Source organism: Legionella tucsonensis (assembly GCF_001468035.1).
Lineage (GTDB): Bacteria > Pseudomonadota > Gammaproteobacteria > Legionellales > Legionellaceae > Legionella > Legionella tucsonensis.
Genome location: NZ_LNZA01000001.1, coordinates 2,501,838 through 2,732,523, shown reverse-complemented (window position 1 = coordinate 2,732,523; position 230,686 = coordinate 2,501,838). Strand labels below are relative to the sequence as shown.

Below are 230,686 nucleotides of genomic sequence, written 5' to 3'. Positions count from 1 at the left end.
ACTTCCTTTATTACTTCAATGAAACTATTCTCGATGGTCATAGACAGGCAAATCGCCATCAATCATACTTTATGTTCATTTATTATTCAATTATATTGAATTAAAAATGCATCCAATAAAATGACAATGCAGTTTTATTAAAACTGTCAAGCTACGCTGTTCCATGATAAATTAATAATTATTCATAGGATGATTTGCAAAGGATTGTAGTTAGTGTTTGATTTGAGACAGCATCTAAAAGTTTTTATCCTCATATCGCTGAGCACTGTGCTGCAAACTTCATGCATGGTTGGACCTAATTTTAACTCACCCAATCCACCTAAAGTCAAAAAATATACTGAAAAACCGCTACCAGCAAAAACCGTAAGCACTCCTGGGACAGGTGGCCAAGCTCAAGCTTTTATTACCAATAAAGATATTCCTTTATTGTGGTGGGAGCTTTATCATTCACCGGAATTGAATCAACTCATTCGAATAGGTTTAGCCAATAGTCCTAATTTAGCTGTGGCTTCTGCAGCATTGCGTGAAGCCCAGGAGAATCTCAAGGTTCAAATTGGCAATTCAATGTGGCCGTCAATAGATGCAAGTCAGATGGTGCAAAGACAGCGTTATTCAGGTTTGCAAATAGGTTTTCCAGCAGATAGTGTGACGTTTAATCTTGTTTATACTTCATTTAATTTATCCTACACTTTGGATGTTTTTGGGGGGGCACGACGTCAAATTGAAGCATTAAAAGCCCAGGTTAATTATCAGCAATTTCAAGTAATCGCTGCTTATTTGACCTTGACTTCTAATATCGTTACTACATCAGTAGCAATTGCATCTTATCAAGCACAAATTGATGCTACTATTGATTTAATCAAGGCGGAACAAGGGCTTTTTGATATTTTAAACCAACAATATCGGTTAGGAGGTGTTTCCCAAGAAAATGTATTGACCCAACAGACCTTGCTTGAGCAGACCAAAGCGACATTGCCGCCACTACAAAAAAATTTATCTCAGGCCAAACACGCTTTAGCTACGTTAGTGGGTACTTTTCCGGAAACACCTTTACCCATTATTAAATTAAATCGTTTAAAATTACCCACAGAACTTCCTGTGAGTTTGCCTTCAAATCTTGTTCGCCAACGTCCTGACGTGCGTGCCGCTGAAGCATTACTTCATCAAGCGTGTGCCCAAATTGGGGTAGCAACAGCCAATTTATTTCCGCAATTTACTATTACTGCCAATGAAGGATGGCTTAATACTTCCTTTGCAAATCTTTTTACCAAAAGGCATGAGGTTTGGGGATTAACTGGACAAGTAGTCCAGCCTCTATTCCATGGAGGGGCTTTATGGGCACAACGACGTTCCGTAATTGCGGCTTATCAACAAACTGCTGCTCAGTACAAACAAACTGTATTGCAAGCTTTTCAAGATGTGGCGGATGTTTTAAGAGGGTTGGAAGTCGATGCACGTACATTGCAAGCACAAATAAAAGCCGAAAATGCAGCACGTGATTCTTTAAATCTTACGCTAAAACAATATCGCTTAGGTGGAGTAAGTTACATTAATTTATTAAACGCGCAACAGCAGTACCAACAGACGCGAATCAGTCGTATTCAAGCACAAGCTGTGCGCTACAGCGATACGGCTGCATTATTCCAGGCCTTAGGTGGGGGCTGGTGGCATAAACCTTGGTGTGTCAAAGAGTGTCTATGATGAAAGAAATTTTTTTGAAAAAACAGATGATTATTATGTTAGTTGCCGTGGGTATTCTTTTCGGCCTGATTTTTGGTTGGAAGGCTTTTAGTAATTATATGAGAAATCAATTTTTCCTCAAATCGCAGTCACCTGCAGTTACGGTATCCACGATGAAAGTTGAGGCCTCATTATGGCAACCTTCTTTAAAAGCAGTAGGTAGTATGCGTACACGTCTTGGTGTGAATGTGACTACAGAGCTTGCGGGTATGGTACAGACAATTTATTTTACGCCGGGTGCAACGGTTAAAAAGGGTGCTGTTTTGGTGCAATTAAATGCGGGAACTGAGCTTGGATTATTGCATTCATTACAAGCTCAAGTCGAATTGGCAAAAATTACTTATAAACGTAATAAGGCGCAATATGCTGTTCATGCAGTAAGTAAACAAACCGTAGATGCTGATGAATGGAATCTCAAGAATTTACAAGCTCAGGTTGCTGAGCAAGCTGCAACTACGGAAAAAAAGACAATCCGCGCCCCTTTTTCGGGGCAATTAGGCATCAATAGAATTAATCCAGGGCAGTATCTTAATGTAGGGGATACTGTTACTACATTACAGGCCTTGGATCCGATTTATGTGGATTTTTATTTACCCCAGCAAGATTTAGGTGAGTTAGAGTTGGGACAAGCAGTAAAGATCACTACTAATACGTTTTCCGACACGTTTTTTCAAGGAAAAATCACTACCATTGAACCTATTGTAGATAGCGCAACCCGTAATGTGCTGGTAGAAGCGACTATCCCTAATCCTGATTTTAAATTGAAGTCAGGTATGTTTACTCGAGTTGAAGTTGCCGCAGGAATGAAAAAAAGCTATCTGACTTTACCGCAATCAGCGATTAGTTTTAATCCTTATGGAGATATTATATATCGGGTTCAAGAAAGCAAACAAAAAGACAGTAATAATCAACCCATTCTTGTAGCCAAACAGGTTTTTGTAACCGTTGGCGAGACTCGAGGTGATCAGATTGCTGTGTTAAAGGGCTTGAAAGCTGGAGATATAGTGGTGACCAGCGGTCAATTAAAACTTAAGAATGGAAGCCACGTTATCATTAACAATAAAATACAACCGAGTAATGAGGTATCACCAAAGGTAACTGAGAAATAATAGTACTGAGAACTGCTTGGGCAGAAGTTGGTAGATTGAAAATATATGTAGAATATCTTAACGATTTAGTGTGCTACACCCCTGCTTAATGGAGTATACGAAGAGCTTATGAAGTAAGTTGCTTCGGCTAAAATTAATAATCCAAGGATTGTAAGAATGCGGTTTACGGATATTTTTATTAAAAGACCTGTACTTGCTACAGTGATTAGCTTGATGCTTTTAGCAATGGGCTTACGCTCTATTGATTCTTTACCCATAATGCAATATCCGTTTACCCAAAATGCCATAGTAACTGTAACTACAACTTATACCGGTGCAGACCCTGATGTCATTGCCGGTTTTATTACTACTCCTTTAGAAAATTCAATAGCTCAGGCTAATGGTATTGATTATATGACGTCTATTAGTTCTTCTAGCACAAGTACGATTACAGTAAATCTTCTCCTAAATTATGACCCCTTGAAAGCTTTGTCCGATATAACCACTAAAGTGAATGCGGTATTGAATCAGCTCCCTGCAAATTCACAGCAACCAGTAATTACTGTTACAGTTGGACAAACGATTAATTCGATGTACATCGGATTCTATAGCGATGAACTCCCCATTAATAAAATTACCGATTATTTGATTCGGGTAGTGCAGCCGAAACTACAGGCAGTTAATGGAGTGCAAAAAGCAGAAATACTTGGAAATCAAACTTTTGCTTTACGCGCTTGGCTCGATCCGGTGAAGCTGGCAGGATATGGTATTTCTGCAGCAGAAATCGGAACTGCTCTTGCAAATAATAATTTTATTTCAGCAGTCGGTCGTACCGATGGACAAATGTTTATTCAAAATCTTACTGCAAGCACCGATCTAACTGACGTCAATCAATTCAGGAAGATGATTATTAAAGCTCAAAATGGAGCAATCATTCGTTTAGGCGATGTGGCTACTGTAGATCTGGGGGCACAAAATTATAATTCTTCAGTCAGTTTTGATGGGCGAACAGCAGTTTATATTGGTATTGTTGTGGCACCTTCAGCTAACCTTTTGACGGTAATTGATGACATTAAAAAAATATTTCCAACAATTCAGGAGCAATTGCCTCAAGGTTTGCGAGGAAAAATTGTATATGATGCCAGTTTATTTGTTAATTCTTCCATCCAAGAGGTAATCCTTTCTTTATTAGAAGCATTTTTTATTGTAACAGTCGTTATTTTTATCTTTCTTGGATCAATGCGTTCTGTTGTTATTCCAATTATTGCTATTCCTTTATCTCTTATTGGAGCTTTTTGGATTATGCTCATTTTGGGTTATTCAATTAACTTGCTCACTTTATTAGCTATGGTACTTGCGATTGGATTGGTAGTTGATGATGCGATTATTATTGTAGAAAACGTGCAGCGTCACATAGAAGAAGGAAAAACTCGATTTAAAGCTGCGTTATTAGGGGCACGTGAATTGGCTAATCCAATTATTGCCATTACCATCGTTTTAATTGCTGTTTATTTGCCTGTTGGTTTTATGGGTGGTTTGACCGGGGCTTTATTTACCGAGTTTGCTTTTTCGCTTGCTGGTGCAGTAACCGTTTCGGCAGTAATTGCATTAACTTTATCGCCGATGATGTGCTCCAAATTTCTTAAAATAGGAGAGGGGAGCAGCAAGGGACGTTTTATGACTTATGTTGATAATTCGTTTGCAAAACTCGAGAAATTTTATGAACGAATTTTGTCGGCAACATTAAATCATTTGCCAGTTGTTATTGTCTTTGCTGCAATTATCCTTTTTAGCAATTATTTTCTTTTTACTACTTCTGATTCGGAGTTGGCGCCGCAGGAAGATCAGGGAATTATTATTGCCCAAGTTACGGCACCGGCAAATTCATCATTGGCTCAAACACAACTTTACGCAAACGCTGTGAATGAAATTTTTAAAAAATATCCTGAAACGGATCACATTTTTCAAGTTGATGGTTCCCAAGGATTAAATACATCCATAGTTGGTATGGTTTTAAAACCTTGGGATCAACGTCAACGAACATCGAATCAATTACAGCCGTTAGTTCAGGAAGAGCTCAATAAGATTGCTGGGGCCAAAGTAGCTGCGTTTCAGTTACCTTCATTGCCAGGAGGTGGCAGTGGGCTTCCTATTCAATTTGTGATTAATACGACAGAAACTTTTGATAAATTGAATGAGGTTTTACAACGTATTTTAGATAAGGCTTATGCTACAGGTATTTTTGCTTTTATTGATCCTGATCTCAAAATCGATAAAATTCAGACTAAGATCAATTTAGATCGCGATAAAATATCCCAATTCGGTTTAACCATGCAGGATATTGGCAATTTATTTGGGTCAGCATTGAGCGAGGGGTATATTAACTATTTTAATTTCGCGGGACGTTCCTATCAGGTTATTCCGCAAGTAAAGAGAGAGACGCGTTTAAATACAGATCAGATATTGAATTATTATATGAGGACTGCTACAGGAGATTCAATCCCTCTATCTACGGTTGCTACTTTGCAGCGACAAGTAGTTCCGCAATCTTTAAATCATTTTCAACAGCTCAATTCTGCAACAATTTCAGCAGTTGCTTTTCCTGGTGTATCTATGGGGCAAGCCTTAGATACTTTTGCTAATATTGCCAAAGAGATTTTACCCCAAGGCTATTATATAGATTATGCTTCGCAATCAAGACAATTTATTCAAGAGGGAGCAAGTCTGATTGTCACGTTTTTCTTTGCGCTTATTATCATATTTTTGTCATTAGCTGCTTTGTTTGAAAGTTTTCGTGATCCGCTTATTGTTTTGATTAGTGTGCCTATGTCGATTTGTGGTGCAATGATTTTTGTTAGTTTGGGCATCGGTAATGCTAATCTTAATATTTATAGTGAGGTTGGTTTGGTTACATTAATTGGTCTTATCAGTAAACATGGTATTCTGATCGTGCAATTCGCCAATGATTTACAAGCGAACGGGCAAAAAAAGTTAGATGCAATTAAAGCTGCTGCTGCAATCCGCTTGCGACCTATTTTAATGACTACAGCAGCCATGGTTTTGGGGGTTATACCATTAATCTTTGCTACAGGCGCTGGTGCTGAGAGTCGTTATAATATTGGTTTAGTGATTGCAACGGGTATTTCAATTGGTACTTTGTTTACTCTTTTTGTTGTTCCCGCAATGTATATGTGGTTAGCGGAAGATCATACAAAAAAAGCTGCGGCTGAACATTTAGAGGATGAAGAATCTTTAGGATAGTTTATCGATTGATGGAACAATGGGGCTCAGAATCAATGATACAAAATTCCAGAGTTCGCTCATCTTGCCGATCAAACTTATGGAGTTGCAATAGGCAAGGAAGGTGCTTCATACCTTTTAGTTTCTACTTCTTTAGCTGTTGAGACGGTGGCAAACAAACCAAAACGATTGGTGAGTTCTCCAAGCGGGGATGGTTTTTTTACAGCATCATTGATTCCATCAAGAAGCTTTTGTCGGGTTGGGGTATATAAACCTAATGCTTCAAGCAGGGAGAAAAAGCACATTTTTAAGTAAGCAAAACTTAAGGTATCAACTTGTTTATGGGCCAGAATAATTTTTGCATTTCTTGTAAAAAGAGGATCTTCAAATTGTTTCTCTATCAGGTCTAAGCGATCTCGAATTTTCAATGTCTTATCGTTAGCAATTTCATCCAATTTGTTGATAAGCTTTGATTTTACATCTAAAGTTTCATCACTTTCAAATAAGGCAGTTTTCTGGTGTATCGCGACTCGGGAGTGGCTAAAATAAATTTTAAATTGAGCCAGAGCTACTTGTACTGCATCAAGATGGTAATACTCCGCATAGTATTTTTTCTCAAATTTACTGATTTCCGTTTTCAACAGGTTTTTGATGCTTTGATCAATATCTTCAGCATTTTTGGATTGTGCAATAATGTCATTTTTGAGTTTCAGTAAATAAGTCTTAAGTTCGGCTCTGTATTCTTTATCTGTGTATTGTAAGCCTATGTGACGATTGCGCATTGCTTTCTGATGTTTTTTAAACGATTCAGTAGTATATTTTTCGATAAAAGCCACTTTCTCTTGTTTTTGAATTAGAACCAAGTTCTCAAGGTAACCCAATTTTTCTACTGCAGTATCTAACCGCATTTGATGGGTTGCTTTTATGCCTAGATAGTAATGATGACTTGCAACGATTAACGCTTCGATTTCAGTAAAATGGGGATCATAGGATTTAAGTCCAAAGTTACATAGTTTATCAAGTTTATGATCTTCAGGATATTGGCTTGGAGTGATTTCAACTTTTTTGTCTCGCTTGAGTTTTGCCAGTTTAGGTAATGCTTTTTTATAAGCAGCACATAACTCAATTTTAGCTTGCTCCAGCGGAACTCTTGGTTGGGGAGCAGCAGAAAGAGCTAAAATTTCAAACGGCGTTGTAACTTCAAGATACCAATGGTATAGATTTTCAATATCTTGGCAATCTTTATCTATTTTTTTTAGAAATCTTTTTGCGCTTTTGATCTGTTTTCTAGTGAGTGAAGTCCTGGTCTCTAGAGGCTCCTTATCGCATACTAACTGTATACGTGTTGCGGAACTTACGTCCAGAGGATGTAATAATCCTTTAAAGAATTCATCTGTGATTTGTCTTAATGGACCTGACAATGTTCCTGGGGAAAGTCCTAATTTGTTTTCCCAGCGATCAGCTTCAAGAAGCATTGGAGTAAATACTGTAGAACGCATTTTCTCTAGATTATCCATTACTCCATCATGAGAAGTGCTCGTAAATTCATTGAGTTTTGTTGTAAGTTCCTGATACAGGTATATCATATTGGGTGTTTGCAGGAACAATTTGAAATAAGAATCAGAATTGTTAATCAAAGTTTCTATAATCAAGGTTGCTTTTTTGGCTCGAAGATGTAATTCATTCAGTTCCTCAGTTGTTAGGTAATTCGTGTTTTTTAAAGCTCTAATATGTTTGGGGCTAATATAAAAAGCATTAAGAACATACCAAAGTGGATTGTATTGTACATTTGTTGGTCCATAAGGAACTTGTTCAGTGCCGACCTGGTATGCATCGGAATGTTCTTGGAAGGTTGCATAAAGATTTTGGGCCTTAGCAAGTAAATCACGCGCTATGAATCCTAAATGAGGATCTGCAGCTAAGCGTTTGGCTGACTTAATAATTTCATTAAGATGTCCATAAGCTTGTAATAAATAGTAAACATAACGACTTTTTGCACTTTGATGGTTTAAGTTTTCTAGTTCAAGAACAATACCTTCTAAATGGAACATACTGTTAAATATGTCTTTTAAAGCACAAACTTGTCTGCTCTGAGCCAATCTCTGGTTGTTATCCTCCATCTCAGGGAATGGTGGTATGGATGAAGCAAACATAGTTTCTTTCACATCGTGCAAAATTCCTGTCGGTGAAAGATCGATTAATTCAGGGGAATTTGATTTTCTGGCTGAGTAAGGTGTTAATTCATGCTGCATTGCTTGGTTAAACAGTTTGGTTATCTCAAATAAGGATTGTCTAAACTCATGAATGCACTTGGAATAGTTTTTGTGTTGGATGACATAGTGCTCTCTGCCTGTCTTGGGGGTTGGCTCCAGTACTGCTGAGTTATTTTCAAGGGTAAATTTTTCTTGAGCTAAATTATAAAACCGTTGCGCTCTTCGATTCCATTCATCTGTGATGCGCGAAAAGAACTCTTGGAAGTGTCCATCTAAATCCAAGAACATTCGAACTGATGGGGTATCTTTTCTGTTTATTTTTCTGTTTGATAAGAGAGCAACCAAATATTTATCAAACTTCAAAGCATCCTCTTTCATTTCAGAGGGTACAGCACAAATGAAATAGGGTTGAAAAATACTATATAAATTACGACATTGGTCTTTTACTTTGGGGTTGAGGCGATCCAGAAGCAACATATTACCCTTAATCTGGGGTCTTGCTATTATTTCCTTTCTGAGCAAGGTAATAAATTGAACGTAAGCATTTTGCACCACCAGAAATTTGTTATGCTTATTTCGATACCATTGATAGATCTCAAGAGTTTGATCTGCGGTTAATTGCTCAGGATTTTGCAGTAATTTATCGCCTTCTATTATTTTAAAATGCAGTTCTGCATCTTTTTCGCGTTTACTAGCTAGGGCTTGTGACTCTTTTGCATCAAGGAATATATTTTTTGCAAAATTATAATATGTTTGACTTTTATCTTCCCATTTAGCAAAAAAATCTTGAGCATATTTGTCCAGCTGCAAAAACAAAGATGCAGGTGGTGCTTCTAATATTTCTATTGGTTTATTTTCTAGTAACGCAGCGAAATATTTTTCAAAGTTTTGAGCAGAATCTTTGAATTTAGACGGTATTACAAATTTTAAATAGGGTTGAAAAACAGGAAATAAATCACGACACTCTTCTTTTGCTTTATCATCAAGACTTGTTAACAACAAGTTATTACCGTAAAACTGTGGTTTTTTCTCGATTTGTTCTTTTATTATCTGAGCAAAGCGAGTATATGCACCCAGAATTTTTTGGAACTCATTTTTACTAATCCACTCAAAATGGATATGGTTAAGGAACTCTTGGATATTTTTATCCAATCCCTGAAAAAGCTTTATCGAGAGGGTACTTGTTATCTCTTTTTTTGCAAATAAATCTGATAAATAATGCTCAAGACTTTTCGTTGAGTCTTTAAATTCAGACGAGACAATTGAACTTAAATAAGGTTGGAATACAAGAAATAACTGTTGACACTCATTTTTGACTTTTTCATCAAGCTTGTTGAGATCCAAATTCTTTTCATGAAGAACTGATTTTTCTGTTATGTGTTCCTTTACTAACTGCACAAAACGTAAATAAGCGTTTTGAACCTGTTGAAACTCTTTTTTTGTGAGTTTGGATTTTTTATCTTTATCTTGCTCGACTTGCAGTGGTATTGACTCATCAAGAGTATATACATTCGTTTTTTCACTATATGGGAATAAAACCAGATTTGCTTTTTTATGAACCGAATCAATTAAGTCTTTATTTAAATTAATATGAAAAAGCTGACTGTTCTCATCTTTAGTGATTAAATCTGCTAATAATCTTTCTTTTGCTAGAACGAAACTTATATGGTCTGCAGGAAGCTGTCTCCTTACGAAACGCACAGGTCTTCCCATAAAAGAGTACCAGTCTTCTTTTTCAGGACCTGCCAATCTCGAGATGATAAGTTCATTTAAATCGATATCAAGTTGGGCCATATAAGGCTTGAGAAGCTTATAGTATTTTGTTAGTTCTTTCTTTATTTCGGGGGGAAGTTGATACAAACGAAGGTTGTTATAACGTATGTCTTTTAATAGGGCAAAAAAATGCGTGCATGCGATAGATGCTTTTTGAATCTTATATAATTTTTTATTGGCTTTATCGATCCTTTTATAGGTCATTTCCAATCTTAATTCGATAAATCGAGAGTCTTCTATCTCGAGTAACTCTTCTCCTTTTGCCTTAAAATCAATTGCTTTTTTAGGGAGATAAAGTATTTTCTCATACAGGGATTTGATCTTCTCCATAAGAGGAACAGACAAAGTCCCGGGCTTAAGCATGGCGTAATCTTCGATTTTATCAACTAGAGCAAATAAAGTAGGCAACACCTCATACTTAAGTTGTGATAATTTATCACGAACCAAATCTTGAGATGATTCACTAAGCTCTCCTATTTGTTCTAAAGAGCTCATGGATAAAGTGATTATATTGCGAATTATATGAATGTAATTTAAGAATTTAAGTGAAACGAAAATACTGTTTCCTTTTAAGTTTTCTATATCATTCAATAAATTAAGTGCGGATTTTTGTAACTCATCCAGTTTTTTTTGATTAAGTTTGGGTTCAGATTCTTTAATTTGCGAAGAAAATTGTTCTATATAATGGGTTAATTTATCAATGTAGCTTGGTAAGACTGCACTGAATTGAGTAAGAAAATTATAATCTACATCTCCACTAAGGGGGCGTAGCTGATCTACGGCGATTCCTGTAACTTCCCCTACTTTATAGGCTAAAGGTATGGGATCAAGAGCTTTTACTATAGCTTTTTTCTCTTTAGCATGTTTTTCTGCAAAAGATTGTATTTGGTTGAATAAAGGAAGAATAAGGGATAATTCCTCCTGAAACATCTCTCTGAGATCAACATCTAAATGAGTAAGCAGGTAACTTGCTTCATAAGCCAGGTCTATTGTTTTACCGTAGAGTAACTTAAGATCAGAATAGCTTCGTTTTATGTTTCTGACATCTATGTTTTCTAAATCTAAAAAGGTCAAACGTGCATAGTAAAGAGCATTGATTAGTTTTTTAATTTGAGAAATATTATCAGGATCAAGAGAATAGTTAGAAAAAGGAGCCCACGAGGTATGGCCTTTTCTTGAAGTGGCGGACAAAATTCGTGCTTTAAAAGCATCCAGTATAAAAGGGAGGGTATGGTTTCTTTGTGATGTAATCTCAAGAATCTTGGGCATAAAAGGCTCTAAATCTTTAGGAGTAAAGCCTGAGTTTAAATTAAATTTGAGCTCTTCTTTTTTGATTACGGCGGTTACTAAGTCACCTTTGGGATTAAGGACAGTGTATTCAAGACCTGTTTCGACCATACGTACATAGAATAAGCCTTTTTCCAATTTTCCGCCCTCAGTCATCAAGGCAATTTTATATGTAAATGGTGAAGGGGCATTAAGCTCTTCTAAAATGGCATCTTTTATCGTTTTTTTGTCTGGTGTGATGACTGAATAGGCTATTTTTCCCTGTTTCTCTCTTATATATATCGCTCCGGGCTTTAATTCTGTTTCATCAGACATGAAGCAAAATTCATAGTAAGGAAAATAAGGAACTATTCGAGGATTGACGTGCTTGCTGTATAGAATGTCAAAAATTTTAGTGTCAATTCGTTCCAGTAATTTAGATATCTGGTTCTGCTTAAATGACTCTAATAATTTTATATATTCTTCAAATATCATTACAGATAGCCTATGAAGTCATAAATTGTATACTGTCAATATATATTAGCCGGCACTAACAATATCACAGTTTGGTAATATTTTCGCCTGTTATTGTGGATAAATCAATGACTAATTTTTGTATATTTCGAGCCCGTTTTAAAAATTGAGTTAGACTAAGAGTATATTTTTACTGACAATTCTAAAATAAATTCTGCAACCAATTCAGTCATAGTAGGATAATCTGTATAGGCTTTGATCTGAATAGGTTGGGTCACGCGCTCTCCAGTTTTTTGAGACTCTTCTAACATTGCTTTGACTTTTGCTCCTTCATGGCAAACGAAATAAACATCAGACTCAGGTCTTCGTAAAAATTGCGCTTGGAAAGATTTAAAAACAAGGGAAACTTTAAGTTGTTTCTGTGACGCATGATAAAAACCATGTAACCCCCCAGCTAAGTCAGCTCCAGCACATAAGGCTCCAAAATACATGGATTTTAAATGATTGCTACTTCGCCTTTTTAAGGGTACACAAATGATAATGTCAGTGTCAGTAAGCTGGATCAGTCGTGGTCTTAAATAGCCGAGCATGGGCACTTTAAAATGACCAAATGTCCAGAGAAAAAATTTGAAACGAGTCAGGATATTCATGAGCTTTCCTTTTTTACCATGTCCATACTCTGAATCAGATAACGTCCATTTGATAAAGGACTTGTTTCAATAACTAACACGGAAAAAGCAATTATAATGTTTAATTCAGGAATGGACAGTACTTCGTTAACGCGCCAAAAATGAACCCCAGAAAAAATACCTTTTTCAGCGATAAATGGTTCTTTAATAAATACAGGGTGTAGTGTTAGTCGTTTTTCCCGGATAATAGGAAGATAATTTCCTAAAAATTCAGTGAGTGCATCCCAGGCATTCTCAGTGTAGCTTTTACGCAATTCTTCGCCATCACTTGGTTTATATGTGTAATCTAGAGAAAAGGTATCTAATAGAGTTCCTTTCACCCATTGACATATTTGATTATCACTTTGAGCATAAAGAGTAAATGGAGAGATGAAAAAAACAAACCATAACAGAATCCTTTGTAAAAATGGCTTCATATTTTTAAATCCGATTTAATTTTTAAAAAGAATAACTTAAGGGTTTTTATTGTAGTATAGTTTTTGAATTAAAAATATGAGTCTCACAATTTTTTGCTGATGAATGAGATTGAAGGTGATTTTTTCATTCCTAAAAGATATTCATTTGATCTATACGCTCTATTTTTTTTGCGTATAATTATATAGCTTTGTAGCTGCGAACTATAAAACCAAATTCAGTTGTTTAAACCAAATTATCGAATTTTATGCAAACTATCACCATACGTGGTGCAAGAACCCACAATCTAAAAAATCTCGACTTGGATTTGCCCCGTGATAAATTAATTGTAATTACGGGTTTATCTGGTTCAGGTAAGTCTTCTTTAGCCTTTGATACTTTATATGCAGAAGGCCAGCGTCGTTATGTGGAGTCTTTATCCGCTTACGCACGGCAATTTTTAGCAATGATGGAAAAACCTGATGTTGATTCGATAGAAGGTTTATCTCCAGCAATTTCTATTGAACAGAAAGCAACCTCCCACAATCCTCGTTCCACAGTAGGCACTATTACCGAAATTTATGATTATTTACGGTTACTTTATGCACGAGTAGGGGAGCCTCGTTGCCCTACACACCGCGTGAGCTTGCATGCGCAAACGATTAGTCAAATGGTGGATCAGGTTTTAGCTTTGCCTGCTGACAGTAAAGTGATGATTTTGGCTCCAGTTGTACGCGAACGCAAAGGAGAACAGGTCCAGCTGTTACAGCAGCTGCAAGCTCAAGGTTATGTACGTGCGCGAATTGACGGTGCGCTTCATGAGTTGGATGCTCCTCCTAAGCTGGGTTTACGCACGAAACATACCATTGAAGTAGTTGTGGATCGTTTTAAAGTCAGGCCTGATATTGCTCAGCGTTTAAGTGAGTCATTTGAAAATGCTTTAAATTTAGCAGAAGGTCTCGCAATAGTAGCTTCTATGGATGGTCAATTTGACGATCTTGTTTTTTCTTCAAAATTTGCATGTCCTGAATGTGGATATAGCCTCAGTGAGTTAGAACCCAGGCTTTTTTCTTTTAACAATCCTGTAGGGGCTTGTCCTGCTTGTGATGGGTTGGGGGTTGATCAGTTTTTTGATCCTGAGCGGGTCATACATGATCAAACAGCCAGTTTGGCCGAAGGAGCTATTCGTGGGTGGGATAAAAAAACCACTTATTATTTCTCGATGCTTGAGTCGCTTGCACAACATTATGGTTTTGATACCCATACCGCATTTTGTGATTTGCCTGAAGAAGTGCGCCAAATTGTTCTATACGGCAGTGGACGTGAAATTATCGACTTTCATTATCATCGACCCAATGGCGGCGGGTATATGATTAAACGACATGCATTTGAAGGAATTATTCCGAATATGCAGCGACGTTATCGTGAGTCTGATTCGGGAATGATACGTGAAGAGCTTGCTAAATATTTATCATCTCGTCCTTGTCAGAGCTGTCATGGTGCACGATTACGCGAAGAAGCACGACATGTGTTTATTGATGATAAAAATTTACCTGAAGTCACTGCATATTCGATTGAAAGAGCTTATGTATTTTTTAAAAATTTACGGATGACAGGATATAAAGGTGAAATTGCGGCAAAAATTAATAAAGAAATTGTTGAGCGATTAGGATTTTTGGTTAATGTGGGCTTGGATTACCTTTCTTTAACTCGTAGTGCTGAAACTTTATCCGGTGGAGAAGCACAACGTATTCGTTTAGCCAGTCAGATTGGTTCAGGTTTGGTTGGTGTCATGTATATTTTGGATGAACCCTCTATTGGATTGCATCAGCGAGATAATGATCGGTTATTAAAAACATTGATGCATTTACGGAATCTGGGAAATACGGTCATCGTAGTAGAGCATGATGAGGATGCGATTCGAAGTGCTGATTTTGTCTTGGATATAGGACCTGGGGCTGGGGTACATGGTGGTGAAATTGTTGCTCACGGTACACCACAAGAAATTATGCAATCGTCTACTTCATTGACGGGGCAATATTTATCCGGGAAGCAATCCATAGAGATTCCTGAGACTCGGTTATCCGTTAATGCCGACAAAATGATTCATTTAAAAGGGGTGGTTTGTAATAATTTACTTGATGTCGATGTCAGTATTCCTTTGGGCTTACTTACTTGCATCACGGGTGTTTCGGGGTCAGGGAAATCGAGTCTGATCAATGATACTTTATATCCAAGTGCCGCGAATCTGTTAAATCGGGCAAGTTTATTTACTCCAGGTACAGCCAAGGAGATTGCTGGTTTAAATTTATGCGATAAAGTAATTGATATTGATCAGAGCCCGATTGGTAGAACCCCTCGTTCCAATCCAGCTACATATACAGGTATCTTTACTCATATCCGAGAGTTATTTGCAGCAACTCCTGAATCTAGAGCGCGAGGTTATCAGCCAGGGCGTTTTAGCTTTAACGTCCGTGGCGGACGTTGTGAAGCCTGTCAGGGTGACGGACTCATTAAGGTTGAAATGCACTTTTTGCCTGATATTTATGTGTCATGTGATGTTTGCAAAGGAAAACGTTACAATCGAGAAACTCTTGATATACAGTATAAAGGCAAAAATATTCACGAGGTTTTAGAAATGACCGTTGAAGATGCAAGTCATTTTTTTGCAGCGATTCCAGCATTAGCCAGAAAATGCCAGACTTTGATGGATGTTGGTTTGTCTTATATTAAGTTGGGACAAAGTGCAACTACTCTTTCAGGAGGAGAAGCTCAGAGAATTAAGTTGTCCCGCGAGCTGTCAAAACGAGATACAGGAAGTACATTATATATTCTTGATGAGCCTACAACAGGATTGCATTTTCATGATACCAAGCAGTTGTTGGCAGTATTATTCCGTTTACGTTCGCAAGGGAACACGATTGTAATTATTGAACATAATTTGGATGTGATTAAGACAGCAGATTGGATTATCGATCTAGGACCTGAAGGCGGCAGTAAAGGCGGGCGCATTGTGGCAACAGGAACACCAGAGCAAGTTGCCGAATGCGAGTGTTCTTATACGGGACAATTTTTGAAACCTATTTTAAATACACGATCATTTCCATTTGACTCAATCTAGCGAATTGGAAGCAGACCTAGACTCGCGCGTCCATAATATTGAGTTTCTTGAGGTAGTTGTATGCATAAAAGCTGGCTGGTAAAAGTAATGCCCAAGTAATTCCTACAAAAAAATAGAATGGATAAGCTTGTTCGATCACTACGATATTGCATGCTTCGCCGATTTTATAGGCCAATGGCATTAAAAAAAGGATAAGCAGGAACCAAATAAAATAGTAATGTGTCAATTTTTCATTAAGCAAAATAAGATTCAATCCGAAACTTAACCAAATACAAATCATCCATGGTGCTGTAAAATAAGAACCAAAAGGATTTGCTTTAAAATAAATATAATTTTGATGTAGCCAAATCATATCAGTAATTGAACCGATAAATCCTATAAGAAGTGCAAAATATAGGGCATTTAAGTAAGGCAATCGATTAATTGACTGCCAGGCAATCTGTACAGCAATAAACAGCAACCCAAGTATTGGTCCAAGATATACTTTATTCTGTGCTGCAAAATAGAAGCAGACTATCCAACATAAATAATAAGATGAAAAATGGATACACCATCCAATTTTACTTTTACTCATCAGATCCTGCTCTTATGGTTCGTTCAACAAAATCCCAGGAATTTCCTGTTTTTTTTATCATTTTCGATCTATAACTAAATTGTAGGAAATTTTGCATAGGAAGAAAAATGAGTACTTTTTTTATTGTTCTAATCATTATTGTAGTACTTTTATTTTTATGGGCTATTAGCATTTACAATACCTTAATTCATTTAATTGAGGCCATTAATAATGACAAAAAACAAATAGATATCCAACTGGATCGTCGCTTTAAGGTATTTGAGTCGTTAATTGAAGCCGTAAAAAAATATATGGATTACGAGCAAACCACCTTAAAAGATGTTGTGGCTTTACGTAATCAAGCTCAAGCAGCTAAAGCCGCAGGAGACGAACAAGGACGCATTGCAGCAGAAAACCAAATTTCACAGATTGCATCTGGACTAAATGTGGTGTTTGAAAATTATCCTGATTTAAAAGCAAGCCAAAATGTAATGCAATTGCAGGAAGAAATCGTCAATACTGAAAATAAATTGGCATATTCTAAGCAGGCGTATAACGATGGTATAGAGCGTTATAATGCGAAAAAGAAATCGTTCTTTGAATCCATGGTGGTGTCTTTATTTGCTTCCGCTCTAGACAAAGAATTTGTTTACTGGGGACTTCCTGAAGAGCAGATTCAAGCGAAAGAAGACTATACTGTAAAATTTTGAGTTTAGAATATGAGTCTTAATGACTATCATGGTGGCGTAGCGGATTGGCGTGCGCAAATACAGTTGAATCAACGCAAGACCTATGCGGTAATTGCTTTTTTTGTTGCTATTTTTTTTACTGTAGGTTTTGTTGCTGATTTGTTTGTTTTGCAAACGACCTATCCACAGGTTCCTTTGCAGCAAATTTTTCTCGCTTTGATTCATCTGAAAGTCATTCCCTATGCGACTATTCTTATGGTTGGTTTCGCCATAGTATCGTTGTTAATAACGTATGCATTTTACGATCGAATTATGTTATTAGGTACCGAATATCGTGAGATTACACCCCAAACAGCCAAAAACTTGCAGGAACAACAATTATATAATGTAGTTGAGGAAATGAAGGTTGCTGCCGGTTTGGAGTATGTACCCAAAGTTTTTATTATCGAAGCAGATTACATGAATGCGTTTGCAAGTGGGTATAGTGAGAAATCAGCAATGGTTGCAATTACGCGAGGTTTAATAGAAAAGTTGAATAGAGCAGAACTGCAAGCTGTGATGGCTCATGAATTAAGTCATATTCGTCACTATGATATTAAATTAACTCTAATGGTGGCGGTTTTAAGTAATATTCTTTTGATTGCGGTGGATATACTGTTTTATTCAGCAGTATTTAAACGAGACGGAAGACGTGGAGACAATCGATTGTTAATGGTTATTATAGTTCTTCGTTATGTCTTGCCCTTAATTACTATTTTATTAGCCTTATTCTTAAGTCGAACGCGTGAATATATGGCTGATGCTGGTTGTGTAGAGTTAATGCGTGACAATGAACCTTTAGCTCGGGCATTACTCAAAATTAACGCCGATCATCAGCAATATGCTGAGCATTACTCAAAGGAATACGGTAATACACCTCATGAGCAAATCAGGCAGGCATCATATCTCTTTAATCCATCCAATATTGATCCTGTGAAATCTTTAAGTAATGCTTTTACAACACATCCTTCGATTGAGCAACGTTTACGAGCTTTGGGATTTAAGCGTAAATGAAAAACTCTAAAATAGAAACACTGTTTTGTAGTATCTCTATGACTCCGTTCTTGAATAATCTTATATTTTAAGTTTATGATTATACCCCAAAAGTGAATGCCTTCTCTGAAAAGGAATTTAGATGTGATGAAAATACAATCCTTAATTTTATCAGTTTTTTTGATATGCAGTGGATTCTGCGTCAATGCAAATACGTTGTCAAAAGATGAAACAACAAATAACACAAAGATTCCGAAATACTTAAGAAAAATAACACCAGAATTTCTCTATGGGTATACCGATTTTAATTTTGATTCGACTTCAGGTGAAAATTTTAACCGATATAATGGACATTCAAATCTTTATTCTGCAGGAGCCGACCACATTTTCTTAGGCCAGACCATGATGGCAGGTATTTATTATTTTGGTATTGATACTGCACTTAACTCCAAGTTTTTACTGAGCCCAGGATTTATAACCACTTCAGATCAGACCATACATAATAATACAATTTTTGGCCATATATTTAAAATCTTCACTCCTCAAATTTATGCTGATGTGTCGGGAGGTTATGGTTACAATAAATTGATTACTTTAACCGAAATTGCGGTAGATCCAACCCCACTAATTGCTCAAGCAACTAATAATAATAACAATTGGTTTGTAAGCGTAAATGGAATTTATAGAAAAACTTGGAAACAGTTTTTGATGAGAGCTAATCTCGGGGTGTTGTACAGTGAAATTAATACTGGAAGGTATAATTACTTTTTCCCATCTACTGCCATATTTCAAGTGATTGAACCATTAACAAATAAAGCTACTTTAATTTTGGAAAATATTGAATTGGGTTATTTTATTAAGCCTTCGGTCATGCCTTTCATTAGCGGAGGGTTAATTCAAGTAGCACAATTTTCAAATAGTCGTCCACTTGTTGATCCTGCAAGCATAATAAGTGGTTCCCTTCCTCAATTGAATATGGATAAAAGCGGGTTCCGTGTAGGCGGGGGTATTGCCATAACTTATAAAAATGCAACCATTCGTGTTGAAGAAAAATATTATAATGCGGGTGGAATTTTTCAGAGTTATCAAACTCTAGCTGCATTAGAATATCAATTTGGTTAGGTCCTATTTACAATGCTAATATCAGAGCCTTGCGACTTAATCTAGTGAGTTGTAAACGGGACACGGGATTGCCCACTTTCTGGTTTTGTTAAGGAAAGTATTTAAGGACGATATTTAGTGAAGAAGGAACGTTATTTCTCGCCAAAATCAATAAGGTCTAAAGGAACACAAGTTCTTTTAGGGCTTTTCTGGTCGGCTCTTATCTTTTTGGCTGATGTAACTCATATTCCTCTTCTTAGTTCATTTATTACTCAGCTGGACTATCGAACTTATGATCAAGTCGTTCAATTAAACTTGCGTCCACATCAAACAATTCCTCGAATTGTAATCATTGATATTGATAATAAGTCAGTGGAACAAGAGGGACGATGGCCTTGGCCTAGAAACAAAATGGCTGCTTTAATTAATAAGTTAAAACAAAATGGTGTTGTGACCATAGCAACAGATATCGTTATGGCTGAGGCAGAAGTAAATTATGCAATAGGTCTCAAGGATGAGTTACAGAAATTAATGCCCCAATTACCCGCAGGACAAAAGCAGCTACCTGGTTTACTTAAGCAAATTGCTCCCAAAGTGGATAACGATCGTATTCTGGCTGAATCATTATTGGATCACAATGTGGTGTTGGGTTTTTTATTTCATAATGACAAAGAAATTAGAAAGGGAGAGTTACCTTCACCTTTAACTAATCCAGAAGAAAATTATTTATACAGAGACAATCTCCCTCTTCATCAATTTTCCGGATATAACGGTTGTTTACCATTATTTTTAAAAGCATCGACACAAGCAGGAGCAGTCACAAACGTACCGGATTTGGACGGAACGATACGTCATGGGCTTATGTTAGCAAGCTATAATAACAAACTATACGCTACATTGGCGCTTGCAACTGCAATGAACTATTTGATGGTAAAACACATTACCCTTAAAACACATCATCATCAATTGTATGGGATTCAAATGGGTAATGTATTCATACCTACAAACGCGTATGGACAGATTCTTATTCCATTTTGGGGACAGATTGGATCGCAGGATTATTATTCTGCGACAGATATCATCCGAGACAAAGTTAATCCAAAGCAATTACAAGGGGCAATTGCCGTAATTGGCTCAACGATAATCCTTTTGGCTGATCTGCACCAATCACCGGTTGCACAATCATATCCTGGAGTAGAGATGGTAGGAAATATGGTTCAAGGTATTGTTGGGCAGCAACTGGTATCAGAATATAATTGGAAGACACCTAAAGCTCGGTTGTATTTAATATTAATTGGAGTATTTTTTACTTTTATATTTTCCATTTTGAGTGTTTCCAGAATCTTGATCCTGGCCATGATAAATATTATCGGTATCTGGGCCTTATCTATTTATTTGTTTGTCTATAAAAGTCTATATCTTCCTATAGCATTGATTTTAACCTTAATCGTACTTTTGACTGTAACGAATTATGCTTATTTATTTATTATTGAAAGAAGGCAAAAAAGAAAAATAAATCAGTTATTTGGCCAATATGTGCCAGAAGATTATGTTAAAGAGCTTATAGAATCCCCTGATCAATACAGTATGGAAGGACAAGAACGTAATATGACAGTTTTATTTAGTGACATACGGAATTTTACCGATCTTAGCGAGTCTTTAGATGCAACTCATGTGAAAAGATTGTTAAATGCTTTTTTCACGCCAATTACTGAAATAATTTTTAGCTTTAGAGGAACAATCGATAAATATGTAGGAGATATGATCGTTGCGTTTTGGGGCGCCCCTATGCAAGATGAAGAGCATGCATCTCATGCGATTATGTGTTCTCTTACAATGGCAAAGCAACTGCCAGAAATCAATGAAAAAATGCAGGAAAAAAACTTACCTGCAGTCAATTTTGGTATTGGCTTAGCGACTGGATTGATGAATGTTGGCGATATGGGTTCAGAATTTCGCCGTGCGTATACAGTCATTGGCGATACAGTGAATCTCGCTTCACGTTTACAAGATTTAACAAAATTTTACCAAGTTACTATTTTAGTGAGTGATAAAACACATGCAGGACAAGATCAGTTTGTCTGGAGAACCATAGATAAAATTACTGTTAAGGGACGAAAAAGCGGATTGACTATCTATCAGCCTCTAGGTAAGGATAGTGAGGTTTCTGAAGAGGTTTTAACTCAGTTAGAAGAGTACCATAAAGCTTTAGAAGAGTATTATGCGCAGAATTGGTCGTCCGCAGGAAAAAAATTTGCTATGCTAAAAACCAAATTTCCAAATGTTTATTTATATCAGATGTATCTTGAACGTGTTAAAACATTTAAGGAAACACCTCCTCCTGAAAACTGGGACGGAATTTACATGCATCAGCATAAATGATCTTTCATTATTTTATCGAAAGAATCTTAATGGTTAAGGATTGTAACTACTTTGTAATGGGAAAAATTGTACAGGAATATATATGAAAAAAGTAATATTTACAGGATTATTGATGCTAGCTACTCAGTTATTTGCTCAATCTGCTGCCACTGTTTTATTCACCCAAAAAGAAGTTGTAGTGCGTCATAATGGTGCTGAGCGAGGGATTACTCGTGGATCTAGCGTAGAAGTTGGTGATGAAGTAGTTACTGGTGATGATGCCGCAGCGAATCTTCAATATGCAAACGGCGCATTGGTTAGTATGGGAGCAGATTCGAACTACAAAATTTTGGCTTATGCTCCTAAGGAATCTGTACAGATTAAGGCGGAGTTGAGTAAGGGTAAACTTGAAATAAAGACTCCAGAAAACATAAAAGAATCACTTAAAACTCCAATTTTATCGCTTGCAATACTTGGAACGCATATTCGTGTTTACGTAGTTGGAAAAGAGACTTACATTCAAGTGATGGATGGGCTTGTTTTGGCCAGAGGCGAATATCTTCGACCAGGTACAAGTGTTCGTGTTACTGCTGATCGTATGGAAAATGCTCCATTTCCCAAAGAGGGAGAGGTTAAAATTGCAGCGGCTACAGCTGTTTCAGCAATCGAAACTGAAACAGGCAGGACTGCCAATACTGGAAGTGGTAGTGGTGCCGATAGTGTATCCTTTGTTTCTACTGTTGAGATAACGAGTACATCAACGAGTACCACAACAGATGCCGCTCAGGTTGCTTCTATGGCTGATATCTCATTAATTTGTCAGACTCCGCCAACAATTTAACAAGTTGCGGCTCCTTGGCGAAGCGAAGTGCGTAACCCAGGGAATTTCTGAGATAAAGCAAGCAGTATCCGTGATTAAATCTGAAATTGTATTTTTCACTTTTAATCATTTGAATTTATGATTATTCGCGAAACCCTACTCCTTTTTTTAATAAAATCATATTAATGCAGGTAAGTAACGCTAACATAAGACAAATAATTCCCATGGCTAAACTGATATTGACCTCACTTTGACCAATCATTGCTTGTCTCAGTGCATTAACCATATATAAAATGGGATTTAACCATGATACTTTTTGCCAAAACTCTGGAAGCATATTAATGCTGTAAAATACTCCACCTAAATAAGTGAGTGGAGTAAGTATAAAGGTTGGAATAATCATAATATCATCAAAATTTCGTGCAACCATTGCATTTGTGAAACCTGCTAGAGAAAATACAGCAGATACGAGTAATACAACCAACAGGGTCATCGGTAAGTGACTTAATTCAATGGTTAAGAAAAAACAGGCAATAAGATACACCAACGCGGCAACGATAAGTCCTCTAAAAACGCCACCCAAAACATAACCAAGCAGCAAGAGGCTGTTATGTATTGGACTGACAAGCATTTCCTCTATACTTTTTTGGAAGCGAATACTATAAAGCGAAGAAGATACATTACCGTATGAATTAACAATGACTGACATCATAATCAATCCAGGAGCAATAAACATTGGATAGCTCACCCCTTGAATGGAACCGATACGTGGTCCGATTAAACTACCGAAAATGAGGAAGTACAGTGTGGTTGTAATTACTGGAGGAAAAAAAACTTGGCTTGCAATGCGAAGCATGCGCACAAGCTCGCGCCTTACCAAAGTATATAATGCAATAACTTGTTGTTTAATGGCCATTTTTTATAAGATCCAAAAAAAGTTCTTCCAAACGATTGGTTTTATTTCGCATACTATGAATTTTTATTCCGTGTTGGGTAAACAGTGCAAATGCATCATTTAAATTCAAATCGTTATCGACACGAAGTTCTACAGTTGTGCTATCAATTAGAGTGGGTTTAAAAGGATATAAATCGGGTAAAATATCGATACGGTTTTCTGTGTTAAAGATAAAAGTTTGATGACGCAACGTTTGCAGCAAAGCCTTCATCGAGGAATTTTTTATAATTTCTCCTTTATCAATGATGGCAATATTTTTACATAACTGTTCTGCTTCTTCGAGGTAGTGGGTCGTGAGAATAATTGTTGTTCCTTCTGCGTTGGTTCGAGTGAGGAACTCCCACATGCTGTGTCTGATTTCTATATCTACGCCAGCTGTAGGCTCATCAAGAATGAGTACCTTCGGTTGATGCACTAATGCTCTGGCGATCATAAGCCGACGTTTCATTCCACCGGACAAGTGTCGTGCTATAGAATGCCTTTTATCCCAAAGACCTAATTGTTGAAGGAGCGAGTCAACTCGCGGTTGTGCATTTTTTCGTGAAATTCCATAATATCCTGCTTGATTTAGCAAGATCTGTACGCAGTTTTCAAAAATATTAAGGTTGATCTCTTGAGGTACAAGACCTAAACAGGATTTGGCTTTCTCTGGTTCTTTTTCCAAATCATAACCATGAATACTGATACTACCTGATGTTTTATTGAGTAAAGTAGAAATTAAACCAATGGTTGTCGACTTTCCTGCACCGTTAGCACCCAATAAAGCAAAAAAATCACCCTTATGTATGGTTAAATCAATGCCTTTTAATGCCTGTACACCATTAGCATAGGTTTTATATAATTGTTTAATATCTAAGGCATGCATAGAAGATTACGTGAAAATAAAAAATATCATTATACACAATAATCATATTGTTTCGCGAGCATGCGTTTGGTTCAGTTCGATTATAAGCAGAGCGGATTGGAAAACTCACCTTGATTCAGCAAAAAATGAGAACGAGTTTTCATCCATCCGGTAATACTGTATCGAGGCTGATGAGTGATACACACTTCATGAGGTAGTTCACTATTAAAGCATATGAAACGATTTTCTAATGGCAAAACGGTTTCAATTAACTGATCTTGGATATTATAAAGTTTTAATTCTCCTCCAAATTCAGCTTCCCAGGACTTATTTAAATAATACACACATGAAATTTTCCGCGTTTTTTGTGTAGCGAATTGGTCAATATGTTTTTTATAATAAGTACCTGGTTGATATGTGGCAAAATGTGTTTCAAATTCATATAAACCCAAAAAAAGTGACTGATTCAATATTTGAGCTAACTTCTGTATTCGTTCTAAAAAGATTTGTATTGCCGGATTTTTTTCCTCTTCATCCAGCCAAAAAATTTCATCTGTGCGAATAACTTCATTTTTATGCAATTCAAGTTTAAGGCCTATTTTAGCACCTTGAAATAATCCTTGCTCATACAACTCCTTGGCCATTGTAAGTAATAATTGGCATTCAGAGTGTTCGAGAAATCCATCAATAATATAGAATCCTTGGTTACAAAGCTTATGAACAAGTTGGTCGTAATCAATCAAAGCACACGTCCTTCAAGTTGATATTCATATTCGCGCCATTGTGGCATAAACTTACTCATTAACCCATAAAAGCGTTTATTATGACTTGGTTCTAATAAGTGAACTAATTCGTGAACAAGAACATACTCAAGACAAATAGATTTTTTTTTGATTAGATTGAGATTTAACCAGATACGTGCAGCGTTGGTGTTACATGAACCCCAACGTGTTTTCATTTTTCTTATTCCCCATTGAGCTACTTTGACTCCGATAACTGCTTCCCAGTGCTGAATGAGATCAGGGAGTAATATTTGCATTTGCTGTTTATACCAACGCTCAAGAATGGTTTGTATCTGAGTAGGGGAACTATTTGGTTGAGTATAACAGTATATCAGTTCATTATTGAGTTTAATTTGTGTAGGGCCATGATGTTCTTCAATGATCAATAAATACTTTTTTCCCAGAAATGCTACAGTGGATCCCATTTTAAAGGTGCAATCTTCCTCAACAGAACGATTGCGGATCCGTTCTCTTTGCTGATGAATCCATGCACTTTTAGATTCAAGACTTTGTCTGATAAGCTGTTCACTGAATCGAAGGGGAGCGCTTACCTTAACTAAACCATCAGGGGGGTAAATGCGTAAGTGCATGTTTTTGATTTTTTTTCTTGATATTTCTATGGAAATACCATCGAATTCAATGATCATCTCATTAATCTACTTGTAGCTTGGGTGCAGCGCAGCGGAACCCCGATAGCTAAGCTTCAGAAAAACCCAAGCTTCGCTGCGCCCAGGCCAATATAATTCCCCAAAAGTTAATAAGGGAGTCAAATCCAAGCTATTGTACTATCTCTGCGCCCCGATACAAGGACTGTCAATATATTCGCCATTAATATCTAAAACCATATTAACATTGGCACGTTGATATCGGGCCAGTATGTCATACTGCTGTTTTGTAATGTAGCCGTAGGAGTTACCACAATATACGAGTGATGTGGCTCCTGGTTTAGGTTTAACTTGTACCGGTAAATCACATTCCCAACGAAATTGGGTTAAATCGCAATTTGCAAAAGCTAAATTAAAAGGTAAAAGAGATACAGCAAAAGTAACATACCATTTCCTTTTCATAGTGTGCACCATTTGCATGTTTATGTTTTTTAAGTATAGGATAAGATTCAAAAAAAGCATTAAAGGAGATCGTTATGCTCTCAGCCAGTTCTGAATACATTCAAGCTCTTCATGAAGGGAAATATCTTCAATTTTTAGGATGGACTGATTTTATTACCCATACTTATGCACTTAAAGACGCAGATGACACAGTAAATTTTTTGATTTTTGAATGGCTAAACAATGGTTATCTAGAGGAAGATGCTAAAAAATTAGCGGTCTTACAAGCAGTATATGATTTAGAGTTTAGGCCTTTGCGAGGAAAATTAGATTATTCACTCAAAGCAATTACTGTTGCTTTGTTTATCTGTATGGTTTTTCAGAAGTTTGGTGTGGATGTGACTTTGTCTCCAGAAAAAAAAGTAAAGCGGGATGCAGTAAATCAGTTAATTGAAGAAAAACTTGGCGAGCTGAATGTATTTGCATATAAGGAGCGATTAGAAGAGGTGCAAAGCCAGTTTTATCTATGGGTGGAAAATGTGGATGAAAAGGAAGTGTCTGATGTTTTTCAAAAAGTTGATGCCATTACGAGGCCACGATACCTCCTTGAAGATTATATTTTGCACTTAGAACGTATCAAACTAAAAGATGATGAACTTTATGCTACACGCTTAAGTATGGCAAACCGTTTTCTTAGATATCTGTATGAACAAACTGAATTGACACAAGAAGTGGCTGAGGTAATTGCTACTTATGCGAGCTCTCTTCGTGAATTTCATCCTGGAAAAAAAGAGGTGGATCAGTTGGATGAAATTTCACCACCATCAACCCTGGAACACACCTGGCGGTGGGTAACAGGTATAGGGATTGGTTTTTTTAGTATTGTCTTGCGTGAAAAATCAATTGGCGAGTTTATTTCTGGAGCAATTGTAACTAATGAAATTAATACGATTAATTCTGAACTAAAAAAAATCGGCTAAGCAAGATTTTTTATGGAAATTTAGTTAAGATTTGGTAATTTTTTGAACTTTTCGGTTAATATATTCCTGCCGTACTGTTTGTTTCTGCTACACTTAAAATCACGTATCGCTATATCTGAAAAGATAAGAGACGAAGTTTATTATGTAGTGCTGGGAGTTATTTGGGATAAAAAACCACGTTTCCAGATGTTAAATGGAGTGTAATGTGAATCCACCCATTCTAATTAGATATACAGACTCTTACCTACCTTATATTGTCACGAGTATTTATTCGAAGAGGTGAAAATGAAATTCAAATCGTTAATGTTCTCTATACATGGATGGTTTGATACTAGTTTAAAAGAAGGGGATTTAAAACAAGGAACAATACATTGGGCTCGAGCTTTTATTTTTATACTAATCCATGTATGTTGTTTGGCAGTTTTTTGGGTTGGATGGAGTTTTACTGCGGTTTTTACAGCGATATTTCTTTTTTATCTCAGAATGTTTGCTATTACAGGTTTTTATCATCGTTATTTTTCACATAAAACTTTTAAAATGAACCGCTTTTGGCAATTTATTTTCGCTGTCTTAGGTAATTCAGCAGCTCAACGCGGTCCACTTTGGTGGGCAGGGCATCATCGTCTTCATCATCGCCATACAGAGGAACAACGAGATCCGCATTCTCCAATCCAACACGGCTTATTATGGAGTCATGTCGGATGGATTTTTTATTCAGATAATTTTAAAACTGATTACGCCTCAATACGGGATTTTGCGAAATATCCAGAATTGTTGTGGTTGAATCGATACGATAATATTGTGCCTATTTGTTTGATATTGATACTTTTTGCCGTAGGAACTTTATTAGAAACTTATTATCCAGACTTGCATACCAGTGGAATGCAGTTGGTGGTTTGGGGCTTTTTTATTTCAACTGTTGTTCTATTTCATGCCACCTTTTCTATTAATTCCATTTCGCACTTATGGGGTACGCAAACATTTCAGACGGAAGATAAAAGCCGTAATAATTTTCTTCTTGCTTTACTTACTATGGGTGAGGGATGGCACAATAACCATCACTATTATCCGCGATCTACCAGCCAAGGATTTCGTTGGTGGCAAATAGACGTCACTTATTATTTATTATGCTTCTTAGAAAAAATTAAAGTTATTTATGAAATTAACAAGGTTCCACTGGAATTAAAAAAGAGCAAGCGACACAATAAAAAACTGATGAAAGCGTCCGATAAGGTTAAATAAAGTATAGCCCAGTCTGCTCAAACAATTTATTCATAAAGATCAATTCGTATCGTAACTTATAAAATCTAGAATAATTCTATATGCTCAATCGAGCATATTAATAATATGAACGCTCTCTCCAATGCGTCGATGTCATGCATTTAAAAATCATCACATCGAGACAATGTTTCAGGAGAGAGTTCATACCTATTCTTTTTGTACTGTCCGTACTGTTGCAAGATTAAGGAGTTCGAGTTTCCTGATATAAAACCAGCCAAGATCAAACTCATCATTTCTATAAGAAAATTGAGCACTTGCAGGATTGGCGTGGTGATTATTGTGTAATTCTTCACCGCAGGCAAAGATACCCCATCGGGTAACATTTTTGGATGTGTTATCAATTGTAAAATTCGTATAACCTTTAGTATGTGCAATACCATTAACATAAAATGTTGCAATAAATGTCTCCATGATCATTTGGATACTCCATACGGGTACAGCCCAAATTCCTATGGCTAGAAACTCTAAGAGAAAATAAACAAACGGTCCTTTATTTGAGTGTTTTTCGTACAAGTGTTTCTCTAAAAAATCATTATCACGAATGTCTTTGAAATTTCGTACCATTTCATTATCTTGTGATAAATGGGTAATTTCTATGCCATAAAAAAACATATTGCGAAGTCCAAAAATAACCGGTGAATGTGGATCTTTTGGGGTGTCAGTGTATTTATGATGAAGATGATGAATTGCCACCCATCTCCTTCTTGAGATGCCAGTTGTTAACCACATCCAAAATCTGAAAAAATGGGTTAAAAAAGGGTGGAATTTTACTGCCCTATGGGACTCTCCTCGATGCAAGTAAATTGTCATGATAATTTCAGTTAAATGCAAGGAAAACAAAAAGAAGATTGAAATGTATAACCAATTTACTCCTAAAAGTCCGTTTCTCAATGAGGGATATGATATGGCCAATATCCATGTACACCCTAATACAATAGCTGAGAGAATAATCGATTCAATTAGAGCTGAATTAGATTTTTTCATGGCAAACACCTTATACAACTTTTGACAGTACCTAAAAAAATTTCAGGAAACTCCCTTCTCCCAGGTACTCTTGAGCTAAACTTTAGAAATTGCATATTCCAGCAGTTACTACCTATGTTTTTCCACATTTATCCTTTTTTAAAATGGGCAAAAGGATCATAATTTTTATAGTATAGTTTATTTTTTGAACAATCAAAGGGGAGTGCGTAATTTATCTTTGTAAAGAGGGGGTAAAAGAAAAAAAAAGATTTTATCTAAGAAACACGCTGTGTCTTTTCTAAATAGCTCACGTCAACTAAGCTGATTAATTAAGAACAAAATGAACTTATCTGTGAGGTATTTCAATAAATTGGTGACATTGACCAGTAGTGGGGGGGATTTTGATTTCTGCTTTTTTTCGTTCAATTCCATTTAGGATTTTTTTTGCAGCTTTAGTTGTATTGTAAAGTAAGAATTGGGGAATTTTAATTTCTTCTGTTAATGGGGATTTTATAAAGGTAGGCAGGATTGTTGAGACAATAATTTTTTCCTTTGCCAATTCAATTCTTAATCCTTGAAAAAAACTTCGAATCGCAGCTTTACTTGCTCCATATGCTTCTGCTCTTGGCATGCAGATATTGGACATGGCGCTGCTCATACCTACAAGATGTGGACGTTTACTTGCTCGTAAAAGAGGAAGGGCGGCTTCAACACCATAAATCATACTTAAGAGATTGGTTTGTATAATTTCTTCAACAATTATGCTATCGAAATTTTTTACATCAACCACTCCACACTTATCTGCATTAATAAAAACGACATCAACATAACCGTATTTTTCTTTTATTTTCGTTCCTGCCTTTAAATTTTGATTTCTTTTTCTTACGTCAAACACAAAAATATCAGCTTGAGTACTAGAAGCTACCTGTTTCAAGGCTGTTTGACTACAGTCAGACAGAATAAGTTGATAACCGCGAGCAAACATTTCTTTGGCTACTGCTTCGCCTATGCCAGAAGCAGCACCAGTAATCCAAGCAATAGGTTTCATTTACAGACCTTTATGAGTGATACTGTCGATTAAAAGAAAAAGGAAAAGCTATAATAATTATAGATTAATAATAAGAAATTGTTTTTGGGACACTCCTTTTAGGTAAGTTTTTTTTATAGGCAAGCAAGTGGTGAGAGAGAAAACAAATTACAAATTAACCTGTTTTGGGGTTATTCCACCATCCTCCTCCCAAGGACTGGAAAAGTGCTGCAGTATCATTATAACGTGCTGTTTCTGCTTGAATTACACTTAAATGTGCATGCAGATAAGCCTCCTTCGCACTTAAGACGGATATATAATTTGTTTTACCAAGTTGATATTGATTGGTAATGAGATTTAATCGAGCTTGTGTATTTTGCTCTGTGCCTACTTGCGCTTGAAGAAGTTCAGCATCAAATTCAAGCGCATGCAATACATCCGTTACGTCAAGAAATGCTGCAAGCATAATTTTTTTGTATCTGGCTAATGCATATTCGTATTCAGCAATTGCCATTTTTCTTTTTGCACGTAAAGCCCCTCCTTTAAGTAAGGTTTGTGCGATTTGTCCCCCATAATTCCATACATTATTCATAGGATTAAATAAGGTACTTAATGTTGTTGAGAACCATCCATAATTACCTAATAGATTAATTTTAGGAAATAGGTCTGCTGTTGCAACACCGATCTCTGCGCTGGCTTTATGCAATATCGATTCGGCACTGCGTATATCAGGTCGTTGTTTTACAAGTTTAGAAGGAAGACTTACTGGCAATTCTGTAGGTAAGTGAAAACTTCTCAGATTAAAATGAGCCAGATAATTCTCGCTAGGTAATGATCCAACAAGTACAGCAAGAGCATTGTATTTTTGGGCTAAATTTCTTTTAATAGGCGGTAATGTTGCTAAAGTTTTTTTAAGCCGATTTTCGTGGCTCAGCACATCAAGGCGAGAAATATGTCCTAAATTATAATTATTTAGTGTCATATTTAATAATTTTTTTTGACAATTGATGAGGGCTTGTGTCGTTTTTAACTGATCGCGTAGGGATGCTATAGAGATACTCGTGGTTACTATGTTTGCTGTTAAAGTTAAATAAGCCGCTTCTAATTCAAAACGTTCGTAATCAATCGCAGCACGCAAAGCTTCCACTTGCCGCTTATTGCCGCCAAATAAGTCTAAATTATAAGATACATTAACTGACGCGTTATAAAGATCAAATTGATTCTTAATAGAAAAAGGGAGTTTTTGCCCAGGAAGAGGAGTAATATTGATTCCTGTAGCAAGCAAAGTATTCCTCTCGCGACTTCCAAAAAATCGAGTATCGGCGGTAGGGAACAATTTGGGACCAGCAACAATATGTAAATTGGCTTGGGCTTTACGTATATTTGCTTTACTCATCTCTACTGTAGGATTGTTTTTTAATCCTCTCTCGATAAGAGCATTTAATTCTTGAGAATGAAAAAGAGTCCACCAGGAATTGGAGATATCTTGATTGTAATTAAAATGCTGCGATTTTCCTGCAGGATTGGAGGCGCTTGCTGTTTTTGTGATGAGCGGCGCCTTATTATAACGATTAGTCTTGGGCGCTTCAGGAGAATGGAAATTAGGCCCAACCTTACAGCCTGTGAGTAGTAGTATTGTGCATAAAAATAAAGAAATTTTTTGCATTTGGTCTTCTTATATAAAATAAATTTCACTCATACACCGTGCCAGGGAAGCAGTAGATCTGATTCAGTTCAAATATGTGTTCGAATCATGATCCAAATGAATACTTACAGGTTGGCCAGGATGTAAATATTTAATTGCTGTAATGGCTGGTTTTGCTTCGATGCGATAAACAAATTTTGTTCTGGATGTTTCGCTAAATATATAAGGAGGCGTATATTCTGTTTTAGAGGAAATATAACTTACAGCTGCTCGATAAGTCTCTTTACATCCATCACAACTGATCATGACCTGATTTTTTAATTGTAGTTTTGCTAATAAAGGCTCGGGCACATAAAAAATAACTTTGAGATTTTCAGGAGCAAGGACCGATAAAACAGGACGTTCCTTACCAACCAATTCTCCAACTGTAAAATAGGTGTCGTATATATATCCTGAAATTGGAGAGTATATCTTTTTATTTGACTTACTCCATTGAGCTTGTGTAAGTTCCGCCATAGAAGACTCAACAGCCGCTTCTTGAGCTATTAACGATGTTTTGGCATGCCGATAATTGTTCTTGACTTCTTCAAGTTGCTCTCGACTTACTCCCCCTGAAGCCATTAATTTTTGATACCTTTTTAATAGATTATTTTGATAGTCAAGAGTAAATTGTTTTAATTCAGTTAGAACTATCGCTTGAGTAAGATTTGCTTTGGCTTTTTTAAACTGGGATTCTTGTGGTTGTACATCCAGCGTAAATAAAAGCTCCCCCTTGTGAACCAAGGTTCCTTTTGTGATATCTAAGCTAATGAGATTTCCTGAAAAATTGCTTGAGATGTAGGTGTAATCCGCATCAACGTATCCTTGCAGTGAGTTTTTTTCCTCGTTACAAGCAATAAGCGGTATGCATAAGATTAAAATAATCAACCACCTTGGGAATGGGAAGGTCTTTTGCATATTATCTCATTGTTAATTTAAGAATTCCAATTGGTAAGATTAGAAAATTATCATCAATTGACAACAATTGACAATAATCAAAACGATAAAGTATCTGAACTCAAAGGTAAATATATAGTTTTCTTCAAAATCAATAATTGTCAGTACAGTTATTATTAAGATAGGATATTCATAGTGAACTCTTCTTGCTCTTGCGCGGCAAACTCAAATTTTCTTGCTTGAAGTTAAATGAAAAAATGAATTGATATCCAGCAAAATAATTTTTCATGTTAAGTTAAATTTTTGGAAGTTTTTATGTTTGAGATTAGGGAAAATGAATGATAGAGAATAAGTTTCTTCGAGTTTGGTCTATTGCAAAAAAGGAGTTTATCCAAATTCGCAGGGATAGAGTGGTTTTTTTATGGCTCTTGTTTGCTCCCGCGATCCAAATTCTTTTGTTTGGCTTTATCATTAATACGGATCCGAAAAATTTACCAACAACAATTATTTCTTCAGAAGATACTCCTTTTACGCGAAGTTTATTGGAGGGATTGAAAAATACTCATTATTTTTCAATTAATACAGCAGCCAAAGATGAAAAAACAGCAGAGCGACTATTACTTAGTGGCAAGTCATTATTTATTATTAATATCCCGCCTAATTTTTCTCGAAATCTCATTCGAGAACAATATCCACATGTATTAATTGAAGCAGATGCCTCAGATCCACTCACTGTGGCAAATGCCTTTCGCGCCGCATCCGAACTTCCTGCAAGAGTATTTGAACATGATTTGCATGGTTCACTTGAATACCTTGCTCCTAAGGATTTACCTTTTGACTTTGAAGTTCATGCTAAATTCAATCCTGAAAATATTCCTCAGTATAATACGATTCCGGGATTAATCGCCTATTTAATTTTTGCAACATTTACTGTTCTAACGGCGGTATCCATTAACTCCGAATTTGAACGAGGTACTTTTGAAGCGTTATTAATTACCCCTTTAACCCCTGGGAATATTATCTTTGGAAAAGTGATACCTCATTTTATTTTGGCCTATTTGCTTTTTTTCGTGCTCTTGGCGATTGCCTATTTTATTTTTTCAATTCCTTTTTATGGTAGTTTTCCTCTCTATTTGTTGTTATTAGCACCTTATTCAATATCCAATATAGGGACTGGGCTTGCTATTTCTGCGCTCACTAAATCACAATTTACTGCAGTAAGTTTATCAAATGCTTATATCCTTATTGCGACTTTAATTTCTGGATTTTTATTCCCATTTAATGGAATACCTCATTGGGCACAATATTTTAGCCAAGTTATGCCGCTGACTCATTTTTTAAGAATAACGCGAAACAGTATGTTAAAAGGCGCTGATTTAGACATTCTATGGCCAGATACTTGGCCAATAATTCTTTTCACCGTATTCATTATTTTTTTAGCAATCCTGCTATTTAGAAGAACATTAGACTAATGAAAAACGATGCTAATACAACCGAATTTTAAAGGTGCGGGTATCTATGAAGAAGAATTCAGAAAACTATGAAAACCTTATTTTACATCATCCTCTCTTTTGCCTGCTCGATTATCAGAGTGCTCATCAGTTGCTAGAGTACTCGAAACCGGAGTTTATAGAAGCAGGACCCATTGTTGTTGATGGAGATCCTATTGATTGTATTTACCTTATTATTTCTGGAATAGCGGAAGTAACCCGATCAGTCCATACTTTAGGAAAACATAGGGAAATGCGTATTGCTGAATTAACGGAAGGAAAGATCATTGGTTTATCGTCAGAGGGGTTTGCCTCAAGTACAGGTCTTCATGCTGCTTCAGTAAAAGCGCTTACTAAGATGCATTTACTTAAAATAAGTCTTTATGATTTTCTGCAATTTTTAAAACAACCCCAAATAAGATATCCCCATTTAAAAAAATTGAGTGAAGAGTTCCTTTTGATCCAGTTTATTCGTTCTCATCATACCTTTCAAAATCTTTCGCATGAGAAAATACAGACTATGGTAAAAACAGCACGTAATATTAAGATTCCAGCAGGAACATGTTTGTATAAAGAAGGAGATATAGCGGATACCTGTTATTATCTTCTTAATGGTCAAGTCGTTCTTTTAAATTTAAAAAAAAGTTGTTCTACTGTAGTTGCAATAAATCAAATGTTTGGTGACAGTGAGTTTTTAACCAACATGAAAAGAAAGGAAAGCGCTTATGCGAAATATGATAGTGAGGTGTTAATTATGGAAGCGGATGTTGTTAAGAGGTGGCTCTCTCTTGAACCATCATCACTATTTCAAAAAGTGGTTTCTAAACTTCGAAAAAACAAATGGGATCGTTTTTTAAAATCTTTATAGGATTTTTATGGATAAAAATAATTATATCATTGACGTAAAACACCTTACCAAAAAATTTAATAAAAATCATGCAGTTAATGATCTTGAGTTGAAGGTGGAATATGGTGATATATTTGGCTTTATTGGTCCAAATGGAGCAGGAAAAACTACTTCAATAAGGATGTTATGCGGCCTCATCACTCCTGATTCAGGGACCGGTCAATGTGTTGGCTTTGATATTTTAACTGAATCACGACAGATTAAAACCTTAGTTGGTTATATGTCACAAAATTTTGGCCTATATAAAGATCTTACCGTTTATGAAAATATGCTTTTTTTTGCAGAAATATATGGAGTTATCGATAGAAAAAATCAGATTGAAAAATATTTACACAAATTTGATTTATACAAACATAAACAACAAATTGCAGGTACATTATCTGGAGGATGGAAGCAACGTCTCTCCCTTGCAGTTTCTTTGCTGCACGATCCTTTGTTGTTATTATTGGATGAACCTACAGCGAATATTGATCCTAAAGCCAGACGCGAATTTTGGGAGCTTATGCACCAGTTATCAAGAGAAGGGATTACAATTTTATTGAGTTCACATAATTTGGATGAAGTGGATAAGTGTGACAAGATTGCATACATGTATTATGGACATACTCTGATGTCAGGAACTATTGAAGAAATTTTAAGAGCAGTGAATTTGACTACTTGGGCCATAAAGGGTGTCAATTTAGCAATGTTGGCACATCAATTAGAAGCAACAGAGGGAGTAGATCAAGTTTTACGATTTCATAATACTTTGCACGTGAGTGGCAAAAATCGTGAAGAATTATCTCAGGCGATACAACCTTATATTAATAATGAATTTTTTCATGGAAATGAAATTGATTCAACTTTAGAGGATGCATTTGTCTGGCTCGCAACATTTGGTGCACAGAGATTATAAATGATAAAAATGGAACTTTGGCGAGTTTTTTCGGTTGCTAAAAAAGAATTTATTCAAATTAAACGAAATATTTCAACTTTTTTATTCTTATTCTTAATTCCTGTAATGCAAATACTTTTATTTGGATTCATGATTAATACGAATCCTAAATATTTACCCACTGCGGTGATTTCTCCTGAGGAGAACTCATTTACGCGCACGCTGCTTGAAGGTCTTAAGCACACAGACTACTTCTCACTTAATTTTATTGCACAATCAGAAAAAGCTGCAGATAAGTTGTTGCTTAGTGGAAAAGGACTTTTTGTGATTAACATCCCTCCTAATTTTTCAAGGGATTTAATCCGGGGAAAAAAACCACATGTATTAATTGAAGCAGATGCGTCCGATCCAATCTCGATATCAAATGCTTTCCGTGCTGCATCTGAATTACCTTCTAAATTGTTTGAACGTGATTTGCGTGGCTCTTTAGATTATCTTGCTTCGAGAGGAGCACCTTTTGTATTTGATATCCATGCTAAATTTAATCCTGAAGGCATTTCACAATATAATATTGTACCAGGGCTAATTTCTGTATTAATTTTTACGACACTTACACTTCTTACGGCAATGTCAATTACCTCAGAGTATGAAATTGGAACCTTTGAAACGCTATTAATCACTCCTCTTAGTGCAACAAATATCATTTTTGGAAAAGTGATTCCCCATTTTATTGCTGGTTATTTTATTTTATTTATTTTACTCATAATTTCTTTTTTTGTTTTCGCAGTTCCATTTTATGGGAGTATATCTCTTTATCTATTTGTCATGGCATTTTATGCGATTAGCAATCTGTCCTTAGGACTTGTTATCTCAGCATTTGCAAAAACACAATTCCAAGCGGTTGCAGCAATTAGTGCGTGCATATTAGTAGCCGTGATGACTTCCGGCTTTTTATTCCCTTTTAGTGGAATGCCAATTTGGGCACAAAATATCGGTCAAATACTTCCATTGACTCATTTTATTAGAATTACCCGCAATATTATGTTGAAAGGCGCGGATTTTAATATTTTATGGCCCGATGTGTGGCCTATTATTTTATTTACCTTTTTTATTGTAATTTTGGGTACTTTGATTTTTAGAAAAACTCTGGATTAAGATAGTAGAAATATAAACCTATTAAAATAGTTTAAAAATGAATCCCCGCGTGTGCGGGGACAAATTGAATTTAGAGCAGAGAGGAATTAAATATTAATCTGCTTTTTTACTGGTTAATTTTTCTTTGATACGTGCTGCACGGCCAGCCAAATTACGTAGGTAATAAAGTTTAGCGCGACGAACATCACCACGTCTTTTTACAGTAATACTGTCAACAATAGGACTGTAAGTTTGGAATACACGCTCAACACCAACACCGTGTGAAATTTTACGAACAGTGAATGCAGAGTTTAAACCACGATTACGCTTTGCTATGACAACCCCTTCAAAAGCTTGCAAACGCTCTCGGCTACCTTCAATTACTTTCACTTGAACCAAAACAGTATCACCAGAATTGAATTCAGGAATTTCCTTGCCTTGCATTTGCTCAGCATTCAGTTGGTCAATTATATTAGTCATGGACTACTCCTCAAATTGGTTCATCCTTTAGGGCGTGTCGTCACAAGTTTAGACGGTTGCAAATCAGCTTCAATTTTCATTTCGTCCAAACTCATGACGACACACTCAGGAATCACCGTGTTCATACTTAAACTCAGCAAGCAATTGCTTGTCTGTTTCACTTAACTGTATTTTTTCAAGTAAATCTGGACGTTTAATCCAGGTTTTACCCAGAGATTGCTTTCTTCGCCACAGTTCTATATCTCTATGGTTACCACCTAGTAAAACAGGCGGCACTTCTAATCCATCAACGGTTGCCGGTCGGGTATAATGAGGACAATCCAGTAAACCATTCATAAATGAATCTTGTTCTGCTGAACCAACATGTCCTAAGCTACCTGGTATTAAGCGAATAATTGCATCGATAAATACCGTGGCGGCTAGCTCACCGCCACTTAAAACAAAATCTCCAAGAGACCATTCTTCATCTACATAATGTTGAAGAATACGCTCATCAATTCCTTCATATCGTCCAGAAATAAAAAGCAGGGGTTGTTTGTCATTTACCACTTGATTCAAGTCATTTTGTCGAATTACCTTACCCTGAGGACTTAGATAAATCGTTTTACAATGACTCGGCATTTGACTACGTGCCTGCATAATAGCCCCTTTTAAGGGCTCATACATCATAACCATTCCCGGGCCGCCCCCATAAGGCTTGTCATCAACCTGTCTGTAGGACCTGGAAGACCAATCTCTGGGATTCCAGTAATCAATTTTTACTAATCCCTGCTCAATTGCTCGTCCCGTAATACCATGATTCAGGGCATTGAGTATTTCCGGTATTAAGCTGATAACTCCGAGATGAAGTACCACTTAAAAATCCACATCCCAATCAACAGTAATTACTTGCTGTTTGGGATCAATATCTAATATAAATTTGCCAGGTAAATAAGGTATTAAATGTCTTTTGCTACCTTCTACAACCAGCACATCATTGGCACCTGTAGGGATTATTTCAATGACTTTTCCAAAAGGATCACCTTGCTGGTTGATGACACTCATACCTATGAGTTGATGCCAGTAATATTCACCAGGCTCTAGTTTTTCCAGTTGTCCCTGTTGAACCGCAATTTCTATATTAGTGAGGTGCGCTACAAGTTCACGTTCAGGATAACCTTCAATTTGGACTATGATGGATTTATTTTGTACTTCGGCACGCAATAATTTGATTGGTTGCCATTTACTGTTAATAAAGGCATACCAATCTGCATACTTTAGAACATTATCACGAGGCTCTGTAAAGGAGTGAACCGTAACAAAACCTTTAACACCATGAGGCCGCCCAAAGCGGGCAATTACTATCCAGTTTTCCTGATTGTTCACGTTATTAAGCAGCTTCGCCTTTATTATTAAATTCTTTAATTAAAGCACTGACGCGATCAGACAATTGTGCGCCTACTTTTTGCCAGTGGCTTAATTTTTCTGTATCAATGTGCAAACGTACCTCTTGCCCACGTGCTATAGGGTTAAAATAACCGATGCGCTCAATATAACTGCCATCGCGACGTTTGCGGCTGTCAGTAACGACCATATGATAAAACGGACGCTTTTTGGCGCCACCTCTTGATAAACGTATAACGACCATTGTTTTCCTCTACTTTAGAGTGGTTACGTAAAAATGCCGTGTATTGTACGAAAATTAATGCGGCATGTGAAGTAATTCTTGCGAATTATTTAAAATCATCGGGTAATATGCCTTTTAACCCAGCCATACCACCAATTCCACGCATCATTTTTTGCATCCCGCCAGGTTTGGTAAATTTTTTCATCATTTTTTGCATTTGCTCAAATTGCTTTAATAATTTATTCACGTCTTGTATCTGTGTTCCTGAACCCATGGCAATACGTTTTTTGCGTGAACCCACAATAAGCTTGGGGATACGGCGTTCTTTGGGAGTCATGGAATTGATAATCGCAATGGTTTGTACCATGGCTTTATCGCTGACTTGTTTCATTGCCTGTTGTGGCATCATTTGGCTGACACCAGGTAGCTTGCTCATCATGCCAGTAATACCACCCATATTATTCATTTGCAGTAATTGTTGTTTGAAATCTTCCAGATCAAAGCTTTTTCCTTTTTTCAACTTTTTAGCCAGTTTTTCACTCGCTTGTTTGTCTGCTTTTCGTTCGACTTCTTCAATAAGGGTAAGAATATCACCCATACCAAGAATTCTTGAGGCAATTCGCTCAGGATGAAATGGTTCTAAAGCTTCTACTTTTTCACCGCTACCAATAAATTTTATTGGTTTTCCTGTAATCTTCCTTACAGACAGAGCAGCACCTCCACGAGCATCACCATCTGTTTTAGTCAGAATGACTCCCGTTAATGGTAATGCTTCATGAAAGGCTTTTGCTGTATTTGCGGCATCTTGCCCGGTCATGCTGTCAACAACAAATAGGGTTTCAATCGGATGCAGTTCCTGGTTTAAGCCTTTAATTTCGTCCATCATATCGGTATCGATATGCAAACGACCCGCTGTATCGATCAGCAGCACATCCATATATTGCTTTTTCGCGGTATCAAGCGCTTTTTTTGCGATAGTGAGTGGCTCTTCATTTGCTGCTGCCGGGAAGAAAGCGACGTCTATTTGTTCTGCTAATACTTTAAGCTGTTGGATCGCAGCGGGTCGATAAACGTCGACGCTGACCACCATTACCTTTTTATTTTCAGACTCTTTCAAATAACGGGCGAGTTTTGCAGTACTGGTTGTTTTTCCCGAACCTTGCAATCCAGCCATCAGAAATACGGCAGGAGGTTGGGTTTTAAAATTAAGCTCAGCACGCTCATCGCCCATGATATGGACTAACTCATCATGAACGATTTTAATAAAGGCTTGATCAGGATTTAATTCGGTTAAAACTTCTTGCCCTAAAGCCTTCTGTTTCACTTGCTCTATGAATTCTTTAATGACCGGTAAGGCAACATCTGCTTCAAGCAGTGAAAGCCTGACCTCACGCAGGGCGTGTTGTACATTATCTTCAGTTAATCGACCCTTCCCTCGTAGATTTTTGAAGGTGTGGGTCAAACGTTCGGTTAAGGTTTCAAACATGATATGTTGCCCGAAAAAAGAAGAAACTATAGCATAGAGAAGCTATGATATGAAACTGTCTAGCTTAGCGGGAGGTTTTTTTATGTTGCTCACTTCCCTAGCGGGGGCAAATGATTTTGTGCATAAAGACAGGAAAAAAGGCAGAGATTTTCTGATTAAATCATGTTATTTTACAGTGCACGCTAAAAAGCTTGTGGGTTGATAAACGAAATCAAGGAACATTTTGTTTAATTGTTACCCTATTATTAAGGGTTTCTTAAGCTAATTTTTATATAATTAAGCTTCTGCATGCCCAAAAACTGCACCGAAGGAATGCGATGATCGATAAAAAACATTCACTGACACTTTTCAGTTTGACTATGATTACAGTTGGTTCTGTAGATAGCATACGTAATTTGCCTGCTACAGCCTTATTTGGTAGTCAATTAATTTTTTATTTTGTTTTAGGTGCTTTATTTTTTCTAATCCCAACTGCCTTGGTTTCAGCAGAACTGGCTTCCGGGTGGGCAAAGCAAGGAGGGATTTACATTTGGGTCAAACAGGCTTTTGGCAAAAAAATGGGTTTTTTAGCTATTTGGCTGCAGTGGATAGAAAATGTAATTTGGTATCCAACGATTTTATCTTTTGTCGCAGGAACGATCGGCTACTTAATTAATCCGACATTGACAAGTAATCCTTATTTTCTCTGGGCGGTAATCGTGAGTTCATTTTGGGGGGCTACGATATTGAATTTGCGTGGCATGAAATCTTCAGCCGCATTCAGTAATCTATGTTCTCTTGCTGGTTTGTTGTTGCCTATGTCGTTGATTATCGGTCTTGGGGTTGTTTGGGTTACTCAAGGTAATCCTTTGCAAATTCAATTTGATATTCCGAGTATCGTACCGCATTTAAATGATAAATCCATGTGGGTTTCCCTAACCGCAATTATTATGTCTTTTTGTGGTATCGAAATTGCGACAGTTCATGCCAATGATGTCAACAATCCGCAGCATGCTTTTCCTAAAGTCTTAATCTATTCAGTAGGAATTATTTTAAGTACCTTAATTCTGGGGTCCTTGGCTATAGCAATTGTTTTACCTGGAAATGACATCAATTTGGTAGCAGGAATTATGCAAGCATTCGAAGCATTCTTTTCCAGTTATCACCTGGTTTGGATGATGCCTGTGGTTGCTGTAATGCTGGTTTTAGGGGGACTTGGTGGTGTGAGTAACTGGATAATTGCTCCGACAAAAGGATTATTGGTTGCTGCAGAAGATGGTAATTTACCTGAATATTTCCAACGCACTAATGTAAAAGGTGCGCCTGTTGTTATGCTTTTTACTCAGGCAAGCATTGTTACTGTATTGTCAGGCTTATTCTTATTTATGCCAAGTGTGAATGGCTCTTATTGGTTGTTAACCGCTTTAGCTGCACAATTATACATGTTGATGTATTTCATTATGTTTGCAGCAGCAATTAAATTGCGGTTGGCAGAGCCGTATCATCATCGACCATTTCAAATTCCCGGCGGTTTAATCGGTATGTTATTTGTTGCAGGTATAGGCATTATTGGCGTATGCGCTACCATGGTGGTGAGTTTTATCCCGCCAGAAGGAATCAATGTAGGTAGTCTGTCGCGTTATGAGTTGACCTTAATTGGAGGTTTAATTTTAATGTGTTTGCCACCGTTTATCAGTACTTGGTCACAAGGAAAAACAGTTGTATTGGACGCTGCTCTTCCTGATTAAACATTTGTATATGTTCCTGATCCCCAGTAAGAAGGGCATTTGAGAAAAAAGCATGGATACACCCACAGAAGCATCGAATGAATTATTGAGCCAGTTAATGGAACGATTACCTGAGTTGGAATGGAAAATTAGCGAGCTCGGTTCATTTTTTTCAAGTCACCAGTTACCTAAAGGGTTATTTCATTTTGATGCAGACGCAAGTGGTTCTGCATGCATTGCAGAAATTAAAGCGGACATCCATGCGTTATCCAAGCAGCAAAACATGCACAGTGCTTTTTATTTGGCCGAGCGAATCAGACAAAAAATTAATGTCTTAGTTGTTTTATGCCAAATGCATCAAGGCAAAAGTAAATCTAAAGAAAAAGTTTATTTTGGTATAAAGATGTTGAGTACCAGACAACAATGGATAAATGAGCTTGAAATGGAAATTCATACGCTTTTAGAGCAACAGCAAGCAATGGCTAAGACATTGGTACATTTGAAACATAATCGTAATTCAGGTGCAATTTTGCATTTACAAGCAGAATTAGGGGAAGTAGAGCGTCGCCTGACTTTAGCAAAAGAAACATTAAATCGTGCTGTTTCTTAAACAATAATCTTTTTCTAAACAAAGTAATGCGGTAAATTTAGGGACCTGTTTTTCATTTCGCTAGCTTAGTAGCAATGTAAATAGGGTCCGAGAGTGCTTCTCGGTATTTATTATTAAAAATAATTACTTAAACTAAACCATTTACGTGTTGCCTCATAATAACAAGTAAGATGAAATTTAAATAAGTGGTTTCAAAAGGAGATTTCTTAAATGTCAGATAAATTTTCTCAAATAACTAAAGATATTAGTACCCAATTAGCGAAAATGCGCAAGGAAATGCCAGAAGTAATGTCTGGATTTTCAGCTATAGCCCAAGCAGCAACTAAAGACGGTGCATTAGACAAAAAAACGAAAGAATTAATTGCTATGGCTTTAGCTGTCGCCAAACAATGCCCTGGTTGTATCGGCTTTCATTCTCAAACATTAATTAAATTACAAACAACACGCGAAGAACTTTTAGAAACCTTAGGTATGGCTGTATATATGGGGGGCGGCCCATCTTTGATGTACGCTGCTGAAGCTTTAGAAGCTTTTGAAGAATTTAGTAAATAAATTGACATAATATTGCATAGCCTGGAGGTGGTAGCGAAGTTGTATCCAGGCCATGCCCCAGAATGTTCCAATTTTATCTATTAATGGTAATGTTTCTCGCAAGATGTGCCAATATATCCGTTCCCTGAAAGTGGCTGAGTACTACGATTAATGCTGTCCTAATGCCGCAGAAACATGGACTAGTGGATTTTTATTTTGCTGGCAGGAGTAATGTTTGCTCGCGCCTAACCAGGCTACCTGTGATACAGTCATAGAGTCTTTGTCGCTTTGCTGGCTTGATAACTCCTTATAAGTTTGCTGAATCAATTCGCAAAGAGTAGAGGCATTAAGTTGTACCCCAGCCGGTAAACAAAATATAGGGTTACCTTGATTCTTTGTAATTTCATTTGCATGAATCATTGTTTCTGCAATGCTTTCGCAAGTTATGGTTAAAACATGACGAGCTGAACGTGCCCATGCTTGAGCCTGGGGATCTGCTTTAATTTCCATCTGTGGAATATTATCAGCAATGTTCATATAGTTTTTTATCGTGTCAGCATGTATCCAATTACAGAGAAATAGAAGACTGATTAACAAGATACGCATATTATATCCTTAAAGTCAGAGTTATTCAGAATGGATCCCGTACAAAATGCTTTGCATTTTTACGGATAACGTTCGTTTAGCAAAATAAAAAGTAAAAAAATTTATTTTGAACTTACGTTAATTAATGCCATGCGGCTTAATTAAACCCAGTTTAAAAGCAATTAATAAAAATATAAATAAACTCACCGAAATAGTTATTCTTATCGTTAAGGCTTTAACAGTGCGTTTGGAATTGCCTGAATCTCGAATAAGAAAAAAAAGACCGCTTGCTAGAGAGCCGGCGATGATAATCATGACACAGATGATGATAATTTTAGTGATCATTTGTTATACTCCCGAAATTGCTGTCTTATCATGACCAACATTTGAACAATTAATAATGATGCCTAGTTTAACCTGTTTTAAATTTCGTTTCACCCCAAGCTGGCCGATGTTGATGCTTGCGCTCTTATCTTTTTCCTTATTTGTACGTCTTGGTTTTTGGCAAATTCATCGTGCTGATGAAAAAACAAAAATGATTGTTGCACAAAAGACCCAGGAGAAGCAAAAACCAGTTCCCTGGACTGCAGAGAAAAAATTGCCTTTGCAATATGAGCGTATAGTAGTCAGAGGAAAGTATTTATCTCAGGTTTTTCTATTAGATAATCAGCATCATAATCATCAATTTGGTTATGATGTGTTATCCCCTTTGGAATTATCTGATGGCTCTGTCATTATAATTGACAGAGGTTGGGTTCCAGGTGAGTTGACACGTCGCGTTCTCCCAAACATTCAATTTCCCAAAGGAATGATAAAGTTGCAGGGCTCAGCATACTTCCCAAGTAAAAATCAATGGGTTTTGGGACCTGCTTTAGAAGAAAGAGGGAATAAAATAGTTATTTTGGAACGTGTAGATGATCAATTGATAAGTCAAATTTTGCAAAAATCAGTCTCTCCGTTTATTATTCGCCTCGACAAGCAAGATGCAAATGGATTTGTGCGTGAGTGGGAGACGGTATCCATGCCTCCACAGCGGCATTTAGCTTATGCTTTGCAGTGGTTTGTAATGGCATTCGTGGTGCTAATTATATTCGTAGGATTAAATTTGAAGAAAAAAAATGAGAAAACAAGCTAGTAAATATTATATTTTATTGTTGTTGGTTATAATATTTGTCGCTCCTGGAATAGCTGCATATCTATTTTACCAGCATCCTTCCTGGTTGGGTTCCTCACGGGTCAATAAAGGGGATTTGCTAAATCCACCAGTAAAGTTGGATGTTTTGGACGAAAAGCCCAAATGGCGTATCATCTTTTGGAGTCCGGCAGCTTGCGACCAGGTATGTATGAAACAGCTGGATGTTCTAGCTCGAATTCGCCTGGCACTAGGACGTAAATTATACCAGGTAGATCAGTGGCTTCTTATCAGCGATAAAGCACCTTCTTTATCGCAAGAACAACAAGCCTTTTTAAAGGAAGTAGATTTTAAAGTGGCGAAATTATCTGCAGCTGAGTTTATTACTAAAAATTCTTTATTGTCTGAGGAAAAAGTGTTCATCGCTGATCCAGACAATTATTTGATTCTTAGTTATGCATCTCAGGCTAACCCTGATGATGTATATAAAGATTTGAAGTTGTTGCTCAATACAACGGAAAAACAAGAGTGAATAGTCTGATGCAGAATAAATTATTACGACATGCAGTATCATTTGCGGTACTTTTATCTCTATTAGTTGTCATGCTGGGTGCTTATACACGCTTGACTGATGCAGGATTAGGCTGTCCTGATTGGCCTGGTTGTTATGGTCAGATGGTTCTTCCCAGCGCCAAAGAAAAATTGCAGGCCGCACAAACTCAATATCCCCAAATTCCTATTGAATCTAGAAAAGCATGGACAGAGATGGTTCATCGTTATGCTGCCGGTTCTTTAGCATTGTTAATCTTTTTTATCTGTTTTTATGTAGTACGTAAGCGTGTACAGGGTAATGATTTGCCTTGGCATTTGCCTGCGGCATTAATCATACTGGTTTTGTTTCAAGCAGCTTTGGGTATGTGGACGGTAACCTTGAAACTGCTACCCGTGGTAGTTATGGGGCATCTTTTAGGTGGGATGCTTATTGTTGCGTGTTTAAGCCGTTTTCGCTTGCAAATCAGTTCACTAAAGGGACAAGATTTACCACATTGGCGTTTTTGGCTGCGTTTTGGAGTGACTATCGTTTTTCTACAAATTGCTTTAGGAGGTTGGGTAAGTTCAAATTATGCGGGGATTTCATGTATTGGTTTCCCTATGTGTAATGGGGTATGGATACCTGATTTGCATTTTGCGCAAGGATTTAATTTATTTTCACCTGTAGGAGCTAATTATCAAGGTGGTTTACTTGATCATGAGGTTCGAGTAACGATTCAATTCATCCACAGATTGGGAGCAATAATCACGGCAGCTTATATGCTTGTGCTCACGTTATGGATTTTATTAAGAAGTGATTTTAATTATCTTAAAACTGCGGCTTTAGTGATTTTGTTACTTGTACTGTTTCAATTTTCTTTAGGTATCTTGAATGTAATGTATTTGCTCCCAATTAGTGTCGCTGTGGCTCATAATGGGGGTGCAGCTCTATTATTAGCGACACTATTTAGTACACTGCATTTTACGCGTAAGGGGCAAAATGATGCACGCTGATCATGTAGTTCAATCCTTGTCGGCTGCTTGGCGTGATTACCTTGAGTTATGTAAGCCGCGAGTAGTCTTACTCATGTTATTGACGGTAGTTGTCGGAATGTATTTGGCAACACCAGGTTGGGTTAGTTTGTCTCTATTGCTTTTTTCATTGCTCGGAATTGGATTATGTGCAGGGAGTGCTGCTGCAATTAATCATTTGGTGGATAAACGAATCGATGCCGTTATGGCTCGAACCAAAAAAAGACCTGTTGCCAGTGGCCAAGTTTCAGTGCGTCAGGCTTTATTGTTTGCTTTAATCATAGGAACCCTGGGACTGACTGTTTTAGTCGTTTTTGTTAATCAATTAACTGCAGTACTGACTTTCGTTACATTGATTGGTTATGCTGGTATTTATACGGGTTATTTAAAAAGGGCTACTTCACAAAACATAGTTATAGGTGGACTAGCCGGTGCTGCACCACCATTGCTTGGTTGGACTGCAGTGACAAATCAATTAGATCCTCAAGCCTTATTGCTGGTATTAATTATTTTTATTTGGACACCACCTCATTTTTGGGCCTTGGCTATTTATCGTTACGAAGAATATCAACATGCAAAAATCCCAATGTTGCCCGTAACTCATGGCATTGCGTTTACTAAATTGAATGTTTATTTATACACCATTTTATTACTGGTAGTCAGTGTATTGCCCTTTGTTATCGGTATGAGTGGCATGTTTTATTTAATTGGTGCGTTAGTGCTTGGTTCACGATTTTTGTTTTGGTCGCATAAGCTCTATCGGACAGATAAACCTGTAGTTGCAATGCAAACATTCAGATTTTCAATAGTGTATTTGATGTTATTGTTTGTTTTTTTATTGTTTGATCATTATTTATAAGGAAGGTATTGAAATAAGTTTCATGAACAATGTGAATCGATATTCTTGTGAAAGCGATTTGAGCGACTTATTTCATATACATTCCTCTTAGGAGGTAAAATGAGTTTAAAGGCTAAAAGCGTCACCTTTACTGTAGTTGTTTTGCTTGCTCTTGCAGGATTATTTTCGGGAATTTTTGTAGGCCAACATGTCCATTTTAAGAAAAAAATCGATGTGTCAACTTTTCACGGTACCTATCTTGAAAATCCACGACAGGTTAACCGATTCAGTTTGACAGGAATTGACGCGAAATCATTTGATAATAAGAGCTTAAAAGGAAAATGGACTGTGATGTTTTTTGGTTTTACAAGCTGTGGCTATGTTTGTCCAACTACTATGGCAGAATTAACAAAAATGTATCATCTCCTTGAAGATAAGGGTGTAAAGAATTTACCCCGCATCGTGATGGTATCAATCGATCCAGAACGTGATAGCCAAGAGAAACTAGGCAATTACGTGACATCATTCCATCCTGATTTTTACGGGGCACGAGGAGATGAAGAATCCATTAAGTTGATGACTCGGGAAATGGGTATTGCTTATGCCAAGGTAATTGAGAAAGGAAATGATGCAACAAATTATGATATCCAGCATAGTGGGGCTTTAATGCTATTTAACCCTCAAGGGGAACTTAATGCATTTTTTACTACTCCGCATCACGCTGATTTATTAGCCAAGGATTACCTGTTATTGGTTTCTTGATATAGAGGATTTTTTATACACATATTTTCGTTTTTTCCAATGTGATTTTCCATTTTTTAGACTAGGCTTTATTTATACAAATCAGTTGTTAATAAAGTTTTAGCAGCCCAGGAATTTCTAATAATAAAAATAAAAAAAGTTGAGGAACGCATTTTTCATGAAAATTGCAATATTGGCCACCAATCCACATTTGTACTCCCACAAGCGTCTGAAGGCAGAGGGAGAGGCTTCTGGTCATGAAATTAGAATTATTAATCCTTTATATTGCTATATGAATGTCGCTGCCTCCTGCCCTAAAGTTCATTATCGAGGCGGAGCTGCTTTGCCTCATTTTGATGCAGTAATTCCAAGAATTGGTGCATCGAATACTTATTATGGAACCGCTGTTTTGCGCCATATGGAAACGATGGGCATGTATCCTTTAAATGAGTCTTTAGCGATTGCACGCTCTCGAGATAAATTCCGTTCCTTACAGCTATTAGCCCGCAAAGGAATTCCTATGCCTTTAACCAGTTTTGCTCAATCACCTGATGATACTGAAGATTTAGTACGCATGGTTGGAGGCGCACCGTTAGTCATTAAGTTACTGGAAGGAACGCAAGGCAAAGGAGTAATTCTTGCAGATAGTCATCAATCAGCTGTGAGTATCATTAACGCGTTTAAAGAAATGCATGCCAATATTTTAGTGCAAGAATTTATTGAGGAATCACGCGGGGTCGATATCCGTTGCTTTGTTGTGGGGGAGAAAGTAGTTGCTGCTGTGAAACGTCAAGCAAAAGAAGGAGAGTTTCGGGCAAATGTCCATCAGGGCGGAAAGGCAGTCAAAGTAAAATTATCGCCTCAAGAGCGTGCAATTGCCGTAAGTGCTGCTAAAACAATGGGCTTAAGAGTTGCTGGTGTGGATTTAATTCGCTCGAATCATGGGCCTTTAGTTTTGGAAATTAATTCTTCACCTGGTCTTGAAGGGGTAGAAAAGGCTACTGGAATTAATATCGCTGGAAAAATTATTGAATATATCGAGAAGCACGCAAAACCGATCAGTATCAATGATCGATTCCATGGTTGAGGTAAGCAGTCTAGGCAATAGCGTCAACTTAAGCCCGGTTGTTTACAACTGTCATATTTTGCACAGACTTGTGTAAAAGAGACAGTTGTAGTAGGCAACCAGGTTTACTGATGCGATGAACTGCGGCTTAACATGGGGCATTGGCAAGTGTATTTATTTTAATTCCGCTTTCAGCTCGTTTTCCTCGCCAAACTACTACGAGTGCAATAAGTGATGAGATAAATAAAAATACCATCACTCCAATAAAACCATTCATGAATATTTTATTAAACAATTGATGAAGCAAATCATTTTTGGGAAGCTGCAATGAATGAGTAGGACTTGCAATGAAATCTTTTAAACTGGAGGTTTGTGTTTCATTTAATCCGATTGATTTAGATAGTGTATTTTCAGTTACAAAATTATAAATAACAATTGCCAGCGTTAACCCTATAGAGCCACCAATATTAAACAAGGTAACCATAGATCCTGTTGCTACGCTTGCACGTTCAGGGCCTACTGCTGTCTGAGCAGCAATAATGGAGACAGTGTTACCCATCGCCCACATGCTTCCAAGACAAATAAAGGCGAAAATAACATACAAGATTGAGATGTTACTGGTAAAAAATACTTGTAATAGCGCTGAGAAACATGCCAGGAACAATCCTAATAGGATAGTAAATAATAGCCCTAGGCGACTAATGAGTTTTCCTACAAAGAATGCTATTAAAAAAACAGAGACGGGGATAGCGAATAAAATAAAGCCAGATAATTCTGCTGATTGACCTTTGATAATTTGTAAATATTGAGGATCAAAAAATAAAGTAACTGCACTTAATATTCCAGCTAAAAAACAGAGAATAGCTCCTGCTGAAAAAAGCAGGTTGGAATAATCTTTAAAATCAATAAGCGGATTAGGATGGTTATCTTCAGCTTTAATCAATAAGATACTTGCGATAATGGCTATCGCAAAACAGATTAAAGTCAAAGATGCTGTCCAGCCATAGCTTTGGCTATAAATTAAACCAAGCACTATACCGCCCATAGTGAATGCAAGTAATGACATACCTCTTATATCCAAAGAAAGTTCTTGGGTACTTGTTTGTGATTCGGTAACGAATTTGAAGCAAAATATATAGCCCAATAAACAGATAGGAATATTAATAAAAAAAATCCATCTCCATCCCAAACAAGTGACAATGAGTCCACCTAACAGAGGACCTAATGCCAGGGCAATACCACCTATACTCCCAAACCATGCTACGGCTTTGCTCCGTTCTTCTTCGGGAAAAAATTGTGGTAGTAATGAAAGACCTAGAGGGAAAATGATTGACGCTCCGACTCCTTGGAGTAGCCGACCCAAAATTAACCAATGGATATTGGAAGAAACACCAGCGATAATTGACGCGAGAACAAAAATTCCGCTACCAAGGTATAAGCAACGTCTGCGACCATATAAATCACCTATGCCCCCCATAACTGTCGCTAAAACGCATAACGCTAAAAAATAAATATTCATTACCCATTGCATGGAGACCAGATTTGTCTGCAGTTCATGTTGTATCGTGGGAAGGGCAACATTCACGACGGTATAGTCAAGATAACATCCAAAAGAAAGTAGGGCGATTCCAATAAAAGCATACCATTTATGTTGATAATTATTGACTTTACTCGTTGTAGACACGTTTCATCCTAATGATTATGTTTAAAAAAACTATAAAAGATAATTTTTAGCCAATATGTGAGAAAAAATTGTAAAGTAATATCTATTTTAAAACAAGAAATAAAAAAATTGTTAAAAAAACGGACATAAGTATCCCTGTTGTATATAATTTATCCCGGATAACCTAAAAAACTAGGGTATGTATGTTTAATTTGAGGGGTATTTAACCAAATCCTTAGTAAATAACGAACAGTTTGATTTTAGGATGAGTAAAACTAGTTCTTCCATGGAGAATTTCCTCATTATTAATTAAAATAATGCTGCCAGGCTTTACTTTCGTTTCAAATGCAATGTCTTCGCGCAGTGAAACCTGCTCAAATAACTCCAGGGCTTCAATTTGTTGAGGAGTAAAACGTGGAAGCTCAGGAATTTTTTTTTGTGCATCATTATAAAATGGTTGGTGATATTGACAGCAGCGCAATTCATTGCCATGCATAGCAAAGACAGGACTTAAATCATAAGGGGGGTATCAGCAGCCTCATTCCCACGTCGAGAAGCATAAAACGGTTGATACAATATCTCAAGAAGATCAGGTCCTTGGATAAAGTAATGAAACTTTTGGAAAGTCATAATGTTTGGGTCACGCAACGTGAGGGTGGCATCAGGATTTAAATAGATCCTGAAGTTTTTTAAGTGGGAGAGCAGGAGCTGGTATCCTCGTTCTTCTCCCCACAGTCTTCAGCATTGCTAAGAGTTTTCTTATATTCACTTTTAAAGAAGCATGTTTCAGACCGCTCTTCATAGAAAGTTGGGCCATTTTGGAGTTCCTCGCATGCTTTATCAAGCATTTCTGTAAATGTATTTATCGCATCCTCTGTTTTTTTGGTAAAGATCCTCTTCGCACTAGGATCGCTTTTTAACACGAGCATTTGCTCGTCGAGTTGATTCCTCATTTGCTCGATATCACTCCAGCTTTCTAAATTCTCAAGAGAAAAGTTAGCAAGTCCACTTAATAATTCCTGTCTTAATTTTAAATATCTGAGCCTTTCTTCATTAATTGGCATATTACTCAATACTTTATCTATTTTTTCATCGCCCGCGTCAATTCTTAGTCTAATTTTATTTTGGGCTATGCCAAAGACCAATTGTGGTGAAGTTGTAATGAGACTTCGAGAAACTGAGTTGCAATAGTCGATTAAATCAGGTTTAGAGGGTAATTTCTGCCATAGCTTATAAGCGCTTTCAGAGAATAAGCGAGCTCCTTCATCGTTTGCTTCAGCGGCAATCCAGTTTCCAGGTTGGTCAGGGTCAGGTTTTAAAAGAATAAGATCATTGGTTATAATCATATTTAATTTGTCTTTGCTATTTTTCTTAAACCAGGCTTCTGCGTGCTTTGAGCCCAATTCACCTAGGAAGAATGCATTAGAATTATATGCCTTAGATTCTGATAAACCCTCTCTATTCAGGTCTAATTCTTGCTCTATAAAGTCCTTTGTTTTCCAGGCTCTTCTTGAACCCATAAAGGCAACAACCTTTTTAAAGTTGCTGCGCTCATGACCTTCTACACGGGTAAAGATATGCTTTGTGTCACTTAAATGTTCAATTTTTCCCAGCATGTCTTTTCCTTTATTAGACACGATCCATGATGTAAATGTTTCTGGAATTACAACACCTACTCCTGGAGTTAAAAATGCTGCTTCACGTACTCTATTTTTTATACCATCCATAAGTTTATTCGATTTGCTATATAAATCACTAATACCGGTGTATCCTTGCTTATTGGCTAATTGAATGACAAGTTTGCGCATTTGAGAAACTTCACGGACAATCCCCCCATCAGCAGCAATGACATCATTTCCACTCATATCATGAAAGTCAGCTCCTAAAAATTGATTTGCTTTATTCATTGCAGCTTTAGCCGCATAGGATTTTCCGGAGGCCGAAGGGCCTGCTACAATTACTACAGGACGTTCTTGCCATTTCGGCCCATCCAAATGAGAGGTTGATTTGATAACGACTGCATCCCTGAATTCTTTACTATTCACTTCTTCTTCCAAAGCCAGATGAAATAATTCAAGTCCTTGTTTGCCAAGAAATTTTAGCATATCTGTGGTTGCTTCTTCTGGATGGGTTGCTCTTGTCTCTGGGTCTCCTTCGTATTCAGGGAAGGGGTGCGTCTGAATATATTCTATGAATTTTTTTCTAAAAAATTGGGGGTCGATGGAATCAAAAAAATGGCTTTCTTCCTTATAAGCTGATGTATAGTCTCGAACTTTCTTCAAATGCTTGTCGTCATAATCATTTATCCCTTTATACAACTCGTGCTCCGCTTCCAAGCCAATACGAAATGGCCCTTCAGCGTCGTATTTTCCGATTTGTTGCTGTAATGAAGTTACGGTTGAAGAATCGAGTGTGCGCATAATACAGATACCTCATAATCGCGACCATTTTGATCTAATTATAGCCAAAATATATTATGCGAGTATTAACCGCATTTATTAATGTGATGAATCGCTTTTACCAACTAACCAATCAGCACTGACTTCGAATTCTTGTGCTAATGCGTCGAGCAGCTTTTCATCTGGGCTTGTGGCACCATTAAGTAATGCTTCTGCTTTAAATTTGGGAATCTTAACCAGCTTTGATAATACTTCGATGCGCTCTACACTTGATTCGGGTGCCCCAATATTATCAAGCTCCTTATTAAGTCTTTCTGAAAATCTCTTATTAAGCATCTGCTTCTCCTAATAATGATTTAGTTAAGGTAAGTACATATAAATTACTCATCTAAGTCATCGCTCCTCAGCTAAGCCATTGGATGTCAGGCAGAAGCGAACGGTTATCTTATTTATTTCATATAGCATAAAAAAAAGGTTTTGCAATGATTGCCCTGAAAATTCGACACATTAAGCTTTCTCATGCAAATTTGTGTCTACTTTTCTCAATAATTTAATTGGAGTTGATCTGTACGGTCTTTCAATTTAGTATTGAACCTCAAAAGATGATTGTTTAGGATAAACATGATCGAAGAAGTTACTGTAAAGTATCCTTGTGATTTAATTATATTCGGTGCTTTAGGGGATCTTTCCTGTCGTAAATTATTTCCTGCTTTGTATCAGCTAGAACGTGCGCATTTGCTTCATGCGAATACACGTATTATTGCTTGTGCACGCGATCCGTTAACAGTAACGGACTGCACTGGGTTAATAAAATCTAAAATAGAAATGTTTCTTGGTGATGAGCTGGAAGAGCAGGCTTGGTCACGTCTTATGCAAAGAATGACCTATTGCCCGATCGATCTTACCAAGTCCGAAGATTATGCAAAAATAATAGATTACGTAAATCGTGCAGAGCGAATTACTATTTCATATTTAGCGATTCCCCCTTCATTGTATGCGCAAACATGCCAAGGTCTTTCACGCATTGGTTTAACCAAGCAACCTTCTCGTGTCGTCTTAGAAAAACCAATTGGCCATGATTTACCTTCATCTATTGCAATTAATAATGAAGTTGCTCATTTTTTTGCTGAAGATCAGATTTATCGAATTGATCATTATCTGGGTAAAGAAACCGTATTGAATCTCCTTGTACTGCGCTTTGCTAATGCAATTTTTTCCTCAAATTGGGATAATCAGGCAATTGATAAGGTTGAAATTACCGTTGCAGAAGAAGTAGGAGTTGAAGGACGGTGGGCTTATTATGATAAATCAGGTCAAGTAAGGGATATGCTGCAAAATCATTTATTACAAATATTATCTCTGTTGGCAATGGAACCTCCGATGAGCTTATCTGCCGAATGTATTCGTAGTGAAAAGTTAAAAGTATTAAAGTCATTGCGGCCTATCTCTGATACTCATGTTCACGAACACACAGTGCGAGCTCAATATGCGGGAAACATGATCAAAGGCCAACAGATACCTGGATATTTAAATGAAGAGGGCGCGTATAAAGGGTCAACTACTGAAACTTTTGTTGCGATTAAAGCATATATAGATAATTGGCGCTGGTCTGGCGTTCCTTTTTATTTATTAACTGGTAAACGATTATCAAAAAAGCAAAGTGAAGTGGTAATTTATTTTAAGCCTCAACCGTACAATATTTTTAAACAATTCAAACAAGAACTCTCTCCTAACCAGCTTATTATTCGTTTGCAACCTGATGAAGGTGTAGAACTGCGAATGATGAATAAAATTCCTGGTCTTAGCGAAAGCATGCAACTAAGAGACAGTAAGCTGGATTTAAATTTCAATCATCTATTCAATTCACAAAGAATAGCCGATGCATATGAACGCTTATTGTTGGAAGTGATGTTAGGTCATCAATATCTCTTTGTTAGCCGGGAAGAAGTAGAGCAAGCGTGGAAATGGATCGATGAAATTGAGCAAGCATGGCAAAGACAAGATACCCCTCTTTATACTTATCCGTCGGGTACTTGGGGACCGTTGGAAGTAATTCGCTTATATAATGGCAAAGCACATGTATGGGGTGAGCAAAATGCTGTTACGTAGTTTTAGTGAAGCCCCTTTATTAACTGATGACTTGGTTGGTCAGTTAAAGCAGATTCTTTGTGAGGCCATAGAACATCGTGGTCATGCTTATTTAGTAGTTTCAGGTGGAAAAACTCCTATTGATTTATTCAAGGCACTGGCAAAAACAGATATTCTCTGGGATAAAATTACTGTAACTTTAACTGATGAGCGTTGTGTCTCTGCTGATGATCCGGATAGAAATGAGCAGTTAGTTCGGCATTTTTTGCTCCAGCACCATGCATCTAAAGCTCATTTCTTAAGTTTATATAAAGAAGACCATACCCTAGAGCAAACAGAGCATATAATTGCTTCTTTACCTACTTTTGATGCGGTTGTTTTAGGGATGGGAGAAGATGGACACATTGCATCTTTATTTCCTTGCGCTGATGAACTTGCAATGGGGATGAATGATAATGCTGCAGCAATAGTTCTCGTCAGGCCGAGGACCGCCCCCCATCAGCGAATAAGTTTGTCCAAAAAAAGACTATTAAAAAGCCGCAAGATTTTTTTTCATTTGCTAGGCCAGAAAAAATTAACTGTATTGCATCAAGCTATGGCAGAACACGATCCTATGATTATGCCGGTTAGTGCTTTTTTAAATAACTTTAATACTAATGTTCAGGTGATGTATGCACCTTAAGGAAAAAGAATGCATCCGGTTGTAGCTCAAGTTACAGATCGCATCCGTGAACGTAGCACGCATAACAGAGGTTTGTACCTGAAACATATAGAAAAATTGCGTATGAAAGGCCCTCAGCGTAGCGTGCTTCACTGCGGCAATTTAGCGCATGGCTTTGCCGCTTGTGCGAAGCTGGATAAAGCAAATCTGAGCGGTATGACCAAAGCAAACATAGCTATTGTTTCCGCCTATAACGACATGCTTTCGGCACATCAACCTTATAGAGATTATCCATCCTTTATCAAAGAAGCTATCTCTGCTGCTGGAGGGGTGGCACAATTTGCAGGAGGTGTTCCAGCAATGTGTGATGGTATTACTCAAGGCCAAATAGGGATGGAGTTAAGCTTGTTAAGCCGTGATGTAATTGCCATGTCAGCGGCAATAGGTTTGTCGCATAATATGTTTGATGGCGGCCTCATGCTGGGGATTTGCGATAAAATTGTTCCCGGTTTATTGATGGCGGCTTTGAGCTTTGGGCATTTGCCTTTTATTTTTATTCCTGCAGGCCCCATGCCATCGGGCATATCAAATCAGGAAAAAGCACGTATCCGTCAATTGTATGCTGAAGGAAAAGCAGATAAGGACGCATTACTAGAGGCAGAAGCAGCCTCATACCATTCTCCTGGTACATGTACTTTTTATGGTACCGCGAATTCCAATCAATTAATTATTGAAACTATGGGGTTGCAACTTCCTGGTTCTTCATTTATCAATCCCGGCACGCCGCTGCGCGATGCACTAACATGGGCTGCGGCACAAAAAATTCTCTATTTAACCGATTTAGGTGAAGATTATTTACCTATTGGCAAGCTGATGGATGTTAAAAATATTGTTAATGGGATCGTCGCATTGTTGGCGTCAGGTGGTTCAACCAATCATACAATGCACCTCATTGCGGTAGCAGCTATGGCAGGTTACTCAATCAATTGGGATGATTTTGCTCAATTGTCGGCGGTAACTCCTTTAATTGCCAAAATTTATCCTAATGGATATGCGGATATCAATCATTTTCAACGAGCGGGTGGAATGGCATATTTTATTCACGCGTTACTGGATGCTCAATTAGTGCATGAAGATGTACATACAGTGATAGGCTATGGTTTGCAACGATATACGCAACAACCCTTATTGGATAATGAGCAATTACTATGGATTTCTGGACCCTCTGTTTCAAATGATGAGAGTGTATTAACTTCAACTACAACTCCCTTTAAGGCTCAAGGCGGCTTGCAAGTATTAAGCGGAAACATAGGACGCGCTGTTATTAAAACCTCAGGACTTGCAGCGGGGAGAAGCAAAATTCAGGCTCCAGCGGTGGTTTGTTCCAGCCAAGAAGAATTTGAGCAGATGTTTCAAAAAGGTATTTTGGAGCAAGATTGTGTGGTTGTGCTTCGTTTTCAGGGCCCTAAAGCCTGTGGAATGCCTGAATTACATCAACTAACACCCAAGCTTGGGGTGCTCATGGATAAAGGGTATCACGTTGCTTTAGTAACTGATGGACGTATGTCTGGTGCTTCAGGTAAAGTTCCTGCGGCGATACATGTTACGCCTGAGGCAATAGATAATGAAGTGCTATGCCGTATTGAAACTGGAGATACGATTTTAATTGATGCTGAGCAAGGCATATTGCAATTATTAGTTACTGATTATGAACTGGGGTTAAGAAGCAGCGCTGTTTTAAATGAAGGAGAGTCTCATCGAGGTATCGGCCGAGAACTGTTTACCAGTCTAAGATCACAGTTTACGGGGGCTGAGCAGGGAGCATGTAGCTTGTTTCAGGGAAAAGAGTCTTGTTATGATTTTTGATGATTTAAAATCTTTTGCGATCGTTGCGGATATTGGTGGAACTTTTGCGCGTTTCAGTCGTGTGAATTTAGAAAATTTGGTAATGGATAAAATTGAAATTTATTCATGTACTTCATACGACAGTCTTGAATCAGCCTTATTAGCTTATAAGGCACAACACGAATTAGAAGAAATAAAGCACGTCGCTGTGGCAATCGCGTGCCCAGTGCTTGATGATGTTATTTGTATGACTAACGCACATTGGCGCCTTTCTATCAGTGCATTAAAGCATAAATTAGGTTTGGAAGAACTCAAGGTTTTGAATGACTTTAATGCGATTGCCATGAGCTTGCCTGTCTTGTCGGACCAACAACTACTCCAGATAGGAAGAGGTACTGCAGATAAAAATGGAGCAAGAGCGGTATTAGGAGCGGGAACAGGGCTGGGTGTTGCTTTCCTCACATCAAATCAAGAAAGATATTTTGCCCAAGCTGGGGAAGGCGGGCATATGAGCTGGGGTGCAAAAACAGAGCAGGAGTGGTTTATTTATTGTTATCTGAGAAAAAAGTATGAGCATGTATCCTATGAACGCTTATTGTCAGGCCATGGTTTGGAAAATTTGTATCAAGCACTGGGCGCTTTCCATCAGCAGGAAAAAGTGTATGCACCCGCGTCAGACATTATTACTTTGGCCTTAGCACAGCAATGTATCATCGCTGAAGCGACAGTAGCGCAATTTTTTGCCATTCTCGGCTCTTATGCAGGGGATTTGGCATTGGTTTTTGCAGCTTTTGGTGGAGTTTATATCGCGGGTGGTATTGTGCCTCGACTCATTTCACTGCTGGATCGCAGTGATTTTAGAGCTCGTTTTGAAGAAAAAGGTCGTTTTAAAGCATTTAATGCAAAAATCCCGACCTATGTAATTACCGCCGAGCAGCCAGGGATATTAGGAGCTGCAGTTTATTTAAAGCAATCGTGGTCTAGATAAAAATAAAAAATACCTGCTATTAGATCATTAATCGGGTTACTCTATATCCAGGCTACAGTTGACGACAAGGAGAGGTTTTATGTCTTTTCCAAATTGGATAGTGCAACCGGAAATTGTATTTAGTACATCACCTGTAATTCCGGTTGTTGTGATTAAAGAAATAGAACATGCTATACCTTTGGCCACTGCGTTGTTTGCAGGGGGTATTCATGTAATCGAAGTTGCACTTAGAACACCAATCGCTTTAGATGCTGTTAAATTACTTATAAAAACCTTTCCTGAAGCTTTAATTGGTGTGGGTACTGTAACTACGCCAGAGCAATTAAAACAGGTAGCAGATCTCGGTGCAAAATTTGCATTAAGCCCTGGGAAAACACAGGCCTTATTGACTGCCGGGCTTACTTCTCACATTCCTTTAATTCCTGGTATATCCAGTGTTTCTGAGTTGATGGAAGGATTAATTTTGGGGTATACCCGTTTTAAGTTTTTTCCCGCAGTAGCCGCAGGGGGAGTCAATATGTTGCGTGCAATGCATGGACCATTCCCTCAAGCAAAATTTTGTCCAACTGGTGGTATTAATGAAGTAAATTTTTCTGATTACTTGGAGCTACCTAATGTTTCGTGTGTTGGAGGATCTTGGATCGTACCCGAAGAAGCAATTAAAAAAGGTAATTGGTCATTAATTACTGATTTAGCTTTTGCGTTGCGTCAAAGTGTAAGAGGATGGGACTAGATGATTCGTTGAAAATAGTGAAAGCATAACCACAGCATGCAAAAAATACAATTGACAGCTCATAAGAATGTGCGTTTTATGCCGAATTTTGAATTATTGATCAAGGAGTTAGAATATGACATGGATTGTAGCAATTATTGGTTCGCTTGCTGGATTTTTGTTTGGTTATGATGAGGGGATCATTGCCGGCTCTTTGGAATTGGTCAAAAATCATTTCAATTTAACCGCGACGCATATCGGTGTAATGGCATCAGCCTTGCCTTTTGGTGCGCTTTTTGGTTCCATGCTGATTGGTGCGATTACGGCATCAAAGGGAGTCAAACGTTTTGGCCGCCGCACTTTACTGTCTTTTGCTGGAGTGTTGTTCTTTTTTGGCGCATTAGGTGCAGGATTTTCTGATTCTATTGCAGTACTCGTTATCTCACGATTAGTCCTTGGACTGGCAATTGGTATGGCTTCAGTCATGACACCTTTATATTTGGCTGAAACAGCAACTTATGAGACAAGAGGAGCCGTAGTTGCTATTTATCAATTGGCAATGACTGCAGGAATCGTCTGTTCGTATTCGGTCAATTACTTGTTTCTTGAAAATAATGATTGGCGCACCATGTTTGCTTCAAGTGCTTTTCCAGCATTGGTTTTAAGTATTGGAATTTTACTCATGCCCGAATCTCCAAGATGGTTGTGCAGTGTAGGGCGTCGTGACGCAGCATCTAAGGCTTTAAAAAAACTGCGTAAAAGTCATTCAATCCAACATGAGTTGGCGGATATCGAAATGACATTGGCAAATGAACCTAAAAAGGGAAGTTGGCTCTTGTTATTTAAGAGTCCTTTATTGCCCGTTTTGATGCTGGGTACGATGTTATTTTGTTTACAGCAATTAAGTGGAATTAATGTAATTATCTACTTTGCACCCGAAATTTTTAAAAATTTAGGGATGAACAGTATTACAGGACAAATATTAGCAACGATTGGCATTGGTGTGGTTAATTTATTGGTGACTGTCATTGCAATGCTTAGTGTTGATAAAGTAGGACGTCGTAACCTTTTGCTGTATGGTTTTTCCGGTATGTTGTTTAGTTTGCTGGCTTTATGTGTGTTTTCATTATATCAAGTTGTTTGGCTTCCTCTTTTATCAGTTGCTTGTTTAATTCTTTATATTTTTTCTTTTGCAGTGAGTGTGGGGCCAGTACCGCATATTGCAATGGCAGAAATATTTCCTCTGCATGTGCGTGGTGCAGGAATGGGGTTTTCTGCGATGAGCAACTGGACTTTTAATACCGTAGTCATTTTTAGTTTTCCACTTTTGGAGAAAATGATGGGTATTGAATATACTTTTGCTTTATATGGAGTGATTTGTCTTTTAGGACTCATGTATACTTATTTTTATATGCCTGAGACAAAGGGCATTAGTCTGGAACAAATAGAGAATTACATTATGTCTGGTAAACCGTTACGCTTATTAGGACGTGAAGAGATACCCTCTACCGAAGGCATTACTAAAAAAGAATCATCTTATTTAGCTTCTGCCTAAGATGTAATGAATTTACTGGAAACTATATAAGTTTCCTCTACGTCCCGCAGACATCGGAACGTAGAGGGAAATTTAATTAACAATTTTTAGTGAAGAATGGTTCGATTTACTTGTTAGTTTTTCTCTTAGTTCAACGGCACGTAAAACAGCTACGTAACTCCAAGTAAGCGAAGGAGCTCCTTGCTGTACTCCGGTATTTAAATTAACTTGTTCGCTTAATTTCATATCCGGAGCGTATTTCTTTATAAGTTTTAAATAATTATCCCCAGTTTGAATGTTTTTTGCTATTTCGCCTTGATTTATTAAGGGTAAATTATCAGCCAGTGTATAGTAATATTCAGCCATAGTGGCAGTTAAGATAAACCAAGGGTTACCGATGCTGTTAGTTTGATATCCATCATAAGTATCTCCAGGATAGCGGCCAAACAAAATTTCTCCCGAATGTTTATTATTGATTGGGAACATGGAATTGAACTGATCATATAAGGCTTTTACTGTATTTTGGACGTAGATACTGCTGGGTGATAAATCTCCATTCGTTTGTGGATTAAATAAAATACCCAAAATTACAGAGGAATCAAGTTCTAAAGTTTTTTGGGGGCCGGGATGGGGTAAAAGCGTTGCTTGAATTGTCTTATGATCTGGGTCAAAATGCTGATTCAGACGTGTATTGATTAGCCTTGCTTGTTGTTCATAATAAACTGCAGCCTCATTATCGTTGAGACGACGAGCAAGAGCGGCACCTTCAAAAAGCGCTTTTTGTTGTGTCATAGCAGTAAAAAAATGATGTCCAAAAACCTCTTCCCAAAGATCATAATTTTTATCAGACCAATGATGTGCAGTGTATTCCAAATCCATTTTAATTACGCCCATTGAATGAGGATCCAGATTGTTATTATACAGATTGGCTTGAACATATTCTGTTTCATTATTATCCAACAATTTTTGAGCAAAACGAATGAGTACCGAGGCTCTTAAGGCTGGGCCGTCATTTTGCGGTCTTCCCCAAGGGCCTTCGAAAGGATAGCCATCAATATAAAACTTGGGTTCTCCCAATATATCTTGGCCAGGTGATGGATTATGCTGATGCTGAAGTTTTTGTGTCCAGGAAACATAGTTAAATAAACGTTCTTTGTATCCAAATGTCTGAGAGGATTCATACCATGTTTCAATCAAATCCATGGCAATTGCAGAGTCGCGAATCCAATCATAATAATAATCTGGATTGTGTTTGGAGGGCGCGGCAACTATTGCTCCATTTGATTGAATATTTACAAAAAAATGCTGCCTCAGCTTTTGGATCTCTTCCAGACTAAATACAGAACTTATTGCTTGAGAAACAAAAAAAATCATTAAAAAACATATCCTTTTCAACGTAATCTCCCTATAAAAAGACAAACTTTTTCATGGTACCTTAAATTAACTGAGCAGAGTATAGGAAAATTAAAGAAGTATTTATACGGGATCCAGTTCTGAACAGGAATCGTTCGATATAAAATTTTTTATCTCGAATTCACATTTATTAAGAAATATGTATTATGCTTGGGTACAACTCAGCGGAACTCGGGGTTTTTCTGGATATGTACGAATACTCGACAAGTGTCGTTGCGCTGCACCCAGGCTACAAAAATTAGACTTTCCTAGGTCTTTTTATTATTTGCGAGATCATAAAATAAATGGCAGGAAGGATAAATAAAGTAAAAAATGTACCTATACATAAGCCTCCGATAAGCACGACACCTATAGCGTGTCTGGCTTCGGCTCCAGCATCATGTGACAGCACCAAGGGGATGGCACCAAAAACCATGGCACCGGTGGTCATAAGAATAGGACGTAACCTTAATGAACACGATTTTTTTATCGCTTCTACTAAGGTAAAGCCTTCCTTTTGTAATTGATTGGCAAACTCTACAATCAAAATGCCATGCTTACTGATTAATCCTACTAAAGTGACCAGACCAATTTGGGTAAAAATATTTAAGGATTGACCAAATAAGTAAGCAAAAAGTAAAGCGCCAAAACAAGCTAAGGGTACGGTGAACAGAATAATGAATGGGTAAACAAAGTTCTCAAATTGTGCTGCAAGAATGGCATAAATAAAGAGTATTGATAAGGCGAATAACAATACCATTGTGTGAGATGATTCATTATATGCTTTAGCAGCGCCTGCCCAACTCAATTTATATTGGTTTGGAAGGTTCTCTTTTGCCAGTTTCAAGAGGTTATTCATTCCTTTTTTAAAGGATTGCTTTTCAGGTAATTGAGCATATAAAGTTGTAGAGCGCATTTGGTTAACATGCTCCATTGCAGTTGGTTGTGCACGTCTTTTCATTTGAGCCACAGCACCTAAAGAAATGCGTTTTCCAGAGGGAGTTGTAAGATAAAGCTCGTTTAAAGTCCATGGTTTAGAAGAGCCTTCTAAGGTTAGGTTATAAGATACGCCATCTTTTTGAAAAGACATGGATTTATCGCCACTGAAAAAAACTTCGATTGTTTTAGCCAATTGTGCGGGGGTTAATCCTAACTGAGCTAAGGCATTTTTATCTATATTTATAGAGTATCCCATGGAGTCAAGACGTAAGTCATAACGAGTAGAAGCAAACTCCTTGCTTTGATCCAGTATTTTTTTAAAATGTTCTGTTGCATCGAATAATTGTCGGAAATTTTCGGTAGTGGAAATGACCAGTTCCAGTTCCGAATTATTGCGGGTATCTTCTACTCCAGGTAATCCAGAGTCCCAGCTCCAGACTGAGGCATCGACTGAAGGTAATTGCTCTGTTTTGGGTTTTAAAGAATTTACAATTTGCTCTGCAGAACGATTTCTTTGTTTATGAGCTTTTAAAGGCATGACGATACTACTACCCCAATTTCCTAAAAAGGTTAACGTATTTTTTGCTTCGGGGACTTTGCCAATGGACTGTTGCACGCGTTTTGTATTAGCTTCTAGCGTATCTAAGTTATCTCCAGATAAAGGTGGAGTATAGATTCCTACTAAACTTCGATCTTCTTTAGGAGCTGTTTCGCCAGGCATCATTTTGTAAAAAAGCAAACTTAAGCTCAGTGATGTGAGGAGTATGAGAAGCGTGGTTTTCTTTCGGTAAATAATGATACTCAGCAACTTATAGTAATACTGGGCTAGTTTATTCAGAAATCCATCTATGGCAGGCCATAAATGTTTTGTGTTTTTATGGAGGAATGTAGCGCACATCAATGGAGAAAGTGTCAAAGCAACTATTCCTGAAATGAATACACTACCTGCCAGGGCGACTGCAAATTCGATAAATAATTGGCCGATCATGCCATCAATTAGAGCAATCGGTGCATAAACGCTCGTTAAAGTTAAGGTCATGGCAACGATGGCAAAACCTATTTGTTTTGATCCTTTAAGTGCTGCATCCATGGGGGATAAATCATCTTCAATATGACGCCATATATTCTCAAGAACAATAATTGCATCATCTACAACCAAACCAACGGCCAATACCATCGCGAGAAGAGTCATTTGATTTATAGTAAAGCCTGCAATTTTCAAAAATAGTAAAGAACCTAAAAGTGAAATCGGAATTGCAATTAATGGAATTATTGTGGCACGTATATTCCGCAAAAAAATAAAAATAATGATTAAAACTAAGAAAATAGATTCAAGAATAGAAGATTGGATGTTTTTAAGAGATGCTTTAATGAACTCGGATTGGTCAATAATAATTTTAGTTTTAATGTCATCGGGCAAACCTTTTTTTAAAGCATTCAGTTCCTTGCGCACACTTTGGGATACTTCAATAGGATTTGCATCATTCGCACGATTAATAGCAAGCACCAAACCGGAATGACCATTGACCTTCACTCGGAATTGATTATTGTCTGTAGTTAATTGAATTCGAGCTAAAGATTTAAGAAAGACAGGATAATGGTTTTGAGTTTTGATAATCAGATTTTCATAGTCTTCAGGAGTTTTTAATTCAAAATCAAGTGTAGTAGGGATTTTGTTTTGATAGTTACCAGCAGGCAGAGATAAGCGGTTATTGGCAATGGCATTGGCTACTTCATCGACATTAATTCCAAATGTATATAATTTCTTTTGGTCTAATTGAATGGAGTAAGTAAAGGGCTGTCCCCATACATCAACAGAGGCAACTCCTTTAAGGCTTCGGAAAATATTTTTTAGATTCAAATTGGCATAATGGGTCAGTTCACCGAAATTTAAAGAAGAAGATTCCAGAGCAATTCCTATAAAAGGTAAGCCATCTGTTTGTCTTTGACGTTCGATTATGGGTGCTTTTACTATTGTAGGGAGTTCTGCTTGTGCCAGGCGTGTTGCCTCATGTGTGGCATTTAGCGCTTTGTCCATGGAAGTTCCTGGGCGAAAACGTAAGGTAATGTGTGATTTTTCTGGTTTAGAACGAGAAGTCATTAACTCCAATCCTTCTACACCAGCAAGTTGATCCTCGAGCACATTAGTGACCACAGACTCAACTAATTCAGGGCTGGCATTAGGATAATGAGTATTCACCGTAATGACCGGAAAACTGATATCAGGATATTCTCTCAGGGATAATGAATGAAAGCATAATATTCCCAAGAGCAGGATCATACTATTAAGAATAATTGCAATTACTGGATGTTTTAAAAAATAGCTTGTAAATTTCATAACTGGGTAGCTAACCTTTATAAATTGATACTTCCAGTCCTGGATATAATCGTTCCGGGCTCTTACTGATTATTTGCTCCCCGGATTTTAATCCTGAAATAATTTCTACCTTATCTTTTTCTTGTATCCCTGTTTTGACAGCAACAAGTTCTATTTTATTATTAACTACCTTATAAACATGTGTTTTTCCCTGTTTGAGAAATAAGGCCTGTGTTGGAATAACTAATGCTCCTGTTTTTTTATTCACTACGAGCAGACCGGATATGCTCGCACCAACTAAGCAGTGAGTGCACTGGATATCCACATCTGCGGGGCACATATGTGTTTCATCGTCTATCATTCTTTGTACATGACTTAAACGATAAAGCTGGTTTAATATATAAATGGGTTGGTTTTCTTTAATTGAGTGATTATTTGTGCAAGGAACATCAATTTCTACAGTTAATGAGTTAGGATCATAAATGGTCACTACAGGAGCACCCTCGGTGACTTGTGCTCCTTCCTTAATTTTAAATGCACCAATTACGCCGTCAAATGGCGCATAAAAACGCATATTTTTGAGTTCGATTTTGGTTCTGGCTTTTTCTTTTTGTGAGTCGATCCAGATTCTTTTTTTCTCTTCCACTTCCCTTGCACTCACAAATCCTGGTTTTTGCAAATTTTTAAGGCGTTGGTATTGAGTGTTTTCCAGTTGCTCTGTTTCTTTAGAAAGTTGGTAGCTTCTTTCAAGGTCTGGATTAATTATTTTAGCGATTAAATCTCCTTTTTTTACTGTTTGCCCTGAGCTTATGAGTGTATCAAGCATTCCAGACCCTTTAGCAACAAGAACCGTTGCATGTTTGGGACGGATGGTCCCTATGAGTTTTATTGTTTTTTCAATTGTAGCCGGTGTTACAGTCACTGTTTCCACTATTTTAGGGGTTGGAAGAGGGGAGGATTTTGCGTGATAATAAAATAGATAGTAACTGCCTAAGGCGGTAAGAAGTATACTCGATAATCCAATAATCTTATATTTGGAGCATAGAGTATTCCTTAGTTTGGAGATGATTAATTGCAGATTCACGAAATACTCCTAAATTGGGAGTTGGATTGCATTTGAGCTATGGTGATTATGGCTTTGATCCATAAAGGATCACTATTCATACTAGGAACAATAATTAATTCTTCACCACCAAGTGTTATCCATTGTTTTTTAAGACGTATGGCTATTTCTTCCAGTGTTTCCAAACAGTCAGCAACAAAAGAAGGACAAACGATAACTAATTTTTTAATCCCTTTAGCAATCAATTCAGCAAGAATGTGATCGGTATAAGGTTTTATCCATGGCGTTTTACCCAATCTTGATTGAAAAGCGGTACTGTAACTACTCGTAGATAAGCCCAGTTCGGCTGCTAATAAACGACTGCTCTGATGGCATTGAGCCCTATAACATCTCTGGATGTTATCTGTTAAAGTGGGGCATGATTCAGTGCAAATTAATTTGCAACTGCTTTTTGTAATTTGGCGCTCAGGAATTCCGTGATAACTAAAAAGAACATGTATTTGCTCTTGAAGATAAGTTTTAATAGTTTGAACCTGCGCTTTAAGATAAGCTGGATGTTGAAAAAAATCACTTATGATTTTGATTGATGGGACAAGATCCCAGGAGCTGATAATACGCATGGCTTCAGCAATAGATGATCCATTAGCTGCTGATGAGTATTGTGGATATAGAGGCAGAATAGTAATAGATTCGCATTGCTTTAACTGATTTAAAGCAGTGGCTATAGAAGGGTTCCCATAACGCATGCCAAGAGCAATTACGTTTTCTGATCCAACTTCTTTTTGTACCTCGTTTACTAAATTCTGACTATGTAATAGTAAAGGAGAACCCTGTTCAGTCCATATGGATTGATAAGCTCGGGCGGAACGTTTTGAACGGAAAGGTAAAATAAACATATAAACCAATACATAGCGAAGCAAGGCAGGAAGATCGATGACTCGCTTATCGGTAAGAAATTCGCGCAAATAACTCCTGACAGATGCAGTATCTGTACTGTTAGGGGTGCCAAGATTTATAAGTAATAAACCACGCTTCATGAGCAATTTACTGACCTTAAATAGAATAAGGCCATCATACATGAAGACGGTTTTTAATTCAGTATTTGTTTAAAATTTGGTCTGACATGGCTTATAGACGCAGCACCACGATGATACTGCGTTAATTTTAATTAAGCCGTTTCAGCCTCAGCATTTTCATTAAGTACAATTACATTAGCTGCATGTAGACCTTTGTCACCTTGCTCTTCATCATAATTGACTATTTGTCCGGGAACTAATGTTTTATAGCCTGTACCATGAATCGATGAGAAATGAACAAAAATATCATCACCACCATTTTCTGGAATAATAAACCCCCAACCTTTGGCGTTATTAAACCATTTTACTTCACCTTTAGCCATACTTCCTCCTTTTTCTGGAGTCTCATGACCTAGACTCCATCGTTTCTCAATCGCTCTGACTTTCTTCTGTCTGTTGAGCAATTGCATTCATCCATAAATGACAATTGAACCTATTTTTTATAGGAAGTTTTAACATAACGTAAAACAGACTCACTACTCAATAGTATTTTTTATAAAAAAAATAATTGTGTTAATAATTTCTTAAGTTGTTTATGCTAACTTAGTATTATAGGTGTAATAAGAGGAGTTCAGATGAGTGATTACAGTACTTCTAAAATGTTAGGAAAACTGGCTGCTGGACAGAGTCACTCCCGCCTTAGGGATGTCTCGCAGAAAACTGAGGAGGTTGAACAAGAATTTGCTGTGCCTCAATTAGTACCCTCTGCAAAACCATCTGAGGAATTAGAAATGAAAAAAGTCCTAAGCAATATTTTAGGGCCATCCTTTTCAAAAGAATATTCTCCGATGGATAAAAAGTAATTTAGTAACGGTCATCCGTATTAAAAATAAGCAATCATCCGTAATCATTAAGCCCTCTTCCTCGCGAAGGGGGTTAATTTTCGAATATTAATTTATAAACATAATATTCATTAAAAGAACAAGTCGTTATAAAAAATATTATTAATTTTACTAAAAACAACGATGCTAAAGCTCCCGTTTAGGTATATACTTTTTAGAAAGAGTATTATTTTTTTTGAGGCTTTAATATGGCAGGATTTGCTGAAACTGCACATTGGAGGGACTCCGCTCGAAGTGCTCGTTTTTTTATAGTTGATGCTCGAGCTGCGTTTCCTATCTTTTTGTTTCTAATGCATATTAGGATTTGGACAGGGATATTGGTTTTAGTCTCTGCAGTCTTTTTTGGCATCATTGAACATTACGGTTTTACAGTCCCGGTTTTTTTAAGATGGATAAGGAGCACTTTGGCTGGGTCGATTAGGTCTTCAAAACCGTGGTGGCGATAGTATGGAACGTGATATTACTAAATGCATGTCCGTTATAGCCGCAAGTTTAAATGCAAAATTTTATCTTAATGATAGATTTGTGAGTTATGAGGAGGTGTTTGCTGATACAGGTTTGTTACCAGCAATTGCGAAACGAGCAGATCAATTGTGTTCTCTCTGTCTTGGGTATGGCTTAGGAGCTACATTTGATGAGGCAGAAGGAGCCCTGTTAGGGCTCAGAGTCGTTTTTGATGAAGTAACGCCTAATGTTTTACGTTTGTTGTGTATGACTGACGTATTAAATGAGTTAATTCAAGGTGGTCCAAGTCGTGATTATACCCCCTTGGATGAGTTGATGTACGACTAGATGTGTTTTATTAAAATATATTGTAAAGAAATCGTAAGTAATGGTAATTTTAGATGCATTTATAATTGATTTTGATAGACTTATGGTAATTAAAGATTTTATGGTTTAAGGGTAGTGTTATGACAACAACATTTTTTAAAAAAGAGGAAGATGAGCGCCACATTAAGGCAATAGCAGACACTATGTCTCGTATGGAAAAAGCGTTAGAGAATACGGGTGGAAAAGGTTTGGATGATGTCAAAAATGGCAGTAATTATGTAGGAGTGATAGACGTTGTTGTTGATGCTCCACCCAAAGATGCTAAGCAAGTTTTTGAAGCAGAAAAGCAGAAGCTTGAAGCGATGAAAGAACAAAAAGCCGCACCCGATCATAGTTCCATCAAGCAAAGTATTCAAGGCACTAGGCAACAAAATCAAATGGAAGACATTGAACTTGATGCTAGTGAATCTAATAGCTTTGAGATTTAATAATATTAAAATCCCGATTACACTTTAGCCATTTTTAATATTCACAAAGAGTTTTATTCTTTGTGAATTTATCTTTTTCATATAATAGAAATTTACTGTTATACTCCTAAATATCGCATTTGATTTTTTCAGGGTGTTTCATTCTTATAAGGTATTACATTTGATGTTATGAAAGAAGATTACGCAGAAGAACATAATGAAGCAATTCTTAAAGCATTGGATTATGCGATTCAAAATGGACCTTGGGATAAGTCGAATTTTCTGCGGTCAATTGGTAATCGTTTAATTGGAATTCGTGATAATTTTGCCAAAAAAATTAGTGCGCGCAGTCAAGCGCAGATTCGAGCTGATACCCATTTAGCAAACCGTCTTGCTTTAAGAAGTGGTCAGCAAGAGGTTTTTGTTTCTTTATATTCTTCAGATGGGTCAAATCTTCAGTCTTGGGAGCGAATAATCGCCAATTTGCCGCGACAAATGATTTCTCGTCCAATCTATGCAAATGAAGAACAAGTACAAGCTTTAATCAAATCAAAAGAAAAAAAACAAAATGAGGGTTATGCCGCTATTTACATTAATCAAACGGATATCATTCATCTTTCTGCTGATAAAACGCTGAGTGACCGATTAGGTAGTCCTTTACTTACGTTAAAGGATAGGGCTTTAGATGTAGAGAATATTACCCGCTTTGTTCATCTAAGCGGTGAATATAAATATTCACGTGGTCGTTTGATTAAAGAACAATAGACCTTTCCCAAACTCTACTGTGGTGGGGAATTGCTTCGTCGATAAGGTACTCGAATCCTCATGTACTGGCGTGTACACTCCGGTTCTGCGCTTCGTGTTTCCTTGCACTTCCCTCACCACAGCGAGTTTGGAAAGAGGTCTAATGATTCTATTTTTACATGTCTCTTTGTAGTTATGTAAAGTATTGCTTGCGAATCTCTCGCAAAAATATCCTAGAGCAGTATATACTTAAAAGAAACAAACCAGTTTGAAGTAATCACTAATGGCACAACAACCGCAACAACAAGGTCAAGATAGTGGCATGGGCCCAATATGGGTTATGGTACTGTTGTTTATTACTGTGTATCTTATTTGGAAGTTGGAACATCAGTATATTGTGATGGTTGTTTTTCAAATTAACATCTGGCAAGCAAAACTTGTTAATTTATTTGTTCATAATGAGCAACTGGCGAGTTTGATTCAAATCATGCAAACAGTAGATCCCAATGCAGTAAACTGGGAGCAGCTGTTAGATACAACACGTGCTGTTGGCGATTTCATGCGCTATCCAGTGGTTCTTGTCTTACTTGTTCTGGCAGTTCTTTTGTATCAGTCAAATATCACTTTAAAATTCCGTAAAATTTATGATATGAAAAAATTACGTGAACAGGAGCAATTTAACTGGCCTGCAATTATGCCTGTAGTCAAAGAAAATTTAGTGGATCAGGATATAAATCAAGGTCCTTGGGCAATGGCTCTGACGCCAATGGAATTTGCACGTAAGTACAATTTATTAAAAAAAGAAGATATGTTACTCGACGATCAGGTACCTGGACAAGAGATGACAGCAGGGGTACGAAGAGGGGATGCAAAACGAGTTTTTACCTTACAATTAGGCCCTTATTGGGATGGTTTTGAACATTGCTCACCGCAAGCTTATGCATTAGCAGCCGTGTTTATTGCTCGTATTAATCGAGATAGGGATGCAGCCAACACTATTTTAGCAACGTTAGACCGATCTTATGTTGCGGGAAAGCCTGATTATAGTGTAGCCAGGCCTATAATAGAAAAATATAAAAACACAGAAATTATACAGGAAGTTGTTGCAAAACATGCCTATACTTTAAGTGTAATGGCTTCATTACTTGAAAAAGCTCGAGATGATGGGGTCGTACCGAGCTCTGAGTTTTTATGGTTAAGACCCGTAGATAGGCGTTTATGGTATATGCTTAATTGTGTTGGTAGACAAACACCTTTTTCAGAGGTCGCAGGTCCTTTCGCTCATTGGAAAGCAGAGAAAGAAATGGGGCGGCGTTCGTTGGTGCCTATGATAGATGAGGCGATTAAAGCTTTGGAAATCGCCATAAAAGAAGTTAAGTTAACACCCCGACAAATGCAGGAGTTAGAGCCATGATGCGCGGTATTGATTCACGTCATGAGTTAGATCCTACCCTCTTACTTAGGGATACACGGACTTTGACACAGAGATTGGCTGATTTCTTCGCTGATCCAACGAATATATCGATTATACTTTTTACTTTATCAGCAATGTCCTATTATTTTTCCGAGGCGGCAACGCTCCTGATGCTTGTAGGTGCTGGGAGTTTTCTTTACAGTTATACCCGGAAACAAAAATTACCTTTCCGTCTTCCTTTGATTTCACGAGTGAAAGATTACAACGATATGAAGCCAGGCGTTAACAAGCCTAATATGGCTCGGGGAATCGCTTTTTTTGGTAATGATCGTAAAACAGGGCATGAATTATGGTTTGCTAATGATGATATGCGTACCCATGCGTTAATCTTTGGTTCAACCGGTAGCGGTAAAACAGAATGTTTGGTTTCCCTTGCTTTTAATGCTTTAGTACAAGGTAGTGGTTTTATTTATGTCGATGGTAAAGGAGATAACTCGCTCTATGCTAAAGTGTTTTCCATGGTCAGGAGTATGGGTCGTGAAGACGATTTGCTTCTGATTAACTTTATGACTGGTGCGCGAGATATTATTGGCCCACAAGAAAGAAGATTGTCTAATACGTTTAACCCCTTTTCTCAAGGTTCTTCCAGTATGTTAACCCAACTTGTAGTGAGTTTGATGGGTGATTCAAAAGGAGGCGGAGACGGAGACATGTGGAAGGGCCGCGCTATTGCTTTCGTAGAAGCCTTGATGCGCCTTCTGGTTTATATGCGTGATGAGGGAGCAATACTTTTGGATGCTGATACCATCCGTAACTACTTTGATTTAACTCGATTAGAAACCATTGTCGTTGATAAAATATTCCCGCGTGATAACCAAGAAAGTGTTAACATTGAACAGATTCCAAAATTGGTTACAGACCCTTTACGCAACTATTTAGGTACCTTGCCTGGTTACAATAAAGAGAAAAAAGGAAAGCAAGTATCACAGGTTTTGGAGCAACATGGTTTTATTACCATGCAGCTGGTAAGAGCGTTTTCATCTTTGGCTGATACATATGGGCATATTGTTCGTACGAACCTGGCTGAGGTAGATTTTAAGGATGTGGTATTGAATCGAAGGATTTTGGTTGTGCTATTACCCGCTTTAGAAAAATCCCCCGATGAGTTGTCTAACCTTGGTAAGATTATTGTTTCTTCATTAAAAGCAATGATGGCAGCAGGTTTGGGGGAAGACGTCGAAGGGGATTATCGAGATGTAATCTTGAGAAAGCCAACGAATGCACCTACACCTTATATGTGTATCTTGGATGAGTATGGGTATTATGCAGTTCAAGGGTTTGCAGTGGTTCCTGCGCAAGCGCGTTCTCTTGGATTCTCAGCAATTTTCGCAGGACAAGATTTACCTGCATTCCAAAAAGCTTCTAAAGAAGAAGCTGCATCGATTGGTGCAAACACAAACATTAAAATATGTATGAAATTGGAAGACCCTACAGAAACCTGGGATTTCTTCACCAAAACAGCAGGTGAAGCATATGTAACTAAGGTGGATTCATTTCAAGCTAAAGACACCAGTATGGCCAATACTTATATGGACAGTAAAAGTTCTTCGTTTGAAAAGAGAGCTCGTGTTGACCTATTGGATTTAAAAGAACAAACAGAAGGTGAGGCACATATATTCTTCAAGTCAAAAATCGTTCGTGCCCGTATGTTTTATGCGAATCCTAAACCTGTTAAGAAGTTAAAGTTAAATCAATTTTTAAAAGTAGAAGCTCCACCAGACGATTATTTAATGAGATTACAAAAACAATTAGCTTCATTTCAGACAATTTTGGAAAGCGGCGATTTATCAATTAATAAAACTGCAGAAAGTGAAGAAATTACCCTCATTTCCAAGCTATTGCGTGAATCACCCATTGAAGAGCCTATAGAACGAGGTGTTTCTGCTTTAATTGCGTTCCATGGACATAATGAACCAGAGCCTGTTGAAGATTTAATTGAAGAAGAAGTTGAAGGTGCATTAACGATATTTAGTCCTTTGCGAGAGCGTTCAGGGGATCCTCCAATTTTGGTTAGTGATAAAGCTGCATTTTCTGAGTCCTTACTGCCTATTAATGAAACACGCAATCAGATGATGAATATTGAACGTTTGGCCGGGGCCAAGGATAAATACGCGGGTACGGTTGCAAATGAGCTTATTAAGGATTTCCAATTGGCAACCGGCTATCCACCTGAAGAGAGAGATGTTATCGCTCCAGATGAGTTAACTGATTTGGTAAAAACTTTGTCAGAAAAAATTGCGAGTGAGCGTGAAAATGCGAAGAATAAAAGTGAAGAATAAGCTATACTAGCTACGAATTCACTGTGTATTTTATCGTCAACACCATTTGTATACCTCAAAAAAATTTAGCTATGTATGTTTATGGCTAATATATCAAACGTTTTAAGAAAAAAAACACTTTTACAGAAGACAGCTTTTTGAATTATGCAGCTAAAAAGCGTTGTTTTCTTTTTGTTTTTTGTGAAAAAATAATCCTTGGCGCTTTGTTTTTATTCAAAAAAATGTAAAGCAATAAATAAATTTTTAAAAAAATAGCTATTTTATTGAATTCATTGTAACGTAATAATTTGTATGTTTTTCTTAAAGATGGAACACACAATAGAACTACAGTCAGAATCATTTTAAGTGGTCGTTTGAATATGAGGAATGTGAGTGAGATCAGTACGTATTAATCTAATTCAGGCTGTTGGAATGATTGCCTTATTGATGTTGACCGCCTGCAAAGGTGATTATTGGGCACTGGAGAAAGACGAGCCGAAATATCCATGTAAAGTTCTTGGTGCCTGTGATGCTACCATCATGAAGCTTGCTAAAAAATTAAATAGAACAGGGGTAAAAGTAATTACTATTGGCCAAGATTATATGATCAGCATTCCTGCTAGCTATTTGTTTGAACCAGAAACACCCCGTTTAAAATGGAAGGCTTATCCATTATTAAATGAAATTGCCTCGTTTCTAATACAATTTCGTAAAATTGCCATTAACGTAGCCAGTTACAGTAATAAATATGTATCACCAAGAAGAGAGCATGCATTGACTTTAGCCAGATCACGAGTCGTTAGTGAATACCTTTGGTCTCAGGGAGTAGATAGCCGTTTTATCTTTACACAAGGTTTAGGTAGTGATAAACCTATTATTGGATACACTAAAGGTGGTGATAGTTCAATAAATGCACGAGTGGAAATTACTTTCAGAAGAGCTGTGGCATAGGGGAAAGAATGAGTCGTGAAGCGTGGGAAGTAATAAAAAGCAGTAAGAATTTTTATGTTAGCTCATACAGACGCGGACTAATCGCGTTAATTGGTTCTCTATTACTGAATTGCATTTTTGGATTATTAATTGCTTACATTCATTTAACAGAGCCTGAGAGAGATTTTTATGCAACAAGTGGGATAGCTCCTCCTATTCAGCTGCAACCTCTTCTGGCTCCGAATTATTCATCGAACGCGTTACTTCCTCCTGATCCACCTGCAGAGAATGAGGAAGATAAGTTGATACCACAATAAGCGATAAATAGAGGATATTATGGCTGAAGACGCCTTGACAGTTGTTGCACTAAGAAATAAATTTTATAAAGACAGTCAACGCAAAGTAATACTTGCGTTGTTAATCGCTCTTATTGTCAATATAGTCCTAGCCGCACTGTTAGTGTACATGATTACTCATCCCCCAGCCCCTAAATATTTTGCTACGAGTATTAATGGTCGTATTACACCCCTGTTTCCTTTAAATGAGCCAAACCAATCAGATTCTGCAGTATTGCAATGGGCAAATCAGGCTGCTATTGCTGCATTTACTTATAATTTCGTTAACTATAGAGATGAATTGCAGGCTTCCTCTGGTTTTTTTACACCCGAAGGTTGGGATCAATTTCTAAACGCTTTACAACAATCAAATAATCTGGATGCGGTGAAGGCTAAAAAACTGATTGTTTCTGCTGTAGCAACACGAGCTCCCATTATTTTGCAAAAAGGTGTATTGAACGGAAATTTTTCATGGCGAATACAAATGCCTATATTAGTAACATACCAGAGTGCCAGTGAATTTACTCAGCAAAATAATGTGGTTACTATGTTAATTACCCGTATTTCTACTTTAAATTCGCCCAGAGGAATAGGTATATCGCAATTTGTTGTAGGACCTGCCGCAGGTGGAGCGTCTTAATGAAAAAGCTGAACTGGTTTTTAAAGTTTTGTTTAATGTACGGAATAGCCTATTGGATTCCTGGTCCTTCCTATGCACAAGAGCAATCTGATAGTGCTCAACAAGCCTTACAACAGTTACGCTTATTGCAACAACGTTTATCACAAAATCAACCAGCAGGGCAAAATCAGCCACCAGGGCAAAGTCCAGCCCCCGGTCAAGCTCAAACTCCTCCACCGCCCCAAAATCAAGGGCCAAATATTCCCATTCCTCTTGCCGGTAATATATATAAACCACCTGCCCCGGCTCAAACTCGTCCTCCAGCGCCTAATCCTAATGCGCCACAGGTAATAAGCCAAAGTGACGAAGAGGTCATTGAAAATAAAGCATTTAAAGATATGACAAGAAGCATCTATCCATTGAGTACGGAGCAAATTGTTCATTTAAAACAAATAAGTGAAACTATGGAGTATGCTAAGACCTCGCCTGCTGGTACTCCACCCAAGCCTACAGCAACTTCTCAATTTGTGAATTTGTCTCCTGGTTCGACTCCCCCTGTCATTCGTTTGGCACAAGGATTTGTTTCTTCATTGGTTTTTCTTGATTCATCTGGAGCACCATGGCCGATTGCCGCTTATGATTTAGGAGATCCAAACTCTTTTAATATTCAATGGGATAAAACAAGTAATACAATAATGATTCAAGCAATGAAATTATACAATTATGGTAATTTGGCTGTCCGTTTAAGAGGTTTAAATACCCCAGTGATGCTAACGCTTATACCAGGACAAAAAGCAGTAGATTACCGAGTTGATTTACGTGTTCAGGGTTTTGGACCAAATGCTAAAACCATGCCTCTAGAAACAGGAATTCCCCCCTCGGCGAGTGAATTACTTCTTCATGTTTTAGATGGTGTACCTCCTCCGGGAAGTAAACGTTTAAATATTACTGGAGGAGATGCACGTGCATGGTTAGCTAATGACAGAATGTATGTTAGAACCAATCTTACAATATTGTCACCGGGCTGGTTGGCAAGTATGACCAGCGCAGATGGGACGCATGCTTATGAAATGCAAAAATCACCGGTGTTATTAGTTTCCTGGCATGGGAAGGTCATGCAGCTCAAGGTAGAAGGGTTATAAATGGCTGGCAGAAAAGAAAATATAAAGTCACTTTTTTCCAATACTCGGACACGAGTTATTATCATTTTCACAATAGCATTGATACTGATCGCTATAGTGGTAGGGTATATAAAATTAAGATCGATTAATACGGGGCCTGGAGCAGTTGCAACTGTTGGTCATACTCCAGGCGGTATCCAATCCATTCCAGGCGTTCTTAGCCCAACAGCTCAATATGCTAAATTGCAAGAAGAACAAAATATTGCCCAGGCACAAAAAGCAGTGCAAACAGGCGGAAGTGCTATTCCAACAATTATCAGAACTCAAGCCTTGGGTGAGGGTGTTGGCGTTATTGGTTCCGAAGGTGGACAAACTGGGGTGGGTTTTGCGACATTAGCACGAGAGAGTGAAGAGGGTTCACAAAAAAGTCTTTGGCTGCAAACACTACAAAATGCGGGCTGTTCCAAGGCTGCTGTTAGTCAGGTTGTTAGCCAAGGGGCGCAATTAACTGACTTAAAGGCAGCATGTAGCTGTGTGCAATTAAAAGATAATGGTTACACTTTAACGGAACTGAACCAAGTTTGCACCTGTAAAGAATTAAAAGCTGCAGGATATAATGCAAGGCAACTTAAAGATGTAGGATATACAGCTTCAAGGCTAAGAGAATGTGGTTTTAATGCTTGCGAATTACGTAATGCAGGTTTTACTGCTCAGGAACTGAAAGATGCAGGTTTTTCTGATGATGAATTGAAAGGAGCTGGATATACTCCAGAGGAGATAGCTCGAGCCAGTGGTTTGCCGGATGGAATAACTGCTGCGGATGTATTAAAAGCCGGATGTAATGTCGATGCATTAGTTAAATTACGCAAGGCCGGAGTTTCCGCTTCTGCGATTCGACGGATAAGTGGATGCAGCGCAGAACAATTAAAAGCGGCTGGTTTTACTGCTAAAGAATTGCGTGATGCAGGATTTAGTGCAGCAGATTTAAAAAGAGCTGGTTTTACTCCCGAAGAATTAAGAGCGGCAGGGTTTACTGCCAGGGATTTATTAAATGCTGGATTCACACCAGATGATCTTGCTAAGGCAGGTTATTCTGCTGCAGCAATAAAAGCAGCAGAGAATGAATTGCCGCCGGGCATTACTCCTGATGATATAAAAAAAGCAGGTTGTGATGTTGATGTATTAAAAAAAGAAAGAGCAGCAGGGGTTAGTGCGGCTTTAATTAAAAGATATGCTGGATGCAGCGCTCAAGCGTTAAAAGCTGCTGGCTTTACTGATGCGGATTTAGCAAATGCTGGCTTCACACCCCAGGAAATCAAAGCGGCAACTCCGTTGACGGATGAACAAATCAAAGCCGCAGGTTGTACCCCTGATAATCTAAAAAAGCTCTTCGCAGCGGGGGTTTCTGCAAAACGTATTAAAGAGTTAAATGGATGTAGTGCTGAAGCGTTAAAAAATGCAGGTTATGATGTTAAATCGTTACTTGATGCGGGATTTACCCCCGCACAATTGCTTGCTGCTGGATTTACTCCTAATGATTTGCAAAATGCTGGATTAAGTCCTGCAGATATAATTGCAAGTGGACGTGTTGCAGATTGCAGTGTTGAATCATTGAAGAAAGCACGAGCCGCAGGAGTTAGCGCACTGACGATTAAGAAAACACTTGGATGTTCTGCAAAAGCGTTAAGGGATGCTGGTTACACAGCTAAAGAGCTCAAAGATGCTGGGTTCACAGCTGCTGAACTCAAAGCGGCAGGTTTTAGTGCTAAAGATTTAAAAGATGCGGGTTTCAGTGCCAAGGAGTTAAAAGATGCGGGTTTTAGCGCAAAAGACTTAAAAGATGCGGGTTTTAGTGCTAAAGACTTAAAGGATGCGGGTTTTAGTGCTAAGGATTTGAAAGATGCAGGATTTACAGCAGCGCAATTAAAAGCAGCAGGCTTTAGTGCTAAAGACTTAAAAGACGCTGGTTTTAGTGCCAAAGAGTTAAAAGATGCAGGCTTTAGTGCTAAAGACTTAAAAGACGCTGGTTTTAGTGCCAAAGAGTTAAAAGATGCTGGCTTTAATGCCAAAGAATTAAAAGATGCAGGTTTTAGTGCCAAAGAGCTCAAAGATGCAGGATTTACAGCTGCGCAGATGAAGGCGGCGGGTTTGAGTGCTAAAGAGTTGGCTGATGCAGGATATAGTGCTGCTGAGTTAAGAAATGCTGGATATAGTGCAGCAGAACTGCAAAACATTCAAACAGCTCCTGAAGGCTCACAAGTTGCAGGCTTGGGGGCACCGAGTATTCAGCAAGGTGCATTTAGCATTGGTGGAGTGCCTACAGTAGGCCAAGTCCCAGGAGGCGCTGCAGCACCACTACCAGGCTCTGTTGCAAGTAACGAACAGTTGCAAGCTATTATCAACAGACAAAATCAGCAGCAAGCTGAACAGAAATACCAACAAAAAATCCAACAAAAAACTTCTGATATGCTTACGGCCGCGAATCAATTGATTGCAGACTGGAAAAATGTACCTTCGCAGAGTTATACCGCAGGAAATAAGGAGGAGGAGAAAGCGGTAGCTGCTGCGGGAGCAGGTCCTGGAGGGCCAGGCGGTGCTCAGTCTTCAACGACTACTGTATCTACTACACAAGGAAACATGATTAGAACAGGTGACGTGCTCTTCGCTGTAATTGATACTTCAGTTAATAGTGATGAGCCAGGTCCTATTCTTGCGAGTATTGTTTCAGGAAGACTTAAGGGTACCAAGCTCATTGGTAGCTTTAATTTACCGTCTAATGCTAATAAAATGGTTATTACATTTAATACGATGTCAATTCCAGGCGCGCCAAAAACAATTCCGATCTCTGCTTATGCAATTGATCCGAATACGGCGAGAACTGCAATTTCCAGTAAAACAAATCACCATTATTTACTGAGATACGGTTCATTGTTTGCTTCCTCGTTTTTAGAGGGCTTTGGTAATGCATTCCAGTCTGCTAATACCACGGTTACCATTGGAGGTACAGGTGGTGGTAACAACGTAACCGTTGCTAATGGTGTGGGTCGTTCTACACTGGAAAATGCTGTGATAGGTTTGGCTACCGTTGGTAAGACATGGGGACAGCAAGCTCAAGTATTATTTAATACACCTACAACTGTCGAGGTCTATGCAGGAACCCCTGTGGGGATTTTATTTACTCAGGATGTAAAATCTATTTAATTTGATGGTAGGTAAAAATGGCAGATAATGATCAAAATGATGAGTATAAATTCGCTGAATTAGATTCTCTTGAAAACGAACCTCTTGAGACTTCAGAGTTTGATTCGAAAAGCTCCCCCTCTATAGGAGCAGAGGGAAGGGAGCCCCCAAAAAATATCAAACGCAATGCTTTAATTGCGGTGGGTATAATTATTTTTGCTATGTTGATGTATCAATTTATCGGTGGGATGTTTAAATCTACTCCCACTCCTAAGGAGAGCGAAGCTCCTGCGCCTATAGCGGAAATAACGCCACAACCTACGGAAGTTCAAACCATAATTCCACCTGAACCAATTCAGCAACAACCAGTAGTTCAACAACCACCTCCACAAGTGGTTCAAGAGAGTTCAGCGTTACAACAGAAAGTAGCTTCTATTGAGTCGAGCCAACAAACAGTACAATCTGAGGTGAGTTCAATGAATCAGCAAGTAAGCAACATCAATAATAATGTCAACTCATTGAATGAACAAATTACAAAACTGAATCAGGTGATTAGCGATTTGAATAATCAGGTTGAGAAGCAATCAGAAGTAATTAATATATTAATAGAGCGGACAAAACCTAAACCTAAACCTGTCAAGCGAGTAATTCATATTAAATCAGTATCTCCTCAAATAAATTACTATATAAATGCAGTAATTCCTGGTCGGGCTTGGCTAATTGGCACAAATGGTTCTACACTTACAGTAAGAGAAGGATCAAAAATCGCAGGATATGGGACTGTTAAACTTATTGACTCAATACAGGGTCGGGTTTTAACGAGTTCAGGGCGAGTAATTAGGTTTAGTCAAGAAGATAGTTGAGGTGTTTGTATGGCTGATACATGTACGGGCGGAACAGTAGCTTGCTGGATATCGGGTCAGGCTAATATATTAACCAATATTGCAAATTCGTTGATTCCTGTAGAACGCATGATTACAGGAGGAGCATACCTAATCGGCTGTGCATTTTTATTCAAAGCAATCTATAGTTTAAAAGTATATGGCGAAGCTCGTACTATGATGTCAAGTAATACGAGTATGAAGGAACCAATTGTATATTTGGTAGTTGGTGCAATATTTATTTATTTTCCAACTGCATTTTCAGCATTAATGGTGAGTACTTTTGGTTATCAGAATGTTCTCCAGTATGCTCCAGTAAGCAGTAGTAATCCGACGCTTGATACGTTATTTGGATCAGGCAGTGTCGTAGGGAGACCTTTGACAATTATCATTCAGGTCATCGGCTTAGTTGCCTTCGTAAGAGGATGGGTGTTGATTGCACGTTCTGCTTCGCAAGGACAACCACCAGGAGGAACTGGAAAAGGTTTAGTTCATGTTTTTGGAGGGATATTAGCAATCAACATTGTAGGTACACTTGAGATGATTAATAATACTTTATATGGGACATCGTGAAACAAGGCAGGACACGATTTTAATTTTTAGTTAATTTTTGTAATTTAAATTGGGGAGAAAAAGGTGAAGAGTAAAGTCATTAGTAAATCTAGTTACAAATATTGGTTAAGCAGTTTTATTTGTTTAAGTTTATTGGCTTTGGTGAGTCAAGATGCTGCTGCAGGTGGGATATCCATAGGAACGATGGCATCAACGATTACCTCGTCATTTACAAACTTGACCAAATTAATAACTGCGGGTTCTTACCTGGCTGGATTGGGTTTCTCAATTGGTGCTATTATGAAATTTAAACAGCACAAAGATAACCCGACTCAAATTCCAATAGGTACACCAATTGCTTTAGTTTTTATCGCTGCGGCCTTATTGTTCCTACCTTCTATTTTAGGAGTAACGGGGGTAACAATGTTCGGAGGAAGTGGTGGTACAACTGCTGGACCTACAGGAACAGTCTATACAGGTGGCAGCTAATATTATAGTAGTTGCTTATATAATAAAAATGGTAAGATTCATTTCTGATCCTCTCCCTGCTAAAGGGTAGAGGATCTTTTAATAGGTATTAAATAAATAATTGCCAAGAAAGTTTATTATAAATGTGAGCCGAGAAGATGGCAGTTAATCAACAACAACACAAATTAAAATTAATGGCTACGCCGGGTTCATGGCGTTTATATTCTGCTAGGAAGGTTGACGAACGATTTAAAGCGTTTGAGCAAAAAGTATTTCAAAGAGATAGGTATACTTGCAGGTTTTGTGGATTTCAAGCACGCTTATTTCAAGAGGTGATTAATCTAGATAATAATTATGCCAATAATAAATTAGATAATTTAGCCACTTCTTGTTGTTTTTGTGCTCAGTGCTTTTTTATTGAGTCTGTTGGTGTTGGTGGTTATGGTGGAGGAACATTGATTTATCTTCCCGAGTTGACCCAACCAGAATTAAATAGCATATGTCACGTATTATTTTGTGCAATCACTAACGATACCGGATATAAATCTAGTGCACAAAATATTTATCGAGCATTTAAGTTTCGTTCACAACTTGTGGAGGAAAAATTTGGAGAGGGAACGAGTGACCCTGCAATATTTGGTCAGCTAATAATCGATGCAGGTGTAAATGACGAAGAGAGAAGAGTTCAATTGTTTAAAGATATACTTCTATTGCCTTCGCGCGCCAAATTTCGTAAACAAATTGAAAAATGGGCTGCTAGTGCATTAGAAGAAATTTCAAGTTAGTTTAAATGTGAGGAAAGGAATGGCGCATTGGTCAGAATCATTTTTTGAAGGAATAGATACCTTCTTTGCCTGGCTAAGTACTTCGCTCAAGCAAACAACAGAATCTTATATTGATTTGGAATCAGCAGATAGTCCAACAGTACTGGTAAATCATGATGGTTCCCTGGTATCTATTTTGAAAGTTGAAGGTGTATCAGCCCTTGTAGGAAGCATAGAATTCGACAATTTGGTTGCTGGTATTACCAACTCATTTCAAGGCGCTATGGGACGTCCAGGGCATGCCTTACAGGTTTATTTTAGCCATGATAAACAAAATATAAGGAAATTGATCCAAGATACTTACGAACCCGCTACAGCAAGTGCACGACGGCTGGAACTTAATTTAACGGACTTGTTTGAGGAACGTGTCAATTATATGGCACAGTATTGTGCGGAAGAACGTGTCTATTTTGTGCTAATTACACGACCATTCAATTTGCCTTCTGATCAATTAAAGGCAGCAAGCAAAACTAAAATGAAAATGATTAAAGATATGAAGGCTCCTCCTTTTAAAAACAGCCAGACTATCTATGCAGCAATTCCAGAGTTACGTGATACCCATGATGCATATGTTCGTTCCGTTGTAAATGATTTAGATTCGCTGCATGTTTTTACTAAATTACTGGAAGTTCATGATGCAGTACATGCAATTCGCATGACAGCCGACCCTGATTATACGGCAGATGATTGGCGTGCAAGTTTACCTGGTGATAAGGTCACAATTCGCGAAATTAATAGTTTTGAAGGCGATGCTTCCGATTTATTATGGCCTTCATTAGCAAAACAAGTATTTCCACGTGATGCAGAAGTATTGGATTTACGTACGGTTAGAGTGGGAGATAAGATTTATTCATCAACCTACATTGATTTATTTCCGAAAGATATAAGACCCTTTATTCAGTTATTTACACGTATATTACCTGCGCATATTCCTTGGAGAATATCTTTTTTAATTGAAAGTGAAGGACTTGCAACCATTAAGCTTAAAGGACTGCTTGCGGCGATTCTAACCTTCAGCTCAGCACAAAATCGTTTGATCAGTGACTCAGTGAATTTATTAAAATACATACAGCTTAATACCGATGAAGCACTAGTTCGCTTACGAGTTGTTGCCACAACTTGGGCACCTGAAGACAGATTGGCGTTATTACGTCAAAGAAGTTCCGAATTGGTAAAAGCAATTGAAGGTTGGGGATCAACCGATGTTTCGGAAATTTGTGGCGATCCTTTTGGCGGCTTTATTTCCAGTATGTTAGGTGCTACTCTCAATAGCACGGCAGTGCCTACAGTTGCCCCATTAAGTTCTGTAGTTTCCATATTACCTATTACCCGTCCTGCATCACCTTGGATAAAAGGAGCCTTACTCTTTAGAACACCTGATGGAAAACCTTGGCCCTTCCAGCCAGGATCTACGGAACAAACGACTTGGATTGACTTGGTTTATGCGCGGCCTGGTTCTGGTAAATCAGTTTTATCCAATGCGATCAACTTAGCTTTATGTTTATCTGGGGGGTTGTTACGATTACCGCGTATTGCGATTATTGATATTGGACCTTCAAGTAGCGGTCTCATCTCACTGTTGAAAGAAGCGCTTCCAGCATCAAAACGTCACCTGGTTGCTTATCACCGTCTACGAATGACTCCTGAGTATTCAATCAATCCTTTTGATACACAATTAGGGTGTCGTTATCCTACGGCATTAGAACGTGCCTTTTTAGTTAACTTTATTACATTGTTAACGACTCCCCTTGGAGCAGAAAGACCCTATGATGGTATGCCGGATCTGGCGGGTATGGTAGTAGATGAATTATATAAGAGTTTAGCTGATGAATTTAATCCAGCGCCTTATTCCCCAGGGGTAGAGGAATTTATTGACAGTATTTTAGAGGAAATTGGGTTTGTTCGTGATTCAAAATCAACCTGGTGGGAGGTAACAGACTCACTTTATTCTGCAGGTTTTGTACATGAAGCGATGCTTGCCCAACGTTATGCGATGCCTTTATTAGCTGATGCAGCATCAATTTGCCGTACTCCTTCTATTGAAGACTTATACGAAAGAATAACGGCACCAACAGGTGAATCATTAATTAATGCGTTTTCACGAATGATCTCTTCTGCGGTTCGTGAATATCCTATTTTGTCACGCGTGAGTAGTTTTGACATTGGTGATGCACGTGTTGTATCGCTTGACCTTGATGAGGTAGCGAAAAGTGGCGGGGGCGCTGCAGATAGGCAGACCGCTGTTATGTATATGCTGGCACGTTATGTATTGGCAAGGCACTATTATTTAACTGATGAGAGCTTAAATAACATACCGGAACAATACAAAGAATATCATCAAGAAAGGGTACAAGAAATCCGAGAAGATCACAAACGTATTGTTTATGATGAGTTTCACCGTACTTCAAAATCTGCTGCGGTGCGTGAGCAGGTTATTATAGATATGCGCGAAGGCCGTAAATGGAAAGTACAAATTGCTTTATTATCACAATCAGTCGATGACTTTGATCCTGTAATGATCGATTTTGCTACTGCAATTTACATTATGGATGCGGGACCTTCACAAGCGATCGAAAAAACCACTTCAATATTTGGACTTTCCGATACAGCAAAAGCTGCTTTACGCACTCGAGTACATGGCCCAAGACAAGGTGGAGGTACTTTTCTAGCACAATACGCTACTAAAACTGGAGTGAATGTTCAGTTGCTTACCTTGACTTTAGGACCGGTTGAATTGTGGGCTTTCAGTACCACGGCTGAAGATGCTACCGTAAGAAACCACTTATATCGCCATCTTGGTCCCGCAGAAGCAAGACGTCTATTGGCTGCATTATTTCCTAATGGTTCAGTTGCAAAAGAACTTGAAACCCGCTTGAATAATATGAAGGAAAAAGCTGGTTTGATTGAAGATGAGATGAAAGAAAGTATTGTAGAACAATTAATTAACGAAATTTTGGATGCATATTCAAAAAATCCTGATGTTAAGAGTCTACCTGCTAAATTAACTTAAGCTCGATATAAAAAGTATAAAATAGTTTGATACTATTTATGTCGCTAAACGAATGTTATCTCGTAAAAATGTGACACATTTTATACGGGATCCATTCCGAAAAACCCAGTTTGATATAAAAAAAATAGCATATTTTCTTATATTAAACTTACGTTAAATTCACTTAATACTCCCTTAAGAGTATTTCCATATAATCGGGCCCTGTTCTTAATTAAGAGTGGATTTGATGTGTTTCAAATCCATTCTGAAAAGAATAAATACAACGGAATATTTATTTAGAATGAGGTCTATATGAAAAAAGTAATTGCCATTTTGTTTTCATCATTAATTGCAATCAATACAAGTTTTGCTCTTGGCAACACAGAAATTCCTGATGAGATGTACATTAAAGAGCATTGGATCAGTTTAACGACGAGCTACGATATTGAAACAACAACACGAAAACTAGGCACTTTATATAGAAAATTTCTAAGTCTGTTATTGACCTACGAATTTTTTGATCCATTCGATAATAAATTGGCATACGCACGGTCAAAGTTTTTTTCTCTGACTGCTCATTTTGATGTTTACGATAATTATGAAAATTTTATTGGAGCAGCAGATGAAAAACTATTTTCCTTTTTTCCTACGTTTGATATTTATGGACAAGATGGTTACACAAAATTAGCTAAAGCAAGTATGAACTTTTGGGGTACAACTTTCACAATTTATGATCCTGTAACCGATACAGAAATGGCAATTTTGTATCGGTCATTTTTTAGACTGAAAAATGATTGGACTTTTAAAATTACAAATCGAGCTTTATTTAATCAAAAAGAAATTGATTCTCGTGTGTTAATGACGGTAATTGCATTCCAAGGAGATAGAGAATATTGGGAAAGTGATAATCGAAATTATCTAAGAGGAGTTACTAAAAAATCTACCCAAGCAAGTGAAGTAACATCAGAACAGGTAAATGAGTTTTTGGAAAAAATTGCAGCAGTAAGCAAGCAAGAGGGGTTAGAAAATATAAGAAATCCTGCTCCAGGAATGATGAATTCTTTTGCCAACGAGTTGGAGGCAAGTTACAAAAAATTATATGCTCCCGATGAAACAACACAAACAAATAAGGAAAAACTCGCTGCGTTTACCGAATATTGTTTGAGTTTGGTACAATCAAACGCTCTTACCCGTGAGAAAAAGAAAGCAATTCTTTTCTTACTTAAGGCACGTTTGGAAGGTGCAGTAAATGTAATTTAACAATGTGTCTGAAGTTAAGTGAATCGTGTTTCGATCTGTAGCTTGGAAGAGGTGCTATTTTCTTCACTCCAAGCTACAAGTAAGCGTTCACCTCTCTATGCCATACTTTACTCATCTTGAACGAAAAAATGCTGATAAATGCTCACATACTGATGTATTATGCGCTTTCTCATCATATTTTTTTGTTCAATCTGAGCTCAAATCTGACTTTCTATCAAGATTAAAACATACACCCTTTTACAGCATACCTTATTTGGTCTTTGCAATTAGATTTTGTTGAATAGAAGTTAAGGGGATCTAAGAGGTAATGTTACAATGACCTTTAACCCGCTTTGCAGATTATTTGTTAATGTAATATCGCCTTGGTGCATTTGAATAATTTCTCTGGCAATTGTTAATCCAAGTCCTGTGCCCCCTGTACTGCGCGAGCGGGAGTTTTCGCCACGATAAAAAGGTAAGAAAACATGCTCTAGATCCGCTTCTGCTAATCCCGGGCCTTGATCCGTAATGGTAATTTCCACTTTATTTTGTAGGCAAATTAGATGAATCATTGCCTTATAGCCATAATGAACTGCATTATTGATCAAATTATTAAAGGCACGTTTGAGTAAATTTACCGTACCATAACAAACCAGCTTTGGGCTTTCACTCGTAAAACTAACGTCGTAATTTAGTTCAATAGCATCATCTTTTAATGATGAAAGCAGGGCGACCAAATCAAAAAGTTGCGCCTTTTCTTCAACACTCACATCACTAAAATAATCCAGCGTTTCTCGGATCATGAGCTCCATCTCATTAATGTCAGTCATTATTTTGCTGTAATTGGGATCTTCTTCCAAATATTCTGCACGTAATTTTAAACGAGTTAAGGGGGTACGCAGATCATGCGAAATCGCGGTGACCACCCGAGTTCGATTTGCTAAAAGCTTATTCACTTTTTCCTGCAGATCATTAATTTTTTTAAAAATAGTTTTTTGATCTTGATTTCCTGTTATGGGGATAGGTAACCAATTGTCTTGATGTTCACTGTAATGTAGACTTTGGATTAAGGTATGTATTGGTTGATTGAGTGATCTAACCGCCCAATAATTAATGAAAAGTAAAGCGCCTACCAAGATAACAAACAAGCTGACTATTGAGTTTGCTTGCCGAGGGAAAAAAGAAATTACTTTTATATTTAACCAATTATTTTCCTTTAGAAATACCGAAAATTCCAATTTTTTATTTTGTTTAATTAAATTAAAAAGCACAGGGGCTTTTAATGTTAACAATGCATTTTTATTATATAATGGTTGCGGAGATAAAGTTATCTCTGCCCAGGAAATACTTTGATTTCTTAAGATCAAAGGCCAGCTAGATTGAGGGTTTTTTTGTAAAAGTACAACGAGATGAGTCAATGACCGCACTGCTTTAGGAGGAAGTGGGGAGCGAATGTTTTCATAATAATATTTCCCCAACTGCATCAGTGAAAAAATTATTATTAGATTACCTAGTATTAGACCTACTAGTGTTTTCTTTGCTGTTTTGGTTAATTGACTCATACCACATCAACCTTAGCTTTGAATTGATAGCCACCTCCACGAATCGTTAACAATAATCGTGGATTACGTGGGTCAAGCTCAATTTTTCTACGTAAACGACCGATGAGGACATCAATTGTTCTATCTTGTGAATCACAGTCTTTCTCATATAACAAATCCATTAATTGATCGCGGCTCAAAATACGCATAGGATGTTCCAAGAAAATGACCAACAGTTCGTATTCTCGTTGGCTTAATGGGATAGCGACAGATTCCTTATCAATCAAAGAATGTGTGTTGCGATCGAGAATCCAATTATCGAAATGTATTTGTTGTAATGGGGTGAGTTTTTTACGATCATGTTCCAATTCACCCTGAGTCCGTCGTAATTGTGCCTTTACTCGTGCCAGTAATTCGCGAGAACTGAAAGGTTTGGAAATGTAATCATCTGCACCTAATTCTAAGCCGGCAACTCGGTCAGCAATGCTGTTTGCTGCACTGAGCATAATAATAGGCATACTGTGAGTTTGACGAATTATTTGGCATAAATTTAATCCATCAATTCCTGGAAGCATAATATCTAAGATAATTAAATCAAAATTATTTTCTCTTAATAATTGTTTGATACTCAAACCATTCAAGGTCCAGGTGGTTCGAAAACCATTTTTAATCAAGTAATCATTAATCAAGTGCGTAATTTCTTGATCATCATCAATAATCAATATGTGACTTTTTCTTGCACTCATGAATAACCTGGTAAAATAATGTACGCAGCATTATAACAGTAAACCACTCTATGTTGAGCATTGTAACAAGGTTGTTACAATAAACTCCACATTTGTCATATTCCTATTACATTGTCTCATTACACTTACCAATAGACCTCTTTCGAAGCTCTACTGCAGAGGAGACCTTCTTCGTCGATACGGCACTCGAATTCTCATGTACTGGATGTACACCCCGGTTTTGCGCTCTGTGTCTCCTCGCGTTTCTCTCTCTGCAGTAGAGCTTCGAAAGAGGTCTAATGAAACCTAATAGGAGAGTAAAATGAATATTAAACGGTTCTTATTAATTAGTAGCCTGGCCCTGAGTGCCTCAATTGCCACAGCACAACCATCAGCATCTAGTGCGACAGTGGTTTCTGTAAATCAAACAGGACATTATCGACAGCATGTTGGTAAGTTACTAACCCCGGAACAACGTTTCGAAGTAGCAAAAATCAAGAAAAATCTGCATGCACAAATGGCTCCATTAATTAAAGAAAAACGTGCACTCAGCATGCAAATACGAGGTAAATTAGCAACTCCTAATGCAAAATGGGGTGATATTTCCAGATTAGTAGAAAAGAGAAATAGTGTTAATGCAAAAATAAATACTTTATGGGCTCAAACCCAATTTAAAACCTACCAAAAACTGGGTGTTTTATTACCTATTCGCTATGGTCATCATTGTAGGTTCCAAAATAAAAATCATACAAAAAAATCATAAAGTGCATTTGGCGGTTTCGTGTCTTTGCGAAACCGTTTATTTTTTTAATTCGATGACAACAACTTTTATTGGATGTTTACTCATGTTTTCATCGGTGTGTAATTCACCAGGGACATCTTTAGAGAGATAATACGCTTTATCTTTTTCCAACTTTAAAAAATGTATTTCTCCTTTATTGTTGGCTACTTTTAGTAATCCATTATCTAAAGCAACAATTACTCGATTGTGTTCATGTCGATGCATTTTTAAAATTTGTTTTTTATTCGGATAGATCACTGTTGTCCAAACAGAGACCTCCTTATTTGATAATTGAGGAATGCGAACGGTTTTTTTTGCATCTGCATAAGAATTCATTGATGCTAAAAATGGAAAAATACAAAAGATCGAAGTGATGAATTTCCGCATAATTTTTCTCCATGAGTTTTTTGGGAGAACTATAATGCATTGCGTTTTATTTAAGAAGAGTTTCCTAATTTAGAATTATAATCATTCATTTTCTACATGGATTCTATTTTAAGTAAATCAGACACTAAAAGATATGGGGAGAATTGATTCATGAAGTCAAGCCTTTAATGCTAGTAGACAAAGTATCATCACATTTGTTAACAACAACCTGTTTAATCAACTCCGTCAATAGAATGTAGTTCTGTGTTTTATGAGAGGTAGGGCGCCAGGCTACGCCAATTTCTCTATAAGCATGATTCCTTTTTAAAGGAAATGAGATTAAATCAGTACCTGTAAGAATGCCGCTATTAATCGCAAGATTAGGTAAAAAAGTAATGCCGGGTTGATGGCTTACCATTTGGATTAACGTATGTAAACTGGTGGCAAAAAAATGATTGATTTTTTTGCTTTCTTTTAATTGACATGCTTGTAATGCATGACCTGTCAAACAGTGTTCTTTCTCAAGAAGAAAAATACTGTTTTCAGGTAGTTTATTAATTTCTTTGTCAAATCCTTTATGCGACCATGTCTTAGGTAAGACAAGCTTAAAATAATCTTTGCATAATACGTGTGTTTGAAAATCTTGGGTTGGATACGGAAGCGCTAAAATAACAAGGTCAAGTTTGCCTTCACTTAAATAGTTCAAAACGTTTTCTGTAGTGTCTTCTCTGATGAATAAGGTGAGTTCCGGATAGAGTTGCTGACACAGATTTTGTAGTTCACTTAAAATAAAAGGAGCAATGGTAGGAATAACCCCAAGATAAAACTTACCTTGCATTACTTTCCCTTGGTTTTGTGCGTAATCCACTAAATCATTGCTTTGCTCAATAATGAGTCGACTACGACGAACAATTTCTTCGCCTAAGGGTGTGAATAAAAACGTTTTATGATCGCGTTCAAGAAGTTGTGCCTCTAAGGTCTCCTCAAGACTTGTGATTGCTGCACTTAAAGTCGATTGACTAATAAAACATGCTGCAGCAGCGCGACCAAAATGTTGATGGTCATATAGTGTAATTAAGTAATGCAGCTGTTTAAGACTGATTAATTTTCTCATCGATTTTTCCGATTAAAGTTATCTATTTTATTCATTTTAAATAATTATACATCATAACTATAATTTAATTGAAATAAACGAACTGAGGAGAAATTTATGCTAACTGTAGGTCAAAAAATTCCAGAGTTTTCTATTGTTGCAGCAAAACCCGGCTTTAATAATCATGAAGAAAATGGTGTGAGTGCTTTTGAGGTGATTACTCAAAGTAGTTTTCCTGGTAAATGGAAAGTACTTTTTTTCTACCCAAAAGATTTTACTTTCGTATGTCCAACAGAAATTGTGGAGTTTGCGAAATTAAACAGTGAATTCAATGATAGAGATACAGTAGTACTAGGTGGAAGTACAGATAATGAGTTTGTCAAGTTAGCTTGGCGAAGAGAGCACAAGGATTTAAATAAATTAGATCAATACAGCTTTGCTGATGTTCATGGGAAATTGACTAACGGGTTTGGTGTTAGAGACGAAGAAAGTGGGTGTGCTTTAAGAGCAACTTTTATTATTGACCCGAACAATGTGATCCAACATGCAAGTGTCAACTCATTAAATGTTGGTCGTAATCCTCAAGAAATATTACGTATTTTGGATGCTTTGCAAACCGATGAATTATGTCCTTGTAACCGTCCTGTTGGTGGTGAAACATTATAATCCAAACAAAAATTCAGAAGTTCTTATAAATATGAGGACTTCTGAAAAGGAGTGTTATATGTCTATAGAACAGTTGAAACAAGTGATACCGGATTTTGCTAAAGACATTCGTCTTAATGTTAGTAACCTATTTGGCAATATTGGACAAACCGGTTTAACAGAAACTCAATTTTACGGAACTGCATTAGCTGTCGCATACACATTGAAAGATAAGCATATTATTGATGCTATTAAAACAGAGGGGGCATCCTATATCACTTCTGAATTGGAGCATGCAGCAAAAACGGCGGCGGCTCTGATGGCAATGAATAATGTATATTATCGTGCAATTCATTTGGCAGAAAATAAGGAACTTGCATCACTTTCTGCTAATTTGCGTATGAATGGTATGTTAAATCCTGGGGTACCTAAAGTTGATTTTGAGTTATTTGCTTTGGCAGTATCTGCAATCAATGGTTGTGGTATGTGCATTCACTCACACGTTAAGCAGTTGTTGGAACATGAGTTGAATAAAGTTGCAGTTCAATCGGTACTTAGAATCGCGGCGATTTTAAATGCATGCTGTTTTGTTCTATCTCAACATGAATTATAAGCAGTTTTGCTCTGGGATGATGTTCCCAGAGCTATAAAATCAATGTTCTTTTATAAAAACTATCTTACTTAAGGCATAATTCCTTTAATTTATTTGCTAGAGTAATTACACAAGGGGAGCTTGCAAATTTTTATCGTGTACTATTAAGGAAACATTCATCATTAGCTGAGGCATTGGTATCGAGAGAATCAATGGCCTTTTTAGGCTGCAATTTTGGCAGTACGCTTTTTAAAGATAGTAGAGTTTCTTTTTTCATACTGATAGCCGGGTTGCTATTGGTGGGGCTTGAGCTCTTGTTTCGGGTGCTGCAGGAATGGTCTTGGGGACGCTTCTTTTTATGAGGGTTATAACTTTGAATCCTGCTGTACTACTAGGAGTTGCAATTGGCTGGCTATAATAGCTGCCATAAGTCTAGGTCTATCTGGTCAGGATTTGTATAAAAAGTCATTATTACTAGATGATCGACATTTTTTATGTTGACATGACTCTAATCCTTGCTCAAGCAGATTTTTGGTATTTTAAACTTTCAGAAGGTCCTAATTTTCTCAAGTCTTTACCACTCATATGTTTGGCTGATTGTCACAAGAGAATAACTTCAGCAACCCTTTGCAGAAATAGTTAATTAGTGATGTAGAGGCACTGAAAAATGCTTGCCTATATGAAAAAGGAAAAAAGAGCGTCCCATATCAAGCACGTATGTCGCAGGGAAGAATCTATTATTACATACAATGGTCTTTCAATAGAGAGTCTCTTTCGCTTATAGGGTTTCTTTGAGCCATTTCTCTCACTAAATTTAGGCAGCCAAGCTATGCATCTTGCCAGTCTTCAGGCTCTAAAGGAATAATGAGCCATAGTATGAGGTATGCGATAAGTGCTGTGCCTCCGATGAGGAAGAAAATCACAAAAATAATTCTCATCCATACGGGATCGACACCAAAATAAACTCCTAAACCACCGCATACACCAGCAATTTTTCGATCTTTACGTGAGCGCCATAATTTTTTATAGGGTTGATTCATAATTTGCCTTTTTAATAAATCACGTAACTTATCCAGTTACGAGCATGTTAACCATTTTTTCCCTTCCACAAGACGTGCAATCATCATACTGCTTACGCTGTTGCATGTTACATTAAGCATAGTCGCAAGAGGATCAATAATAATACTAATTGCAGCTATTGCTATTAAAACTGAAGGAGGAAAGCCATATACATTAAGTATAAGTAATTCACCAAGCATTCCTCCACTAGGAATTGCTCCCATTACTGTACCAACTAATAAAGAAACTCCTAAAGCAGTAAGCAGTACACTCGGACTTGAAAAATTTAAGTGAAAGATTCCGAATAAAAAAGCAATCTTGAAAACCCCGCCTATTACAGAGCCATTTTTATGAATGATGGTTCCCAGAGGAATTACGGTTTCATAAATTTCAGGAGGGACTCGCATTTTTTTTGCTGCTATTAAATTAGCAGGGAGACTGGCAGCACTACTGCACGTGGCGATTGATGTTACAACAGGTAGAAAAATGCTGCTCCAAAATAATTTTATACCTTGAGTTCTTCCAGCTAAATAGGCAAATAGTGTGAAGGCAATAGAAAAATAAATGATTCCAAATGTATAATAAAGAACAGCAATTCGAAGGTAATTCGCCATCAATTGAGGACCTAAGTCATGAACCAAAACTGCAAAATAGGCAAAAAAACCAAGTGGCGCATAATACATAATCAAAGTAAAAACACGCATAAAAACTTCTTCGCCTGCTTTTAAAAAATCAATAAATGCTTTTCCTTTTTCATTGGTATTTGATGCAGCTAAGCCTACTAATATTGAAAAGATAATGAGTGCCAAAATATGCTGATGCGAAAGAAGCTCGCTAAACTCAGGAACAGTAAAAATACCAGCAATTTGATCGAAGAAACTCAAGGTAGTGGTTTTTTCTGGAACATTAAGCGGTAAGGCAACGCCTTGAGCTGGAGGAAACAGGCTGACAATAAAAAGAGAATAAACTGCTGCTACGATTCCTGTAAATAAAAAAACAATTGCCATATAAAAAGCGATCTTACCCAGTTTGCCCATAGAGCCGACCCGAGCTATCGCCGAAGAAACGCTAAAGAAAATCAAAGGAATAATTGCCGTAAAAATTAGGTTAAGAAAAATCTCCCCAAAAGGTTTTAGGTATGGGGTAATTGTTCCAAAAAAGTAACCAACTACGCCCCCAAGTAAAATGGCTGTAATTAAAATAAAAGGAAAAAAATAGGATCCAAAGGTTTTTGGGATACTCATTAACCAGTGCCTTAAAAATTTTAGGAACTGTTCCTATTGTATCTCTTTGCCTGGATGCAAAGCTATATCTTAATGAATGCACTATGAAGAACAAATGAAGTGACAGCAGTCTTTTTTATGAATATAAAATGCAATAATTGAATCAATAGTTCTCACCGGGTATAATCGACCACGCTTTATAATGCAACCCACTTTGCGAGGATCATTATGCCTTCAGTTAATCCTGTTGTTTACAATTACGCGGATCTTTTGTCCTGGCAAGCAGAATTAACTCCAATCGAGCTGCAAATATCTGAAAACTCACAATTCATTAAAGAGCAGCAGCAATATCTTAAACCTCTCCAAAAACAATTAAGCTCTCTAAATTCAAGTATTTCCTTTATAGAGCAGCAGATGGATTTGAATCTAGGTATGCCTTCAAATATCATCTATCCAAGGGTTGATTATTATGGGAGCTCTATTCAGGTTTTAAATACATACAGGTTGCAATTCAGATTAAATAGTTTATTCAAGGAGCGTGATGAGCTCAAAAGAAGTATGGCACCTTATGAACGTAAAATTAACGAAGCTCAAGCGAGCTTGCAGCAGTTATCTTCTCGTCGAGCCTGGTTAAAAAAGCATATTCCTGCTGCTCAGTTATTTTTACAAACATTACAAGAAAATCCTTGGGCATCAGTGCAGACGTTGACCAATAAAATTTGGGAAGCACTGATTCATTATGAAGATAATCATTTGACCGGTCTTTCTCCCCAGGTGCGTATAGGTCTGCTCGCTGTTCGCTATTTGAATCAATTGACTATCTATCCAGAAGGATATGCTCCTGAGCACACAAACCAAATTCATCGAGCGAATTATCTTCGTTTGTGTGGTTTTTTATGGGATATGTACCTTAAGGTAAAACAAGAAAAAAAGGATGTTGAGTTTGAGAAGATCTTAGGAAGTCTTATTGAAAGTACCCATGTTGCTCAGTATGGTGATTTACCTTATCCAATGCAAACCAATTATAATGCGAGTGCTTGGTTTGCAAGTAATATACAAAGTATGCCCGGATATTTTGCAATCCAAGAGCAACATTTGCCTAATGTAGAAGAACAAATTCTTAATAATGGATTTGCTTTTATTACTCAGAATACGCCTATTCGCCCTGCTGCACTGCAAAAGCACATAATCAATGCAGTCAATTTAATTGATGCAGAAGTAAAAATGAAAAAGCAAAAAAACGAGGAAATTGATTATCATTTTTATGGGCGCGCTGTTTTTATTCTGAATGATGTTTTAGTTAATCCTACAGATAAACAGGCTGCAAAACGTTTGGGAGAGATTGCTGAATATGCATCAGGAAATAACTCTATTGGGAAACAAGTTTTAGGTGGTCTTCTTATTGTGCTTGGGGCATTACTCATTAGTGCCAGCGTTGTTGGTTTTATAACGACTTTTGGTTCGAGTTCGGTGCTCAGTGCTTGGGGTTTTGCCTTAGGTCTAAGTTTATTTGAAACAGAATTTGTTTTCGGCATCGCATCTTCTTTAGCTGCTGCCTCTGGGATCGGATTAACATTTTTTGCAGGTCCTAAAGCAATTGAGTCAGGAGGGCGTAAAGGCTTATCTCAAGAGCTTATGGATATTAAAGAAGGCGTTGAGAATTATGATGAACCTTCATCTTATAACTTTGCTGCATTAAGTTAATTTGATCTTTTCCTCATTGCATCATCAGGTCAGACTCTATAATCTATGAAATATGGTAGGAGTTTTTGCTTTTGAGCAGAGCTTCTTTTCTCTTTGTTTTCCTATGGGTAAATGATGATGAAGCATAAATATTTCTTTAGACATAAGAGCTCTACTGATGTACATAAAGAAAAAAATCAAGAATGCTGTATTCAAATTCCCTCTGCAAAAGATATAGAGCAAATGCATAACATGCCTGCGGGCGCCGATGAAGACCAATTTAAGCGCTTAAAGCATATGACTCAGGTGATTGTAGAGACTCAATCTACAGATTCTTTGTTACCTGTTGTCACTACAGATGTTGTGGAGTTACCTACACACTGGAATCAATTATTTTCCGCAATGAAGAAGGGCAATGCGGAAGTGGCATTGGCGCATTTTGCTCAATTTCCTGAAAAAGATGGACTTCTGCGCGCGTTACTGGCAGTACATACACAAGAATATATACAGGAACTCATAATTTATTGTATTCAAGCGCAACAAAAAGGATGGAAACAATTATCTCCTGACATTCTTATTACACCAGGAGTACTTGAGGTATTGATTAAAGATATTGCAATGACTTTATTTCACTTTGGAAAAGTACATTTTTCTTTTGGTTTGCCTACACACCATGCGTTTAGTGACGAAGGAAGTGGCTTTTGCATTTTAAATAAATCAGCAATATTAATTAAATACGTGCAAAGTTTATCGAGTAAGCCATTGAAAAATATAATTGTTGGGACTGATGTCAATCGAGACAATGGTTTATGCGAAGTTTTAATGAATTCTGCCTCAAATATGGATATATGTCATATAGACGTTTTTGACTCAAGAGTTTATCCTCAACAAGATGCTGTGTTTATTACTGAGGCTTTCAAAAAGAGTGGAAAAAATGTAGGACAAGAAATTCAATTGTGGCAACGAGAAAATTTAGAATATTTTGCAGTAGATTTGAGTCTCACCTTACGTAAATCAGGTTCAGTACATCCTGCTTTGGTTTTTGCAATAGAGAAAATTGAGGAGCAATTAGAACAGGCCAAAAAAAATCATCAAAAAGTAGCTCTATTTTTACCCACAGGTTGGGATTCTCATGAAGAAGAAACAGCGTATTGTGGAAAGTATGTTGATGGCAAATTAATGAGGGCTACTGAGGCACAAAAAACTCGTTTTAACTCAAAGGACTTAACCTATTTTTATGAAAGCTTATTTACACTGTATCAAGAAAATAAAAATCATATTGAAAAAATATATTGGGGATTAGAAGGCGGATATGAGCGAACTATGTATGAGCAACAAATTCAATTGTTGATGTCACTTGTTTTGAAAGATTTAGTCCATCAGGATACAAATCAAATGGCGCCTGATAGTCCTAAAAAAACTTAGGATATTATGCACAACTCCCATAAGCAGTAATCAGAGTGTCTACCTTATTTAAGGTAAATAATAAAAGGGATTGGGTAATTTAAATACCTGTTGGGCATACCCGCCCTTAAGATCACTGCACTGATCCCCTATAGATGCTACGATGGTGTAGCCTTTTTTTGTAATCATTTTTCGTGTGCTTGACTTGAATGGAATAATTGATTTAGCGGAGTAATTATTGGGGCGCAAAAACAGGCCTGACCACTCAGAATAACCTGCTTCGTGTAAATTTTTCTCTGTTGCTCCTCGCTCAGTTTCATTTCTTCCCGTAATAAAAAATACGTTGATACCATGTTTGCGCGCATCATGATACAAGGCAAGCATAGGCTTAATTACCGGAGCATTAGCCGCCATTATGTCTTTGTGAAATTGTTTGCGATTTCCACCAAAATCACGTTTAATCATATAGTTATAATTTGATAAGCTGGTTTCATCAATATCTAAAATCAGAGCCAATTTTTTAGGTGATTTTTCTTTTTGATTTATTTCGGCTTGTTGAGCAATATATTTTTGTGCTTTTTTAATAACTTGTGTTAACTCTCTTTGATAAAGGCCTGAATCATAATAATTCTTGAGTTCATTTTTAACTAAAGTCAGATTTGGTGGAACTGCAAAAATTGGATTGGAAAAAAGAAACGCAGCACCAAGTATAATTAAGGTGAGTGATTTATTGAGTAAACGTGTCATTATCTATCCATTTTTACTAAATGGCAGAATTATATCTTTGTTCATTTGCTTGTCAAATCAATCCTAATATTTGCTCCCTATTTTGATGGGTTTGTGAACTGGGTAAGTTATGTTTTGGCATTTATAATTTACCATAAAATCAATGTTGTAAAACTCATTACATAAATCAAAGTCCATTAATTTTAACTTATTAAGACTTAATAAACTTGTATAGCTATAATCAGAAAAATAAAAGATTGATAAATCTATTAAAAAAACAACAAATAGATTGACATACTATCTACTGATAGATAGTATGCTGCTTATGAAAATTACAATGATGCAAGAAAGGATACTAACCACAGCAGAAAGCTTAATCCAAAAGATGGGTTATAACGCTTTTAGTTATAAAGACATTGCTCAGGTGGTGGGCATTAAAACGTCAAGTATTCATTATTATTATCCGGCCAAGGAGGACCTGGCTGCTGCTGTAATAGACTGGCAATTGAATCGGCTGTCATTGTTTTTAAATGAACTGCAATGCAATTCCTCTTTGTCTTTACAGCAAAAGTTATTGAACTTAGTAGATAAAGTGATTTCTTTGACTTTGCATGATGAGATGAAAATGTGTTTGGGTGGTATGCTTGCCTCAGATGTAATTTCATTAACAGAAAAGGTTAAAGTTAAAGTCCGAACTTTTTTTAATGTTTTGGAAAATTGGATAAAAGAAGCAATCAGCGAAGGGATTTCTGATAAACAAAGACTAGACACTGGTCAGCCCGAGGAATTTTCTAGGTATATACTAGTTCAACTAGAAGGGGGCTTGCTGATGGCAAGATTGTATGAGGATATTTCCTATGTTGAAACAGTGAAACAATATATTAAAAGAAAACTTTAATTTTTTTTATTTAACTTGTCTATCTATCAGTAGATATGTGGACAAGGATATTTATGAAATATTAACTATTTGTGCTCTTACTTTTGGATTAATAACTTCTAACTTGCGAGTAAAACAACCATGACAATCAAAGCCACTAACATTAATAAAGCTGCTTATATCAATATGGAAAGCAAACAAGGCTCCATGTCAAATTTTGAAGAATTTCTTAAGAAGGGTGCTCAACTTGTGCGACAAACTGAACCTAATACTGCACTTTGGTTTGCGTTAAAAGAAGATAATCATCTTGCTATTTTTGATATCTTTCTTAATGAAAAAGGAAGGGAGCAGCATTTTGCAGGTAAAGTTGCCAATGCTTTAAAAGAAAGTGCTTCACAATTAGTAGTAGGAGGGTGGGAGCAAGGTGTGTTACCTAATATAATTAATTACGACGTCATTGCCTCTAATAACTTTAACGTGAATATGATTTTGACTGCTAAGGAAGCTTCTTATATTGTTTTTAAGGCAAATCCAGGTAAATCCCATGAGTTAGAACGCTTATTAAAAGATGGCTCTCAACTTATTAATACAATAGAACCAAAAACTTATTTTTGGATTGCTTTAAAAGCTGACAAAAATACGTACGCTATATTTGATGCCTTTCATGATAAAGCTGCTCAGAATGAGCATTTTGCGGGCCAGGTTGCCTCGATGCTACAAAAAAACGCGGAACATTTGATTGCAGGAGGATGGGAAAATGGTGTTCTAGCTCATGTTCGTAATTTTCAAATTATTGCTTCATCTTAATTTTGCGCACTCCGGTGCGCTTTTCTTTATCATATTTTCATACCACACCTAAACCAAGATAGTTAGAGTACACCTCATTGATATAGGATAGGTATAGTAGATTACCAATGCGTAGCCATCCCAGATTCAGTGTATTAAAAAGATACTCTCTTTAATTAAATATAAATAAGGCAATTGCGATTAAAATAATAATCAACATAACTATGTGTTTATGATTAACCATGATAAATCTCCTATAAGCATAACTTTTGAATTTTAGACTATTTATTAAATATTAATTTTCCAGAGCTTGAAGAGGTATCAATTGATTCCCGCAAACTTTTAAGACCAATTTTTTTGAATCGAGTAGGGTGATCATTTCAATCAAATCTTTAAGCGATCTACTTAAACGGTCTATACGCCAAACCACAAAAACGTCTCCTTCACGAACATATTCTAATGCTGCTTCTAATCCCGGTCTTTGAATTTTACTACCGGTGATTTGATCATCAATAATTCGATCACACCCGGCATTATTTAAAGCATCATATTGTAAGTTCAAATTTTGATCATCAGTTGAGATTCTGGCATATCCGATTAACATAACGTACCCATGTGGTTAAATAACTCAATGAAATTAATCATAAATTAACAAGAATAATTAATCATATATATTTACCAATTTTGATACTAAAAAACTGAATTTTTAAGGGAACTGTAAAAAGTAAGAAAAACCCCGTTTATTTACACTGTTGATTGCTGTTTGTGATCAAATTCGTACTGTTGATAAAAGCAGATTAAAGAGTTTCATAGGTACACTTTCTGATGATGATTCAAATTCTATTGATGATGGTTTGCGACAAGTATTAAGTCTATAATTTAGAGGCTCTCTAGGGTCATATTGTACAAATAATTCAGTTGATTAATGAATTAAATTTTGAAAATTAATATTATCTAAATTATTTTGCTTTTAAGGGATGCAATTCTACTATTGATAGTAAACTATCCTCATAGGACAATCTCCAGTTGATACACTTTCAGATCTTACTTACTATCCCTTAACTATTGGTAAAACCACATTTTATAATGATTCCAATGCGATACTTTATAATGTATTAATTACTTGGTTCCTCATTGATTCTGGTAGCAATCTTGCTGAGTTCATAATAAAAATAAGCTATTATGAAATGAGTTAATTAAAATAGTTCCATAAAAATTGGTCATGATGATGCGATGGCACCATTTTGCAGTTCCAACTATTTCAGCCAATTTAAAAAAATCGCTGCCTAGCAAAACGATATCTGGTCTCAACTGGAAAGAGGTTTTGTACTTATATGGATAGCCTGTTCAACCTCGGTTATAATGCCTCACTTATTTTTGTTTAAAATTGCCATTCCTATGCATTTGAAGCAATTAAAATTAGCCGGTTTTAAATCTTTTGTAGACCCCACAGTGGTTCATTTTCCAAGTCAATTGGTTGCAGTTGTAGGTCCCAATGGTTGTGGAAAATCAAATATTATTGATGCTGTACGTTGGGTTATGGGGGAAAGTTCTGCACGAAATTTGCGTGGTGAGTCCATGACCGATGTTATTTTTAATGGTTCTTCTAATCGTAAATCTGTAGGTCAGGCTTTTGTTGAACTGGTATTTGATAACAGTCTTGGACGCTTGACGGGGCCTTTTTCCAGTTATGGTGAAATCGCTATAAAGCGTGTAGTGACTCGCGATGGTGATTCTTCTTATTATCTGAATGGCAGTCGTTGTCGACGTAAAGATATTACCGATATTTTTCTTGGTACCGGTGCTGGAGCTCGCGGTTATTCAATTATTGGCCAAGGAACGATTTCCCAGTTAATTGAAGCCAGACCTGAGGACTTAAGAGTTCATCTTGAGGAGGCTGCAGGTGTTTCCAAATATAAAGAGCGACGACGTGAGACATTACAACGTATTGAGCATACACGCGAAAATTTGACTCGCGTTGCAGACATTCGAGAAGAATTAGACAAACAATTGCAACGTTTGGAACGTCAAGCTAAAGCAGCTGAACGTTATCTTGTTCTCAAAGATGAAGAGAGATTATGTCGTGCAGAAATTTTAGCACTCAGATGGCGAGATTTTATTGTCCAGCAAGAAGTAAAGCAGTGCCAAATACAAAAATTGGCGGTTAGTTACGAACAGCAGCAAAGCGCATTATCTAAAGCAAATAAAGAACGAGCCACTTTAAATGAAACACTTTATGATGTGGATGAGCAAACGCAGCAAATTCAAGTAAGTTTCTATCAGTTGGGGACAGAAATTGCTCGTTTGGAAGAAACCATTCAACAGCAAATACGTGAAAAGAAACGTTTGGAATACGATCAACAGCAAATGCAGAATGATTGGCAGGTTGCACAAGAACAACTTAAAACCGATAAAGAAGAATTACTTCATTGTCAGGAGCATGCCCATAATCTAGAAAATCGATTGGAACAATTAAGGGTTCAATTTAAAAAACATGAAACGAATTGGCAAAATGAGCAAGAACAACAGAGCGAGTGGGAGCTTCGTTGGCAAGAAGTCCAGGCTCATGCCAGCAATCTGAAAAGAGAGTTTCAAGTCACACAGGTGAAAGTACAACATTTAGAAGAGAAACATCAACAAACTCTTTTAAGATTAGAAAAGATTCAATTAGAGCAAGAAACGATTTCTATAGCGGATTTACAACAGGCTCGAAAAAACTTAGAAGATCAGCATACTAAATTAATTGCAGATCAAGAGTTTGATGAGTTCCAACTCAAACAAAGCCAGGAGAACACAGAACGATTACGCACAAGGTTGCAAGATATAGAGCAGCAGTTGCATGAGTTACAAGATGATTTTCATCAAGTGAACAGTGAGCATGCTGCATTGATGGCAGCACAGCGTGCGGCACGACAAGGTATGCAAAACAATAAAAATCCTATTGAAGAATGGTCAGAAAAACCTAGATTGATGGATATTCTTCACGTTGAAACGAAATGGCAATTTGCGTGTGAACGAGTTCTCAATGAAGCATTACATGCATATGTTTTAGAAACGTTTGATGAGCTATGGCCGCAACGAGCAATTTGCGAACAACGAGGCGAAAATATTGTTACTCTGAAAAAGAGAGCGCTTAACGCAGGGTCTTATCCACGTCTTATAGATAAAATAAGAGGGGATATCCCAGCAAATGCCTATCCTTTGGAGCATATCTATATTGCGGAAAATTTTGATGAAGCATTAAGCGGGTTGCCTGAATTGACAGAATACGAATCCATTATAACGCCCGACGGCTTTTGGTTAGGACAAGGATGGGTGAAATTTGTTACTCCAGAGACACAGGACGAGTTGGGTTTCTTGCCGCGACAACAAAAAATTACAGAGTTATCCGTGGTTGTTCAGGAGTTACAACAGAAGATTGATATCTTAAGGGAAGAACGTGACGAAACGCATCAGCAGCTTCAAAAGAGCCTAAAAGAAATTGAATTGCAAAAGCTCAATGTCAATGCCAGTAATGAGGCACTAAGAACAAACAGCCTCTCTTTGAATACTAATGAGCAAGCGATTATTCATTCTGAAAAACAGGCGGCTGCTTTAGCATTTGAATTCGAAGAGTTGAAGCTTATTTTAGAAGAAATAGTAGTAGAACAATGCAATATAAAAGAGGAATTGCATTCTTTAGAAGAGCAATGTAATGACTCCGAGCAACGACAAGAACAGTGTCTGCATGAAAAGCACGAGCGAATGCAAAGTTTGGCATTAAAAAATAAACATGTGGAGGAGTCTCGAGTTGCACTGCATCATGCAGAGATGGAATACGATAGAGAAAAAAATAAAATACAGCAACTCAATGAGCGTATTTTGCGAGAGCAAGAGCGGTTAAATATTTTACAAGAACGTTTAGAAAACCTGGCAATGCTCTGTTTGCAAACGGAAGGTCCTGGAGAGGAGCTCAAAGAACAACTGGCGCAACAATTGCAAAAACATAGTGAAGTAGAGTTGCAATTGAATTTAAGTAGAGAACAATTATCACAGCTCAGGATAGAGCTTGAAGATTGTGAGAAAAATATTTTAAACTGTGATTTTGAGGTAAAACGGATCCAAGAACAAATAGGTCAAACTCGAATGGAAGAGCAGGCTTTAGTGGTGCGTGCAAGCTCCGTACATGAATCTCTTGATGAGTTAGGTTTGTTACCGCAAGCATTACTTGAACAAATACCTGTGAATGTGACTCAGGTCATGCGTGAAGATGAATTAATTGCTCTTTCTGAGAAAATCAAACGCTTAGGAGCTATTAACCTCGCCGCGATTGAGGAGTTTACTACGGAACAACAACGTAAAATGTATTTGGATGAGCAGTATAATGATTTAAATCAAGCGTTGGCAACTCTTGAAACTGCTATTGAAAAAATGGACAAAGAAACCCGCTCGCGTCTGGAAAATACTTTTGAAGAGGTCAATTCTTCATTCAAAGCACTTTTTCCGCGCCTGTTCGGTGGAGGAAGGGCGCAGCTTGAATTGACTTGTGATAATCTGCTGGAAGCTGGTATTGTAGTAATGGCACAACCTCCAGGAAAACGAAACAGTACGATTCATTTGTTATCCGGGGGAGAGAAGGCAATGACTGCGGTGGCATTGGTTTTTGCTATTTTTCAGTTAAATCCTTCACCTTTTTGTATGCTAGATGAGGTGGATGCACCTTTAGATGATGTAAATGTGGGGCGTTTTTGCGCTTTAGTGAAAGAGATGTCACAATTCGTACAGTTTCTTTTTATTACACATAATAAGGTTACAATGGAATTGGCGGATCATTTAATTGGGGTAACTATGCGTGAACCTGGAGTATCTCGCTTGGTTGCGGTTGATGTAACACAAGCTTTGGCTATGGAGTAAATGATGCAGGCAAATTGGAGCTTAATTCTTAATGTCCTGTTGTTAATTGGTGTTATCGTAGCAATTGGGCGGTTAATGAAAGCTCGAAGACAGAGCTTAAGTCCAGAACGTTATCAACCTGGTTTGGAAAAAACCGAAAAGGGTTCTGATAACATACAAAACTATAATGATGACATAATTGCTGTACGCAAAATCAATGCTTCTATGGAGAATAAAATAAAAGTGGATGAGGACTTGCAAGTATTTAAAAAGCCGAATGCAAAACCATCACAACCACGTTTGATGCCTCAGGATGAAGAAGATGAAATCAAATTAATGATCAAGCCTGAGCCTAAATTAGAACCTAAAGTAGACGTTGATACCACAGCAAAAACAGATAATCCTCATACTTTGATGATTTTTTTACTTGCAAAGGAAAGCAGACAATTTGCTGGATATGAATTATTACAAACCGTTTTGTCGGCTGGTCTACGTTTTGGCGAAGGTCAATTATTTCATCGCCATCAATTTCATAATGGCCAAGGCCCAGTTTTGTGTAGCTTGGCAGCAGCAACTGCAACAGGAGTTTTTGATTTGCAAAATATAGGTGCTTTTAGTGTACGTGGTCTTTGTTTATTTATGCACTCTTCAAAAAATCCTGGTATTGATATTGAGCGATTTGCAGTAATGTTAGAAACAGCAAGACAGTTAAGCGAAGGTTTGGATGCCCACTTACTTGATGATCAGCGTCAGCTGCTGACTGAAGAGCGTATTGCTCGTTATCATCGTCTTTTGCAAATTAATCAGTCTCATTTTGAGTCTGCTGCGGTATAAATTCGCATAAATTGTAGCAGGGTAAAGAAACTCAAGATTTAAGAAGTTTATTCATTTTCTGAAAACCGTATATGGACTCATTCATATCATGGGGTTCACCCGGCTACAATTTATTAGAACTCTTGCAAAACCTGCATCTTTTACTTTATTGCTGTGCTTTGCACTAAAGCAAAATCTACAGGTATGCAAGATGCTCTATTATTTTAGTTTTTTCCTAAGGAAAAAATTGAATCCTCTTCTTCCTCCTTGTTTAAAAGGCTATGAAGATAAGGGGGATTGTTTTTGCTGCAATTACCCTCTTGAACTCTATGCTCAAGTGTTAGTACACTAGACTTTTGGACATGTCTTAATACTATGAACCTAAACACTGTTGCTGCATTACTTGCCCAACCTTGTCAGATCAATGCTGAACTTACTAGTATTTGTACTGATAGCCGTGAACTAAAACCAGGTAGTTTGTTTATTGCCATACGCGGTGAACGCTTTGATGGGCATGATTTTATTAAGGAAGCAGAAACACAGGGCGCAGTAGCTGCAGTAGTGAGTTATGCTATAGATGGAGTACATATACCACAATTTGTTGTTCCGGATCCGATACAAGCCTTAGCCAAAATAGCAGCAGCGCATCGACACAATATACATTGCCCTGTCATCGCACTAACTGGATCCAATGGAAAAACAACAACCAAAGAAATGATCGCTGCTATTTTACCGGCTCCTTCCCATGCGACCAAAGGAAATTTAAATAATCATATTGGTGCTCCATTAAGCATTTTACAATTGAATAGCAAGCATCGTTATGCAGTTTTTGAGTTGGGAGCAAATCATCCAGGCGAAATCGCGCATACTGTTGCAGTTGTCCATCCTGACGTTACCTTAATTAATAACATTGCTCCAGCACATGTTGAAGGTTTTGGTTCTATAGATGGTGTCGCTCGTGCTAAAGGAGAAATACATCAGGGTTTATCTCTTGCTGGCATTGCAGTAGTCAATGATGATGATGCTTATGCTCATTTTTGGGATGAGTTGTTGATTGAAAAAAAAGTACTTCGCTTTTCTTTAGATCATATTGCAGATATTTATGCCCAAGATGTGGTGCTGGATGCTAATGGCTGTGGTCAATTTTCTTTAATCGTACCTAACGGACAAGCGGATATCCATTTAAAAGTTCCTGGGTTACATAATGTTCGCAATGCTTTGGCTGCAGCAGCGTGTTGCCATGCTGTAGGCATTTCCATAAAAGAAATTCAACATGGGCTAAATTGCTTTGGCGGTGTAAAAGGACGTTTAACCGTTCTTGAGGGCAAAAATAAATCTATTGTGATCGATGATACTTACAATGCAAATTTACGCTCTGTTTTAGCTGCTTTAGAGGTGTTGGCAGAACGCCCTGGGAAAAAGATCTTTGTTTTTGGGGACATGGGTGAGTTGGGTATTTGGGCGGCTCAGCACCATCAGGAAGTTGGATTTGCAGCACGTCGCTTGGGGATTGATCATTTACTCAGCTGTGGTTCCAATAGTAAATTGGCTGCTGAGTCATTTGGTATTGGCGGTGAGCATTTTACTAACCAAGAACAACTGGTGCATAACCTGCTGGAAAAGTTATCACCGAATACTGTTGTTTTGGTAAAAGGCTCTCGATCCAGTGCAATGGAAAAAATTGTGCATCAACTGATATAGACTGAATGGAGCCTCAGTATGTCTGATCTATGTGGCAACCAATAATCGAATTAAGAGCTAAAGAAATTTTTTTGTATGATGCTGAATGGTATATTGATTTATGGTATGCTTGGCCGCTTTTTTGGCCCATTATCCTGTTGGGCATTATTTAAAACAAACCCATAAGAGGGGTAACAAGAGGAATAATTATGCTCTACTGGCTAACGCAGCTATTTCAAGGGCAATATCATGCGTTAAGAGTTTTCCAATATCTAACTTTCAGATCCATTTTGGCTTCATTAACTGCTCTTCTTGTAGGGTTACTGTGTGGTCCGGTAATGATTCGCTGGTTGCGAGGTTTGCAGATTGGCCAGATGGTACGAGATGACGGTCCCCAAACACATTTATCCAAGGCAGGAACCCCAACTATGGGAGGGGTCTTAATTTTGTTAGCAATCACTGTGAGTTGTTTGCTCTGGGGTGATTTACAACAGTCCAGTTTATGGCTTGTTCTTTTGGTTACTCTCGCTAATGGGGTAGTGGGTTGGGTTGATGATTACCGCAAACTGGTATTAAAAAACAGTAAAGGATTACCTGCCCGCTGGAAATATTTTTGGCAATCAGTCATTGCGCTTATTGCTGTAATTTATTTATATATGCATGCTACCCTACCTGTCCACACCCAGCTGACTGTACCTTTTTTTAAATCCCTGACTATAGGTTTAGGTATTTTATTTCCTATTTTGGGTTATTTTGTAATTGTCGGAAGTTCGAATGCAGTGAATTTGACAGATGGATTAGATGGGTTGGCTATTATGCCTATAGTCATGGTTGCAGGTGCCTTAGGTATTTTTGCTTATGCTTCCAGCAACGCAGTTTATGCCCCTTATCTGGGTATACCTTACGTCCCTAATACAGGGGAACTGACGATCTTTTGTTCTTCCATTGTTGGCGCAGGGCTTGGCTTTCTTTGGTACAATAGCTATCCTGCACAACTGTTTATGGGCGATGTGGGATCTTTAGCTTTAGGGGCAGCTTTAGGTATTGTCGCTGTGGTTATCAGAGAGGAATTGGTTTTATTAATGATGGGTGGTTTATTCGTTATTGAGACAATTTCAGTTATTTTGCAGGTGGGTTATTTTAAGTACACTCATGGTAAACGCTTATTCCGAATGGCGCCTTTACATCACCATTTCGAATTAAAAGGATGGTCAGAACCTAAAATAATTGTCAGATTCTGGATTATTACTGTTGTTTTTGTGTTATGCGGATTAGCTACTTTAAAACTTCGATAAAAAGGTGCACTCATGAATCCTCCTTTGTATTTAGTTGCAGGTTTGGGTAAAACTGGGGTATCGGTAGCGCGATATTTACATAGTAAAAATAAACCCTTTATTGCTTTTGATACACGCGCACAAGCTCAGAGTGTAACCGAATTTACAAAAGAATTTCCGAATGTCCGTGTTTATACCCAGCATATTCCTGATGACATAATAAACCAATTGTCAGATATCATTGCTAGCCCAGGCTTGCCTTTGGATACCCTTTTTTTAAAAAAGGCAATGCAAATGGGTATTGCTGTATATGGGGATATAGAATGTTTGGCTCGAGAGATTCATGCTCCTGTGATCGCAATTACAGGAACCAATGGCAAATCAACAGTTACTACGTTAGTAGGAGAAATGGCTAAGGCAGCGGGATATAAAGTTGCTGTGGCTGGAAATATAGGAACACCAGTTCTCGATATGCTTCATGATGAGCATCAGTATGATTTATGGGTTTTGGAGTTATCCAGCTTTCAATTGGATTTAACTTATTCTTTAACTCCAATTGCTGCGACCATTCTCAATGTGACTCCCGACCATTTGGACAGACATCATACTATGGATGCTTATACACAAGCCAAACAACGAATATATGATAAGGCACAGATTGCATTATTTAATCGCGATGATTCTTATACTGTTCCAACTGCAGAGGTTAATTGTATTTCTTTTGGTATTGATGCTCCGGAAAAAAACAATTGGGGGTTGATCACTCAAAATGACCAAATATACTTGGCAAAGGGAAATACTTGTATTTTGCCCGTCGATTCTGTATTGATCAAAGGAGTTCATAATTGGCTTAATGCTCTTGCTGCTTCCGCTTTAGCTGATGCTGCAGGTATTTCACAACAACACATCATAAGTATATTGACTTCATTCACGGGTTTGCCGCATCGTTGTCAATGGGTGCGAACTCTTGATGGTGTTGATTGGATTAATGATTCTAAAGGGACGAATATTGGTGCAACGATTTCTGCAATTAATGGAATAGGGGGTTCTATGCAAGGAAAAATTGTACTTATTGCAGGTGGGCAAGGAAAGGGGGCTGATTTTAGCGAATTGGCTCAATCTATAACTGATTATGTAAGATCCATTGTTTTAATTGGTGAAGATGCTGATAAGATAGAAGCTGCATTAGCTAGTGTAGTGCCTATAGCGCGTGCGCCCTCATTGGATAATGCAGTAGTCATAGCGAAGTCACAGGCAAAACCAGGGGATGTTGTTTTATTGTCTCCAGCATGTGCCAGTTTGGATATGTTCCGTGATTTTAATCATCGCGGCGAATCGTTTGCTTCATTAGTGAATGGATTGTAATTGATGCGGCCAAGACATGTGAATCAAAGAGGCAAACCTGTCAGTAGACCTATTTCACTTTATGATAAATGGTTAATTAGTGTGGTCATTGGTTTGCTTATTATCGGACTCATGATGGTGGCTTCAAGTTCGGTCATGATCTCTACCAAATACTTTCATCAACCGTTCCATTTTTTAATTCGCCAAGCATGTTATTTATTTGTGGGTTTAATGATTGCTCTTATTGTGATCAGGACGGATAGCAGTATATGGCAACGTATCAGCATGCCGATGTTGTTAATTTGTATTTTGATGCTGCTTATTGTATTAATCCCAGGAGTAGGTCGAGCAGTCAATGGAAGTCGACGATGGTTAGCTTTGGGACCAATAGGCATCCAAGTATCCGAACTAGCCAAGCTCACGATGATTTTTTATCTTTCGGGTTATTTAGTACGTCAACAAGAAGCAGTGAGTAACAGTATTTTGGGCTTTATTAAGCCTATGGTAATTTTAGGAGTTGTATCTTTTTTGTTATTACTTGAGCCTGATTTTGGGGCTACGGTGGTAATTTCAGGTACTGTTATGGCCATGCTGTTTTTAGCTGGTGTAAAATTACGCTATTATGTAGGATTGATGATTGTAGTCATGGGAGCACTGGCATTTTTGGCGGTTTCATCCCCTTATCGGGTTGCTCGCTTGACTGCTTTTTTAGATCCTTGGGCTGATCAATATAATAGTGGATATCAGTTGACTCAATCCTTGATTGCATTTGGTCGAGGAGGGTGGTTTGGGTCAGGTTTGGGAGAAAGTATTCAGAAATTGCTCTATTTACCAGAAGCCCATACTGACTTTTTATTTGCTGTATTGGCAGAAGAATTAGGTTTGGTAGGTATTTTAATGGTCATGACTCTATACAGTATATTGGTTATTAGAGGTTTGATTATTGCGTATAACGCTTATATTCAGGAGAGGTTATTTGCCTCATACACTGCTTATGGCTTGACATTTTGGTTGGGGTTACAAGCTGCTATAAACATGGGAGTTAATTCGGGATTATTACCGACAAAAGGATTAACTTTACCCTTAATGAGTTATGGCGGTGCAAGTATGGTTATCAATTGTGTTGTAATTGCGTTATTATTGCGCATTGATCATGAAAATCGTTGGCAGGCCTTGGGATTAGGGTCTCTGGCAGCATAAGGGGGCATTTGTGGGTAATTCAGGACAATTTATATCTTCAAGGATGGGTTGTGTAGAACAAATACATTTTGTTGGAATTGGTGGTGTAGGCATGTGTGGTATTGCTGAAGTATTACATTACCAAGGATATCGTATTACAGGTTCTGATTTAGGTGAGGGCAGCACGGTACAAAGGTTAAAATCTTTAGGAATTCCTGTTTATATGGGGCATAAAGCGGAACATATAAAAGGTGCTGATGTTGTAGTTCGTTCTTCAGCGGTTGGTATGAATAATCCCGAAATTGTGGCCGCTCGCGAACAAATGATTCCAGTACTCCCACGAGCAGTGATGCTTGCTGAACTCATGCGCTTTCGCCATGGCATTGCTGTGGCCGGAACTCATGGCAAAACGACAACAACAAGCCTGGTAAGTAGTCTTTTGGCTGAAGGTGGATTAGATCCAAGTTTTGTGATCGGTGGAAAATTGAATAGTCTAGGTATTAATGCTCAACTTGGTCAATCTCCATATTTTGTTGTTGAGGCTGATGAAAGTGATGCGTCATTTCTGTTCTTAAAACCTATGATGGCTATAGTGACCAATATTGATGCAGATCATATGGACAACTATGAGAATGATTTCGATAAATTAAGAACAACTTTTCTTGAGTTTTTACACCACTTACCTTTTTATGGTTTGGCAGTGGTATGTATTGATGACTCAGAGGTGCGCAAGATCGTTCCAGCTATTGAAAGACCTACATTAACTTACGGGTTTTCTGAAGAGGCTCATTACCGAGCAATTAATTGGACGCAAAATGAACTAATCAGTGAATTTACGGTAGTACGTCCTGTACCGTATTCATCATTAAACATTCAATTTCAATACCCAGGCCGTCACAATGTGTTAAATGCCTTGGCTTCTATAGCGATTGCGACACAATTAGGTGTGGATGACGCTTCAATTATACGTGCCTTGGCAAAATTCCAGGGAGTAGGTCGTCGTTTCCAAATGTTGGGCGAGAAGAAATTTGATAATGGTTCGGCTCTTATCGTCGATGATTATGGTCATCATCCTCAAGAAATTCTCTCAACTATCGATGCGTTTCGACATGTTTGGCCAAATAAACGTCTTGTTCACGTCTTTCAACCACATAGATATACAAGAACTCAATCCTTACAAGATCAATTTGTTGATGTGTTAAGTCTTGCCGATGAATTGTTCTTGTTTGATATTTATTCTGCAGGGGAACCTGAGATTCCAGGGATAACTAGTGAGAGTCTGGCGCAAAAAATTAGAGGTAAAGATAGAAAAGTAACTCTTGTAAATGAACAATCACTTAAAGCAAAGCTGAATCAGTTGATTAAAGATGGCGATGTGATTTTGATGCAAGGTGCTGGGAGTATTGGTCAAATTGCTGTGAACTTAATGAAAGAATTGTGAGGGCAACATGAGTCCAACTGAGAATGATTGTGGCCTTGTAGCCGAATTTCAAGGCAATTTATTTCATAATGAGTCTTTGGCGGAATATACAACCTGGCGTGTTGGGGGGCCTGCTGCCAGGCTATATAAGCCCAAAAGTATTGCTGATCTCGCCTTATTTCTTCGTCAGCTTCCTGAAACAGAGGCTTTATTGTGGTTGGGATTGGGTTCCAATTCTTTGATTCGTGATGGTGGTTTTTCAGGAACAGTGATTCTTACTCAAGGATGCCTAAAAGAAATGACGCTCTTAGACATGCAGACTGTTAAAGTCGAAGCTGGGGTATCTTGTGCGAGTATGGCTCGTTTTTGTGCGCGCAATGACTTGTCTGGCGGCGAGTTTTGGGCAGGAATTCCTGGAACCATGGGAGGTGCATTGCGAATGAATGCCGGTTGTCATGGTGGTGAAACCTGGCAGTTTGTAGTTGAACTGCAGACCATGACTCGAGGTGGTGAAATAAAAATTCGTAAACCCGAGGAATACGAGGTAGCGTATCGACATGTTTCGGGACCTCTTGACGAATGGTTTATTTCAGCCACATTTAAACTAAATCCTGGTGATAAAGAAACTTCATTACAGGTTATAAAAGATTTGTTGGCTCATCGGGCAAATACGCAACCAACTAACGAATACAATTGTGGGTCAGTGTTTCGAAATCCTCCAGGAAATTTTGCAGCTCGGCTTATTGAGTCTTGTGGATTAAAAGGTTTCAATATCGGAGGTGCAGTGGTTTCTCAGAAGCATGCAAATTTTATTATCAATCATCAAGGCTCAGCAACTGCTGCAGATATTGAAGCATTGATACATTTAGTACAAACTAAAGTTCGTGAGCAGACAACAATTGAGTTGATGCGCGAAGTTCATATAATCGGAGACCGTTAATGTCTAAGCCACTCAATCTAGTTCTCCTTTATGGTGGAAAATCAGGAGAACATGAAATCTCATTAATTTCAGCTGCTTCTGTTCTTGCACATTTAGATGCGAAACAATATAACATTATCCCTGTAGCGATGGATAAAGACGGATTATTTCATCTTCATCAATATCAGGATTTACTCGCTTACAAAGAAAAACTTCCAGTAGTCACAGAGCACTCAAAACCAATGTCGGGTTTATTTCTTGATGGACGTTTATCTGTGGATGCTGATGTGGTTTTTCCTGTAGTTCACGGCCCTTTATATGAAGATGGATGTTTGCAAGGAATGCTTGAATTATCAGGTGTTGCTTATGTTGGTTGTGATGTCCTTTCATCGTCCATTGGAATGGATAAAGATATGGCAAGACGCATTGCGTGCGTCAATGGGTTAAAGTCAGCGAGCTATAAGCTTTTGTCATGGCATACTCTATCAACTGAAAGACAACGTTTTTGTCAAGAAGTTGCAGAAGAATTTGGTTGGCCTTTATTTGTTAAACCGTGTGCGATGGGTTCCAGTGTAGGTATACATAAAGCAAAGAATATGGCTGAATTGTTAGTAGCAGTCGATGATGCATTACGTTATGACGAAGAGATTTTGATTGAATCATTTATTTCTGGACGAGAAATTGAGTTGTCAGTATTGGAGAGTGTTGTACCTTCGGGAGAGCCGAGAGTCAGCATTGCTGGTGAAATACGTGTTAATCATCCCGATGGCTTTTATTCTTATTCAGCGAAATACTTAGAGAGTGGACAAACAGATCTGATCATACCAGCTCCTATAAGTCAGACATTGTATGAGCAATTAAAAAAGGCAGCCGCAGATATTTTTATCCGATTAAAATGTAAGGGTATGGCACGTATTGACTTTTTTGTTAATGACAAAACCGAAACGATTTATTTTAATGAAGTAAATACCTTACCTGGATTTACTTCGATTAGCATGTATCCAAAGCTATGGCAGGCAAGTGGTTTATCTTATCCTGAGTTACTGGACGAGTTGATCCGTATTGCAACAGTACATCAGAATTGCCGGCGACATTTAGTAACCAATTATCTGTGAACACCATGAATAAAAATAGGGATGTTGATTCCAGGAATTTGCGATATATCTGTTGGTTATTGGTACTAACCATAAGCGCCATATTCTTAATTTGCCGATTAGGTTATTATTATTTGTCTGATGTGGAGCGATTTCCAGTTACCACAATCAAAGTTGCTGCAAATTATGAGCATGTTACACATAAAGAATTGGAAGCTGTACTATCAAAATACTTGAGTAATAGCTTTTTTACTTTATCGGTAAGAGCATTAGAGAATGAATTAAACGAGATGAACTGGACCGACACTGCTACCGTAGAGCGTGTTTGGCCAAATACATTGAAAATAAGGCTCGTTGAAAAAAAACCAATTGCGATTTGGGAAAATGCTCTGATGACTGAGGATGGTAGTTTATTTAATGAGGGTGCTGTACCAGAGGATCTAAACTTACCACGATTAAAAGGACCATTATCGCAACAAGCAGAAGTCTTACAAGTTTACGAAAAATTGAGTAAGATATTGTCAATGTATGGTTTAAATGCAACTGGACTGCATCTAAGAGAAAATCAATCTTGGGTATTGCTTTTAGGCGCTGGCATAAAGATATATCTAGGAAAGAAAGAGTTAGAAGAACGATTGCTACGTTTTTGTAAAGCATACCCTGCAGTATTTGCAGAAAAAATTGAGCAATTGTCTAGCGTGGATCTGCGTTATCCACGTGGTATGGCGGTGCAGTGGAAACAACAAACGGAACGATAATGGCAAAAAAAATAGAAAAAGATATTATCACTGGATTGGACATAGGAACTTCAAAAGTAATTGCATTAATTGGAGAAGTTACCTCTGATGGTGCAATAGATATTATCGGTATAGGTCGTCATCCCTCTCGTGGTTTAAAACGTGGTGTTGTTGTTGATATAGAAGCCACTGTGAATTCCATTCAACGCGCTGTCCAGGAGGCTGAGCTTATGGCTGGTTGTGAGGTGAGAACTGTGTATGCAGGTATTGCTGGCAGCCATATTCGTAGCTTAAACTCACATGGTATTGTTGCCATTCGCGATAAAGAAGTATCGCAGGCTGATGTAGAACGTGTAATTGATGCTGCAAAAGCAGTAGCAATTCCTGCAGATCAAAAAATTCTACACGTTTTACCTCAAGAATTTATCATCGATCAACAAGGTAGCATCCGTGAACCTATAGGAATGGCGGGAGTACGACTTGAGTCGCGTGTACATATTGTCACCGGTTCAGTAAGCGCTGCACAAAATATAGTTAAATGTGTGCGTCGTTGTGGTTTAGAAGTAAATGACATCATTCTTGAGCAACTTGCTTCAAGTCATGCAGTTTTGACCGAAGATGAGAAAGATCTGGGTGTTTGCCTGATTGATATTGGCGGTGGTACCACAGATATTGCGATATTTTGTGAAGGTGCAATTCAGCATACAGCCGTAATTCCTATTGCAGGAGATCAAGTAACTAATGATATCGCTATGGCTTTACGCACACCCACGAAAGCGGCAGAATCCATTAAACTAAGTCACGCATTTGCATTGACCGAATTAGCCAATTCAGATCAGATGTTGGAAGTGACTAGTGTTAATGATAGACCAGGAAGAAAAATATCAGCTAAAGCTTTATCTGATGTTGTCGCTGCGCGATATGAAGAGCTATTTACTTTAGTGCGTAATGAATTACGACGTAGTGGTTTTGAAGATAGAATGGCTGCAGGTATTGTTCTAACTGGTGGTGCTGCCAATGTTAGAGGGGGTATTGAACTTGCAGAACTTTGCTTTGAAATGCCAGTAAGAAAAGGTTGTGCCCATTATGTTTCTGGATTGGCCGAAGCAACTGAGAATCCTTCATTTGCTACAGGCGTAGGATTGTTGTTGCAAGGTTATCAACAACAGTATGAGTCAAACTATAATGTGCCTAAGATGAATGATAATACCCAGGGTTTGTGGGCACGTATGAAAGAATGGTTCCAAGGTAATTTTTAGGTTACAAATAACGTTTAAAAATAAAAACTGGCAATCGATTCAACTAAAAGTTTACTGCCGGTTTTTTATTAAAAGATTAAACATATGAGGGGAGCAGGGTTATGTTTGAATTAATGGAAGGCCAACACCATAATAATAATGCAGTGATTAAGGTAGTTGGTGTTGGCGGTGGTGGTGGTAATGCTGTCGAGCATATGGTTGCAGAAAATATTGATGGAGTTGAATTTATCTGTGCTAATACTGATGCGCAGGCATTAAAAGGCTCAAATGCGAAAATACACATTCAACTGGGTGATGAGCTAACTAAAGGCTTAGGTGCTGGTGCAAATCCGCAAATAGGTCGTGAAGCAGCTGAAGAAGACAGAGACCATATACGCGAAATCTTAAGCGGAGCGGATATGGTGTTTATTACTGCAGGAATGGGTGGCGGAACTGGAACTGGCGCTGCGCCTGTTTTTGCGGAAATTGCTAAAGAATTAGGTATTCTAACCGTAGCTGTTGTCACTAAGCCATTTTCATTTGAAGGCAAGCAACGGGCATTAGCAGCTGAGGAGGGAATTCGTCGTTTAGCAGAACATGTTGATTCATTGATCACAATTCCTAACAATAAATTACTCAGTGTTTTAGGGAAAAACATTAGTCTTCTTAATGCATTCAAGGCAGCAAATAATGTTTTACTTGGTGCAGTTAAAGGGATCTCTGATTTAATTACCCGCCCAGGTTTGATCAACGTAGATTTTGCAGACGTACGGACCGTAATGTCAGAAATGGGTATGGCTATGATGGGCACGGGTAGCGCTGTGGGTGAACAAAGAGCACGTCAAGCTGCCGAAGCCGCAATTGCATCTCCACTATTGGAGGATGTAAATTTTTCAGGTGCACGTGGAATCTTAGTCAATATTACCGCCGGCCTTGATATGTCAATTGGTGAGTTTGAGGAAGTAGGAGATGTAGTCAAAGAGTTTATTTCTGATGATGCAACTGTAGTAGTAGGAACAGTAATCGATCCGGAAATGACTGATGAAATGCGTGTAACTGTTATTGTTACAGGTCTGGGTGATGGAAGACAACGTCATCAGCAAGCACAACCACAACACGCTCATCGCGCACGTTTGATTGAGACAACTCGTAATGATGGATCATTGGATTATCAGCAGTTAGAGAGACCAGCCTTTGTCCGCAAACAAGCTCAAGCAAGTATGCCCTCTGCTATAAAGCAAAATGGTGAGAGTATTCCAGATGTGGATTATCTTGATATCCCCGCGTTTTTACGTCGTCAAGAAGAGACATAAATGCTCTGTTCCTTTCTCTTCGGGGGTGCAGAGGAAGGGAAATTTAAGTTTTTGATACAAAAATAATTAGACTAAATATTAAAATATTGATACGATCACGAAGTTTTGCGTGCAAATTAAAAAATGATGAGGAATAAGGTGAGCACTGAATGACACAACAAAGAACTCCTAAAAAGGTGATCCAGGCAACTGGTGTTGGATTGCATTCCGGTGAAAAAGTGCTTTTAACCTTGAGACCTGCCCCCGTGAATACAGGTATAGTTTTTAGAAGAGTAGATCTTTCACCTGTAGTAGAAATACCCGCCTCATATGAGAATGTGGGCGACACTATGTTATGTACCACATTACATCATGGGCCTGTTAAAATCGCAACCGTGGAACATTTACTCTCTGCGTTGGCCGGTTTGGGTATCGATAATGCTTACATTGATGTGAATGCTCCGGAGTTGCCAATTATGGATGGTAGCGCGGCTCCTTTTGTTTTCCTGATTCAATCAGCAGGCATACGCGAGCAAAATGCACCCAAAAAGTACATACGTATTCTTAAGCCTATTCGTGTAGAAGACAATGGGAAATTTGTTCAATTTTATCCTTATAATGGGTATAAAATTACCTTTACCATTGATTTTGACCATCCAGCTTTTAATGATAAACCACAAACAGTAAGTTTTGACTTTTCTACAACTTCTTATGTCAAAGAGGTTTGCCGAGCACGTACATTTGGCTTTCTCTCCGATTATGAAAAATTAAGGGAATGTGATTTGGCAAAAGGCGGAAGTTTGGATAATGCCATTGTTGTTGATGACTACCGTGTTCTCAACGATGATGGACTTCGTTTTGAATCAGAATTTGTTTCTCATAAGGTATTGGATGCAATTGGTGACCTGTATCTGTTAGGTTCTAGTTTGATTGGCGCATTCGAAGGTTATAAGTCAGGGCATGAACTGAATAACAGATTATTACGTGAATTAATGGTAAGACAAGACGCTTGGGAATATACTTATTTTGATACAGAAGAATATCTCCCTGCAATGCAAACTGAGTTTTATCCTGTCGAAGCGTAGAAATGTAGCCTGGGAGCGACCTGTCTCTTGGTCACATAGGCTTTTCGCTAATTGTGCACAAGTGTAAGGTGAAGATGAATCATGACCCAGGAAAACCCGAGCCGCACAGGTTTCTGGTTATGGTTTTTGCCTCCACCTGCTAGGTTTATTTTAGATTCTTCGCGAATTAACATAAATGATTAGCAAAGGAGAGTTGTGGCATGAAACTTAATTGTAGACTTTTTGCTTTTGTCCTGTTATGCAGCTCATCAATATATTCTGCGAACGCTGAACCAAAAATAACAGAACAGCAACCACTTCATTTGAATTGGTTGGATACCAATATTTCACCGAGTAAGAATTTTTATTCTTATGCGGTCGGCAACTGGCAAAAAAACAACCCCATTCCTCCTGATTACTCAAGTTGGGGAAGCTTTAATCTTATCAATGAGAAAGTCAAAGATATTATTCACCAAATGCTAATCAATGCATCAAAAAATACCAAAGCAAAACCAGGTAGCATGGAACAAAAAGTTGGTGACTTTTATTATAGTGGTATGGATGAAACCAGCATCAACCAACTAGGTATTAAACCATTACAGCCTGAATTTGATCGCATTAACGATTTAAAGAATTTAACGGATCTGCAAAGTGAAATAGCACATTTGCATCAAATAGGAGTGGGAGTCTTCTTTAATTTTGGAAGCATGCAAGATTTTAAAAATAGTGAAGAGATGATCGCTGCAGCCATGCAGGGTGGATTAGGTTTACCTGACCGCGATTATTATCTAAAAGATGATGCTAAATTTAAACAAATTCGCGAGGAATATATCAAACATATTGCTAAAATGTTTGAGTTATTAGGTGACTCTCCAGATAAAGCATCAACCGAAGCCAATACTGTAATGAAATTAGAAACACAACTGGCAAAGGTTTCTATGTCTCAGGTAGAGCAACGTGATCCCCATGCAATATATCACATTATGGATAGAGCACAACTTGCCCAAATAACTCCCGATTTTTCTTGGCCTGCATATTTTTCGGCGATGGGGAAAGCTCAAATAAAAAGTATGAATTTAGCAATGCCCGAATTTTTTAAGGACATGAACAAACAATTAAAAACTGTTTCTTTAGAGGATTGGAAAACTTACTTGCGTTGGCATTTAATTGATGCGTTTGCTTCGTACTTATCTAAGCCTTTTGTCGATCAAAATTTTAAAATGGTAGCAGCCTTGACTGGTGCCGAGAAAATATTACCTCGATGGAAACGGGTTGTTGGTACAGAAAATGGTGCTTTAGGTTTTGCTATTGGTAAAATGTATGTAGAACGTTATTTCTCTCCAGAAGATAAAAAACAAGCTTTGGATATACTCAAAAATATTCGCGAAGTTTTACGTGAAGACATCAATACTTTATCATGGATGACTCCTGCTACACGTAAGGCTGCATTGAAAAAACTTGACTTGATGGAAGAGCGGGTTGGTTATCCTTCTAAGTGGTGGGATTATTCTAAACTGATAGTAAATCGAGGGCCATATGTATTAAATGTAATTCGGGCCAATGAATTTTTAACCCAACGAGATCTGAATAAAATTGGTAAACCTATTGATAGAACTGAATGGGTCATGACACCACAAACGATTAATGCATATTATGATCCCTCAATGAATAATTTAAATATTCCGGCGGGCATTCTGCAATCGCCATTTTTTGATCCTAATGCCCCTGCTGCTTTAAATTATGGAGCAATTGGTTTTGTAATGGGACATGAAATGACTCATGGATTTGATGATCAGGGTGCGCAATTTGATGGTCATGGTAATTTAAAGAATTGGTGGACACCAAGTGATTTAGAAAAATTCAAGGCTGCAACACAATGTATTGTTAATCAATTTTCGCAATATGTTGTAGATGATGGCTTGCATGTACAAGGAAAATTGGTTGTAGGAGAGGCCACTGCTGATTTGGGAGGTATCACTCTTGCCTACAGAGCCTTCCAGCATTCTGATGCATATAAAAATGCACCTACAATTGATGGTTTGACACCGGACCAACAATTTTTTATAGCAACAGCGCATGTTTGGGCAATGAACATTCGACCACAACAACTGCGTAATCAGGTAACTACTGATCCCCATCCTCCAGCCCAATATCGAGTGAATGGAAGTTTGGCTAATATTCCTCAATTTCAGGAGGCCTTCCACATTCCGAATGACAGTCCGATGGTGAATAAAAATCGTTGTGTGATCTGGTAATTAAGCGCTCATCCTGAATATTCAGCATTGAGCTTGAACGATTTGTATCGAAGTAAAATTAAATTGCTTCCATTGTGAGCATTTGTTAGACTTTCTGCGCCGTTTATTTATCACTGTCGTGGAGATAATAATGACTAAAGAAGAAATGATCTGCCGTATTGTACGTTATGTAATACAAAAACCGATTACTAAAAAGGCATGTTGCGGATGATCAATTTATCCGCTTTGCTTGATTATAAAAATAAAGCAGTACTAAGTCATTTTCGCTGTCATCATCCTGAGTTTTCTGAGCAAGAAAGTCAGATCTTATTTGCGGATTTATTGTCCTGGATGTGGCTAAATGCACAAAGGAAAAAACAAGGAAAAAAAACATATCTTTTTGGTCCATTACTCATTCTTGATGCTCTATGGCATTCCTTTATTCTTCATACACGAGATTATGTTGATTTTTCAACACGTTATTTTGATACTTATTTTCATCATGATGTTGAGCCGATTGGTCAAGAACATTTGATGGAAGAGGAAGAGTTGAATGACTACTTGCAAGATTGTTTTACTTATCTTGGTTCAGAATGGGTAGCACGTCGTTTTGCAATAGCACTAAAGTGAAATGAACCGCTCATTTATTTTTAAATTATATTTTATGTATGGAGAGAACTGAAAGTAGGGCATAAAATGGTCTTGAATTCTACTTTCTCAACTTATCTGTTTAATCATCACTATCAGCCAAATGCAATAATGCTTTTTGTAATGGTTCGTAAGTGCAACTTTGACTTTCACTAATAATGATCGCTTTAGCTTTTTTTGATAATCTATGTTTTTGAGGATGTCGTGGCTTTTCATATTGAATTTGGGGTTCAATCACAATCACTTTAATTGAAGAAAGTTGATACATACCTGCTTCTTTCCGTAATTTATCACGCAGTTCAGGAATCGCATAACGAATTTGCGATGCCCAGGCAGCATCAGCAGTTGTTAATAACAAACAACCTTTATTAAAACTCGCTACCTGACATTCATTTGCTAAAGCTTCAGGAAGAATAAGCTTGATTTTATTTGTAAGCTCTTCCAATTGAACAGAACGTTTGCATAGGTCTGCAAGCTGTTTATTAAGGCAACGACTGATTGAGCGCATTTTTCGATTCTAAAAAAAATTTAAGAGAGGTAGTATATACTTCATACGAAGTATAGAATAGCAAATTCAGGCTAAATGCAATATTATAATTTTTTAGTAGATAATTCAGGATTATAGGTGAATCCATGTTTGAGAAGCCATACGACAGTAATGTTATTTTTTTTACGCGAATGCATTGGATAATATTTCTTTGGCCAGTTCTTGCCTTATGTGGTGCTTTGGCAATCGTTTCTTTTGTAGAAATGGATATTTTACAAAAAATTGGTTATGGCTTGGCTGCTTTAGCTTTGCTATGGGTTGGAATGACTTGGATGACGTATTATTTTTCTTCAATCACGATCAAGAAAAATCAGGTTATTATCCGCACTGGAGTTATTGTAAGGCAAACGATAGATATTCCATTAAGTAAAATTGAAGCAATAGATATTCGTCAATCGATCTTGGGCAGTATTTTTAACTACGGCATGGTATGCATTACCGGAACTGGGGGTACGCGTCGTATTATTAATTTTTTGCATAAGCCTCTGACGTGCAGACGCTATATAGAGCAATTATTGGGTGAACTGCACCGAAATGATTAGCTTTAGAGCATCGCACTGCGCTTTATGCAAATACATTGAACGAAATTTTAAGGCTGCGTTCAAATTTAAATTTGATACCATGAAGTGAATTAAATTCTTGCCAATAGTCCTGCCTTGGTTTTTTCATCAACAAAAGCAGCCTCTATAGCCATATGTGTGATTTTATTCATTGTGTCATCACTGTAGTTATAAGATTTTTGTACACGTTGATATTCTTGACCCAGTGTGGTGTTCATAAATGGCGGATCATCTGAACTGATGCTGATCTTGATGCCTGCATCATAAAATTTAGGGAAGGGATGTTCATTCATATCTTTGAATAGACCCAAAAAGATATTGCTTGAAGGACAAACTTCTAAAGTAATCCCTCTCTCTTTTACCATGGTCATTGTTTCTGGTGAATAAATTGAATTAACTCCATGACCTATACGTTGGATTGGAAGATTCTCCATTGCTTCAACCATTCCGCTTGCAGGAGCAAATTCACCTGCATGTACGGTACATTGTAAGCCCGCATCGGCTGCAATGTGATATGCTTTATTGAAAAGTTTCGGAGGAAACTTTGCTTCATCACCGCCTAAACCAAAGCCTGTGACACATGGAAACCTATCTTTATGAGTTTGTTGCGCAACATGTTCTACTGCTTGAACGCCAAAATGACGAACTGCAGTAATTATAATACGTCCTACTATATTAAATTGTTCTTCGGCATCGTCAATTGCTTGTTGAATTGCGGTCAAATGTTCTGCAGAGGGAATTTTACTAGAGAGTTCAGCATGATCAGGTGAATACATCATCTCCACATAAATCGTGTCTTCTTGGGCGCGAGCTCGTAAATAGTCTAAGGTAATATCATAATAATCTTGAGGATACCTAATCACCGATGCAAGCGTATCATAAACTTTTAAAAAATCGAGAAAGTCTTTGGATAAATAACTTTTCTCATCTGGAGCGACAAGGCCCTTAGGTAGAACTAATTTATTACGCGCAGCCAGTTTTGCAGCTAATTTGGGCGTGATGGTTCCTTCCAAATGGACATGTAACTCTGCTTTTTTTAAACTCATCTTTAGCTCCTAATTTTTAGTTAGCGAGAGGTTTAACTACTTTTTCTAGGATAATGGTAACTTAGCTGAAAAAGCTATAAAATACCTAGCTTAAATTATAGTTATTTTGGATTGATTATGAATTCAGACGATATAGATAAAGCTTATGTAAGTCCCTATGATAAATTTTTATTTGAATTTGATGCCACTCATAATAAATCCGCATCGCAAATAAAAGAAATTAACAAACACAAGCGTATTTTCTTGATGCGTGATAATAAAGATTATGAAAACAAGAAAGATGAAATCTGGGAAGAGTTTTAATTTTAGGTACCTGGGTGACGCATAGCGGAACCCAGGCAGAAACACGCATCAAAAAATGTAATCTATTGCTACCTAGCCTATAAAAAAATGCAACAATTTGTATGCTAAAATTGTTAAGAGAGAAGCAGCAGGTAATGTCAGTATCCAGGACATAAAGATGTTGCGAATTACAATCAGATTTAATGCTCCAATACCTCGTGCTAAACCTACCCCAAGAACTGCACCAACCAATGTTTGTGTCGCTGAAACTGGAATACCTGTACTTGTTGCTACAACGACAGTTGTTGCGGCAGAAAGAGTGGCAGCGAAGGCGCGGCTAGGAGTAAGTGCAGTGATGGCACTGCCTACAGTTTCAATCACTTTTCTACCATACATAAGCAAACCTGTTACTACGCCAATACAGCCTAATAATATGATCCAGGCTGGATAATTATTGGCATCAAATACTTGATGAGAATTCATGATCAAGCTGTAAATAATTGAAAGTGGTCCAACGGCTAAGGCTACGTCATTCGAACCATGTGCAAAAGCCATTGCACATGCGGTCATCGCCATGAGCACAGCAAAATATTTTTCAACCTGGATAAATCGTTCTCTGCGTCTTATCCTATGGTGTTCTGGGATTCGTTTAATAATTATCATTCCTATAATTGTAATAATAATACTGGTTGCCAGAGTAACTGCCAGATTCTGTTTGAAATTGAGATGAATGTGAAAATGATGGAGTCCCTTAAATACGGTGATAAATGACAAAATAGAGCCAATGAGAAAAAGGTAAATCGGGATATATAATTTAGCTTTAGTTAGTGGATTACTTTTGACAAAAATGGTTTGTTGGATACTGATAAATAATATGTAAGCGGTGATCCCTGCAATCATTGGCGAGGTAACCCAGCTTACAGCAATGCGGCTTACTTGATTCCAATGAATTGCTTGCGGGCCTAGTACCATGGTGCCAAATCCTACCATTGAACCTACTAAAGCATTAGTAATAGAAACAGGAACTCCAAGGTAACTTGCGAGATTCATCCAAATAGTGCAAGCTAATAAAACACCCAGCATTCCTTCAATAAGAATAAGTGGTTGCCCAGAGAGCTCACTGGAGTTAATAATCCCATCGCGCATTGTTTCTGTAACGCCAGTTCCTCCTAAAAAGGCACCAGCAAATTCAAAAATTATGGCGATCAGCATTGCTTGTTTGGCAGTAACTGCTTTTGAGCCCATAGTAGTGCTCATGACATTAGCTAAATCATTAGCGCCAACCCCCCAAGTCATCAGAAAACACAAAATAACTGCCGCAATAAGATATATAATTGAATAATCCATTGAAGTTGACTACCGTGCTATTAGAATTTGAAGACGACTACCCACATGCTGAGCTCCATCGGCTAAATCATCAATCAATTGGACCAATTCATAGAGAAACATTGCATCAATTGCAGATAAATCTTTTTCGATTTCAAAAATAAGATGCCTGATCTCCGTTAGGCGTTCATCGCTGTCATGTTCAATCTCATAAAGTGTTAAGATCATTTCTTCAACGATTTTAACTTCGGATCCTCTGAAGCCTGCCTCAAGCAATTCATCCAATTCATTGATTGCTTTACACGCTTGCTTTGAAGCATCCAGACAACGACTTAAAAAAGGCATAAAAACTGGAACGAGTGATTCTGGAATGATCATTTGTCTACTTATGATGAGTTTGGCGATGCCTTTCGTTCTTTTTGCAATGAGATTTTGGGCACTGAGAACTTCAAGCAAGTCAGTGCGAGAAACAGGAAGAAAGAGACCGGTAGGTAAATGAAGACGTAGATCCCGCTTGATTAAATCGGCTTCTTTTTTTAGAGAAATTATTTTTTCTGCTATTTTATTAGCAGTAGACCAGTCTTTTTTTAAGACCACCTCAAAAAATGGGTAGAGTTGTTTGGCACATTGATGTACTTTACGCATGTGTTGTTCTATCGGTCTTATCGGTGAAGGACCAAATATATTAAATATGCTACCCATGGTGTTTGCATCTCTTAAGCAAATTTTCGAGAAGTATACCCAAACTTTTTCAGGAACAAAACTATTGAATCAGAGTTCAAAGATTTTTTCGTTTTATTCTTTGATTTTTCGAGGTTAAAAATAAAAATATTTTCAATTTACTCCATGAATTCTGCATATTGATCTACAATTAAAAATATCGGGGTTTACCATTATAAATTCTTCTTCAATTGATCTAGAGAACAGGAACAAGGAGCTCAGGATGCAGCGATTTTGCCTCATAGGATTATTGTTGTTATCAAGTACTGTATTTTCCCAAACAATCACAAAAGTAATTGAGTTGCGCTATGTTCCAGTCCAAAAAGTTATCCAATTAATACAACCTTTATTGCAAACTGGAGAAAAAATAAGCGGTTCTGGAGAAACTTTAGTAGTTCAGGTTTCGCCGGAAACACTTACCCAAATCAGAACTGTAATACACCAAATTGATGTACCTCCAGTAACATTTAAAATTTCTATTTATCAAGGTGACCCGGATTGGCTCAGTGCACAAAATGAAAATTCCGTAAGCTACAGTACCAAATCTCCAGCTGAAGTAAAACGCTCACAATCCGTTAAAGTAATGAGCGGCGAATCTGCTTTCGTATCTACCGATGAAGAAGTACCCATCATCACTTCAGTAGGTGCAGGAATTTTTACGACAGGAATCGCTTACCAACAGCATCAGATCAAAAATGGTTTATTGGTGCAACCCATCATGCGCGGTTCAAAGGTCGAATTAAAACTGCGTCGAGTACGTGAACAACAAGATCCTGCGGGAGGACAACAATTTGATAATCAAAATATAGATACTACTTTAATGGTTCCATTGAATAAGTGGGTTTCTCTGGGAACTGCTGAGGGAACACAGGATACTGATTCTACGTCCGTATCTTATACAGCAGGAAGACCATTCTCTCAGCAAGCAACACTTTATGTAAAGGTTTCAGTTGAACGTGATCTTTAAAAAGATTAAAAATTAAACAATTTGTTTATGGTATATAATTAATATAGTAGATACTAATAAATAACTGACCTTTCAGGAGGGCTCATGGCAATTATAAGCTCATTAGCTAATCACTTGCTGATTGCAATGCCTTCCCTCAATGATCCTAATTTTGAAAGAACCGTTATTTATATTTGCGAACACCATGAGCAAGGTTCAGTGGGTTTAATTATAAATCGTCCGATGCAATTTCCTTTGTCAATTGTTTTTGAGCAACTTCATATTGAGCCAGTTCGTATGGAGCAAAGCCGTTTACCTTTAATGTTTGGTGGCCCGGTACAACCTGAGAGAGGGTTTGTTATCCATAAACAATTTGGAGATTGGCGTTCCAGTTTGTTTCTGCAAGATGAGGTGACGGTGACTACATCAAATGATATTATTCGCGCCATTGCAGAAGATAAAGGTCCTAAAGATGTTTTAATTACTTTAGGCTATGCTGGATGGGTAGAGAAACAATTAGAAAAAGAAATTCTCGAAAATACTTGGTTAATTTGCCCATATCGCTCAGAGATTCTGTATGAGGTACCCTTCGAAGATCGTTGGGAGTATGCGGGATCCACTATGGGGATCAAAATGAGTCAACTTAGTTCAAATATTGGCCATGCCTAGTCCTGTTTATATAGGTTTTGATTTTGGTTATAAACGCATTGGTGTTGCAGTTGGTCAGCAACTCACATGCAGTGCTTCTCCTCTTGCAACTCTTAGTGCTCGAGTGGGTATCCCTGATTGGAATGCAGTAGCTAAAGTTATTGCTGAATGGTTACCTCAAGCATTAATAGTTGGTATTCCCACTTGTATTGATGGCAGTGAATTGTATACAACTTCTGCTGCACGGCGGTTTGCCAAAGAATTACGTAAACGATTTTCTTTGCCAGTACATCTAGTTGATGAGCGACTCTCAACTGTTGAGGCTAGAGAACAATTATTTGCGCAAGGTGGGTATCGTAAAATCAAACAATCTGAGGTAGATAGTATAGCGGCGTGTGTTATACTGGAGCAATGGCTACAACATCCTGGATAGGGTATGTGCTATTCTACTACCTTGGCTCAAATGACCTGATTTTCTGTGCTTCGATGCTCGAAAACCACGTCATTTGGGCTCAATCTAGCGAAATGGGAAACATACACCTAAACTCCTGGAGGTTCAGTTAAAGATAAGGGTTTTATGAATCATTTTTTAGAAATTAGTCAATTAGCACGACAACAGATTGAGTCTTTACTGCAACGTGCAGTTTATTTCAAACGCCATAATCATTATCCTTCATATGCACAACATACTGTTGCGACTTTGTTTTATGAAAACAGCACTCGCACTCGCGTGAGTTTTGAGTTGGCTGCAAATCGTTTATCTATGCCGGTAATTAATTTGAATCTACAAAGCTCTTCGGAAACCAAAGGAGAAATTATAGAGGATACAATCCGTAACCTTGCTGCCATGGGAATTCAACATTTTGTGATTCGTCATAGGCAGGAGGGTTTACAGCAAAGTTTGGCGAATCAAATTGGGGAGAATGCTCATATAATTAACGCAGGTGATGGTACCCATGCACATCCCAGCCAAGCTTTGCTTGATATGATGACGATCCTTGAACAGAAACCACAGCTAGATCAATTAAAAATAGCAATTCTAGGAAACATTCGGCATTCGCGAGTAGCCAATTCATTTCAATGCATTTGTGCACAATTAGGAGTGGGTGAGCTTGTTTTAGTCGCGCCAGAACTTTGGCAGCCAAAAACAGTGCATTATGGACGAGTAACTCATGATTTACGTGATGGATTAACTGATGCAGATGTAGTGATTTGTTTGCGGGTACAACGCGAGCGCTTATTGGAATCCGATCATTTAGATTTAGATTCTTATCGTCGTGATTTTGCTTTAACAAAAGAAAACCTGGCTTATACTAACTCTGATGTAATGGTGATGCATCCAGGACCTATAAATCGCGGTATTGAAATAGACAGCGATGTGGCAGATGGAAAAAAATCTTTTATATTACAGCAAGTTACTAACGGTGTGTTTGTCCGTATGGCAATTTTTGATGCTTTATGTAACCAAGAGTAGTATTCTAATCCACAAAGGAAGTGCGCAATTTAATACAAGAAAAGCCCAAGGATATCTCCATGAGTCATCGCTATCAGCAAATATGCATTCTCATGCTCCTGAGTTTCTATTGCTTGCTTACCTTCTTCATTTTTAAGCATTATCAACGGATTGATTTTTCTTCTTTCTATTACTCGACTCAGGCATTACTGCAAGACGAAAATCCTTATAGAAATTTTTTTACTGCATACTCGCCTTCCATAAAGATACTGCCTGCCAATTTAAATCCACCCTTCGTTTTATGGGGCTTTAATTTTTTTGCACGACTCAGTTTCTCCAATGCATTAATTGTTTGGTTTTGTTTATCTCTTGTTTTGGGAATAATTGGTATAACCATTACATTTCGCTGCGCTTTTTCTACCCAATTTTTACAGAAAAACCGTGTGAATTTATACCTTCTTTATTTCGCATTTTTTCCGACATTAATGAATTTTGTAACACAGCAATTTGGCTGCATTTTATTGTTCTTCATCATGTTGGGTTATTATTTTTATTTGAATCATCGCGACTATATTGCAGGGATATTATGGGGCATTATTATCGCGATTAAATTGTTTCCCGCATTGCTGTTTTTCTTTGCTTTAAAACAAGGCCGGAAGAGAGTTCTTGTAATGATGATAGTTACTCTCTTAATGGCTGTATTTCTTCCTGTTCTGTTTCATGGTCCAATGATTTATAAACACTATTTCAAAATGATGAATAATGTTTTTTGGTATGGCGATGATTGGAATGCCTCAATTTATGGTTTCATTTTTCGTCTCTTTTTTGGGGGGGAGAAACTCCCTAATATGTCATATTTAATACCAATTAATTTATTTTATAGCGTTCTCTTTGTTATTTTGCTTCTTTGGTATTGGAGAAAGCTGGGACCAACCGAAAGCAAGCCCATGAATCATCAGCCCTTTTGCCTCACATTGGCTATGATGTTATTTATGAGTCCTTTTGGATGGATGTATTATTTTTCTTTATTAATTTTTCCCATGATACTTACTTGGTTTGTTGCTTTGGAGGAGCAAAAAAATCCTGCAAAAACAATGTTTTTTTGGCTTTTATGTCTTTTCCTTATCAACCTCCCTATTGACTACTTGAACAGTCAAGATATGCCTGATTTATTGGTACGAATCAGTTTCTTCTCCAGTTTTTTTTATGGTTTAATTCTTTTAATTTATTTTTTAGGCAAAAGAAAAAAAATCTATGGAAATAATGAAATCCTGTGTGATGGAATAAAACATTATTCGATATCTGTAATCATCATTATTTTTATACTTGGCGTGTTTGTCCCGATAATATATTACCTTGTTCGTTTATTTAATTTGTATTTGAATTTAGGATAACCCTAAATTCAAATACAATAGTATTTATGTGGCACTGTAGGATTATAGATTTCCAGGAGTGCGCAAGGTATGTCTAAAGGACAATGCCTGTTGTAAATGAGTTTGAAAAACCTGATTGCTTTCGCTTATATCCGCAATAGTACGCGCAACTTTCAATAGGCGATGATACCCTCGAGCAGACAGTTTGAGTTGCAGTGTAGACTGGCGTAAAAAATTTTGCTCTTGTATACCTAATGCACAAACTTTTTCACAACTATTGACGCTTAAAGAGGCATTAAGACACTTTTGCCGCTCCAATTGAAGTGTTCGTACTTTGATTACTCTTTCCCGGATAAGATCACTTTGTTTATTGGGATTAATGTTAGGGGCAATTAACTCTTCCTGAGTTAACGCTTGCACAGAGATATGCATGTCAATACGATCTAACAGGGGGGCCGATATCTTGGCATGATAACGCTTAATTCGATCTGGGCTGCATAAACAGTTTGCTTGAGGATTACCCCATTGCCCACATGGACAAGGATTCATTGCTGCGATAAGCTGGAATTTAGCTGGGAACTCTGTTTGTGCAGCAGCTCTTGAAATGCATATTGTTCCTGCTTCAAGCGGTTGCCTTAACGTTTCTAGAACTTGCCGATTAAACTCAGGTAATTCATCAAGAAACAAAACTCCATGGTGCGCCAGAGAAATTTCTCCTGGTTTAGGAGGATTACCTCCACCAACTAAAGATACAGGTGAGGCAGTATGATGTGGGGAGCGGAAAGGCGGGGAGCGCCATTCACTAAAATCTGGTAATTTACCGCGTATGGAATTGATGACTACACATTCTAGAGCTTCTTTTTCAGATAATTGAGGTAAAAGTGTATTAAACCGTTTCGCTAACATGGTCTTACCGCTTCCAGGAGTACCGCTTAGTAGTATGCTGTGTCCGCCACACGCGGCAATTTCCATTGCTTTTTTCGCGTGAAACTGTCCTTTGATATCAGACCAGTCTATTGTGTGTTGTACTGAATAAGATTCCGGCTTGGGTGGTAAGGAGGATAATGAAGTTCCTTGGCAAAGATAATTGCATACTTCACGCAAATTGTTCGCGCTATAGATGTTTTGATAACCGGCTAAGGATGCTTCATGAGCATTCGCAGTAGCAATGATAAGTGAACTTTGGTCTTTATGTGCTGCTAATACTGCGGGAATAATTGCGGAAATACCTCGAAGTTCACCACTTAAAGCAAGTTCTGCTATAAACTCATGGTTAGTTAATTGGTTTTGGGGAATTTGATTGGAAGCTGCTAGAATACCAAGAGCGATTGGTAAATCAAAACCGCTTCCAGTTTTAGGTAAATCAGCAGGCCCCAAATTCACTGTAATTTTACGGCAAGGAAATTCAAATTGACTATTAATAATAGCAGAGCGGACTCGATCCTTGCTTTCTTTCACTGCGGTTTCAGCAAGGCCTACTATGGTAAAGCTTGGCAAACCATTTGATAAATGTACTTCTACTGACACAGGTTGTGCCAATATCCCAATAGTACTACGCGTTTTAGTAAACGAAAGATTCATGCTTATTCCTTGAATGTTGGACGAAATGAGCGACAAAATTTTCCTATTAGAGTGTCTTTGCATGTCCCGCAAGAGCTCTGTTGTCGCTGAAGGTCTGTTTACAACTCTACTTTCTTGGTCAAAATGCTGTGATTTTATGCGCTCCGATTCTCACATACTTCGCGTGTATGCATCGCTTCGATACTCTAAAATCGCAGCATTTTGGCTCAAGATAGCGAATTGTAAAACAGACCCTAGGCTTCTTACACTGTAATTACTTGTGTTCTTTGTAAAGCTCAGTTATTAAAACATCGAGTTGCTTTTGCAGATGATCTACCTTTTCACGAGTTCGAGCCAGAACTTTAGTTTGCACATCAAATTCTTCACGGGTAATAAGATCCATATGAGCAAAAGCAGCTTGTAGTACATCTTTAAATTTTTGTTGGATGTCTTTTTCAATGTTTTGTAGACTGGGGGGGAGGGCGGCAAAAAGTTTTTTTGCTAAATCATCAAATTGTTTGGGGTCGAACATAATCACTCCATGTTTGTTTTTGCAATGAGTCTAACAAAAGTATAATCACAGCGGAATATATTATGAAAATGATTATGGCAATTATTAAGCCTTTTAAATTAGATGATGTTCATGAGGCCTTAATGGAAATAGGGATACCGGGGATAACCATTTCTGAGACTCGTGGTTTTGGAAGACAAAAAGGTCATACTGAGTTGTATCGTGGCGCTGAATATGTAGTGGATTTTCTTCCTAAAATTAAAATTGAACTTGCATTGCCTGATGATATGGTTGAAGCTGCAATTGAAGCGATTTGCAAGTCAGCCTATACTGGTAAAATTGGTGATGGTAAAATTTTTGTTTATGAATTGCAACAAGTAGTTCGTGTCCGTACTGGGGAAATTAATGCAGATGCGTTAACCTAGATTATTTGTTCAAGAGGTATACTTGAATCTTGGAGAAAGGATGGATTTGAGCGTAGGTTTCGCGAAAATTATGCTGAGGAAACGTAGCATACATCACTATGTGAGGCTTTTGAAGTATTGTTTTCGCGAAAGATGCGGCAAATACAGCCTTTCGGTGGATAAGGCGTGAACGCTTCGTGAATTATCCACCATACCAATAAATAGCACGTTGGGTAATGACGGCGCTGAGCTGAATATCCCAAGGTTCTGGCTCAAGATAATCATCTACACGCTGGAATTGGTATGCTACGCCAAATAATGGACAATTTTCTTTACCTTTAAAGGTACGGTCGTAATAACCAGCCCCCATACCGATGCGATTACATCGTACATCAAAAGCAACTAATGGAACTAAAACCAAATCCAATTCCTCCACAGGAATGGCTAAATCGGGGTTAACATCCGGTTCAGAAATTCCATAGCGATTTTTTTGAAAAGGGGTATCTGATGTTGCTGGTAAAAAAGAAAGGGTTAAATTTTTATTGAGAACAGGGAAGTAACAGAGTTTTCCTTGTAAAATTGCGTTCTTCCAGAGCTCATCTAAATCAATTTCACCATTGATCGTAAAATAAAATGCTACATGCTTGGCATGCCGGTATTGCTCCAGCAAGCGGATGCGGGTACAAATTTGACTTGAAGCAGTAGCACGATATGAAACAGATATCTTGGATCGTATTTGCTTCATCGTGTCTCTTAAAGCTTTCTTAACTTGATCTGTCATACAGGTTATCAGTGCATTGCTCTTAATTAAATTATCGATTTTTTATGACAAAAATTCAAGGTATTGCAATGCTTTAAAGAATTTGTCACTCTGAAATCCAATGAGATTGCTAATTTTTTTGTCATGTACAGAAGTTTTTTTTAAAAAAACTAGTCAAGAATGTAAAAATAAGGTATATAAGCCGTCCTGGTTTTATGATCCTTTGGGATAGGTTCCGGGTACAGTATAACTCATTGAGAGAATGGTATGAGTGATTTGTTTGAAGATGATGAAGATGCTGTTGTAGAAGTCGGAGAAGACTTCGTCGATGTTGATAGTGAATTGGATGTTGAAGCGGAGGTTATGGAAACGGTTCCTCGTAGCTTGGATGCACGCAGGAAGTTGGAAAATATATTAGATGAAAAACGTTTGCGTGATGAACTGGATGATTTTGGGGACTATTAACCAGATTCGTCAATAGACTTCGTTCCAAACTGTCAGTAAAGAGACAAGGCCAAAGAAAAAAATGCCTTCAAATGCTCATGTATCTTAGTATACACTGCGCGTTTTCAGGCATTTTTTCTTCGAGATGAGCCTTCTAATGGTAGTTTGAAACGAAGTCTAAAAACATTCGTAGTCAATTCAACTGACAATTAAGGTTTAATTAGAGTTTATGAGCCGGACACAAGTACTTACAGAAGGGGAATCGGTTTTGCCGTTTCCAATAGATGATCGCGTCTTTTTAGGTGAGGGCTTGTTTGAAACGCTTAGAGTGGAGGCAGCGATGCCATGCGGTGCTTATTTGCATTGGCAGCGGTTAAGTGACTCCGCACAAAAATTGGGTATTCCCTTTGATCTTTCTTTTGAGCATTGGTTAGAACATCTGCTAAATAAAATTAAGCAAGATAATTTATATCACGGCGGCATCAAAGCGATATTAAGCGGTGGTTCTGCATCTAGAGGATTAGCCTCGCGAGGGCAAGTAAGCCAACTCATCTTCCAAACTTTTAATTATTCGGTGGAAACTTATCCAGTGAAATTGATTAGTGTACCATGGCTAAGAGATGGAACTAATCCTATATATCAAGTTAAGTCGGTCAATTATTTAGAAGCGGTACTAGCCCGTCGCCAAGCCATTGCTTCAGGTGCTGATGATGCTTTGTTTTTTAACCTGCAGCATTATGCAACTGAAACTACCTGTGCTAATTTATTTTTGATACAGGATAAGCGTTTGCTGACGCCTCCTTTAACTGATGGAGTGCTTCCCGGTATTACTCGTTCAAGATTGCTTCAACTTTCCAAACAACAAGGCGTAAGCTGCACAGAGGTTTCTATAACAAAAACAATGCTTAAGGAGGCGGAGAGTCTTTTTATAACGAATTCATTGCAGGGTATTCGTTCCATATTTTCTCTAGATGACATCTTTTTTACGGTCGATCACCCATTGATTAATCAATTGTCTTCTTCTCTGAGTATTTGAAGCGAAAATTATTAAGATGCAAAAATTTAATAATACACAACAATAAGAGTGCTAGAGATGCGATTAAGATTTCAGTATTTTTATAAAATGCTCCTTGTTTTAATAAGAACTCCATTCCAGCATAACCAAAATAGGTATAAACAATTTCAGCTGGGATGAGAAAAATGAATGTAGTGATTAGATAAGATCGAAATTTTATCGCTGTCATCCCTAAACCATAATTGACTATATTAAAGGGGATAATTGGAACTAATCGCAAAAGGGCGACAATTACCCATCCTTTTTGTTCTACTGCAGAAATTAATTTACTTAGTCTTTCTCCTTTCTTTTGAGAAAACCAGTTATAAATCAAATACCTTGTAATTAAAAAAGAAAAAGCAGCACCGCTTGTTGCTCCTAACAAATTGAGCAGGGTACCAAAGAAGGGGCCAAATAGTGCTCCTCCCGCTAAAGTGATCACCATGGTTGGCAAGAACATAATGGTTGCAAGGCAATATATAATCAAAAAGAAAATGGGGGCGAGCCAACCAAGATGATCAATCCAGTTAATAATTTCACTTGAGTATTTTTGAAAAAAGAAGGCAGCAGTAATTAAAGCTATCAAGGCTAAAACAATAAAAAGTGATTTAATTGGATGAATGATTCGGTATTTCATAGATTTTCTTTTTCTGTAGGATGAATCTGTATTAGGGTCTGTAAACAGACTCTAATAATCACTACTGTCCCTTAACAATCAATAGATTAAGAAGTCTATTATACCTGCTTATCCGTTGCAATCTTGAAAAAAAATGATTGATTGGGTATAACCAAAGCGAATTTTTATAAGAGAAACAAAAACATGGAACAAGTTATACGAAAGGAAAGACAAAAGCAGCGCGCTCGTAGATGGATTAGAGCAATATTAGCTTACTGGTTTAAAGTAGAGTTACATGGAAATTATCAACCTGAGCCTAACTCGGTGATTATTGCCAATAGAACCTCAACAATTGATTTGCTTTTGCTCGCAGCTTTTTTACCTGAGCAATTGACCGTAGCGTTCCCTCCACGTTCAACAGGTAAACTTGGGATGAAAATAATAAAGCTTTTCGCCGATGTCATTGTCATCGACTCTACGAATGCTTTTGCGGCAAGAGCCTTAGTGAAAGCAATACGGGAAGGAAAGCGATGTGTGATTTTTCCTCAGGGAATTGGATTACAGGAAGAGAGCTTGAAGGTTTTTGATGCTCCTGGAATGGTGTTACAAAAGGCAGGAGCTTCAGTTATCCCAATACGAATTGATGGAGCTCAACACAGTATTTTTTCTATAAGTAAGGATAAACATTTTATTCGTTTATTTCCTAAAGTTATTTTGCATGTATTGCCAACACAATCCTACATACAAGATGTAAATAAGCCTCTTAATCGAAATGCTATGAGTACTCGTTTGTTTCGTTTGATTAGTGAGTTAACTTTTGCAAATAGTTTTCAACCAATGCCAATGTTTGAAGCACTCATTCAAGGAGTTGCGCTAGGAACAAAAAATAAGGCAAAAATTGAAGACGCAAACCGTGCTCCATTAACTCCTAAGCAATTTCTCGCACGTTGTTTTATTTTAGGCAGACAAATTAAAAAACAAACGCAAGTGGGAGAGCATGTAGGCATCATGTTACCTACAACGATTGCGGGTATGGTCACTTTTTTTGCTTTGCATGCATATCGGCGTATTCCAGCCATGCTTAATTTTAGTTTGGGACTTCATAATTTATTGGCTACATGCACGGTTGCAGAAGTAAAAATTATTTACACAGCAAGGCAATTTATTACTACAGCAAAACTGGAAGGTTTAGTCGAGGAATTACAGAAAGCGGGGCTAATTGTTTATTTCTTAGAGGATTTTAAGTCTTCTATTAAATTAGGCCATAAACTTTCTGGCTTACTTAAGGGAATGTTTCCGCTTCGAGCTTATCAATTAATTGGTAAGCCGGTTTCTCCTGAAAAGGCAGGTGTTATATTGTTTACTTCAGGTTCTGAAGGAGTTCCCAAAGGGGTTGTCTTATCTCATTCTAATTTAGTGGCGAATTGTTACCAATTAACTTCGCGAGTAGATTTTTCTTCTCGCGATAAATTCTTCAATGCCTTGCCCATATTTCATTGTTTTGGATTGACTACGGGTTCAATTCTTCCTCTCATTCATGGAATTAATTGTTTTTTTTATCCATCTCCCTTGCATTATAAAATAATTCCTGGCTTGATTTATCAAACTGGTGCAACCATTATGCTTGGTACTGATACTTTTTTAACGGGTTATGCTCGAGCTGCAGAACGACATGATTTCAGCAGTGTGCGTTACATTTTTGCTGGTGCTGAAAAAGTGAAGCCGGAGACAATTCGACATTGGATAGATACCTTTGGGGTAAAAATTTATGAAGGATATGGTGCTACAGAAGCTTCTCCAGTGATTTCCATGAATTGTCCTTTAGCTTCTTTTCCTGGCAGCGTGGGGATACCTCTCCCTTTTATTGAAGGTCGAATTCATCCGGTAGATGGTATTGCTGAAGGGGGGCGTTTTATATTGCGTGGTCCTAATATTATGAAGGGATACCTCTCATCAGAAAGACTTGGAACGATCATTGCTCCGGAAGATGGATGGCACGATACCGGAGATATAATCACTATGAATGAAGAAGGATTCATTACAATAGCTGGTCGAGCAAAACGTTTTGCCAAGATTGCCGGAGAAATGGTTTCCCTTACCGCAGTGGAGGGCGTTGCCGCCTCAATTTGGCCTGAATTATTACATGCTGCAGTGAGCAAGAAAAGTCCCCAAAAAGGAGAGCAGATTATACTGTATAGTGAGGCTGCCAATGCAGATAAAGGCAGCTTTGTTAGGAAAATACAAGAATTGGCTTACTCGGAATTACTCATCCCTCATCGAATTTTTCCGGGAAGTAAGATTCCTGTTTTGCCTTCAGGAAAAATTGATTACGTAACCATTGAAAAAGAAATAGTTGAAATCTAGCAAAAGTAGTTGAGACTTTAACACTACCATAGCTGGATGCAGGTCAGCAAAACATGACAGACCCCTGAATTACGGTACGTATGTTTTTTCATTTACTTTTTCAATACATAACTACCAGGTGCATCCATTACAGGTTTGAATGGTAATTGATTCAAGTCAGGGGCAGGTATCAGTTTCCCTGAGTGAGTTTTTAACCATTTTAACCATTCTGGCCACCAAGAGCCTGGATGCTCTGTTGCTTGTTCCAGCCATTGTTCTGCATGAGCAGGAAAATGATGATTGATTTTATAGCTGTATTTTTTAGCCTCGGGTGCGTTGATAATTCCTGCGATGTGTCCCGAACCACCAAGCACAAAACGTTTAGGTCCATTCATAAGCTGAAAGCCCAGGTAGGTGGTTTTCCATGGTGCTATATGATCTTTTTCTGTTGAGAGGAAAAAGGTAGGGATGTCAATTGTACTGACATCAATTGGCGTATGATTAAGATGAATTTTACCCGGTTTTACCAGGTCATTATGCAAATACATCCATCTTAAATATTGAGAATGCATTGTGGCTGGCATATTGGTAGAGTCTGAGTTCCAGTACAATATATCGAAAGGAACTGGGTTTTTACCTCGTAGATAATTTTTAATAAAGAAAGACCAAATTAAGTCATTTGCCCGGAGTGAGTTAAAACTTGAAGCCATAAATTTTCCAGCAAGATAGCCTTTAGATTTCATTTCATCTTCCAGTTTTGCAATTTGCTGTTCATCAATGAACACAGCAATATCGCCAGGATCACTGAAATCAATCATGGAAGCTAAAAAGGTTGCGCTACGAATGGAGTTGTCTTGATGTGCTTTATTATAAGCAAGCAACATAGATAGAAGTGTTCCACCGATACAAAATCCCAAGGTATTCACTTGCTTTACCTGGAGTTGTTTTTGAATTGTATTAATCGCAGCTAATGGCCCTTCATTCAAATAATCATATAAGCTTTTATTAGAAAAATTTGAGTCTGGATTAATCCAAGAAATGATAAATACAGTAATTCCTTGTTTCACTAACCAGCGAACGAGTGAATTATGTGGACTTAAGTCAAGAATATAATATTTATTTATCCAGGGCGGAATAATAAGAAGAGGAGTCGATTTTACTTTATCAGTTTGTGGTGTGTATTGGATGAGCTCCATCAAGCTGTTTCGAAAAACTACTTTTCCGGGAGTAACGGCGATATTTTTACCGAGCTTAAATGCTTCTGTATCCGTCATTTTGATCATGAGGCGTTGGGAGCCTACTTCCAGATCGGAAAGTAAATTATGAAGCCCCTGCAATAAATTTTTGCCATGACTCTTCAGTGTTTCATCCATGATTTGGGGATTCGTATGAAGAAAATTAGCAGGAGATAATGCATCTAAATATTGTTTGGTAAAAAATTGCAGGCGTTTTGCTGTATTTGGGTCTGGATATTCCAGATTTTCAAATAAAGCATTCATGTGCTGACTGGCTAAGAGGTAATGCTGGGTTAACACATTAAAAAACGGATTATTTAGCCAGTCTTCTTCATGAAAACGTGGATCATTTATGGGCATAGATGTCCCATTTAACCAATGCTGTAATTGGGTTTGTGCTAAACTAAACGCATCTTGCCAGTAGGCAATTTGCATTTCCCAGATTTTTTCCGGGTTCTGTAAAAGAATACTCATTACATTTTGGAAGTGCTCCGTCAACTCAATGTACTGGTTGATTATCACTGGAATTTGTAAAGGAGTTTCCTTTATATCAGAAATAATTTGCAGACTTTTTTCTGCTATTGCTTGCAATAGCTCGGTAAGTTCCTTGTCATGGGTCGTCATCCCAGCTCCTGTTAGACAAATAAAGGAGTATATTTTGGTTTTTTTATTGATGTTTAGCAAGCTCTATTATTCACACCCAATAGAATAATATAAAATCAAAAGATAAGGCTACCCTTTTTGTCTAATCATCTACGTGTTGTTCTCACGACTTGCTCGTAGGGTTGACCACAACATCCGTGAAGGCTAAAAAATAATTTAATCTACCAATTTCTAGTCTTTCCTTCGTGCCAAAAATAACCGCTTTCCTTTTGCTTATTGATTAGCTCATAGAGCTCGTGTGCTGTCTTAGAAGGGAGTTTTGGCGCATGGTTGGTTCCCATATCTGTTTTTACCCAACCTGGGTCGAAACTGGATACTGTAATTCTTGGTAATCTTTTTGCAAGAAGCAGGGTATACATGTTCAAGCATGATTTTGACATTTTGTAGTGTGGTACTGAAGCGGAGTCGTTGGAACTGAAAGTACCCCATCCTGACGAGATATTAATGATTTGGGCATTGGGATTTAACTTGGGGATGCATTGCTCCGTTAATTCAATCGTTCCAAATACATTAACAGAAAATGTATCCTTTAACTGACGCATGTTAATTTTTTCTTCACGCCAATCTTCCAATAGGACGGCAGCATTATTAATTAACACATCAATTTTAGGTAATTGTTCAACAAAATGGTTGATTTGTTTTGAATCCACCAAGTTAAGTGGATGAATGTTTAGGTTCTGGTGTTTTAAAGAAGTGTGTCCATTTGTTGAAGTTCCAATAACGAACCAGCTATTTTTTAAGAAGATTTTTGCTGTTTCTAACCCTATTCCTCGGCTGATGCCGGTAATTACAAGAGTATTCACCAGTCTATTTTCTCCATAAAGAAGCCCAGAGGCTGTTTACATTTCGCTAGTTTAAGTCAAACTGTCCTGATAGTTTGGCGTTCCTAATGTTTAAAGTGGCGAATTCCGGTAAATACCATAATTATTCCATGCTCTTCAGCACATGCGATAATTTGTGTGTCTCTGATTGAACCACCCGGTTGAATAATAGCAGAGACACCTGCTTCTGCAGCAATCTCCACAGTATCGGGAAAAGGAATAAATGCATCCGAAGCCATGACGACTCCATGAGTGTCAAATCCCATGTGTTCTGCTTGCCAAAGACCAATGCGTGCACTCATAACCCGGCTGGTTTGCCCGCCACCCAAACCAATTATTGCCGCATCTTTAGCATAAACAATTGCATTGGATTTCACATGTTTTACGGCAAGCCAGGCAAACATTAAATCATTCATTTGCTGTTCGGATGGTTTCTTCTGAGTCACGGGTTTCAATTCATAACTACCTAGAGAAAGTGAGTCATGTTCTTGTACCAATAACCCTCCATCGACTTTTTTCATATTCAAGCGAAATGCATCATCTGGCTTCCAAGCTCCAGTCACCAAGACACGAATATTTTCTTTGCTGGCAAGAATTTCTTTGGCTTCATTACTGACTTCAGGCGCTACAATAACTTCTACAAATTGTTTTTCAAGAATAGTTTTTGCTGTAATGCCCTCTAATTTTTGGTTGAATGCAATAATCCCACCATAGGCAGAACTCGGATCACATTGGAATGCTTTAAGATAAGCATTTAGAGGAGAATCACTTATGGCAATTCCACACGGATTAGCATGCTTGACAATAACACAAATGGGTTTGTCACAAGAAAATGATTTAACACAATCCAAAGCAGCATCAGCATCAAGAATATTGTTATAAGACAATTGCTTGCCTTGGAGCAATTGTGCAGCACCTAGAGAGCCAGACGAAATATTTTTATCTACATAAAAAGCGGCTTGTTGATGTGGATTTTCTCCATAACGTAAGTCAGTTATTTTATTGAATTGACAGGTTAGTACTTCCGGGAAGCCGCAGGGGGTATACTGTTTATCCAATGTAGTCAGATAATTCGTGATGGCAGCATCATAAGCGGCGGTATGTGCAAAGGCTTTTTTGGCTAAGCTAAATCCCCAGTCTGAAGGAGTTTTTTGAGTTTTTAAATAGTGAATAAGTTCCGGGTAATCGTCTGGTTTTACCACAACAAAAGTATTTGCATGATTTTTTGCCGCTGAGCGAATCATTGCTGGACCGCCAATATCGATGTTTTCTATAGCTTCATTGAAATTACAATCAGGTCTACTGATGGTTTGTTCAAATGGGTATAAGTTAATTACTAGCAAATCGATGGGTTTAATGGAGTGTTCTTTTAGCGTTTTTTCATCCTTTTTTTTACGTGCCAGTAAACCTGCATGAATGGCTGGGTGTAGTGTTTTAACCCTACCATCCATCATTTCGGGAAAGCCCGTACACTCACTCACATCGATGACAGGTAATTTATTTTCTTTGAGTAATGCGGCAGTATTTCCTGTGGCAATCAGTTCAACGCCCATTTCATGGAGTACTTTTCCTAGCTCTACTATGCCTTTTTTATCGGAAACACTAAGCAGGGCTCTTTGAGGTTTAAAAGTAGAGAATGTATGTTCTTGAACCATTATAACTTCCTTAATTAGTGTGACTGAGTGCAGCGAAGCGAAACCTAGGAAATCTAACTTAGGATATATTTTACTTACACAAGTAATGACAATTTAATCTGTTTTATGTGTAAAAGCCAACAATGACCATCCATTAAGGTTTTCCTGATGAACTGTAGTAAATATGGAACAGTACGTTTCAATAAGCTCAAGCGCTTGCTCTTCGAGGATGCCAGAGACAATGAGCATTCCTTTAGGATTTAGCAATTGTTGAAAGCGTTTTTTCAGAAGAATTAATGGTGCTAACAAAATGTTAGCGATAATCAAATCGACCGGTTTTTGTAACACCTCGGGCATACTAATTGACAATTTGCATTCATCAAGTTCATTTGCTAATACGTTATTTTGTGTCGCTTGCAGGGCTTGCTTGTCAATATCTACCGCATGAACTGCTGACGCACCTAATTTTAATGCAGCCAAAGAAAGTATTCCTGAGCCACAACCATAATCAATAACTGATTTATTTTTTAAATCAGCTTGCTCCAGCCAGGTTAAGCATAAAGCAGTCGTAGGATGAGTCCCGGTACCAAAAGCTAAGCCAGGATCGAGTATTAGATTGACTGCGTCGGGTTCAGGAGGTGTTGACCAAGTTGGACAGATCCATAGGCGTTGGCCAAATCGTTGTGGTTTAAAATCATCCATCCAAGCTCTTTCCCAGTCCTTATCTTCCAGAACCTCTAGGGAGCATGTTAATTCGGGATAAGCTTGTAGCAAGTGATCACGTGTGTATTGCGCCTGAAAAACTTCTGTGAATAAAGCCTGAATAACAACTTCAGGCCATAATGGTGTTGTTCCTGGTTCAGGCTCAAGAACAGGATTGTCATTTTTATCGGTGAGCATAATTGACAGCGCACCGAATTCTTCCAACTCCTCACTAAGTGGTTCTATTTCTTGGCTTGGGCAATGTTCTATTTTTAATTGAAACCACACAGTATTAGCCCTTCAGCATTTTTTCCAGATAATGGATATTAGTACCACCTGCTATAAAAGATTGATCATGGAAAATACGTTGATGTAATTCAATATTGGTTTTTATACCATCTATAATGATTTCATCAAGTGCATTTCGCATTCTTGCGATGGCTTCAGCACGTGTTTCCCCATAACTAATCAGTTTGCCTATCATGGAGTCGTAATTAGGTGGAACTGTATAACTGCTGTAAATATGAGAGTCAAAGCGAATACCTGGTCCCCCGGGTTGATGCAATAACTTTATCATTCCTGGTGAAGGCATGAAGGTTTTGGCATCTTCTGCATTGATTCGGCATTCAATTGCATGACCCCGCAACTTTATATCTTCTTGGGTAAGCGTCATCGGAATATCACTGGCAATTTTGATTTGTTCTTTAATTAAATCGACACCAGTGATACTTTCAGTTACGGGATGCTCAACTTGGATTCGTGTGTTCATTTCAATAAAATAAAAACACCCATCCTGATATAAGAATTCAAAAGTCCCTGCTCCACGATATTGCAATTCTTGGCACGCTTTAACTACAGAAGCGCCAATTTTATTTCTTAGTTCAGGACTAATCCCAGGAGCGGGTGCTTCTTCTACTACTTTTTGATGACGTCTTTGCATGGAGCAATCGCGTTCACCGAGATGAATTGCTTTACCTTTCCCATCTCCAAGCACTTGGAATTCAATATGACGAGGATTTTCCAGGAATTTTTCCATGTAAACAGTAGGATTATTAAAAGCAGCTTTTGCTTCACTACGAGTAAGCGCTATGGCATTAAGCAAACTTGCCTCACCATGAACAACACGCATACCACGTCCACCGCCGCCTCCTGCCGCTTTAATAATAACAGGATAGCCAATTTTTCGGGCAATTTCCAAGCTGAGTCCATCATCATCCGACAAAGGGCCATCTGATCCAGGAACACAAGGAACTCCGGCAGCTTTCATCGCGTTGATAGCAGATACCTTATCCCCCATAAGTCGAATGGTATCACCTCGGGGACCGATAAAACGAAATCCACTTTGCTCTACTACTTCCGCGAAATCAGCATTTTCAGAAAGAAATCCGTAACCTGGGTGAATCGCTACAGCATCAGTAATTTCGGCAGCAGAAATAATCGCTGGGATATTAAGGTAACTTTTTTGTGCTGGAGCAGGACCGATACATACAGTTTCATCAGCAAGACGAACATGCAGTAAATCTTTATCTACATCTGAATGTACGGCTACAGTCTGAATGCCAAGTTCTTTACACGCACGTAAAATACGAAGAGCGATTTCACCTCTGTTGGCAATAACAATTTTACTGAGCATGGATGCACCCTCTATTCTATAACAAACAGAACCTGATCGTATTCAACAGGCTCTCCATTAGCAATGAGTATTTCTACGATTTTACCGGCGCGATCCGCTTCAATTTCATTAAACATTTTCATTGCTTCAACTATACATAAAACATCACCGGCTTTGACTGTTTGGCCAAGAGTCACAAAAGGAGGACTTTCTGGTGATGGCGAAGTGTACATTGTACCCACCATGGGGGAGCGAATATTGTGACCTGAAGCAGTAGGCGCAGGCCTACTTTCTTGGTGCGAAGAAGCCATTGCATGAGGTGTATTATTTACAGCAGGATGTGACTCCTGGCGTGGTGCAGGAGTAGAAACATAGTGAATCTGATGTTCTGCTGTAGGCACATTGCTATGACGGCTCAATCTGAGGGACTCTTCACCTTCTTTAATTTCAATTTCAGAAATGCCAGTTTCTTCCAGCAATTCGATTAATTTTCTGATTTTACGAATGTCCATTATTTGATTCTCTTTCAATAATTGATGTTAATGCTAATGAATACCCTTGCGCACCCAGGCCACTAATCGTTCCTTTTGCTATATCAGAAAAATAGGAATGATGGCGAAAAGGCTCGCGGGAATAAATGTTACTAATATGTACTTCGATAAACGGGATGGCAACAGCACATAAGGCATCCCTTAAAGCCACACTGGTATGTGTAAATCCTGCGGGATTAAAAATTATATAATCTACTTTGTCGATACAGGCTTGGTGAATTGCTTGGATTAAATCCGCTTCAGAATTACTTTGATAGCAGCTTAATGCAAATCCGGCTTGTGTTGCTTCTTTGATTAAACGAGTGTTAATATGATCTAACGTTACGGCTCCATAAATTGAAGGTTCTCGAGTTCCCAAGAGGTTCAAATTTGGTCCATGTAAAACCAGAATTTTTTTCATGTTTTAGTTAGTATCGAGCAATTTTTGCAGATTTTGCCTGATCTTCCTAAAATTGTCTATATATCTCCGAGGATATCTGCACGATCTCCGCTTTTTATATTTTTGTTAATAGGCTATTGAGTGAAAATTTGCTGACTTTATTGCAGTAAACTAGGCTATTGAATTAATTAATGATGGAATTAAAAATTCTTAATCCAGATGCAACTAATAATAAGGCTAATACAGCAAAATTAGTGTGCTTTATTAAATCTAAAATTTTCATAGGTTACACTCTATGCGCATGTTTTGCATGTGCTGGTTTAGTTGCTTATCTTAACTATACTATCGCTCCTTTTTTGTTTCACAATGTATTGGGACAAAGCCCCTTTAGAATATGGGAAACTGTTAATTTTTATTGCTGGCGCTATTAGTCTTAGCGTAATAATTAACAGCCAATTAGTCATGCCTAAGGGGGTAGCCTATAGGTTATTTATAGGAGTCCTGTTGATGATTGGGCGGGATCATGCTCAGTTTTGCACTTGTTGGAATAATGTACCTACAATCATGACCTTATCTCTTTGTCTCAGGATTTTTTATATAGGTTATTACTAACCGTGAAATAATAATTTCAAAAAAACTAAAACTATGCTAGCTTGGATAAGTTTTTAGAGTTATAGGTCATGTTCGAGGTGTAACTCACTGTTAAAACCAATCAGGTTATTCAGCTTGATTTTAAGGATTAATGGTTTGGCAGGAGATGAGTTGCTTTCAATTTAGATTAAGTTGCAAATAAGGAGAGGGTGTCCATGCATCATAATTACTATTTATCTCCCTTAGCTGTTGCTCTGGCCTTGGGAATAGCATCTTCTGCGAGAGCCGCAGAACCTATGTCTTTACAGAAGGCGTCTCTTGAGCAAGTAAAACAAAGTTTTGCTTTGACAACACAAGGCATCACGGTTGCTAAAGACAGTTTGCGTTTTGTAAGCGAGCATACAGACGGTAATAAAATTACCCACGTGCGTATGCAGCAACAATATGTAGGATTTCCTGTTTATGGTGGTTATGCGATTATGCATAGCATGCATACAGCAAAATCTTTGGCTAAAGCACAGTCAAACGTAGCGATGAATGGCGTTATTTATCAAGGCCTGCAGACTGAATTGGGTCAACCTGAAGCTTCTTTTGTGAAAAATGCTGATCTGGCGCTGCAACAATTTAAAGCTAAGTATGCTGATAAAGAAGTAAGTGATGAAAAAGTCACACCTATGGTTTATATCGATGCTCAACATAAAGCACATTGGGCTTATAAAGTGAGTGTTCTTGTTGTTCATAGAGATCAAATTCCAGAGCGCCCAACCGCAATAATTGACGCAAAAACTAATAAACCCTTTGTACAATGGAATGATATAAAAACAAAAAGAGATTCGGTGAATGGAGCTGGTTTTGGTGGAAATAATAAAACTGGTTTCTATCGATTCGGGGCTGATTTGCCCTACCTTGATTTGACTCGTGATATAGATAATGAAGTTTGCTTTATGGAAAATCCTGATGTCAAAGTAATTAACATGGATCACCGATACAGTTCAAGAAATAAAGCAATGAAATTTAATTGTCCAACCAATGACTCCAATGTTTACCTAACAGGTTATAAAGGAGATGGTTATGACAAAGATAATGGTGCCGCCTCTCCAACAAATGATGCATTGTATGCTGGCCACGTGATTAATCATATGTATAAAGAATGGTATGATAGTAATGCACTAAGTAATCCTGATGGTTCTCCAATGCAGTTAGTCATGCGAGTTCATTATGGCGACGGTTATGAGAATGCCTATTGGGATGGTCGGCAGATGACTTTTGGTGATGGTGATACCATGATGTATCCATTAGTATCTCTTGGAGTAGCTGCCCATGAAATCAGCCACGGTTTTACAGAGCAACATTCTAATCTTGAATATTATGGTCAATCTGGTGGTATGAATGAGGCTTTTTCTGACATGGCAGCACAGGCAGCAGAGTATTATTCTGTGAATAAAAGCACCTGGCAAATTGGCGGCGAGATCATGAAAGAAGACAGCGGCTGGGATGCATTACGTTATATGGATAAACCAAGTCGTGATGGTGATTCTATTGATACTGCTGATGAATATTATGGTGGCCTTGATGTTCATTATTCCAGTGGGGTTTACAACCATTTATTCTACATTTTGGCCAATCAACCTAACTGGAATACCCGCTTAGCATTCGATGTTATGGTTAAAGCCAACATGGATTATTGGACACCTTATTCAGACTTTGACGATGGTGGTGACGGTCTGGTAAGTGCAATTAATGACCTAATTGTGGGTGATCCGAACCATGAGAAGTATCCTTCCACTGCTGTATGTGATGTTAAAAAGTCATTAAATGAAGTTAAAATTATTACCAACATGGATGGCTGTGCTGCTAATTAATGTGAGTTCGATATAAGAAATAACCTAATTTTTTATATCGAGCCGTTCTTTTTTGAACTGGATCCCGGATAAATGCTACGTATTTTACGGGATAATGTTCGATGGCGACACAAAAGACATTTCCATGTCTTTTATTGTCGAACTCACGTTAATTAATCTATGTGGTAATGAATTCAGCCAGAAGTTTACTTATAACTTCTGGTTGTTCCATATGAATGTGATGTCCTCCATCCATTTTTTTTAGTGTCAGATTTTTCACCGCTTTAATCCGGTTATTCATCATTTCATGATCAAAAGAAAATCCTCTGCTGGATAAAAGTAAATAAGTTTTTGTTGTAATTTCTTGCAAACAAGAAAGTATTTGGATTTCTGTCATCCGTAAAGGTGAGCGTACTAGTAAGCGTTGATCATGTCGCCAATAGAATCGACCTTGCTTTTCCATCAAACTTCGTTCACAAAGAATTTTTGCAATGTCTAAAGAAACATATCCTTTAAAGGCACGTGCAAGAGCTGCACTATTTATAGTGTCATAACCTTTAGACTTTTTACTCTTTTGAGCAAGAAAATGTGCAAACTCCCTTAATTGTTGGCATGCGGTTTCTGCCGGATGAGAAAATGGTCCTAATCCTTCAATCAGACTTAGGGAGCTAAAACGTTCGGGGACTACACCCCCAACCAAACTTGCAAGACAAGCTCCCATGGAGTGCCCTAATAGATGGACCTTATCAAGTTTTAACGCATTGATTATTTCAATAACAACAAATATTCCATCAAAAAAATGATAATGACATCCTTCAGGAATATGTGATGAATAACCATGCCCAGGCAAATCAACTGCTATGAAATGAAAATCATTCTCTAAATATGAGGCAAGAGGAGCAAAGCTGTTTGCGTTATCTAACCAACCATGTAGTGCTAGGATTGTTGGTTTGTCAGGGTTTCCCCAAATCGTGCAGGCTATAGAAAAACCTGGAATGGTGAGATTTAATGTTTTCACTATTTACTATTTTTTAAATTATTATAATTAATCATTATATCCCTACTGTAAACAGGAGGGCTATAATTCATTATAAAATGAATAATGATTTTTTTCCTTATCATTTCAATAATTACAATTAATTGTCCCATTAATTTTTGAACGGTCTACAATGAGAAGGCAGTATAATTTTTTTAGGACATTTAGTGTTATGCTTAATACAAGAACTTGAAAAGAGTAAACCATGCAACAAGAAGTACAGAGCGTTTCATTAATAACGTATAATATCCATAAAGGGTTTGGTGTAGGTGGCGCTGTTCGTTTTTTGCTTCCTAAAATGCGAGATGCACTTACCAGCTTAACTCCTGATTTTGTTTTTTTACAAGAAGTGCAAGGCGAACATAGAAAACGACAAAAACGTATCAATGCATGGCCTGACTCTCCTCAATTTGAGTATATTGCTGAAAACATATGGCCCCACTATGTTTATGCAAAAAATGCCGTGTATGAATCGGGACATCATGGGAATGCAATTTTAAGTAAATATGCTTTTGAACGATTTGAAAATATTAATCTTGCAAATATACGCAGAGCTTCGCGGGGAATATTACATGCACAATTGAAGCTGGATGAGGTCACCATCCATTTATTATGTGTACACCTAGGCCTTTTTAAAACAGAGCGGATGGTGCAATGTAATGCTTTAATGAAACGTATAAAGGATGTAGTTCCACAAGATGAGCCTTTATTGATGGCAGGTGATTTCAATGATTGGCGCACCGTTCTTTCCAAACCCCTGGCTGAGAACTTAAATATAGAAGAGGCTTTTGTCTCAGTGGAAGGGCAGCATGCACGTTCATTCCCTGCTATAAGACCGGCACTTTGCATTGATCGCGTCTATTTTCGTGGCATGAAAGTACAAGAAGTAGCGTGTTTACATGGTAAACCCTGGAGAATGCTTTCTGATCATTTGCCGCTTTATGCTCGTTTTGAATTAATTAAGCCTCTTTAATGTTTGATTATTATAAAAAAAATCACAGTATGAATCTTTTTAGGTTGCATAAAGATGTTGAGTTATAGCTTTTATATGGGGATTGGTTTGTTTCATGTACAAACCTTTCCCCAATAGAATGACTATTCCATTTTACTGTTGTATTCGCCCAAGCAGGCTAAGCTATTCAAACGGGCACGTTTTAATAAAGCTTCTTGTGCATTGGCGATATTTGCTTTATCTCCACCCCAGGCAGCTAAACAATCTTCCTGCAATGCTCTGCCGAAAGAAAAGCTAAGCAGCCAAGGCTGATGGTCGATGCTATTGATTGCATTTAAATTTGCTGTAGCTTGTTGTGGTGTTTGGCCACCAGAGAGGAAATTAATTGTTGGTACCGCAGCAGGTACATTATTACGGAATACACTAATTGTGTAGTCAGCAATTTCATCAGGCTCACTAAAAGGACTATGTGCTTTACCACAAGTGACCATACTAGGTTTTAAAATAATATGCTCTAACTCAATTTGGTGAATAAATAAGGCATGGAATAGTTCATGCAATACAACTTCACATACTTCGGCACAATGTTCAATAGTGTGATCTCCGTCTATGAGTACTTCAGGCTCAACGATAGGAACAATTCCTGCTTCTTGGCAAGCTGCGGCATAACGTGCCAGATTTTCGGCGCCTGTTTTAACCGCGGTTAAACTGGGAGTAAATTCAGAAATGGAATAGACATTACGCCATTTAGCAAATTGTGCACCTAATTTTTTAAAATGCTGCAAACGCTCGGCTAATCCATCTAAGCCTTGAGTTACTTGTTCATTTTCAGTATTGGCGAGATGAATTAATCCTTTATCTACTTTAATGCCAGGAACAATGCCCTTAGCAGCAAATAATTGAGGGATAGGAGTTCCATGCTCATCAGCCTGGCTAAAGGTTTCTTCAAATAAAATAACCCCGTTGATATATTGTTCTAAATCAGTGGTAGTGGCGAGCAGTAATCTATAATCTCTACGATTTTCTTCAGTATTTTCAATACCAATTGAGGCAAATCGTTTACCTATAGTTGAATTGCTTTCATCTGCAGCTAAAGTTCCTTTTCCCTCTTGCAGCATTAGCCCCATCGTATTGGATAATTCATCATAACTCATAGTGTATTTGCTCCTGATTGTTTACATTATCTAGATATATATTTTTCACGAATAATTTGTTGCATGGCAAAGCCTTGTTCTTTTAAGGAGTTAAAAGCCTCGTCAATCATACCGGGATTTCCACATAAATAAATAACATCATGCTGAGGATCTAGATTTAATGTAGGAAAAGCATGTTGTACGTAGCCGCTGTACTCATTGTCATTTAATTCATTCACGGGTTGTCTGCTTAAATAGGGTCTGAATATGACCTTTGGGTATTTTTGAGAAAATGCTTGGAACTCATTGGCATAGAGAATTTCTTCTCGTCGTTGTACGCCTTGTAATATGACTACCTCGAGTGTTGGGTGTTGCTCCATTAGTACGCCTAGTTCTTGAAGCATTGCTCGATATGGAGTAATTCCTGTACTGGTAGCGACTAAGATAAATCGAAGGGGTATTTCATCTTTGAGAACTAATCGACCATATGGCCCGCTGACTTGAATTGTATCACCAGATTTTAAATTATAAAGCAATTCAGTGCCCGGTCCATTTTCAAAATAGCCCGCTGCGAGCTCAATTAGATTATCTTGTTTTGGCGCATTGGCTATACTATAACTACGTTTTAATAATTTACCTTGATGTTCAAAATGAACGGTAATAAATTGACCGGGTAAATAATTAAAATATGGGGCTACTTCACAAGTAAAAATGAAGTGCTTTACTTTAGGGGAGATCATAAATGATTCTTTTAAAGTGATGGGAAATGTGTTTATTTGCATGACGAATATTCAACTTTACTGTAAAAATCTGAGATTATAACTCTGAACGAAGCTTAATATAAGCAAAAAATTATGCAATATAAGTTTTAACAGCATATAATTAAATTATGAACACACCGGATCTTATTACAATTTTAGGCAATCTCAGCCATTCTTTATACCCAGTACAGCATTTAATTACTGGGGGAGCGTATATTTTAGGCATTTTATTTTTTTGGACTGCAATTTCCAAATTCAGAAAAATTGGCGATCACAGGGCGCAATCTTCATCACAAGAAAAGATGTATAGTCCTATAATGTATTTATTTATGGGAGCGGCGCTATTTTATTTGCCTACTGGAATGGATGTTATGGCCAATACGTTTTTTGGAGCAGGGAATGTATTAACCTATTCATCCTATAATTCAACAAATATATACAGTTCTATGGGGTTAGTGGTTCAAACTGCGGGGATATTATGGTTTGTGCGCGGGAGTGTGTTGGTTGCACATGCCAGTCAACCAGGAACTCAGCATGGACCTAAAGGTTTGGTATTTATAATTGCCGGCGTATTGGCGATGAACTTTGATAACACTATAGCTATGCTGAATTACGTCATGGGTAATGTTGCAAATTGGACGATGGCAATCAAAACGAGCCAAGGGTACTAGTCGCGTCTTCCTTAGTTTTCTTCTCCACAGATTCTGAGGTTATTTGCCTTAGCAAAATCAATAATGGATTGATACAGTAACGGGCTTGATTCTTTAAGCTTTGGATCAAGTAAAATGCATTGATATCCCTCACTATTTACACTTGGCCGTAATAGAGGAGAATAATGAATACGACTGTTCTTAAAGCTTGCCAATGAGCCGCTCATACGTTCTGCCCAGTCACTGGGTCGAAAGGTTTTTCCTTGAGAAGTTATTCCTTCTATAATGATTGTTTTTTTTTCAGGTGCAGCCATATATTTTATATAATATAAATACAGTATGTTAATTATACCATCATATAATAAGTGCTGTACTGAAATTTATTCATTTTGCAAAAATAAATTTGTGTTAATTTGGTTTTCAAAAGTAATTTTTATCCCTATTATGTCAACATAGTATATTTGGCATTTTTTTTAAGGTTATTAGGAATGGAAAAAGAAAATCATTCTGGTATTTATTTATTGCCTAATTTGTTTACAACAGCCAGCTTATTCGCCGCATTTTACTCCCTTGTTGCGTCGATGAAAGGGCAATTTGAAGCCTCTATCATTGCTATATTTATTGGCATGATTGCAGATGGACTGGATGGGCGAATTGCACGTTTAACTCATACACAGACTGAGTTTGGCGCTGAATATGATAGTTTATCTGATATGGTCACCTTTGGTGTTGCGCCATCATTATTAGTATATAATTTAATTTTAAGTCAGTTAGGGAAAATAGGTTGGTTGGTCGCTTTTGTTTATACGGCTGCGGTTGCTTTGCGTTTAGCTCGTTTTAATACCCAAATTGAAACAGCAGATAAACGATACTTTCAAGGGTTACCTTGTCCACCATCTGCTGCAGTAATGGCCTCTTTTGCCTGGTTATGCTACCAAAATGAATGGCAGAATATGTTTGTTGCTCTATTAACCGCGCTCTTGTCATTAATTACTTCGGGGTTAATGGTTTCTAACTTTCGCTATTACAGTTTTAAGGAAGTGGATTTTAAAGGCAAAGTACCCTTTCTTTATGTCTTGGTAATGATTATTTTATTTGTAGCTATTGCAGCTAATCCTTCAGTGGTTTTATTTGTAGGTTTTACTGCTTATGCATTATCTGGATTGTTTATGACTTTATTTGCTCTGCACAAAGTGAGGAAGCAAAGAAAGTATTCCGAGAAATGAAAACAATTAGTACAGCCTATCAAAAAATTTACTGATTGAGTGAAAATTTACAAGAGAAGATAATTTGCAACAATGTAAGAATATTGCTAATGAATTTAAACAGCGTTCTCAAGAGCGGCGTGCACTAATCAAGGATAAAGGGTATGCCAAATGAACGAGATGCTCTTTGCATACGCTTTAATTAAGTTTCTGTTGCAATTCTTTGCTCCTCAGTTATGATTTTTGGATGTTCTAGGAAGATTTTTGTTATAATATTATTGATAAGAGATGCATTGCGAATTAAATAAAAATTATTTCAATCCCAGTTATTCACCTTCGCCAAAATAATTATTAATCAAATGAGTTAAGGCTTCATTCATTTGTACTTCATCAGGACCATTTATTTCCATAATGAGTTCGCTCCCTTTATTGGCTGCAAGCATCATGACACCCATAATGCTCTTCCCATTAACGGTTTGTGAATTACTGGTTACATCAATTTGGCTTTGGAATTTTGCGGCGATAGAAACAAACTTTGCCGAAGCTCGTGCATGCAAGCCCAATTTATTAATTATTTTAATTTTAGTTTTAATCATAGCGTTACAAATGTATCATGAAATAGGTAATAAGTGTAGTTAAGCTCAGCAAAGTGGATCCCAGATTAATAGGGATTCACTTTGCTGCAAAAACTACCGCTAGCGATTACTCCTTAATCATGATGTTTATGGTTTTTCTCTTTATGTTTAGTTAGTTGACGCTCCAATTTATCTATCAACGTATCAATTGCAGCATATAAATCTTCAGATTCTGAGCTGGCATGCAGTTCACCTTTGGTAACATGAACGGTTGCCTCAGCAATTTGACGTAATTTTTCTACATTCAATACCACGTTAATGGATTTGATTTGATCAAAGTGACGCTCCAGCTTATCGAATTTTTCTTCGGTAAATGCTCTGAGGGCAGGAGTAACATCAATATGATGTCCAGTGATGTTAATTTGCATAAAAATCTCCTAGTTACATAGAGTTCGTTTGACAATTCTACTGTCTTGGCCAAAATGGTGCGATTTGATGCGTGCTCCGATACTCACATACTTTCAACTTTAATGTATGTTGTTTTTCGATGCTCTAAAATTTACCATTTTGGCTCAATCTGGCGAATTTCACTGACCCTAAATTAATTACAAATTGTTTTTCTTTCATTGGATGGAGCAATTCCCATTGCTTCACGATATTTTGCTACGGTTCGTCTTGCTACTTTAATACCCTGTTCTTCCAATAATCGGGTAATTTTACTGTCACTTAATGGTTTTTTTCTATTCTCCGCAGAAATTAATTTTTTTATGACGGCGCGTATGGCTGTAGAGGAGCATTCATCTCCAGCATTTGTATTGACATGACTTGAAAAGAAGTATTTTAGCTCAAATACACCTCGGGGGGTATGAATAAATTTCTGTGTGGTAACACGAGAAATGGTTGATTCATGCATATCTAGAGCGGAAGCAACATCATTGAGAATTAATGGTTTCATCGCTTCTTCACCATGCTCTAGAAACCCTTGCTGGTATTCCATGATGCATGCAGCTACTTTAAGCAGGGTTTCTTGGCGACTTTGAATGCTCTTTAAAAACCAACGTGCTTCTTGTAGGTTATTTTTTAAGAACTGATTGTCTGCACTATTATCTGCTCGTTGAATCAGTGAGGCATATTGGTTATTGATACTTAAATGAGGGAGTGCACTTTGATTCAGTTGAACCCTCCATTTATTATTAATTTTTTTAACAGTTAAATCAGGAATAATGTATTCCGTAATGTCTTCATGAATTAAGTTTCCAGGCTTAGGGTTTAGTCCTTGAATTGTTTTTAATACTTCATTAATCGTTTTTTCAGTAATCTTATGATTTTTCATTAATTGTTTATAATTATGCTGAGCCAGTAATTCAATGCCTTCACTAATAATCTTTTTAGTCAATGCCAAATGTTCTGCATCCAAAGAAACCTGTTCTAGTTGTACAAGAAGCGTCTCAGCAAGGCATGTGGAGGCACAGCCTACGGGGTCAAATAATTGCAAGCGATGACGTACTGCATTTATTTCATCTAAATCGAGTGGATGTTCATCACTTGTAAGAGTTGTATGCAATTCAGTGATGCTCATCGTTAGGAAACCATCGCTATTCACTGCATCAATAATAGTGGTTGCTATTGCTCTGTCAACATCGCTCATGGGCGAAAGCTCAAGTTGCCATCTTAGATGGTCTTTTAAATTAGTTGTTGTGCAATGCAAATTATCGAAATTACAGTCATTATCTTCAAAGGAGGTACGTTTGCTTGAGCTTTGATACAGTTCAGACCATTGAAAATCATAAGGCTCATCATTATTTTGCTGCTTTACTTCACTGGGTCCAAATTCTTCTTTATCTTCATTTGGGGTTGCTTCAAGCATCGGATTTGATTCAACAATAAGTTGAATTTCTTGCTGTAAATCAACCGTTGATAATTGCAACAGTCTTATTGCTTGCTGTAACTGTGGCGTCAGCGTCAAATGCTGCCCGATGCTTAGTTGCAATGATGGTTTCATGCAAATCCTCTTTGTATTCATTGCCATTTACTATCAGTTTAAACGATTCGTAAGGATTATCCAGTATCTACGGGTGTTAATTTGGAGTCCTCTACAAAAATGCAATTACATCAGTTGGTTTTTCTGAATGGGCGGGGCAAATAAAATCAAAGTGTTCATCTCGAGTTCATTGGATGACGATTTTCCAGAGCAAATTTTACATTGGAGTTAATGTCGCTTTTGCAAGAGAAACTAAAATTTTAGCTTTTTGAGGGGAGGAAAAGAGATTGCTCTTAAGAAATAAATAAAAGTAAGCCCCATCAGTGTGAGGCTTATATAATTATTTTACTTTTTTCTCTTTAAAAAGAACATGCTTACGTACTTTAGGATCGTACATCATAAGCTCCATCTTTTCAGGATGGTTTCTTGGGTTTTTAGTAGTGGTTTTATAGTATCCAGTTCCTGCTGTGGATTCCATTTTCACTTTAATAGTGACGGCTGCCATGGTTTATCCCCTTAGTTATACTTTTTCGCCTTTAGCTCTGAGTTTATCCAGAACTGCTTTTATGCCTAACTTGTCTACAATACGCATACCTTTGGTACTGAGTTTTAATGTGACAAATCGTTTCTCTTCTTCAACCCAGAAACAGTGATTCTGAATATTCGGCAGAAAGCGTCTTTTGGTTTTGTTGTTAGCGTGCGACACTTTATGACCAGTCATGGGTCGCTTGCCAGTTACCTGACATACTCTAGACATTGTGTTACTCCAAAATAGGTTTTAATTTAGGTTCTGTTTACTTTCTACTTTCTCGGTCAACTGACTCAAGCTAGTGAAATAGAAACAAACCCTATTGGTCTTTGTAAAATTCTGGGCAAATAGCCGGATGTGAAATACAAGAGCGGTTTTATATCAAAAAAATGCATTAGTTGCAAGATTTTTGTAAGGACATATAATTCCGGCTTTAATAAAATATGAGTGTGATTTATGCAGCGCAGGATAAAAAGTTATGTCTTACGTGCTGGTCGGGTGAGCAATCGACAGCGTCAGGGGTTGGATTTTTGGCTTAAAAATTATGAGCTTACTGTGGATGGATGTCCATGGAATTTGTCAGAAGAGTTTGACCGCACTGCCGATACAGTGGTTGAAATAGGTTTTGGTATGGGTGCATCGCTGTTGGCAATGGCTAAAAATAATCCTGCACTGAATTACATAGGAATAGAAGTGCATCAAGCGGGTGTAGGGAGCTTGGCTGCTGATTTACATGAATATCAATTATCCAATGTGCGTATTGTTGCTCATGATGCAGTTGAAACATTTCGTACCCAATTGTTGGATGACTCACTTGCTGGAGTACAAATTTTTTTCCCAGATCCATGGCATAAAAAACGTCACCATAAAAGACGCTTGATTCAGCAAGAATTTATTCAATTATTGACTAAAAAAATTAAACCAGGTGGGTTTATTCATTGCGCAACCGATTGGCAAGATTATGCTGAGCACATATTAGAGGTTTTATCTACGGAGCCGGTTCTACAAAATACGCAAAAAGAAGGAGGGTATTCACCCAGACCTTTATCACGACCACTTACTAAGTTTGAACAACGCGGTGAACGTTTAGGACATGGGGTTTGGGATTTGATTTTTACTAAGCTGGACGCATAGTCTTAATACCTATGCCAGAAATCAAGTTGTTGAGATTGGGGTCCTGTTCACTTTCGCTAGCTTGTTGAGCCAAAGGGTCAGATTTTCGAGTGCCGAAGTGCAGCATTCATGGAGTATGTGAGCATTGGAGTGTAGATGATTTTGTAGAAAATCTAACTATTCTTTGATCTTCTATTGTCCAATGTGTAATATAAATCCGGAGGATATTACAGAGGACGTAACATGGAATTTATCACTGAAATAAATGCAGCTATAAAATCAGGACTAAAAGGATTTAATAAATTTATTGAACATAAGTTGCAAAGAGAAGCGGACTACCTTGAGCGCCCGTACTGGACGGAAGGTGGTATTCAAGTGACCGTTTTGAATTATCTGATTCAACAACACCAGGAAAAAAATAAAAACTTTGTTAATGAGCAGAACTCTTCCGATTTGACAGATTTTATTGATTTAATCTTAAGCAAAGTTCGCGATAAAAATATTGGCTTGCCCTTGCATCAAGCAATTGCGGCTAATAAAATTCAGCTGGCTCTTCATCTTTTAGAGAACAACATTTTTGATGTCAATAAGCGTGATGAAGAGGGTGCGCGGACCTTATTGTCATTGGTTTTACCTACTAGAAGCCGTCAACTATTGATAAAAATCTTAGCCTGTAAACCTGACGTAAACGCAGTAACACGTCTTACCGAAGAGCATATTCCTTTTCAACCCTTGCACCAAGCTATAGCATTGGATTTTGCTTCTGGAGTAATCAATTTAGTCAGGTCCGGAGCAGATGTAGCTAATCCTGTGGGTGTGCTGAGAGATACCCCGGTATTGTTTGCAGCACAGCAAGGTAAGATAAAGGCACTTGAAGCTTTATTAGAAGAATCTCCGGTAGATCAACTGAAACTTGAGGCGAGAAATAAAAATTTTGAGGAAGATAAGAAAAAAGGTGAAAATGCAATTGAAGTACTTTGTAAAAAGTTGGTTAATAACCGAAGCGACAAAGATTTGCTCCGCGGTGTTGCTATGTTGCTTTGTCGTGGAGCCGAACCACCACACCATGAGGAACTATGTCAAATATTAGCAGATAAACGCGGTGAGTTGCTCAAAGAAATTGATGCCTATATGGATACCAGACCTGAGTTGGTCGACCCTTTTGTGAACCGATGCCATTTAACTAACAGTACATTGTATAAAATAATTTATGTGGATCATACTTGGGGGAGTACATTGCGCCAGCTTTTTGGTAGACCCAGTGATGCAGCTTTTGCTGTAGAAAGGTTGGTTACCCGCAAATACAGTCGCCGTTCAGAAGGAAGTTCTGATACTTCTGTATTGCCAACAGCTGCTGCGGTACCATTAAAAGGAGATGAACCTCCATTAAAGCTCTATGCAGAATTTGTGCGACGTTATAATGAAGCTTATGAAAATCAAAGAATTACTAATCCCTGGAGTACTATGCGTTGGATGATCGCTGAGGGGAAATGTAATTGGGAAACAGTAAAAGAGTATGCTCGAAACCATCCAGGAACCAGGACACAGATTATCTATGATGATATGTTTAAAACCTTGCCTAAAATGAAGGTACATGAGGAAATTGAAAATTCTACTGGAGAACCTACTCTTAGTAGCGAAGCTACGCTATAAGCGAAGATTAATAGCTGTTGCATGTCCTTCTATGATATAGAGATGGAAAAAACCTTAAATAATCTTTAAGGAAGCCATCTCTGATGGATACTATGTGAACATTGAATTAAAATTGAAGGGTTCGAGTCTATTGAGTTGAGACGTGGTAATTATGAATATTAGCTTGTTACTTTTAATCATGATTTGTTTTATTGGTATGATCAGCCCGGGGCCAGATTTTATACTTGTTACAAAAAACGCGCTTTTGTATCCCAGACGTCAAGCTTTAGCCACAGCCTTAGGTATTGTCACCGGATGTCTTTTCCACGCTACTTATTGTATTTTGGGTTTGGCGTTGATTATTACTCAAAGTATCGTTCTTTATACCATAATAAAATATGTAGGTGCATGTTATTTAATTTATCTTGGCTTAAAAGGCCTAAAATCCAAGCAGTCTATGAAAATAAGTCGGGACTTTTCTTTAGTGAAAAATATAACAGTTTCAAAAGCTTATATTGAAGGTGTCTTATGTAATGCTTTAAACCCAAAACTTGCGGTTTTTCTGCTCAGCTTGTTTACCCAGTTTGTGTCAACGCACGCATCACTTGGTGATAAAACTCTAGTTGCCGGAGTATTTATTTCTGAGTCTGCGCTTTATTGGCCTTTACTCGTTTTATTCTTGCAATCGAATAATGTTCGAAAAGTATTTGCTCGTTTTCAAGTTGCATTGAGTCGTGTGTTTGGTGGTTTATTAGTTTATCTAGGAATTCGAGTGATGTTAAGTACAGATTAGGAGCCTTGATAATCAGTCATTATGGATTGGGGTATGAGCATGGCAAAGCTACTGCTGTAAATGGTACTTAATCACCAGCGGTGATTTTAGAGCTTGTTATTCCACATAGTGATCCGACTATTAACTTATTTAACCAATTTTTTATTACTGAAAATGATATTGTAGTGGATATTTGGGATAGGTAAATGCCAAATATGAGCGCAGGATTTAATTCTTTATCGTATCGGCTTATCTAAAGAAATTCATCTTCTGTGAAAGAATTAAGAATCCATATTGAGCTAATTACATCCGGAGAACTTGCTTAAACTTCATATACCCCATAGAATTCTAGTTTTCTTAAAATTTGCCAGGAGAGAAGTACATGGGGTGGAATGAGCCAGATAAAGGCAAAGATCCTTGGAAGGGTAAAAATCAACCTCCAGATTTGGATGAAGCTCTGAAACGCGTTCATGACAAACTGAAGAAGTTATTTGGAGGTGGTGGCGCTAAAACAACTAATGAACCCTCCAAAAAGTCAAATGGTGGTTTGGTGACTCTAGTAGTTATCTTAATTGCGTTTATCCTTTGGGTACTCTCTGGTATCTTTATTGTTGATCCTGCAGAGCAAGCAGTTATTCTTCGGTTTGGCAAATATGTTGAAACTGTGGGCTCAGGACCACATTGGATACCAAGAATTATTTCTTCTAAAATTATCATGAATGTGGACAGAGTGTTGGATTATTCCTATTCTGGACAAATGCTTACCCGTGATGAAAATCTGGTTTCAGTATCTTTAGCTGTGCAGTATCGTATTGGTGATCTCGAGGATTATTTATTTAATGTAGCTAATCCCGAAGAAAGTTTGCAACAAGCCACTTCAAGTGCTCTAAGACAAGTAGTGGGAACAACTACGTTAGATCAAATGATTACTGAAGGACGTGAAGTTTGGGGTAACAAAGTACAAGATACATTGATAAAAACATTGGATTTATATAAAACAGGTGTTTTGATTGTTAATGTATCACCCCAACCAGCACGTGCACCTGAAAGTGTGCAAGATGCTTTTGATGATGCGATTAAAGCACAGGAGGATGAAAAACGCTTTAAAGAACAAGCCTATGCTTACGCAGCGAAAGTAGTACCGATTGCTGAAGGGAGGGCGAGTCGTATTCAGCAAGAGGCAGAAGCCTATTCCAAACAGGTTGTTCTGAATGCCCAGGGGCAAGTTTCTGAGTTCTTAGCCTTACTCCCTCAATATACTGCAACTCCAATAGTTACTGCAGAACGTATGTATTTGGAAACAATGCAACAAGTATTAAGTAAAAGTACTAAGATCATTGTTGATAGTAAAACGGGTAATTTGTTGTATCTACCTTTGGATAAATTGTTTGAGAAGTACTCGGGTTTCTCTCATGAGGCTGCAAAAAATGGTAAAGCGGAAGATGATGAGTCCAGTGAAACAGAGAATTTGGTCGATGGCCGTGAGTTTACTAGACCTATTTATCGACAAGGGAGAAATTAACAATGAAAACGATGAGTAAAACCCTTGGCATTTTGATCTTTTTAATACTCCTTCTTTTATTGACCAGTGTATTTACTATAACACAAGGACAGCATGGTATTCTTTTGCGTTTAGGTCGTCTGGTCAATGATGAGTCCACTAATAAAGTTAAAGTCTTAAATCCTGGATTGCATTTTAAAATGCCGTTTATCGAAAGTGCACGTATTTTTGATACCCGCATTCAGACAATGGATATTAAATCGACCCGTATTGTTACTAAGGAAAAAAAGGATGTAATGGTTGATTATTATGTTAAATGGCGAATTACTGATTTGGCCCAGTATTTTAAATCAACTGGTGGCAGTGAATTTAAAGCGGAAACATTATTAGAGCAACAACTAAATACATTATTGCGTGCTCAATTCGGTAAACGTACGATTCCCGAAGTAGTATCAGGCGGTCGTGACGATTTAACGGAGTTGTTGCGTCAAGCTGCCCAAAAGCAAGCAGGTGGATTAGGTATTATTGTTGTTGATGTACGCATTAAAGGGATAGAGTTACCAGCTAATACCAGTAATGCAATTTATCAACGCATGCGTGCAGATATGCAAAAAATTGCAAACAGGCATCGTGCTGATGGTCAGGCAGCCGCTGAAGAAATAAGAGCAAAGGCTGATGCTGATGTCACGGTCTTATTAGCTAGAACTCGCAGTAATGCCCAAAAGGTAAGAGCAATTGGACAAGCACGCGCAGCATCAATTTATGCTGATGCATACAATAAAAATAGGGGTTTTTTTACTTTATATCGCAGCTTACTCGCATATGAAGAGAGTTTTAACAGTAAAAGAGATATTTTGGTATTGGATCAAAGTAGTGCATTTTTTGATTATTTTAAAGCGGCCACACCAAAAAATGATGGTGTACTTGCTAAAAAGTAACTATAATGCCAGATTTTGGTAACTATTCATCCCTGTACTAAAATCATGGGAAACGTCCATGTTTTAGTGCAGGTTGAGTGAAAAATATTCTGAAAATGCATTGCATCAATGGCATTGAGCACGTATTTTCGGAATATTTTTCATTTAAGAAGAAAACACTACATAGGTTTGAGTAGTGACTATTTTTATTGAAGTTTGAGTTCAGAGAATCTCAACTTAGAGTGACGAACAAGCATTGTGCAAATTAAGGTAGATCATGGGTAAAAACGTTGTTGTTTTAGGAACGCAGTGGGGCGATGAAGGCAAGGGCAAAATTGTCGATTTATTAACCCACGATGCGCAGGTTGTTGTCCGTTATCAAGGCGGTCATAATGCAGGTCATACCTTAAAAATTAATGGAGTGAAAACGGTTCTTCGTCTTATTCCTTCTGGCATGTTAAGACCTCACGTTACATGCTACATTGCAAATGGTGTAGTTCTTTCGCCCGACGCCCTGTTGGGGGAAATTAAAGAGTTAGAGCAACGTGGAGTTGATGTTCGTTCCCGCTTACGTATTAGTATGGCTTGTCCACTGATTCTCTCTTATCATGTTGCGATGGATAAAGCGCGTGAAGCACATATGGGAGACTCAGCGATTGGTACAACTGGACGTGGTATAGGTCCTGCGTATGAAGACAAAGTTGCCCGTCGGGCATTAAAAGTCAGCGACTTATTTCATCCAGAACGTTTTGAAAAAAAATTGATTGACCTTTTAGATTACTATAACTTTATTTTAACGCACTATTTCAAGCAGCCAGCTGTGGATCTCCAACCTATATTGGATTCTGCTCTACAATGGGCTAAAGAACTACACCCAATGGTTTGTGACGTTTCTGCTTGTTTGCATGAGCATAGAGAGCAAGAAGATAATATTTTATTTGAAGGGGCGCAAGGAGTCTATCTAGATATTGATCATGGCACTTATCCTTTTGTTACTTCATCAAATACTTGTGTGGGCTCAGTAGTTAATGGTGCGGGGTTTGGTCCAAAATACATTGACTATATTTTAGGGATTACTAAAGCTTATACTACGCGTGTTGGTGGTGGTCCTTTTCCAACTGAACTTTTTGATGAGGTAGGTAAACAGATTGCTGAACGAGGGCAGGAATTTGGGGCTGTTACTGGAAGACCTAGACGCTGTGGATGGTTTGATGCAGTTCTCTTAAAACATTCAATTGAGTTAAATAGTATTACGGCATTATGCCTCACTAAGCTGGATGTTCTGGATAAATTAAATGTGTTGCGCATCGCCGTTGCTTATAAAGATGAAAGAGGAAATTTAATTTCCCGTCCTCCTCAATCAGCCGCAGATTTTCAAGGTTTAGAGCCTGTTTATGAAGAAATGCCCGGTTGGCAAGAATCTACTGCTGATATTACGAATATAAATGATTTACCTGCGAATGCCCTTGCTTATTTAAAACGAATAGAAAATCTGCTCAAAGTGCCTATTGATATATTATCAACTGGGCCAGAACGTGATTCGACGATTATTTTGCGTGATCCATTCAAAATTTAATACATATCTGTTTACGTAAAATGTAAAAATGTAGTCTGGTACAGGAAAGCATAACCCTGAATCGATATGTATCCATGGCTGGCTATCCTCTTGAGTAACCTGCGATATCATTTTGTTCTTTTCTTCCAGGGAAACCAAGGGGGCACAACCGTCTCTTGAAACCTAGTTGCAATGTGCAGTTGGTTTGCCTAGGATAATAAAAATGATTCTCTTTGAGAAAAGAGTAATGAACAGATCACACGTAAATCAATTAAACTTACAGATAATCATTGCGATTATTACAGGAGCAATTATCGGTATTTTGCTTCATCTGATTCCAGAAAAAAGTCTAGTTTTTGAATATATTGTTGAAGGCTTTCTGGATTGGGGAGGGAACGTTTTTATTACCATCCTGAAAATGCTGGTCATACCGGTTGTTTTTGTATCACTTATTTGTGGTACGTTCAATATCAACTCCAGCCGACAATTTGGTAGAACTGCATTTAAGACCATTATATTATACTTAGTCACTACAGCTTTAGCTATTGGTCTGGCTTTAGCAGTTGCTAGTTTATTTGACTTTAGCGACAGTAAAAAAATACCGATAATACACCAGCATAAAACGATTTCTGCACCGACAATCAAAGAAACTTTATTAAATTTGGTGCCAAGTAACCCTATTAAAGCAATGGCTGAAGGGAATATGTTGCAAATAATAATATTTGCATTATTGTTTGGTGTATCTATTACGAGCGCTGGAAAAAGTGCAAAAAAAATTAAAGAATTATTTAAAGCAGCTGATGCTGTGGTTATGCGCTTAGTTCATTTAGTTTTCCTAGCAGCACCTTATGGTATTTTTTGTCTTATATCCGTAATGTTCGCACGTATTGGTCTTGATTTGATTATTCAATTATCGGGTTACTTTTTCACTGTTTTGTTGACTCTTTCACTGCATTTATTGGCAGTATATCCTATACTGCTTAAAAGTTTTACTGGATTATCACCCCTCACTTTTTTTCGACAAATGTGGCCTGCCATGATATTTGCTTTTTCTACATCAAGCAGTAATGCCTCGATACCCGTAGTACTAAAAACAGTTAAAGAAAAACTGGGGGTTGATGAATCGGTTTCTTCTTTTATTATTCCGTTGGGCGCAACTATCAATATGGATGGCACGGCTATTATGCAAGGGGTTGCTACCGTTTTTATTGCCAATGCTTATGCTATTGATTTAGGACTTAGTGGTTATCTCACCGTAATTTTATTGGCAACCCTAGCTTCCATTGGTACTGCGGGAGTTCCAGGGGTAGGTCTGGTTACTCTAACAATGGTACTTATTCAAGTGGGTATTCCCGTTGAAGGCATATCATTGATCATAGGCATAGATCGATTGCTGGATATGGCAAGAACAGTCGTTAATATCTGTGGTGATGCGACGGTGGCATGTATCGTCGGATATAGTGAAAGCGCGCTCAATGAAAAAGAATACTATAAAACAAATACAGTAGAAATTTAAGAAGAAATACTTACTCGAGTCTTGTAACTTCAGGAACTTATCCAAATAAATAGCGTTTTTTTGCGGATGAGCAATCAATTATGCTTCATATTATTTTCATCCATGCCAATCAATCTAATTTTGCCATATTGGCTTCCATTTTTTTTATATTAAGATAACATATTGATCTTATTATTATTTTTTTGAAATTTACGGCAGCTAATTGCTCTAATTGATTCACAAAAAAACTTTCTGTTATTTTTTGTGTAAATGATATAGCCAAAGCGTTTAGTAAAACTATAGATAAAATCAGAATTAGGATAAGTAGGAAATACGATGATGAAAATACAAGTATGCTTAAACGAGATGAAAAAAAAAGAATATGCTAACCCTAGCGAAGATAGAGATGGACTCGATTTTCTTGCTTGGTGTTTGCAAAAGGCAGATAAAGTTTTAGAAGAAGGAAAACCTTTATGGGTAGCAAAAGAAATTTTTATCCAATCGATGAAAAAAAAACCTCAAACGAGCATACTCTACGGTTTATCACCAGCCAAATACAGTGAAATTTTGACTCGAATAAGTGAAATCCGAAAAGGAACATATAATGCTACTTCGATGGTGTTCAATGGGTTAGCCACCGATGGGCCTATTTTAATAAAGATTCAACAATTGGATAATGCATTAGTGATGCAAGGTGATAAAGAAAACACCACATTTGAGCCAAAATAATCTCATATATCAAGCAAATATATAACAAGGATGAGTAATTTTTCAGGAAAAGAAGAAATTGAATTAACCTAATTAATAGGCCAGTTTAAAAATAACTGGCCTCGAAAATTACTTCCGTTCTTTGCCCCAAAAAGAACAGATGGAAAATCCAAACGACCTTTCAAGGTAAGAATGTTACACTGACTCCATATCCTATTTGTTTAAGTCACAAAAATTAGATAGTTAAAATTTGTTTTCAAATGCACGTAGTTTTTGTTCTAAATCCCACTGTAATTGGGCTTTTTCGTTTGCTTTTATAAACTGCTCGCAGCGTTTACTCCCTAAATCTTGACAATCAGGAATCAATTGGGCTTTATCTGCATCAGACCATATACTGTTTCCAGGTAAAAATGCATAAGTTAATGCATTTCGGTTGATTTGTTTTAAGGTTGGATAATCCAGATCATGATTCAATACAGCCTCTACATATTGCTGGCTTAAATTAGTTCGTAATATGCCTTCATCATCAGTGGATAAAACAACAGGAACATGATGCTTAAGATAAAAACTCAACGGATGGCTGCGACCTGCAATCTTTAATATTTTAAGGTTACTGATTAGATTAATTTCTACTGCTTTATGACGTTTAGCCATGTAATCTAAAGTGCTTTTGACGTTATTTTCATGAGCAATATCTACCCCGTGCCCAATTCTTTGTGCTTGGCCGGTAAAAAGTGCATCATGAATGTGATAATCCAATTCTTCTGGAGTAACAATTTCCTGAGTTATTTCACCAGCATGCAATGCAATATTGACCTGTGGATATAGCTTATGTAGGTACTGATAAATTTGCATCTGTTTGCGATAGTCGCGTAAAGAAATAATACCATCTTCAGGTTGTACCAAATTAACGCCAACAAGCGCACCGTTGCTTTCCATGGATTGGCTTACAGCTTCAAAAGCATTCAGGGTTTGTGCAAAAAGGTTATCTAAAGATTGCTCTCTGAGTGAATAATATAAAAATTTAACTTTGATTTGGCAGGCTTTTCTTTCTGGATGGGTATCACAGCCTAATTCCTGGTGTGCTTGTTGGATTATTCGATTGGCTTCTACTGCAGTATAATTAACATTACCTTGAAAATCCTGGTTAGCTAATAAGAGTTTTCTTTTTTGACTAAACGAAGTTGTATCTTTAATTATATCACCAAAGCTGGATGAATGAGCGTTATCCGGTAAAATCATTAATTCCATGTAGTGCTCATTTTGTTGCGCTGCGGTTTGCAGCACTGCTGCGACCAATTCAGGATGATGATCAGCAACTATTGCATTGAATTTGTAGAATGAGCTGAAAAAATGATCATGCCCAGATTCTTTCCCTGGAACAAAATCTTTCAAAGACCAGCTTCTGATGGTATTTGCATAGAGCTCAGGATGATTAAGCAGATCCTTTGTATCTACGCCATGACATACAGCAGGGTTTTTACTGACCACCCAATTGGTTGTATTCAAGCAATAATTATCTTTAGATGCAAGTTCCAACATGATTTCCGGATAGGCACCTCCAGCTAGATGATAATGTAACTCTCCGCCTTTAGGCATACTCTTAAAAAAAACATATAAGGCATTGGGATCATTTTTTATTTGGTCAAAATAGGATTGAACACTAGCTTCAGCAAAAGAGAAAAAAAATAGGCCGGTCAGGAGTGAAATTGATTTAATAAGATTCATTGTATTCGAAAATATGTCACTTTTATGGGGATTATCTCACAATTATTATTAAATCCCAACCATTGTATTTAGATTCTATTCATAGCAAAATAATTTTGTAACTATTCAGCACAGGTCATCGAAAAGCCATATTTGGCTTATCTTAGCGAAAAACCCGCACTCTAATTTGGTTTTTCACCAAGATTTTGAAATTGTGATAAGTAGATACATAATTTTAAAAGGACCAACCAACATTTAAATGTAATATTAATCGAGTTTAATCAATTAGGATGATGAATATGAAATATTTTTTATCAAAATTTTATACCGTTTTAGGTTCTTTTTGGGTATCGCTGATGACGGTGAGTTTTTGTTACGCTGCATCTGGCGTGAGTGACTCTACCAATAAAACCAAAATGAAGATCAATGTTGGTATTTATGCTCCTTTTTCCAATGAATCTGCTTTTATTGGTAGAAATATGCTGGGAGCAATGGAAATTGCGCGTGATCAGTTAAAATCCTCAGTGATTAACTATGAGTTCTATACTCTGGATGAAATGCCAAATAATGCCCATGCAACAAAAACCGTGCAAAAATTTATCGAGGCACATCATATTAATGTATTAGTGACTGAAGGGACTGAAAGCGGTGCTTTGGTTGCGCCTTTAGCTAAAAAAAATAATATCATTCATTTTTGTCTTACTGATAATACAATAATTGCTGATGGAAAAAATAATTTTCAAGCACAAAGCCTCAATCACAAACAGGCTGCTGTTTTGATTAAATCAATGAAGCCAGAATTTATTGCTCAATTTAAACAAGAATATCTTAGTCATCCTGTTAGTGAAGCGGGTTATGCTTTTGATATATTCCAACTGCTTCATAGTAGTGCTTTGCTTGCTCTGAAAACTCATTCTGATTTTTCCAGCCAGGCAATTGCAACACATTTGTTGACGCTTGAATCTGGGACAGGGGTAATGGGTAGATTTAATTTAGATAAAAATGGTCTTTTTTATAAGAAGCAAATAATTACAGCCTAATTTTATTTAAATTACTAAGATTGACTATATTGTAACTGTACAACTAATGGCATTAACTTAAGAGTAGTCTGAGTGCAGCGAAACGGTTGCACGTTTCTCTGCTCAGACTTCAATTTTTATTCTATAAAAGAAGAGGAGCCTAAGTGGGTTGGTTCAATCCAATCCTTTTGGCTCCTCTTCTTGTTCACGTGGCTAATTATCTGTTCGCCAAAGCCATACCTTCCAAGACTGTTAAAGCAGCATAGAGTTGATAATCATTATGCATTAAATCATCCACTTGCACTTTGGCATCTTTAGTTTTAGTAGTTTCCGAATTATTCTTATTCACTAAATGCCCATTAAGATTTGCTTCACTAAACCCAGTGAGTTCAGAAGACTTCGCAGCAGTTTTAGGGATTTCCACCTCGTTAACCACAATATCAGGTATAATTCCTTGAGCTTGAATCGATGTTCCTGATGGAGTGTAATAAAGGGCGGTAGTTAATTTAATCCCTGTTTTCTCATCTAATGGTAATACGGTTTGTACTGAACCTTTCCCAAAGCTTGTTGTACCAAGAACAACAGCTCTTTTATTGTCTTTAAGTGCGCCGGCTACAATTTCAGCCGCAGATGCGGAACCATTATTAATTAATACAACCATTGGGGCATTATGTAAGACATCAACTCCCTTAGATATGGCAGTAAAGTCTGATCCAGGTAAGCGTCCTTTGGTTGAGACAATTGTTTCTGGCTTACCTAATTTGTTTTTACCAAGAAAGGCGTCAGAAACCTGAATTGCTGAATCAAGCAATCCTCCTGGGTTGTTACGTAAATCCAGGATTAGGCCTTTTAAATTTCCTCCAGATTGTTGTTTCAATCTATCAATGGCTTGCAACATATCTTTTCCAGTCAATGCCTGGAATTGAGTTAAGCGAATATAACCATAGCCTGGAGTAAGTATTTTGCTTTGTACACTTTTAATTTGAATAATTTCTCTTATTAAATCAAAAGTAAGTGCTTTGTTAACCCCTTTGCGTAGTACAGTCAATTGAATGGTACTTCCAGCTTTACCACGCATGAGGTTGACTGCATCTTTAAGAGAAAGACCTTGAACGGATTCTTTTCCTAATTTAATAATGTAGTCACCAGATTTTATTCCTGCTTTAAAGGCTGGGGTGTCAACCAGAGGAGTAACTACTTTAACAACGCCATCTTCCATAGTTACTTCTAACCCTAAGCCACCAAACTCACCGCTCGTTGATGTATGCAGCTCTTTAAATTCTTCTTCATTCAAATAGCTGGAGTGAGGATCAAGGCCACTAAGCATACCACGAATGGCATTATCAAAAAGTTCTTTATCAGCAATCGGTTTGACGTAGTATTTTTTAATTTCGCCTATAGCATTAGAAAATCGTTGTACATCTTCTAAAGGAACCGCTTTAGTAGCACTGGAGCTTGTAGAAGTATCGGTATCAGCCTCATCATCTGCAAAACTTGTCAGAGGTAACATAAGAGTAAACGCATATACTATCGCAAGCGAGCATGGATATAGTTTTCTTATCAACATAGCGATCTCCTCAGATGCAAGGCTACAAAATAAGCCATCTTCTTTATTATAATTTTTGAAATGCAATTAAGGTGCCAGGGTTAACCTACGACAGCCAATTAAGTGGCGGAATAGCTTTTCCCCTTAGTCTTATTTCAAAGTATAGACCGTTTTGTTTAATCCCGCCGGTATGTCCTACACTTGCGATTTGTTCATTTTGATGTACATATTGTCCTTTGTTTTTAAATAAAGATTGATTATGAGCGTATAAAGTCATAAAACCTTGTCCGTGATCAATAATAAGAAGCAAACCATATCCTTTAAGCCAATCGCTAAATACTACTTTCCCTGGATAAACGGCAGTAACTGCTGTTCCTTCCTCGGCAAAAAATGTCACTCCTTGGTTCATTTTACGTAGAGAATGGCCCTGACTACGGATCGGAGCCGGCAATTTTTTGCGCATCTGGCTAAAGGGAGTACTCCTTTGGTTAAATGGTTTGCTTGTTGGAGTGCTACTTTGTTGCGCTAATGATTTGAGTAAGCGTGCTAAGTTCTCTTTATTTTTTCGCACCTCACGCAAGATGTTTTGCTTGTCTTGAATTTCATGATTCAGTGATTGAATTAAAGCAGTATGATAATTTTTATTTTGCTGTAGTTGTTGCTGATGCTGGGTAAGTTCTGCTTTTAGTTGTTTGTTAGCGATAAGCTCCACACGGAGTTTCTCTTTACTCTCACTAAGATGCACACGTGTTTTATCAATTTTATCAATAAGTTGTTGACGTGATTTAACAATATATTGGTAGTACGTTAGAATTCGACTCACTTTATTGGGATCATCCTGATTAAGTAATAATTTAAGCGGCTGGTATTCCCCCATTTGATAACGAGCGCGTACGTGGTTGGATAATAATTGTTGTTGGGTAATCAGCTGTTGATTTAATTGATTTACTTGCTTTTGTAATTCAGTAATTCTATTTTCTTTATTCTTAATGTCATCCTGGATGGAATGCAGCTTATGAACTCCTTCGCCAATTTGCTTTTCGGTTTCTGACAACTCCTTATTTAAAACACCTCGTTTATCGTGAGCTGAGCTTAAGTTTTGTTGAAGGCTGTTAATTTGAGCATCCAATTGCTTTAACTTATTTTGTGTTTGCAGTACAGTGGAAGTCGACTCTGCATACACACCAAAGCAGGACAGCATACTAAGGACCAACCCAGTAAAAGAAACAGCGTAATTCCGTTTATTCATGAGTATTTTTTTCTAACAATTGATGACCTGTCATTTCCGCTGGAGGAGTAATTTCCAGTAAAGCAAGTATCGTTGGCGCGATATCAATTAAGCTTCCTTTACTTCGGGAAAAATGCCAATGACCTCCGACATATACTAAGGGCACAGGTTCACTAGTATGAGCAGTATGTGCTTGAAGTGTTGTTTCGTCAAACATTTCTTCCGCGTTGCCATGATCAGCAGTGATGAGTAATTTCCCACCTTGTCTTTCCAGTGCATTCCAGACTTTACTCATGCATTGATCAAGACATTCTATTGCGCGAATTGTAGCCTTAAAATCTCCACTGTGTCCTACCATGTCGGCATTGGCATAATTACAAATAATCACGTCATAAGCATTGCTGTTAATTGCTTCGATCAAGCACTCTGTTAATTGGGGCGCACTCATTTCAGGCTGTAAATCATATGTAGCAACGTTGGGGGATGCAATTAAGATTCTTTCTTCATGTGGAAAAACATTTTCATTTCCACCATTGAAGAAAAAAGTTACATGGGCATATTTCTCTGTTTCTGCAATGCGTAATTGACTTAGGTTATGGGCTGCAAGAACTTCGCCTAAAGTATTATTTAAAGGAATAGGAGGGAAGACTTGGGTCGTGGGCAAGTTTTTATCGTATTGAGTCATACTGACAAAATAGGATAATTGAGGTTGTGTAGCACGGTTAAATTTTTTAAATGTTGGATCTATAAAAGCAGTAGTTAATTGCCGGGCTCGGTCTGCTCGAAAATTAAAGAAGAAAGCAGCATCTCCATCTTCAATTGCTTTCTTTTCGCCTATAAGAGTAGGAGGTATGAATTCATCAGACCGGTTTTGTTGATAAAAAGACTTTATAGCTGTTTCTGCATCTACAAAATGATGCTCACTGTTGCCTTGAGTTAATAAAGTATAGACTGGCTCTATTCTTTCCCAGCGATTGTCTCTGTCCATGGCATAATAACGCCCGCTAATTGAGCAGACTCGGGCTACTGGATGTGTTTTTAACTCTGCATTGAGGCGCTCTAAGCTATTTAACACACTTTGCGGGGGAGTATCTCGCCCATCTAAAAATAGATGCAAATATACAGAAGTAAATTTTTGTTGGGCACATAAGTTGAGAAGGGCAAATAAATGATGCTCGTGACTGTGAACTCCTCCTGGGGAAAATAATCCCATGATATGCAACGATTTTTCAGTTTTCTGCAATGTGGAGATTACATCATGGAAAACCGGGTTATTGGCAAATTCGCCATTCTTTATGCTTTCGTTAATGCGCGTGTAATCTTGTTGTATTACTCTGCCTGCACCAATATGCATATGTCCTACTTCTGAATTACCCATTTGCGCATCAGGTAAACCGACTGAAAACCCAGATGCTTGTAAAAGAATATGAGGACAGTTTTTCCACCATTCATCCCATTGAGGTGTATTGGCTTGGGCAATAGCATTATGTTTATTATTTTTGTTATAACCCCAGCCGTCTAAGATCATGAGCAACAAGGTCGCTTTTTTTTGCATGCAACTCTCCGTGGAATACAGTCAAATTTGGTAGGAAGATTATACATTACTTGGCAAGTATTTCGTAAATGTATTCCGCATCGTTCATCGAGCTATAAAACTTAAGATATGTTTCCTACTCAATTTAGTAGATCACGATATAGTGTTTTTTCTAAATAGTGCATCATATGGTTAACTTACAAGGGTGAATAGTGACATTTTTGTATTAAAAAGGTTAGACTATGCACCATTTATTAGATTGGGAAGAGTAGTTTTGGAACAAAAAATTCCTCAGCATGTTGCCATTATTATGGATGGAAACGGTCGTTGGGCTGAAAGTAGAGAGTTACCGCGTATTGAAGGTCATAAAGCGGGCGTTGAATCAGTAAAAAAAATGATTCGCTGCTGCATGACTAAAGGAATTCCTTGTCTTAGTTTATTTGCTTTTAGCTCTGAAAACTGGTGCAGACCTGCGGAGGAAGTTAATTTTTTAATGGAATTATTCCTGGAGTCCTTGCGAAAGGAAATTTTTGAATTGAATCAGCATGGAATCCGCATGCGATTTACTGGTGACCGCAGTGAGCTCTCGCCTGTGTTACAACAGCAAATGCGAGAAGCTGAGCTTTTGACAGTAAATAATAAGCAATTAATTTTGAATGTGGTTGTAAATTATGGTGGTAAGTGGGATCTGGTGAATGCAACAAAAAAAATAGCCCGAGCCGTATTGAATGGTGAATTCTCTGTAGAAGAGATAAACGAAGCCAATTTTGCTCGTTATTTAGATACAGAAGGATTGCCCGATCCTGATTTATTTATTCGTACCAGCGGTGAGTTGCGAATTAGTAATTTTTTCCTCTGGCAGCTTGCCTATACAGAACTATACTTTAGCGAAGTTCATTGGCCGGATTTCGGTGAACATGAACTTGAGTTGGCTTTAGTTTCATTTAATAAAAGAAAAAGAAGATTTGGGCAGATTTCCTAATTAATTTTAACACTAAGAAGGCAAAATTATGTTCTTGCAACGCTTAATTACAACACTGATTTTAGTTCCCTTAGTTTTATGGCTTATTTTCTATGGTAATCAGTGGCTTTTGGCAGGAATTGTTTTACTGGTTTTTTTTGCTGCAAGCAAGGAGTGTCTTCAATTAGTTCCTTTGAAAAATAGGGTTTTTCAAGCAGGATTTTTTATGTTGATGTTTTTTTGTTTGTGGGCATGTAATTATCTTTTTTCATATTGGTTATATGCTGGATTAATTATTTGGGCTATAAATATTCTTGCTATTCTTTATTTTCCCAGCTCTCAGAAGTATTGGGGTTATCCTGTCATTGTAGCGGCTGTATGTCTGGTGCTCTTACCATTATTCGTGCAAAGCCTTATTCACTTATATTATTTACCTCATGGTAAAACCTTACTTGTTTATTTATTGTTTTTAATTTGGGTTTCAGACACAGGGGCTTATATTAGTGGAAAGCTTCTAGGAAAACATAAATTAATTCCACAAGTTAGCCCTGGAAAGTCTTGGGAGGGGGTTGCTGGTGGGGTTATTTTGTCCATGCTTATTGCTTGGATTGGTTATAGTTATTTTAACCCAGATGTCGCAGTTCATTGGTTCGCTTTAGCCATATGTACTATAATTATTGCGATCTTTGGTGATTTATTCATCAGCATATTGAAGCGTCGTTGTCATTTAAAAGATACAGGCGCTATTATTCCTGGTCATGGGGGTATTTTAGACCGTTTGGACAGTTTAATTGCAGCTTTACCTTTATTTTATTTCGGACTCACTTTATTTGTGAGGGTGAAGTAGCAGGAAAGAACTTTTACTTAAATCTTTGAGAATTTTAGGAGAGTAATTCTCGAGTATACTTCATTTGGGATTGCACTATGCTTTCAACATTGCTGTATTTTCTTTTGGCCTTAGTCTTGTTGGTTACCGTCCATGAGTATGGTCATTTTCAGGTGGCGCGTTGGTGCGGTGTTAAAGTACTCCGTTTTTCGTTTGGTTTTGGCCCTATTTTGGCACATTGGCATGATAAAAAAGGAACAGAGTATGCTTGGTCTCTGTTTCCTCTTGGCGGCTATGTCAAAATGCTTGATGAATCAGAAGGAAATGTTGCCGAAAACGAACGTCATTTAGCTTTTAATAATCAATCTCTTTGGAAAAGAACTGCGATTGTTCTTGCAGGTCCTTTTTTTAATTTTCTTTTCGCTTTTATCGCTTTATGGTGGGTATTGGTTATAGGTATGCAGTCTTTAGCGCCTATGATCGAAGCGGTGAAACCTAACAGTATTGCGGCTCATGCTGGAATAAAAACTAAAGAAGAAATCGTTGCGTTAAATGATACTAAGATCAACAGCTGGCGCGATTTTCAGTACGCGATCATGCCTCTTATAGGCTCTCAGGAAACGATCCAATTAACACTGAAATCCATGGTTGATGGACATCTACGTCATGTTTCTTTGCCTTTGGCTGATTGGAAATTGGATAGTAAAAAGCCAGATCCTCTTCAAAGTTTAGGGATCGAGCCTTTTATTCCTTCAATTCCTCCTATAGTTGGTGAAGTTGTACCAAACTCCCCAGCAGCAAAAGCAGGATTAGAAAATGGCGATAAGATATTAAGTGTTGATGGAAAACCATTTAATGACTGGCTGTTTTTAGTTAGTTATGTGCAGGAACGTCCAGCGAAACAATTGACCTTATCTATTAATAGAAAAGGCAGTATACAAAAAGTTGTAGTTCAAACTGGCAGCCAGGAAAATAAAGGGAAAGTGGAAGGGTTTTTAGGAGTACGGTCACAAAAGGTCGATTGGCCAGCACATTGGTTACGTTTGGAAAGACAGGGCCCTTTACCTGCCGTAGGTACTGCATTAAAACAAACGGTACAATTGACCGCTACCACATTTACTTTAATAGGTAGGTTGGTTACTGGAAAATTGGAATTAAATAGCATTAGTGGCCCAGTGGGTATTGCTCAGGGAGCCGGTGACTCTGCGCGCAGTGGGTTAACTACCTATTTATTTTTTCTTGCTCTGGTGAGTATTAGCTTAGGGGCATTAAATTTGTTGCCTATACCTATGCTGGATGGTGGACATTTACTGTATTATTTATTGGAAGCAATTCGACGTAAGCCTGTATCTGATAATTTAAAATCGGCAGGGGCTTATTTAGGTTTATTGCTACTAGCCGCTCTTATGTTTATCGCATTGACTAATGATTTATCGAGACTGGCAGGATAGTCAGAGATATTAATTGGGTCACAATCGCATAGTATTGGCAAAGTCAGGGAACAAAAACTTGACAGTAGTTTCTACTTCCTATAAAAAGTGTTTCAATTTTAGGTGTACAGAGTTTGATTATTAAAAGTACACGTAGTACTGGGCGTAAAATAATAATGAAAAAAATCAGCAGTAAGTTAATATTAGGTGTTTGTTGTTCCTCGCTCATAGCCTGGTCTTCACAAACAATCGCAGCAGATACTTTTGTCGTTCGCAGCATTAAAGTTAGCGGTTTGCAACGTGTCTCTACGGGAACAGTACTTAACTATATTCCTGTTCAAGTGGGAGAAGAGATAGGTCCAGAATCAACTGCTGAGATTATTCGAACCCTTTACGATACTGGTTTTTTTCAATCTGTCTCATTAGAACGTCAGGGCAATGTTTTAATTGTCAATGTAGTTGAAAGAGCAACAATAGGCTCAATTACTGTGGTAGGAAATAAGGAAATTCCTAGTGACAAGATGAAAGATTTCCTTAAAGAAATGGGCTTGGTCAAAGGCCGTGTTTTTCAAACATCTACTTTGGAACGTTTGGAAAAAGAATTAAAGCAAGCCTATAATGCCCGAGGCAAATATAATGCACGTATAGAAACTCGAGTTTCTCCTTTAACCGACAATAGAGTGGGCATTACCGTTACAATTTCTGAGGGACGTGTTTCACGAATTAAACAAATCAAAATAATAGGTAATCACGATTTTTCTACCAATGAATTATTACCAGAATTTGCTTTATCAAGATCCAGCATTTTTACCTACTTTACCAAAAAAGATCAATACTCCAAGTCGGGTATGGATGCATCTTTAGAAGCATTACGCTCTTTTTACATGGACAGAGGTTACTTAAAGTTTAAGATCGTATCGTCGCAGGTATTGCTGTCCCCAGACAGAAAAGACGTTTACATTAATGTTCATATTGAAGAAGGACCTCAATATCACTTTTCAGGCTACAAGATAGTAGGAAAGCCGATATTATCACCGGAAAAAATTAATTCATTAGTACAAGTCAAAAAAGGTGCGGTTTTTTCTCGTAAAAAGGTAACTGATACAATTTCTGCTATTGGTTTGGCCTTAGGAGATGTAGGCTATGGTTTCCCAGCTATTAATGCAGACCCTCAAATTGATGAAGAAAACAAAACCGTATTGATTACTTTTATTGTACAGCCAGGCCGGCATGTATATGTTCGTCGTATTAAATTCCATGGCAATACCAAAACAAGTGATTATGTACTGAGAAGTGTAATTCGTCAGGATGAAGGCGGGCTTTTATCTCTGCATAACATTAAAGAATCTGAAAGACAATTGCGCTTATTAGGCTATTTGAAAAATGTGGATGTTAAAACGAATCCAGTACTAGAAGCAAATAATCAGGTTGATTTAGACGTGCAAGTACAAGAAGCACCTTCAGCGGAAGCGAGTGCTTCCATTGGCTATGGTACTAACGGTTATCAATTGAATGCTTCAGTAAACCAGCATAACTTTATGGGTACTGGACGTTCGATGGGGGCCGCATTTACTGCGAGTCAATGGGGACAAGACTATACTATAAACTACTACAACCCTTTTTATACTGAAACAGGTATAGGACGAGGTCTAAATTTTTATTATGCTCGTGTCAACCCCAGAAATCTTAATGTAAGTACATACAGCTCCAACCGCTTTGGTGCTGATGTGAATTATAGTATACCACTGGGTGAAACGAGCCGATGGCAATTGGGTTATGGTTATCAAGATATAGATATCAAAAGCGTTGGAAATGTAATAGTAATTAAGAATTTTGTGCAAATGTATGGAAACCATTTCCAGCAAATTAGATTATCTACAGGATGGAATCGAAACAGTTATGATCAATTTCCATATCCTACAAGAGGGATTAATCAACAGCTTTCGGCTGTAATTGCTTTACCTGCTAGCTCGGACTCTTTGTCTTATTATAAAGGGTCGTATCAAGCACGTATGTATCAACCTATAGCAAGAGGATGGATCTTCTCTTTGCAAGGGTTTGCAGGTTACGGAAATTCCTTTAACAGTAAGGGATTGCCATTTTTCGAGAACTACTATGCAGGAGGTATCGCACAACCAGGCCAGGTACGTGGATATGACAGTTTCTCTCTAGGACCATTGGATAATTTCCGTAATTCCGTGGGAGGTAACTTATTGCTCAGTGGAACCGCCGGAATTATCCTGCCTTATCCTTTAAGTCGAGACAATATGCGAACAACAGCCTTTGTTGATGCAGGTAACGTATTTGCTGTCAATACATTACCTACTTTGACTGGAAAGTATGAAGGTCCTATAAGATATTCAGCGGGTATTTCACTTGAATGGCGTTCTCCTTTTGGACCTTTGGCATTTAGCTTGGCTAAGCCGTTGAATCCTCAACAATTTGACCAAAAGCAATTCTTCCAGTTTGCTTTATCCTCAGGATTCTAATTTATAATTTTTTAACTCTTCCTCCTTCATTTGGAGGAGGATGATAAATTTTTTTATTTATTATAAAATTATCGAAAATCATGCTGTACATATCGCAACCTATTTCGAATTGTGCTAGCATCATGCTCTTTAATTTAGGAGATTAGTTATGAAGCGGTTAGGTCTGGTCCTAGTGGCCTTTGTTTTCAGCATGTTCGGCGCAGGCGCGTTTGCTGATGTAGCAAAAATTGGTGTGGTTGATCTACAAAAGATCATGCAGACTTCCAGTCAAATAAAAGAAATCCAAAAAAAGTTGGAGAAAGAATTTAAGCCGCGTCGTGATAAACTTGTTGCGGTTGAAGCTGGCATTAAAGCGGATATGGAAAAGTTCAAACGTGATAGTGCGATTCTTAGTGCTTCTCAAAAGAAAGAGATGGAGAAGAAAATTGTTAGCGCACAACAACAATTTGAACGTGATGGACAGCAATATCAACAAGAATTAAGCACCGCAAATAACGAAGCAATGGAAGCCTTGTATGCTAAAGTTCGTGCAGCAATTGCAAAAGTAGCTAAAGATGACAAGTACGACCTAATTGTACAAAAAGATGCAGCTCCTTTCAGTGCAACAACGCTCGATGTTACTGATAAAGTTGTAAAAGCAATTAATTAATTCGGCGATGTAGCGTTGCTAACTTTAGCAGAACTAGCAGAACATTTAGGTGGCGTGTGGCATGGAAATGCCAATCACGCCATTTTTTGTTTTGCTTCTTTGGCCCGAGCTACGTCACTAGATGTAGCTTATTATGATAATTCTGTATTACGTCAGTTCTTGGATACGACATCAGCGGGTGCAGTGATACTCAAAGCAAAAGATCACCATTTATATCAGGGAAACTGTATTGTTGTATCTAATCCTTTACAAGCAATGATGCAGGCTGCTCAGCTTTTATCAGTGCCTGCGTCTCCAAGATGGGGCATTGATCCTACGGCTATAATTCATCAATCTGCTCAATTAGGTCAGGCTGTATCAATAGGTGCTTACAGTGTGATTGGTGCAAATACGCAAATTGCTGATGGAGTTACAATAGGTGCAAATACTGTTATTGAATCTTCAGTAAAAATTGGTCAAAACAGTCAGATTGGACATAAAGTGGTGATCCATTCTGGGTGTCAGTTGGGCGCTTATGTAGTGATCAACTCAGGCTGTATTATTGGCGCTTCCCCTTTCAATTATTTAAAAGAGCATGGACACTGGCAACAAGGTTATAGTGTTGGTGCTGTTATTATCGAAAATCAAGTACAAGTAGGTTCTAATACGGTGATTGATAGAGGTTCTTTTAGCGATACCTATTTGGGAGAAGGGGTTTGTATTGATAATTTGGTCCAGATTGCACATGACGTATTGGTTGGTAGAAATACAATTATTGCAGGATGTGCAGCTTTAGGTGCATATGCGCAAATTGGTGCGGATTGTATTATTGGTGGTGCTAGCTGTATTGCAGCACATGTGCATTTGGCAGATGATGTCGTGATTACTGGAATGTCCACAGTAAGTAAATCTCTTGCCAAATCAGGAATTTATTCATCTGGGACTTTAGTACATGAACATCGCCGTTGGCGTCGTAATGTAGCGCGATTTCGACGATTGGATGATTATATAGTGAAACTTGGTGCCTTAGAGAAAAAGTTAAGCTGTATTAAATAGGGTCTGTCTCTATTTCTACCATCTTGACCAAACTGTCCTAATTTTCTACGATAAGATGCTCACATACTTTGTGTATGCTGCGCTAAGGTACTCGAAAATCAGACCATTTTGGCTCAAGCTAGCGAAATGTAAATAAACCTGCTAAGAAAGGATGAGTTTTTAACATTAACAATTGATTTGAACCAGTTAAATCAGGATAATGTTTTTTCCTTTGAGCCTCACTTTTGGACCATGCTAAGCATACTTATTTAAGCGAGAAATGCAATGAGTGAACCTGTAGATATAAAACAGATTTTTAGTATATTGCCACACCGTTACCCCATGATTTTGATAGACAGGGTATTAGATTTCAAGCCATTTGACTGTTTGACGGCTATAAAAAATGTCACCATTAATGAAAATTTTTTTAGTGGACATTTCCCGGAAAATCCAATTATGCCAGGAGTATTAATGCTGGAGGCATTGGCACAAGCCAGCGCACTTTTAGCGGGACTATCACAATCACCGGAAGAAATTGATGGTATTTTGCATTTTTTTGCGGGTATAGATAATGCAAAATTTAAACATGTGGTTACTCCAGGAGATCAATTGCGCTTGGAAGTAAAAATATTAGCAAGAAAAAGAGAATTTTGGCGTGTACATGGTGAAGCTTATGTAGGTGATAAACTGGCCTGTTCCGCGGATTTATTAAGTGCTGCAAAGGAAATTCAAAAGTGATAAGTGAACGAGCGATAATTCATCCCACTGCAAAATTGGCAAAAGGGGTATCAGTAGGTCCTGGTGCTGTAATTGGTGCTGATGTAGAAATTGGTGAAAATACGTGGATTGGTCCTTATGCAGTAATTGAAGGGCCTACAACTATTGGGAAAAATAATAAAATTTTCCAATTTGCTTCCGTAGGCGATGAGCCCCAAGATATTACTTACAAAGGCGAATCAACCCGATTAGAAATTGGCGATGATAATATCATCCGTGAATATTGTATGATTAGTCGAGGAACTGCTAAAGGGGGTGGTGTTACCCGTATCGGTAATAAGAACTTTTTTATGGCTTATTCTCATGTAGGTCATGATTGCATGATTGGTAATCAAATTATTTTGGTTAGCTATGCTGCATTATCAGGGCATGTAACTGTTGATGATTATGCAAATATAGGCGGATATGCAGCAGTACATCAGTTTTGTCATGTGGGTGCTTACTCCTTTATTGCTAGAGCTTCTTATGTAGCTAAAGACGTACTTCCTTATCTTATGATTTCTGGTGATACAACCTCTGCATGTGGTATTAATACTGTGGGATTACGCCGACGAGGATTTTCATCTGAAGCAATCGACGGTTTACGACGTGCTTATAAAATAATTTTCCGCAAAGGATTAACAGTACAACAGGCAGTTGCTGAATTAGAGTTGATGCAAAATGAATGCCCTGAGGTGGTCTTAATGATTGATGCATTAAATCAATCCACGCGCGGAATTGTTAGGTAATGATTACAAAAAATTTTAATTAGAGTGATATCCTATGCTAGACATTCAATTATTACGGGATGATCCGGAATTTGTTGCTACGCAGCTGTTAAAGCGGGGTTTTAAGTTTGATGTTTCATCTTTTACTGCTTTAGAAGAAAAACGCAAAGCACTCCAAGTTGCAACTCAGGCATTGCAAAATGAACGTAATTTGCGTTCTAAAGCCATTGGTGAAGCAAAGGCTCGTGGTGAAGACATAGAACCAATGCGTGAGGATATGAACCGTCTTGCTAAAGAGTTAGAAGAAAAAAAAGCTGATCTGGATGGATTATTACAGCAAATCGAAGCAATTGCCTTAAGATTGCCTAATATACCTCATGAATCAGTTCCTGTTGGCGAAGATGAGCAGCATAATCAAGAAATAAGGCGCTGGGGTAAGGTTCCCTCTTTTGATTTTCCGGTTAAATCTCATGATGAGTTGGGAGATGGTTTAGGTCAAATGGATTTTGCTTTGGCTGCGAAACTTACAGGCAGTCGCTTTGTGGTTATGAAAAATCAATTGGCCAGATTACATCGTGCCCTGATTCAATTTATGTTGGACATTCACACCCAGCAGCATGGTTACCAAGAAATTTATGTGCCTTATATTGTCAATGCAGACAGTTTATTAGGTACGGGTCAACTACCAAAATTTGAAGAAGATTTGTTTAAATTAACCGGAGAGCATGGATATTATTTGATTCCTACGGCTGAGATCCCTGTCACAAATACAGTCCGTGATACTCTTTTAAATGAACATGTTTTGCCTATTCGTTATGTCTGCCATTCACCTTGTTTTCGTAGTGAAGCAGGTTCTTATGGTAAAGATACCAAGGGGATGATCAGGCAGCATCAGTTTGAAAAAGTGGAGCTTGTTTGGATTACCAAGCCGGAAGAGTCTTATCTTGCTTTGGAGCAATTGGTTAACCATGCAGAAACCATTTTACAACGTTTAGAATTGTCTTATCGAGTGGTAACCCTGTGTACAGGTGACATGGGTCCTAGTTCAGCAAAGACTTATGATTTGGAAGTTTGGTTACCAAGTCAAAATACTTATCGAGAAATCTCATCTTGTTCTAATATGGAATCGTTCCAGGCACGGCGTATGAAAGCACGCTACAGACATGAGCAAACACGCGAGATTGAATTGGTTCATACCCTAAATGGCTCTGCCCTTGCTGTAGGGAGAACCTTGGTTGCGTTGATGGAAAATTATCAGGATAAAGAAGGGAATATTCATATTCCAATGGCCCTAAGACCCTATTTAGGGGGAATGGAATACATTCAGCGCGCATAATAAGTTAAAACAATCGTAATCAAATATTCTATATCGTTAATGAATATCTTTGTTGCAGATTTGCTGCAACAAAACAAGAGTCAATAATTGCTTTTAACATCTAACATCCTGCCCTAAAGTTATTTTCAGTTTTTTGATCACTGAAATTAAAATGTGCTCTAAGAGCTATTTGTGGCGGTGAAAAGAAAGTAAGATCATGACTCATAAAGGGACTTTTTTTTATATTAGATCTCTTTTCAAACCCTGCTGAGGGGGTGTATTGCTTTGTCGATGCGATGTTCGAGTCCTCATCTATTGGCGTGTACACCCCGGATTCCGCTGATGTATTAAGTGTTTTTTTTAAGTCGATTTCATCGCGTAAAGCATAGTTTCCTTGCATTAAATTTTCCAGTTCGTCTACAAATTTCATAGAGGCAGTAATCTCATCCTTATGGTTTTTTTCTAATTCTGAGTTTAAGTATCTGCATTGATTAAAAATCGAATTTATTTCCAAAACATCATCGTGTAATTGTTTCCAGGCTTGCAGTATGAGTTCAAAAGTTCTAGGTGTTTGCGCATTTTGATTGATGGGTGCTGTGAATAATGCTTTATTTTTTGCTGTACGTCGATAAACCATTATTATTTGATGCAGCAAGGTTTTTTTTATATGAGATTGCAGATTTGGATTGGTATTAACTGCCTTTAAAATTTTTCCTAAAAGCTCAATCTTGCTGATGTATACCAAATAACAAAATTTTATTCTTCTAACCGTGTGTGCAAATGATAGTTGCTGAGTTTTCTTTATATCATAGTTGAATAGGCTCATTTTCAGCAAGCAACGGACACTATGTTTCTGCTCCAGATTGTGAATCTTTGCTTTGGGTGGAAATGATATTTTTAAAGGTATGCTCTTTTTTTGTCTTATCTTATAACGCTCTTTTTTAATTAAAGTGATTAAATGACGTAATTTTGTTGTTAAAGATGAGGTTTTAAATAATTTTTCAATGACATTAAATTGTCCTGTAACGGTCAGAAAGAATAACAAGTTGCGTTTGCATAAGAATTTGAACTCACGATTTTTTTGTTCATTTTGATGCATCACATCGAATTTATTTGGGGTTGCCTTAATTTTTCTAAGCCAAGCGAGATACGATATGAGCAAGGGGCATGTTGCTTCGGATAATTCTTGTTGTTTGAAGAAAAATCGTTGTGGATTGTAAATAGTCTTTTTTAAATGTACATCCAGAGCTAATTGAATGGCATCCATATCACTCAATTCCTGTTCGTCCAAGTTTTAAAAGTATAGTACCTTTTGAAAAATGTGCATTTATTTTGATCTGATTGATTTTTTGATTGTCTTTCAGTGGGTTAAGTAATTTTTTGACTCAATGAATATTTATTTTTATGATGTGTTTTTATTCTGTTAAAAGAAAATTATGCTTAACGATTCTCCAGAGCTGATGCATGTTGTAGAACTTTATTTACACCATTGGTTTTCATAGGCTTCTGATTTGTTATCTCTTAATGGGAATTTATTATCTAGTAAGGGTGATATTTGCGCTATATTGTTAATATATCCTAAGAGAGTTAACAATATATAGCACTAATGCTCAAGATCCATAGCAGTTCATCAATACTCAAGTTTGATTCATTGAAATAAAATTGCATTAAATTCTTTGTTTTTTTGTGTCAAAAATTTATTTCCTATCTTGTTTTCTCTACTGGATTAACACCCAATTTAATTGTAATCTTCGTAATTACCTAATGCGATGATTTATGTTGTTTTAACGTTGATTTTAATTTAGGAAAGAATATGGTTATATATGAAGTAAATTTAGCCATTGATGAGGCTATTTATCCTCAATTTCAATTATGGTTAAAAAAGCATGTCAGTGAAATGCTCCAGCTTCCAGGATTTATGCAAGCACGTATTTTAAAACCTGAAAATGAGAGAACAGAGGATCAGGAGAAACTAACAGTGCAATATTATTTGGAAAATAGGGAGTCTTTAAACGTATATTTCGCCGAATTTGCACCTAAAATGCGTGAGGAGGGACTTAATCTCTTTAAAGATAAATTTTCTGCTCAAAGAAGAATTTTCGAGGTTCATGACACTATCGTTAAATAAATAGGGATCACAATTTATATTGGAGATTCTGGAGATTTTATCAATTTGATTTTTAAATCAAGAATTTCTTAAGGGGTAAGGTTGTCCTTTGGAATTAATATAGGATATAGAATGAGACAGATAATTAAAGTTGGATTTATATTGGTTTTGATGGCAAGCGGTAGTGCTTTTAGTGCAGATCCTGTTGAAGGACTTTATTTGAACTTACTGGGGCAGATAAGTCATGCTTCAACCCCAGATATTAATTTTACAATTAACAACCTCGTCTCTTCAGGAACAATCCAGTTAGGCCCTGTTGGTGGCGGCGTGGGAGCTGCTCTTGGATATAAAATAAAAAATTTTCGAGTAGAAGGGGAATTACTTTTTAATATAAATAATTACGGCTCGCTTAAAACGGGTTCTTGTACGCTCATAAGTCCTAAGGTATTAGGCCCTGAAGGAGTATGTCCAGATGCTTATGTGGCTACAGGCCTGGGGTTTAATGGTAACGTTATAGGGCTTTATGGACTGGTCAATGCGTATTATGATTTCCAATTCACTAATGATTCCGGTGACAGTTCGAATTTTGTTCCTTATCTAGGAGCCGGTTTTGGTGGGGCGATGATTCGACATCAGGCTTCTTTTTTATCCAATGACCAATGTGTTTCCTTGGGTACTTGTGCACCGATCATCAACGAAAGTTTCAGTACGTCAAATACTGGATTCGCCGCCCAAGGGATTGTAGGGTTTTACTATTATCTTGATGATTTTACTACCCTGGGCCTGGATTTTCGTTACGTTTCTACGCTTAGTTTTAATAAAAATAATACATCTACAAATGCGGTCAATGATACTTTTGGTATAAGTACGATAAACATTACAGCAAATTTTGCTCTTTCAAAGGCAGACTAACAACTTTTTTATGAATTCAAATAAAATGCCATGATTGTTTTTCATCATGGCATTCAATAGATGCATTTTCTCACGATTTACATGACGGTTATTAGTTTTCATTCTCAGGTTTTTTCCTGAATTCCAGATAGGCGTCGCTTTAAGTAATCTGCCCATTCAATTCAAGTATTAGAGTTCGTATACAAACCCTAAATTTCGAAGGAATGTTTTAAAATAAGATATTTTGCTTCTATAGTTTATTAATATGTGTGTTTAATTGAAATAATAGGGAAAAGTCATGACATTAAAATATGATGTGATCGTTTTAGGTGGCGGTAAAGGTGGTAAAACTCTAGCCGTTGATTTAGCAAAAAGGGGTCAGCGAGTTGTTATGGTTGAAGACAATCAGATTGGCGGTACTTGCATTAATGTGGCATGCATACCAACAAAAACGCTCGTACAATCAGCTAAGATAGCTCACTATTGTCGTTCAGCAACAGCGTATGGTTTAGAAGCTACGCTTGCTCCCATAGATTTTAAAGCGGTTCGTGCTCGTAAAGATGCGATAGTCCATGCGATGCGTGAGGCGAATTTAAAACAATTTTTAGATTCAGGAATGGATCTTATGTTGGGTCGTGGACATTTTGTAGGACCTAAGACGATTGAAGTGAATTTATCTGCACCACGAGATGGTCAAAAAGTATTAGAAATTACTGCAGATAAAATTTTTATTAATACAGGAGCTTTACCTTTTATACCCCCCATTCCGGGTCTCGACAAAGTAAAATATTATACTAATGACAGTTTAATGGATGTTGATGGAGTTCCTAAGCATTTGCTTGTAGTTGGGGGGGGGTATATTGGTCTGGAGTTTGCTCAGTTATTTCGGCGCTTGGGTGCGGACGTCACGGTGATAGAAGCTGATAGTAAGTTTATTGGCCGTGAAGATAGAGATATTGCTGATCAGGTTCTTGATACACTAACTAAAGAAGGAATTCATTTTGCTCTTAATACTAAAATCAATAGTATTCAAGCAGCAAAAGGCGAAGTAATTATCAACGCAGATCAAAATGGAAAATCTGAGCTTATTCGTGGAAGCGATATTCTTATTGCTGTGGGGCGTCTTGCAAATACAGCCGGGTTAAATTTAGAGAAAACAGGAGTCGAGCTTGATGAGCGGGGTTTTATCAAAGTAAATGAATATCTGGAAACCACAACTCAGGGTATTTGGGCTCTGGGAGATGTAAAGGGTGGGGCACAGTTTACGCATTTATCCTTAGATGATTATCGTTTAATCAAACATAATCTACAAAATCCACAGAAAAAACATTCAGTATACAGGCGGCTTATTCCTTATACAGTATTTCTCGACCCAGAACTTGCTCGTATTGGAATGACAGAATCGCAAGCTCTTGCTCAAGGTTATTCTCTAAAAATAGCAAAAATTCCTGCTGCAGTTGTTCCTAGAGCAAAAACACAAGGTGAAACAACAGGTGTTCTGAAAGCTGTTATTGATGCAAAAACAGATCGTATTTTGGGTGTTTCCATTTTTTGTGCCGAAGCTGGTGAAATCCTTGGTGTAATCCAGTTGGCTATGGAATTGGATATGCCTTATCAGAGATTACGCGATGTTATGTTTGCTCATCCTACATTAGTTGAAAGTATTAATCTGTGGTTTGCTGCAGTGACAGAAAGCGGTGGTTCTTAAGGGTCTGGATTGAGCACAAATAATTCATAATGTAATTATTTGTGCCTTCCAATCGACTGCCCACATCACTTTGCAGAAGAGAATATTTGTTCTTTTTTAATAATTATTGAATTATTTTTAGTTAAATTGATTTTATTTTGGATGAAAAACGATAAAATGTGTTGATTTCAATTTCATCTTATGTAAACCTTGCGCAACTATGAGTAGGAAATTAATTTGCACAATAATTGGTATTAGTTGTCTTACATTCGGTATGATTGGACTGTCGCTCAATAAGAAAGTACAGGTTCATGAGAAACCACTACATTCTAAAAAAGAAATTATTAACAACACAAAAGAAGTTATTAAAACCGAAAGTGTAAGAAATGTTACGTCAAGAAATAATACCTCATATAAGAGCGCTGAAAAAATAGCAAATATGGCACCTAAGAGTGCTCATAAAATTGTGGCTTCAAGAAAAAGCCCTCGGCCTAAGCACACCCCGAGAAAGGTTATTATGAAAAGCAAAAATATTGCTTTAACAAAAGTATCTTTTGAGGAATTGCCAGGTTGGGATACTGCAGATGTTAAAAAATCTTTATCAGCATTTCAGAAGTCGTGTGAGACGTTTTTGAAACAGTCGCCATCCCATGCGATCAGTACGCAACACATCAAATTAAAAGCTCGAGATTGGCATCCCGCGTGCAAGGCGGCTTTAGCTCTAGAGTCGATCTCTGAAGATTCAGCAAAAGCTTTTTTTGAAAAATGGTTTCGTCCTATTGAGTTTGCACAAAAAAAACCGGTTCATGGATTATTTACAGGCTACTACATGCCAAAAATAAAAGGCAATTTAACAAAAAGCCCCAAATACAATACGCCAATTTATGGATTACCAAAGGGAAAATATTCAACTTCCTATACTCGTGAGCAAATCGACAATGGAGCCCTTAAGAAAAAAGCACCGGTGATTGCTTGGATCCATAGTCCTGTTGAGCGGCTTTTTTTAGAGATAGAAGGTTCGGGTGTTATTCAACTTCCTAATGGTGAAAACATATATCTAGGCTATGCAGGTGAGAATGGAGCTCCTTACACGTCAATTGCCAAGGTAATGATTAATAAAGGGATCATGACGCGACATAATGCATCTAAAGCAGCGATTATACGCTATTTAGAGAGTCATCCTGAAAAAGCAAAAACGATTATCCAGAGAAATAAGTCTTTTGTTTTTTTTGAGGATTTAGGAGAGCCTATGGCTCTCGGAGCTCAAGGCATGGCACTTACACCAGGCTATTCTTTAGCTGTAGACAAAAAATGGATTCCACTTGGTGCTCCGCTCTGGTTAGATACAAAACGGCCTGACAAAAATCAAGCAGCCGAGAAACAATTTCAGCGTCTTATGATTGCACAAGATACCGGCGGCGCGATTCGTGGTTTTATGCGAGGTGATATTTATTGGGGTTCAGGAAAACTTGCAACGTTTCTAGGTGAGCATATGAAAAATGAAGGCCATTATTGGTTATTGCTTCCTAAGCATATTTTAAATCGATTGGCCAAAAAATCGCTTTAATATCTTGATTAACAATTTATTTTAGTAGAAATAATTTATATGTTCATTTTTTCAATACTTGTGATTTTGGATAATGCGATTGGAGTTACAATTTCCACTAAGAAATAAAAAATCATCTATTTGAAAAGTGCGTGGATCATTTGTCTTTGGCTTATAAAGGAAGATTTTTCTTATCATCAGGGGAATCGGCGCGAAATTAAGAGAATATACAATTATTAGAATAAAAAACACGGCTAAGGAAAGATAGAGAATGATTTTTGCTAAAGGGTTAGAGTGGGATTTGTTCCTGTAAATCGATAAATAGCTGCAAGAATAGCTATTACCTAAAAAAACAAAAAGTTCTATTAACATTATCTTTCTTTGAATTGAGTTTTTTTCCATCATACATTAGTACAAATTTGCTGACAGTGCTCTACTTTTCATGAAGCCCAAGTTAGTTTATTACTTAGTGTAAAAACTTTTGAATCTTTCAAAAAATTAATGATCTTGCTACGAAATTTTTTTAAAAGTGCACATTTTATTATTTCAGTTTCTAGAAGTGATTTAATCAAATTTTCGCATACAATTTCTTCACCAAAGGACCAATCGTTAGTCCCTGAATCAAGATTGAAAAAATCACCACTATATAGGTCATCATCAAAATCGCTTCGAAGGCAAATTCATTCGTTTTTTCTACTGTATCGCGCAGAGAAAGAGCTAGCGCTACTGAAATTCCTCCACGTAATCCACCCCAGGTGAGAAGCTTGATACTATGTGGAGCGAAATTGAGTTGACGCTTCATTAAGCTTAATGGAACTGCCACTGAGATCCAACGTGCCAGTATCACCACCGGAATCGCAATGATACCAATCAATAGGTATTGTTTATTTATGGTTAATACGAGCACTTCTAAACCGATTAAAAGGAAAAGCACCGCGTTTAATATTTCATCGAGTAACTCCCAGAAAGTATCTAGATTTTTGCGTGTTTTATAGGACATTGCAAATTTTCGCCCATGATTGCCAATAAGTAATCCAGCCACTACCATTGCGATGGGAGCTGAGATATGTATCCGTTCTCCTAATGCATATCCTCCCATCACAAGGGCAAGTGAGATAAGAATTTCAATCTGATAATTGTCAATAGATTTTAACATTTGGAAGGTGATATAGCCGGCTGCTAATCCGAACAAGACTCCTCCAATGGCCTCTGTCACAAAAAGTATTAATAAATGTGAGATGCTGATTTCATGTGTGTTTGAGGCAACTTCAAGAATGCCTAGAAAGAGGACAACACCTACTCCATCATTAAAAAGCGATTCTCCAGCAATTTTCATTTCCAGTTTCTTAGGTGCGCCCAGAGCTTTTAAAATACTCAGCACAGCAATCGGATCAGTAGGGGAAATAAGCGCCCCAAAGAGTAGACAATAAATAAAAGATATTTTAATGTTGATTGTGTAGAGCAACCAATATATTAAGAATCCTACAATAATGGTAGAGACTAGAGTACCGATGATGGCTAGCACGGTGATAACGATTTTTTGTTCAGCAAGTTGGCTAATGTTAATATGAAGTGCGCCAGCGAAAAGAAGAAAAGCCAACATTCCATGAAGTAAAGTATCATTAAAATTGATCTGCTCCAAAAAAATTCTGGCACCTGAATTAATTTCAGGCCAGATAATGCCATATATATTCAAACTCAAAGAAAGTACTAGGGCGATAGCCATAAGCCCGATTGTTGAAGGAAGTTTGAACAATTTAAAATTGATGTAACTAAACAGTGCTGAGAGGGTGATTAAAACAGCGATGATTTCAAAAAAAGACATATACACTCCTGTGTCAACAACGTAGAAATTTAATGTATGGATTCTATTTGCCTAATATATTGAATTAAAGAAGGTTCAAAAGCTAATAATTCCTTAATTTTATACTCCATAATTTTTCACAACATCTTAATATTGGTCCAAATATTGCACATAAAGAACTTATTGTGAGTAATTATAAATTATGATGATTAAGAAATAAGGGTTATAGCGGGTTCGAGAAAAAGGCATTTAATTATTTTCTAAAAAATAGACTGAAGTGTTGGATTTACAATGTACTCATTTGTTAAATCTAGAAGAACTGGAACAGGCGGTCACCGCTGGTGAATGGCGAAGTTCTTATGTAGAGTTTTTCGAGAATTGTATTAGAAATAGTGGTGATGGATTCGTCCCTGAAGAAGTTAGTGAAACATTACTCCCGTATATCCATAGAATAATGAACACTCAGGAATGGAGTGCAAAGGACTACACTGTTCCAACAGGATGTACTCATGAGATAGGATTTAAAGAAAAATTCAAAGCATCTAAGTTGCTCCCCAACTTAGATGACAATGAACTGAAAAATTACGCATTTGTCCCTGTTGATATGTGTCGTACGGCATGGGCAGGTAAACGTTATTCACCACACAACCGACATCTACTAGATCCTGAGGTAATCGAGCTGGATCATATTGAATTTATCCGTGACCAGTTACCCAAAAACCAGGCTTTGTATATTCGCAGCTCTAAAGGGCGATAACAAAGGACTTTCGCAATGGATATTGGTCTATTACAAAGGTGGATATCCCCTTTGTGTATAGTGAATCACCCATAGCAGAAGATGATAAACTTAAGATTCGTAGTCTTTTATCTGAAGAGCCTACATTAGAAGGTGGAACCAGCGCTTTATCAATTCAGGCATGCGTTCCTGTTCCCAATATGCACAAGAGATTGTTAAGGGCGCCGCATTAAATACTACAGCAGATTATTTTTCTCTGCTAGTGGAATGGTCTTGGGGGACCGCTGAAAATATCTCCCCATATTGATGCATTTAATTGGCAATATTTTAAAGTAAATGTTCTTCGATATTACCCAAATAATGCTCCCTCGGTTCAGTTTCGTTTTTTCGATTTTCAAACTCCTTTACAGCCTCGCGAAGATAGTGAAGAAAATGAACATCAACAAATGCGCCCTTATTTTTTAGGATTGGATAAGACATTATTCATATAGATCCTAAGATATTAACATCAGACCCCGAGATACATACCATTACATTGAAAGTACCCGTCATTAGATTACAGACATATAATGAAATAGATGAAGTTAGTAAAAAGTATTGTGGTGATGTACTTTGGGGAAGTATTGACCGGCATCGAGACCATGCACAAAAAAAAACCAGTCGGGAAACTCGAGTTATGACAATGTGGCTACACTTTTTGTGCTCAATACCTTTCGTTCGTGTGCGAAGGAAAAGAATTTAGTTGTTGAGTTACCGATACAGTATCAATTTAGCTCACAGGAACAAAGCTTAGTTACTTATTTAATGGAGCGTAATCCTTTTGTTTGTCGTTTTGAGAATCGTAGCCATAACAAATCCTTAGAAATTATCAATTAAAATCTGCAGCATATTTTTTCCCGTAACCGCTGGTTCTCGATTAACGGATATTTACCTCCTTTGCTGGATGAATTCTGGAATGTATCGGCGGAGTATTGGGTTGCTTATTTAAAACAATCGCTTGATTTGCTGTCGGATAAACAAGATGTTTTGGGAGTTTAAAGGTTGCGTTAGGGAAATGGGTCTATATGACTTAGAGCCTTTATTAAACTATCTCGCAAATAAAGAAGGTAAAAATTATTTTGCCTTTATATATTTATAAATTATTAAATTTTTAAGCGCAGACAATTGCACGTTTGTGATTGATAAAATATTATTTACATAGTGCCTTTACCCCTAATTAAAGAACTTTGTTCAAATTAATCAGACCTTAATGGGAATAATCATAGAACTCACATTTGTATAGTAGTGAGAATTTTAATTATTTCTTAAGTTCTTCTTTTTTGGGAAGTTCTAACAAATGTTTAGATACAAACAAATTATTATCTATACCAGCTAAAGCATGATTTTTTGTCTGTACACAATAATATACCTACGGGAGGGTTATTCCGTAAAGTCCTACGGGATAAATCTCAATTTCATCACTCAAATTTGTGAATAAGTTCTATAGTTCTTCCAAAAAATGGATGCGAGCCTCACTCAAAGAAGAATTCAAAGTAAGAGAATTAATTGTGGTTTAAAATTGGTTGACATTCAACTAATGTTGCCATTGTTTTGTAATTGACTTTATTTTGTGAATAGAAACGATTTGAGATATAACGTGAGGTTTCTGCAAATTTGCAGAAACCTCACCATCAATCAAAAAACGAAGTAAATTCAAATGAATCACTCTTGAAAAGCAGGAAAATTTTGATATTTTTCATGAAAGTCAATTAATAGATTGTTGATGATGTCGATAATTGATGTCGTTAGTTAAGAAAAATTAGAGTACACACAGAAGAGAAGTGTAAGGTGAATTATTACTCAAAGAATCGTTCCTGGTATTCCTATTTCGAGAACGAGTAGCGTGAACTTCGTTATCAACAATATATTGGAATACTATGGGGTCAATTTTGACTCAGGAGTTTTTAACTCCTCTTCCACCTTGTCAAGAATATTTCTCGAACCATCACCAATACCAAATGCCATTGCTGAACCCATTTTAGATTCTTTTTGTGGTAATTTTTCTCTTGTTTCTTCGATTGCGTCTAGAAAAGCTTCTTTGGTTATAATGGTATTACTATTTTTTGAAAGATCTTTTAGTGCTGTAAGTACGTCTTTAAAATTTTTATGACTCTCATTATAACCTGCTTCTTTATATACTTTTTCAAAATGACTTATTTCCTCATTGAGAAGAACACGTATTTTTGATACAGTTCTTTCTTCATCAGACATTGGTAAATCAACTTCAGGCCGGTTTTTAAAAATTTTCTTAAAATCTTGAAATTTCTTTTTCATGCCACACCTAAATTTTATTACTACTTATTTATAAATATAGTAGGTTACTAAGCATTTTCTAGATGTGATGTTAAATCCTAATGTTGGGCTCTCCCCTTGCAAAAAAGCTACAAATGTGTGTTGTGACTTTGCAGTAAGGAAGCACCAAAAGGCCATGTGAATTAATTAACCCATTGATTTTTATTTGATAATTAGTTAATCTCTCCGACCTTCAGGAGCGCAGGGTTACTAAATGACGCCAGCTAAAGAATTACTGATTATAACGGGATGCATAAACCTCTCTTCCTGGATTCCAAACGCGCTGCTAGAACATAAGATACGATATCGGCTTGTCTTCGGTAAGGGAGATAAAGTAACTCAAAAGAAAAATATTTCTGAGGCAGAACAATCAAATACACCGAATAAAGCATTTGATGAGCTCCAAAAGCCCCAAGGTCATGGTCGCCTACCGCCTATACTCATGCAAACTAACATATATAGCTTTAGACGCTTTAAGACCTGGTGAGCCTTGCCCACTTGAATGTGGCGGCAGGCTTATCAACCCTAGTATTATCGTGAACATCAAGGGGACAGAATCTGGCATCGGTTGATAAGTACTGGCTTGAAAAGCTGTATAATGTAAAATTTCTTTTGAAACTCAGTTTTTATCTATAGGTTGTATTTTTATGAAGCACTATGCGTCAATCTGGTTACATCATTACATGAGCAATAGGTTTAAATATCAATGCTAAATATTGATCAAATAACTTGATGCAATCACAGATGAACTCTACCAGTGTATTTATTTTTTCCAATATAAGATATCTTGCGAGATCATATTCTTTACGTTATATTTTGTTGCTAATGCAAAAGTATATTTTTACTATTATGCTCTCTGGTTATTGTTAATCCATTAAATAGTCCGAAAGAAACTCTTCCATACATGGTTCTTTTTTCATTTCCATGCAAATAAGTTAGTTGCTGCCAAGGTAATACTAGGAGTTTAACGTCTTCTACGAGGCGTTTAAGTGGATCATTCAAGATGAATTTTTCATCATGGTAAAAGTCCATCCATTCATCATGTGTGCAGAACCTATAGGTGGCTACATCATCTGATCCTAGAAAATAGAAATAATCATTATTAAAACGGGAACACTCTCTTCAGCAGATGGAAGATTAGGATTAATTTCTGGGTGACAGTCCAAAGCAAAAGAAGAAAAAAGGAAGCAGGATCAAAAAAAATAAGTGAATTTCTTCATAAATCTTACAACGTATCAGGTAATTATTTTATTTCTTTCACATTATGACTCATTCAATTTGCACACTGTGATGACAATTCGGTTTTGAAAAAAACCCAGCAACCCTTGATTTCATTGGTCGGAGTGACAAGAATCGAACTTGCGACCCCTGCCTCCCGAAGGCAGTGCTCTACCAGGCTGAGCTACACTCCGTATTGTGTAATAAGTTTAATACAGCCTAGCACAAACATATAGGGGGAAATTTCAAGTTTTGCTGTACTCTGCCAAAGCCACTTAAAGCTAAAAAATTAATAGCTTCTTTGTAAAGCGAATTGAGCCAAATTGATAAGTGCTTCTTTATATTTTGAATTGGGTAACAGTGTCAAAGAAGACAACGCATTGTCGATTTCTTGTGCGGCTATTTTTTTTGTATATTCTATTGCTTTAGTTTCTTCTAGAGCTACCCGGATCTCAGGTAAAAAATCCAAACTACCTTTTTTAAGGCTTTCCATAATTTGTTGTTTTTGTAGTTCAGTGCCATGTTGTAATGCATAAATTAAAGGTAATGTAGCTTTTCCATCAGCTAAGTCATCTCCTATATTTTTACCAATAGTTTTGGCATCAGAGCAATAGTCCAGGGCATCGTCTATGAGTTGGAAGGCGTTACCTAAGTGTAGGCCATAGGAATAGAGACTGTCTTGCATTTCCTTGGAAGAATGACAAATCATTGGACCTATACACGCAGCAGCTGCAAATAAAAGAGCTGTTTTTGCACGAATTACATCAAAGTATTCATCAAAGGTTAATGCAGGGTTATGGCGGTTCGATAGTTGTTTGACTTCCCCACAGCTTATCTCAAGTGCTGTTTTGGCAAAAAGCTTAAGCACGTCTGAATTACCGGAATCAACAATTAACTCGATTGATTGAGTAAAGAGATAATCACCAACCAGAATACTTGCTTTGCTGCCCCAAATGTCATTTGCTGTTTGACGCCCTCTTCTTAAAGTAGATTCATCAATGACGTCATCATGTAGTAAAGTAGCTGTGTGAAAAAATTCCACCATGGCAGCTAGAGTAATATGCTCATTACCTTGATAACCGCATGCATTACTTGTTAAAAGAACCAACAATGGCCGTAGTCTTTTGCCGCCACTTTCTATTATATGGTGGGACATATCATCAATTAAGCCAATTTGCGATTCAATTTTATTAACAATTAAAGTATTAACTGCATTAAAATCGTCACTAACTAGCGCGCGTATACTGTCAATCGCCATTGTTTGTCCTCTACGATTCAATCAACAAATGCTAAGGTTGGGCATGCCAATTGTCAAGTAAAAGTAGGCTTAACTTTAGGGGCTATTGACAATTCTACTATCTTGGTCGAAATGATGAGATTTTATGTACTTCGATACACTCATACTTCGTGTATGCTGTGTTTCTGTACTAAAATTTCATCATGCTGTATTAATCTAGCGAATTGTCAACTGAGCCTGGCTTATACATTGAATCGGAAATGCATTACATCTCCATCGCAAACCACATATTCTTTACCTTCCAGACGTAATTTTCCGGCTTCTTTAGCTCCTTGCTCACCTTTATAAGTGATAAATGCATCATATGCTATGACTTCTGCACGGATGAATCCTTTTTCAAAATCTGTGTGAATGACACCCGCAGCCTGCGGCGCAGTAGCTCCTTTAGGAATGGTCCAGGCTCTTACTTCTTTTACTCCAGCAGTAAAATAAGTTTGTAATCCCAATAATTCATAACCCGCACGGATCACCCGATGCAATCCAGGTTCGCTTAACCCCAAATCCACCATGAACTCTTGGCGATCAGCTTCATCCAGTTCAACTAACTCCGCTTCAGTTGCCGCACATAGAGCAACAATACTGGCTTTTTCTTGGATGGCTAAGTTACGCACTTGCTCAAGCAATGGATTGTTTTCATAACCATTGTCATCGACATTAGCAATATAAAGCACGGGCTTGGCGGTGAGTAAAAAAAGACGACGTACAATAGGTTCTTCTTCAGTACTTAATTCAAGTGTGCGAACAGGATGACCTGCATCAAGATGTGCCTTGATTTTTTCTAAGGTCTTCATTTCAAAAATAGCCTCTTTATTACCGCTGCGGCTGTTTTTACCTGCTTTTAATATTGCTTTTTCAAGTGTTTCCATATCGGCTAAAGCCAGTTCTGTATTAATTACTTCAATGTCACTTAACGGTTTGACATGACCTTCCACATGAACCACATCAGTATTTTCAAAACAACGTACTACATGAGCAATGGCGTCGGTTTCACGAATATTGGCCAAAAACTGATTACCTAAGCCTTCGCCTTTGGATGCACCTTTAACAATACCTGCAATATCAACAAATTGCATGGTAGCGGGGAGCACTTGTTGTGGTTTTACTATCTCACTCAAAGCATCGAGACGAGGATCTGGAACAGTAACTATCCCTACATTGGGTTCAATGGTGCAAAAAGGATAGTTTGCTGCTTCAATACCTGCTTTGGTGAGTGCATTGAACAGAGTTGATTTACCAACATTGGGCAAGCCCACAATGCCGCATTTAAATCCCATGTCTAGTACCTCTAAATTATTAAAACTAAACTAACTGTTACCCGCCAAGCTGCGTACAAATCCAACGAGAATTTTTTTCATTGGGGGTAAGCAGTCCCTAAACGTTCAATTGATTCATTGCCCTAGATAAATCGCCTGAGAAGACTAAAGGCATTGCTGCTATGCCTCTATCAATTGCATCATAAATGAGTTGCCTGTCCTGTACTGAGGGTCTTCCGAGCACAAATTGATGAACTAAATCTCTATGCCCAGGATGACCAATTCCAATTCGTAAACGGTGAAATTCTGTGCTACCTAATTGGGCTATTATATCTCTTAATCCATTATGACCACCATGACCGCCACCTGTTTTAAGTTTAATGCGTCCTGGGGGTAAATCCAATTCATCGTGTACAACCAGTATTTCTTGAGGTTGAATTCGATAAAATTGGCTGATAAGCCGGGTAGGTTGACCACTATGATTCATAAATGATGTGGGCAAAACTAATTTAGCTTCATACTGATTTAACTCCAACTCCGCCAATTCGGCCTGCATTTTTTTTTCTAATTTGAAAAAGACACTGTGTCGCTGAGCTAGAGCAGAGATTAACCATCCACCGGTATTATGGCGAGTGTGTTCGTATGCTGATCCTGGGTTGCGCAAACCAATGATAAGTTTTATTGCCATGGTATCGCTCTTTGAGATAGGGAATATAATTTTGGAGCTTTTTTAGCCTTTGGGAAGCGAAGAGGAACTCGGGTTAAGTTTGCACTTAATTCCCGATGCTTCGCTTCCCCAGGCTACGTTTTACATTTTTTCATCAAATTTGAATGATTACTCTTCATTTTTCTCAGAGTCAACAGTTGGTACAGCTGATGCAGGAGTTTCTGCCGCAGCTTCTGTTGCTTCTTCTGTTGCACCTACTCTAGCCATGTGGATGCTTACAACAGGAGCATCATGACTTCCATCTGTTACATCAACAGTAAGTTTTACCCCTTTAGGTAATTTTAAGTGAGATAAATGAATAATATCGTCCATTTTAACGTCTGACATATCTACTGCGATAAACTCAGGTAAATCTTTTGCTTGGCAGCGGATTTCAACTTGAGTCATGGTGTGGTTAATAATACCGCCAGCTTTAATACCAGGAGCTTTATCTTCATTGATAAAGTGAATTGGCACTAATTTAACCAGAACATCAGTTTTAGAAACTCGTTGTAAATCCATATGCATTACAACGGGTTTATAAGGATGACGTTGTAATGCCTTCAAAATAACATGTTCAACTTTGCCATCAATTGTAATATCAAAAACACTGGAATAGATACTTTCAGTTTCCAAAGCTTTAATTACTTTATTATGTTGAAAATGAATTGACATTGGCTTTTTATCACCGCCATAAATTACAGCAGGTACTTTATTTTCAAGACGACGTAGGCGGCGGCTCGCACCTTTCCCCATATCCGTTCTTGTTTGTGCTTCTAAAAGGACATTTGACATTATATACTCCAAAAATTTTTATAAGTTCCTTAAGGGCTTGTTTACTATTCCACCATCTTGGTCACAAGGCTTTGCAGCCAATCTGGCGAATTAGAAACAGACCCTAAGTTTAATCCGCGACCAGATTAAACACCGGATGATGAGTTAAAAAATCCGGAAAGGGTGTCGAAGTATACAATATTTTAAAATGAACTTGAAGTCATAGCCATAATTTCATAGAATATGCGACTTTATGAATTTGTGATAGCCAATCAGGCGAATTGGAGAAAAATTATGTATGCGGTAATCAAAACTGGCGGTAAGCAATACACCGTGAAGGAAGGTGATGTATTAAAAATTGAATTACTGCCTGAAGATGTTGGCAATGAAATACAATTTAAAGAAGTATTAATGTTGGCGGATGGGGATAAAATTGTTTGCGGTTCTCCATTAGTTGCCAAGGCAATAGTGAAAGCCGAAGTGCTTGATCATGGCCGTCACAAAAAAGTTAAAATTATCAAGTTTCGTCGTCGTAAGCACCACATGAAACAAATGGGGCACAGACAATATTATTCACAAGTTAAAATTACTGCGATAAGCAAGTAAGAGAGGATAGCAATGGCTCATAAGAAAGCAGGTGGTAGTACTCGTAACGGCCGCGACTCGAATCCCAAGTATCTTGGAGTGAAGCGTTTTGGTGGTCAGTTCGTTAATGCGGGTGAAATAATTGTAAGACAACGTGGTACACGTTTTCATCCAGGACCTGGTGTAGGTTGTGGTCGCGATCATACCTTGTTTGCATTGGTTGAAGGTTTGGTACAATTTGTTGTCAAAGGTGAGAAAAATCGTAAATATGTAACAATAGTTGCAGAACAAAAAGAAGAAGCTGCAAGCTAATTTTTACTGTAGCCAGAATACCGCATAGCGGCATTGGTTATTTATGAAGTATTCCAGAATTACTTTAATTCAGGCTACATTTTATACCTAAATACAATGTTATTAGCCCCGGTAACGGGGTTTTTTTTTATTTTGAGGTTGGTCATGAAATTCGTTGATGAGGCAGTGATAAAAGTAGACGCAGGCCATGGTGGAAATGGTTGCCTAAGCTTCAGACGCGAAAAGTTCATACCACGAGGTGGCCCTGATGGCGGCGATGGGGGTGATGGAGGAAGCGTTTATTTTGAAGCCAGCACCGATTTAAATACCCTTGTTGATTTTCGTTATATGCGTCATTACAAAGCAGGCAATGGTCAATCCGGTATGGGAGGGAATTGTACTGGGAAAAAAGGTGATGATTTAATAATAAAAGTACCTGTTGGGACTCTGGTTTATGATGTGGATACTGGAGAATTGCTTGGTGATATCAAGGAACCAGGTGTCCCTGTATTGATTGCTCAGGGCGGATTTCATGGTTTAGGAAATACGCGCTATAAAAGTAGCGTGAACCGTTCTCCAAGGCAAACTTCTCCAGGAAGCCCAGGTGAATCACGACATTTACGTTTGGAGTTGCGCGTTTTAGCTGATGTAGGTCTGTTGGGATTGCCTAATGCCGGAAAATCTACTTTAATTCGCGCGGTTTCCAGTTCAAAAGCTAAAGTAGCTGATTATCCTTTTACAACATTACATCCGAGTTTAGGCGTTGTTAGCGTTTCTTCGCACAAGAGTTTTGTGATGGCTGACATCCCAGGTCTTATTGAAGGAGCCTCTACAGGAGCTGGACTTGGACATCGATTTCTAAAACATCTTTCACGTACGTGTGTGTTACTCCATGTAATTGATGTTGCCCCTATAGACAATAGTGATCCAGTTGAATCAGCCAAGGCAATTATTCATGAGTTAGCAGAATACAATCCTGAACTTTTGCAAAAGCCTCGATGGTTGGTATTGAACAAAATAGATATGTTACCCGATGCAGTGAGCCGAGAAGATAGAATAAAAGCTATAGTAGATGGTTTGAACTGGAAAGGTAAAGTCTTTGCAATTTCAGCAATCAGTGGTGAAGGCACACAACAATTGTGTTATTCACTGATGCAATTGATTGATGAGATGAAAGAGTCTGAAGCATAGCCACTCCGCAGCATACTCAACTACTGAGGCAGTACGATAGGGTATTCTATGGGTTTCACGGCCTTTCTGGAAGTGATTGCTATAGTCAATAATTAATTGTGTTGTTCCTTTTGTTGGTTGTTGTTGCCAATATTCCTCTAAACCGCATATATGAAAATGCAGGGTGTTTTTATGTAAACCTGCAAAATGTACCAAATGATGTATGTTGGGTTTACTGAGCAGTAATTGCAGTAATCCTCCAGTTGCTTCATCGATAATGGTTATTGGTTCATTGATACGTGTAATTAATTCTCGTAGTATTTCAGAGGCTTTTTTATCTACATCACTAATAATATGGGGCTCTAGGAGCGGCCTAACAATGGTTTTTATTTTATCTGCAAGACTGGGAATACAGCGAACCTTAAATTCAATATAAGGCGATTCCCAGCGATAACCTGTTTGGCAATCAATATCCTGGAGCGCATCTTCCAATTTTTGAGCTATTTCACTTTCTGCCAAACCAAAAATTCGCCATTTGAGTATTTGTTTTTGACTGTGAGTGGTTTGCTGCAATATGGGCATTACATACTGGTTAAACATCGGCAAGCATTCACGAGGTGGTCCTGGTAACAGAAAAAAATGCCTATTATTCCATGGATAATAACATCCCAAAGCACTGCCTACAGGATTAGGTAAAGGTTGAGCTTGCTTGGGGAAGAGGCATTGCTGCAAATTTCCTGGATTGAGTGCTAGATTTGCATCGCGCAGTCGACTTTTAATATGTTCAAAAGCTATAGGGTTTTGTACTAACGACTCGCCAGTAAATTGAGATAAGGCAAAACGAGTGAGATCATCAGTAGTTGGTCCAAGTCCGCCAATGATAATGATGATGTCATGTTTTTCAGTCAGAAAGCGTAAACAATTAATGATATCAACCTTTTTGTCACTACAGGACATATGCACGCCTAAAGGCAAGCCTTCAGAACTTAGTGCATGGGCTATGTCGCGGCCATTAGTATTTAGGGTATCACCATGAACTATTTCATCACCGGTTGCTAAAATGGCTACCGTCATTGTCTGTTTCCAATCGTCAATATATTCACTTGATTTTATAGCATAATTTGAAAAATCTGTAATAGTTATTGACATTTATTCGCAAATTGCCTAATAACTAAAAAAGGTGTTTTTTTTTAAGATATACTCTTGCCATCTATAGTTTTACGGTTATTTGTGTGTGAAGGAGAAATTATGGAATTTTCAAGCCGTTATGTAGCGCATGTTCCTGACGCTCAAGGCTTTGTGAATTATACTGCAGAAGAAAATAGAATTTGGAATATTTTATTTGAAAGACAAATAAAATTAATACCTGGACGAGCTTGTGATGAATTTATATTAGGATTAAAAAAATTAGGTATTAAATCCGAAGGGATTCCACAGATTCCAGATCTAAATAAAAAGCTTAAAACAGAGACAGGTTGGCAAGTGACCGCGGTTGCTGCATTAATTTCTGCACGAGAATTTTTTGAGTTGTTGGCAACAAAACATTTTCCAGTAGCTACATTTATTCGTAATGAAGAAGAATTAGATTATGTAAAAGAGCCTGATATTTTTCACGAAGTATTTGGTCATTGTCCCATGTTGACAGATAAGGTGTATGCAGAATTTGTTTATGATTATGCCAAGAAGGTGTTAACTTTCCCCGAATCAGATTGGCCTTTATTACAACGTATGTTTTGGTTTACAGTTGAGTTTGGTTTAATTAAAAGTGTAAAGGGTTTGCGTGCTTATGGTGGAGGGATACTGTCCTCTATTACTGAAACGGTATATAGTGTAGAAAGCGATATTCCACTTAGAGTGATTTTTGAACCAGTCGCGGCGTTTCGCATGCCTTATCGTATCGATAAGTTGCAACCAGTTTATTTTGTGGTCAGCGATTACCAGGTTTTGTACGATTTTGTTTTATCTGATATAAGTAAACTTTTAGCTCGAACACGGGAACTTGGGGAGTTTCCACCATTTTTTAAGGTGGATCCAAATAATCCTAATATCCATATTAGAGCGTGTTAATCTATGTATATTGTAATGAACAGCTAGTCTTGTTAACATCGAGCAACCTAGTTTGTTCATTGGCTGTTTCAAGTCAAGGAGCATTATTTGATTAAAGTACTAATTGTTGATGACCATGCATTGGTTCGAATGGGAATTCGACGATTACTCGAAGATATGTCAGACGTAGAGGTAGTCGCTGATGCAGAAAGCGGTGAGCAAGCTTTAGCATTAGTAAAAAAATATTCCCCAGATGTAGTTCTTTTAGATATGAAAATGCCTGGAATTGATGGATGGGAAGTAACGCGTCGCCTAAAAAAATCAAATCCGCATATTAAGGTTATTGCTGTAACTGCGATGTGCTCTGATGTGTTGCCTACTCGTGTTTTGCAGTTAGGAGCCATGGGGTATCTGACGAAAGAATCGGGTGCCGAGGAAATGGCTGCTGCAATCCGTAAAGTTGCGAAAGGAGAAAAGTATCTTAGTGCTGAAATCGCTCAAAAAATGGCGATTAATAGCTTAGAGGAAGTACAAGGTTTGCCTTTTGATGTCTTATCTGAGCGTGAAATGCAAGTGATGTTGATGATTACCAGCGGTATGAATGTTCAGGAGATTAGTGACAGACTTTTCCTAAGCACAAAAACGATTAATGGTTATCGTTATCGAACATTTGAAAAATTAGGCATTAAAAATGATGTGGAGCTCACTTATTTGGCTCTAAAACACGGAATTATAGAAAATCCCATCGATCTGGCATCGGAAGATTAAGATTTTTATATTAGTCTGAGTGCAGCGTAGCGGAATCCGGGGATAAGGAGTTTTATTCAAGCCAGAATCCCCTGGGTTCCGCAGCGCTGCACCGGCTACAAAGCATCTGAATACCATTATTTAGACTAAGAATTATTGCTATTATTATTACATGAATATTCCTACTGAATTAGTGTTGTTTCTCACTAAGTTACCTAATGAACCCGGGGTTTATCGCATGCTGGATGAAGCAGGTAATCTTCTTTATGTAGGTAAGGCATCCAATTTAAAAAAACGAGTTACAAGCTATTTTAATAAACAAAATACGGGTATTAAAACGCGTTCTTTGATGAGTCAAATTGTTTCCATAGAAATTTCTGTTACGCGTAGCGAAACAGAAGCATTATTATTGGAAAGTAATCTAATTAAAACGTTAAAACCCAAATACAATGTTTTGCTGCGAGATGATAAATCTTATCCTTATATCCATCTTTCCAATCATCCTGACTTTCCACGAATTGAGAGCTATCGCTCTAAGAAAAAACCTCTTTCAGGTAATTTTTTTGGCCCTTATCCCAGCAGTGCTGCAGTAAAAGAAACTATAGTGACTATTCAAAAAGTTTTTAAAGTTCGTAATTGTCGAGACAGTTATTTTAATGCACGTTCAAGACCGTGTTTGCAGTACCAAATCAAGCGATGTACCGCTCCTTGCGTTAATTATGTAACTCCTGAGGATTACAAACGTTCGGTACACGATGCCATGCGATTTTTGCAAGGTAAGTCTCAATTAATTCTTGATGATCTTGCCAAACGAATGGATAAAGCTGTAAGTAAGTTGAATTTTGAAGAAGCAGCTCTTTTGCGGGATCAGATTAAGAGTTTGCGATTAGTGCAAGAGCAACAAGGCATCTTACAATTACGTGGAGATGCAGATGCTATTGCAATTGAGGTGAGTCCAGGTTTTGCCTGTGTTCAGTGTGTAACAATTCGTGAAGGTCAAGTATTGGCAAGCCGTAGTTATTTTCCTTCTGTGCCGCAAACAGGTTTGGACGATAAGCTCAGCATGGATGATTTGTGGCAACAAACTTTTGATGCATTTATTGGATTTTATTATTTGGATGCCCCGGAGAAAATCCCCGCTTTAATTATTACGAACCGTGACTTAATGGATCACCAGTCATTACAAGAAGCATTATCACAACAACGTGGCAAATTGTGTAAAATCCAAGTGAATCCTCGCGGAATAAAATCTCGCTGGATAGATTTTGCATTGAATAATTTGCGTATTTCGGTAGCTGAGTATGTGACAAAACATTCTACCATGAGGTCTCGTTTCCACGAGTTAGAGGAGTTTTTGGGGCTGGAAAAATCAATTGAACGAATGGAGTGTTTTGATATTAGCCATACTCAAGGTGAGGCTGCTGTTGCATCCTGTGTTGTGTTTGATCATGAGGGTCCTTGTCCCAATGAGTATCGACGCTTTAACATTGAAGGGATTAACCCTGGAGATGATTATGCAGCAATGGAGCAGGCAATCACTCGCCGCTTTAAACGCCTAGTAGAATCTCAATCTTTGCCGGATCTATTAATTATTGATGGAGGCAAGGGACAAGTAGCTGTGGCCCAGAAAGTACTTATGTCTCTAGGTGTCTCAACCGTAATCTTGCTTGGTGTGGCTAAAGGGCCCTCTCGAAAAGCCGGGTGGGAAAAATTGATTTTGGTGCATGAAGCACATGAATTGACTTTACCTGATGACTCTAACGCCCTACATCTGATACAACATATTCGTAATGAAGCACATCGTTTTGCTATTACTGCCCATCGTAAGAAAAGACAGAAAAAGAGATTGGATTCAACTCTTGAAGATATTGAAGGAGTAGGAGCAAGGCGCAGGCAAGCATTATTGCATCGTTTTGGTGGGATACGTGAGCTTGCGAAGGCTTCAGTGGAAGAAATTGCCAAAGTATCAGGTATTAGTGAACATTTGGCAAAGCGTATTTTTCAATTTTTTCATGGTGAAAACGTATTGCCATAAAGATAATCTATACATCGTAGCTGGGTAGGGAAACAAGCTGGAGTGTGGAAAGAGGTTATTTTCTGTGTAAAAAACAAATCTGTCTCGCTGCACTAGGCTTCTTATTTGCAAATCAGAATATTATTCATAACTCTGGCAAAAATTCTAATATTCGTACTAAACTTATTTTAGATATGCTCGAATAATAATTAAAATAAATTGATATTTAAGCACAAATCTTGCATGTAAAAATAAAAAGTAAGGTGAGAGGGGGGCATATGTATAAATTACTTTCAGCTGCATTGATGATGCTCATGGCTGCCATGGCGAATGCCGGTAATTTTTATGGCACGGGATTATGTGGTTACCCACAATACGATTGTATTAAAGTAGAGTCGGGGCAAAGTTGGGAGACCTTATTTCCGGATGCAAATCAACGTGATATTGTACAAAGAGTCAATCGAACCTATAACCATTTATGGTCTGGCAAGATCATCGCAGTCCCAAAAAATTTAGCCAAACTTACCGTTTTTGATGTCGCTCCTTTTCCACTAAAAATTCCAAATGAACATCAAAAACAAATTATTATCGATCAGGATAAATTGGCTTTTGCAGCTTATGATGCTGAAGGTAATATAGTGAGATGGGGGCCAATTTCATCCGGAAGAGATCGATGTTCCGATTCCAATCATTCTTGCCGTACTTTAACAGGAATTTATCGAGTATTTAGTAAAGAGAATGAAAAATGCAAGTCAGAGATATTTCCAATTGGTAAAGGTGGAGCAAAGATGCCTTACTGCATGTTTTTCCATAAAGGGTTTGCATTACACGGTTCTGACGATATTCCAGGAATTAGAGCAAGCCATGGATGTGTTCGGCTATTTATTCAGGATGCTAAGTGGTTAAACTTGAGTTTTGTTGAATTATCCAGCGAACGAAATAATTTTATGGGTACAACAGTTATTGTACGTCCAATAAATGACAGTGAGTGAGAAATATGATGAACACAATAAAAAAAATCACTTCAATTTCATTGATATTTTTCTTAGGGTTAATGTCTACACATCTTGAGGCAGCCAAACCCAAAAAGAAAGATCCTAAAGAGGTGCAAGCTAAGACAGAAAAAGAAGAAGCTCGATTTCCTATAGGATGCAAGCCTGTGGGGTATGAGGAAAATTTAAAAGTATTGTCGCTTTTTCCAGGAAAAGAGGGGGCTTTGCAATCTTTATATTTCTTCTTTAATAAATCATCACAAGCTGTAAGTTTGTATCAAATGCGTGATGAAGATAGCCAATATACCACTCGATACAATCATACAATTAGGGCGCGTCAATGGGCTGCATTAGCTACAGGAGAACCATTAGTCAAGTTCACTTGCACTTTAGGCGATGGTAAAACCTCCTATGGAAAAATCATTGATTGTGCTGATGCGATTAATGTATGTGAATATGTTAATGTAAAATTTGGTTTAAATAATAAAGGCAACTATTGGATAGTAGATGGCACTACAAGAAATGGGGCCGTTAATGAAGTAGTGCGTTATGGCATAATACCCGGAGCATGAGCCTAAAGGTAAACGATAAAAATTCGGGTTAAATTGGCATGTAAAGAGGGAGAATTTCATGAAATCGTTAGTACCTTGGGTATGTTTATTGGTTGCATCAGCCGGGCAAAATGTTTTTGCTGATGATTTCAGTGCTTATCGATTAGGGAATTATAATAAAGCGATAGAACCTTTAATGAGTCAGTCGGGTAAAAATGCGGTTGCCGATTACTACTTAGGGCGAATTTATCTTTATGGATATGGCCAATTCAAAAATAGTTTGTTAGCGATACGCTATTTTACTCAGTCCGCACAAAAAGGATACCTTCCTGCAATTCAACTTATGGCCAAATACACCCTATTGCATGATAAAGATCCACAACAAGCCTTTATATGGTTTAAAAAGGCAGCAGATGCAGGTGATGTAGATGCTCAAATGTTTACGGCAGCAGCTTACATGTATGGAGTTGGGGTAAAGAAAAATATGGATGCAGCAACTCGTTATTATATTAATGCGGCAAAAAATGGTAACTCCATAGCACAATTTACCTTAGCAAAAAATTTTATTGAAAGCCGTAATACAGCAAATCGAAAATTAGGTCTTATTTGGTTAAATAAAGCAGTTGCCAATAACAACCCCCAAGCAATAACCAAACTGGGAAAGCTTTATCTTGAAGGAAAACTATTAGATAAAGATGAAAATAAAGGTGAGCAGTTATTAAACCAAGCTGCAGCTCAAGGTTTTGCACCTGCAATGGTTGCTTTAGGAGCATTGGCCTTAGAGCAAAATCAAAAAGAACATGCATCGCAGTGGTTTAATAAAGTGAGTAATCAACAGAGTAACGAAGCGTATTTGGATCTAGCCCATATTTATTTACAGCAAAAAAGTCCGGTTTACGATCCGAAAACTGCATACATGTGGACTTTGAAAGCGGCGCAGAATGGATTGCCACAAGCCAAACGTGAGTTAGCTGAAATGTATCAAAAAGGAATAGGTGTTGATGTTAATCCTGATTTGGCAAAGCAATGGCTAAATCAGGCGATGCAAGATGAAAGCGCTAAAAATCAAGAAGCAGCTTTGGCACAGGCAGCCTTGTGGTTAAGTAATGGTGTAACAGATAAATTAGAACAAACTGATTTTCAAATGAAAGGAATATTGAGTGCTTGGCATAACCCCACAGTATTAGGAGATTTTGCCTATAACCAGGCACCTCAACTGAAAAAAATCATGCGTCAATCTATTTTCCAGCCCCAATTTGAATTAGTTCAGCCTAATGATGTGCCTATAACCAGTTATTATGATGCTATTTTAAGTAAAACCCCTGGCTTCCAGGCGAATCAATGGACATATCCTCTTTACCCTTTAGATCACCAGTTATCCGCTTTAGAAAGAATCAACACGCCAATATATGCACGCATTAATTTACCTACTCCTTATGTCGATGCCAGCTTTTATGATTATGATGATAATTCACAAGCCAATATTATGGATTTGTGGACTCAGGGTTGGCAAGCGCAGCTTAACTATATGTCCGTATTTAATCATTTATACTTTAGAGCAATATTAGGTGATGCCCAATCACAATTTCAAATAGGGCAGATGTTTCAATATGGTATTGGTGTGGCGCAAAGTAATTCTTCAGCTATTATTTTTTATCAAAATGCAGCACAACAGCAGCATTTGGGTGCAGAATACAATTTGGGTATTTTGTATTTGCAGCACGCCAAAGATAAAAAGGACTATCAGCTTGCGTTAAATGATTTAACTGATGCGGCATTTAAAGGAAATAAGAAATCCCAATATGTTCTGGCTAGAATTCTTTCACAGGGGATAACTGGTCCAGATGGCACAGTATATATTCAGCCTAATCAAGAACAAGCAACATCTATGTTATATCTGGCTGCGGCCAATAATTATGGGCCTGCAGAATATGAGTTAGCAGATAGTTTGGCGCGCCAAAATGACAGTGGTTTAAGTGTGAATGTAAAAAAACAAAAAATAGCCATGATTCGCCAATTGTATCAAGGGGCAGTAGATCGAGGCGTTTCTCAAGCGTTACTGCCACTCGCTTTTTACAATGCTATGGATCAAGATAAGCAAAGACAGGCACAAGCTTTTCTGATCGCCAAAGATGAAGCAGCTACAGGTAATGAGCATGCCGCATTATTGATGGGACTACTCTATGATCGGGGTATTGGGGTAAAAACTGACCCAGGACAGGCAATTGCTTGGTATCAACAGTCAGGACAAAATGCTGTAAGTGATTTTATTTTGGGAACTTATGCTTCTGAAGGAAAAGGAGTGGCTCAAGACAAGACAAAAGGAATGGAGCAGTTGCAGCAATCCGTAGATGATCAATTCTCTTATGCGGATTTTAATATAGCGGTATTACAAAAAGAAGCTGGACAAGACTTTTTGCCTAATTTGATACGTTCATATAAATTGGGAAACAGCCATGCAGGGATTGTTTTAGCAGATTATTATTTGGCAGAAAACTCTGATCCGGAAAAAATGAAAGAAGCCAAACAAATTTATACTGGTTTGGCTGAAAAAGGCGATCAGTATGCACAACTGAAGCTGGCTTATATGCTGGAAAAAGGTTTAGGTTCTGAACCTGATCTTGCGGGTGCACAACGTTGGTATACTGCTTCTGCAGAACAAGGAAATCCTCTTGCACAGTATCAATTGGGCCAGTTTTATCAGCTGGGCGAGAATGGTGATCCTGATTATAATTTGGCGAAACAATGGTATGAGAAAGCAGCTGTTACCCTGCCCGAAGCCTCTGTTGCATTAGGGTTTATTGAAGAAACAGTCAATGATAACTATGTTCAGGCATTAAAGGCTTATGAACAAGCTGCTGCGAAAGGAGATGCTTTAGGGATATATGATTTGGCGTTAATGTATTTATACGGTAAAGGAACCCCTGTCAATTATCAAAAAGCTAGAGATTTATTTGTTGATGCAGCAACTCATCAAGTTCATGAGGCAATGAATCAATTAGGTGCTATTTATTTCAATGGATGGGGACAACCTCGTGATACACAACAAGCTTTATCTTGGTATAAAAAGGCGGCAGAGTTGGGTAATGCGAATGCTCTTTATCAGTTAGGATTATTATCTGAAACGGGTGTTATCACCAAACTTGATTTTAATAACGCACTCAAATATTACCAGCAATCTGCAGATATAGGTAATGAGAAAGCAATGTTAGCTTTAGCTCGAATGTATCATTATGGTTTAGGTATTGAGAAAAATCCAAAAATGGCGGCAGGTCTTTATGAAAAACTGGCCGCACGTCAAAATGCGTACGCACAATATCAGCTAGGTACTTATTATTTGGAGGGTACTGCGGGTGAGCACTCTCTTTCTAAAGGCAAGGAATTATTGCAGCAAGCAAGTGACAATGGCAGTGTACAAGCTCGTAAAGCCTTACAAAGAATGGAAGCACAAACTCAAGCTCGTGTCAGTTTTATTGAACCTATATTGATGAATAAAATACCGGTCATTGCGGAACAGTCTGCTGATTTTATGTATCTGGAAGCATTAAATGAGTGGAATCAGGGGGATGAAATTTTATCACGCATGATTTTACAACGTTTAGTAACCCAATTTCCTAATTTCATACCGGCAAAACGTGCTTTTTATCAATTGAATCAGGCACAAAAGGGGAATATTTATAGTTAATTGCACAATTCATCATATACTGTATCCCGGGAGAAGCAAAATGCGTAACCCGGGAAAACATCTCTCTATAGTTTTTCCGGGCTTTATTTAATTTTGCTAGGGTTTGTTGACAACAGAACCCAAGTTTATAATTTTTTTAATCTAAATTAAAAAGTTTTTTTAGGGTGTCAACACACCCTGGGTTTATTTTTTTTCATGGGATAAATTCTTGCATATTTTATAATTTTTACTCAAAATACCTACTGTTTTATCTGGTTTTTTTACAACGGAATGTCTAAATTCAAATAACAGGGGTGTTGAGATGAAATATACGGTAACTTTTTGCGTATTTGATCATACTATAGGTGGAAATCCTTTTTGGCATGGTTCTTTTTTTCTCTCAAAACTGGATGAAAGCAAACGGTTGCTTGAAGTGATTGAGACTTGGGGCTTTTATGGTGTTACCAGTACGGGAGATAAAAATAATTGTTTAGAGAAATTCAAAATCAAAAATCGTTTAGATGTTGATTTTCAAGGCAATCACGGCATGTTAACCCACGAAGAAATTCGTTTTATGGATCTTGGACATGGTTTACATGGATATACTTTTGAGCTTACCCAAGAGCAGTTTGAAGAGCTGCAAAAGCGATGCGTAACAGCTGTCGCAGAGCAAGAAGCGGCCATTAAGGAAGTGGTTGGTGATGGTCAAAATTTCAAAACAGATCCTGCAAAGAAAGGGCGAATTTATAAGGAAGAAGCCTATTCCAGACAAATTTATGAAATCGAGCAAATTAAAGCAAAAATGGAAGGACGTCCATCCAGGCTTAAGCCTTTCGATTTTCATCTATCAGTGGGTTTTAAGAAGGTTGGTTTCTTTGGAATTGAATTTTGGTTACCTATACCCAGTCTTGAAAACTCAAATACATGTAAAACCAGGACAGTTTCTCTTTTAGAAGGCATTCTCACTGAAAAACAACTTGCACCTTTCAAAAGTTCCTCTTTACCACGATTTATTTCTGGTTTAGAGCCTGTTCTATTACATAGTGAAGGAACATTACGCCCACATACTAAATCATCAGGAAAACAGGTTTTCTTTCGAAATTGGGAAGATAAAGATGTTAAATTATATTGGAGCGTACCGCCACAGTGTTTTGATAGCTTATCAGAAGATACCGTAGATTTATTTAACATAGATGCAGAGTATCGCAATGAGGTGAAGTATATTGTCTGTAAGTTACAGAGTTTGGAGTGGGCAATAAGAAATGCATCTTTGTCTAAAAAATACCAAGAAGATGAAGCTAAGAATTATTTAACTAAATATAAAGATGATTTAGCTGATTTGGTCGTTAGATGCTATCGAGAGTTTGCCATTATTGAACCTAAAAAAGATACTAAAATATCAGGTTGGCAAGGCTTTGCTCTTTTTTTATTTTCTGCACCCCGAAGTAAGGAAGAGAAAAAATTACACGCTAAAATTCATCAGGCGAAAATGCTTTTTAACTCTATCTACATGGCAATAGTGGATGAATGGAAAATTGATAAGGATTACCCTTCTGAGACTTCTTCCCCTGAAGATGAGCGAGATTATAATCCTCTTGAGGCGGTAGCTTCTTATTTATCAAAAAGAGATAAGAAAAATCTATGTGAGATAATAGGAAGAAATTATATAGAAAATGAAGAACATGTAACTTCGTTGGTATCTGTACCGACCTAGTGTCTTGAGTTGAAAGAGTTTCTAAAAAATAGTGGTCTGGGTACTATGAACAAGAAGTGAGTCAGAACTTACTTCGCTGCATCCAGACTGCGACTGTTCAAATCAATAGTTTGATGCCAATAAAATTTCTTGTGTATCAATTCATTTGGTATCATAATAAAAAAACAATGCTGTACTTTTTTAGGACAAATTCACATGGGTGATCCTCTAGACCTTTTCCCAACAGGTTTTCTAACTATCCCATTTGATCAATATCCAGGCTCTAAGACTCCCAAACTTTTGAGAGTAGACCTTAATTGGTTGATTGCTGAGCTTAATAATTTCATAACGAATACTCCATCTGGCACTATAGTAGAAAGTAATTTTGGTTACTGGCTAACGTATGCGCTTCAATGTGCGACGAATCTGCATGATGAGAACGCAGTACAGCAAATTTGTGCGCTTCTATATAAATTATACGATGATAGAAATCCAGAGATTTTAGTTTCAATCCTCTCTCAGACTCTCGAGGGTGCTTTTGAGGGACAAACTGTTGCTTATGCTTGGATGGATAATTTATTTACTGCTACTTTTGATTACAGAGGTAATTCAATGGTTGTGGCAATTAACTATATCTTCAGCCAACTGTTAGAGAAAACAGGTGATGAACTTTCTTTAGTTATTGCAAAAAATATAGAAAAAGGCAGTGAAAAAGGAAAGAATGCGATTCTTGTACTTGCGCGTGCTTTGGCAAATGCTACTGCTATACCTGATAATCAGCCCACAGCCGAATTAATTGCTGAACTTTTAAGATGCTTTGTTAAGAAATCACCTGGAATTATAAGTGCTGCTTTAACTGAAGAAATTATTTATGGTTCTTTTAAAGGTAAAAGCAGTATCTATGTATTAGTTGGTGTAGTAAAGAATGCAGTAGGGGATGATTCTAAAGTAGTGCAAATTCTTAGCCGTGTTCTGATGGATGTAAATAAGATTTGTCCTGCTAACTTGGTTGATTCTTTATGTAAAATTCATGAAATAGGTCCTTATAAAGGCAAGCATGCACTGCATATTATTCTTATTTCCCTGGTTTCTGCTGCATACATTAATAAAAATTCAGAAGTATTAAGTGATTTGATTGATGCCGTACATCAGATATGGAAGAGCGATGCACAGGGCAAAGTTAATTCAGCATTAATGCAAACAATTCATGTCGGTGAGCATGCTGATCTGAATGGCATCATGATGATAGTACGTGCGTTGATTGCTGCCATCGATCATCAACTTCAAGTAGAACCAATTATCGAATTTTTAAATGATTTTATAAAAAGTGATCCCAAAGAATTAGGTTCTGCTTTTACCCACCAGGCTCCAAAAAGTACTATAGGTGATTATACGCTTTCACCTTTACTGCTATTAATAGATGCATTGAATCGTAGTAAGAATTCATTTTTAAAAACGAAGCTTCACAATATCATTCATACATTGGCTTCCTCTATATCAGCAATAGAAATGTCATTTTCTTTAGCTGGTGAACCAAAATTAGTTTTTGTAAAAGAAGTAGCAAAAGTACACTCCTTGACTCAAGCGGATATTATTCGGCTCCTTGGAACTGAAAGTGGAAAGGCAAGTTCGGTTTCCTTTGATTCTGGTTTTTTTTTGACAAGAAATAATCGGGTTGAAAAACAACTTTTTTTTCAACCCTGCTTTATAGATGAAGCAAGAGAGGCAAGTAAAGAAGAGATAGACGAAAACAATACTAGTTGTAGCTCCCTTTAAATTCGTGTTCTTATACGTTATTTAAAAATTTCTTTTAATATCCAATAGCTTTATTGGTGTTTCTAAATGAATAATAATTGACTATATTTTAATCACAAGTTAAAATGACCGACCAATATGTGATTTTTTTGTAATTAATGGTGTCATTATGCCAAACCCTTTTTTTGTTTTTTTAAAGAAAAGACATGTCGCTAAAAAATTTACTTCATATCAAAATACAGAACAAACTAGAGAGCTGCAATTGCTTGTTGCATCAGGTAATAAAGCACAATATAGAAAGAGAGAGCAAGAGCTTAATGAAGAAGGATATAAGTTTAGATTGACCAAAGGAGTTGTTTATGAAATTAGGGATGAAGGCGAAACAATCGAAGTTCGCGTTGCGGTCCAGGTTAAAGGATTCAGTTTAACTTGGTACTTTTGGGTTCCAGATGGAATGGATCAATACCCTCAAGAATTCAGAGATAAATTATATAATGCTGCTGCTGCGGCTCATAAAGAAGTTGAGGATGGATGCGATTTATATCTCAGAGGGAGTGATGATCTCCATGGTAAGTTAATGCATCATCTACCATTAGAGTTCGGACATAATCACAATCATTATCGATTAAAGAATAATAAAGCGTATACACCTAAAGACTTTAATCAACACATGAGCGCTCTTGCCAAAACTGAAATTTATCAAGAATTTTTTCAAAAAGGTGAAATTGAGGAGATTTGTGAACAATTTAAACAGTTTTACATAAAATGGATTACAAAAGATGGGAGTAATCCTTCACTTGAAGAAGAATACTTTAGCTCTCCATCACAAAAACTAGAATTAGAAGATGTGATTGAGTTGGAGTTATTTGCCCATCAACAGGAACCTTGTCGAATTAACATGACAGAACTAAAGGTAGATTATCAAGCGGCCAGAAAGGAAATAGAACGGATTGTTAGAGAGGGCCTAACAACGGAAAGCCTAAGTGCATTATTAGAAAAAGTGGATAATGAATATAATGAATTCGTGGCGTTCAGAAGTACAGGAGGAAGCAGAGGACTCACTCCTGAGATAACCGATTCGAGTGAAATTAAAGGAACACGATATCTAGCTAAACCACCGAGTATGGGTAGGGATGATAAACTTAAAAAAGAACTACCCGACGTTCCAAAGTGGGCGCACAGCGTTCAATCTGCCATAGAGAAAGCAAGAACATTTATGCTTGAAGATGCAAGAAAAAGATTAGCTAGCGCTGAAGAAGTGATAGGGACTGATAGTTGTGAAACTGACAGGGAGGAAGCACCGAGTATGCTTGGCGACTTTTCTGTTCTTGTTGACCATGCAAAAAAAGAGTTGGTTAATCCTGAACAAACTGTGGTACCTGCTTTGGGTTTAACCGAAACAACTACCGAACCGAAGGTAACTAAATTGGAAGTGGTGCTGAGTAAGCATAGCAGCTCTACTTTCCTAGGCCAATTGCAAAAAGAAAATGAAAGTACGCTGCAGCGGGAGAAAGCCAATGTACTATCAACAGCATTAATAACTTAAAATGCTCGATGCTAATTATATTGAGGAAATAGAAATGGGTAGGCTTTTTCAGGAAAAAAAGAGTAATACTAAGCGAATCATTGATAGTTTTACTGAGGTTAAAATAAAAGTTGATACTTTTTGTAGCACACTGAATGAGTTGCAAAATCAGCTCTATATGGCAAATACAAAAGAAGAGTTCTATAATGTTGTTCAAATGATAATCAACGAAGAAAAAAAAGTTCATTGTTTTTTATTGGAGCTTACAAATGGAGCAGATGAAGAGACGATGTCAAAAGTAAAAGTATGCATGGCTGATCTCCCTAATTTCAAAAATGCAATGACCTTGTTGCGTTATACAGAAATTGCAACAAAAAATGTTATAGACAAAAAAGAATTATTAAGTCTGCAGGAAGCATTATCCAAACTAACCATGGAACAACAAACAGAATTATTAATTTTTATTAAAAAACTAAAAGAGCTTAAATCTATTGCAGAGCTATTTGAAAATCAAAAAGAGCTTTTTAAAGAGCGCCTGCACGAAGCTACTACGCTAGATACTGTTGATGAAATAGAAGGAGAAATCCAAAAAAGTAATCGATTCCTTAATGGCGTTTTAGAACGATTATTACCTTATCCAAAAGACGAGCGAGTGGATGAACAAATTATCGAGATCCTGAAAAAAAATAGACATTTTCTTACTATATTGGAATCATTCAATGTACATGAATCATTAATGGAAGAGATATTACATGCAAGAGCCAAATTAATAGCAATGAACGAGCCCTTTTCTCTAAGCAGTTAGCCTTTTCGTATATCAGTGGTATAAAAAGAAATCGAACTGGCACTGCCAGTTCGAGGTTTATGAATTGAAAGATTAAGCGGTCATTGCCTTAACACGAGCTACCAGGCGGCTTTTAATACGAGAAGCTTTATTCTTATGAATTAAACCTTTTCCAGCAGCCTTATCAATAATGGGTTGTGCTTTGGTGTAAGCAGCATGAGCGGCTTCTTTATCACCTGATTCAACAGCTTTAATTACATTTTTGATGTAAGTGCGGAACATAGAACGTGCACTGGCGTTGTGTTGACGTAGTTTTACGTTTTGGCGAGCACGTTTGATCGCTGATTTAATATTTGCCACTTAAAAATCTCCACTCATTCAGACGGTACAAAAAGATGATGATCATGCACAATGAGTTAGAATTTGTCAATAGACTTCTTTGTTTCCAAAGTATAAATTGATTATCTCAATTTCAGTGTGTATTATTTGTGATCAACGGCATTAGGGGGATATGATAGTTACCTAACTTTGGTCCATGCAAAAACTGATGCGCTGTTTTTAAGGTTATGACAGCCGATTCATTTAGGTATATTATAAAGTATTTTACTTTGTGCATAAAAATTATGTCAGCAACCGATCCAGAGATTATGGTACCTAAACGGCAGAGCTTATTGCGTTCAACGACACTGGTTTCAGTAATGACCTTTATTTCACGTATTGTAGGTTTTTTGCGTGATATGGTCCTTGCCAGTTTTTTTGGTGCCCAAGCCGGTATGGATGCTTTTTTTGTAGCATTCCGTATTCCTAATTTTATGCGTCGTCTCTTTGCAGAAGGAGCATTTGCGCAAGCTTTTGTACCTGTACTGGCCGAATATCAAAAAACACGCTCTCCAAACGATGTACGTGTTTTTATTGCGCGCATCGCAGGATATTTAGGTTCTATTCTTAGTGTTGTCACTATAATTGGAATGTTTGCTGCACCTGTGATCATCTTTTTATTCGCTCCTGGTTTTAGTCATGACAGTAGCCGTGCTGCATTAGCTACAGAAATGCTGCGTATTACCTTTCCCTTTTTAATGTTGGTTTCGTTGACTGCTATGGCTGGGGCTGTATTAAATACCTATGGCTATTTTGCAATCCCTGCGTTTACACCGGTACTACTGAATATCAGTATGATTCTTGCAGCGATTTATTTATGCCCTCATTTACCAAGACCTGTAGTGGGTTTAGCTTGGGGGGTTCTCATTGCTGGTATTGTGCAGTTGCTTTTTCAAATTCCTTTTTTGCATCAACGGAATTTATTGGTAAAACCTCAATTGGTTAGAAATGATGCTGGAGTGAATAAAGTACTTAAGCTCATGATCCCGGCTTTATTTGGGGTTTCTATTGCCCAACTTAATTTAATGGTTGATAGTATTTTTGCTTCTTTTTTAAAAATTGGCAGTGTTTCTTGGTTGTATTATACAGACCGACTTACAGATTTCCCCTTAGGAGTTTTTGGCGTAGCGATTGCAACGGTGATTCTTCCGCATTTATCTCGAAGACATGCCGAACAAAGTATAAGCCAATACTCAAGTGCGCTGGATTGGGGTTTGCGTTCTATTTTGCTTATAGGAATTCCTGCGAGTTTGGGATTGTGTTTGTTTGCTATGCCTTTAATTGCTAGTTGCTTTGCTTATGGTAAGTTCACTGTCTACGATGTGATTCAAACGCAAAAAAGCCTGATTACTCTTGGAGCAGGCGTACCTGCTTTTATGATGGTCAAAGTATTGGCTTCTGGTTTTTATGCACGACAAGACATCAGTACCCCAGTTAAAGTGGGAGCCATTTCTATGGTGGTTAATACGTTATTGTGTTTTCTATTTGTTTGGCATTTTGCACATGCGGGTTTAACATTAGCCTCAGCATTGGCAGGATATGTCAATTGCGGCACTTTGTTATTTTTACTGATTAAACGTGGGGTGTTCAAGCCTTCTCCCGGATGGTTAAAATACTGTATGCAATTACTCTTTGCTAACGCAGCAATTAGTATTTATTTAATTTTCATGAATGATACAGTAAGTTATTGGCTTAGTTTTTCTCCTGGCATGCGTTTAGGCTTATTATCTGTTCACGTATTAGTTGCCGTAATCATTTATTTATTAGCCCTGGGATTAGCCGGACTTAGACCCACTCATTTCCGTGGCCAAGTGAAGGAATAAAAATATGCAAGCAAAATTATTTTATGAAACTCAGAGTAACAGAGCGATTCCTCTTTATTTGATTTCACAAAGTCAATGGGAAGAAGGACTAAACATGCTTACTCCAGCAGAACAAAATTGTCTTGCCTTGTATCAATTTAAAGGAAAAATAGGTGACTCTTGTTTTATTCAGAATGCAGATGGATTAATTGATAAAGCTTATGTTGGTACAGGTGAGGGTAATCAGGTTCAAGCTTTAGCCAATGCGGCACTATTACTTCCTCCCTATATTTATCAGGTGCAAGGTGGCTGTACTCAGGAAGCGGCAATAGGCTGGGCTTTGGCGCAATATCGTTTTGAAGCATATAAAAAACAAGATCTACAACCCAGACTTTTAATGGTTCATCCAGATGATTTAAATCCTCTTTTGGCATTAACCCAAGCTCATTTTTTGGTGAGGGATTTGATAAATAAACCGACAAGTGATTTAGGTCCCAAAGAATTAGCTGAAGCAGTGGAGCAATTAGCTAAAACACATAAAGCACAATTTAAGCAATGGGTTGGCGATGAATTACTAAAAGATAATTTTCCAGCAATTCACGCAGTTGGTCGTGCTGCCAAATCAGCGCCTCGCTTGTTGTCATTAACTTGGGGCGATGAGAAAAATCCTCATATTACCTTGGTAGGAAAAGGTGTGTGTTTTGATAGCGGAGGCCTGGATATTAAATCGGCCTCGGGTATGCGGTTAATGAAAAAAGATATGGGCGGTGCGGCACATGTAATAGGTCTTGCGCAATGGATTATGGCCCGCAACTTACCTGTGCGTTTACAGATGCTTATTCCTGCGGTTGAAAACGCAATTGGACCTGATGCCTTTAGACCTGGTGATGTTCTAACAATGCGTAATGGCTTAACAGTGGAAGTGCATAATACAGATGCAGAAGGGCGTTTGGTATTGGCTGATGCTTTGGTAAAGGCATGCGAAGAGCAGCCTGAGTTACTCATTGATTTTGCGACTTTAACTGGAGCCGCTCGAGTTTCAGTAGGTACTGAAATGGCTGCTCTGTTTACCAATAATGATCAATTGGCTGCAGAAGTGATGGCAATATCTCATAAAGCAGCAGATCCTGTATGGCGTTTGCCTTTATTTTCTGCCTATGAAGAATTGCTTCGTTCAAGTGTTGCTGATTTAACTAATTCCAGTGATCATCCTTATGCAGGAGCAATTGTTGCGGGATTATTTCTTCAACGTTTCGTAACCAAATCCATACCATGGATGCATTTTGACATTATGGCATGGAATTTAAGTAGTAGACCTGGAAAGCCTGAGGGGGGGGAAGCGATGGGATTACGTACTGTTGCAGAATATTTGCTAAAGGTTTATGGGTAATAAAAATGTCGAGTATAAAAAGGAGATTTTGATGTTAATAACGTTTCATACAGATGCCTATGAAGATATTACTTATTTTGCAGATATAGCCAAGCGGCTGCTTTCTTTAATGGGGCATAGCGGTACCATTCCTGGAGCAATTAAATCCGAACATCTTCCCGAAGCATTAGAGCGGCTGCAAGCCGGTCTTAAAAAAGAAAAAAAAATTGCCGAGGATGATGAAGACAACGAACAGGAAATCAGCCTGGAAAAACGTGCTGTTCCTTTAATTAGCCTACTACACGCCGCAATAAAAAAAGATAAAGATGTTCTTTGGGATTAAGGTCTTGCTCTGAAGTTTTGATTTTTTTTATATTTTGTGGGGTCTGGATGCAGTGAAGCGAAGCCCAGGATTAAGGGATTTATTCATGACCAGAATCTCTGGGTTCCGCTGCATGGTGTCTAGCTACACATCGAGTTGAACGATGATGGGCGCTCTTGCTATTTCACCTCAATCTGATGTGTATGCAGCTCACAATTCTTTGCTCTATAGTCCCTATAATGTGCGCGACCTTGTTCTTTCTCAGTTTCTACATTTATTACTAATTCCATTATACGTTTAAATCTAGCGTAAAAAGACGGGATAGAGTTGGAAAGATTTAACAAAATATCATTAAACCCTCTGGGCTCTTGTTCATAACCAATCTGTATTGGTGGAGGGGGCTCTGGTCCTTCACCCTGCAGGTTATGAGGAATAAAGCTGTCCTCTTTAAAAGTCCATAACAGCTCATCTAAAAGTTCTGCATCCTGTTTATTGTTGCATAAGACATAAACCTTATGGCCTTTAGCATAAGCCTTTTCCAAAAGGCGACAGGCGACCAGCCAACGAGTATCATTCTGGTCACTTGCTAATAAATAAAAATCAACGCGAATTAGTGGCATGGCGTATTATCTGAGTGAGTAAGGGAACAGGTCTGCCCGTGGCATTCCGATTTTTACCAAAAGCCCAAGCTGTACCTGCAATGTCCAAATGTGCCCAACGATACTTTTCTGTAAAGCGGGACAGGAAACACGCTGCAGTGATACTACTTGCAGTGCGATCAAAACCTGCATTGATCATATCTGCTAAAGGGCTATCAAGCGCATCTTGGTATTCATCATCTAAAGGCATACGCCAAACTCTGTCGTTGCTTTCTTTAGCTGCTTTCTCAATTAGTTGGGCTAACTCTTCATCCAGGGTCATAAAACCGGACGCTACAGTCCCTAAGGCGACAATAATTCCACCAGTAAGTGTTGCGACATCGATGACAAATTCGGGTTGATATCGTTCTGCATAAGTTAGCGCATCAGCTAAGACCAGACGACCTTCGGCATCGGTATTAATAATTTCGACAGTCTGTCCAGACATACTGGTGACAATATCTCCCGGTTTAACTGAGGTGCCACTCACCATATTCTCGGCACTGGCAATTAAACCTATAACATTGATGGGAAGCTTTAACAACGCACAGGCTTTTAAAGTGCCTAATACACTGGCAGCACCAGACATATCATATTTCATTTCATCCATCGCATTTGCCGGTTTGATGGATAATCCGCCTGAATCAAAAGTAATTCCTTTACCCACCAAAATTATTGGAGGTAAATCACCACCTCCTTTGTAATGGATATCTATGAGTCTTGGTGGTTGGGCTGAACCTTGGGCAACTGCTAATAAAGTTTCCATACCCATTTTGCGCATTTCATCGGGTCCCATCACCTTGCAACTCATGCATTGTTTGAATTCTTTGGCGAGCTGTATTGCTCGTTCGCCCAAATAAGTAGGGGTACAAATATTGGCAGGCATATTTGCCAGATGACGCGTCAACTCAACACCTGCTGCAATTGCCTGGCCTGATTTTAATCCGTCTTCACTGGCATGGGGCAAATAAAAAATTATGGTTTCTAATTGATGAGGTTTTGCTTTTTTCTTTTTAAAATCCAGTAATTGATAGCTTTGATTATCTATTTGAATAACCATTTGTTCCAATTGCCAATCCGCAGAATATTGAGTCATTAGCGGTAAGCATACAGTTGCAGTCCGGATGCGGTGTTTAATTAACACCCCAGTAATCTCACCCAGTCTTTTTTTTAGCTGAGAAGAAGTAAATTTTGCTTGTTCGCCACATTGAATGATTAATATGCTACCGTGGTGCACATCATGATGCCATTGTATATCGCCAATTTCAGAGGTTTTCTCAATAAGCCTGCTGATTAGACCATGATGCTCCTTATCAAGATCCAAAGCAAAACCGGCTAACCCAGCATCAGAAAACACTCCAAGAACAAGACATTCGCTAGTTGATAAAGTAGGTTTTTGTGTTAATTCGTAATTCATTATTTATGATCCTAATGCCTGGTAGACTGGGTGAACACAGCGAAGCGCCCCGTCATCCCCGCTACAATCGGGATTGACTGGGGACCAGAAGATTACATTTGTTTTCGTAGTTTACCTAAATTAAGTCTGGTTTTAAACAGGCATTTTACAGTCTGTTAATGGACTTTTAGGTACAACGATTTGGATATTGATTCCTTTAATCGTTGGGCTATTTCGCGCTTTTTCAAGATAATCAATCAACGGAACATCAACTACTTTATCGTATTCTGACGAAGCTTCGCGAAAATACAATTGACCATTATTTCTAATTGCAAAGCCTAAATGTGAAATATTTAACGCGGTACCAATTTTTTGACTTAGATCCCAGTTTGGTCTAACAATTTCAATAATTGCTCCATGAGGAATTTGTGCGAATAAATACGTATTGGGTTTATTTTCGGAAAATAACGCGCTAAAAGGAAGATAAGGAACTTTTTCTGAAGTGATTTCTAATTTGGCACCTTTTCTCTTTAATTCGGCCAATCGTTTTTCTTCTTTTACTTTATCTGCGCTTTGCAGTCTAATTGTTTCTACAGTTTTAAAGGCATACCAATTGGGCTTATTAATGATTGCATCCGCAACTTTGGCCACTGACTGATTATTTTGATCTTTAATAGTGAGGGTAATATCTTTTAGTATTCCGCTATGTTGATTATTTTGATTCCAATCCAAGCCAGTAAAATGATTTCGTTGCAGATAAGAAACAGTTCCATTTTTATAGCGCATGTTATTTATACATTGTTGAAATGATGCAAGGGAATTTGCCACGGCTAAAGACAAAACGGTGTTTACATAGGTATCACAGTCGAACGCATCAACACGGTATTTGGGAAATTGATCATATCGCGCTGTTGAACCTTCTCCAAGAGAACCAAGAAGGTAACGCACCCCTAAAAATTGGCTGCTAATCCAATCTATTCTGTCCGGCATGGAACTATTCGGCATGCTGCTTAGACTATGATATAGTTTCTCTATTGAGGAATTAGCCTGTTTTTCAGTACCATTTGAATCAAAAGCATTACTTTGAAAAGCAATAAGAAGGCAGGTTATAAAAATCAGATGCTTTAAGGGAGTAAGTGTGTATTTCATCAGTTTTTTCTATCTAAAGCCAAAAAATAACTACATTTTAACCTGTTCCAAAGTATGGAGGCAAGAATGCTCAATTTAATTTGGTTGGGGATGATACTGATTTCTGTAATAGTTGGGGTGATTGAGGGACGTATTGATGCAGTTGCACGTTCTGTCACTGAGTCAGCCAAGCTTGGCTTTGAAATTGCTCTTGGTTTAGCGGGAATCATGACTTTATGGCTAGGAATAATGTCTGTAGCGAATGAATCAGGTTTGGTTTCCTTGCTGGGAAAAATGCTTAGGCCGATTTTAAGACGGTTATTTCCTGATATTCCTACCGAACATCCTGCAATGGGAGCTATAACCATGAATCTTGCCGCTAATATGCTAGGGCTTGCCAATGCAGCAACTCCCTTTGGGCTGCAAGCGATGAAAGAGCTGCAAGCACTGAATCAACATGCAAAAATTGCAACGAACTCCATGTGTACTTTTCTAGCAATTAATACTTCGAGCGTGCAATTAATTCCTGCTACCGCTATTGCATATTTGGCAGCAAATGGCAGTACTAATCCAAGTAGTGTTATAGTCAGTTCCTTGATCGCAACAATCATTTCTACTTTGGTTGCAATTATTTCTGTAAAACAGTTAGAAAAGTTACCTATGTTTCGCGTTGGAAGGAAAAACAGTTTATGAGCGGATTTGCCAATCAACTATCCAACTGGATACTTTTAATTTTTATCGTGGGCATTCCTCTATATGGTGCAATAAAAAAAATTAATGTGTTTGATGCGTTTATTATTGGTGCAAAACAAGGTTTTGACACAATTTTGAATATTGTTCCTTACTTAATTGCAATGATCGTTGCCATAGGCATGTTGCGTGCTTCCGGTTTTTTTAGTTTATTAGCAAATTTTCTTGCCCCACTTCTAGCCATGATTGGTATGCCTCCAGAGGTATTACCGTTGGCCTTAATCCGACCCTTTTCAGGAAGTGCTTCAACAGGAGTGATGGCGGAATTGATTCATCAATATGGTGGTGATTCACTCATTGCTAAAATTGCAGCAACTATGATGGGAGGAACAGAAACAACATTTTATGTCATTGCCGTATATTTTGGTTCTATAGGAATCCGACGTACACGACATGCTATTCCAGCGGGTTTACTCGCGGACCTCGCCGGAATTATTGCTGCAGTAATTGTTTGTCGTTATTTGTTTGGATGATATTTTCTTGAGTATCTCTCTTAATATCTAACAGAAATTAATTTGAGCCGCTGCGGTACGTCGCTAATTCCCAAGCTAGTAAAATCACTCGCTTCTGATGAAAAAGATTATCCAGCTTTTGTTTCCTTCTTACCCTTATCTTTGCTGGCAAAACTTGTTTTCTCAAGTGATTTTAAACGAGCAAATACATTACGTACTTTTGCCTTAAATTGAGCCATTTCTCGCGCAGGAACAGGGGATGCTGTAGGCAAATAGGTTGTTGTTGGATTTCTTGGTTGATTATGAACATGCAGTTCATAATGGCAATGAGGGCCTGTCGCGAGACCTGTCTGACCTACATAGCCAATCACTTGTCCTCGTTTTATTCTGCTGCCTTTTGATAGACCTTTTGCAAATCGAAGCATGTGCCCATAAAGAGTGCTGTAAGTTTTATCGTGCTTGATTTCAATCATATTACCGTAGCCATTATGCCTACCAATGCTGGCAATAGTTCCATCACCGACTGATTGAATCGGAGTGCCGATGGGTGCTGCAAGATCGATGCCTTTATGGGCTCTTTTATAGTGTAGTATTGGATGATATCTGGAGTTTGAAAAGGTTGAGCTGATATGGCTAAATTTAATGGGATAGCGTGAAAAAGCCTTTTTAAAGCTTTCTCCTTTGGGCGTATAGTAGTCACGAGTACCATTTTTACTAACATGTCGTATCGCTTGAGCGGTCTTTCCTTGATTGGTATAGCTTACAGCCACAATATCACCAATACCCACCATTTTGTCTTCTACATACAACGTATCATAAGCGATAGAGAATCGATCACCACTTCGAACGGAGCGGGAAAAATCGATTTCCTTGCGTAAAATCGTAGTCATTTGTTGAATTAATTTTCTGGGGATCCCTAAATTTTGGGCCGTAGAGTATAAAGAACCCTTAACCACGCCAGCAATATAACGCTCTTGGGTTTTTACTTTTTTGGAATCAACTCTAGTTTTATAAACTGCTCCATCCCTATAAACTGTTAATGTTTGTATGTTGTTCATCGGGATAACTAATTTTTCTAATTTATTTTTATTAATTAAAAATTTCAGATCCTGACTTGGCTTTATTGCAGTAAGCGCTTTTGCATAAGGGTTTTTTTGCATAACTAAATGTAGATTTTGTGCCGTTAATCCAAGACGTTTGAATAAAGTAGCCATAGAGTCACCTGATCTGGGTCTAATGGTTTGCCACTCATTATCCTTGACGATTTTTTTGACGGGTTTTACTGTGTTAACAACGTTCGCTACAACTGTTTTAGCTGTTTCTTTAGTAAGTTCTGACGGAGACTCTTCAGCAATCTGTTCTTCTTCATTTGGGTACGTCTCTTCTTGATACGCTTCATCTTGGTATTCTTCAGATCCATCCTCATCCAGATCGGAAAGAGTAGTGGATTGAGTTGTGGGTCTTTGCTGAGGATTATGAGAAAACTTTTTTACAAGGAAGTAGGGAAGCGAAAAAGCAATAATCAAGGCAAAACCCATTAATACCTTAGATGGCTTAGATTTTTTATTTTTATTTGTTTTTCGTTTTTCGATATATATATAAGGTTTCTTATCCATCGTTTGCCTATACATTGCCATCCAGAATTATGCCATTGTCTGCATTTATTAAATTTCGGATGACAAATTATCTTAAATCACCTTTTAGGTATGGCAGGAAATTGCCAACCGGGCTAAGATACTCGGTGTGAGAAGATAGGTCAATCATTTATAAAGGTTTTGATGTCATGATAGTCGAAGATTCAGTATGTTCCGAGCTAGTAAGAGGCTGTGAGGAGGTACTTCCGCAGCATGAATTGGAAAAAAAATTACAAAAAGGAACTTCTTTAAAAATAAAAGCAGGTTTTGATCCAACTGCACCTGATTTGCATTTGGGACATACTGTATTACTTAATAAACTAAGACAATTCCAGCAATATGGACATGAGGTCATTTTTTTAATTGGTGATTTTACCGCGATGATCGGTGACCCAACTGGAAAAAACGTAACACGGTTACCTCTTAGCCAAGAAACAGTTATTGAAAATGCAAAAACTTACCAGGAACAAGTTTTTAAAATTTTAGATCCTCTTAAAACAAGGGTGGCGTTTAATTCTCAATGGCTTGCCCAATTTAGCGCAGTGGATTTAATTCGCCTGGCGGCAACGCATACGGTTGCACGAATGCTAGAACGTGATGATTTCAACAAGCGTTATACTACAGGCCAGCCAATTGCAATTCATGAATTTTTGTATCCTTTACTGCAGGGTTATGATTCCGTTGCCCTCAAAGCGGATGTTGAACTTGGTGGTTCAGATCAGAAATTTAATTTGTTAATGGGCCGTGAACTACAAAAGCATTACGGTCTTGAACCACAAGTAGTCATGATGACCCCATTGATTGAGGGCTTGGACGGTGTGAAAAAAATGTCTAAGTCATTAGACAATTATATTGGTATTAATGAACCTG

The 230,686-nt window shown here is 37.7% G+C and carries 209 protein-coding genes, 1 tRNA gene and 1 pseudogene (1 of these 211 running past the window's edge); 130 read left to right on the top strand and 81 right to left on the bottom strand.

Going from position 1 to position 230,686, the window contains the following annotated elements:
* Positions 1–213: 213 nt before the first annotated feature.
* From Ltuc_RS12090 to Ltuc_RS12080, 3 genes are all read left to right on the top strand, one after another.
* Entirely contained in the window at positions 214–1,701 is a 1,488-nt protein-coding gene (locus tag Ltuc_RS12090; RefSeq protein WP_058521503.1) for an efflux transporter outer membrane subunit, read from the top strand.
* The gene (locus tag Ltuc_RS12085) at positions 1,701–2,849 is read left to right on the top strand and encodes an efflux RND transporter periplasmic adaptor subunit (protein ID WP_058521677.1); all 1,149 of its coding nucleotides are present in this window, start codon (positions 1,701–1,703) and stop codon (positions 2,847–2,849) included. Before Ltuc_RS12090 ends, Ltuc_RS12085 begins: the two co-directional genes overlap by 1 nt.
* Before the next feature lie 156 nt (positions 2,850–3,005).
* Complete coding sequence (locus Ltuc_RS12080; RefSeq protein ID WP_058521502.1) at positions 3,006–6,089, top strand: efflux RND transporter permease subunit; 3,084 nt, start codon at positions 3,006–3,008, stop codon at positions 6,087–6,089.
* A 77-nt stretch (positions 6,090–6,166) separates the two neighbouring features.
* Here the strand turns inward: Ltuc_RS12080 and Ltuc_RS12075 are convergent, their stop codons facing one another.
* The 3 genes from Ltuc_RS12075 to Ltuc_RS12065 all read right to left on the bottom strand — a co-directional run bounded on the left by Ltuc_RS12075 (position 6,167) and on the right by Ltuc_RS12065 (position 12,899).
* On the bottom strand, positions 6,167–11,815 hold the full coding sequence (locus Ltuc_RS12075; protein WP_058521501.1) for a hypothetical protein: 5,649 nt from the start codon (positions 11,813–11,815) through the stop codon (positions 6,167–6,169).
* A gap of 155 nt (positions 11,816–11,970) precedes the next feature.
* The gene (locus Ltuc_RS12070; protein WP_058521500.1) at positions 11,971–12,444 is read right to left on the bottom strand and encodes a DUF4442 domain-containing protein; all 474 of its coding nucleotides are present in this window, start codon (positions 12,442–12,444) and stop codon (positions 11,971–11,973) included.
* Complete coding sequence (locus Ltuc_RS12065; RefSeq protein WP_058521499.1) at positions 12,441–12,899, bottom strand: DotI/IcmL/TraM family protein; 459 nt, start codon at positions 12,897–12,899, stop codon at positions 12,441–12,443. Before Ltuc_RS12065 ends, Ltuc_RS12070 begins: the two co-directional genes overlap by 4 nt.
* A 245-nt stretch (positions 12,900–13,144) precedes the next feature.
* Here Ltuc_RS12065 and uvrA point away from each other — a divergent pair, with 245 nt between their 5' ends.
* Complete coding sequence (gene uvrA / locus Ltuc_RS12060) at positions 13,145–15,997, top strand: excinuclease ABC subunit UvrA (RefSeq protein WP_058521498.1); 2,853 nt, start codon at positions 13,145–13,147, stop codon at positions 15,995–15,997.
* Between the two features lie 16 nt (positions 15,998–16,013).
* Here uvrA and Ltuc_RS12055 read toward each other — a convergent pair whose 3' ends face one another.
* Complete coding sequence (locus tag Ltuc_RS12055) at positions 16,014–16,571, bottom strand: DUF2878 family protein (protein ID WP_058521497.1); 558 nt, start codon at positions 16,569–16,571, stop codon at positions 16,014–16,016.
* Positions 16,572–16,678: 107 nt separating this feature from the next.
* On the opposite strand from Ltuc_RS12055, the gene Ltuc_RS12050 reads away from it, so the two are divergent.
* The 5 genes from Ltuc_RS12050 to Ltuc_RS12030 all read left to right on the top strand — a co-directional run bounded on the left by Ltuc_RS12050 (position 16,679) and on the right by Ltuc_RS12030 (position 22,574).
* Positions 16,679–17,260 (top strand): LemA family protein, encoded by a 582-nt coding sequence (locus Ltuc_RS12050; RefSeq protein WP_058521496.1) that lies wholly within the window; start codon positions 16,679–16,681, stop codon positions 17,258–17,260.
* Positions 17,261–17,269: 9 nt separating this feature from the next.
* Positions 17,270–18,292 (top strand): zinc metalloprotease HtpX, encoded by a 1,023-nt coding sequence (gene htpX, locus Ltuc_RS12045; RefSeq protein ID WP_058521495.1) that lies wholly within the window; start codon positions 17,270–17,272, stop codon positions 18,290–18,292.
* 126 nt (positions 18,293–18,418) lie between these two features.
* Positions 18,419–19,393: an autotransporter outer membrane beta-barrel domain-containing protein gene (locus tag Ltuc_RS12040; RefSeq protein WP_058521494.1), complete on the top strand. Its 975-nt coding sequence runs from the start codon at positions 18,419–18,421 to the stop codon at positions 19,391–19,393.
* A gap of 117 nt (positions 19,394–19,510) precedes the next feature.
* The gene (locus Ltuc_RS12035) at positions 19,511–21,754 is read left to right on the top strand and encodes a CHASE2 domain-containing protein (RefSeq protein ID WP_238584119.1); all 2,244 of its coding nucleotides are present in this window, start codon (positions 19,511–19,513) and stop codon (positions 21,752–21,754) included.
* A gap of 82 nt (positions 21,755–21,836) precedes the next feature.
* Complete coding sequence (locus Ltuc_RS12030; RefSeq protein WP_058521493.1) at positions 21,837–22,574, top strand: FecR domain-containing protein; 738 nt, start codon at positions 21,837–21,839, stop codon at positions 22,572–22,574.
* A gap of 121 nt (positions 22,575–22,695) precedes the next feature.
* Here the strand turns inward: Ltuc_RS12030 and Ltuc_RS12025 are convergent, their stop codons facing one another.
* From Ltuc_RS12025 to Ltuc_RS12005, 5 genes are all read right to left on the bottom strand, one after another.
* A complete protein-coding gene (locus Ltuc_RS12025; protein WP_058521492.1) occupies positions 22,696–23,469 on the bottom strand; it encodes an ABC transporter permease in 774 nt (257 codons plus the stop codon).
* Entirely contained in the window at positions 23,459–24,373 is a 915-nt protein-coding gene (locus Ltuc_RS12020; protein WP_058521491.1) for an ABC transporter ATP-binding protein, read from the bottom strand. The genes Ltuc_RS12025 and Ltuc_RS12020 overlap by 11 nt, the downstream gene beginning before the upstream one ends.
* 80 nt (positions 24,374–24,453) lie before the next feature.
* The gene (locus Ltuc_RS12015) at positions 24,454–25,095 is read right to left on the bottom strand and encodes a 2OG-Fe(II) oxygenase (protein WP_058521490.1); all 642 of its coding nucleotides are present in this window, start codon (positions 25,093–25,095) and stop codon (positions 24,454–24,456) included.
* On the bottom strand, positions 25,092–25,781 hold the full coding sequence (locus Ltuc_RS12010) for a M48 family metallopeptidase (RefSeq protein ID WP_058521489.1): 690 nt from the start codon (positions 25,779–25,781) through the stop codon (positions 25,092–25,094). The genes Ltuc_RS12015 and Ltuc_RS12010 overlap by 4 nt, the downstream gene beginning before the upstream one ends.
* Before the next feature lie 138 nt (positions 25,782–25,919).
* On the bottom strand, positions 25,920–26,201 hold the full coding sequence (locus Ltuc_RS12005; protein WP_058517151.1) for a hypothetical protein: 282 nt from the start codon (positions 26,199–26,201) through the stop codon (positions 25,920–25,922).
* 74 nt (positions 26,202–26,275) lie between these two features.
* Between Ltuc_RS12005 and Ltuc_RS12000 the strand changes: the two genes are divergently transcribed.
* Both Ltuc_RS12000 and Ltuc_RS11995 read left to right on the top strand, forming a co-directional pair.
* Positions 26,276–27,160, top strand: a complete 885-nt coding sequence (locus Ltuc_RS12000; RefSeq protein ID WP_058521488.1) for a helical bundle domain-containing protein — start codon at positions 26,276–26,278, stop codon at positions 27,158–27,160.
* A gap of 285 nt (positions 27,161–27,445) precedes the next feature.
* Positions 27,446–28,402 carry an acyl-CoA desaturase gene (locus Ltuc_RS11995; protein WP_058521487.1) on the top strand — a complete coding sequence of 319 codons (957 nt, stop codon included), beginning with the start codon at positions 27,446–27,448 and terminating at the stop codon, positions 28,400–28,402.
* Positions 28,403–28,588: 186 nt separating this feature from the next.
* Here the strand turns inward: Ltuc_RS11995 and Ltuc_RS11990 are convergent, their stop codons facing one another.
* The 4 genes from Ltuc_RS11990 to Ltuc_RS11975 all read right to left on the bottom strand — a co-directional run bounded on the left by Ltuc_RS11990 (position 28,589) and on the right by Ltuc_RS11975 (position 33,033).
* Positions 28,589–29,425, bottom strand: a complete 837-nt coding sequence (locus Ltuc_RS11990; protein WP_058521486.1) for an acyl-CoA desaturase — start codon at positions 29,423–29,425, stop codon at positions 28,589–28,591.
* A 325-nt stretch (positions 29,426–29,750) separates the two neighbouring features.
* Positions 29,751–30,452 (bottom strand): SDR family NAD(P)-dependent oxidoreductase, encoded by a 702-nt coding sequence (locus Ltuc_RS11985; protein WP_058521485.1) that lies wholly within the window; start codon positions 30,450–30,452, stop codon positions 29,751–29,753.
* 154 nt (positions 30,453–30,606) lie between these two features.
* Positions 30,607–32,097 (bottom strand): efflux transporter outer membrane subunit, encoded by a 1,491-nt coding sequence (locus tag Ltuc_RS11980; protein WP_058521484.1) that lies wholly within the window; start codon positions 32,095–32,097, stop codon positions 30,607–30,609.
* Positions 32,098–32,160: 63 nt separating this feature from the next.
* Positions 32,161–33,033 (bottom strand): HlyD family secretion protein, encoded by an 873-nt coding sequence (locus tag Ltuc_RS11975; RefSeq protein ID WP_058521483.1) that lies wholly within the window; start codon positions 33,031–33,033, stop codon positions 32,161–32,163.
* A gap of 317 nt (positions 33,034–33,350) precedes the next feature.
* Between Ltuc_RS11975 and Ltuc_RS11970 the strand changes: the two genes are divergently transcribed.
* From Ltuc_RS11970 to Ltuc_RS11955, 4 genes are read left to right on the top strand one after another with little or no spacing between them, the layout of a single operon-like run.
* Positions 33,351–34,484 carry an ABC transporter permease gene (locus Ltuc_RS11970; RefSeq protein ID WP_058521482.1) on the top strand — a complete coding sequence of 378 codons (1,134 nt, stop codon included), beginning with the start codon at positions 33,351–33,353 and terminating at the stop codon, positions 34,482–34,484.
* 46 nt (positions 34,485–34,530) lie between these two features.
* On the top strand, positions 34,531–35,370 hold the full coding sequence (locus tag Ltuc_RS11965; RefSeq protein WP_058521481.1) for a cyclic nucleotide-binding domain-containing protein: 840 nt from the start codon (positions 34,531–34,533) through the stop codon (positions 35,368–35,370).
* A gap of 7 nt (positions 35,371–35,377) precedes the next feature.
* The gene (locus tag Ltuc_RS11960; RefSeq protein WP_058521480.1) at positions 35,378–36,304 is read left to right on the top strand and encodes an ABC transporter ATP-binding protein; all 927 of its coding nucleotides are present in this window, start codon (positions 35,378–35,380) and stop codon (positions 36,302–36,304) included.
* Positions 36,305–37,438 (top strand): ABC transporter permease, encoded by a 1,134-nt coding sequence (locus Ltuc_RS11955; protein ID WP_058521479.1) that lies wholly within the window; start codon positions 36,305–36,307, stop codon positions 37,436–37,438. It begins immediately after the preceding gene.
* Between the two features lie 93 nt (positions 37,439–37,531).
* Here Ltuc_RS11955 and rplS read toward each other — a convergent pair whose 3' ends face one another.
* The 5 genes from rplS to ffh all read right to left on the bottom strand — a co-directional run bounded on the left by rplS (position 37,532) and on the right by ffh (position 40,989).
* Positions 37,532–37,897, bottom strand: coding sequence for a 50S ribosomal protein L19 (gene rplS, locus Ltuc_RS11950; RefSeq protein ID WP_058521478.1), 366 nt, complete (start codon positions 37,895–37,897; stop codon positions 37,532–37,534).
* Between the two features lie 105 nt (positions 37,898–38,002).
* Positions 38,003–38,752: a tRNA (guanosine(37)-N1)-methyltransferase TrmD gene (gene trmD, locus Ltuc_RS11945; protein ID WP_058521477.1), complete on the bottom strand. Its 750-nt coding sequence runs from the start codon at positions 38,750–38,752 to the stop codon at positions 38,003–38,005.
* Positions 38,753–39,262, bottom strand: a complete 510-nt coding sequence (rimM, locus tag Ltuc_RS11940; protein ID WP_058521476.1) for a ribosome maturation factor RimM — start codon at positions 39,260–39,262, stop codon at positions 38,753–38,755.
* A gap of 4 nt (positions 39,263–39,266) precedes the next feature.
* Positions 39,267–39,524 carry a 30S ribosomal protein S16 gene (rpsP, locus tag Ltuc_RS11935; RefSeq protein ID WP_058521475.1) on the bottom strand — a complete coding sequence of 86 codons (258 nt, stop codon included), beginning with the start codon at positions 39,522–39,524 and terminating at the stop codon, positions 39,267–39,269.
* Between the two features lie 85 nt (positions 39,525–39,609).
* Entirely contained in the window at positions 39,610–40,989 is a 1,380-nt protein-coding gene (gene ffh, locus Ltuc_RS11930) for a signal recognition particle protein (protein WP_058521474.1), read from the bottom strand.
* 317 nt (positions 40,990–41,306) lie between these two features.
* On the opposite strand from ffh, the gene Ltuc_RS11925 reads away from it, so the two are divergent.
* The 3 genes from Ltuc_RS11925 to Ltuc_RS11915 all read left to right on the top strand — a co-directional run bounded on the left by Ltuc_RS11925 (position 41,307) and on the right by Ltuc_RS11915 (position 43,857).
* Positions 41,307–42,716, top strand: a complete 1,410-nt coding sequence (locus Ltuc_RS11925; RefSeq protein WP_058521473.1) for an APC family permease — start codon at positions 41,307–41,309, stop codon at positions 42,714–42,716.
* Positions 42,717–42,768: 52 nt separating this feature from the next.
* Positions 42,769–43,305 carry a hypothetical protein gene (locus Ltuc_RS11920; RefSeq protein WP_058521472.1) on the top strand — a complete coding sequence of 179 codons (537 nt, stop codon included), beginning with the start codon at positions 42,769–42,771 and terminating at the stop codon, positions 43,303–43,305.
* 210 nt (positions 43,306–43,515) lie between these two features.
* Positions 43,516–43,857: a carboxymuconolactone decarboxylase family protein gene (locus Ltuc_RS11915; RefSeq protein WP_058521471.1), complete on the top strand. Its 342-nt coding sequence runs from the start codon at positions 43,516–43,518 to the stop codon at positions 43,855–43,857.
* A 147-nt stretch (positions 43,858–44,004) separates the two neighbouring features.
* Here the strand turns inward: Ltuc_RS11915 and Ltuc_RS11910 are convergent, their stop codons facing one another.
* Positions 44,005–44,442, bottom strand: coding sequence for a hypothetical protein (locus Ltuc_RS11910; protein ID WP_058521470.1), 438 nt, complete (start codon positions 44,440–44,442; stop codon positions 44,005–44,007).
* 117 nt (positions 44,443–44,559) lie between these two features.
* Positions 44,560–44,766, bottom strand: a complete 207-nt coding sequence (locus Ltuc_RS11905) for a twin transmembrane helix small protein (protein WP_058521469.1) — start codon at positions 44,764–44,766, stop codon at positions 44,560–44,562.
* Between the two features lie 58 nt (positions 44,767–44,824).
* On the opposite strand from Ltuc_RS11905, the gene Ltuc_RS11900 reads away from it, so the two are divergent.
* The 6 genes from Ltuc_RS11900 (at position 44,825) to rimK (ending at position 49,782) form a co-directional block, all read left to right on the top strand.
* Complete coding sequence (locus tag Ltuc_RS11900) at positions 44,825–45,556, top strand: SURF1 family protein (protein ID WP_193786862.1); 732 nt, start codon at positions 44,825–44,827, stop codon at positions 45,554–45,556.
* Positions 45,540–46,085, top strand: coding sequence for a hypothetical protein (locus Ltuc_RS11895; protein ID WP_058521467.1), 546 nt, complete (start codon positions 45,540–45,542; stop codon positions 46,083–46,085). The genes Ltuc_RS11900 and Ltuc_RS11895 overlap by 17 nt, the downstream gene beginning before the upstream one ends.
* A gap of 8 nt (positions 46,086–46,093) precedes the next feature.
* On the top strand, positions 46,094–47,098 hold the full coding sequence (locus tag Ltuc_RS11890; protein ID WP_058521466.1) for a COX15/CtaA family protein: 1,005 nt from the start codon (positions 46,094–46,096) through the stop codon (positions 47,096–47,098).
* On the top strand, positions 47,088–47,975 hold the full coding sequence (gene cyoE / locus Ltuc_RS11885) for a heme o synthase (protein ID WP_058521465.1): 888 nt from the start codon (positions 47,088–47,090) through the stop codon (positions 47,973–47,975). Before Ltuc_RS11890 ends, cyoE begins: the two co-directional genes overlap by 11 nt.
* 99 nt (positions 47,976–48,074) lie before the next feature.
* Entirely contained in the window at positions 48,075–48,716 is a 642-nt protein-coding gene (locus Ltuc_RS11880; RefSeq protein ID WP_058521464.1) for an SCO family protein, read from the top strand.
* A 157-nt stretch (positions 48,717–48,873) separates the two neighbouring features.
* Positions 48,874–49,782, top strand: a complete 909-nt coding sequence (gene rimK / locus Ltuc_RS11875) for a 30S ribosomal protein S6--L-glutamate ligase (protein WP_058521463.1) — start codon at positions 48,874–48,876, stop codon at positions 49,780–49,782.
* Between the two features lie 127 nt (positions 49,783–49,909).
* Here rimK and Ltuc_RS11870 read toward each other — a convergent pair whose 3' ends face one another.
* From Ltuc_RS11870 to Ltuc_RS11855, 4 genes and pseudogenes are all read right to left on the bottom strand, one after another.
* Positions 49,910–51,445 (bottom strand): MFS transporter, encoded by a 1,536-nt coding sequence (locus tag Ltuc_RS11870; RefSeq protein WP_058521462.1) that lies wholly within the window; start codon positions 51,443–51,445, stop codon positions 49,910–49,912.
* A gap of 214 nt (positions 51,446–51,659) precedes the next feature.
* Positions 51,660–51,935 (bottom strand): annotated as a pseudogene (locus tag Ltuc_RS11865) (TauD/TfdA family dioxygenase); the annotation flags it as partial.
* A gap of 178 nt (positions 51,936–52,113) precedes the next feature.
* Entirely contained in the window at positions 52,114–53,844 is a 1,731-nt protein-coding gene (locus tag Ltuc_RS11860; protein WP_058521460.1) for a hypothetical protein, read from the bottom strand.
* 78 nt (positions 53,845–53,922) lie between these two features.
* Positions 53,923–54,159, bottom strand: a complete 237-nt coding sequence (locus Ltuc_RS11855; protein WP_058521459.1) for a hypothetical protein — start codon at positions 54,157–54,159, stop codon at positions 53,923–53,925.
* Between the two features lie 285 nt (positions 54,160–54,444).
* Between Ltuc_RS11855 and zwf the strand changes: the two genes are divergently transcribed.
* The 6 genes from zwf (at position 54,445) to Ltuc_RS11825 (ending at position 61,672) form a co-directional block, all read left to right on the top strand.
* Positions 54,445–55,932 carry a glucose-6-phosphate dehydrogenase gene (gene zwf, locus Ltuc_RS11850; RefSeq protein ID WP_058521458.1) on the top strand — a complete coding sequence of 496 codons (1,488 nt, stop codon included), beginning with the start codon at positions 54,445–54,447 and terminating at the stop codon, positions 55,930–55,932.
* Positions 55,919–56,593, top strand: a complete 675-nt coding sequence (pgl, locus tag Ltuc_RS11845) for a 6-phosphogluconolactonase (RefSeq protein ID WP_058521457.1) — start codon at positions 55,919–55,921, stop codon at positions 56,591–56,593. The genes zwf and pgl overlap by 14 nt, the downstream gene beginning before the upstream one ends.
* Positions 56,594–56,602: 9 nt before the next feature.
* Positions 56,603–58,438 (top strand): phosphogluconate dehydratase, encoded by a 1,836-nt coding sequence (gene edd / locus Ltuc_RS11840; RefSeq protein ID WP_058521456.1) that lies wholly within the window; start codon positions 56,603–56,605, stop codon positions 58,436–58,438.
* Positions 58,428–59,405, top strand: a complete 978-nt coding sequence (gene glk, locus Ltuc_RS11835; protein ID WP_058521455.1) for a glucokinase — start codon at positions 58,428–58,430, stop codon at positions 59,403–59,405. The genes edd and glk overlap by 11 nt, the downstream gene beginning before the upstream one ends.
* A 79-nt stretch (positions 59,406–59,484) precedes the next feature.
* A complete protein-coding gene (locus Ltuc_RS11830) occupies positions 59,485–60,138 on the top strand; it encodes a bifunctional 4-hydroxy-2-oxoglutarate aldolase/2-dehydro-3-deoxy-phosphogluconate aldolase (protein ID WP_058521454.1) in 654 nt (217 codons plus the stop codon).
* 115 nt (positions 60,139–60,253) lie between these two features.
* Entirely contained in the window at positions 60,254–61,672 is a 1,419-nt protein-coding gene (locus tag Ltuc_RS11825) for a sugar porter family MFS transporter (RefSeq protein ID WP_058521453.1), read from the top strand.
* 72 nt (positions 61,673–61,744) lie between these two features.
* Here Ltuc_RS11825 and Ltuc_RS11820 read toward each other — a convergent pair whose 3' ends face one another.
* The 5 genes from Ltuc_RS11820 to Ltuc_RS11800 all read right to left on the bottom strand — a co-directional run bounded on the left by Ltuc_RS11820 (position 61,745) and on the right by Ltuc_RS11800 (position 68,761).
* Positions 61,745–63,025, bottom strand: coding sequence for a glycoside hydrolase family 15 protein (locus Ltuc_RS11820; protein WP_058521452.1), 1,281 nt, complete (start codon positions 63,023–63,025; stop codon positions 61,745–61,747).
* Positions 63,026–63,302: 277 nt separating this feature from the next.
* Positions 63,303–66,320, bottom strand: a complete 3,018-nt coding sequence (locus Ltuc_RS11815) for an efflux RND transporter permease subunit (protein ID WP_058521451.1) — start codon at positions 66,318–66,320, stop codon at positions 63,303–63,305.
* 10 nt (positions 66,321–66,330) lie between these two features.
* Positions 66,331–67,383: an efflux RND transporter periplasmic adaptor subunit gene (locus Ltuc_RS11810; RefSeq protein ID WP_058521450.1), complete on the bottom strand. Its 1,053-nt coding sequence runs from the start codon at positions 67,381–67,383 to the stop codon at positions 66,331–66,333.
* Positions 67,380–68,399 (bottom strand): ferrochelatase, encoded by a 1,020-nt coding sequence (hemH, locus tag Ltuc_RS11805; RefSeq protein ID WP_165480988.1) that lies wholly within the window; start codon positions 68,397–68,399, stop codon positions 67,380–67,382. Before hemH ends, Ltuc_RS11810 begins: the two co-directional genes overlap by 4 nt.
* Before the next feature lie 131 nt (positions 68,400–68,530).
* A complete protein-coding gene (locus Ltuc_RS11800) occupies positions 68,531–68,761 on the bottom strand; it encodes a cold-shock protein (RefSeq protein WP_058521448.1) in 231 nt (76 codons plus the stop codon).
* 252 nt (positions 68,762–69,013) lie between these two features.
* Between Ltuc_RS11800 and Ltuc_RS11795 the strand changes: the two genes are divergently transcribed.
* From Ltuc_RS11795 to Ltuc_RS11705, 18 genes are all read left to right on the top strand, one after another.
* Positions 69,014–69,241, top strand: coding sequence for a hypothetical protein (locus tag Ltuc_RS11795; RefSeq protein ID WP_058521447.1), 228 nt, complete (start codon positions 69,014–69,016; stop codon positions 69,239–69,241).
* Positions 69,242–69,468: 227 nt separating this feature from the next.
* Positions 69,469–69,726, top strand: a complete 258-nt coding sequence (gene icmT, locus Ltuc_RS15595; protein ID WP_058521446.1) for an IcmT/TraK family protein — start codon at positions 69,469–69,471, stop codon at positions 69,724–69,726.
* 1 nt (position 69,727) lies between these two features.
* The gene (locus Ltuc_RS11785; protein WP_058521445.1) at positions 69,728–70,072 is read left to right on the top strand and encodes a type IV secretion IcmS family protein; all 345 of its coding nucleotides are present in this window, start codon (positions 69,728–69,730) and stop codon (positions 70,070–70,072) included.
* A gap of 119 nt (positions 70,073–70,191) precedes the next feature.
* The gene (locus Ltuc_RS11780; protein WP_058521444.1) at positions 70,192–70,539 is read left to right on the top strand and encodes a hypothetical protein; all 348 of its coding nucleotides are present in this window, start codon (positions 70,192–70,194) and stop codon (positions 70,537–70,539) included.
* 168 nt (positions 70,540–70,707) lie between these two features.
* On the top strand, positions 70,708–71,283 hold the full coding sequence (gene icmQ / locus Ltuc_RS11775) for a Dot/Icm secretion system protein IcmQ (protein WP_058521443.1): 576 nt from the start codon (positions 70,708–70,710) through the stop codon (positions 71,281–71,283).
* Positions 71,284–71,545: 262 nt separating this feature from the next.
* Entirely contained in the window at positions 71,546–72,676 is a 1,131-nt protein-coding gene (icmP, locus tag Ltuc_RS11770) for a type IVB secretion system coupling complex protein DotM/IcmP (protein WP_058521442.1), read from the top strand.
* Positions 72,673–75,015 (top strand): TraM recognition domain-containing protein, encoded by a 2,343-nt coding sequence (locus Ltuc_RS11765; RefSeq protein WP_058521441.1) that lies wholly within the window; start codon positions 72,673–72,675, stop codon positions 75,013–75,015. The genes icmP and Ltuc_RS11765 overlap by 4 nt, the downstream gene beginning before the upstream one ends.
* Positions 75,016–75,387: 372 nt before the next feature.
* Complete coding sequence (icmN, locus tag Ltuc_RS11755) at positions 75,388–75,945, top strand: type IVB secretion system protein IcmN/DotK (RefSeq protein WP_058521439.1); 558 nt, start codon at positions 75,388–75,390, stop codon at positions 75,943–75,945.
* Positions 75,946–75,953: 8 nt separating this feature from the next.
* On the top strand, positions 75,954–76,241 hold the full coding sequence (gene icmM, locus Ltuc_RS11750) for a type IVB secretion system protein IcmM/DotJ (protein WP_058521438.1): 288 nt from the start codon (positions 75,954–75,956) through the stop codon (positions 76,239–76,241).
* A 19-nt stretch (positions 76,242–76,260) separates the two neighbouring features.
* Positions 76,261–76,899 (top strand): type IVB secretion system apparatus protein IcmL/DotI, encoded by a 639-nt coding sequence (locus Ltuc_RS11745; RefSeq protein WP_058521437.1) that lies wholly within the window; start codon positions 76,261–76,263, stop codon positions 76,897–76,899.
* Positions 76,899–78,020, top strand: coding sequence for a DotH/IcmK family type IV secretion protein (locus Ltuc_RS11740; protein WP_058521436.1), 1,122 nt, complete (start codon positions 76,899–76,901; stop codon positions 78,018–78,020). The genes Ltuc_RS11745 and Ltuc_RS11740 overlap by 1 nt, the downstream gene beginning before the upstream one ends.
* Positions 78,021–81,200: a type IVB secretion system protein DotG/IcmE gene (gene dotG, locus Ltuc_RS11735; RefSeq protein WP_058521435.1), complete on the top strand. Its 3,180-nt coding sequence runs from the start codon at positions 78,021–78,023 to the stop codon at positions 81,198–81,200.
* Positions 81,201–81,217: 17 nt separating this feature from the next.
* Positions 81,218–82,042 carry a type IVB secretion system protein IcmG/DotF gene (icmG, locus tag Ltuc_RS11730; RefSeq protein ID WP_058521434.1) on the top strand — a complete coding sequence of 275 codons (825 nt, stop codon included), beginning with the start codon at positions 81,218–81,220 and terminating at the stop codon, positions 82,040–82,042.
* Positions 82,043–82,051: 9 nt separating this feature from the next.
* Positions 82,052–82,633, top strand: a complete 582-nt coding sequence (locus tag Ltuc_RS11725) for a hypothetical protein (RefSeq protein ID WP_058521433.1) — start codon at positions 82,052–82,054, stop codon at positions 82,631–82,633.
* 63 nt (positions 82,634–82,696) lie between these two features.
* Positions 82,697–83,101: a hypothetical protein gene (locus Ltuc_RS11720; protein WP_058521432.1), complete on the top strand. Its 405-nt coding sequence runs from the start codon at positions 82,697–82,699 to the stop codon at positions 83,099–83,101.
* Positions 83,102–83,238: 137 nt separating this feature from the next.
* Positions 83,239–83,865, top strand: coding sequence for a type IVB secretion system protein IcmJDotN (gene icmJ, locus Ltuc_RS11715; RefSeq protein ID WP_058521431.1), 627 nt, complete (start codon positions 83,239–83,241; stop codon positions 83,863–83,865).
* A gap of 19 nt (positions 83,866–83,884) precedes the next feature.
* Complete coding sequence (locus tag Ltuc_RS11710) at positions 83,885–86,914, top strand: type IV secretion protein IcmB (protein WP_058521430.1); 3,030 nt, start codon at positions 83,885–83,887, stop codon at positions 86,912–86,914.
* A gap of 291 nt (positions 86,915–87,205) precedes the next feature.
* A complete protein-coding gene (locus tag Ltuc_RS11705; RefSeq protein WP_058521429.1) occupies positions 87,206–88,153 on the top strand; it encodes an LURP-one-related/scramblase family protein in 948 nt (315 codons plus the stop codon).
* Between the two features lie 287 nt (positions 88,154–88,440).
* On the opposite strand, the gene Ltuc_RS11700 is transcribed toward Ltuc_RS11705, so the two are convergent.
* Both Ltuc_RS11700 and Ltuc_RS11695 read right to left on the bottom strand, forming a co-directional pair.
* Positions 88,441–89,694, bottom strand: coding sequence for a sensor histidine kinase (locus Ltuc_RS11700; RefSeq protein WP_058521428.1), 1,254 nt, complete (start codon positions 89,692–89,694; stop codon positions 88,441–88,443).
* Complete coding sequence (locus Ltuc_RS11695; RefSeq protein WP_058521427.1) at positions 89,691–90,419, bottom strand: response regulator transcription factor; 729 nt, start codon at positions 90,417–90,419, stop codon at positions 89,691–89,693. Before Ltuc_RS11695 ends, Ltuc_RS11700 begins: the two co-directional genes overlap by 4 nt.
* Positions 90,420–90,720: 301 nt before the next feature.
* Between Ltuc_RS11695 and Ltuc_RS11690 the strand changes: the two genes are divergently transcribed.
* On the top strand, positions 90,721–91,161 hold the full coding sequence (locus Ltuc_RS11690; RefSeq protein ID WP_058521426.1) for a hypothetical protein: 441 nt from the start codon (positions 90,721–90,723) through the stop codon (positions 91,159–91,161).
* A 36-nt stretch (positions 91,162–91,197) separates the two neighbouring features.
* Here the strand turns inward: Ltuc_RS11690 and Ltuc_RS11685 are convergent, their stop codons facing one another.
* On the bottom strand, positions 91,198–91,566 hold the full coding sequence (locus tag Ltuc_RS11685; RefSeq protein WP_058521425.1) for a cupin domain-containing protein: 369 nt from the start codon (positions 91,564–91,566) through the stop codon (positions 91,198–91,200).
* 148 nt (positions 91,567–91,714) lie between these two features.
* On the bottom strand, positions 91,715–92,659 hold the full coding sequence (locus tag Ltuc_RS11680) for a hydrogen peroxide-inducible genes activator (protein WP_058521424.1): 945 nt from the start codon (positions 92,657–92,659) through the stop codon (positions 91,715–91,717).
* A 96-nt stretch (positions 92,660–92,755) separates the two neighbouring features.
* Between Ltuc_RS11680 and Ltuc_RS11675 the strand changes: the two genes are divergently transcribed.
* Positions 92,756–93,304, top strand: coding sequence for a peroxiredoxin (locus Ltuc_RS11675; protein ID WP_058521423.1), 549 nt, complete (start codon positions 92,756–92,758; stop codon positions 93,302–93,304).
* Positions 93,305–93,362: 58 nt separating this feature from the next.
* On the top strand, positions 93,363–93,896 hold the full coding sequence (locus Ltuc_RS11670) for a carboxymuconolactone decarboxylase family protein (protein ID WP_058521422.1): 534 nt from the start codon (positions 93,363–93,365) through the stop codon (positions 93,894–93,896).
* An 806-nt stretch (positions 93,897–94,702) separates the two neighbouring features.
* Here the strand turns inward: Ltuc_RS11670 and Ltuc_RS11665 are convergent.
* Positions 94,703–94,915: a PspC domain-containing protein gene (locus Ltuc_RS11665; protein WP_058521421.1), complete on the bottom strand. Its 213-nt coding sequence runs from the start codon at positions 94,913–94,915 to the stop codon at positions 94,703–94,705.
* Positions 94,916–94,951: 36 nt separating this feature from the next.
* Positions 94,952–96,178: a dicarboxylate/amino acid:cation symporter gene (locus tag Ltuc_RS11660; protein ID WP_058521420.1), complete on the bottom strand. Its 1,227-nt coding sequence runs from the start codon at positions 96,176–96,178 to the stop codon at positions 94,952–94,954.
* Between the two features lie 207 nt (positions 96,179–96,385).
* On the opposite strand from Ltuc_RS11660, the gene Ltuc_RS11655 reads away from it, so the two are divergent.
* On the top strand, positions 96,386–97,861 hold the full coding sequence (locus tag Ltuc_RS11655) for a hypothetical protein (protein WP_058521419.1): 1,476 nt from the start codon (positions 96,386–96,388) through the stop codon (positions 97,859–97,861).
* 114 nt (positions 97,862–97,975) lie between these two features.
* Positions 97,976–99,265 carry an acetylpolyamine aminohydrolase gene (locus Ltuc_RS11650; protein WP_133138306.1) on the top strand — a complete coding sequence of 430 codons (1,290 nt, stop codon included), beginning with the start codon at positions 97,976–97,978 and terminating at the stop codon, positions 99,263–99,265.
* A gap of 48 nt (positions 99,266–99,313) precedes the next feature.
* On the opposite strand, the gene Ltuc_RS11645 is transcribed toward Ltuc_RS11650, so the two are convergent.
* Positions 99,314–99,991 carry an HAD family acid phosphatase gene (locus tag Ltuc_RS11645; RefSeq protein WP_058521418.1) on the bottom strand — a complete coding sequence of 226 codons (678 nt, stop codon included), beginning with the start codon at positions 99,989–99,991 and terminating at the stop codon, positions 99,314–99,316.
* Between the two features lie 304 nt (positions 99,992–100,295).
* On the opposite strand from Ltuc_RS11645, the gene Ltuc_RS11640 reads away from it, so the two are divergent.
* Positions 100,296–100,868 (top strand): TetR/AcrR family transcriptional regulator, encoded by a 573-nt coding sequence (locus tag Ltuc_RS11640; RefSeq protein ID WP_058521674.1) that lies wholly within the window; start codon positions 100,296–100,298, stop codon positions 100,866–100,868.
* Between the two features lie 120 nt (positions 100,869–100,988).
* Entirely contained in the window at positions 100,989–101,654 is a 666-nt protein-coding gene (locus Ltuc_RS11635) for a putative quinol monooxygenase (RefSeq protein WP_058521417.1), read from the top strand.
* A 274-nt stretch (positions 101,655–101,928) separates the two neighbouring features.
* Here the strand turns inward: Ltuc_RS11635 and Ltuc_RS11630 are convergent, their stop codons facing one another.
* Positions 101,929–102,237, bottom strand: a complete 309-nt coding sequence (locus Ltuc_RS11630) for a recombinase family protein (RefSeq protein ID WP_238584118.1) — start codon at positions 102,235–102,237, stop codon at positions 101,929–101,931.
* A gap of 148 nt (positions 102,238–102,385) precedes the next feature.
* Between Ltuc_RS11630 and Ltuc_RS15095 the strand changes: the two genes are divergently transcribed.
* From Ltuc_RS15095 to Ltuc_RS11555, 16 genes are all read left to right on the top strand, one after another.
* On the top strand, positions 102,386–102,511 hold the full coding sequence (locus Ltuc_RS15095) for a type II toxin-antitoxin system PemK/MazF family toxin (RefSeq protein ID WP_238584117.1): 126 nt from the start codon (positions 102,386–102,388) through the stop codon (positions 102,509–102,511).
* A 520-nt stretch (positions 102,512–103,031) separates the two neighbouring features.
* Positions 103,032–106,526, top strand: a complete 3,495-nt coding sequence (gene smc, locus Ltuc_RS11625) for a chromosome segregation protein SMC (RefSeq protein ID WP_058521673.1) — start codon at positions 103,032–103,034, stop codon at positions 106,524–106,526.
* A 3-nt stretch (positions 106,527–106,529) separates the two neighbouring features.
* A complete protein-coding gene (locus Ltuc_RS11620; RefSeq protein WP_058521416.1) occupies positions 106,530–107,339 on the top strand; it encodes a cell division protein ZipA C-terminal FtsZ-binding domain-containing protein in 810 nt (269 codons plus the stop codon).
* Between the two features lie 354 nt (positions 107,340–107,693).
* Positions 107,694–109,019 carry a UDP-N-acetylmuramoyl-tripeptide--D-alanyl-D-alanine ligase gene (locus Ltuc_RS11615; protein ID WP_058521415.1) on the top strand — a complete coding sequence of 442 codons (1,326 nt, stop codon included), beginning with the start codon at positions 107,694–107,696 and terminating at the stop codon, positions 109,017–109,019.
* Positions 109,020–109,207: 188 nt separating this feature from the next.
* Positions 109,208–110,293 carry a phospho-N-acetylmuramoyl-pentapeptide-transferase gene (gene mraY, locus Ltuc_RS11610; RefSeq protein WP_058521414.1) on the top strand — a complete coding sequence of 362 codons (1,086 nt, stop codon included), beginning with the start codon at positions 109,208–109,210 and terminating at the stop codon, positions 110,291–110,293.
* Positions 110,294–110,305: 12 nt separating this feature from the next.
* Positions 110,306–111,637, top strand: a complete 1,332-nt coding sequence (gene murD / locus Ltuc_RS15465) for a UDP-N-acetylmuramoyl-L-alanine--D-glutamate ligase (RefSeq protein ID WP_058521413.1) — start codon at positions 110,306–110,308, stop codon at positions 111,635–111,637.
* 3 nt (positions 111,638–111,640) lie between these two features.
* The gene (gene ftsW / locus Ltuc_RS15460; RefSeq protein WP_058521412.1) at positions 111,641–112,816 is read left to right on the top strand and encodes a putative lipid II flippase FtsW; all 1,176 of its coding nucleotides are present in this window, start codon (positions 111,641–111,643) and stop codon (positions 112,814–112,816) included.
* Positions 112,817–112,826: 10 nt separating this feature from the next.
* The gene (gene murC, locus Ltuc_RS11595; protein WP_058521411.1) at positions 112,827–114,236 is read left to right on the top strand and encodes a UDP-N-acetylmuramate--L-alanine ligase; all 1,410 of its coding nucleotides are present in this window, start codon (positions 112,827–112,829) and stop codon (positions 114,234–114,236) included.
* Positions 114,237–114,243: 7 nt separating this feature from the next.
* Positions 114,244–115,155, top strand: a complete 912-nt coding sequence (gene murB, locus Ltuc_RS11590; RefSeq protein WP_058521410.1) for a UDP-N-acetylmuramate dehydrogenase — start codon at positions 114,244–114,246, stop codon at positions 115,153–115,155.
* Positions 115,155–116,249 (top strand): D-alanine--D-alanine ligase family protein, encoded by a 1,095-nt coding sequence (locus Ltuc_RS11585; RefSeq protein WP_058521409.1) that lies wholly within the window; start codon positions 115,155–115,157, stop codon positions 116,247–116,249. The genes murB and Ltuc_RS11585 overlap by 1 nt, the downstream gene beginning before the upstream one ends.
* Positions 116,250–116,254: 5 nt before the next feature.
* Positions 116,255–116,986, top strand: coding sequence for a cell division protein FtsQ/DivIB (locus tag Ltuc_RS11580; RefSeq protein WP_058521408.1), 732 nt, complete (start codon positions 116,255–116,257; stop codon positions 116,984–116,986).
* The gene (gene ftsA / locus Ltuc_RS11575; RefSeq protein WP_058521407.1) at positions 116,986–118,224 is read left to right on the top strand and encodes a cell division protein FtsA; all 1,239 of its coding nucleotides are present in this window, start codon (positions 116,986–116,988) and stop codon (positions 118,222–118,224) included. Before Ltuc_RS11580 ends, ftsA begins: the two co-directional genes overlap by 1 nt.
* Positions 118,225–118,325: 101 nt before the next feature.
* Positions 118,326–119,516 (top strand): cell division protein FtsZ, encoded by a 1,191-nt coding sequence (gene ftsZ / locus Ltuc_RS11570; protein WP_058521406.1) that lies wholly within the window; start codon positions 118,326–118,328, stop codon positions 119,514–119,516.
* 149 nt (positions 119,517–119,665) lie between these two features.
* Positions 119,666–120,580, top strand: coding sequence for a UDP-3-O-acyl-N-acetylglucosamine deacetylase (gene lpxC / locus Ltuc_RS11565; RefSeq protein WP_058458664.1), 915 nt, complete (start codon positions 119,666–119,668; stop codon positions 120,578–120,580).
* Between the two features lie 200 nt (positions 120,581–120,780).
* Positions 120,781–122,814 (top strand): M13 family metallopeptidase, encoded by a 2,034-nt coding sequence (locus Ltuc_RS11560; RefSeq protein ID WP_058521405.1) that lies wholly within the window; start codon positions 120,781–120,783, stop codon positions 122,812–122,814.
* Positions 122,815–123,021: 207 nt separating this feature from the next.
* Positions 123,022–123,423 carry a glycine-rich domain-containing protein gene (locus tag Ltuc_RS11555; protein ID WP_133138301.1) on the top strand — a complete coding sequence of 134 codons (402 nt, stop codon included), beginning with the start codon at positions 123,022–123,024 and terminating at the stop codon, positions 123,421–123,423.
* Between the two features lie 100 nt (positions 123,424–123,523).
* Here Ltuc_RS11555 and Ltuc_RS11550 read toward each other — a convergent pair whose 3' ends face one another.
* Positions 123,524–123,949, bottom strand: coding sequence for a DciA family protein (locus tag Ltuc_RS11550; protein WP_058521403.1), 426 nt, complete (start codon positions 123,947–123,949; stop codon positions 123,524–123,526).
* 125 nt (positions 123,950–124,074) lie between these two features.
* On the opposite strand from Ltuc_RS11550, the gene Ltuc_RS11545 reads away from it, so the two are divergent.
* Positions 124,075–124,530, top strand: coding sequence for a PH domain-containing protein (locus tag Ltuc_RS11545; protein WP_058521402.1), 456 nt, complete (start codon positions 124,075–124,077; stop codon positions 124,528–124,530).
* An 89-nt stretch (positions 124,531–124,619) separates the two neighbouring features.
* On the opposite strand, the gene Ltuc_RS11540 is transcribed toward Ltuc_RS11545, so the two are convergent.
* A complete protein-coding gene (locus Ltuc_RS11540) occupies positions 124,620–125,594 on the bottom strand; it encodes an adenosine deaminase (RefSeq protein ID WP_058521401.1) in 975 nt (324 codons plus the stop codon).
* A 117-nt stretch (positions 125,595–125,711) separates the two neighbouring features.
* Here Ltuc_RS11540 and Ltuc_RS11535 point away from each other — a divergent pair, with 117 nt between their 5' ends.
* Positions 125,712–125,897 carry a CBU_0585 family protein gene (locus tag Ltuc_RS11535; RefSeq protein WP_058521400.1) on the top strand — a complete coding sequence of 62 codons (186 nt, stop codon included), beginning with the start codon at positions 125,712–125,714 and terminating at the stop codon, positions 125,895–125,897.
* 72 nt (positions 125,898–125,969) lie between these two features.
* On the opposite strand, the gene Ltuc_RS11530 is transcribed toward Ltuc_RS11535, so the two are convergent.
* Together Ltuc_RS11530 and Ltuc_RS11525 are read right to left on the bottom strand one after the other, a co-directional pair.
* On the bottom strand, positions 125,970–127,223 hold the full coding sequence (locus tag Ltuc_RS11530; protein WP_058521399.1) for an inorganic phosphate transporter: 1,254 nt from the start codon (positions 127,221–127,223) through the stop codon (positions 125,970–125,972).
* 9 nt (positions 127,224–127,232) lie between these two features.
* Entirely contained in the window at positions 127,233–127,904 is a 672-nt protein-coding gene (locus Ltuc_RS11525; protein ID WP_058521398.1) for a TIGR00153 family protein, read from the bottom strand.
* Positions 127,905–128,145: 241 nt separating this feature from the next.
* Here Ltuc_RS11525 and Ltuc_RS11520 point away from each other — a divergent pair, with 241 nt between their 5' ends.
* From Ltuc_RS11520 to Ltuc_RS11500, 5 genes are all read left to right on the top strand, one after another.
* Positions 128,146–128,889 carry a type II/III secretion system protein gene (locus Ltuc_RS11520; RefSeq protein ID WP_058521397.1) on the top strand — a complete coding sequence of 248 codons (744 nt, stop codon included), beginning with the start codon at positions 128,146–128,148 and terminating at the stop codon, positions 128,887–128,889.
* Between the two features lie 84 nt (positions 128,890–128,973).
* Positions 128,974–129,537, top strand: coding sequence for a YqgE/AlgH family protein (locus tag Ltuc_RS11515; protein ID WP_058521396.1), 564 nt, complete (start codon positions 128,974–128,976; stop codon positions 129,535–129,537).
* A complete protein-coding gene (gene ruvX, locus Ltuc_RS11510) occupies positions 129,530–129,949 on the top strand; it encodes a Holliday junction resolvase RuvX (protein WP_058521395.1) in 420 nt (139 codons plus the stop codon). The genes Ltuc_RS11515 and ruvX overlap by 8 nt, the downstream gene beginning before the upstream one ends.
* Positions 129,950–130,093: 144 nt before the next feature.
* Positions 130,094–130,990 carry an aspartate carbamoyltransferase catalytic subunit gene (locus tag Ltuc_RS11505; RefSeq protein ID WP_058521394.1) on the top strand — a complete coding sequence of 299 codons (897 nt, stop codon included), beginning with the start codon at positions 130,094–130,096 and terminating at the stop codon, positions 130,988–130,990.
* A 59-nt stretch (positions 130,991–131,049) separates the two neighbouring features.
* A complete protein-coding gene (locus Ltuc_RS11500; protein WP_058521393.1) occupies positions 131,050–132,363 on the top strand; it encodes a glycosyltransferase family 87 protein in 1,314 nt (437 codons plus the stop codon).
* 42 nt (positions 132,364–132,405) lie between these two features.
* Here Ltuc_RS11500 and Ltuc_RS11495 read toward each other — a convergent pair whose 3' ends face one another.
* Both Ltuc_RS11495 and ubiK read right to left on the bottom strand, forming a co-directional pair.
* The gene (locus Ltuc_RS11495; protein WP_058521392.1) at positions 132,406–133,923 is read right to left on the bottom strand and encodes a YifB family Mg chelatase-like AAA ATPase; all 1,518 of its coding nucleotides are present in this window, start codon (positions 133,921–133,923) and stop codon (positions 132,406–132,408) included.
* Positions 133,924–134,176: 253 nt separating this feature from the next.
* Positions 134,177–134,434 (bottom strand): ubiquinone biosynthesis accessory factor UbiK, encoded by a 258-nt coding sequence (ubiK, locus tag Ltuc_RS11490; protein WP_058521391.1) that lies wholly within the window; start codon positions 134,432–134,434, stop codon positions 134,177–134,179.
* A gap of 62 nt (positions 134,435–134,496) precedes the next feature.
* Here ubiK and Ltuc_RS11485 point away from each other — a divergent pair, with 62 nt between their 5' ends.
* Complete coding sequence (locus tag Ltuc_RS11485; protein WP_058521390.1) at positions 134,497–134,838, top strand: P-II family nitrogen regulator; 342 nt, start codon at positions 134,497–134,499, stop codon at positions 134,836–134,838.
* Positions 134,839–135,019: 181 nt separating this feature from the next.
* On the opposite strand, the gene Ltuc_RS11480 is transcribed toward Ltuc_RS11485, so the two are convergent.
* Positions 135,020–135,598, bottom strand: coding sequence for a 5-formyltetrahydrofolate cyclo-ligase (locus Ltuc_RS11480; RefSeq protein WP_058521389.1), 579 nt, complete (start codon positions 135,596–135,598; stop codon positions 135,020–135,022).
* Positions 135,599–135,844: 246 nt separating this feature from the next.
* On the opposite strand from Ltuc_RS11480, the gene Ltuc_RS11475 reads away from it, so the two are divergent.
* Both Ltuc_RS11475 and Ltuc_RS11470 read left to right on the top strand, forming a co-directional pair.
* Positions 135,845–136,042: a PA3496 family putative envelope integrity protein gene (locus Ltuc_RS11475; RefSeq protein WP_058521388.1), complete on the top strand. Its 198-nt coding sequence runs from the start codon at positions 135,845–135,847 to the stop codon at positions 136,040–136,042.
* Between the two features lie 208 nt (positions 136,043–136,250).
* Complete coding sequence (locus Ltuc_RS11470) at positions 136,251–137,057, top strand: aminotransferase class IV (protein ID WP_058521387.1); 807 nt, start codon at positions 136,251–136,253, stop codon at positions 137,055–137,057.
* Here the strand turns inward: Ltuc_RS11470 and Ltuc_RS11465 are convergent.
* Positions 137,026–137,712, bottom strand: coding sequence for a TVP38/TMEM64 family protein (locus Ltuc_RS11465; RefSeq protein ID WP_058521386.1), 687 nt, complete (start codon positions 137,710–137,712; stop codon positions 137,026–137,028). The two genes, Ltuc_RS11470 and Ltuc_RS11465, sit on opposite strands and share 32 nt — an antisense overlap.
* Positions 137,713–137,895: 183 nt before the next feature.
* Between Ltuc_RS11465 and Ltuc_RS11460 the strand changes: the two genes are divergently transcribed.
* On the top strand, positions 137,896–140,055 hold the full coding sequence (locus Ltuc_RS11460; RefSeq protein WP_058521385.1) for an AMP-binding protein: 2,160 nt from the start codon (positions 137,896–137,898) through the stop codon (positions 140,053–140,055).
* A gap of 92 nt (positions 140,056–140,147) precedes the next feature.
* Here the strand turns inward: Ltuc_RS11460 and Ltuc_RS11455 are convergent, their stop codons facing one another.
* The 7 genes from Ltuc_RS11455 to aroQ form a co-directional block, all read right to left on the bottom strand.
* Positions 140,148–141,893, bottom strand: a complete 1,746-nt coding sequence (locus Ltuc_RS11455; protein ID WP_058521384.1) for a PHA/PHB synthase family protein — start codon at positions 141,891–141,893, stop codon at positions 140,148–140,150.
* 200 nt (positions 141,894–142,093) lie between these two features.
* Positions 142,094–142,735, bottom strand: coding sequence for an SDR family NAD(P)-dependent oxidoreductase (locus Ltuc_RS11450; RefSeq protein ID WP_058521383.1), 642 nt, complete (start codon positions 142,733–142,735; stop codon positions 142,094–142,096).
* An 83-nt stretch (positions 142,736–142,818) separates the two neighbouring features.
* Positions 142,819–144,408 (bottom strand): bifunctional phosphoribosylaminoimidazolecarboxamide formyltransferase/IMP cyclohydrolase, encoded by a 1,590-nt coding sequence (gene purH, locus Ltuc_RS11445; protein ID WP_058521382.1) that lies wholly within the window; start codon positions 144,406–144,408, stop codon positions 142,819–142,821.
* A gap of 93 nt (positions 144,409–144,501) precedes the next feature.
* A complete protein-coding gene (prmA, locus tag Ltuc_RS11440) occupies positions 144,502–145,377 on the bottom strand; it encodes a 50S ribosomal protein L11 methyltransferase (protein ID WP_058521381.1) in 876 nt (291 codons plus the stop codon).
* A 4-nt stretch (positions 145,378–145,381) separates the two neighbouring features.
* Positions 145,382–146,722 (bottom strand): acetyl-CoA carboxylase biotin carboxylase subunit, encoded by a 1,341-nt coding sequence (accC, locus tag Ltuc_RS11435; RefSeq protein ID WP_058521380.1) that lies wholly within the window; start codon positions 146,720–146,722, stop codon positions 145,382–145,384.
* Between the two features lie 11 nt (positions 146,723–146,733).
* Complete coding sequence (gene accB, locus Ltuc_RS11430; RefSeq protein WP_058521379.1) at positions 146,734–147,213, bottom strand: acetyl-CoA carboxylase biotin carboxyl carrier protein; 480 nt, start codon at positions 147,211–147,213, stop codon at positions 146,734–146,736.
* Positions 147,200–147,652: a type II 3-dehydroquinate dehydratase gene (gene aroQ / locus Ltuc_RS11425; RefSeq protein ID WP_058521378.1), complete on the bottom strand. Its 453-nt coding sequence runs from the start codon at positions 147,650–147,652 to the stop codon at positions 147,200–147,202. Before aroQ ends, accB begins: the two co-directional genes overlap by 14 nt.
* 785 nt (positions 147,653–148,437) lie before the next feature.
* Here aroQ and proA point away from each other — a divergent pair.
* Positions 148,438–150,084, top strand: a complete 1,647-nt coding sequence (proA, locus tag Ltuc_RS11415) for a zinc metalloprotease ProA (protein ID WP_058521376.1) — start codon at positions 148,438–148,440, stop codon at positions 150,082–150,084.
* Between the two features lie 157 nt (positions 150,085–150,241).
* Here the strand turns inward: proA and Ltuc_RS11410 are convergent, their stop codons facing one another.
* Complete coding sequence (locus tag Ltuc_RS11410) at positions 150,242–151,081, bottom strand: alpha/beta fold hydrolase (RefSeq protein WP_058521375.1); 840 nt, start codon at positions 151,079–151,081, stop codon at positions 150,242–150,244.
* Positions 151,082–151,304: 223 nt separating this feature from the next.
* Here Ltuc_RS11410 and Ltuc_RS11405 point away from each other — a divergent pair, with 223 nt between their 5' ends.
* On the top strand, positions 151,305–152,072 hold the full coding sequence (locus tag Ltuc_RS11405) for an endonuclease/exonuclease/phosphatase family protein (RefSeq protein ID WP_058521374.1): 768 nt from the start codon (positions 151,305–151,307) through the stop codon (positions 152,070–152,072).
* A 122-nt stretch (positions 152,073–152,194) separates the two neighbouring features.
* On the opposite strand, the gene Ltuc_RS11400 is transcribed toward Ltuc_RS11405, so the two are convergent.
* Entirely contained in the window at positions 152,195–153,205 is a 1,011-nt protein-coding gene (locus Ltuc_RS11400) for a class I fructose-bisphosphate aldolase (protein WP_058521373.1), read from the bottom strand.
* A gap of 26 nt (positions 153,206–153,231) precedes the next feature.
* Positions 153,232–153,966: a ferredoxin--NADP reductase gene (locus Ltuc_RS11395; RefSeq protein WP_058521372.1), complete on the bottom strand. Its 735-nt coding sequence runs from the start codon at positions 153,964–153,966 to the stop codon at positions 153,232–153,234.
* Between the two features lie 107 nt (positions 153,967–154,073).
* Between Ltuc_RS11395 and Ltuc_RS11390 the strand changes: the two genes are divergently transcribed.
* Positions 154,074–154,616 carry a hypothetical protein gene (locus Ltuc_RS11390; RefSeq protein WP_058521371.1) on the top strand — a complete coding sequence of 181 codons (543 nt, stop codon included), beginning with the start codon at positions 154,074–154,076 and terminating at the stop codon, positions 154,614–154,616.
* Positions 154,617–154,627: 11 nt separating this feature from the next.
* Here Ltuc_RS11390 and Ltuc_RS11385 read toward each other — a convergent pair whose 3' ends face one another.
* Complete coding sequence (locus tag Ltuc_RS11385) at positions 154,628–154,909, bottom strand: DUF3579 domain-containing protein (protein ID WP_058521370.1); 282 nt, start codon at positions 154,907–154,909, stop codon at positions 154,628–154,630.
* Positions 154,910–155,083: 174 nt separating this feature from the next.
* Between Ltuc_RS11385 and pssA the strand changes: the two genes are divergently transcribed.
* Entirely contained in the window at positions 155,084–155,821 is a 738-nt protein-coding gene (pssA, locus tag Ltuc_RS11380; protein ID WP_058521369.1) for a CDP-diacylglycerol--serine O-phosphatidyltransferase, read from the top strand.
* A gap of 305 nt (positions 155,822–156,126) precedes the next feature.
* Here the strand turns inward: pssA and Ltuc_RS11375 are convergent, their stop codons facing one another.
* From Ltuc_RS11375 to rpmB, 5 genes are all read right to left on the bottom strand, one after another.
* Positions 156,127–156,396, bottom strand: a complete 270-nt coding sequence (locus Ltuc_RS11375) for an HPr family phosphocarrier protein (protein WP_058521368.1) — start codon at positions 156,394–156,396, stop codon at positions 156,127–156,129.
* A gap of 113 nt (positions 156,397–156,509) precedes the next feature.
* Positions 156,510–156,803, bottom strand: coding sequence for a ribosome hibernation promoting factor (gene hpf, locus Ltuc_RS11370; RefSeq protein ID WP_058521367.1), 294 nt, complete (start codon positions 156,801–156,803; stop codon positions 156,510–156,512).
* 173 nt (positions 156,804–156,976) lie between these two features.
* On the bottom strand, positions 156,977–158,377 hold the full coding sequence (locus Ltuc_RS11365) for an RNA polymerase factor sigma-54 (protein ID WP_058521366.1): 1,401 nt from the start codon (positions 158,375–158,377) through the stop codon (positions 156,977–156,979).
* Positions 158,378–158,696: 319 nt separating this feature from the next.
* Entirely contained in the window at positions 158,697–158,861 is a 165-nt protein-coding gene (gene rpmG, locus Ltuc_RS11360) for a 50S ribosomal protein L33 (RefSeq protein ID WP_003635328.1), read from the bottom strand.
* A 15-nt stretch (positions 158,862–158,876) separates the two neighbouring features.
* Positions 158,877–159,113 (bottom strand): 50S ribosomal protein L28, encoded by a 237-nt coding sequence (gene rpmB / locus Ltuc_RS11355; protein ID WP_058521365.1) that lies wholly within the window; start codon positions 159,111–159,113, stop codon positions 158,877–158,879.
* 228 nt (positions 159,114–159,341) lie between these two features.
* Between rpmB and trmB the strand changes: the two genes are divergently transcribed.
* From trmB to Ltuc_RS11315, 8 genes are all read left to right on the top strand, one after another.
* Positions 159,342–160,019: a tRNA (guanosine(46)-N7)-methyltransferase TrmB gene (gene trmB / locus Ltuc_RS11350; RefSeq protein ID WP_058521364.1), complete on the top strand. Its 678-nt coding sequence runs from the start codon at positions 159,342–159,344 to the stop codon at positions 160,017–160,019.
* A gap of 222 nt (positions 160,020–160,241) precedes the next feature.
* Entirely contained in the window at positions 160,242–161,651 is a 1,410-nt protein-coding gene (gene ankC, locus Ltuc_RS11345; protein WP_058521363.1) for a Dot/Icm T4SS effector AnkC/LegA12, read from the top strand.
* Positions 161,652–161,802: 151 nt separating this feature from the next.
* Positions 161,803–162,423 (top strand): LysE family translocator, encoded by a 621-nt coding sequence (locus tag Ltuc_RS11340; protein ID WP_058521672.1) that lies wholly within the window; start codon positions 161,803–161,805, stop codon positions 162,421–162,423.
* Between the two features lie 361 nt (positions 162,424–162,784).
* Entirely contained in the window at positions 162,785–163,924 is a 1,140-nt protein-coding gene (hflK, locus tag Ltuc_RS11335; RefSeq protein WP_058521362.1) for an FtsH protease activity modulator HflK, read from the top strand.
* 2 nt (positions 163,925–163,926) lie between these two features.
* Complete coding sequence (gene hflC, locus Ltuc_RS11330) at positions 163,927–164,841, top strand: protease modulator HflC (protein WP_058521361.1); 915 nt, start codon at positions 163,927–163,929, stop codon at positions 164,839–164,841.
* A 256-nt stretch (positions 164,842–165,097) separates the two neighbouring features.
* Positions 165,098–166,396, top strand: a complete 1,299-nt coding sequence (locus Ltuc_RS11325) for an adenylosuccinate synthase (protein WP_058521360.1) — start codon at positions 165,098–165,100, stop codon at positions 166,394–166,396.
* 226 nt (positions 166,397–166,622) lie between these two features.
* Positions 166,623–167,891, top strand: coding sequence for a dicarboxylate/amino acid:cation symporter (locus Ltuc_RS11320; RefSeq protein ID WP_058521671.1), 1,269 nt, complete (start codon positions 166,623–166,625; stop codon positions 167,889–167,891).
* A 315-nt stretch (positions 167,892–168,206) separates the two neighbouring features.
* Positions 168,207–168,599 carry a hypothetical protein gene (locus Ltuc_RS11315; protein ID WP_058521359.1) on the top strand — a complete coding sequence of 131 codons (393 nt, stop codon included), beginning with the start codon at positions 168,207–168,209 and terminating at the stop codon, positions 168,597–168,599.
* A gap of 222 nt (positions 168,600–168,821) precedes the next feature.
* Here the strand turns inward: Ltuc_RS11315 and Ltuc_RS11310 are convergent, their stop codons facing one another.
* The gene (locus Ltuc_RS11310) at positions 168,822–170,306 is read right to left on the bottom strand and encodes an adenosine deaminase family protein (RefSeq protein WP_058521358.1); all 1,485 of its coding nucleotides are present in this window, start codon (positions 170,304–170,306) and stop codon (positions 168,822–168,824) included.
* A 278-nt stretch (positions 170,307–170,584) separates the two neighbouring features.
* Between Ltuc_RS11310 and Ltuc_RS11305 the strand changes: the two genes are divergently transcribed.
* A complete protein-coding gene (locus tag Ltuc_RS11305) occupies positions 170,585–171,325 on the top strand; it encodes an ABC transporter substrate-binding protein (protein ID WP_058521357.1) in 741 nt (246 codons plus the stop codon).
* Positions 171,326–171,521: 196 nt separating this feature from the next.
* Here the strand turns inward: Ltuc_RS11305 and Ltuc_RS11300 are convergent, their stop codons facing one another.
* The 3 genes from Ltuc_RS11300 to gpmI all read right to left on the bottom strand — a co-directional run bounded on the left by Ltuc_RS11300 (position 171,522) and on the right by gpmI (position 175,633).
* Entirely contained in the window at positions 171,522–172,871 is a 1,350-nt protein-coding gene (locus tag Ltuc_RS11300; protein WP_058521356.1) for a S41 family peptidase, read from the bottom strand.
* Between the two features lie 85 nt (positions 172,872–172,956).
* Positions 172,957–174,099 (bottom strand): murein hydrolase activator EnvC family protein, encoded by a 1,143-nt coding sequence (locus tag Ltuc_RS11295; protein WP_058521355.1) that lies wholly within the window; start codon positions 174,097–174,099, stop codon positions 172,957–172,959.
* Positions 174,092–175,633: a 2,3-bisphosphoglycerate-independent phosphoglycerate mutase gene (gene gpmI / locus Ltuc_RS11290; protein WP_058521354.1), complete on the bottom strand. Its 1,542-nt coding sequence runs from the start codon at positions 175,631–175,633 to the stop codon at positions 174,092–174,094. Before gpmI ends, Ltuc_RS11295 begins: the two co-directional genes overlap by 8 nt.
* Positions 175,634–175,886: 253 nt before the next feature.
* On the opposite strand from gpmI, the gene Ltuc_RS11285 reads away from it, so the two are divergent.
* From Ltuc_RS11285 to serS, 9 genes are all read left to right on the top strand, one after another.
* Positions 175,887–176,594 carry an isoprenyl transferase gene (locus tag Ltuc_RS11285; RefSeq protein WP_058521670.1) on the top strand — a complete coding sequence of 236 codons (708 nt, stop codon included), beginning with the start codon at positions 175,887–175,889 and terminating at the stop codon, positions 176,592–176,594.
* Positions 176,595–176,622: 28 nt separating this feature from the next.
* The gene (locus Ltuc_RS11280) at positions 176,623–177,420 is read left to right on the top strand and encodes a phosphatidate cytidylyltransferase (protein ID WP_058521353.1); all 798 of its coding nucleotides are present in this window, start codon (positions 176,623–176,625) and stop codon (positions 177,418–177,420) included.
* Between the two features lie 77 nt (positions 177,421–177,497).
* Complete coding sequence (rseP, locus tag Ltuc_RS11275; RefSeq protein ID WP_058521352.1) at positions 177,498–178,850, top strand: RIP metalloprotease RseP; 1,353 nt, start codon at positions 177,498–177,500, stop codon at positions 178,848–178,850.
* Positions 178,851–179,005: 155 nt separating this feature from the next.
* Positions 179,006–181,318, top strand: coding sequence for an outer membrane protein assembly factor BamA (gene bamA, locus Ltuc_RS11270; RefSeq protein ID WP_058521351.1), 2,313 nt, complete (start codon positions 179,006–179,008; stop codon positions 181,316–181,318).
* A gap of 148 nt (positions 181,319–181,466) precedes the next feature.
* Complete coding sequence (locus Ltuc_RS11265; protein WP_058521350.1) at positions 181,467–181,967, top strand: OmpH/Skp family outer membrane protein; 501 nt, start codon at positions 181,467–181,469, stop codon at positions 181,965–181,967.
* A gap of 15 nt (positions 181,968–181,982) precedes the next feature.
* A complete protein-coding gene (gene lpxD, locus Ltuc_RS11260) occupies positions 181,983–183,002 on the top strand; it encodes a UDP-3-O-(3-hydroxymyristoyl)glucosamine N-acyltransferase (RefSeq protein WP_058521349.1) in 1,020 nt (339 codons plus the stop codon).
* A 264-nt stretch (positions 183,003–183,266) separates the two neighbouring features.
* Positions 183,267–183,719, top strand: coding sequence for a 3-hydroxyacyl-ACP dehydratase FabZ (gene fabZ, locus Ltuc_RS11255; RefSeq protein ID WP_058521348.1), 453 nt, complete (start codon positions 183,267–183,269; stop codon positions 183,717–183,719).
* Entirely contained in the window at positions 183,716–184,486 is a 771-nt protein-coding gene (gene lpxA, locus Ltuc_RS11250; RefSeq protein WP_058521347.1) for an acyl-ACP--UDP-N-acetylglucosamine O-acyltransferase, read from the top strand. Before fabZ ends, lpxA begins: the two co-directional genes overlap by 4 nt.
* Positions 184,487–184,520: 34 nt before the next feature.
* Entirely contained in the window at positions 184,521–185,801 is a 1,281-nt protein-coding gene (gene serS, locus Ltuc_RS11245) for a serine--tRNA ligase (RefSeq protein WP_058521346.1), read from the top strand.
* Positions 185,802–185,901: 100 nt separating this feature from the next.
* Here the strand turns inward: serS and Ltuc_RS11240 are convergent, their stop codons facing one another.
* The gene (locus tag Ltuc_RS11240; protein WP_058521345.1) at positions 185,902–187,047 is read right to left on the bottom strand and encodes a hypothetical protein; all 1,146 of its coding nucleotides are present in this window, start codon (positions 187,045–187,047) and stop codon (positions 185,902–185,904) included.
* A 546-nt stretch (positions 187,048–187,593) separates the two neighbouring features.
* Here Ltuc_RS11240 and Ltuc_RS11235 point away from each other — a divergent pair.
* The 4 genes from Ltuc_RS11235 to mltA all read left to right on the top strand — a co-directional run bounded on the left by Ltuc_RS11235 (position 187,594) and on the right by mltA (position 192,032).
* Positions 187,594–187,908 carry a DUF4286 family protein gene (locus Ltuc_RS11235; RefSeq protein ID WP_058521344.1) on the top strand — a complete coding sequence of 105 codons (315 nt, stop codon included), beginning with the start codon at positions 187,594–187,596 and terminating at the stop codon, positions 187,906–187,908.
* 111 nt (positions 187,909–188,019) lie between these two features.
* A complete protein-coding gene (locus tag Ltuc_RS11230) occupies positions 188,020–188,799 on the top strand; it encodes an outer membrane protein (protein ID WP_058521343.1) in 780 nt (259 codons plus the stop codon).
* A 277-nt stretch (positions 188,800–189,076) separates the two neighbouring features.
* Positions 189,077–190,486, top strand: a complete 1,410-nt coding sequence (locus tag Ltuc_RS11225; protein WP_058521342.1) for a mercuric reductase — start codon at positions 189,077–189,079, stop codon at positions 190,484–190,486.
* A gap of 496 nt (positions 190,487–190,982) precedes the next feature.
* Complete coding sequence (gene mltA / locus Ltuc_RS11220; RefSeq protein WP_420798249.1) at positions 190,983–192,032, top strand: murein transglycosylase A; 1,050 nt, start codon at positions 190,983–190,985, stop codon at positions 192,030–192,032.
* Between the two features lie 547 nt (positions 192,033–192,579).
* Here the strand turns inward: mltA and Ltuc_RS11215 are convergent.
* Entirely contained in the window at positions 192,580–193,836 is a 1,257-nt protein-coding gene (locus Ltuc_RS11215; protein ID WP_058521340.1) for a cation:proton antiporter, read from the bottom strand.
* Positions 193,837–194,092: 256 nt separating this feature from the next.
* On the opposite strand from Ltuc_RS11215, the gene Ltuc_RS11210 reads away from it, so the two are divergent.
* Together Ltuc_RS11210 and Ltuc_RS15370 are read left to right on the top strand one after the other, a co-directional pair.
* Positions 194,093–194,572, top strand: a complete 480-nt coding sequence (locus Ltuc_RS11210; RefSeq protein WP_058521339.1) for a hypothetical protein — start codon at positions 194,093–194,095, stop codon at positions 194,570–194,572.
* A 53-nt stretch (positions 194,573–194,625) separates the two neighbouring features.
* On the top strand, positions 194,626–194,784 hold the full coding sequence (locus Ltuc_RS15370; protein ID WP_157064609.1) for a hypothetical protein: 159 nt from the start codon (positions 194,626–194,628) through the stop codon (positions 194,782–194,784).
* 94 nt (positions 194,785–194,878) lie between these two features.
* On the opposite strand, the gene Ltuc_RS15365 is transcribed toward Ltuc_RS15370, so the two are convergent.
* Entirely contained in the window at positions 194,879–195,031 is a 153-nt protein-coding gene (locus Ltuc_RS15365; RefSeq protein WP_157064608.1) for a hypothetical protein, read from the bottom strand.
* A 1,434-nt stretch (positions 195,032–196,465) separates the two neighbouring features.
* A complete protein-coding gene (locus Ltuc_RS11205) occupies positions 196,466–196,864 on the bottom strand; it encodes a hypothetical protein (RefSeq protein WP_058521338.1) in 399 nt (132 codons plus the stop codon).
* A gap of 232 nt (positions 196,865–197,096) precedes the next feature.
* Between Ltuc_RS11205 and Ltuc_RS11200 the strand changes: the two genes are divergently transcribed.
* A complete protein-coding gene (locus Ltuc_RS11200; protein ID WP_058521337.1) occupies positions 197,097–197,369 on the top strand; it encodes a hypothetical protein in 273 nt (90 codons plus the stop codon).
* Between the two features lie 335 nt (positions 197,370–197,704).
* On the opposite strand, the gene Ltuc_RS11195 is transcribed toward Ltuc_RS11200, so the two are convergent.
* From Ltuc_RS11195 to Ltuc_RS11170, 6 genes are all read right to left on the bottom strand, one after another.
* The gene (locus Ltuc_RS11195) at positions 197,705–197,914 is read right to left on the bottom strand and encodes a hypothetical protein (RefSeq protein WP_058521336.1); all 210 of its coding nucleotides are present in this window, start codon (positions 197,912–197,914) and stop codon (positions 197,705–197,707) included.
* Between the two features lie 303 nt (positions 197,915–198,217).
* A tRNA-Pro gene (locus Ltuc_RS11190) sits at positions 198,218–198,294 on the bottom strand.
* 95 nt (positions 198,295–198,389) lie between these two features.
* Positions 198,390–199,358, bottom strand: coding sequence for a polyprenyl synthetase family protein (locus Ltuc_RS11185; RefSeq protein WP_058521335.1), 969 nt, complete (start codon positions 199,356–199,358; stop codon positions 198,390–198,392).
* 221 nt (positions 199,359–199,579) lie between these two features.
* The gene (gene ychF / locus Ltuc_RS11180) at positions 199,580–200,671 is read right to left on the bottom strand and encodes a redox-regulated ATPase YchF (protein WP_058521334.1); all 1,092 of its coding nucleotides are present in this window, start codon (positions 200,669–200,671) and stop codon (positions 199,580–199,582) included.
* Positions 200,672–200,768: 97 nt separating this feature from the next.
* The gene (gene pth, locus Ltuc_RS11175; protein WP_058521333.1) at positions 200,769–201,338 is read right to left on the bottom strand and encodes an aminoacyl-tRNA hydrolase; all 570 of its coding nucleotides are present in this window, start codon (positions 201,336–201,338) and stop codon (positions 200,769–200,771) included.
* A gap of 147 nt (positions 201,339–201,485) precedes the next feature.
* The gene (locus Ltuc_RS11170) at positions 201,486–202,151 is read right to left on the bottom strand and encodes a 50S ribosomal protein L25/general stress protein Ctc (RefSeq protein WP_058521332.1); all 666 of its coding nucleotides are present in this window, start codon (positions 202,149–202,151) and stop codon (positions 201,486–201,488) included.
* Positions 202,152–202,424: 273 nt separating this feature from the next.
* Between Ltuc_RS11170 and rplU the strand changes: the two genes are divergently transcribed.
* The 3 genes from rplU (at position 202,425) to cgtA (ending at position 204,197) form a co-directional block, all read left to right on the top strand.
* Positions 202,425–202,736 (top strand): 50S ribosomal protein L21, encoded by a 312-nt coding sequence (rplU, locus tag Ltuc_RS11165; RefSeq protein WP_058521331.1) that lies wholly within the window; start codon positions 202,425–202,427, stop codon positions 202,734–202,736.
* Between the two features lie 12 nt (positions 202,737–202,748).
* Positions 202,749–203,027 (top strand): 50S ribosomal protein L27, encoded by a 279-nt coding sequence (gene rpmA / locus Ltuc_RS11160; RefSeq protein ID WP_058521330.1) that lies wholly within the window; start codon positions 202,749–202,751, stop codon positions 203,025–203,027.
* Between the two features lie 144 nt (positions 203,028–203,171).
* Positions 203,172–204,197, top strand: a complete 1,026-nt coding sequence (gene cgtA, locus Ltuc_RS11155) for an Obg family GTPase CgtA (RefSeq protein WP_058521329.1) — start codon at positions 203,172–203,174, stop codon at positions 204,195–204,197.
* On the opposite strand, the gene Ltuc_RS11150 is transcribed toward cgtA, so the two are convergent.
* Positions 204,153–205,250 (bottom strand): competence/damage-inducible protein A, encoded by a 1,098-nt coding sequence (locus tag Ltuc_RS11150; protein ID WP_058521328.1) that lies wholly within the window; start codon positions 205,248–205,250, stop codon positions 204,153–204,155. The genes cgtA and Ltuc_RS11150 overlap by 45 nt on opposite strands.
* A 174-nt stretch (positions 205,251–205,424) precedes the next feature.
* Here Ltuc_RS11150 and phhA point away from each other — a divergent pair, with 174 nt between their 5' ends.
* The 10 genes from phhA (at position 205,425) to Ltuc_RS11100 (ending at position 219,968) form a co-directional block, all read left to right on the top strand.
* Positions 205,425–206,243 carry a phenylalanine 4-monooxygenase gene (gene phhA, locus Ltuc_RS11145; protein WP_058521327.1) on the top strand — a complete coding sequence of 273 codons (819 nt, stop codon included), beginning with the start codon at positions 205,425–205,427 and terminating at the stop codon, positions 206,241–206,243.
* A gap of 87 nt (positions 206,244–206,330) precedes the next feature.
* The gene (gene letA / locus Ltuc_RS11140) at positions 206,331–206,990 is read left to right on the top strand and encodes a two-component system response regulator LetA (protein ID WP_058521326.1); all 660 of its coding nucleotides are present in this window, start codon (positions 206,331–206,333) and stop codon (positions 206,988–206,990) included.
* A 151-nt stretch (positions 206,991–207,141) separates the two neighbouring features.
* Positions 207,142–209,004, top strand: coding sequence for an excinuclease ABC subunit UvrC (gene uvrC, locus Ltuc_RS11135; protein ID WP_058521325.1), 1,863 nt, complete (start codon positions 207,142–207,144; stop codon positions 209,002–209,004).
* Between the two features lie 257 nt (positions 209,005–209,261).
* Positions 209,262–209,975, top strand: coding sequence for a L,D-transpeptidase (locus Ltuc_RS11130; RefSeq protein WP_058521324.1), 714 nt, complete (start codon positions 209,262–209,264; stop codon positions 209,973–209,975).
* A gap of 8 nt (positions 209,976–209,983) precedes the next feature.
* Entirely contained in the window at positions 209,984–210,547 is a 564-nt protein-coding gene (locus tag Ltuc_RS11125) for a hypothetical protein (RefSeq protein ID WP_058521323.1), read from the top strand.
* A gap of 58 nt (positions 210,548–210,605) precedes the next feature.
* Positions 210,606–214,211: an SEL1-like repeat protein gene (locus Ltuc_RS11120; RefSeq protein WP_058521322.1), complete on the top strand. Its 3,606-nt coding sequence runs from the start codon at positions 210,606–210,608 to the stop codon at positions 214,209–214,211.
* Positions 214,212–214,512: 301 nt separating this feature from the next.
* Positions 214,513–215,904, top strand: a complete 1,392-nt coding sequence (locus tag Ltuc_RS11115; protein WP_058521321.1) for a hypothetical protein — start codon at positions 214,513–214,515, stop codon at positions 215,902–215,904.
* A 195-nt stretch (positions 215,905–216,099) separates the two neighbouring features.
* Positions 216,100–217,659, top strand: coding sequence for a hypothetical protein (locus Ltuc_RS11110; RefSeq protein WP_058521320.1), 1,560 nt, complete (start codon positions 216,100–216,102; stop codon positions 217,657–217,659).
* A 148-nt stretch (positions 217,660–217,807) separates the two neighbouring features.
* Complete coding sequence (locus Ltuc_RS11105; RefSeq protein ID WP_058521319.1) at positions 217,808–219,184, top strand: hypothetical protein; 1,377 nt, start codon at positions 217,808–217,810, stop codon at positions 219,182–219,184.
* A gap of 34 nt (positions 219,185–219,218) precedes the next feature.
* Entirely contained in the window at positions 219,219–219,968 is a 750-nt protein-coding gene (locus Ltuc_RS11100) for a hypothetical protein (protein WP_058521318.1), read from the top strand.
* Positions 219,969–220,040: 72 nt separating this feature from the next.
* Here Ltuc_RS11100 and rpsT read toward each other — a convergent pair whose 3' ends face one another.
* A complete protein-coding gene (gene rpsT / locus Ltuc_RS11095) occupies positions 220,041–220,307 on the bottom strand; it encodes a 30S ribosomal protein S20 (protein WP_058521317.1) in 267 nt (88 codons plus the stop codon).
* 263 nt (positions 220,308–220,570) lie between these two features.
* Between rpsT and murJ the strand changes: the two genes are divergently transcribed.
* The 3 genes from murJ to Ltuc_RS11080 are packed head-to-tail and all read left to right on the top strand — an operon-like array spanning position 220,571 to position 223,839.
* Entirely contained in the window at positions 220,571–222,148 is a 1,578-nt protein-coding gene (gene murJ, locus Ltuc_RS11090; protein ID WP_058521316.1) for a murein biosynthesis integral membrane protein MurJ, read from the top strand.
* A gap of 4 nt (positions 222,149–222,152) precedes the next feature.
* Positions 222,153–223,517 carry a leucyl aminopeptidase family protein gene (locus Ltuc_RS11085; RefSeq protein ID WP_058521315.1) on the top strand — a complete coding sequence of 455 codons (1,365 nt, stop codon included), beginning with the start codon at positions 222,153–222,155 and terminating at the stop codon, positions 223,515–223,517.
* Positions 223,518–223,548: 31 nt separating this feature from the next.
* On the top strand, positions 223,549–223,839 hold the full coding sequence (locus Ltuc_RS11080) for a DUF1840 domain-containing protein (RefSeq protein ID WP_058521314.1): 291 nt from the start codon (positions 223,549–223,551) through the stop codon (positions 223,837–223,839).
* A gap of 158 nt (positions 223,840–223,997) precedes the next feature.
* Here Ltuc_RS11080 and Ltuc_RS11075 read toward each other — a convergent pair whose 3' ends face one another.
* The 3 genes from Ltuc_RS11075 to Ltuc_RS11065 form a co-directional block, all read right to left on the bottom strand.
* Positions 223,998–224,438 carry a DNA polymerase III subunit chi gene (locus tag Ltuc_RS11075; protein WP_058521313.1) on the bottom strand — a complete coding sequence of 147 codons (441 nt, stop codon included), beginning with the start codon at positions 224,436–224,438 and terminating at the stop codon, positions 223,998–224,000.
* Positions 224,419–225,873, bottom strand: a complete 1,455-nt coding sequence (locus Ltuc_RS11070; RefSeq protein ID WP_058521312.1) for a leucyl aminopeptidase — start codon at positions 225,871–225,873, stop codon at positions 224,419–224,421. Before Ltuc_RS11070 ends, Ltuc_RS11075 begins: the two co-directional genes overlap by 20 nt.
* Positions 225,874–226,005: 132 nt before the next feature.
* Positions 226,006–227,001 (bottom strand): N-acetylmuramoyl-L-alanine amidase-like domain-containing protein, encoded by a 996-nt coding sequence (locus tag Ltuc_RS11065; protein WP_058521311.1) that lies wholly within the window; start codon positions 226,999–227,001, stop codon positions 226,006–226,008.
* Positions 227,002–227,067: 66 nt separating this feature from the next.
* Between Ltuc_RS11065 and Ltuc_RS11060 the strand changes: the two genes are divergently transcribed.
* Together Ltuc_RS11060 and Ltuc_RS11055 are read left to right on the top strand one after the other, a co-directional pair.
* Positions 227,068–227,673 carry a nucleoside recognition domain-containing protein gene (locus Ltuc_RS11060; RefSeq protein ID WP_058521310.1) on the top strand — a complete coding sequence of 202 codons (606 nt, stop codon included), beginning with the start codon at positions 227,068–227,070 and terminating at the stop codon, positions 227,671–227,673.
* Complete coding sequence (locus Ltuc_RS11055; RefSeq protein ID WP_058521309.1) at positions 227,670–228,203, top strand: spore maturation protein; 534 nt, start codon at positions 227,670–227,672, stop codon at positions 228,201–228,203. The genes Ltuc_RS11060 and Ltuc_RS11055 overlap by 4 nt, the downstream gene beginning before the upstream one ends.
* A 107-nt stretch (positions 228,204–228,310) precedes the next feature.
* On the opposite strand, the gene Ltuc_RS11050 is transcribed toward Ltuc_RS11055, so the two are convergent.
* On the bottom strand, positions 228,311–229,798 hold the full coding sequence (locus Ltuc_RS11050; protein WP_058521308.1) for a M23 family metallopeptidase: 1,488 nt from the start codon (positions 229,796–229,798) through the stop codon (positions 228,311–228,313).
* Between the two features lie 167 nt (positions 229,799–229,965).
* Here Ltuc_RS11050 and tyrS point away from each other — a divergent pair, with 167 nt between their 5' ends.
* Positions 229,966–230,686 carry the 5' portion of a tyrosine--tRNA ligase gene (gene tyrS / locus Ltuc_RS11045; RefSeq protein ID WP_058521307.1) on the top strand. 476 nt of this gene lie beyond the right edge of the window, so 721 of the gene's 1,197 nt are visible here — the first part of the coding sequence; its start codon is at positions 229,966–229,968; its stop codon lies beyond the right edge, outside the window.

Coding starts and splice junctions, on each gene's coding strand:
- Ltuc_RS11635 (WP_058521417.1), top strand. CDS start 100,989: ATGACAATCAAAGCCACTAACATTAATAAAGCTGCTTATATCAATATG.
- Ltuc_RS11535 (WP_058521400.1), top strand. CDS start 125,712: ATGAATTCAGACGATATAGATAAAGCTTATGTAAGTCCCTATGATAAA.
- Ltuc_RS11205 (WP_058521338.1), bottom strand. CDS start 196,864: ATGAAAAAGAAATTTCAAGATTTTAAGAAAATTTTTAAAAACCGGCCT.
- Ltuc_RS11690 (WP_058521426.1), top strand. CDS start 90,721: ATGAATATTAAACGGTTCTTATTAATTAGTAGCCTGGCCCTGAGTGCC.
- Ltuc_RS11685 (WP_058521425.1), bottom strand. CDS start 91,566: ATGCGGAAATTCATCACTTCGATCTTTTGTATTTTTCCATTTTTAGCA.
- Ltuc_RS11225 (WP_058521342.1), top strand. CDS start 189,077: ATGACATTAAAATATGATGTGATCGTTTTAGGTGGCGGTAAAGGTGGT.
- aroQ (WP_058521378.1), bottom strand. CDS start 147,652: ATGAAAAAAATTCTGGTTTTACATGGACCAAATTTGAACCTCTTGGGA.
- murJ (WP_058521316.1), top strand. CDS start 220,571: ATGTCAGCAACCGATCCAGAGATTATGGTACCTAAACGGCAGAGCTTA.
- lpxC (WP_058458664.1), top strand. CDS start 119,666: ATGACACAACAAAGAACTCCTAAAAAGGTGATCCAGGCAACTGGTGTT.
- Ltuc_RS11960 (WP_058521480.1), top strand. CDS start 35,378: ATGGATAAAAATAATTATATCATTGACGTAAAACACCTTACCAAAAAA.
- Ltuc_RS11560 (WP_058521405.1), top strand. CDS start 120,781: ATGAAACTTAATTGTAGACTTTTTGCTTTTGTCCTGTTATGCAGCTCA.
- Ltuc_RS15365 (WP_157064608.1), bottom strand. CDS start 195,031: ATGTCTTATCCAATCCTAAAAAATAAGGGCGCATTTGTTGATGTTCAT.
- Ltuc_RS12000 (WP_058521488.1), top strand. CDS start 26,276: ATGCTCTCAGCCAGTTCTGAATACATTCAAGCTCTTCATGAAGGGAAA.
- Ltuc_RS11375 (WP_058521368.1), bottom strand. CDS start 156,396: ATGATTAAAACTAAAATTAAAATAATTAATAAATTGGGCTTGCATGCA.
- Ltuc_RS11915 (WP_058521471.1), top strand. CDS start 43,516: ATGTCAGATAAATTTTCTCAAATAACTAAAGATATTAGTACCCAATTA.
- Ltuc_RS11315 (WP_058521359.1), top strand. CDS start 168,207: ATGATGAAAATACAAGTATGCTTAAACGAGATGAAAAAAAAAGAATAT.
- Ltuc_RS11700 (WP_058521428.1), bottom strand. CDS start 89,694: ATGAGTCAATTAACCAAAACAGCAAAGAAAACACTAGTAGGTCTAATA.
- icmT (WP_058521446.1), top strand. CDS start 69,469: ATGGCAGGATTTGCTGAAACTGCACATTGGAGGGACTCCGCTCGAAGT.
- edd (WP_058521456.1), top strand. CDS start 56,603: ATGCATCCGGTTGTAGCTCAAGTTACAGATCGCATCCGTGAACGTAGC.
- Ltuc_RS11060 (WP_058521310.1), top strand. CDS start 227,068: ATGCTCAATTTAATTTGGTTGGGGATGATACTGATTTCTGTAATAGTT.
- Ltuc_RS11745 (WP_058521437.1), top strand. CDS start 76,261: ATGGCTGAAGACGCCTTGACAGTTGTTGCACTAAGAAATAAATTTTAT.
- Ltuc_RS11680 (WP_058521424.1), bottom strand. CDS start 92,659: ATGAGAAAATTAATCAGTCTTAAACAGCTGCATTACTTAATTACACTA.
- Ltuc_RS12040 (WP_058521494.1), top strand. CDS start 18,419: ATGAAAATACAATCCTTAATTTTATCAGTTTTTTTGATATGCAGTGGA.
- Ltuc_RS11830 (WP_058521454.1), top strand. CDS start 59,485: ATGTCTTTTCCAAATTGGATAGTGCAACCGGAAATTGTATTTAGTACA.
- Ltuc_RS11710 (WP_058521430.1), top strand. CDS start 83,885: ATGGCGCATTGGTCAGAATCATTTTTTGAAGGAATAGATACCTTCTTT.
- uvrA (WP_058521498.1), top strand. CDS start 13,145: ATGCAAACTATCACCATACGTGGTGCAAGAACCCACAATCTAAAAAAT.
- Ltuc_RS11705 (WP_058521429.1), top strand. CDS start 87,206: ATGAAAAAAGTAATTGCCATTTTGTTTTCATCATTAATTGCAATCAAT.
- trmB (WP_058521364.1), top strand. CDS start 159,342: ATGCAGCGCAGGATAAAAAGTTATGTCTTACGTGCTGGTCGGGTGAGC.
- rimK (WP_058521463.1), top strand. CDS start 48,874: ATGAAAATTGCAATATTGGCCACCAATCCACATTTGTACTCCCACAAG.
- ftsW (WP_058521412.1), top strand. CDS start 111,641: ATGCGGCCAAGACATGTGAATCAAAGAGGCAAACCTGTCAGTAGACCT.
- Ltuc_RS11100 (WP_058521318.1), top strand. CDS start 219,219: ATGGGTAGGCTTTTTCAGGAAAAAAAGAGTAATACTAAGCGAATCATT.
- pgl (WP_058521457.1), top strand. CDS start 55,919: ATGCTGTTACGTAGTTTTAGTGAAGCCCCTTTATTAACTGATGACTTG.
- Ltuc_RS11910 (WP_058521470.1), bottom strand. CDS start 44,442: ATGCGTATCTTGTTAATCAGTCTTCTATTTCTCTGTAATTGGATACAT.
- Ltuc_RS11500 (WP_058521393.1), top strand. CDS start 131,050: ATGAGTCATCGCTATCAGCAAATATGCATTCTCATGCTCCTGAGTTTC.
- Ltuc_RS11395 (WP_058521372.1), bottom strand. CDS start 153,966: ATGCAAATAAACACATTTCCCATCACTTTAAAAGAATCATTTATGATC.
- phhA (WP_058521327.1), top strand. CDS start 205,425: ATGGAATTTTCAAGCCGTTATGTAGCGCATGTTCCTGACGCTCAAGGC.
- Ltuc_RS11820 (WP_058521452.1), bottom strand. CDS start 63,025: ATGATTTTTTTTGTTTCTCAAGCAATAAGTTCTGTATTTAGTCTGGAA.
- Ltuc_RS11385 (WP_058521370.1), bottom strand. CDS start 154,909: ATGGCTGCACCTGAAAAAAAAACAATCATTATAGAAGGAATAACTTCT.
- Ltuc_RS11295 (WP_058521355.1), bottom strand. CDS start 174,099: ATGAATAAACGGAATTACGCTGTTTCTTTTACTGGGTTGGTCCTTAGT.
- Ltuc_RS12075 (WP_058521501.1), bottom strand. CDS start 11,815: ATGATATTTGAAGAATATATAAAATTATTAGAGTCATTTAAGCAGAAC.
- fabZ (WP_058521348.1), top strand. CDS start 183,267: ATGAGTGAACCTGTAGATATAAAACAGATTTTTAGTATATTGCCACAC.
- Ltuc_RS11890 (WP_058521466.1), top strand. CDS start 46,094: ATGCAGAATAAATTATTACGACATGCAGTATCATTTGCGGTACTTTTA.
- icmJ (WP_058521431.1), top strand. CDS start 83,239: ATGGCAGTTAATCAACAACAACACAAATTAAAATTAATGGCTACGCCG.
- Ltuc_RS11515 (WP_058521396.1), top strand. CDS start 128,974: ATGGCAATTATAAGCTCATTAGCTAATCACTTGCTGATTGCAATGCCT.
- Ltuc_RS11325 (WP_058521360.1), top strand. CDS start 165,098: ATGGGTAAAAACGTTGTTGTTTTAGGAACGCAGTGGGGCGATGAAGGC.
- Ltuc_RS11620 (WP_058521416.1), top strand. CDS start 106,530: ATGCAGGCAAATTGGAGCTTAATTCTTAATGTCCTGTTGTTAATTGGT.
- Ltuc_RS11195 (WP_058521336.1), bottom strand. CDS start 197,914: ATGGACTTTTACCATGATGAAAAATTCATCTTGAATGATCCACTTAAA.
- icmP (WP_058521442.1), top strand. CDS start 71,546: ATGGCACAACAACCGCAACAACAAGGTCAAGATAGTGGCATGGGCCCA.
- Ltuc_RS11900 (WP_193786862.1), top strand. CDS start 44,825: ATGCCTAGTTTAACCTGTTTTAAATTTCGTTTCACCCCAAGCTGGCCG.
- Ltuc_RS11050 (WP_058521308.1), bottom strand. CDS start 229,798: ATGGATAAGAAACCTTATATATATATCGAAAAACGAAAAACAAATAAA.
- Ltuc_RS11785 (WP_058521445.1), top strand. CDS start 69,728: ATGGAACGTGATATTACTAAATGCATGTCCGTTATAGCCGCAAGTTTA.
- Ltuc_RS12055 (WP_058521497.1), bottom strand. CDS start 16,571: ATGAGTAAAAGTAAAATTGGATGGTGTATCCATTTTTCATCTTATTAT.
- Ltuc_RS11925 (WP_058521473.1), top strand. CDS start 41,307: ATGATCGATAAAAAACATTCACTGACACTTTTCAGTTTGACTATGATT.
- icmM (WP_058521438.1), top strand. CDS start 75,954: ATGAGTCGTGAAGCGTGGGAAGTAATAAAAAGCAGTAAGAATTTTTAT.
- ftsZ (WP_058521406.1), top strand. CDS start 118,326: ATGTTTGAATTAATGGAAGGCCAACACCATAATAATAATGCAGTGATT.
- Ltuc_RS11725 (WP_058521433.1), top strand. CDS start 82,052: ATGGCTGATACATGTACGGGCGGAACAGTAGCTTGCTGGATATCGGGT.
- htpX (WP_058521495.1), top strand. CDS start 17,270: ATGAGTCTTAATGACTATCATGGTGGCGTAGCGGATTGGCGTGCGCAA.
- Ltuc_RS11230 (WP_058521343.1), top strand. CDS start 188,020: ATGAGACAGATAATTAAAGTTGGATTTATATTGGTTTTGATGGCAAGC.
- murD (WP_058521413.1), top strand. CDS start 110,306: ATGAATCCTCCTTTGTATTTAGTTGCAGGTTTGGGTAAAACTGGGGTA.
- murB (WP_058521410.1), top strand. CDS start 114,244: ATGAGTCCAACTGAGAATGATTGTGGCCTTGTAGCCGAATTTCAAGGC.
- cyoE (WP_058521465.1), top strand. CDS start 47,088: ATGCACGCTGATCATGTAGTTCAATCCTTGTCGGCTGCTTGGCGTGAT.
- Ltuc_RS11470 (WP_058521387.1), top strand. CDS start 136,251: ATGAGCCGGACACAAGTACTTACAGAAGGGGAATCGGTTTTGCCGTTT.
- Ltuc_RS11540 (WP_058521401.1), bottom strand. CDS start 125,594: ATGAGTTTAAAAAAAGCAGAGTTACATGTCCATTTGGAAGGAACCATC.
- rpmA (WP_058521330.1), top strand. CDS start 202,749: ATGGCTCATAAGAAAGCAGGTGGTAGTACTCGTAACGGCCGCGACTCG.
- Ltuc_RS11860 (WP_058521460.1), bottom strand. CDS start 53,844: ATGCGCACACTCGATTCTTCAACCGTAACTTCATTACAGCAACAAATC.
- mraY (WP_058521414.1), top strand. CDS start 109,208: ATGCTCTACTGGCTAACGCAGCTATTTCAAGGGCAATATCATGCGTTA.
- Ltuc_RS12065 (WP_058521499.1), bottom strand. CDS start 12,899: ATGAAGCCATTTTTACAAAGGATTCTGTTATGGTTTGTTTTTTTCATC.
- Ltuc_RS11780 (WP_058521444.1), top strand. CDS start 70,192: ATGACAACAACATTTTTTAAAAAAGAGGAAGATGAGCGCCACATTAAG.
- Ltuc_RS11200 (WP_058521337.1), top strand. CDS start 197,097: ATGACGCCAGCTAAAGAATTACTGATTATAACGGGATGCATAAACCTC.
- Ltuc_RS11985 (WP_058521485.1), bottom strand. CDS start 30,452: ATGAAACCTATTGCTTGGATTACTGGTGCTGCTTCTGGCATAGGCGAA.
- Ltuc_RS11800 (WP_058521448.1), bottom strand. CDS start 68,761: ATGGCTAAAGGTGAAGTAAAATGGTTTAATAACGCCAAAGGTTGGGGG.
- Ltuc_RS11920 (WP_058521472.1), top strand. CDS start 42,769: ATGGATACACCCACAGAAGCATCGAATGAATTATTGAGCCAGTTAATG.
- Ltuc_RS11405 (WP_058521374.1), top strand. CDS start 151,305: ATGCAACAAGAAGTACAGAGCGTTTCATTAATAACGTATAATATCCAT.
- Ltuc_RS12085 (WP_058521677.1), top strand. CDS start 1,701: ATGAAAGAAATTTTTTTGAAAAAACAGATGATTATTATGTTAGTTGCC.
- Ltuc_RS11125 (WP_058521323.1), top strand. CDS start 209,984: ATGAACACAATAAAAAAAATCACTTCAATTTCATTGATATTTTTCTTA.
- ankC (WP_058521363.1), top strand. CDS start 160,242: ATGGAATTTATCACTGAAATAAATGCAGCTATAAAATCAGGACTAAAA.
- purH (WP_058521382.1), bottom strand. CDS start 144,408: ATGGTTCAAGAACATACATTCTCTACTTTTAAACCTCAAAGAGCCCTG.
- mltA (WP_420798249.1), top strand. CDS start 190,983: ATGAAAAGCAAAAATATTGCTTTAACAAAAGTATCTTTTGAGGAATTG.
- Ltuc_RS11520 (WP_058521397.1), top strand. CDS start 128,146: ATGCAGCGATTTTGCCTCATAGGATTATTGTTGTTATCAAGTACTGTA.
- icmQ (WP_058521443.1), top strand. CDS start 70,708: ATGAAAGAAGATTACGCAGAAGAACATAATGAAGCAATTCTTAAAGCA.
- Ltuc_RS12070 (WP_058521500.1), bottom strand. CDS start 12,444: ATGAATATCCTGACTCGTTTCAAATTTTTTCTCTGGACATTTGGTCAT.
- glk (WP_058521455.1), top strand. CDS start 58,428: ATGATTTTTGATGATTTAAAATCTTTTGCGATCGTTGCGGATATTGGT.
- bamA (WP_058521351.1), top strand. CDS start 179,006: ATGAAAAAAATCAGCAGTAAGTTAATATTAGGTGTTTGTTGTTCCTCG.
- Ltuc_RS11495 (WP_058521392.1), bottom strand. CDS start 133,923: ATGAATCTTTCGTTTACTAAAACGCGTAGTACTATTGGGATATTGGCA.
- rplS (WP_058521478.1), bottom strand. CDS start 37,897: ATGACTAATATAATTGACCAACTGAATGCTGAGCAAATGCAAGGCAAG.
- ychF (WP_058521334.1), bottom strand. CDS start 200,671: ATGGGATTTAAATGCGGCATTGTGGGCTTGCCCAATGTTGGTAAATCA.
- Ltuc_RS11880 (WP_058521464.1), top strand. CDS start 48,075: ATGAGTTTAAAGGCTAAAAGCGTCACCTTTACTGTAGTTGTTTTGCTT.
- Ltuc_RS12010 (WP_058521489.1), bottom strand. CDS start 25,781: ATGATCATTGAATTCGATGGTATTTCCATAGAAATATCAAGAAAAAAA.
- Ltuc_RS11170 (WP_058521332.1), bottom strand. CDS start 202,151: ATGTCAAATGTCCTTTTAGAAGCACAAACAAGAACGGATATGGGGAAA.
- Ltuc_RS11550 (WP_058521403.1), bottom strand. CDS start 123,949: ATGCGCTCAATCAGTCGTTGCCTTAATAAACAGCTTGCAGACCTATGC.
- rseP (WP_058521352.1), top strand. CDS start 177,498: ATGCTTTCAACATTGCTGTATTTTCTTTTGGCCTTAGTCTTGTTGGTT.
- Ltuc_RS11695 (WP_058521427.1), bottom strand. CDS start 90,419: ATGAGTGCAAGAAAAAGTCACATATTGATTATTGATGATGATCAAGAA.
- Ltuc_RS11115 (WP_058521321.1), top strand. CDS start 214,513: ATGAAATATACGGTAACTTTTTGCGTATTTGATCATACTATAGGTGGA.
- Ltuc_RS11585 (WP_058521409.1), top strand. CDS start 115,155: ATGTCTAAGCCACTCAATCTAGTTCTCCTTTATGGTGGAAAATCAGGA.
- Ltuc_RS11765 (WP_058521441.1), top strand. CDS start 72,673: ATGATGCGCGGTATTGATTCACGTCATGAGTTAGATCCTACCCTCTTA.
- pssA (WP_058521369.1), top strand. CDS start 155,084: ATGGAAAAAGAAAATCATTCTGGTATTTATTTATTGCCTAATTTGTTT.
- Ltuc_RS11815 (WP_058521451.1), bottom strand. CDS start 66,320: ATGAAATTTACAAGCTATTTTTTAAAACATCCAGTAATTGCAATTATT.
- Ltuc_RS11455 (WP_058521384.1), bottom strand. CDS start 141,893: ATGACGACCCATGACAAGGAACTTACCGAGCTATTGCAAGCAATAGCA.
- accB (WP_058521379.1), bottom strand. CDS start 147,213: ATGGACATTCGTAAAATCAGAAAATTAATCGAATTGCTGGAAGAAACT.
- Ltuc_RS11825 (WP_058521453.1), top strand. CDS start 60,254: ATGACATGGATTGTAGCAATTATTGGTTCGCTTGCTGGATTTTTGTTT.
- gpmI (WP_058521354.1), bottom strand. CDS start 175,633: ATGCAAAAAAAAGCGACCTTGTTGCTCATGATCTTAGACGGCTGGGGT.
- zwf (WP_058521458.1), top strand. CDS start 54,445: ATGATCGAAGAAGTTACTGTAAAGTATCCTTGTGATTTAATTATATTC.
- Ltuc_RS11085 (WP_058521315.1), top strand. CDS start 222,153: ATGCAAGCAAAATTATTTTATGAAACTCAGAGTAACAGAGCGATTCCT.
- ruvX (WP_058521395.1), top strand. CDS start 129,530: ATGCCTAGTCCTGTTTATATAGGTTTTGATTTTGGTTATAAACGCATT.
- Ltuc_RS11055 (WP_058521309.1), top strand. CDS start 227,670: ATGAGCGGATTTGCCAATCAACTATCCAACTGGATACTTTTAATTTTT.
- hemH (WP_165480988.1), bottom strand. CDS start 68,399: ATGAAGCGTGGTTTATTACTTATAAATCTTGGCACCCCTAACAGTACA.
- Ltuc_RS12080 (WP_058521502.1), top strand. CDS start 3,006: ATGCGGTTTACGGATATTTTTATTAAAAGACCTGTACTTGCTACAGTG.
- Ltuc_RS11645 (WP_058521418.1), bottom strand. CDS start 99,991: ATGACACGTTTACTCAATAAATCACTCACCTTAATTATACTTGGTGCT.
- Ltuc_RS12025 (WP_058521492.1), bottom strand. CDS start 23,469: ATGGCCATTAAACAACAAGTTATTGCATTATATACTTTGGTAAGGCGC.
- serS (WP_058521346.1), top strand. CDS start 184,521: ATGCTAGACATTCAATTATTACGGGATGATCCGGAATTTGTTGCTACG.
- Ltuc_RS11655 (WP_058521419.1), top strand. CDS start 96,386: ATGCCTTCAGTTAATCCTGTTGTTTACAATTACGCGGATCTTTTGTCC.
- Ltuc_RS11990 (WP_058521486.1), bottom strand. CDS start 29,425: ATGAAAAAATCTAATTCAGCTCTAATTGAATCGATTATTCTCTCAGCT.
- Ltuc_RS11675 (WP_058521423.1), top strand. CDS start 92,756: ATGCTAACTGTAGGTCAAAAAATTCCAGAGTTTTCTATTGTTGCAGCA.
- Ltuc_RS11070 (WP_058521312.1), bottom strand. CDS start 225,873: ATGAATTACGAATTAACACAAAAACCTACTTTATCAACTAGCGAATGT.
- Ltuc_RS11130 (WP_058521324.1), top strand. CDS start 209,262: ATGTATAAATTACTTTCAGCTGCATTGATGATGCTCATGGCTGCCATG.
- Ltuc_RS12005 (WP_058517151.1), bottom strand. CDS start 26,201: ATGAAAAGGAAATGGTATGTTACTTTTGCTGTATCTCTTTTACCTTTT.
- Ltuc_RS11150 (WP_058521328.1), bottom strand. CDS start 205,250: ATGACGGTAGCCATTTTAGCAACCGGTGATGAAATAGTTCATGGTGAT.
- Ltuc_RS11905 (WP_058521469.1), bottom strand. CDS start 44,766: ATGATCACTAAAATTATCATCATCTGTGTCATGATTATCATCGCCGGC.
- hpf (WP_058521367.1), bottom strand. CDS start 156,803: ATGCAAATTAACATCACTGGACATCATATTGATGTTACTCCTGCCCTC.
- Ltuc_RS11215 (WP_058521340.1), bottom strand. CDS start 193,836: ATGTCTTTTTTTGAAATCATCGCTGTTTTAATCACCCTCTCAGCACTG.
- Ltuc_RS11480 (WP_058521389.1), bottom strand. CDS start 135,598: ATGACAGATCAAGTTAAGAAAGCTTTAAGAGACACGATGAAGCAAATA.
- Ltuc_RS11365 (WP_058521366.1), bottom strand. CDS start 158,377: ATGAAACCATCATTGCAACTAAGCATCGGGCAGCATTTGACGCTGACG.
- Ltuc_RS11525 (WP_058521398.1), bottom strand. CDS start 127,904: ATGGGTAGCATATTTAATATATTTGGTCCTTCACCGATAAGACCGATA.
- Ltuc_RS11390 (WP_058521371.1), top strand. CDS start 154,074: ATGAACACACCGGATCTTATTACAATTTTAGGCAATCTCAGCCATTCT.
- ftsA (WP_058521407.1), top strand. CDS start 116,986: ATGGCAAAAAAAATAGAAAAAGATATTATCACTGGATTGGACATAGGA.
- cgtA (WP_058521329.1), top strand. CDS start 203,172: ATGAAATTCGTTGATGAGGCAGTGATAAAAGTAGACGCAGGCCATGGT.
- Ltuc_RS11980 (WP_058521484.1), bottom strand. CDS start 32,097: ATGCAAAAAATTTCTTTATTTTTATGCACAATACTACTACTCACAGGC.
- Ltuc_RS11630 (WP_238584118.1), bottom strand. CDS start 102,237: ATGTTAATCGGATATGCCAGAATCTCAACTGATGATCAAAATTTGAAC.
- Ltuc_RS11855 (WP_058521459.1), bottom strand. CDS start 54,159: ATGCTTAATAAGAGATTTTCAGAAAGACTTAATAAGGAGCTTGATAAT.
- ubiK (WP_058521391.1), bottom strand. CDS start 134,434: ATGTTCGACCCCAAACAATTTGATGATTTAGCAAAAAAACTTTTTGCC.
- Ltuc_RS11300 (WP_058521356.1), bottom strand. CDS start 172,871: ATGTTGATAAGAAAACTATATCCATGCTCGCTTGCGATAGTATATGCG.
- Ltuc_RS11505 (WP_058521394.1), top strand. CDS start 130,094: ATGAATCATTTTTTAGAAATTAGTCAATTAGCACGACAACAGATTGAG.
- Ltuc_RS11320 (WP_058521671.1), top strand. CDS start 166,623: ATGAACAGATCACACGTAAATCAATTAAACTTACAGATAATCATTGCG.
- dotG (WP_058521435.1), top strand. CDS start 78,021: ATGGCTGGCAGAAAAGAAAATATAAAGTCACTTTTTTCCAATACTCGG.
- Ltuc_RS11665 (WP_058521421.1), bottom strand. CDS start 94,915: ATGAATCAACCCTATAAAAAATTATGGCGCTCACGTAAAGATCGAAAA.
- Ltuc_RS11185 (WP_058521335.1), bottom strand. CDS start 199,358: ATGGCGATTGACAGTATACGCGCGCTAGTTAGTGACGATTTTAATGCA.
- Ltuc_RS11265 (WP_058521350.1), top strand. CDS start 181,467: ATGAAGCGGTTAGGTCTGGTCCTAGTGGCCTTTGTTTTCAGCATGTTC.
- Ltuc_RS11400 (WP_058521373.1), bottom strand. CDS start 153,205: ATGAGTTATGATGAATTATCCAATACGATGGGGCTAATGCTGCAAGAG.
- Ltuc_RS11305 (WP_058521357.1), top strand. CDS start 170,585: ATGAAATATTTTTTATCAAAATTTTATACCGTTTTAGGTTCTTTTTGG.
- Ltuc_RS12030 (WP_058521493.1), top strand. CDS start 21,837: ATGAAAAAAGTAATATTTACAGGATTATTGATGCTAGCTACTCAGTTA.
- rpmB (WP_058521365.1), bottom strand. CDS start 159,113: ATGTCTAGAGTATGTCAGGTAACTGGCAAGCGACCCATGACTGGTCAT.
- Ltuc_RS11895 (WP_058521467.1), top strand. CDS start 45,540: ATGAGAAAACAAGCTAGTAAATATTATATTTTATTGTTGTTGGTTATA.
- Ltuc_RS12020 (WP_058521491.1), bottom strand. CDS start 24,373: ATGCATGCCTTAGATATTAAACAATTATATAAAACCTATGCTAATGGT.
- Ltuc_RS11280 (WP_058521353.1), top strand. CDS start 176,623: ATGTTCTTGCAACGCTTAATTACAACACTGATTTTAGTTCCCTTAGTT.
- Ltuc_RS12050 (WP_058521496.1), top strand. CDS start 16,679: ATGAGTACTTTTTTTATTGTTCTAATCATTATTGTAGTACTTTTATTT.
- smc (WP_058521673.1), top strand. CDS start 103,032: ATGCATTTGAAGCAATTAAAATTAGCCGGTTTTAAATCTTTTGTAGAC.
- Ltuc_RS11975 (WP_058521483.1), bottom strand. CDS start 33,033: ATGCAAAAGACCTTCCCATTCCCAAGGTGGTTGATTATTTTAATCTTA.
- Ltuc_RS11670 (WP_058521422.1), top strand. CDS start 93,363: ATGTCTATAGAACAGTTGAAACAAGTGATACCGGATTTTGCTAAAGAC.
- Ltuc_RS11110 (WP_058521320.1), top strand. CDS start 216,100: ATGGGTGATCCTCTAGACCTTTTCCCAACAGGTTTTCTAACTATCCCA.
- Ltuc_RS11545 (WP_058521402.1), top strand. CDS start 124,075: ATGTTTGAGAAGCCATACGACAGTAATGTTATTTTTTTTACGCGAATG.
- rpmG (WP_003635328.1), bottom strand. CDS start 158,861: ATGGCAGCCGTCACTATTAAAGTGAAAATGGAATCCACAGCAGGAACT.
- Ltuc_RS11475 (WP_058521388.1), top strand. CDS start 135,845: ATGAGTGATTTGTTTGAAGATGATGAAGATGCTGTTGTAGAAGTCGGA.
- Ltuc_RS11075 (WP_058521313.1), bottom strand. CDS start 224,438: ATGCCACTAATTCGCGTTGATTTTTATTTATTAGCAAGTGACCAGAAT.
- pth (WP_058521333.1), bottom strand. CDS start 201,338: ATGGCAATAAAACTTATCATTGGTTTGCGCAACCCAGGATCAGCATAC.
- Ltuc_RS11615 (WP_058521415.1), top strand. CDS start 107,694: ATGAACCTAAACACTGTTGCTGCATTACTTGCCCAACCTTGTCAGATC.
- Ltuc_RS11485 (WP_058521390.1), top strand. CDS start 134,497: ATGAAAATGATTATGGCAATTATTAAGCCTTTTAAATTAGATGATGTT.
- Ltuc_RS11995 (WP_058521487.1), top strand. CDS start 27,446: ATGAAATTCAAATCGTTAATGTTCTCTATACATGGATGGTTTGATACT.
- Ltuc_RS11065 (WP_058521311.1), bottom strand. CDS start 227,001: ATGAAATACACACTTACTCCCTTAAAGCATCTGATTTTTATAACCTGC.
- Ltuc_RS11465 (WP_058521386.1), bottom strand. CDS start 137,712: ATGAAATACCGAATCATTCATCCAATTAAATCACTTTTTATTGTTTTA.
- proA (WP_058521376.1), top strand. CDS start 148,438: ATGCATCATAATTACTATTTATCTCCCTTAGCTGTTGCTCTGGCCTTG.
- Ltuc_RS11650 (WP_133138306.1), top strand. CDS start 97,976: ATGATGAAGCATAAATATTTCTTTAGACATAAGAGCTCTACTGATGTA.
- Ltuc_RS11580 (WP_058521408.1), top strand. CDS start 116,255: ATGAATAAAAATAGGGATGTTGATTCCAGGAATTTGCGATATATCTGT.
- Ltuc_RS11340 (WP_058521672.1), top strand. CDS start 161,803: ATGAATATTAGCTTGTTACTTTTAATCATGATTTGTTTTATTGGTATG.
- ffh (WP_058521474.1), bottom strand. CDS start 40,989: ATGTTTGAAACCTTAACCGAACGTTTGACCCACACCTTCAAAAATCTA.
- Ltuc_RS11105 (WP_058521319.1), top strand. CDS start 217,808: ATGCCAAACCCTTTTTTTGTTTTTTTAAAGAAAAGACATGTCGCTAAA.
- Ltuc_RS11795 (WP_058521447.1), top strand. CDS start 69,014: ATGAGTGATTACAGTACTTCTAAAATGTTAGGAAAACTGGCTGCTGGA.
- Ltuc_RS11965 (WP_058521481.1), top strand. CDS start 34,531: ATGAAGAAGAATTCAGAAAACTATGAAAACCTTATTTTACATCATCCT.
- Ltuc_RS11080 (WP_058521314.1), top strand. CDS start 223,549: ATGTTAATAACGTTTCATACAGATGCCTATGAAGATATTACTTATTTT.
- rplU (WP_058521331.1), top strand. CDS start 202,425: ATGTATGCGGTAATCAAAACTGGCGGTAAGCAATACACCGTGAAGGAA.
- Ltuc_RS11640 (WP_058521674.1), top strand. CDS start 100,296: ATGAAAATTACAATGATGCAAGAAAGGATACTAACCACAGCAGAAAGC.
- hflC (WP_058521361.1), top strand. CDS start 163,927: ATGAAAACGATGAGTAAAACCCTTGGCATTTTGATCTTTTTAATACTC.
- Ltuc_RS11740 (WP_058521436.1), top strand. CDS start 76,899: ATGAAAAAGCTGAACTGGTTTTTAAAGTTTTGTTTAATGTACGGAATA.
- Ltuc_RS11555 (WP_133138301.1), top strand. CDS start 123,022: ATGATCAATTTATCCGCTTTGCTTGATTATAAAAATAAAGCAGTACTA.
- rpsP (WP_058521475.1), bottom strand. CDS start 39,524: ATGGTCGTTATACGTTTATCAAGAGGTGGCGCCAAAAAGCGTCCGTTT.
- Ltuc_RS11955 (WP_058521479.1), top strand. CDS start 36,305: ATGATAAAAATGGAACTTTGGCGAGTTTTTTCGGTTGCTAAAAAAGAA.
- hflK (WP_058521362.1), top strand. CDS start 162,785: ATGGGGTGGAATGAGCCAGATAAAGGCAAAGATCCTTGGAAGGGTAAA.
- accC (WP_058521380.1), bottom strand. CDS start 146,722: ATGCTCAGTAAAATTGTTATTGCCAACAGAGGTGAAATCGCTCTTCGT.
- Ltuc_RS11530 (WP_058521399.1), bottom strand. CDS start 127,223: ATGGATTATTCAATTATATATCTTATTGCGGCAGTTATTTTGTGTTTT.
- Ltuc_RS11240 (WP_058521345.1), bottom strand. CDS start 187,047: ATGGATGCCATTCAATTAGCTCTGGATGTACATTTAAAAAAGACTATT.
- icmG (WP_058521434.1), top strand. CDS start 81,218: ATGGCAGATAATGATCAAAATGATGAGTATAAATTCGCTGAATTAGAT.
- Ltuc_RS11460 (WP_058521385.1), top strand. CDS start 137,896: ATGGAACAAGTTATACGAAAGGAAAGACAAAAGCAGCGCGCTCGTAGA.
- Ltuc_RS11310 (WP_058521358.1), bottom strand. CDS start 170,306: ATGAATCTTATTAAATCAATTTCACTCCTGACCGGCCTATTTTTTTTC.
- Ltuc_RS11660 (WP_058521420.1), bottom strand. CDS start 96,178: ATGAGTATCCCAAAAACCTTTGGATCCTATTTTTTTCCTTTTATTTTA.
- Ltuc_RS11235 (WP_058521344.1), top strand. CDS start 187,594: ATGGTTATATATGAAGTAAATTTAGCCATTGATGAGGCTATTTATCCT.
- uvrC (WP_058521325.1), top strand. CDS start 207,142: ATGAATATTCCTACTGAATTAGTGTTGTTTCTCACTAAGTTACCTAAT.
- Ltuc_RS11120 (WP_058521322.1), top strand. CDS start 210,606: ATGAAATCGTTAGTACCTTGGGTATGTTTATTGGTTGCATCAGCCGGG.
- Ltuc_RS11970 (WP_058521482.1), top strand. CDS start 33,351: ATGATAGAGAATAAGTTTCTTCGAGTTTGGTCTATTGCAAAAAAGGAG.